The 228,208-nt window shown below is 62.3% G+C and carries 213 protein-coding genes, 8 tRNA genes, 1 other RNA gene and 1 riboswitch (2 of these 223 running past the window's edge); of the genes, 80 read left to right on the forward strand and 142 right to left on the reverse strand.

The features are described 5' to 3' along the window. Positions 1-2,624, forward strand: partial view of a molybdopterin-dependent oxidoreductase gene (locus tag ACYQ01_RS17325; protein ID WP_459935072.1) — the 3' portion only. It extends 82 nt beyond the left edge of the window; the window shows 2,624 of its 2,706 coding nt (coding positions 83-2,706); the start codon falls outside the window, past its left edge; the stop codon is at positions 2,622-2,624. 167 nt (positions 2,625-2,791) lie between these two features. Here ACYQ01_RS17325 and ACYQ01_RS17330 read toward each other — a convergent pair whose 3' ends face one another. Beyond that, entirely contained in the window at positions 2,792-4,399 is a 1,608-nt protein-coding gene (locus ACYQ01_RS17330; RefSeq protein ID WP_459935073.1) for a gamma-glutamyltransferase family protein, read from the reverse strand. Positions 4,400-4,508: 109 nt separating this feature from the next. On the opposite strand from ACYQ01_RS17330, the gene ACYQ01_RS17335 reads away from it, so the two are divergent. Continuing rightward, entirely contained in the window at positions 4,509-6,665 is a 2,157-nt protein-coding gene (locus tag ACYQ01_RS17335) for a Tex family protein (protein ID WP_459935074.1), read from the forward strand. A gap of 149 nt (positions 6,666-6,814) precedes the next feature. Here ACYQ01_RS17335 and ACYQ01_RS17340 read toward each other — a convergent pair whose 3' ends face one another. Both ACYQ01_RS17340 and ACYQ01_RS17345 read right to left on the reverse strand, forming a co-directional pair. Beyond that, entirely contained in the window at positions 6,815-9,424 is a 2,610-nt protein-coding gene (locus ACYQ01_RS17340; protein ID WP_459935075.1) for a sensor domain-containing diguanylate cyclase, read from the reverse strand. A 720-nt stretch (positions 9,425-10,144) separates the two neighbouring features. Continuing rightward, complete coding sequence (locus ACYQ01_RS17345) at positions 10,145-11,395, reverse strand: EAL and HDOD domain-containing protein (protein WP_459935076.1); 1,251 nt, start codon at positions 11,393-11,395, stop codon at positions 10,145-10,147. Between the two features lie 269 nt (positions 11,396-11,664). Here ACYQ01_RS17345 and ACYQ01_RS17350 point away from each other — a divergent pair, with 269 nt between their 5' ends. Further along, complete coding sequence (locus ACYQ01_RS17350) at positions 11,665-13,089, forward strand: sigma-54 interaction domain-containing protein (RefSeq protein WP_459935077.1); 1,425 nt, start codon at positions 11,665-11,667, stop codon at positions 13,087-13,089. A 732-nt stretch (positions 13,090-13,821) separates the two neighbouring features. Here the strand turns inward: ACYQ01_RS17350 and ACYQ01_RS17355 are convergent. The 3 genes from ACYQ01_RS17355 to ACYQ01_RS17365 are packed head-to-tail and all read right to left on the reverse strand — an operon-like array spanning position 13,822 to position 16,278. Further along, positions 13,822-14,244: a PqqD family protein gene (locus ACYQ01_RS17355; RefSeq protein ID WP_459935078.1), complete on the reverse strand. Its 423-nt coding sequence runs from the start codon at positions 14,242-14,244 to the stop codon at positions 13,822-13,824. Next, positions 14,219-15,142, reverse strand: a complete 924-nt coding sequence (locus ACYQ01_RS17360; RefSeq protein WP_459935079.1) for a hypothetical protein — start codon at positions 15,140-15,142, stop codon at positions 14,219-14,221. The genes ACYQ01_RS17355 and ACYQ01_RS17360 overlap by 26 nt, the downstream gene beginning before the upstream one ends. Beyond that, positions 15,139-16,278, reverse strand: coding sequence for a metallophosphoesterase (locus tag ACYQ01_RS17365; RefSeq protein WP_459935080.1), 1,140 nt, complete (start codon positions 16,276-16,278; stop codon positions 15,139-15,141). Before ACYQ01_RS17365 ends, ACYQ01_RS17360 begins: the two co-directional genes overlap by 4 nt. A gap of 173 nt (positions 16,279-16,451) precedes the next feature. On the opposite strand from ACYQ01_RS17365, the gene ACYQ01_RS17370 reads away from it, so the two are divergent. The 10 genes from ACYQ01_RS17370 (at position 16,452) to ACYQ01_RS17415 (ending at position 30,462) form a co-directional block, all read left to right on the forward strand. Next, positions 16,452-18,104 (forward strand): sensor histidine kinase, encoded by a 1,653-nt coding sequence (locus ACYQ01_RS17370; RefSeq protein ID WP_459935081.1) that lies wholly within the window; start codon positions 16,452-16,454, stop codon positions 18,102-18,104. Between the two features lie 231 nt (positions 18,105-18,335). Then, on the forward strand, positions 18,336-18,719 hold the full coding sequence (locus ACYQ01_RS17375; protein ID WP_459935082.1) for a response regulator: 384 nt from the start codon (positions 18,336-18,338) through the stop codon (positions 18,717-18,719). Positions 18,720-19,435: 716 nt separating this feature from the next. Continuing rightward, positions 19,436-19,882, forward strand: coding sequence for a chemotaxis protein CheW (locus ACYQ01_RS17380; protein WP_459935083.1), 447 nt, complete (start codon positions 19,436-19,438; stop codon positions 19,880-19,882). Further along, entirely contained in the window at positions 19,879-21,489 is a 1,611-nt protein-coding gene (locus ACYQ01_RS17385) for a CheR family methyltransferase (protein WP_459935084.1), read from the forward strand. The genes ACYQ01_RS17380 and ACYQ01_RS17385 overlap by 4 nt, the downstream gene beginning before the upstream one ends. Continuing rightward, the gene (locus ACYQ01_RS17390; RefSeq protein WP_459935085.1) at positions 21,486-22,097 is read left to right on the forward strand and encodes a chemotaxis protein CheW; all 612 of its coding nucleotides are present in this window, start codon (positions 21,486-21,488) and stop codon (positions 22,095-22,097) included. The genes ACYQ01_RS17385 and ACYQ01_RS17390 overlap by 4 nt, the downstream gene beginning before the upstream one ends. 35 nt (positions 22,098-22,132) lie before the next feature. Next, positions 22,133-24,178: a methyl-accepting chemotaxis protein gene (locus ACYQ01_RS17395; RefSeq protein WP_459935086.1), complete on the forward strand. Its 2,046-nt coding sequence runs from the start codon at positions 22,133-22,135 to the stop codon at positions 24,176-24,178. Position 24,179: 1 nt separating this feature from the next. Further along, a complete protein-coding gene (locus ACYQ01_RS17400; protein ID WP_459935087.1) occupies positions 24,180-26,687 on the forward strand; it encodes a hybrid sensor histidine kinase/response regulator in 2,508 nt (835 codons plus the stop codon). A gap of 29 nt (positions 26,688-26,716) precedes the next feature. Continuing rightward, positions 26,717-27,859 (forward strand): chemotaxis-specific protein-glutamate methyltransferase CheB, encoded by a 1,143-nt coding sequence (cheB, locus tag ACYQ01_RS17405; RefSeq protein WP_459935088.1) that lies wholly within the window; start codon positions 26,717-26,719, stop codon positions 27,857-27,859. A gap of 1 nt (position 27,860) precedes the next feature. Next, positions 27,861-29,234, forward strand: a complete 1,374-nt coding sequence (locus ACYQ01_RS17410) for a diguanylate cyclase (RefSeq protein ID WP_459935089.1) — start codon at positions 27,861-27,863, stop codon at positions 29,232-29,234. Positions 29,235-29,286: 52 nt separating this feature from the next. Beyond that, a complete protein-coding gene (locus tag ACYQ01_RS17415; RefSeq protein ID WP_459935090.1) occupies positions 29,287-30,462 on the forward strand; it encodes a diguanylate cyclase in 1,176 nt (391 codons plus the stop codon). Positions 30,463-30,522: 60 nt separating this feature from the next. On the opposite strand, the gene ACYQ01_RS17420 is transcribed toward ACYQ01_RS17415, so the two are convergent. Both ACYQ01_RS17420 and ercA read right to left on the reverse strand, forming a co-directional pair. Further along, positions 30,523-30,870, reverse strand: coding sequence for a hypothetical protein (locus ACYQ01_RS17420; RefSeq protein WP_459935091.1), 348 nt, complete (start codon positions 30,868-30,870; stop codon positions 30,523-30,525). A gap of 276 nt (positions 30,871-31,146) precedes the next feature. Next, on the reverse strand, positions 31,147-32,325 hold the full coding sequence (gene ercA, locus ACYQ01_RS17425; RefSeq protein ID WP_459935092.1) for an alcohol dehydrogenase-like regulatory protein ErcA: 1,179 nt from the start codon (positions 32,323-32,325) through the stop codon (positions 31,147-31,149). Between the two features lie 216 nt (positions 32,326-32,541). On the opposite strand from ercA, the gene ACYQ01_RS17430 reads away from it, so the two are divergent. Further along, the gene (locus ACYQ01_RS17430) at positions 32,542-32,823 is read left to right on the forward strand and encodes an EF-hand domain-containing protein (protein ID WP_459935093.1); all 282 of its coding nucleotides are present in this window, start codon (positions 32,542-32,544) and stop codon (positions 32,821-32,823) included. Positions 32,824-32,958: 135 nt separating this feature from the next. Here the strand turns inward: ACYQ01_RS17430 and ACYQ01_RS17435 are convergent, their stop codons facing one another. Then, a complete protein-coding gene (locus tag ACYQ01_RS17435; protein ID WP_459935094.1) occupies positions 32,959-35,232 on the reverse strand; it encodes a cysteine synthase in 2,274 nt (757 codons plus the stop codon). 57 nt (positions 35,233-35,289) lie between these two features. On the opposite strand from ACYQ01_RS17435, the gene ACYQ01_RS17440 reads away from it, so the two are divergent. Further along, positions 35,290-37,092 carry a motility associated factor glycosyltransferase family protein gene (locus ACYQ01_RS17440; protein ID WP_459935095.1) on the forward strand — a complete coding sequence of 601 codons (1,803 nt, stop codon included), beginning with the start codon at positions 35,290-35,292 and terminating at the stop codon, positions 37,090-37,092. Positions 37,093-37,305: 213 nt separating this feature from the next. Here the strand turns inward: ACYQ01_RS17440 and ACYQ01_RS17445 are convergent, their stop codons facing one another. Beyond that, a complete protein-coding gene (locus ACYQ01_RS17445) occupies positions 37,306-37,686 on the reverse strand; it encodes a hypothetical protein (protein ID WP_459935096.1) in 381 nt (126 codons plus the stop codon). A gap of 154 nt (positions 37,687-37,840) precedes the next feature. Here ACYQ01_RS17445 and ACYQ01_RS17450 point away from each other — a divergent pair, with 154 nt between their 5' ends. Further along, positions 37,841-39,784, forward strand: coding sequence for a glycosyltransferase family 39 protein (locus tag ACYQ01_RS17450; RefSeq protein ID WP_459935097.1), 1,944 nt, complete (start codon positions 37,841-37,843; stop codon positions 39,782-39,784). A gap of 92 nt (positions 39,785-39,876) precedes the next feature. On the opposite strand, the gene ACYQ01_RS17455 is transcribed toward ACYQ01_RS17450, so the two are convergent. Continuing rightward, complete coding sequence (locus ACYQ01_RS17455) at positions 39,877-40,107, reverse strand: hypothetical protein (RefSeq protein ID WP_459935098.1); 231 nt, start codon at positions 40,105-40,107, stop codon at positions 39,877-39,879. A gap of 616 nt (positions 40,108-40,723) precedes the next feature. Beyond that, positions 40,724-41,434 (reverse strand): Smr/MutS family protein, encoded by a 711-nt coding sequence (locus ACYQ01_RS17460; RefSeq protein ID WP_459935099.1) that lies wholly within the window; start codon positions 41,432-41,434, stop codon positions 40,724-40,726. A gap of 214 nt (positions 41,435-41,648) precedes the next feature. Between ACYQ01_RS17460 and ACYQ01_RS17465 the strand changes: the two genes are divergently transcribed. The 4 genes from ACYQ01_RS17465 to ACYQ01_RS17480 all read left to right on the forward strand — a co-directional run bounded on the left by ACYQ01_RS17465 (position 41,649) and on the right by ACYQ01_RS17480 (position 46,756). After that, on the forward strand, positions 41,649-42,638 hold the full coding sequence (locus tag ACYQ01_RS17465; protein WP_459935100.1) for a DnaJ C-terminal domain-containing protein: 990 nt from the start codon (positions 41,649-41,651) through the stop codon (positions 42,636-42,638). Between the two features lie 15 nt (positions 42,639-42,653). Then, the gene (locus ACYQ01_RS17470) at positions 42,654-42,968 is read left to right on the forward strand and encodes a chaperone modulator CbpM (protein ID WP_459935101.1); all 315 of its coding nucleotides are present in this window, start codon (positions 42,654-42,656) and stop codon (positions 42,966-42,968) included. 312 nt (positions 42,969-43,280) lie between these two features. Next, a complete protein-coding gene (clpB, locus tag ACYQ01_RS17475) occupies positions 43,281-45,884 on the forward strand; it encodes an ATP-dependent chaperone ClpB (protein ID WP_459935102.1) in 2,604 nt (867 codons plus the stop codon). Between the two features lie 185 nt (positions 45,885-46,069). Next, entirely contained in the window at positions 46,070-46,756 is a 687-nt protein-coding gene (locus tag ACYQ01_RS17480) for a class I SAM-dependent methyltransferase (protein ID WP_459935103.1), read from the forward strand. 319 nt (positions 46,757-47,075) lie between these two features. Here the strand turns inward: ACYQ01_RS17480 and ACYQ01_RS17485 are convergent, their stop codons facing one another. After that, positions 47,076-47,600: a hypothetical protein gene (locus ACYQ01_RS17485; protein WP_459935104.1), complete on the reverse strand. Its 525-nt coding sequence runs from the start codon at positions 47,598-47,600 to the stop codon at positions 47,076-47,078. Between the two features lie 84 nt (positions 47,601-47,684). On the opposite strand from ACYQ01_RS17485, the gene ACYQ01_RS17490 reads away from it, so the two are divergent. From ACYQ01_RS17490 to ACYQ01_RS17510, 5 genes are read left to right on the forward strand one after another with little or no spacing between them, the layout of a single operon-like run. Next, entirely contained in the window at positions 47,685-48,899 is a 1,215-nt protein-coding gene (locus tag ACYQ01_RS17490) for a class I SAM-dependent rRNA methyltransferase (RefSeq protein ID WP_459935105.1), read from the forward strand. A 6-nt stretch (positions 48,900-48,905) separates the two neighbouring features. Beyond that, complete coding sequence (locus ACYQ01_RS17495) at positions 48,906-49,712, forward strand: MlaE family ABC transporter permease (protein ID WP_459935106.1); 807 nt, start codon at positions 48,906-48,908, stop codon at positions 49,710-49,712. Positions 49,713-49,754: 42 nt separating this feature from the next. Continuing rightward, the gene (mlaD, locus tag ACYQ01_RS17500) at positions 49,755-50,213 is read left to right on the forward strand and encodes an outer membrane lipid asymmetry maintenance protein MlaD (protein WP_459935107.1); all 459 of its coding nucleotides are present in this window, start codon (positions 49,755-49,757) and stop codon (positions 50,211-50,213) included. Next, positions 50,210-50,788 carry a Tgt2/MlaC family protein gene (locus tag ACYQ01_RS17505; RefSeq protein WP_459935108.1) on the forward strand — a complete coding sequence of 193 codons (579 nt, stop codon included), beginning with the start codon at positions 50,210-50,212 and terminating at the stop codon, positions 50,786-50,788. The genes mlaD and ACYQ01_RS17505 overlap by 4 nt, the downstream gene beginning before the upstream one ends. A gap of 28 nt (positions 50,789-50,816) precedes the next feature. After that, positions 50,817-51,680, forward strand: a complete 864-nt coding sequence (locus tag ACYQ01_RS17510; RefSeq protein WP_459935109.1) for an MlaA family lipoprotein — start codon at positions 50,817-50,819, stop codon at positions 51,678-51,680. A gap of 213 nt (positions 51,681-51,893) precedes the next feature. On the opposite strand, the gene ACYQ01_RS17515 is transcribed toward ACYQ01_RS17510, so the two are convergent. Both ACYQ01_RS17515 and ACYQ01_RS17520 read right to left on the reverse strand, forming a co-directional pair. Continuing rightward, positions 51,894-52,334 carry a MauE/DoxX family redox-associated membrane protein gene (locus tag ACYQ01_RS17515; protein WP_459935110.1) on the reverse strand — a complete coding sequence of 147 codons (441 nt, stop codon included), beginning with the start codon at positions 52,332-52,334 and terminating at the stop codon, positions 51,894-51,896. Then, positions 52,331-52,822, reverse strand: coding sequence for a rhodanese-like domain-containing protein (locus ACYQ01_RS17520; protein WP_459935111.1), 492 nt, complete (start codon positions 52,820-52,822; stop codon positions 52,331-52,333). Before ACYQ01_RS17520 ends, ACYQ01_RS17515 begins: the two co-directional genes overlap by 4 nt. 104 nt (positions 52,823-52,926) lie before the next feature. Here ACYQ01_RS17520 and ACYQ01_RS17525 point away from each other — a divergent pair, with 104 nt between their 5' ends. Further along, positions 52,927-53,742 carry a rhodanese-like domain-containing protein gene (locus ACYQ01_RS17525; RefSeq protein ID WP_459935112.1) on the forward strand — a complete coding sequence of 272 codons (816 nt, stop codon included), beginning with the start codon at positions 52,927-52,929 and terminating at the stop codon, positions 53,740-53,742. Positions 53,743-53,941: 199 nt separating this feature from the next. Beyond that, the gene (locus tag ACYQ01_RS17530; RefSeq protein WP_459935113.1) at positions 53,942-54,364 is read left to right on the forward strand and encodes a YccF domain-containing protein; all 423 of its coding nucleotides are present in this window, start codon (positions 53,942-53,944) and stop codon (positions 54,362-54,364) included. A gap of 75 nt (positions 54,365-54,439) precedes the next feature. Here ACYQ01_RS17530 and ACYQ01_RS17535 read toward each other — a convergent pair whose 3' ends face one another. Continuing rightward, on the reverse strand, positions 54,440-55,189 hold the full coding sequence (locus ACYQ01_RS17535) for a TlyA family RNA methyltransferase (RefSeq protein ID WP_459935114.1): 750 nt from the start codon (positions 55,187-55,189) through the stop codon (positions 54,440-54,442). A gap of 39 nt (positions 55,190-55,228) precedes the next feature. Between ACYQ01_RS17535 and ACYQ01_RS17540 the strand changes: the two genes are divergently transcribed. From ACYQ01_RS17540 to ACYQ01_RS17550, 3 genes are all read left to right on the forward strand, one after another. Beyond that, the gene (locus ACYQ01_RS17540) at positions 55,229-55,654 is read left to right on the forward strand and encodes a hypothetical protein (RefSeq protein ID WP_459935115.1); all 426 of its coding nucleotides are present in this window, start codon (positions 55,229-55,231) and stop codon (positions 55,652-55,654) included. Positions 55,655-55,878: 224 nt separating this feature from the next. Continuing rightward, a complete protein-coding gene (locus tag ACYQ01_RS17545; RefSeq protein WP_459935116.1) occupies positions 55,879-56,226 on the forward strand; it encodes a hypothetical protein in 348 nt (115 codons plus the stop codon). Positions 56,227-56,512: 286 nt separating this feature from the next. Further along, positions 56,513-56,929, forward strand: a complete 417-nt coding sequence (locus ACYQ01_RS17550; protein ID WP_459935117.1) for a universal stress protein — start codon at positions 56,513-56,515, stop codon at positions 56,927-56,929. A 163-nt stretch (positions 56,930-57,092) separates the two neighbouring features. Here ACYQ01_RS17550 and ACYQ01_RS17555 read toward each other — a convergent pair whose 3' ends face one another. The 3 genes from ACYQ01_RS17555 to ACYQ01_RS17565 form a co-directional block, all read right to left on the reverse strand. After that, positions 57,093-57,506: a bacteriohemerythrin gene (locus ACYQ01_RS17555; RefSeq protein WP_459935118.1), complete on the reverse strand. Its 414-nt coding sequence runs from the start codon at positions 57,504-57,506 to the stop codon at positions 57,093-57,095. Positions 57,507-57,767: 261 nt separating this feature from the next. Next, positions 57,768-58,193: a PaaI family thioesterase gene (locus tag ACYQ01_RS17560; protein WP_459935119.1), complete on the reverse strand. Its 426-nt coding sequence runs from the start codon at positions 58,191-58,193 to the stop codon at positions 57,768-57,770. Position 58,194: 1 nt separating this feature from the next. Next, entirely contained in the window at positions 58,195-59,625 is a 1,431-nt protein-coding gene (locus tag ACYQ01_RS17565) for a sensor histidine kinase (protein WP_459935120.1), read from the reverse strand. Between the two features lie 379 nt (positions 59,626-60,004). On the opposite strand from ACYQ01_RS17565, the gene mobA reads away from it, so the two are divergent. After that, positions 60,005-60,604: a molybdenum cofactor guanylyltransferase gene (gene mobA / locus ACYQ01_RS17570; protein WP_459935121.1), complete on the forward strand. Its 600-nt coding sequence runs from the start codon at positions 60,005-60,007 to the stop codon at positions 60,602-60,604. A gap of 133 nt (positions 60,605-60,737) precedes the next feature. On the opposite strand, the gene ACYQ01_RS17575 is transcribed toward mobA, so the two are convergent. From ACYQ01_RS17575 to ACYQ01_RS17875, 61 genes are all read right to left on the reverse strand, one after another. Beyond that, positions 60,738-62,801: a methyl-accepting chemotaxis protein gene (locus ACYQ01_RS17575; protein WP_459935122.1), complete on the reverse strand. Its 2,064-nt coding sequence runs from the start codon at positions 62,799-62,801 to the stop codon at positions 60,738-60,740. A gap of 396 nt (positions 62,802-63,197) precedes the next feature. After that, positions 63,198-63,593: a hypothetical protein gene (locus tag ACYQ01_RS17580; RefSeq protein WP_459935123.1), complete on the reverse strand. Its 396-nt coding sequence runs from the start codon at positions 63,591-63,593 to the stop codon at positions 63,198-63,200. Positions 63,594-63,719: 126 nt separating this feature from the next. Then, positions 63,720-64,766 carry a selenide, water dikinase SelD gene (gene selD, locus ACYQ01_RS17585; protein WP_459935124.1) on the reverse strand — a complete coding sequence of 349 codons (1,047 nt, stop codon included), beginning with the start codon at positions 64,764-64,766 and terminating at the stop codon, positions 63,720-63,722. Continuing rightward, entirely contained in the window at positions 64,763-65,692 is a 930-nt protein-coding gene (locus tag ACYQ01_RS17590; protein ID WP_459935125.1) for a selenium metabolism-associated LysR family transcriptional regulator, read from the reverse strand. Before ACYQ01_RS17590 ends, selD begins: the two co-directional genes overlap by 4 nt. A 99-nt stretch (positions 65,693-65,791) precedes the next feature. Continuing rightward, the gene (gene rplQ / locus ACYQ01_RS17595) at positions 65,792-66,175 is read right to left on the reverse strand and encodes a 50S ribosomal protein L17 (RefSeq protein WP_459935126.1); all 384 of its coding nucleotides are present in this window, start codon (positions 66,173-66,175) and stop codon (positions 65,792-65,794) included. After that, entirely contained in the window at positions 66,165-67,208 is a 1,044-nt protein-coding gene (locus tag ACYQ01_RS17600) for a DNA-directed RNA polymerase subunit alpha (protein ID WP_459935127.1), read from the reverse strand. The genes rplQ and ACYQ01_RS17600 overlap by 11 nt, the downstream gene beginning before the upstream one ends. A gap of 9 nt (positions 67,209-67,217) precedes the next feature. Beyond that, entirely contained in the window at positions 67,218-67,844 is a 627-nt protein-coding gene (gene rpsD, locus ACYQ01_RS17605; RefSeq protein WP_459935128.1) for a 30S ribosomal protein S4, read from the reverse strand. 18 nt (positions 67,845-67,862) lie between these two features. After that, complete coding sequence (gene rpsK, locus ACYQ01_RS17610) at positions 67,863-68,249, reverse strand: 30S ribosomal protein S11 (protein WP_459935129.1); 387 nt, start codon at positions 68,247-68,249, stop codon at positions 67,863-67,865. A gap of 33 nt (positions 68,250-68,282) precedes the next feature. Then, positions 68,283-68,654, reverse strand: a complete 372-nt coding sequence (gene rpsM, locus ACYQ01_RS17615) for a 30S ribosomal protein S13 (protein ID WP_459935130.1) — start codon at positions 68,652-68,654, stop codon at positions 68,283-68,285. Positions 68,655-68,669: 15 nt separating this feature from the next. Then, a complete protein-coding gene (gene rpmJ, locus ACYQ01_RS17620) occupies positions 68,670-68,783 on the reverse strand; it encodes a 50S ribosomal protein L36 (protein ID WP_459935131.1) in 114 nt (37 codons plus the stop codon). A 37-nt stretch (positions 68,784-68,820) separates the two neighbouring features. Beyond that, positions 68,821-69,588 carry a type I methionyl aminopeptidase gene (gene map, locus ACYQ01_RS17625; protein ID WP_459935132.1) on the reverse strand — a complete coding sequence of 256 codons (768 nt, stop codon included), beginning with the start codon at positions 69,586-69,588 and terminating at the stop codon, positions 68,821-68,823. 2 nt (positions 69,589-69,590) lie between these two features. Next, a complete protein-coding gene (secY, locus tag ACYQ01_RS17630; protein ID WP_459935133.1) occupies positions 69,591-70,904 on the reverse strand; it encodes a preprotein translocase subunit SecY in 1,314 nt (437 codons plus the stop codon). A 1-nt stretch (position 70,905) separates the two neighbouring features. Next, a complete protein-coding gene (gene rplO / locus ACYQ01_RS17635) occupies positions 70,906-71,364 on the reverse strand; it encodes a 50S ribosomal protein L15 (RefSeq protein ID WP_459935134.1) in 459 nt (152 codons plus the stop codon). Then, positions 71,364-71,540, reverse strand: a complete 177-nt coding sequence (rpmD, locus tag ACYQ01_RS17640) for a 50S ribosomal protein L30 (RefSeq protein ID WP_459935135.1) — start codon at positions 71,538-71,540, stop codon at positions 71,364-71,366. The genes rplO and rpmD overlap by 1 nt, the downstream gene beginning before the upstream one ends. 3 nt (positions 71,541-71,543) lie before the next feature. Next, a complete protein-coding gene (gene rpsE, locus ACYQ01_RS17645) occupies positions 71,544-72,035 on the reverse strand; it encodes a 30S ribosomal protein S5 (protein ID WP_459935136.1) in 492 nt (163 codons plus the stop codon). 13 nt (positions 72,036-72,048) lie between these two features. Beyond that, entirely contained in the window at positions 72,049-72,408 is a 360-nt protein-coding gene (rplR, locus tag ACYQ01_RS17650; RefSeq protein ID WP_459935137.1) for a 50S ribosomal protein L18, read from the reverse strand. An 11-nt stretch (positions 72,409-72,419) separates the two neighbouring features. After that, positions 72,420-72,959 carry a 50S ribosomal protein L6 gene (gene rplF / locus ACYQ01_RS17655; RefSeq protein WP_459935138.1) on the reverse strand — a complete coding sequence of 180 codons (540 nt, stop codon included), beginning with the start codon at positions 72,957-72,959 and terminating at the stop codon, positions 72,420-72,422. A gap of 13 nt (positions 72,960-72,972) precedes the next feature. After that, positions 72,973-73,356 (reverse strand): 30S ribosomal protein S8, encoded by a 384-nt coding sequence (gene rpsH, locus ACYQ01_RS17660; RefSeq protein ID WP_459935139.1) that lies wholly within the window; start codon positions 73,354-73,356, stop codon positions 72,973-72,975. A 12-nt stretch (positions 73,357-73,368) separates the two neighbouring features. Next, positions 73,369-73,554: a type Z 30S ribosomal protein S14 gene (locus ACYQ01_RS17665; protein WP_459935140.1), complete on the reverse strand. Its 186-nt coding sequence runs from the start codon at positions 73,552-73,554 to the stop codon at positions 73,369-73,371. 12 nt (positions 73,555-73,566) lie between these two features. Next, complete coding sequence (rplE, locus tag ACYQ01_RS17670; RefSeq protein ID WP_459935141.1) at positions 73,567-74,106, reverse strand: 50S ribosomal protein L5; 540 nt, start codon at positions 74,104-74,106, stop codon at positions 73,567-73,569. An 11-nt stretch (positions 74,107-74,117) separates the two neighbouring features. Continuing rightward, a complete protein-coding gene (rplX, locus tag ACYQ01_RS17675) occupies positions 74,118-74,441 on the reverse strand; it encodes a 50S ribosomal protein L24 (protein WP_459935142.1) in 324 nt (107 codons plus the stop codon). Positions 74,442-74,454: 13 nt separating this feature from the next. Further along, positions 74,455-74,823 carry a 50S ribosomal protein L14 gene (rplN, locus tag ACYQ01_RS17680; protein WP_459935143.1) on the reverse strand — a complete coding sequence of 123 codons (369 nt, stop codon included), beginning with the start codon at positions 74,821-74,823 and terminating at the stop codon, positions 74,455-74,457. Continuing rightward, positions 74,820-75,080, reverse strand: a complete 261-nt coding sequence (gene rpsQ, locus ACYQ01_RS17685) for a 30S ribosomal protein S17 (protein WP_459935144.1) — start codon at positions 75,078-75,080, stop codon at positions 74,820-74,822. The genes rplN and rpsQ overlap by 4 nt, the downstream gene beginning before the upstream one ends. Positions 75,081-75,084: 4 nt before the next feature. After that, on the reverse strand, positions 75,085-75,282 hold the full coding sequence (rpmC, locus tag ACYQ01_RS17690; RefSeq protein WP_459935145.1) for a 50S ribosomal protein L29: 198 nt from the start codon (positions 75,280-75,282) through the stop codon (positions 75,085-75,087). Positions 75,283-75,284: 2 nt separating this feature from the next. Next, the gene (gene rplP, locus ACYQ01_RS17695; protein ID WP_459935146.1) at positions 75,285-75,698 is read right to left on the reverse strand and encodes a 50S ribosomal protein L16; all 414 of its coding nucleotides are present in this window, start codon (positions 75,696-75,698) and stop codon (positions 75,285-75,287) included. Next, the gene (gene rpsC, locus ACYQ01_RS17700; RefSeq protein ID WP_459935147.1) at positions 75,698-76,339 is read right to left on the reverse strand and encodes a 30S ribosomal protein S3; all 642 of its coding nucleotides are present in this window, start codon (positions 76,337-76,339) and stop codon (positions 75,698-75,700) included. Before rpsC ends, rplP begins: the two co-directional genes overlap by 1 nt. A 5-nt stretch (positions 76,340-76,344) precedes the next feature. Next, on the reverse strand, positions 76,345-76,680 hold the full coding sequence (gene rplV, locus ACYQ01_RS17705; RefSeq protein WP_459935148.1) for a 50S ribosomal protein L22: 336 nt from the start codon (positions 76,678-76,680) through the stop codon (positions 76,345-76,347). A 12-nt stretch (positions 76,681-76,692) separates the two neighbouring features. Next, entirely contained in the window at positions 76,693-76,974 is a 282-nt protein-coding gene (gene rpsS / locus ACYQ01_RS17710) for a 30S ribosomal protein S19 (RefSeq protein ID WP_459935149.1), read from the reverse strand. 10 nt (positions 76,975-76,984) lie between these two features. Further along, positions 76,985-77,815 (reverse strand): 50S ribosomal protein L2, encoded by an 831-nt coding sequence (gene rplB / locus ACYQ01_RS17715; protein WP_459935150.1) that lies wholly within the window; start codon positions 77,813-77,815, stop codon positions 76,985-76,987. A gap of 3 nt (positions 77,816-77,818) precedes the next feature. Beyond that, positions 77,819-78,109, reverse strand: a complete 291-nt coding sequence (gene rplW, locus ACYQ01_RS17720) for a 50S ribosomal protein L23 (RefSeq protein ID WP_459935151.1) — start codon at positions 78,107-78,109, stop codon at positions 77,819-77,821. Positions 78,110-78,111: 2 nt separating this feature from the next. Then, the gene (gene rplD, locus ACYQ01_RS17725; RefSeq protein WP_459935152.1) at positions 78,112-78,732 is read right to left on the reverse strand and encodes a 50S ribosomal protein L4; all 621 of its coding nucleotides are present in this window, start codon (positions 78,730-78,732) and stop codon (positions 78,112-78,114) included. A 3-nt stretch (positions 78,733-78,735) separates the two neighbouring features. Further along, entirely contained in the window at positions 78,736-79,371 is a 636-nt protein-coding gene (gene rplC, locus ACYQ01_RS17730; protein WP_459935153.1) for a 50S ribosomal protein L3, read from the reverse strand. A gap of 20 nt (positions 79,372-79,391) precedes the next feature. After that, the gene (gene rpsJ / locus ACYQ01_RS17735) at positions 79,392-79,700 is read right to left on the reverse strand and encodes a 30S ribosomal protein S10 (RefSeq protein ID WP_459935154.1); all 309 of its coding nucleotides are present in this window, start codon (positions 79,698-79,700) and stop codon (positions 79,392-79,394) included. A 4-nt stretch (positions 79,701-79,704) separates the two neighbouring features. Then, the gene (gene tuf / locus ACYQ01_RS17740; protein ID WP_459935155.1) at positions 79,705-80,898 is read right to left on the reverse strand and encodes an elongation factor Tu; all 1,194 of its coding nucleotides are present in this window, start codon (positions 80,896-80,898) and stop codon (positions 79,705-79,707) included. A gap of 9 nt (positions 80,899-80,907) precedes the next feature. After that, positions 80,908-82,980 carry an elongation factor G gene (gene fusA / locus ACYQ01_RS17745; protein ID WP_459935156.1) on the reverse strand — a complete coding sequence of 691 codons (2,073 nt, stop codon included), beginning with the start codon at positions 82,978-82,980 and terminating at the stop codon, positions 80,908-80,910. A 21-nt stretch (positions 82,981-83,001) separates the two neighbouring features. Continuing rightward, a complete protein-coding gene (gene rpsG / locus ACYQ01_RS17750) occupies positions 83,002-83,472 on the reverse strand; it encodes a 30S ribosomal protein S7 (RefSeq protein ID WP_459935157.1) in 471 nt (156 codons plus the stop codon). A 15-nt stretch (positions 83,473-83,487) separates the two neighbouring features. Then, positions 83,488-83,859, reverse strand: a complete 372-nt coding sequence (rpsL, locus tag ACYQ01_RS17755) for a 30S ribosomal protein S12 (protein WP_459935158.1) — start codon at positions 83,857-83,859, stop codon at positions 83,488-83,490. A gap of 362 nt (positions 83,860-84,221) precedes the next feature. Continuing rightward, on the reverse strand, positions 84,222-88,373 hold the full coding sequence (gene rpoC, locus ACYQ01_RS17760; RefSeq protein WP_459935159.1) for a DNA-directed RNA polymerase subunit beta': 4,152 nt from the start codon (positions 88,371-88,373) through the stop codon (positions 84,222-84,224). A gap of 129 nt (positions 88,374-88,502) precedes the next feature. Further along, positions 88,503-92,600 (reverse strand): DNA-directed RNA polymerase subunit beta, encoded by a 4,098-nt coding sequence (rpoB, locus tag ACYQ01_RS17765; RefSeq protein WP_459935160.1) that lies wholly within the window; start codon positions 92,598-92,600, stop codon positions 88,503-88,505. A gap of 215 nt (positions 92,601-92,815) precedes the next feature. Next, positions 92,816-93,202, reverse strand: a complete 387-nt coding sequence (rplL, locus tag ACYQ01_RS17770) for a 50S ribosomal protein L7/L12 (protein ID WP_459935161.1) — start codon at positions 93,200-93,202, stop codon at positions 92,816-92,818. Between the two features lie 28 nt (positions 93,203-93,230). Next, the gene (rplJ, locus tag ACYQ01_RS17775) at positions 93,231-93,755 is read right to left on the reverse strand and encodes a 50S ribosomal protein L10 (RefSeq protein WP_459935162.1); all 525 of its coding nucleotides are present in this window, start codon (positions 93,753-93,755) and stop codon (positions 93,231-93,233) included. Positions 93,756-93,876: 121 nt separating this feature from the next. Further along, positions 93,877-94,584 (reverse strand): 50S ribosomal protein L1, encoded by a 708-nt coding sequence (gene rplA, locus ACYQ01_RS17780; protein ID WP_459935163.1) that lies wholly within the window; start codon positions 94,582-94,584, stop codon positions 93,877-93,879. Positions 94,585-94,597: 13 nt separating this feature from the next. Continuing rightward, entirely contained in the window at positions 94,598-95,023 is a 426-nt protein-coding gene (gene rplK, locus ACYQ01_RS17785) for a 50S ribosomal protein L11 (RefSeq protein ID WP_459935164.1), read from the reverse strand. A gap of 36 nt (positions 95,024-95,059) precedes the next feature. Beyond that, positions 95,060-95,620 carry a transcription termination/antitermination protein NusG gene (nusG, locus tag ACYQ01_RS17790; RefSeq protein ID WP_459935165.1) on the reverse strand — a complete coding sequence of 187 codons (561 nt, stop codon included), beginning with the start codon at positions 95,618-95,620 and terminating at the stop codon, positions 95,060-95,062. Beyond that, positions 95,617-95,877 carry a preprotein translocase subunit SecE gene (gene secE / locus ACYQ01_RS17795; protein WP_459935166.1) on the reverse strand — a complete coding sequence of 87 codons (261 nt, stop codon included), beginning with the start codon at positions 95,875-95,877 and terminating at the stop codon, positions 95,617-95,619. Before secE ends, nusG begins: the two co-directional genes overlap by 4 nt. Before the next feature lie 20 nt (positions 95,878-95,897). After that, positions 95,898-95,973: transfer RNA gene (locus ACYQ01_RS17800), tRNA-Trp, on the reverse strand. A 13-nt stretch (positions 95,974-95,986) separates the two neighbouring features. After that, the gene (gene rpmG, locus ACYQ01_RS17805; protein ID WP_459935167.1) at positions 95,987-96,136 is read right to left on the reverse strand and encodes a 50S ribosomal protein L33; all 150 of its coding nucleotides are present in this window, start codon (positions 96,134-96,136) and stop codon (positions 95,987-95,989) included. A gap of 3 nt (positions 96,137-96,139) precedes the next feature. Further along, the gene (gene tuf, locus ACYQ01_RS17810; protein WP_459935155.1) at positions 96,140-97,333 is read right to left on the reverse strand and encodes an elongation factor Tu; all 1,194 of its coding nucleotides are present in this window, start codon (positions 97,331-97,333) and stop codon (positions 96,140-96,142) included. A 64-nt stretch (positions 97,334-97,397) separates the two neighbouring features. Next, positions 97,398-97,473: transfer RNA gene (locus ACYQ01_RS17815), tRNA-Thr, on the reverse strand. A 36-nt stretch (positions 97,474-97,509) separates the two neighbouring features. Then, positions 97,510-97,586 (reverse strand) — tRNA-Gly (locus ACYQ01_RS17820). Positions 97,587-97,644: 58 nt separating this feature from the next. Next, positions 97,645-97,730 (reverse strand) — tRNA-Tyr (locus tag ACYQ01_RS17825). 7 nt (positions 97,731-97,737) lie between these two features. Further along, positions 97,738-97,813, reverse strand: a tRNA-Thr gene (locus ACYQ01_RS17830). Positions 97,814-98,061: 248 nt separating this feature from the next. Further along, complete coding sequence (locus ACYQ01_RS17835; protein WP_459935168.1) at positions 98,062-98,799, reverse strand: 4Fe-4S dicluster domain-containing protein; 738 nt, start codon at positions 98,797-98,799, stop codon at positions 98,062-98,064. 11 nt (positions 98,800-98,810) lie between these two features. After that, positions 98,811-100,910: a molybdopterin-dependent oxidoreductase gene (locus tag ACYQ01_RS17840; RefSeq protein WP_459935169.1), complete on the reverse strand. Its 2,100-nt coding sequence runs from the start codon at positions 100,908-100,910 to the stop codon at positions 98,811-98,813. Between the two features lie 4 nt (positions 100,911-100,914). Then, positions 100,915-101,472, reverse strand: coding sequence for a cytochrome c3 family protein (locus ACYQ01_RS17845; RefSeq protein WP_459935170.1), 558 nt, complete (start codon positions 101,470-101,472; stop codon positions 100,915-100,917). Between the two features lie 9 nt (positions 101,473-101,481). After that, positions 101,482-102,939 (reverse strand): mannose-1-phosphate guanylyltransferase/mannose-6-phosphate isomerase, encoded by a 1,458-nt coding sequence (locus tag ACYQ01_RS17850; RefSeq protein WP_459935171.1) that lies wholly within the window; start codon positions 102,937-102,939, stop codon positions 101,482-101,484. A gap of 22 nt (positions 102,940-102,961) precedes the next feature. Further along, the gene (gene rfbC, locus ACYQ01_RS17855) at positions 102,962-103,567 is read right to left on the reverse strand and encodes a dTDP-4-dehydrorhamnose 3,5-epimerase (protein ID WP_459935172.1); all 606 of its coding nucleotides are present in this window, start codon (positions 103,565-103,567) and stop codon (positions 102,962-102,964) included. Between the two features lie 34 nt (positions 103,568-103,601). Next, positions 103,602-104,519 carry a lipoyl synthase gene (lipA, locus tag ACYQ01_RS17860; protein ID WP_459935173.1) on the reverse strand — a complete coding sequence of 306 codons (918 nt, stop codon included), beginning with the start codon at positions 104,517-104,519 and terminating at the stop codon, positions 103,602-103,604. Continuing rightward, complete coding sequence (gene lipB / locus ACYQ01_RS17865; protein WP_459935174.1) at positions 104,470-105,117, reverse strand: lipoyl(octanoyl) transferase LipB; 648 nt, start codon at positions 105,115-105,117, stop codon at positions 104,470-104,472. Before lipB ends, lipA begins: the two co-directional genes overlap by 50 nt. After that, positions 105,114-106,853 (reverse strand): small ribosomal subunit Rsm22 family protein, encoded by a 1,740-nt coding sequence (locus ACYQ01_RS17870; RefSeq protein WP_459935175.1) that lies wholly within the window; start codon positions 106,851-106,853, stop codon positions 105,114-105,116. The genes lipB and ACYQ01_RS17870 overlap by 4 nt, the downstream gene beginning before the upstream one ends. Continuing rightward, positions 106,846-108,456, reverse strand: a complete 1,611-nt coding sequence (locus tag ACYQ01_RS17875; RefSeq protein WP_459935176.1) for an ASKHA domain-containing protein — start codon at positions 108,454-108,456, stop codon at positions 106,846-106,848. Before ACYQ01_RS17875 ends, ACYQ01_RS17870 begins: the two co-directional genes overlap by 8 nt. A 455-nt stretch (positions 108,457-108,911) precedes the next feature. Between ACYQ01_RS17875 and ACYQ01_RS17880 the strand changes: the two genes are divergently transcribed. The 4 genes from ACYQ01_RS17880 (at position 108,912) to ACYQ01_RS17895 (ending at position 113,825) form a co-directional block, all read left to right on the forward strand. Then, entirely contained in the window at positions 108,912-109,556 is a 645-nt protein-coding gene (locus ACYQ01_RS17880; protein WP_459935177.1) for a C40 family peptidase, read from the forward strand. A gap of 405 nt (positions 109,557-109,961) precedes the next feature. Beyond that, a complete protein-coding gene (locus ACYQ01_RS17885) occupies positions 109,962-110,963 on the forward strand; it encodes a hypothetical protein (RefSeq protein WP_459935178.1) in 1,002 nt (333 codons plus the stop codon). Positions 110,964-111,147: 184 nt separating this feature from the next. Next, a complete protein-coding gene (locus ACYQ01_RS17890; RefSeq protein WP_459935179.1) occupies positions 111,148-112,698 on the forward strand; it encodes a sialidase family protein in 1,551 nt (516 codons plus the stop codon). Beyond that, complete coding sequence (locus ACYQ01_RS17895; RefSeq protein WP_459935180.1) at positions 112,695-113,825, forward strand: acyltransferase family protein; 1,131 nt, start codon at positions 112,695-112,697, stop codon at positions 113,823-113,825. The genes ACYQ01_RS17890 and ACYQ01_RS17895 overlap by 4 nt, the downstream gene beginning before the upstream one ends. Positions 113,826-113,901: 76 nt before the next feature. On the opposite strand, the gene ACYQ01_RS17900 is transcribed toward ACYQ01_RS17895, so the two are convergent. From ACYQ01_RS17900 to ACYQ01_RS17915, 4 genes are all read right to left on the reverse strand, one after another. Further along, the gene (locus tag ACYQ01_RS17900; protein ID WP_459935181.1) at positions 113,902-114,534 is read right to left on the reverse strand and encodes a YkgJ family cysteine cluster protein; all 633 of its coding nucleotides are present in this window, start codon (positions 114,532-114,534) and stop codon (positions 113,902-113,904) included. A gap of 196 nt (positions 114,535-114,730) precedes the next feature. Beyond that, entirely contained in the window at positions 114,731-116,362 is a 1,632-nt protein-coding gene (locus ACYQ01_RS17905) for an SGNH/GDSL hydrolase family protein (protein WP_459935182.1), read from the reverse strand. Between the two features lie 155 nt (positions 116,363-116,517). Continuing rightward, positions 116,518-116,934 (reverse strand): secondary thiamine-phosphate synthase enzyme YjbQ, encoded by a 417-nt coding sequence (locus ACYQ01_RS17910; protein WP_459935183.1) that lies wholly within the window; start codon positions 116,932-116,934, stop codon positions 116,518-116,520. After that, on the reverse strand, positions 116,931-117,797 hold the full coding sequence (locus ACYQ01_RS17915) for a glycosyltransferase family 2 protein (RefSeq protein WP_459935184.1): 867 nt from the start codon (positions 117,795-117,797) through the stop codon (positions 116,931-116,933). The genes ACYQ01_RS17910 and ACYQ01_RS17915 overlap by 4 nt, the downstream gene beginning before the upstream one ends. Positions 117,798-118,011: 214 nt before the next feature. Between ACYQ01_RS17915 and ACYQ01_RS17920 the strand changes: the two genes are divergently transcribed. From ACYQ01_RS17920 to ACYQ01_RS17950, 7 genes are all read left to right on the forward strand, one after another. Next, positions 118,012-119,145 carry an ABC transporter permease gene (locus ACYQ01_RS17920; protein ID WP_459935185.1) on the forward strand — a complete coding sequence of 378 codons (1,134 nt, stop codon included), beginning with the start codon at positions 118,012-118,014 and terminating at the stop codon, positions 119,143-119,145. A gap of 5 nt (positions 119,146-119,150) precedes the next feature. Continuing rightward, complete coding sequence (locus ACYQ01_RS17925; protein ID WP_459935186.1) at positions 119,151-119,912, forward strand: ABC transporter ATP-binding protein; 762 nt, start codon at positions 119,151-119,153, stop codon at positions 119,910-119,912. Then, positions 119,909-120,901 (forward strand): MlaD family protein, encoded by a 993-nt coding sequence (locus tag ACYQ01_RS17930; protein WP_459935187.1) that lies wholly within the window; start codon positions 119,909-119,911, stop codon positions 120,899-120,901. Before ACYQ01_RS17925 ends, ACYQ01_RS17930 begins: the two co-directional genes overlap by 4 nt. After that, positions 120,898-121,512: an ABC-type transport auxiliary lipoprotein family protein gene (locus ACYQ01_RS17935; RefSeq protein WP_459935188.1), complete on the forward strand. Its 615-nt coding sequence runs from the start codon at positions 120,898-120,900 to the stop codon at positions 121,510-121,512. The genes ACYQ01_RS17930 and ACYQ01_RS17935 overlap by 4 nt, the downstream gene beginning before the upstream one ends. A gap of 497 nt (positions 121,513-122,009) precedes the next feature. Then, positions 122,010-122,240 carry a FeoA family protein gene (locus tag ACYQ01_RS17940; RefSeq protein WP_459935189.1) on the forward strand — a complete coding sequence of 77 codons (231 nt, stop codon included), beginning with the start codon at positions 122,010-122,012 and terminating at the stop codon, positions 122,238-122,240. Continuing rightward, positions 122,240-124,426 carry a ferrous iron transport protein B gene (gene feoB / locus ACYQ01_RS17945; protein ID WP_459935190.1) on the forward strand — a complete coding sequence of 729 codons (2,187 nt, stop codon included), beginning with the start codon at positions 122,240-122,242 and terminating at the stop codon, positions 124,424-124,426. Before ACYQ01_RS17940 ends, feoB begins: the two co-directional genes overlap by 1 nt. A 552-nt stretch (positions 124,427-124,978) precedes the next feature. Then, positions 124,979-127,708 (forward strand): TrlF family AAA-like ATPase, encoded by a 2,730-nt coding sequence (locus ACYQ01_RS17950; RefSeq protein WP_459935191.1) that lies wholly within the window; start codon positions 124,979-124,981, stop codon positions 127,706-127,708. A 187-nt stretch (positions 127,709-127,895) separates the two neighbouring features. Here the strand turns inward: ACYQ01_RS17950 and ACYQ01_RS17955 are convergent, their stop codons facing one another. From ACYQ01_RS17955 to ACYQ01_RS18015, 13 genes are all read right to left on the reverse strand, one after another. Continuing rightward, positions 127,896-128,072, reverse strand: a complete 177-nt coding sequence (locus ACYQ01_RS17955; RefSeq protein WP_459935192.1) for an HI1506-related protein — start codon at positions 128,070-128,072, stop codon at positions 127,896-127,898. Between the two features lie 8 nt (positions 128,073-128,080). After that, positions 128,081-128,986, reverse strand: a complete 906-nt coding sequence (locus ACYQ01_RS17960) for a Mu-like prophage major head subunit gpT family protein (RefSeq protein WP_459935193.1) — start codon at positions 128,984-128,986, stop codon at positions 128,081-128,083. Continuing rightward, positions 128,987-129,874 (reverse strand): phage protease, encoded by an 888-nt coding sequence (locus tag ACYQ01_RS17965; RefSeq protein WP_459935194.1) that lies wholly within the window; start codon positions 129,872-129,874, stop codon positions 128,987-128,989. A 9-nt stretch (positions 129,875-129,883) separates the two neighbouring features. After that, positions 129,884-130,378 (reverse strand): Mor transcription activator family protein, encoded by a 495-nt coding sequence (locus ACYQ01_RS17970; protein ID WP_459935195.1) that lies wholly within the window; start codon positions 130,376-130,378, stop codon positions 129,884-129,886. Between the two features lie 76 nt (positions 130,379-130,454). Next, positions 130,455-131,039, reverse strand: a complete 585-nt coding sequence (locus ACYQ01_RS17975) for a phage protein GemA/Gp16 family protein (RefSeq protein WP_459935196.1) — start codon at positions 131,037-131,039, stop codon at positions 130,455-130,457. Between the two features lie 17 nt (positions 131,040-131,056). After that, an RNA gene (locus ACYQ01_RS17980) (hammerhead ribozyme type II) lies at positions 131,057-131,119 on the reverse strand. Between the two features lie 3 nt (positions 131,120-131,122). Then, positions 131,123-131,755: a hypothetical protein gene (locus ACYQ01_RS17985; RefSeq protein ID WP_459935197.1), complete on the reverse strand. Its 633-nt coding sequence runs from the start codon at positions 131,753-131,755 to the stop codon at positions 131,123-131,125. A gap of 146 nt (positions 131,756-131,901) precedes the next feature. After that, positions 131,902-132,192 carry a hypothetical protein gene (locus ACYQ01_RS17990; protein WP_459935198.1) on the reverse strand — a complete coding sequence of 97 codons (291 nt, stop codon included), beginning with the start codon at positions 132,190-132,192 and terminating at the stop codon, positions 131,902-131,904. Positions 132,193-132,550: 358 nt separating this feature from the next. Continuing rightward, positions 132,551-133,336 carry an AAA family ATPase gene (locus ACYQ01_RS17995; RefSeq protein ID WP_459935199.1) on the reverse strand — a complete coding sequence of 262 codons (786 nt, stop codon included), beginning with the start codon at positions 133,334-133,336 and terminating at the stop codon, positions 132,551-132,553. Between the two features lie 28 nt (positions 133,337-133,364). Then, a complete protein-coding gene (locus tag ACYQ01_RS18000) occupies positions 133,365-135,464 on the reverse strand; it encodes a Mu transposase C-terminal domain-containing protein (RefSeq protein WP_459935200.1) in 2,100 nt (699 codons plus the stop codon). Beyond that, positions 135,464-135,865 (reverse strand): hypothetical protein, encoded by a 402-nt coding sequence (locus tag ACYQ01_RS18005; RefSeq protein ID WP_459935201.1) that lies wholly within the window; start codon positions 135,863-135,865, stop codon positions 135,464-135,466. Before ACYQ01_RS18005 ends, ACYQ01_RS18000 begins: the two co-directional genes overlap by 1 nt. Next, positions 135,865-136,101 carry a helix-turn-helix domain-containing protein gene (locus ACYQ01_RS18010; RefSeq protein ID WP_459935202.1) on the reverse strand — a complete coding sequence of 79 codons (237 nt, stop codon included), beginning with the start codon at positions 136,099-136,101 and terminating at the stop codon, positions 135,865-135,867. Before ACYQ01_RS18010 ends, ACYQ01_RS18005 begins: the two co-directional genes overlap by 1 nt. Further along, the gene (locus ACYQ01_RS18015; protein ID WP_459935203.1) at positions 136,098-136,538 is read right to left on the reverse strand and encodes a hypothetical protein; all 441 of its coding nucleotides are present in this window, start codon (positions 136,536-136,538) and stop codon (positions 136,098-136,100) included. The genes ACYQ01_RS18010 and ACYQ01_RS18015 overlap by 4 nt, the downstream gene beginning before the upstream one ends. A 215-nt stretch (positions 136,539-136,753) precedes the next feature. Here ACYQ01_RS18015 and ACYQ01_RS18020 point away from each other — a divergent pair, with 215 nt between their 5' ends. Continuing rightward, positions 136,754-137,575, forward strand: a complete 822-nt coding sequence (locus ACYQ01_RS18020; RefSeq protein ID WP_459935204.1) for a LexA family transcriptional regulator — start codon at positions 136,754-136,756, stop codon at positions 137,573-137,575. Between the two features lie 499 nt (positions 137,576-138,074). Here the strand turns inward: ACYQ01_RS18020 and ACYQ01_RS18025 are convergent, their stop codons facing one another. After that, entirely contained in the window at positions 138,075-139,895 is a 1,821-nt protein-coding gene (locus ACYQ01_RS18025; RefSeq protein ID WP_459935205.1) for an ABC-F family ATP-binding cassette domain-containing protein, read from the reverse strand. On the opposite strand from ACYQ01_RS18025, the gene ACYQ01_RS18030 reads away from it, so the two are divergent. Next, on the forward strand, positions 139,867-140,136 hold the full coding sequence (locus tag ACYQ01_RS18030) for a hypothetical protein (RefSeq protein ID WP_459935206.1): 270 nt from the start codon (positions 139,867-139,869) through the stop codon (positions 140,134-140,136). The genes ACYQ01_RS18025 and ACYQ01_RS18030 overlap by 29 nt on opposite strands. Here ACYQ01_RS18030 and ACYQ01_RS18035 read toward each other — a convergent pair. The 9 genes from ACYQ01_RS18035 to ACYQ01_RS18075 form a co-directional block, all read right to left on the reverse strand. Then, on the reverse strand, positions 140,123-141,817 hold the full coding sequence (locus ACYQ01_RS18035) for an SGNH/GDSL hydrolase family protein (protein ID WP_459935207.1): 1,695 nt from the start codon (positions 141,815-141,817) through the stop codon (positions 140,123-140,125). The genes ACYQ01_RS18030 and ACYQ01_RS18035 overlap by 14 nt on opposite strands. A 291-nt stretch (positions 141,818-142,108) precedes the next feature. Further along, positions 142,109-142,185: transfer RNA gene (locus ACYQ01_RS18040), tRNA-Asp, on the reverse strand. Positions 142,186-142,197: 12 nt separating this feature from the next. Next, positions 142,198-142,273 (reverse strand) — tRNA-Val (locus tag ACYQ01_RS18045). Between the two features lie 373 nt (positions 142,274-142,646). Next, on the reverse strand, positions 142,647-144,851 hold the full coding sequence (locus ACYQ01_RS18050; RefSeq protein ID WP_459935208.1) for an EAL domain-containing protein: 2,205 nt from the start codon (positions 144,849-144,851) through the stop codon (positions 142,647-142,649). Then, positions 144,848-145,234, reverse strand: coding sequence for a response regulator (locus ACYQ01_RS18055; RefSeq protein ID WP_459935209.1), 387 nt, complete (start codon positions 145,232-145,234; stop codon positions 144,848-144,850). The genes ACYQ01_RS18050 and ACYQ01_RS18055 overlap by 4 nt, the downstream gene beginning before the upstream one ends. A 401-nt stretch (positions 145,235-145,635) precedes the next feature. Further along, the gene (locus tag ACYQ01_RS18060; RefSeq protein WP_459935210.1) at positions 145,636-146,010 is read right to left on the reverse strand and encodes a YbjQ family protein; all 375 of its coding nucleotides are present in this window, start codon (positions 146,008-146,010) and stop codon (positions 145,636-145,638) included. A gap of 311 nt (positions 146,011-146,321) precedes the next feature. After that, positions 146,322-146,672, reverse strand: a complete 351-nt coding sequence (locus ACYQ01_RS18065; protein WP_459935211.1) for a hypothetical protein — start codon at positions 146,670-146,672, stop codon at positions 146,322-146,324. Between the two features lie 18 nt (positions 146,673-146,690). Next, a complete protein-coding gene (locus ACYQ01_RS18070) occupies positions 146,691-147,299 on the reverse strand; it encodes a DUF8043 domain-containing protein (protein ID WP_459935212.1) in 609 nt (202 codons plus the stop codon). A 77-nt stretch (positions 147,300-147,376) separates the two neighbouring features. Next, on the reverse strand, positions 147,377-148,966 hold the full coding sequence (locus tag ACYQ01_RS18075) for a glycosyltransferase family 9 protein (protein WP_459935213.1): 1,590 nt from the start codon (positions 148,964-148,966) through the stop codon (positions 147,377-147,379). A 96-nt stretch (positions 148,967-149,062) separates the two neighbouring features. On the opposite strand from ACYQ01_RS18075, the gene ACYQ01_RS18080 reads away from it, so the two are divergent. Continuing rightward, positions 149,063-150,388 (forward strand): malic enzyme-like NAD(P)-binding protein, encoded by a 1,326-nt coding sequence (locus tag ACYQ01_RS18080; protein WP_459935214.1) that lies wholly within the window; start codon positions 149,063-149,065, stop codon positions 150,386-150,388. A gap of 138 nt (positions 150,389-150,526) precedes the next feature. On the opposite strand, the gene ACYQ01_RS18085 is transcribed toward ACYQ01_RS18080, so the two are convergent. From ACYQ01_RS18085 to ACYQ01_RS18095, 3 genes are all read right to left on the reverse strand, one after another. Then, complete coding sequence (locus tag ACYQ01_RS18085; RefSeq protein ID WP_459935215.1) at positions 150,527-152,185, reverse strand: sensor histidine kinase; 1,659 nt, start codon at positions 152,183-152,185, stop codon at positions 150,527-150,529. Next, positions 152,186-153,406, reverse strand: coding sequence for an HDOD domain-containing protein (locus ACYQ01_RS18090; RefSeq protein ID WP_459935216.1), 1,221 nt, complete (start codon positions 153,404-153,406; stop codon positions 152,186-152,188). Between the two features lie 303 nt (positions 153,407-153,709). Next, positions 153,710-153,786: transfer RNA gene (locus tag ACYQ01_RS18095), tRNA-Met, on the reverse strand. A gap of 77 nt (positions 153,787-153,863) precedes the next feature. Between ACYQ01_RS18095 and ACYQ01_RS18100 the strand changes: the two genes are divergently transcribed. Next, positions 153,864-154,211 (forward strand): hypothetical protein, encoded by a 348-nt coding sequence (locus tag ACYQ01_RS18100; RefSeq protein ID WP_459935217.1) that lies wholly within the window; start codon positions 153,864-153,866, stop codon positions 154,209-154,211. A gap of 40 nt (positions 154,212-154,251) precedes the next feature. Here ACYQ01_RS18100 and ACYQ01_RS18105 read toward each other — a convergent pair whose 3' ends face one another. Genes ACYQ01_RS18105 through ACYQ01_RS18115 form a run of 3 tightly spaced genes read right to left on the reverse strand, consistent with a single transcriptional unit; the run spans position 154,252 to position 157,459 of the window. Then, the gene (locus ACYQ01_RS18105) at positions 154,252-155,808 is read right to left on the reverse strand and encodes a DHA2 family efflux MFS transporter permease subunit (protein WP_459935447.1); all 1,557 of its coding nucleotides are present in this window, start codon (positions 155,806-155,808) and stop codon (positions 154,252-154,254) included. A 25-nt stretch (positions 155,809-155,833) separates the two neighbouring features. Next, entirely contained in the window at positions 155,834-157,051 is a 1,218-nt protein-coding gene (locus tag ACYQ01_RS18110; protein ID WP_459935218.1) for an HlyD family secretion protein, read from the reverse strand. 27 nt (positions 157,052-157,078) lie between these two features. Continuing rightward, positions 157,079-157,459 (reverse strand): MarR family winged helix-turn-helix transcriptional regulator, encoded by a 381-nt coding sequence (locus tag ACYQ01_RS18115; protein WP_459935219.1) that lies wholly within the window; start codon positions 157,457-157,459, stop codon positions 157,079-157,081. Positions 157,460-158,229: 770 nt separating this feature from the next. Here ACYQ01_RS18115 and ACYQ01_RS18120 point away from each other — a divergent pair. The 7 genes from ACYQ01_RS18120 to ACYQ01_RS18150 are packed head-to-tail and all read left to right on the forward strand — an operon-like array spanning position 158,230 to position 164,971. Further along, complete coding sequence (locus tag ACYQ01_RS18120; protein WP_459935220.1) at positions 158,230-158,790, forward strand: 4Fe-4S dicluster domain-containing protein; 561 nt, start codon at positions 158,230-158,232, stop codon at positions 158,788-158,790. Continuing rightward, entirely contained in the window at positions 158,787-159,707 is a 921-nt protein-coding gene (locus tag ACYQ01_RS18125) for a CoB--CoM heterodisulfide reductase iron-sulfur subunit B family protein (protein ID WP_459935221.1), read from the forward strand. Before ACYQ01_RS18120 ends, ACYQ01_RS18125 begins: the two co-directional genes overlap by 4 nt. Further along, a complete protein-coding gene (locus tag ACYQ01_RS18130; protein WP_459935222.1) occupies positions 159,698-161,680 on the forward strand; it encodes a 4Fe-4S binding protein in 1,983 nt (660 codons plus the stop codon). Before ACYQ01_RS18125 ends, ACYQ01_RS18130 begins: the two co-directional genes overlap by 10 nt. Then, positions 161,647-162,126 carry a hydrogenase iron-sulfur subunit gene (locus ACYQ01_RS18135; protein WP_459935223.1) on the forward strand — a complete coding sequence of 160 codons (480 nt, stop codon included), beginning with the start codon at positions 161,647-161,649 and terminating at the stop codon, positions 162,124-162,126. Before ACYQ01_RS18130 ends, ACYQ01_RS18135 begins: the two co-directional genes overlap by 34 nt. A gap of 16 nt (positions 162,127-162,142) precedes the next feature. Beyond that, positions 162,143-163,093 (forward strand): 4Fe-4S dicluster domain-containing protein, encoded by a 951-nt coding sequence (locus tag ACYQ01_RS18140; protein WP_459935224.1) that lies wholly within the window; start codon positions 162,143-162,145, stop codon positions 163,091-163,093. Continuing rightward, positions 163,087-164,142 carry a 4Fe-4S dicluster domain-containing protein gene (locus ACYQ01_RS18145; RefSeq protein ID WP_459935225.1) on the forward strand — a complete coding sequence of 352 codons (1,056 nt, stop codon included), beginning with the start codon at positions 163,087-163,089 and terminating at the stop codon, positions 164,140-164,142. The genes ACYQ01_RS18140 and ACYQ01_RS18145 overlap by 7 nt, the downstream gene beginning before the upstream one ends. Then, on the forward strand, positions 164,132-164,971 hold the full coding sequence (locus tag ACYQ01_RS18150) for an FAD/NAD(P)-binding protein (RefSeq protein ID WP_459935226.1): 840 nt from the start codon (positions 164,132-164,134) through the stop codon (positions 164,969-164,971). The genes ACYQ01_RS18145 and ACYQ01_RS18150 overlap by 11 nt, the downstream gene beginning before the upstream one ends. Positions 164,972-165,076: 105 nt before the next feature. On the opposite strand, the gene ACYQ01_RS18155 is transcribed toward ACYQ01_RS18150, so the two are convergent. The 3 genes from ACYQ01_RS18155 to ACYQ01_RS18165 form a co-directional block, all read right to left on the reverse strand. Beyond that, complete coding sequence (locus ACYQ01_RS18155) at positions 165,077-166,726, reverse strand: hypothetical protein (RefSeq protein ID WP_459935227.1); 1,650 nt, start codon at positions 166,724-166,726, stop codon at positions 165,077-165,079. A gap of 249 nt (positions 166,727-166,975) precedes the next feature. Further along, positions 166,976-167,551, reverse strand: coding sequence for a rubrerythrin (rbr, locus tag ACYQ01_RS18160; RefSeq protein WP_459935228.1), 576 nt, complete (start codon positions 167,549-167,551; stop codon positions 166,976-166,978). A 187-nt stretch (positions 167,552-167,738) separates the two neighbouring features. After that, positions 167,739-168,770 carry an aldo/keto reductase gene (locus ACYQ01_RS18165; protein WP_459935229.1) on the reverse strand — a complete coding sequence of 344 codons (1,032 nt, stop codon included), beginning with the start codon at positions 168,768-168,770 and terminating at the stop codon, positions 167,739-167,741. Positions 168,771-169,023: 253 nt separating this feature from the next. Between ACYQ01_RS18165 and ACYQ01_RS18170 the strand changes: the two genes are divergently transcribed. From ACYQ01_RS18170 to ACYQ01_RS18195, 6 genes are all read left to right on the forward strand, one after another. Further along, a complete protein-coding gene (locus ACYQ01_RS18170) occupies positions 169,024-169,629 on the forward strand; it encodes a hypothetical protein (protein ID WP_459935230.1) in 606 nt (201 codons plus the stop codon). A 55-nt stretch (positions 169,630-169,684) separates the two neighbouring features. After that, positions 169,685-170,704 carry a DUF6599 family protein gene (locus ACYQ01_RS18175; protein WP_459935231.1) on the forward strand — a complete coding sequence of 340 codons (1,020 nt, stop codon included), beginning with the start codon at positions 169,685-169,687 and terminating at the stop codon, positions 170,702-170,704. Further along, positions 170,701-171,720 carry a DUF362 domain-containing protein gene (locus ACYQ01_RS18180; RefSeq protein WP_459935232.1) on the forward strand — a complete coding sequence of 340 codons (1,020 nt, stop codon included), beginning with the start codon at positions 170,701-170,703 and terminating at the stop codon, positions 171,718-171,720. The genes ACYQ01_RS18175 and ACYQ01_RS18180 overlap by 4 nt, the downstream gene beginning before the upstream one ends. A 6-nt stretch (positions 171,721-171,726) precedes the next feature. After that, on the forward strand, positions 171,727-173,460 hold the full coding sequence (locus ACYQ01_RS18185) for a 4Fe-4S binding protein (RefSeq protein WP_459935233.1): 1,734 nt from the start codon (positions 171,727-171,729) through the stop codon (positions 173,458-173,460). 33 nt (positions 173,461-173,493) lie between these two features. Continuing rightward, complete coding sequence (locus ACYQ01_RS18190; protein WP_459935234.1) at positions 173,494-174,705, forward strand: aldo/keto reductase; 1,212 nt, start codon at positions 173,494-173,496, stop codon at positions 174,703-174,705. A 346-nt stretch (positions 174,706-175,051) separates the two neighbouring features. Further along, entirely contained in the window at positions 175,052-175,585 is a 534-nt protein-coding gene (locus tag ACYQ01_RS18195) for a hypothetical protein (RefSeq protein ID WP_459935235.1), read from the forward strand. Between the two features lie 170 nt (positions 175,586-175,755). On the opposite strand, the gene ACYQ01_RS18200 is transcribed toward ACYQ01_RS18195, so the two are convergent. Then, the gene (locus ACYQ01_RS18200; RefSeq protein ID WP_459935236.1) at positions 175,756-177,096 is read right to left on the reverse strand and encodes a hypothetical protein; all 1,341 of its coding nucleotides are present in this window, start codon (positions 177,094-177,096) and stop codon (positions 175,756-175,758) included. 614 nt (positions 177,097-177,710) lie between these two features. On the opposite strand from ACYQ01_RS18200, the gene ACYQ01_RS18205 reads away from it, so the two are divergent. From ACYQ01_RS18205 to ACYQ01_RS18250, 10 genes are all read left to right on the forward strand, one after another. Continuing rightward, positions 177,711-179,702 carry a proton-conducting transporter transmembrane domain-containing protein gene (locus ACYQ01_RS18205; protein WP_459935237.1) on the forward strand — a complete coding sequence of 664 codons (1,992 nt, stop codon included), beginning with the start codon at positions 177,711-177,713 and terminating at the stop codon, positions 179,700-179,702. Then, positions 179,699-180,592 (forward strand): respiratory chain complex I subunit 1 family protein, encoded by an 894-nt coding sequence (locus ACYQ01_RS18210; protein ID WP_459935238.1) that lies wholly within the window; start codon positions 179,699-179,701, stop codon positions 180,590-180,592. Before ACYQ01_RS18205 ends, ACYQ01_RS18210 begins: the two co-directional genes overlap by 4 nt. Before the next feature lie 3 nt (positions 180,593-180,595). Continuing rightward, positions 180,596-181,243, forward strand: coding sequence for a hydrogenase-4 component E (locus tag ACYQ01_RS18215; RefSeq protein WP_459935239.1), 648 nt, complete (start codon positions 180,596-180,598; stop codon positions 181,241-181,243). Positions 181,244-181,245: 2 nt separating this feature from the next. Then, positions 181,246-182,718, forward strand: a complete 1,473-nt coding sequence (locus ACYQ01_RS18220) for a proton-conducting transporter transmembrane domain-containing protein (RefSeq protein ID WP_459935240.1) — start codon at positions 181,246-181,248, stop codon at positions 182,716-182,718. Beyond that, on the forward strand, positions 182,718-184,196 hold the full coding sequence (locus ACYQ01_RS18225; protein ID WP_459935241.1) for a hydrogenase large subunit: 1,479 nt from the start codon (positions 182,718-182,720) through the stop codon (positions 184,194-184,196). Before ACYQ01_RS18220 ends, ACYQ01_RS18225 begins: the two co-directional genes overlap by 1 nt. Positions 184,197-184,205: 9 nt before the next feature. Next, positions 184,206-184,961: an NADH-quinone oxidoreductase subunit B family protein gene (locus ACYQ01_RS18230; RefSeq protein WP_459935242.1), complete on the forward strand. Its 756-nt coding sequence runs from the start codon at positions 184,206-184,208 to the stop codon at positions 184,959-184,961. Positions 184,962-185,256: 295 nt separating this feature from the next. Continuing rightward, entirely contained in the window at positions 185,257-186,849 is a 1,593-nt protein-coding gene (locus ACYQ01_RS18235) for an efflux transporter outer membrane subunit (RefSeq protein WP_459935243.1), read from the forward strand. 16 nt (positions 186,850-186,865) lie between these two features. Continuing rightward, positions 186,866-188,011: an efflux RND transporter periplasmic adaptor subunit gene (locus ACYQ01_RS18240; protein WP_459935244.1), complete on the forward strand. Its 1,146-nt coding sequence runs from the start codon at positions 186,866-186,868 to the stop codon at positions 188,009-188,011. A 13-nt stretch (positions 188,012-188,024) separates the two neighbouring features. Then, positions 188,025-191,165, forward strand: coding sequence for an efflux RND transporter permease subunit (locus ACYQ01_RS18245; protein WP_459935245.1), 3,141 nt, complete (start codon positions 188,025-188,027; stop codon positions 191,163-191,165). A 300-nt stretch (positions 191,166-191,465) separates the two neighbouring features. Next, a complete protein-coding gene (locus tag ACYQ01_RS18250; RefSeq protein ID WP_459935246.1) occupies positions 191,466-192,194 on the forward strand; it encodes a carbonic anhydrase in 729 nt (242 codons plus the stop codon). 120 nt (positions 192,195-192,314) lie between these two features. Here the strand turns inward: ACYQ01_RS18250 and ACYQ01_RS18255 are convergent, their stop codons facing one another. The 7 genes from ACYQ01_RS18255 to queF form a co-directional block, all read right to left on the reverse strand. Further along, a complete protein-coding gene (locus tag ACYQ01_RS18255; RefSeq protein ID WP_459935247.1) occupies positions 192,315-192,719 on the reverse strand; it encodes a hypothetical protein in 405 nt (134 codons plus the stop codon). A 63-nt stretch (positions 192,720-192,782) separates the two neighbouring features. Continuing rightward, a complete protein-coding gene (locus ACYQ01_RS18260; protein ID WP_459935248.1) occupies positions 192,783-194,003 on the reverse strand; it encodes a bifunctional nucleoside/nucleotide kinase/histidine phosphatase family protein in 1,221 nt (406 codons plus the stop codon). 19 nt (positions 194,004-194,022) lie between these two features. After that, positions 194,023-194,949 carry a serine O-acetyltransferase EpsC gene (gene epsC / locus ACYQ01_RS18265; protein ID WP_459935249.1) on the reverse strand — a complete coding sequence of 309 codons (927 nt, stop codon included), beginning with the start codon at positions 194,947-194,949 and terminating at the stop codon, positions 194,023-194,025. Then, entirely contained in the window at positions 194,946-195,884 is a 939-nt protein-coding gene (gene cysK, locus ACYQ01_RS18270) for a cysteine synthase A (protein ID WP_459935250.1), read from the reverse strand. The genes epsC and cysK overlap by 4 nt, the downstream gene beginning before the upstream one ends. Positions 195,885-196,173: 289 nt before the next feature. Next, a complete protein-coding gene (nifS, locus tag ACYQ01_RS18275; RefSeq protein ID WP_459935251.1) occupies positions 196,174-197,358 on the reverse strand; it encodes a cysteine desulfurase NifS in 1,185 nt (394 codons plus the stop codon). Next, positions 197,358-198,194 carry a Fe-S cluster assembly protein NifU gene (gene nifU, locus ACYQ01_RS18280; protein ID WP_459935252.1) on the reverse strand — a complete coding sequence of 279 codons (837 nt, stop codon included), beginning with the start codon at positions 198,192-198,194 and terminating at the stop codon, positions 197,358-197,360. The genes nifS and nifU overlap by 1 nt, the downstream gene beginning before the upstream one ends. A gap of 199 nt (positions 198,195-198,393) precedes the next feature. Beyond that, on the reverse strand, positions 198,394-198,801 hold the full coding sequence (gene queF, locus ACYQ01_RS18285) for a preQ(1) synthase (protein WP_459935253.1): 408 nt from the start codon (positions 198,799-198,801) through the stop codon (positions 198,394-198,396). A gap of 83 nt (positions 198,802-198,884) precedes the next feature. Between queF and ACYQ01_RS18290 the strand changes: the two genes are divergently transcribed. Genes ACYQ01_RS18290 through ACYQ01_RS18300 form a run of 3 tightly spaced genes read left to right on the forward strand, consistent with a single transcriptional unit; the run spans position 198,885 to position 200,447 of the window. Then, a complete protein-coding gene (locus ACYQ01_RS18290) occupies positions 198,885-199,523 on the forward strand; it encodes a 7-carboxy-7-deazaguanine synthase QueE (RefSeq protein WP_459935254.1) in 639 nt (212 codons plus the stop codon). An 18-nt stretch (positions 199,524-199,541) separates the two neighbouring features. Next, positions 199,542-200,231 (forward strand): 7-cyano-7-deazaguanine synthase QueC, encoded by a 690-nt coding sequence (gene queC / locus ACYQ01_RS18295; protein WP_459935255.1) that lies wholly within the window; start codon positions 199,542-199,544, stop codon positions 200,229-200,231. Positions 200,232-200,291: 60 nt separating this feature from the next. After that, positions 200,292-200,447: a hypothetical protein gene (locus tag ACYQ01_RS18300; protein WP_459935256.1), complete on the forward strand. Its 156-nt coding sequence runs from the start codon at positions 200,292-200,294 to the stop codon at positions 200,445-200,447. Positions 200,448-200,511: 64 nt separating this feature from the next. On the opposite strand, the gene ACYQ01_RS18305 is transcribed toward ACYQ01_RS18300, so the two are convergent. From ACYQ01_RS18305 to cutA, 10 genes are all read right to left on the reverse strand, one after another. Beyond that, positions 200,512-200,976: a hypothetical protein gene (locus ACYQ01_RS18305; RefSeq protein WP_459935257.1), complete on the reverse strand. Its 465-nt coding sequence runs from the start codon at positions 200,974-200,976 to the stop codon at positions 200,512-200,514. Continuing rightward, positions 200,973-201,932 (reverse strand): tRNA glutamyl-Q(34) synthetase GluQRS, encoded by a 960-nt coding sequence (gene gluQRS, locus ACYQ01_RS18310; protein WP_459935258.1) that lies wholly within the window; start codon positions 201,930-201,932, stop codon positions 200,973-200,975. The genes ACYQ01_RS18305 and gluQRS overlap by 4 nt, the downstream gene beginning before the upstream one ends. Then, positions 201,929-202,795 carry a M15 family metallopeptidase gene (locus ACYQ01_RS18315; protein WP_459935259.1) on the reverse strand — a complete coding sequence of 289 codons (867 nt, stop codon included), beginning with the start codon at positions 202,793-202,795 and terminating at the stop codon, positions 201,929-201,931. The genes gluQRS and ACYQ01_RS18315 overlap by 4 nt, the downstream gene beginning before the upstream one ends. 245 nt (positions 202,796-203,040) lie before the next feature. Then, complete coding sequence (locus ACYQ01_RS18320) at positions 203,041-203,694, reverse strand: histidinol phosphate phosphatase domain-containing protein (protein ID WP_459935260.1); 654 nt, start codon at positions 203,692-203,694, stop codon at positions 203,041-203,043. Between the two features lie 7 nt (positions 203,695-203,701). Next, the gene (locus ACYQ01_RS18325) at positions 203,702-204,187 is read right to left on the reverse strand and encodes a bifunctional nuclease family protein (RefSeq protein WP_459935261.1); all 486 of its coding nucleotides are present in this window, start codon (positions 204,185-204,187) and stop codon (positions 203,702-203,704) included. Beyond that, positions 204,184-205,512, reverse strand: coding sequence for a tRNA (N6-isopentenyl adenosine(37)-C2)-methylthiotransferase MiaB (gene miaB, locus ACYQ01_RS18330; RefSeq protein WP_459935262.1), 1,329 nt, complete (start codon positions 205,510-205,512; stop codon positions 204,184-204,186). Before miaB ends, ACYQ01_RS18325 begins: the two co-directional genes overlap by 4 nt. Before the next feature lie 125 nt (positions 205,513-205,637). Continuing rightward, a complete protein-coding gene (locus tag ACYQ01_RS18335) occupies positions 205,638-206,309 on the reverse strand; it encodes an adenylyl-sulfate kinase (RefSeq protein WP_459935263.1) in 672 nt (223 codons plus the stop codon). After that, positions 206,309-207,436, reverse strand: a complete 1,128-nt coding sequence (locus ACYQ01_RS18340; RefSeq protein WP_459935264.1) for a phosphotransferase family protein — start codon at positions 207,434-207,436, stop codon at positions 206,309-206,311. Before ACYQ01_RS18340 ends, ACYQ01_RS18335 begins: the two co-directional genes overlap by 1 nt. Before the next feature lie 386 nt (positions 207,437-207,822). Then, positions 207,823-208,758: a carbohydrate kinase family protein gene (locus ACYQ01_RS18345; protein WP_459935265.1), complete on the reverse strand. Its 936-nt coding sequence runs from the start codon at positions 208,756-208,758 to the stop codon at positions 207,823-207,825. Positions 208,759-208,767: 9 nt separating this feature from the next. Beyond that, positions 208,768-209,091 (reverse strand): divalent-cation tolerance protein CutA, encoded by a 324-nt coding sequence (cutA, locus tag ACYQ01_RS18350; RefSeq protein WP_459935266.1) that lies wholly within the window; start codon positions 209,089-209,091, stop codon positions 208,768-208,770. A 143-nt stretch (positions 209,092-209,234) separates the two neighbouring features. Here cutA and ACYQ01_RS18355 point away from each other — a divergent pair, with 143 nt between their 5' ends. The 3 genes from ACYQ01_RS18355 to ACYQ01_RS18365 all read left to right on the forward strand — a co-directional run bounded on the left by ACYQ01_RS18355 (position 209,235) and on the right by ACYQ01_RS18365 (position 212,335). Continuing rightward, entirely contained in the window at positions 209,235-209,882 is a 648-nt protein-coding gene (locus ACYQ01_RS18355) for an endonuclease III domain-containing protein (RefSeq protein ID WP_459935267.1), read from the forward strand. Further along, positions 209,849-210,949, forward strand: a complete 1,101-nt coding sequence (locus ACYQ01_RS18360) for a murein hydrolase activator EnvC family protein (protein WP_459935268.1) — start codon at positions 209,849-209,851, stop codon at positions 210,947-210,949. Before ACYQ01_RS18355 ends, ACYQ01_RS18360 begins: the two co-directional genes overlap by 34 nt. Before the next feature lie 93 nt (positions 210,950-211,042). After that, on the forward strand, positions 211,043-212,335 hold the full coding sequence (locus ACYQ01_RS18365; protein WP_459935269.1) for a S41 family peptidase: 1,293 nt from the start codon (positions 211,043-211,045) through the stop codon (positions 212,333-212,335). Positions 212,336-212,844: 509 nt separating this feature from the next. Here the strand turns inward: ACYQ01_RS18365 and ACYQ01_RS18370 are convergent. Further along, positions 212,845-214,005: a glycosyltransferase gene (locus tag ACYQ01_RS18370; RefSeq protein ID WP_459935270.1), complete on the reverse strand. Its 1,161-nt coding sequence runs from the start codon at positions 214,003-214,005 to the stop codon at positions 212,845-212,847. Between the two features lies 1 nt (position 214,006). After that, positions 214,007-215,032 carry a polysaccharide deacetylase family protein gene (locus ACYQ01_RS18375; protein ID WP_459935271.1) on the reverse strand — a complete coding sequence of 342 codons (1,026 nt, stop codon included), beginning with the start codon at positions 215,030-215,032 and terminating at the stop codon, positions 214,007-214,009. 399 nt (positions 215,033-215,431) lie between these two features. On the opposite strand from ACYQ01_RS18375, the gene ACYQ01_RS18380 reads away from it, so the two are divergent. Next, positions 215,432-215,887, forward strand: a complete 456-nt coding sequence (locus ACYQ01_RS18380; protein ID WP_459935272.1) for a hypothetical protein — start codon at positions 215,432-215,434, stop codon at positions 215,885-215,887. Positions 215,888-215,891: 4 nt separating this feature from the next. Here ACYQ01_RS18380 and ACYQ01_RS18385 read toward each other — a convergent pair whose 3' ends face one another. Beyond that, entirely contained in the window at positions 215,892-217,868 is a 1,977-nt protein-coding gene (locus ACYQ01_RS18385; protein ID WP_459935273.1) for an O-antigen ligase family protein, read from the reverse strand. Between the two features lie 5 nt (positions 217,869-217,873). Then, the gene (locus ACYQ01_RS18390; protein ID WP_459935274.1) at positions 217,874-218,878 is read right to left on the reverse strand and encodes a glycosyltransferase; all 1,005 of its coding nucleotides are present in this window, start codon (positions 218,876-218,878) and stop codon (positions 217,874-217,876) included. Positions 218,879-218,948: 70 nt separating this feature from the next. Between ACYQ01_RS18390 and ACYQ01_RS18395 the strand changes: the two genes are divergently transcribed. From ACYQ01_RS18395 to ACYQ01_RS18410, 4 genes are all read left to right on the forward strand, one after another. Further along, on the forward strand, positions 218,949-220,286 hold the full coding sequence (locus ACYQ01_RS18395; RefSeq protein ID WP_459935275.1) for an ATP-dependent 6-phosphofructokinase: 1,338 nt from the start codon (positions 218,949-218,951) through the stop codon (positions 220,284-220,286). A 59-nt stretch (positions 220,287-220,345) separates the two neighbouring features. Further along, positions 220,346-220,522, forward strand: a riboswitch (cobalamin riboswitch). Between the two features lie 114 nt (positions 220,523-220,636). Further along, positions 220,637-221,701: a nicotinate-nucleotide--dimethylbenzimidazole phosphoribosyltransferase gene (gene cobT, locus ACYQ01_RS18400; protein WP_459935276.1), complete on the forward strand. Its 1,065-nt coding sequence runs from the start codon at positions 220,637-220,639 to the stop codon at positions 221,699-221,701. Between the two features lie 173 nt (positions 221,702-221,874). After that, a complete protein-coding gene (locus ACYQ01_RS18405) occupies positions 221,875-222,069 on the forward strand; it encodes a hypothetical protein (protein WP_459935277.1) in 195 nt (64 codons plus the stop codon). 1 nt (position 222,070) lies between these two features. Continuing rightward, positions 222,071-225,280, forward strand: a complete 3,210-nt coding sequence (locus ACYQ01_RS18410) for a PAS domain S-box protein (RefSeq protein WP_459935278.1) — start codon at positions 222,071-222,073, stop codon at positions 225,278-225,280. Here ACYQ01_RS18410 and ACYQ01_RS18415 read toward each other — a convergent pair. The 4 genes in view from ACYQ01_RS18415 to ACYQ01_RS18430 are tightly spaced (at most 27 nt apart) and all read right to left on the reverse strand, a layout consistent with a single transcriptional unit that may run on beyond the window. Further along, a complete protein-coding gene (locus tag ACYQ01_RS18415) occupies positions 225,271-226,656 on the reverse strand; it encodes a DUF2142 domain-containing protein (RefSeq protein WP_459935279.1) in 1,386 nt (461 codons plus the stop codon). The genes ACYQ01_RS18410 and ACYQ01_RS18415 overlap by 10 nt on opposite strands. Beyond that, positions 226,653-227,594, reverse strand: a complete 942-nt coding sequence (gene hemC, locus ACYQ01_RS18420; RefSeq protein WP_459935280.1) for a hydroxymethylbilane synthase — start codon at positions 227,592-227,594, stop codon at positions 226,653-226,655. The genes ACYQ01_RS18415 and hemC overlap by 4 nt, the downstream gene beginning before the upstream one ends. Then, positions 227,585-227,818, reverse strand: a complete 234-nt coding sequence (locus ACYQ01_RS18425) for an FmdB family zinc ribbon protein (protein WP_459935281.1) — start codon at positions 227,816-227,818, stop codon at positions 227,585-227,587. The genes hemC and ACYQ01_RS18425 overlap by 10 nt, the downstream gene beginning before the upstream one ends. Before the next feature lie 27 nt (positions 227,819-227,845). After that, positions 227,846-228,208, reverse strand: partial view of a D-sedoheptulose 7-phosphate isomerase gene (locus ACYQ01_RS18430; protein WP_459935282.1) — the 3' portion only. The gene runs 252 nt beyond the window's last position; 363 of the gene's 615 nt are visible here — the last part of the coding sequence; its start codon lies beyond the right edge, outside the window — the gene reads right to left on this strand; its stop codon occupies positions 227,846-227,848.

Raw genomic sequence — 228,208 nt, forward strand, 5'->3', positions numbered from 1 at the left:
GACTGCTGACCGACCTGACCGGCGACCCGAACCACCCGTTCACCAAGGGGGCGGCCTGCCGCAAGGCGCGCAAATACGTCGAACGCGTTTACCACCCGGAGCGGGTGATCCATCCGCTCATCCGCCGCAACGGGCGCTTTGAACGCGCCTCCTGGGACGAGGCCCTGGACCTGATCGCCGCCCGCATGCGAACCATCAAGGCCGAATCCGGTCCCGAGGCCGTCCTGTATTACCAGGGCTACGGCGAGCGCACGGCGCTCAAGCTGCTCAACCGCTACTTCTTCAACCTTTTCGGCGCGGTGACCACCCTGCGCGGGTCGCTTTGCGGAGGGACCGGCCAGGCGTCCCAGAACCTGGACCTGGGCGAACGGATATCCCACGATCCGCTGGACCACGAAAACAGCGCTTCCGTCATTTTGTGGGCCCGAAACCCGGTTTCCACCAATGTCAGCCTGGTGCCCATCCTCTCGCGCATCAAAAAACGCGGCGGGCGCGTGATCCTGGTGGACCCCGCCCCCAGCCGCACGGCCGTCCTGGCCACCCACCACATCGCCCCCCGCCCCGGGCGCGACGCCTGCCTGGCCCTGGCCGCGGCCAAGCTCATCGTCGAAGCCGGAGCCCACGACCGCGACTTTCTGGAACACCACACCGAAGGAGCGCAAAGGTATCTGCGCCTGCTTGCGTCGTTTTCCCTGGACCGGCTCTGCTCCCTGGCCGGGGTCGGACCGGACCAGGCCCGCCTGCTGGCCGACACCCTCATGACCCAAAAACCCACGGCGCAGCTTCTGGGCTGGGGATTGCATCGCCACGCGTCCGCCCATCTGGGGATTCGGGCCATCGACGCCCTGGGCGCCATAAGCGGCAACATCGGCGTCCCGGGCGGCGGCGTGAGCCAGGGGTTCGAGGAATACGGCCCCTACGATCAGCGTTTCTGGGGCGACGAACGCAATCCCGGCCGGCGCACCCTCCTGATGCCGACCATAGGGCAAGAAATCCTGGACGCCAAAGATCCGGCCATCCGCATGATCTTTGTCACGGCCGCCAATCCGGCCTGCATGGCCCCCAATTCGGCCAAGGTGGTCCAGGCCTTTCGCCGGACCGAATTCGTGGTCTACTCCGGCCACTTTTTAGACGACACGGCCGAGCTGGCCCACGTTTTTCTACCGGCCACCACCTTTCTCGAAGAGCGCGACGCCATGGCCAGCTACGGTCACAACTACCTGGGGCCGGTGAACCGGGCCATAGCCCCCGTGGGCGAATGCAAGTCGGAATTCCAGATGTTTTCCGAATTGTCCGAGCGGTTTCCCTTTGCCCGGTTCTTCCGACGCGACGAGGATGCCTGGCTCTTCGACCTGCTGGCCCCGGCCCGGGCCCAAGGACTCGACATGGCCGACTTGCGCTCCCGCGCCTTCAGGCTGAACGCCCCCATGGCGCCCTACGCGGACCGCATTTTTCCAACCCCATCGGGAAAGTTTCGTCTGCTCACCGAGCTGAACCCGGCCGACCTGCCCACGACCGACCCCCGGTATCCCTACAAACTCCTGACCATCGCCCCCCACGACCACATCTGCTCGGAACGGACCATGGCCGAACACTCCCCCCTGCCCGAGGTGCGCCTGGGCGTGGCGGAGGCGGCCCGAGCCGGACTGACCGACGGCCAAACCGTCAGGCTGGAAAGCCCCGTGGGATCGGCCAGGGCCAAGCTGCGCACCCTGGCGGGCCAGCGCCCGGACATCCTGGTGGCCGAGCGCGGAGGCTGGTTCAAGGCCGGGCACGGCCTCAACCGCCTGACCCGGGACATGGCCAGCGCGGTGGGCGACGGCACCCCCTATTACGAAACCGCCGTGGCCGTGCGCGCCTGCCGCGAAACCGGCCTGGAGGGCGCGCGCGTGCTCATGGCGCTTCTGGACGGCGACGCGTCGGGAGGAACTTTTCAAAAGGCGCTCGAACGGCTGGGGGCCGAGATGACCGTGGTCCGCCCGGACGCGGGAGCGGCCCTGCCGGCCTCACCCGAAGGATACGCCGCCCTGGCCGTTTTCGGCGGGCCGTGCGGGACCTTCGATCGAACGCATCCCGCCTTTTCCGCCCTCGCGGACTTGATCCTGGCCTTCGACCGTCAGGGAAAACCCGTGGCCGCCATGGGCCCGGGCGCGCTCGCCCTGGCCGAGGCCCACGGCGCGACCACGCGCCCCCGGCGCGGGCCGGTCTTCGGGTTCACCCGGACCGCCCCGTCTGAGGCCATGGCCCACGATCCGGTCTTGAGCGGCCTGGAAATTCCCGCGCTCATGGCTGTCGAGCCGGCCGGGCTGGACCCGTCGGACCGCATCACCCCCCTGCTCGTGGACCATGACGGCGCAGTGCTGGGATTTCGGGCGGGCCGGGCCGGCTACGGCTTTCCCCTGCATCTGGAGGCCGACGCCACCCTGGCGTCCACGTGGGCAAAGCGTTTTCGCTCCACCCTCCCGGACGGGCGCTCCAAAGCGGCAGACGGGTTCGACGACGCCTTCTTCAGCCAACTCCGGGCCGATCTCCCCCTGTTGGCGGCGGCAAGCGACGCCTTCTGCCGCCGGGTGGCTGACCGTTGGCTGGGCCTGACGATCGAAACGAACACGTCCCGGAAGTAACACTCCCTGGAACGGACAAGTACAGGGCGTCTCCCACGGGCGACGCCTTGCACTCGCACCCCCGCGTGTCGCGTCTTTGAAAACATGCATGGGTTTTCAAGGTCAAATAGAATACTTTCAATCTATGAGACACGAAATACATAGACACGTATTTCGTGGACGCAACACTAGCGGCAACACACCTGCCCGTCCGAACGCGGGTCGGCAGCGCCTTCCAGCAGTCCATCCGCCCGGCGCACCACGGCCCCGGCATGTCCCATGACCGAATCGAAATCGCCGACAAGCTCCACGTCGTGCCCGGCTCGGCGTAGAGCCTCCACCACCTGGGGATCGAAGCGATTTTCCATCTTGAGCCGGGCATCCGCGCTTCCCCAGGTGCGTCCCTGCACCCAGCGCGGCGCCGTGATCGCGGCCTGAAGCCCCTGTCCGTGGCGGGCGTACCGCGTGAACACGGCGGCCTGGGTCTGGGGCTGGCCCTCGCCCCCCATGGTTCCGTAGGCCATGACCCGTCCGTCCGCAAAGCGGGCCAAGGCAGGATTCAGGGTGTGGTACGGCTTGCGCCCCGGGGCCAACAGGCGCGGGCCCCGGCCGTGCAGATCGAAAGCCACGCCCCGATTTTGCCAGGTCAGCCCGGTCCGGGGCAAAACGATTCCCGAACCGAACTCGAAAAACACGCTTTGGATGCAGCTCACCACCGTGCCCCGGCTGTCGGCCGCGCCCAGCCACACGGTGTCGCCCCTTTCCGGCCCCTGGCCGGGCCAGGGGGCCGCCCTGGACCAATCGATGCTCCGGGCCAAGGCGTCCAGGGCGTCGGGGCGCAATAAATCCCGAGGACTTTCAGTCATCTGATCCGGGTCGCCTATCACCCGGTCCCGTATCGCGAAGGCCGCCTTGGTCGCCTCCATGAGGGTATGCACATGGTCGAACCCTTCGGCTTGAGCGGCTTTTTGTCGTTCATACACGCCCAGGATGAGCAGCGAGGCCACCCCCTGGGTGGGCGCGGGCAGGTTGAAAACCTCCACACCGGGCAGGGACAGACACAGTGGCTCCACGGCGCGCGCCCGGTGGGCGGCCAGGTCGGCCGCGCGCAGGGGGGAACCCAGGGCGACCAGATCCGCCGCCAGATCCCGGGCCAGATCCCCCCGATAGAAGTCGTCCAACCCGGCCTCGGCCAGGCGCTCGAAGGTGATGGCCAGGTCGGGCCGCTTTTGCAGCGTCGCCTCGGGCAGGGGACGCCCCCGGGGCAAAAAAGTTTGGGCGAAACCGGGCAGGTCGCTCAACTCCGACAGCGCGGACCGGGTCAAGGCCGCCTGGTGGGCGGTGACGGCCGAGCCGTTGCGGGCGTAGTGTACGGCCTCCTCCAAAAGCCTGGTCAACGGCAAGGAGCGCCGGCCGTCCCGGCGGGCGCACAGGGACGCGTCGGCCAAGGCCAACTCCCAGCCCGAAACCGCGCCGGCCACGGTAAGCGCCGCCAGGGGGCCGCGCCAGGGTATGGCCGAAAAGCCCTCCTTGCGGTAAGAATCCGGCGTGGCCAGTGCGGCGGCCGCCCCGCAGGCGTCTATGGCCAACACCGGACGTTCCGGCCTGTGAATGAGCCAGAAGCCATCCCCGCCGAGTCCGGTCATGTGAGGATAGACCACGCACAACACGGCCGAGGCGGCCACCATGGCCTCCACGGCATCACCGCCCTCGGCGAGGACGTTCAGGGCGGCCTGGGAGGCCAGATGGTGGGGGGACACGGCCATGGCGCGCAAGGCCCGAGGGGTGTTTCGCATTGCTTCCTGCCTTGGATCGGTATATCGCGCCCCCACTTAGCGACATTTCGCGAATTTTCGCAACCGCATCCCGAACACCGCGCCACGACGACGCGAAGACGAACGCCATATGGATGACAAGCACGCTACGCTGTTGTCGAAGGAACTCGCCCTCAAGCCCGCCCAGGTGGAGGCCGTGGTCAAACTCCTGGAAGAAGGGTGTTCGATTCCCTTCATCGCCCGCTATCGCAAGGAGGCCACGGGCAGCCTGGACGAAGTGGCCGTGGCCGCCGTCCAGGACCGTCTGGAACAGTTGGTCGAACTGGACAAGCGTCGCCAGGCGGTGCTCTCCTCCCTGGAGGAGCGCGGCCTGCTCTCCGAAGCGTTGCGGCGCGCCGTGCTGGACGCCGCGGACAAGGCCACCCTGGAAGACATCTACCTGCCGCATCGGCCCAAGCGACGCACCAGGGCCATGATGGCCAGGGAAAAGGGCCTGGAGCCCCTGGCCGCCGCTCTTCTGGCCCAACGCGGAGACAATCCGGACAAGCTGGCCGCGCGGTTCGTCGATCCCGCCAAGGGCGTCGAGGACGTGGAGCAGGCCCTGGCCGGGGCGCGCGACATTCTGGCCGAGCGCATGGGCGAGTCGCCCAAGGTGCGCCAGGCCATGCGCGGACTGTTCGCCAGGCGGGCGGTGGTAAACTCCAGAGTGGCCAAGGGCAAGGAGGAGTCGGGAGCGACCTACCGCGACTGGTTCGACTGGCGGGAGCCCCTTTCCCGCATCGCCGGACACCGGGCGCTGGCCCTGTTTCGGGGCGAGCGCGAAAGCGCGCTGGTTCTTTCGATCCGCCCTCCCGAGGACGAGGCCCTGACCCTTCTCACCCGCCTGGTGGTCAAGGGGCGTGGACCGGACTCGGCCCAGGTGACGCGGGCCCTGGAGGACGGCTACAAGCGTCTGCTCGGCCCCTCCCTGGAAACCGAGGCCAGGGCCGGGCTCAAGGCCAAGGCCGACGCCCAGGCCATCGGGGTGTTCGCGGCCAACCTGCGCGAGCTGCTGTTGGCCGCTCCGCTTGGCCAAAAGCGGGTGTTGGCCCTGGACCCGGGCTTTCGCACCGGCGCCAAACTGGCTGTTCTGGACGCCCAGGGCGCGCTCGTGCGTCACACGACCATTCATCCCACGGGGTCCGAACGGCAGCGCGCCGAGGCCGCCGAGGTCCTGCGGCGACTGTGCGCCGAGGAAAAACCCGAAGTGGCGGCCGTGGGCAACGGCACGGCCGGACGCGAGACGCTGGCTTTCGTCCGTTTACTGGACCTCGGGATCGAAGCCGTGGCGGTGAGCGAGGCCGGAGCTTCGGTCTATTCCGCCAGCGAGACGGCCAGACGGGAATTCCCCGACCTGGACCTCACGGTGCGCGGCGCGGTGAGCATCGGCAGACGCTTGCAGGACCCCCTGGCCGAGCTGGTGAAGATCGACCCCAAGGCCATCGGGGTGGGCCAGTACCAGCACGATGTGGACCAGCCGGCCCTGCGCCGCGCCCTGGACGAGGTGGTGACCTCGTGCGTCAACGCCGTGGGTGTGGACGTCAACACGGCCAGCCCCGAGCTTCTGGCCTACGTGTCCGGGCTGGGTCCGGCCCTGGCCAAGGCCGTGGTGGCGCACCGCGGCGAGCGCGGGCCGTTTTCCAGTCGCAAGGAGCTGCTGGGGGTGCCGCGCCTCGGGCCCAAGGCTTTCGAACAGGCGGCCGGATTTTTACGCGTGCGCGGCGACAACGTGCTCGACCGCACGGGCGTGCACCCCGAACGCTACGCCCTGGTGGCCCGCATGGCCCGGGACCTGGGGGTGAAAGTGGACGCCCTGGTGAACGAGGAAAGCGCGCGCGACCGTTTGCGCCTGGACAGCTACGTGGACGACACCGTGGGCCTGCCGACCCTGACCGACATCCTGGCCGAACTGGCCCGGCCCGGACGTGACCCCCGCGCCGCCTTCCATGTGGTGCGTTTCGACGAGAACGTGTCCGACATTTCCCATCTCAAGCCCGGCATGCGCCTGACCGGCGTGGTGACCAACGTCACCCGCTTCGGGGCCTTTGTGGATGTGGGGGTGCACCGCGACGGTCTGGTGCACATCAGCCAGCTCTCGGACAGCTATGTCGCGGACCCGGCCCAGGTGGTGAAGGTGGGAGACGAGGTGTCGGTGACGGTCACCGAAGTGGACCTGGCCAGGGGCCGCATCGGACTGAGCATGCGCCGGGACGAGCGGTGCGAAAAGCGACCCGCGCCCCCCCGCTGACGCTGCCCGCCTCTGCGCCGCGCTGCTCGCCCCTGCGCCACGCTGCTCGCGCCCGCGACCGGTCCGGCTGTCCGCCTGCAAGGCGCGAAACCGGGCCGCGCCGAAAGCTTCGCGCGACAAAGGCGGCCGGCGTTCTTCCCGGCTGACGCTCAGGGCGTTTCGGAAACAAAGGCGTAGGCGTTGCGCCCCCGTTGCTTGGCCCGGTACATGGCCTTGTCGGCCTGCTTGATGAGTCCCGCCGGGTCGAAAGCGTCCGTCGGGTAGAGAGCCACGCCGATGCTTGGCGTGGAGCGCACCTGATGGCCTTCCAGGATAAAGGGGTGCTCGAAGGCCACGAGAATCTTGCGCGCCACCAGAGCGGCATGGTCGGCGCGTTCCACATCGGACAAAAAGACCACGAATTCGTCCCCGGCCAAGCGGGCCACAGTGTCCGTGGCTCGCACTTGCGAACGCAGCAGATCAGCCGTGGCCTTGAGCAGCAGGTCGCCGATGTGGTGCCCCAAGGTGTCGTTGACGGTCTTGAAGTGATCGAGATCGATAAAAAGCAGGGCGCAAACCATTCCCTGCCGTTTGGCCGCAGCCAGGCCCATTTCCAACCGGTCGGACAAGAGAGCCCGATTGGGCAGGCCGGTCAACGGATCGAAGTGCGCCATGCGACTGAGCTTTTCCTGCGCCTTCTTGATCTCGGTCAGGTCCGTCATGACCGAGACGAATCCGGTTATGCGGTCCAGATCGTCCCGGACCGGGGCCACGTTCAGCATAAGCGGCACCATGAGCCCGTTTTTGGCCTTGCGTCTGACCTCTCCGCGAAAGCCGCCGAAGCGTCTGGCCACGGTGGAAGTCTGCATGGGGTCCGCTCCGTTCTCGGGCGAATCTTCTCCGGTCAAAACCATGGCCGGTTGGCCGTAGAGCTCGTCCTCCCCATAGCCGAACAGGCGACAAAAGGCCGGATTGACATAGGTGAAGCGCCGCTGGTCATCGAAAAGGGCAATGGCCTCTTCGCTTTGCCTGAGGGCTTCGCCCAGATGGCGAATGCGCTCTTGGGTCTTTTTGGCTTCGCTTATGTCCTGGCAAAAGGCCAGGGCCATGGGTCCCTCGGCCATGTTCAGCACCGTGGACGAAACGTACAGGTTGAAGGTTGAGCCATCCTTTTTCCGCCCCGCCGATTCGAAACTCGTATCGGACGAGGACCCCTCGGCCAACCGCTCGGGAATGCGCCTGTCCAGGAGATTCGTGATGGCGAGGCGCAACATGGTCTCCGCGTCGCCGTACCCGAAGGCCAGGGCGGCCTTGGTGTTGGCATAGCGCACCTTGCCTTCCCGCAGCATGAGTATGGGCATGGGGGCGTGTTCCACCAGGAAGCGAAAACGCTCCTCGCTCTCGCGTAGCCCCGCCTCGACGCGCTTGCGTTCGCTGATGTCGCTGAAGGTGATGACCGCACCCACGATGTTGCCCTCGCGCTCCTGGGGCGAGCACCAATATTCCACCGGCACGGCCGTTCCGTCGACGCGCCAGAACACCTCTTCGTCGGAATGAAACGCCCGACCGATACACAATTCCCTGAGCAACCGGCATTCGTCGCACGCGGGAGATCCCTTGTCGGCAGACGTGTGGAGGATAGCCTCGAGAACGTTCTTGCCAAGAATCTGCGACTGGTCCTGATAGCCCAGCATGCGCAATCCGGCGGGGTTGAAAAACGTGCAGGTCCCTTGAAGGTCCATGCCGAAGATCCCTTCTCCGGCGGATTCAAGCAGCAAGGCCAAGCGTTCCTCGCTGCGAGACTGTTCTTTCAAAGCGTGCAAAAGGATCCCCCCCCCCCAGCTGGTGAAGCCTAAAAAAAGCAAAATGGTCAAAGCGGTGTTGCGTGCATCGGTGTACCAGGAAGCCAAATAGTCCTGTTCGGCCAGGCCGATGATGATGAAAAGCGGATAATCCCCTATCTGACGGTAGGAGAGCACGCGGTCCACCCCGTCGGAGGCCGTATTGGCGAAGTATGCGCCTTCCATGGGGTTTTCCGTGACGAGATTCTTGAAGCGGGCCGAGACCAGGCGCTGCCCCATGGCCCCGCCTCCGGCCGAATTCGGGGTGCGAATGATGACCGCGAAATCCCTGTCGCGAAGCGAGATGACGCCGTGGGGTCCCACATTGATCTCGTTGAACAGCTTGCGAAAATAATCCAACGTGATGGGCCCGTACACCACGCCCGCGAACGATCCGTCCGGGCGGTGCAGGCTTCTGGCCAGAACCAGCACCAGCTTGCCGCTGATGTGACCGATCAAGGGCTCCGAAATCACCATGCCGGCCCGGGGATCCTCCCGCAATCGCTTGAAGTAGCTTCGCCCCGCGATGCTGACGCGCTTGTCCCCCACGCCCACCCCGGACATGATCATGCCGCTTTCGTCCGCAAAGCGCAGGCTGTCCAATGCCGGAAGACGGGAGTGTTGCCGGGCGATAAACGCGTTCAAGGCAGCCACGTCGTAGTGGCCCGCCTGGGTGTACTGACGTAATGCTTCGTCGGCGACGCTTTGCAGGGTGAGGTTGACTTGACTGAGCGTATTGGCCAAGTTCTTTTCCATCACCTGAGACAAATTGGTTGCGGCAACAACGCTCATGTCTTGCGAATGCTGCCTGCTGCGCAACAGTTCAAAGCCTCCGGCGGCCATACCGATGATATTGAGCAAGACCACCGCCGCGATAATGGCGGTCGAGGCATGTTTTCCCTTCAGCGGCTTCGAGGCGAAATACGACAATATGGACACTCCACAACGACCTGTGAATCATGTGATTGGTATGCTACAAGAGCCCGAACGAACAACAAGCGGCAACAAGAGGAACACAAACTCCCTATGCATTTGCCGCCACAACCCTTGACGCAAAAATGAAAACGCCGTCCACCTGATCCGCTGAAGATCCCCAAACCACTCCGCACCGGCCCAGCCCGTTCCGGAAACAGTCTGGGGGCGCGCAAGGGCTGAACCCAAAGCACCTCGTCCCTTCCACGGGAGAATACGGTTGGCACAGGTCTTTCAACTCGCTAAAAAACAAACCACTTTTGAAGCGGCCTTGCTTTTCGTTCACTGCCTGTCCGTATCCCGGGACAAAATTAATACGAAATTTTCCGAAATATTTATTTATTCGTGAAAGAATTTACTGAAAAAGTCAAGCGCACTAAGCTGTTGCATGGGGTTGTTGTCCTGTAAACAAACGCAGATAATTGAAAAACTTTAGCAATCCGACGAAAATGTCGATATCTCCGGCGCGTGCGAAAGACCTGCGGGCAGGGACCAGGGACGACCACACCCGAAGCGGCGCTCCCCTCGTTCAGGATGTGCTTTTTGGAAGCAAGACGGCCAGCGAGGATTTTTCAGCGGGCTGTTAGCAGCCCGCCCAAAAATTCGATTCTTGCAGCCTGTTCAAACAACCTACTGGCAAGGCGCGAGAAAAAGTCAAGCCCGAAGCGTAGTTGGCATATGAGACTGCTAGGCAAGCAGGACCTGGCGGGCGGTGTCCATGGCGCGCAGATAGCAGGCGGCCGTTGTTTCCGTGGAAATTTCCAGCGCGCGCAACCCCTGCTCGAGTCGGGGCCAGTCGCCCTGCTCGTAGCTCCGGCACAGATCAAGCCAGACCGTGAGCGGACTGTCTTCTCCGCACAGGGTGCGGGCCACGTTCGCCTCCAATGGCAGAACCGCCAGCAAAACGGGCATCGGCGCCGACAGGAGCACGTCCAGCAGGGAAAAAAGCCCCAGAGTGTAAAGAGTTTCCGTTTGGTCGGGCGAAAGCTGGCGCGCTTCGCCCAGGGCTTTCAAAAAACCGGCCCGCTGAAAGGACAGAAAGGCCAACTCGCTGGCCTTGCCCGTGGGAGTTTCGTCCGTCAGGGCGACCACGCGCAGCCAGTTGCGCAACTGCTTCCAGCCCAGGACCGGAATGGCCCGGTCGATGGAAAGAAACCCCGGACGCTGACCGTGCAACGGCGAACTCAAATACGCCAGCAGCCGGTAACTCAGGGAAACGTCCGAGCGGATCACCTGGCGCAAGGCCTCGGCGTCCGGCTCCTCCGATTGGGTGAGTCGCAAAAGCTTGAGCCGGGCCAGCTCCCCCGAGGCCAGTTTCCTTCCGGTCACCATGGCAGGCCGCTTGAAGAAATATCCCTGAAAAAGCTCGAACGCCTGGGAATGCGCCAACTGGAACGAGGCTTCGGTCTCCACGCGCTTGGCCATGGGCCGCACACCGGCTCTGACCATGGTCTTTTGCAACGCGGCGAGCCGTTCCGCGCTCTTGCCACGCATGTCCACAATGCCCAGATCGGCCAAGGCCAGCAGGGAGGCGGCCCCGGGTCTGCCTTCGACCCCGTCCGCCGCGACCAGGAACCCGTCGCGCTTGAGGCCGGACAAGGCGTCCAAAAGTTCGCAATCCAGCCGCTCGCCCTCGTTGACCTGCACGACGGTGCGCCGGGGAGGCAAGGCATAGGGGGCTTTGTCGAGAATTGTCCGCCGACTGAAGTTCACCAACACCTTTTGCGTGCTCGAAAGATCGCCCTCTTGAAGCAGGAAAGCCCCGGAAATCACCGTGAGGGTGGCGGCGTCGCTGTCGGCGAAATCGGCCCGGCTGGAAAACAGGGCGCGCCGGTAGAGCAGTTCGTATCCGTAGACGGCCAGTTTCGCGTCGAACACGGGTTGCCTGGCGAACAAGGGGAGATCGGGTTGCGCAAGGGCTCGTTCGTACTGGGCCATGGTGTCCTGTTCGTTAGGGATTTTCGGCAAGGCAACCTAGCGCGCCGTTCGGCCCGATGCAACCGGCAAACCCGCATTCGTTTTGCCCATCTTGAAAAAGGCGCGCAAGTCGTTCAAAATGATGGTATGCTATTTTCGTGCACGCCTTCCTGGGAAACGACCGGGAATTGGTCCCGCGTGCCGTCATGTACCGGCGTCCAGCCTTTGCGGTCCCGCCAAAAGCCCCAGCCGGCCTTGTGATTTCGCAACTTTCGCGACGCGTGACAAACATGACCAATCGGATAAAAAAAAGACGCATCAACGCCCTTTCGGCCATACGCATGTCCCTCGCGCTCGGAGTCGTGGCGTCCCTGAGCGTCCTGGGCGTGGACACGGTCCTGACCCGCGGGTTTCTTCACCCCGAAAACACGGGCCAACGCACCATATATCACGCCGTGGCGGCCGGCATCACCATGTTCGGGGCGGGACTCGTCGCCTGGCGATACCTGCTTGGCCAAACGTCCGAGCTTTTCGAAGACGAAACAACCAACCGCTCCGCCTCCGAATCCGACCCCGCGCCTTCGAACGGCAACGGCCCGCGACTCGATCACCTTTCCCCGATAGACGACCAGACCGCCCAGGTTCTCACCGGCCAGGACGCCAAAACCCTGTTCCCCGGCGTGATCGGCGAAAGCCGCATCATGCGGGCGGTGCTGGCCTATGTGCTCAAGGTGGCTCCGTCCGAGGCCACGGTGCTTTTGACCGGCGAGTCCGGCACGGGCAAGGACCTGTTCGCCAACACCATTCACGAGCACTCCAAACGAAAGGACAAGCCCTTTCTGGCGGTCAACTGCGCGGCCATTCCGCCGGGCCTTATGGAAAGCGAACTGTTCGGCCACGAAAAAGGCGCCTTCACCGGCGCGATCAACACCAAGAAGGGCAAGTTCGAACAGGCCAGCGGCGGCACCCTGTTCCTGGACGAAATTGGCGATATGCCTCTGGAAACGCAGGCTAAAATTCTAAGGGCCCTGGAAAATGGCGAAGCCGAGCGGGTGGGAGGGGCGACGCCGGTGCGTTTCAATGTACGCCTGGTGGCGGCCACCAACAAAAATCTGTCGGAGATGATCGAAGCCGGCACCTTTCGCGAAGACCTGTTCCACCGGCTGAACGTCTTTCCCCTGACCCTGCCGCCGCTTCGCGTGCGCCCGGAGGACATCCCCGCCCTGGCCAGGCACTTTCTGGATCGCTTCGGCCAGGGGTTGACCCTTTCCGCCGAGGCCATGGGGATGCTCATGGCCCACACCTGGCCGGGCAACGTGCGCGAGTTGCGCAACACCCTGGAGCGGGCCACGGTCCTGGCCGGAAACGCCGGAGAAGTCCGGCCCGAGCATCTGCCCGCCCAGTTGCGCTTGTCCGCCCCCGGCCAAGCGGCCGGTATGCAAACCGCCCGGGAGCGCGACCGCCTGGCGCGCGAGGGAGGGCAGCCCGTTATCCCGGGGGCCCTTTCCCTGGCCGATCCGCGCATGTCCGAGGACCATCCCATGCAACTCGACGAGCATCTGGCGGAAACCGAAAAAAAATGCATCATCGCGGCCCTGGTCCGTACCCGGGGAATCCAGGTGCGCGCCGCCCGACTTCTCGGCATCAAGGAACGCAGCCTCTGGCATCGGGTCAAAAAGTTCGGCTTGAATCCGGAGGAATACAAGCAGTCGTAAGGTCGTCTCGCTCCATCCTCAGGCGCCACGACGTTCCCCAGAGTCTCCTTTTCACCAAGTGCCTGTCGAGACCTTCCCGAACGTTCTCCTCCCGACCAAAACAGACCTCCATAATTTGGAGGACACCCTGGCTGAGCCTGATTCGGCGTGTGTACGCCCAACCATCCGGTTCGAATCTCAGAAAACGCGCCCTCCCCCGACCTGTTCCGCCCCTTGGCCCAAAATCATCCTCCAATCCATGGAGAATTCTCTCCAAAAATTGATGCAACCCGCTTCACCTCGTTCGAAGGATTTTTTCGAAAAAAGAAAAACCAGCTTCTTCTTGAGGTATTAGCGAGACCCGCAATCCGTTGGCACGCCTTGTGCTTAATACTGCCCAGGACAACGGCTTCAAGCACACTCCAAAGGCTTTGCATTCGTAAGAAGCGGTATTTGTCAACCTCAGCGACAGTGGCCCCAAGTCCCGTATTCTTGAACAGTCGGCGGGAAGACCTTCCCGCCGACGCCTCCAGCGCCAAGAGTCACAGACGTGAACGTCGTGGTCGCCAAAACGCCTTGCCGCGAAGGCCATGACCAGGACTGTCACAGAGCCAAAGAGGTGGCATTCAGGGGGAAGGCCACCCCATTGGACAAGCCGGGCGGACTGAAAAGTCCGCCCGGCTCATTTCCTTCACCGTCCGCCTTGACTCGCAGCGGACGAGTTCCGAACAAAATCCCATTGAAAAGACAGACTTATCCGTCCTTTCCAGAATCTTCCGCCTGGTCCACGGCGGCCAGGCCGATCACGCCCCGGCGGCCCAATTCACGCAGGAAGGCGGCCACCGCCAGCTCGGCCTCACGCCGGGGCAGCCCGTAACGACCGGACAGGGCGGCGGCTACGTCGCGCACGTTGGCGTTCCCGTCCAGCATGCGCCAGCAAAAGGTGCCCAATTCGTCGAGTTCGAGCTTGCGTGTGAGGGGAGCGCCGTCCCAGAGGCCCATCCGCAAGGCCAAGCCCGCGAACCAGGGCTTGACCGTGGTGGGATAGATCAGGCGCACCAGTCCGTTGTCCAGCGCCTCCTCCACCACCTGGGCGTTGCGCGCCGGGCGCATGGCCAGACTGGTCTCCCGGCTGGCCGGCACGGGCTTTTCAGACGGACGGCGACGAAACCACATAGTCGCGGCACATAGCGCCGAACGCTTCAGGGCTCAAGTCCCCCACGGCTCGCACGGCCAGAATGCGCGAGGCATCCCCCAGCCAGGCCAGGCCCCGGGCGGGCCGTGTTTTCCGGCAAAGCCCGGCCCGCAGCCGGGCGAAAAAAGACCGGCCGACAAGCTCCGGCCCAGGGTGGAGTTCAGCCGCCTCGCGCCCGGCGTACAAGGTCTCCCTCCAGGACTGGCCTCGTCCGGCCCAAGATGCCAAAGCCCGCGCGGTCCAGTCCGCGAGCTCCGTTCCGGCCAGAATGGCCCGGGCCGGGGCGAAACGGGCGTACTCCACGCCGTGGGCTTTGTCCTGGTAGAGCAGCCGAAATCGCCCCAACTCGAAGGAAAACTCCGTCAGTTCCATGCCCTCGGGCGCGCGCAGGGCGATGTCGTAGAGGCGCACGAGCCCCGGCAGGGAGTCGTCCAGCGTGGAGACCGCTCGCGCCAGGGCCAGGTCGGCATTTCCCATGCCGTCCGCCGCCGGGCCGCTCCCGCCCCGGTGGTTGGGGAAAAAACCCGCGACCACGGCCAAGCGGCCGGAGGGGAGAAGGAGCAACAGGGAACGCCTTTGCGGATCTTTTTCGGGAGCGCAGGCCACGGCCCGCCCAGAAGCGGGCAGGAGGGAGAAAACTTCACTGACGAGGGGACCCGGCTCCTCCAGGCGGACCAGACGAGCCCGCGCCAAAGCCCGCTCCAGGGAGAAGCGCTTTCCGGCGGGTTGCCAGCGCAATTCCAGACGCGGGCCGGACTCGTCTTCGAGCAACATGTAGCCGCGGCCCAGGCGGACGGGCTCCAGGTCGGGCGGCGTCAACAGACGCAATCCGTCCCAGGCCAGTTCGGGCCAGGCCGCGCCCCGGTCCGCGCGCGTCATGCGATGGTGAGGCTCACCACCTCTGGCGGACAGAGCAGGCGCACGGGCAGGCCGGCGAAACCAATGCCGGCAGTTATCAGAACGTTTTTTCCGTCCAGGGCGTTCACGCCGGGTTCGAGACGGCGATCCGCCTGGTTGACGAGCGACCCCACGCCCGGCAGCCGGATTTGCCCTCCATGCGTATGGCCGCAGAGACTGAGCCACGGCGTCCGCCAGGAGTCGAGCGCCAGGGGCGTAGCCGGATTGTGCGCCAAGAACAGGGTGGAGGCCAGGCTTTCCCGGGAGCCCAGGGCCTTGTCCGGCCGTTCGCGCTCCATGTAATCCCTGGCCCCGCAGAGCGCGAACCTCCCGAACGATCCGGCAAGGTTCACGCCTTGTCCGCGCAGCACCGTAACCCCGCAATCGGCCTGAAAGGCGGCCACTTCGCCCGCATTGCGATAGCAGTCGTGGTTGCCCAGCACCGAATAGACCGGAGCCACCCCGGACAGGGCGCGCAAGAAACTCCGGGTCTGCGTGAGGCCTGAAAGCTCCATGTCGATGAGGTCGCCGCCGAAAAGCACCACGTCCGGCCCGAAGGTCTCGACATGGCGCAAGGCCTGGGCCATGTAGTCCTGGGGCAGAAAGAAGCCGGCGTGCAGGTCCGAAAGAAAGCTCACCTTCAGGGGACGGCCCGGCGCCGCGCCTGGTGCGCGCGCCAGGCGAATGTGACGCTTCGCCACCCGGGCGCCGACGTTCACCCGTTCGCTGGCGGCCATGGCCCCGAAGGGGACGGCCAGAAGCAGGGCCGAGCCGGCCAGCACGGCCCGACGCGTGGGGTCGACCGCCGCGGGCCGGGCGCGGGTTCGGCGCACCGCCCAGATGGCGACCTCCAGGGCCAGGGCGAGCCCACCCACGGCCACCAGAATCCCGGCATAGGACATGAGCGCCAGATTGTAGTTGCGTCTGACCGATGGCAGACCCAAACAGCAAGTCAACACCAGCAGGGCCAACATCCCCAGGTAGCTCCATGACAGCCAGCCCGGAAGGCTCCCGCGCAGGCGAAAGACACGGTACGGCCCGATGAGCGCCAAAAACAGGGCCATCGGAAAAACGAGCAGTGCCAGGGGATGAACGCCGTGAAAACCGAGAATGGTCATAGGGATCCGATACGCACGACGAATGGTTTTTCACAATTTGCCAGAGCGCGCGCCAATTGTCCACGCCCCGGGCCGGGCGGCTTCGTACACGGAAAAGCTTTACCGCAAGGCCCGTGCGGGGTTAGAAGGGGTCGCATCAAAACACTCCTCAGCATACCCGGCGGCGACACCACATGAAGACTGCTGACCTCAAACGCCTTCGCCTGACAATGATCCTCACGACCATCGCCTTTTCGCTTCTACCGCTATTGGTCCTGGGGATAGCCATAACTCACGAATTTTCCAAGGCATACAAGGTTAACATCGAAAAAAATCTGCTTACCCTGACCGAAATCAAACGCGACTCCATCGACCAGTTCCTGGCGGAACGGGTGGCCCAGCTGAGCCTGCTGGCCAACACCGAAAAGCTGGAGGACATGTCCCAGCCCGCCTACCTGGAACAAATTTTTTCGGTCATCCAGGCCCAATCGCGTTCCTACATCGACCTGGGCGTCATCGGAGAGGATGGCTCCCACTTGGCCTATGCCGGCCCCTACCAGTTGAGTGAGTTCAACTATAAGAACGAAGAGTGGTTCGCCAAGGTCACGGCCCAGGGAATTTACATTTCCGACGTCTTTCTGGGTTTTCGCAAGCATCCCCACATCATCATCGCGGTGCTGCGCCGCGAGGCCGGACACAATTGGATTCTGCGGGCCACCATCGACTCCGAGGTCTTCGACGCCCTGGTGCGCCGCATCGACCTGGGCCGCAACGGCGACGCCTTTCTGGTCAACTCCAAAGGGCAGTTGCAGACCACGCCCCGCACGGGCGGACAGGTCATGGGGGAAATCGCCCTGCCCATGGCCTTGAACACCCGGTTCGACGGCGTGCGCGTGCAGGATTTCGGCACGGACAGACAACGCGCCCTGTACGCCTGGTCCTGGATGCAGAAAACCGACTGGCTGCTTGTGCTGCGAAAAGACCCCACGGAAGAGCTGCGGACGCTCTTCTACACCGAGCACGTGGTGTGGATTCTCCTGGCGGTCGGCGTGGGAGTCATCTGCCTGGGCACCGTGCTGGTGACCAACCACATGATTCGTCGACTGGAAAAGGCCGAACGGGAAAAGGCCGCCCTGGACGCCACCCTCACCCAATCCGGCAAGATGGCCGCCCTGGGCAAAATGGCCGCCGGCGTGGCCCACGAGATCAACAATCCCCTGGCCATCATCCGCGAACAGGCCGGCTGGATCAAGGACCTGCTCGAAGAGGAGGACGTCCGCCAAAGCGCCAACTTCCAGGAAATATCCGAGGCGGCCGACCGCATCGAACACCACGTGCAACGGGCCAAGAACGTGACCCAGCGCATGCTGGGCTTCGCCCGTCGCATGGAGCCGTCCACGGAAGTCGTCGACATCAACAACGTGCTCACCGAAACCGTGAAATTTCTCGAAACCGAGGCGCGCCACCGCAACATCGACATCGTCAAGCACCTGTGCCAGCAACTGCCTTCGGTGAAAACCGATCCCGTCCAGGTGCAACAGGTGTTTTTGAACCTGATCGACAACGCCATCGACGCCATCGGCAAGGACGGCCAACTCACGCTGGAAACGGTCCACCTGGCCGACTCCCACCAGGTGGAAATCAACGTGACGGACACCGGTTGCGGCATAGAACCCGACAAGCTGGACAAAATCTTCGATCCCTTTTTCACCACGAAAAAACCGGGCGAAGGCACCGGCCTGGGGCTGGCCATCACCTTCGGGATCATCGAAAAGCTTGGCGGACGCATCACCGTGCACAGCCAGGTGGGCAAGGGCAGCACCTTCACCGTACGCCTGCCCTGCTGATCGCTTTGGACCGCGTCCCCGGAAACCTGACCCGGTTTCAAGGCCAACGCCTCTTTCACAGCATCAATCCCGCGGGAAACGCGGGAGGTGTTTCGTAGACGCCACACCAGGCGGCAAAGGCCGTCTTCACGGCCTCTTGAGTCGCTTTGCCGCCTCGCCGACCCACTCGGGCAACCACGGCCCGCGACCATCCCACCGGCCGCGGCCGGCAAAGCAAGGCAGGGAAACGCCATGGAGCGCGCGAACGTTTTGCTGGTGGACGACGAAAAAGACTTCAACGACGCCTTGTCCAAACGCCTGATCCACAGGGGATTTTCCGTGCGCAGCGTCTTGAGCGGACGCGAAGCCCTGGTCGCCCTGGAGGCCGGCGACATGGACGTGGTGATCCTGGACATGAACCTGCCCGACATGGACGGCCTGGAAGCCCTGCGCGAAATCAAATCCCGCCACCGCCACGAAGTGGAAGTGCTGCTCGTCACGGGGCACGCCACGCTGGAGTCGGGCGTGTCGGGCATGTCCCTGGGGGCCTACGACTACCTGGTCAAACCCCTGGAGTTCGAAGAGCTGATCGGGGCCATTTTCCTGGCCCATGAACGCAAACGCCTGAATTCGTGAACCGCCGAGAGCATCCACCCTTGCGAACGTGCGGCCGTTGCGCGGCGAAGACCTCCCCCGCCGCGCGATAAACTCGTCAGTCTATTTCGTTTCACAATACCCCGAGGCCGAACGAGGGCTTGCCGGGGAACGTTTCCCATGGGCTAGCTCATGGAAATTGCATTTCTTCTTTGGCGCCGCGAAGCGCATCCGGGATGCCGGAGCATTCGCATACGCGATACCGAGATTGTTGTTTTGGCGCGCGGTGCAAAACCCCGGCGAATCGACCGGGCGCAAGAAGCCGGCGCGACGAGAGGACGCAACTCCACGGGCAAGAATACGATCCATTCCCTTCGAGACTGGTCTTGAACTCACCTTGCTGAAACATTCCGCAGGACTGCGATGCCATAACGTCCGCGATACGTCTGTATGCGGGGCATGCCGCCGCCATTACGGTTGATGAGCGGCACGAGATGAGCTATCATTTATGACGCGTTCGAGCCGTGCAAATCCTTCTTCTGATGACAACCACGGCCGCGCACACTGTATGCCTCATGCTCCTCATGCTTGAAGGAGGACCCACGAAAGCCCTTGCGCTTTGCATGTCCGGATACACACGGATTGGCAATTTCAAGGGCTTTCGGTGACCGTGACCTCGTGAACGCTTTGTTCTTCAGGCGAATGAGGGCTGAACACGCCCTGGCGTCGTGACCGTCACGCGCCGAAAGAGCGCCGTCATGCACTTTCTCGTCTTCGTTGTCGGCCCCATGCGCCTGGCGCTTGACCTGGACGCTGTCCAGCGGGTGTATCAAGCCGCCCAGGTGTCGGCCGTGGCCGATTCCGCTCCGTTGCTCAAGGGGCTGATCAACATCCGGGGAGATGTCTTGCCGGTGGTGTCCATGCGCGCCCGCCTGGGGCTCGAGGACAGGGAAGTCCTGCCCGAAGACCGCTTTCTCGTGGTCAAAAGCCCGCTTCGAACCCTGGTCCTGCTGGTGGACAACGTGCTGGGCGTGTTCGATTCCCGGGATACGCCGGTGACCCGCCCGGACGAGGTTCTGCCGGAAGTCATGGACCTGCTCGCGGGAGTCGCCTCCACCCGGGACGGACTCGTGCTCATCCAGGACCTGGACGCCCTGTGCCGTCCCGTTCGCGACGCGTTGCGCCACGCGGAAATTTCCACATGACGCCGATATTCGTCAAAGCCCTTCCCGAGCTCTCCAAGGAGCAGCTCACGAGCCTGAGCGTCGGCATCGAAACCCAGATGGGATTGCATTTTCCGCCCGCCCGCTGGCGCGACATGCTCAAGGGCATCGTGCAGGCGGCCATTCCCATGGGATTCGACACCGTGGAAAACTGCGTGCGCACCATGCTCGCGGGCCCCCTCTCCCTGAGCCAGATACAGATCCTGGCCTCGGAACTCACCGTCGGCGAGACCTACTTTCTCCGGGAAAAAGCCACCCTCGACGTGCTGGAGCACAAGATCCTGCCCGAGCTGATCCGAAAACGGGCCCGCAAACGCCAGTACCTCAAGGTCTGGAGCGCCGGCTGCTCCACCGGGGAAGAGGCCTACACCCTGGCCTCCATTCTGGACAGGGCTCTGCCCTCCCGCCAGGGCTGGAACGTCCAGGTGCTGGCCACCGACGCCAACGTGGTGTCCCTGGAAAAGGCCCAGGCCGGGCGCTACAGGGAGTGGTCGTTCCGGGGAACCCCCCAGTGGTTTCGCGAACGCTACTTCCGCACGGTCGACTCCCACACCCTGGAGGTGATCCCCCGGGTGAAAAAACTCGTGCGTTTCGCCTACCTCAACCTGGTGGAAGACCCCTTTCCCTCCTTGCAGACCGACACCTGCGACGTGGACATCATCTTCTGTCGCAACGTGCTCATGTATTTTCGTCCACAACTCGTGATGAACGTGGTGGACAAATTCCGCCAGTGTCTGGAACACGACGGATGGCTGGCCGTATCCTTGTGCGAAACATCCACCGAGTTGTACCGCAACTTCCTGAGCGTTCCCTTTTCCGGGACCACCCTGTACCGCAAGACCAAACCGTTGCAGACGGCCCGATTTTTTTTCGAGCCCGAACTCCCCACCTTCCTGGGAATCCCCGGAGGGGAAGAGCATCCCGGCCTTGCGGCTTCTCCAGCGGATCAGGCGATCGTCCCGGTCTCCCCTCCCGCCCCGCCCCCGGCCCAACGCGAAGCGCGCGCTCCCCTGGACAGCCCCGCCAGGCCCGTTTCCAGACGAAAGGCGACCGCCGCCCCTTCCGGCTTGGCCCTGGCCCTGGAAGCGGCCCAAAAGAGCTACGACCGGGCCGCCTACGACCGGGCCGCCGGGGAGTTGGACGTGGCGCTGCAAGCCGCCGACCACAAGGCCGAGGACAAGACCCTGCTGGCCCAGGCCAAGGGCCTGGCCGCCCGGAGCCTGGCCAACCTGGGACGCCTGGAAACGGCCCGAAAACACTGCGAAGAGGCGGTGTCCCTGGACCCGGTCAACGCCTCCCTGCGCTATCTGCTGGCCACCATATTCCTGGGGATGGGCAACGCCGACGAGGCCAAAAAGGCCCTGAACGGGGTGCTGTTTCTCGACGGGGACCACATTCTGGCCAACTATTCCCTGGGGACCATCGCCCGGTCCCGGGGACAGACCGAACAGGCCCGACGACATTTCCACAACACCCTGGCCCTGGTCGCCCCCCTGGCCGACGATCACGTGCTCGAAGACAGCGGCGACATGACCGCGGGACAACTCGCAAACATCCTCCGCTCCACCGAAGAAGAGGCTGACGCATGACCCCCCTTCGCCCGCAAGGCGTCCGAGATTGGGCCCGCCCGGGTTCGGCCCCCGGCGAGACCGCCCGGGACGAAGCCGCCCGCCGCCGGGAAATTCTGGAAAAACGGGCCGAAACCCTGGCCCAGGTCCCGCTCGAAGAGGTCGAGGACCCCGGACAACTGCCGGCCCTGACCTTTCTGGTGGCCGGCGAACGCTACGCCATCGAAACTTCGGCCGTGCGCCAGGTGGCTCCCGCGCCGGAGATTCTGCCCCTGCCCGGCACGCCGCCCTGTATCGCCGGGGTGATCAAGATGCTTGGCGAAGTGGTGAGCGTGACGGACTTGCGCGCGCTTTTCGGACTTCCTCCCAAGGAAGCCGATGTCAAACATTTCGCCATCCTGCTTTCCGACCGGGAAATGGCCATGGCCATACTGGCCGAAGAAATCACCGGCGTGCGCACCCTTTCCCGCCAGGACATCGCTTCGCCCCTGCCGACGCTGACCGGCGTCAAGGCCGATCTGCTCCTGGGGGTCACGTCCAACAAGATCGCCCTGCTGGACGCCCACGCCCTGGTCACGGACAAACGCCTGCGCGCCGGAGATTGCGGCGACCAACCGAGCCTGGCCTAACCATACGCCAACAAACGCCAAGAGGTGCCCTGCCCATGCCGAGGTTCTTTTCGAAAAGCATCGCCAACCGACTCGTTTCCCTGTTTCTGCTCGTGTCGCTTTTACCCACCGTGGTCATCGGCATGGTGAGTTTTCTTTCCAGCAAGGCCTCCCTGGAGGAAAGCGCCTTCCGGGAACTGGCCGGCTCGCACCGCGACAAGCTGCAAAGCCTGGTCGACCGCCTGGGCATGACCCTCGACGCCCTGAACCTGTTGGCCCAGACGCCTTCGACCCTGACGGCCATCCAGCGCGTGGAAAAACTCAAGGCCGCCCAGAACCTGCCTCCCCAGGGCGCCATGAACGTCCAGAGCAAGGAATACCAAGCGCTCCACGCCGAACTCGATCCCTTTTTCCGCAAGGTGTCCGGCCAGATGGACGGCAAGCAGCTCTACCTGATCAGCGCCGACGGCTACGTGCTCTACAGCACCGGGAAAGGCGCCGACCTGGGAGCCTGCCTGGCGGCCTCCCCGGCCAAGGACCTGGGCCTGGGCAAGCTCTGGGCCGCCGTCATGCGGGGCAAGCGGGCCACCCTGAGCGACTTCACCCCCTACCCGCCCTTGGGCGGTCCGGCCGCGTTCGCCGGATCCCCCGTGCTGAACGCCTCCGGCGAACTGGCGGGAGTGGTGGCCACGGCCATTCGTCCGACTTTCGTCTCCGACATTCTCAAGGACAACTCCGGCACCTCCAGCACCAAGGAATTCGACCTGGTGGGTGAAGACAAGCTCATGCGTAGCGAACTGCGTTTCGGCGACGGCTCCTCGGCCATCATCAGGGAGAAGGCCGACACCCTGGCCGTGAACGCCGGCCTGCGCGGCGGCGAAGGCGTGAGCGTCGAATCCGACTACCGGGGCGAACCCTGTCTCAAGCACTACTCCCTGGTGGACCTGAAAAAGCTCTTCGGAACGGACTTCAACTGGGCCCTGGTCTCCAAGATCGACGAGGCCGAAGCCCTGGCGCCCATCAAGGCCCTGGCCATCAAGCTGCTGCTCCTGGGCGCGGCCGTGGCGGCCGGCGTCTCCCTGCTGGGCTACACGCTGGCCCAGGGACTGGCCGGTCCCATACGCCGCATCACGGAACTGGTCGTCCAGGCCGGGGAAGGCAACCTGACCGGCGACACGGACCAGTCCGCCCTGGACCGACAGGACGAACTGGGCCTTTTGGCCCAGGCCTACGCCAAGACCAAGGACAGCCTGCGCGCCCAGATCGAGGAGATCAAACGCGGAGCCAACATCCTGGCCTCGTCCTCCACGCAGATTTCGGCCTCCATCGCCGAAGTCACGGCCGGAGCGGCGGAGACCGCGGCTTCGGTCACCGAAACCACGGCCACGGTGGAGGAACTGCGCCAGACCGTGGAGCTTGGCAGCCAGAAGGCCAAGTCCGTGTCCGAAAACGCCCGACAGACCATGGAGATATCCCACGCCGGACAAAAGGCCACCGAACAGATCAGCGACGAAATGGCCCGAATCAGCCAACAGATGGAAGCCATCGCCGACAGCATCATGAGCCTTTCCGAGCAGAGCCAATCCATCGGGGAAATCATCGCCACCGTGGACAGCATCGCCGAACAGTCGAACATCCTCTCGGTGAACGCCTCCATCGAGGCGGCCAAGGCCGGGGAGCACGGCAAGGGCTTTTCCGTGGTCGCCCAGGAAATCAAGAACCTGGCCGCCCAGTCCAAGGACGCCACCCGCAGCGTGCGCCACATTCTTTCCGACATTCAGAAAGCCACCAGCGCCGCCGTGCTGGCCACCGAACAGGGCAACAAGGCCGTGGAGTCCGGGGCCGCCCAGGTGGGACGCGCCCGCGAAGCCGTGCTCTCCCTCGACGACAGCATCCAGAGCGCCGCCCAGGTAGCGAGCCTGATCACCGTTTCCAGCGAACAACAGCTCACGGGCGTGGAGCAGTTGGCCCTTTCCATGGTCAACATCAAGGACGCCACCCACCAGAACGTCGACAGCATGCGCCAACTCGAGGACGCCACGCGCTCGCTCAAGGAACTCGGCCAACGCCTGATCGGCCTGGTCCAGCAGTACAAGGTGTAGGATGGAACTGAGCGAGGAGCAATTCCTGGAGGAATTGCGCAAGGCCTTTCTTATAGAAGCCCAGGAGCATATCGAGGCCATCACCTCGGGACTCCTGGACATGGAAGGCGCGCAGGATCCGCAGGAGGCGGTCAAGACCCTGGAGACCGTCTACCGCTGCGCCCACAGCATGAAAGGGGCCTCCCGAGCGGTGAACCTCTCCGGTCTGGAGTCGGTTTCGCACTCCCTGGAGAGCCTGCTGCTCGCCTACAAACGCGGGGCCGTCGGGTTCACCGCGCGCCACTACGACGTGATGCTGCGGGCGGCCGACGTCATGAGCCGCTCCCTGGACCCGGACTCGAACGTGAGCGAGGCCGACCTGCTGGCCCTGGCCGACGAACTGGAAATCCTGGCCAAGGGCGACGAGGCCGGCGCCCCCCCCGCGCCCGCCCCGGCTGCCGCGACGCCCTCCGCTCCGACCACGGGGTTCGCCCCCCCGCCCGCCCCAACCGCACCGGCCCCGCCCGCCCCGCAAGCTCCTGCCGCCGAGGCGAGGACTCCCGAGCCCGCGCTTGGGTCCGAGGCCGGCGCCCATGCGCCCGCGCCTGGCACTCATGCGCCCGCGCCCGCCGCCATGGTCCAGCCCGCGCCCGCCGCGCTGAAAACGCCCGGGGAAAACGTCGACTCCTGCCAGGCCGCAGCGCCCCCCTCCGAGTCCCAGGAGCGGCCCGCAAACGACGCGGGGCAGCAAGAGACGGTCCGCGTCCGGGTGGAACGCCTGGGGAGCCTGTTGGTCCGGGGCGAGGAGCTGCTTTCGGTCAAGCAGGCCCTGTGGCAACGCATCGCCGACATGGAGGAAATCGACGCCAAACTTTCCCGCTGGGAAAAGGATTCCCAACGCGCGGTCGCGCGCTCGCGCGCCCTGCGCGCCTCGCGCCAGCGCCAGGACGCCGATCCCGAACGCGATTGGGAAAAAGCCCAGCGCCTGTTCGAGCACCTGGACCTGGGGCTTTCCCGGGTGAAAACCTTGCGCCAGAGCCTGGAAGGCCTGGGTCAGGCCCTGCGCGGCGATTTCAAGAGCGCGTCCCAATTGACCGAGGAGTTGCTCGACCAGACCAAGGAAACCCTGATGTTTCCTTTCGGCTCCATCACGGCCATTTTTCCCAAGATGGTGCGCGACATCGCCCGGGAACTGGGCAAGGACGTCCGGTTCACCCTGTCGGGCGAAAACGTGGAGATGGACCGGCGCATTCTGGAAGAGCTCAAGGCTCCGCTCATCCACCTGCTGCGCAACGCCCTGGACCACGGCCTGGAGCCGCCGGCCGACCGCAAGCGCCTGGGCAAGCCCGCCCAAGGCCTGGTGAGCCTTTCCGTGCACGAATCCGGCGCCGGCAAGGTGGAGGTCGTGGTGGCCGACGACGGCCGGGGAGTCAACATCGCCAAACTGGCCTCCGTCGGGGTGCGTTCCGGTCTCATCAGCCCGGAGGAAGCCCAGAATCCCGGGCCCGACACCCTGCTGAGGCTGATTTTTTCCTCCGGGCTTTCCACCAGCCCCATCATCACCGACCTGTCCGGGCGCGGCGTGGGCATGGCCATCGTGGAAGAAAACGTGCGCAAACTGGGCGGCTCGGTCGGCCTGGAGACCGAAGAGGGACAGGGAACCGCCTTCAGCCTGCGCATTCCGGTGAAGCTGGCCACCTTTCGCGGCGTCCTGGTGCGCGCCGAAACCCGGCGTTTCGTCCTGCCCACGGTCAACGTGGAGCGGGTGCTGTTGGCCAACCCGGCCGACGTCGGGACCGTGGGCAACGCCAGCGCCATCACCGTGGGGACCAAGTCCCTCTCCCTGGTCTGGCTGGGAGACGCGCTGGGCCTGCCCAGGACGCGAAAAGCCGCTCCCGGGGCCTGGCTGCACGTGGTGCTGGCGGCCTCGGGCGAGACCCGCATGGCCTTCGCCGTGGACGAAGTGGACGGCGAGCAGGAAGTGCTCTTCAAGCGCCTGGGCGGTCAACTGGCCGGACTGGCCAACATCGCCGGGGCCACCATCCTGGGCTCGGGAGAAATCGTGCCCATCCTGAACGTGGCCGACCTCATGAAGTCCGCCCTGGCCTCGGGATCCGGGCGTTTGGCCGGCCCTTCCCCGGAACTCGCCGGCGAGGCCGGACCCCGGAACAAATCCATTTTGGTGGTGGAGGATTCCATCACTTCGCGCATGCTGCTCAAGGGCATTCTCGAAGCCGCGGGCTACCAGGTGCTCACCGCCGTGGACGGACTGGACGGCCTGACCACCCTCAAGACGGAAGACGTGGACATGGTCATCACCGACGTGGAAATGCCCCGCATGGACGGCTTCGCCCTGACCCGTAGCGTGCGCGAAACGCCCAAGCTGGCCGAGTTGCCCGTGGTCCTGGTCACGGCCCGGGGATCGCGCGAGGACCGGGAGCGCGGCGTGGAGGTCGGGGCCAACGCCTACATCGTCAAGAGCGGATTCGACCAGAGCAACCTGCTCCAGGTCATTCAAAAAATGTTGTAACCGGAATACGCACCCCGACAGGACGAGGAATGATCAAGGTTTTGGTGGTGGACGACACGCCGGTGATGCGCTTGCTGTTGTCGCGAATTCTGGGCAAGGATCACGAGATCGAAATCGTGGGCTTGGCCCATAACGGCCAGGAAGCCGTGGATCTGGTCAAGGCCCTGAGACCCGATGTGGTCACCATGGACCTTTTCATGCCCGTACTGGACGGCTATCAGGCCACCAGCCGCATCATGGAACAGTGTCCCACCCCCGTGGTCATCGTCAGCGCCGCCTATCACCCGGAAGAAGTGGAGATGACTTTCAGAGCCCTCAAGGCCGGAGCCGTGGCCATACTGGAAAAGCCCTTCAGTTCGTTCGACGAACGCCACGAAGTTTCGGCCAGGGAACTCATCTCCACGGTCAAGCTCATGAGTCAGGTCAAGTTGGTCACCAGACGCCCGGAACGAGCCCATCCGCCCAAGCATCGGCCCGCCCCCCCCGCCGGCCGATGCCACACGGAGCCGGCACCGGAACCCCGTCCCGCCAAGCCCCGGGAAGGCCTGGGCGACATACGGGCCGTGGCCCTCGCCGCCTCCACCGGGGGGCCGCCGGTGCTTCAGTCCATCCTGTCCGCCCTGCCCGGCAATTTTCCCCTGCCCGTGTTTCTCGTCCAGCACATCACCACGAATTTCGTGCAGGGCCTGGCGGACTGGCTGAACGTCACTTCGGCGCTGCCCGTGCGCCTGGCCGAACACAACGAAATCGTCGAACCCGGCGTGTGCTACCTGGCTCCGGGCGGCTTCCACCTGCAAGTGCGACCGGGCCAACGCATTGCACTTTCCCCCTGCTCGGCCGAAAGAGGGGCCATTTGCCCCTCGGCTTCCCTTCTCTTGGAGAGTATGCTGCGCTCCTACGGCCACAATTCGCTCAACGTCCTGCTCACGGGGATGGGGCGCGACGGCGTGGAGGAGCTTTTGCGCCTGCGTCGGGCCGGGGCCCTTACCGTGGCCCAGGACAAGGCCAGTTGCGTGGTGTTCGGCATGCCCGGGGAAGCCGTCAAGACAGGAGCCGCCGAGTTGGTGCTGACCCCTACCGAAATCGTCGAACTCTTGCGCAAGGTAGCCAGCGAGGTGGGCCGCGCAGGCGCTCGCCAACAGAATAATCCGCAATCCGTCAGGAGTGAGTGAGATGAGCGACATCCTCGTCGTCGAAGACAGCCTTACCCAAGCCATGCGGCTCAAATATCTGCTGGAAAAAAACGGTCGGAAAGTCCGCGTGGCTCGGGACGGCCTGCAGGCCCTGGATGAACTGGCCGCCGCCAAGCCCGACGTGGTCATCACCGACGTCATGATGCCCAAGATGAACGGCTACGAATTGTGCCGCACCATCAAGCAGGACGAAGCCCTCAAGGAAATCCCCGTGGTCATCGTGACCACGTTGTCCAACCCGGCCGACGTGATCAAGGGACTGCAATGCGGAGCGAACAACTTCATCATCAAGCCCTACGAGGAACACTACCTGCTCTCGCGTCTGCGCCATCTCGAGGTCAACATCGAACTGCGCAAGAATCGAGGCGCGGAAATGGCCATGGAGGTGTTTTTCGCCGGGGAGAAGCATCTGGTCAATTCCGAGCGCATGCAGATCATCGACCTCCTGCTTTCCACCTTCGAAATGGCCGTCCATCAGAGCCAAAGCCTGGAGGTCTCCAACCGCGAGCTGCGCAATTCGCTCGAAACCATCAAGGCCCTGGAGCTCAACTACCGCACCCTGCTGGAAAAAAGCCCTGACGCCATCGTGGTGTGCGACCAGAACAACGTGGTGCGTTTCGCCAACCCCGCGGCCGAGGGACTGTTCGGACAGTCCGTGGATGTCATCGCGGGCAACCGGTTCGACCTGAACATTTCCCCGGGCGACAACAAGGAAGTCACCATCACGCGCGCCGACGGTCAGAGCCTGGTGGCCCAGGTGTGGGCCGTGCGCACCAACTGGGACGGCGAGGAAGTCTGCCTGGCCTCGTTTCGCGACATCACCGAACGCGTGCGCCTGCACGAGGAGCTCGAACGTCTGGCCCGCACCGACCCCCTGACCGGAATCAACAACCGCCGGGGCTTCTTTTCCGCAGCCGAAAGCCTGATGCGCCTGGCTCAGCGCCTCGGCAGGCGTCTGGCCTTTCTGTTCATCGACATCGACGGATTCAAGCACATAAACGACCGGTTCGGCCACGACCTGGGCGACGCCATGCTGCAGGCCTTCGGGGCCATCCTGCGCGAGGCCTTTCGCGAAAGCGACGTTTGCGGACGCATCGGCGGCGACGAGTTCGCGGTGCTGTGTATGGAAAACGAGGAAATGAACCTCGCCGGCATCTCGTCCCGTCTGACCACCCTGGTGGAACGGTACAACCGCGACACCCCCAACCTGCCCGCCCCCCTGGCCGTGAGCGTGGGCAGCCAAGTGATCGAGAGCACCGAACGCCTGACCCTGGAAGACCTGCTGCGTCGTTCGGACGCGCTCATGTACGAACACAAGCGCACGAAATGCCACGAGGAACAAAACTGCGGATGACCGGGACACCGAAAGCTCTCTTCAGGTCCGTTGACCGCCCGGATTGCGACGCATGATCCCCACCGACGTCACCATCCTGGTCGTGGAGGACAGCCTGACCCAGCGCATGCGCATGGAGCATCTGCTGCAAAAGGCCGGTTACGTCACCCTGGGCGCGGCCGACGCCGAACACGCCCTGGCCCTGCTGGCCGAACGCCCGGTCACCCTGGCGGTCAGCGACATCGTCATGCCGGGCATGAACGGCTACGAACTCTGTCGGGCCATCCGCAAGCTTCCCGGCAGGCGGGATTTGCCCGTGATCCTGCTCACCACGCTTTCCGACCCGCTCGACATCATCCGGGGCGTTTCCTGCGGAGCCAACGCCTTCGTCACCAAGCCGTATCGGGAGGACTTCCTGCTCGAACGGGTGGCCTATGCCCTGGACAACCTGCACAAGCCCTGCGCGACCCAGGACGGAGAACCGCCCTGCATCGTGTTCAAGGGCCAGACCTATCCCCTGGACAGCCCGACCCCGGCGGCCCTGGACCTGCTCATCTCGGTCTACGAGGACTCCGTGCTGCGCAACGCCCAATTGGCCGAGGTCAACATCGCGCTCACCCGCAGCACCGAAGAACTGGAGCAACTGGCCCGCGACCTGAAGGCCGAGGTGGCCCAGCGTCGCGAGGTGGAGTCCGCCCTGCGCCAAAGCGAGGAGCGTTACCGGGAACTGGCCGTGACCGATCCCCTCACGGGGCTGAGCAACAGGCGGAATTTCTTTCAGAAAGCCGAGGCCGAAGTGCGTCGCTCCGCACGCCACGGACACGATTTGTGCCTGGTGATGGCCGACATCGACCATTTCAAGAACATCAACGACACCTTCGGCCACGGAGCCGGCGACACCGTGCTTCAGGCGGTGGCGAGAGTCCTTAAGGACAGACTGCGTTGTTCGGACCTTGTGGCCCGTTACGGCGGCGAGGAATTCATCATGCTGCTGCCGGAAACCAGCGCCCAGGGAGGCGAAGTGCTGGCCGAAACCCTGCGTTCGGCCCTGCAAGACCTGCTCGTGGACACCGATTCCGGCCTGGTGCGCCTGACCGCGAGTTTGGGCGTGGGCACGCTCCTTCCGGCCCGGGCGCGCGCCATGGGAGCCCAAGCCTCCCTCCACGAGGTCATCACCCAGGCGGACCAAGCCCTCTACCAATCCAAACGGACGGGGCGCAACCGGGTTTGTCTGCTGCCGCGCGTTTAAACGTCCGCCGCCAAGCGCACGCGACGCTTTTTCCCGCCCCCGGCCCGCTACGAAGGGAAATTACTCGGGATAGGCCATGCGACAATAGCGCTGGCAATCCACGTTGGCCGAGCCCGGTATGATGAGCCAGCACGGGTCCAGGGCGTTCCTGGAACTCTGCTGGTTGTAGATGCTCTGACAGGCCTCGCTACAGGCCTTGCGGGACGCGAAGGTCTGGTCGAAGACCGTCTGGTATTCGTCACAGATGGAGATGTTGTCGCAGGAGATTCTGCGCCCGCCGGACTGGTAGCAGTCTCCGGCGAACTCCGACCAGGTCATGACTCTGCCCGAAGTTTGCGTGCATCCCGGAAGAACGCACAAAAGCCCGACCAGAAGCAGGGCCGCCAACACGAAACGGACCGCGCCCATGACAATTCTCCTCCAAGCCTCTCGTCGCGTGGGGGTTACGGCCAGACAGCGGGCCTTGCGTGAACGCGCACGACGCTTGTGCCTTCAATCTATCCTTGCATGGGGGCTTTCGGCAAGAAAAACAGCCGCCTCGCCCTGTCGGATCACGCAAGCGGCCCCGGCATGGCCAGACGGCGCGGTCGCGGAGCGCTCAAGCGGGCGACCCCGCCCCCGCAACGCGCGGCCAGGCTACGCGACATCCTCCGCCTTTCCGGAACGTTCCTCGCGCGTCCGTTCTCAGCCCTGATTCGAAAGGGCCTCCAGAAAGATCTTTTCGACATCTTTCGCGCTAAGAGCGCGGGGATTGGTGGTCATGCACGGGTCCAGGACGGCCAGCGCGGACAAGCGCGCCACATCGGCCTGCTTCACCCCCACCTGAGCCAGAGTCTGCGTGACTCCACACGCCTTGCGGAAGTTCTGAAACGTCGCGACCACCTCGTCCAGGGAGCCGCCAGGCGCGCCCGGGGGGTACTTTTCTCCAAGTATTTCCGCCAGGCGCGCGAAGCGCTCGGGCGCCGCGCCATAGTTGCACTTGATAACGTATTCGAGCAACAAGGCGTTGCACAGGCCGTGGGGCAGGTCCAGATACCCGCCCAGGCTGTGCGCCATGGCGTGCACCGCGCCCAGGATGGCGTTGGAAAAGGACAATCCGGCCAACAGACAGGCGTGCAGCATCCTGGATCGAAGCTCTATGTCGTCGGGCCGGGTCACGACCTTGGGCAGGTTGTCCCGAATCAGGGCCACGGCTTCCAGGGCCAGGATATCGGTCAGGGGGGAGCTGGCGTTGGAGACGTAGGCCTCCACGGCGTGGGCCAGGGCGTCGAGTCCGGTATGCGCGGTGAGTTCCGGGGGCATGGAGACGGTCAGCTCCGGGTCGAGCAGGGAGGCGTCCGGCACCATGAGCTTGCTCACGATGGCGATCTTCACCTTGCGCCCGGTATCGGTGATGATGGCGAACTGCGAAACGTCCGCGGCCGATCCCGCCGTGGTGGGAATGCAGATGAGCGGCGGGCCGGGCAAGGGCACGTTGTCCGCCCCTTCGAAATCCAGGATGTTTCCGCCGTTGGCGATCACGATGCCGATGCCCTTGGCGCAATCCATGGCGCTGCCTCCGCCCACGGCCACCAGCATATCGCACTTCTTGGCGGCGTAGACGGAAGCTCCGGCCATGACCTGGACATCGCGGGGATTGGCGCTGACGTCGCAGAAATCGACCACGGACACCCCTTGCGCGCGCAGGCTCGCGCGCACCGGTTCCACCAAGCCGTGGCCGCGCACCCCGGGATCGCTCACCAGCAGCGCGGCGTTGCCGCCCAGGTTGCGCGCGTAACGTCCCGCCAGGGTTGCGCAACCTTGGCCAAAGACAAATTTCGGAGCTAAAAACTTGCGCGGGGAGCTAAACGAAGGGTCGGGCACCGCTTCTTCCTTCCTTTGGAATACGAATATCCGAGAGTTCATAGCGCCATCCGGCGAAAGGTGACAAGAAGAATCGCCCGGGAAGACTTGATCCCGCTTGGCGCCCCGGCTACTGGAGAATCAAGAAAGAACGCGTCGCCAGAACCGGTCGCCCCGCCAGGGCGCCCGGACCGCGCGGCGCGAATCGACATGCAACCTCAAGAAAGGAAACGGAAAATGCGCACCCTTGTCCCCGCCTGCCTGTTCGTCCTGCTCCTGGCCGCCTGCACCCCCACCCCCCGCCCGTCCACGCCGCCCGCCACGCGCGTGACCTTTGAGCAGGTGGACGTGAACAAGGACGGCAAAGTCAGCCTGGAAGAAATCCTCACCGTGACGAAAAATCCCGACCGCTCGGCGGTGGAGCGCCACTTCAAGGCCCGCAACTGGAAGGGTGACGGCTATCTGGATCGCGACCAGTTCGACGCCTGGCGCGAAGTGGAATTCGACGGCGACATGTAAGAGCCCTCCGCCCCCCCATGGACGGCGTCCCGTGGGGGGACCCGGAACAACAACGCCCGCCCGACGCCAAACCCCGCGCGGGGATTCCCGGGCGGTCGAAGGCGTTTTTTCACGCGTCAAAACTCCGGCGAGCGCTCAACTTTCGACGGCGTACAGCCTGGAGCCGGCCGGGGTGTCCTCCACCCGCAGGCCCAGCGACTCGATCTCCGCGCGCAGTTGGTCGGCCTGTTCGAAACTTTTGGCGGCGCGGGCGTTCTCCCGCAGCCCCACCAGGACATCCGCCCCCTCGGGCCAATCGGCCCTGGCCAGGGGCAAGCGGCCCCTGTCGAGCACGCCGAGCACCGCGTCCACGGACCGCAACCCTTCCAGATAGGCCTGGGCTTCGCCCGGCGCGCAGGCGTTGGCCTGCCGGCAGTAGGCGAAAAGCCGAGGCCAGAAACGGTGCAGGGAGAGGTCATCTTCCACGGCCTGGTCCAGGCAGGACGTGAGTTCGTCCGCCCGGGTCTTGGCCTCTTGCGAGGGATGCGCGCCGGGGGCGCAGGTGTGCAGCGCGTTGGCGGCGGCCTCCTGCACCTTGCGCCAGTTTCTGGTCCACATGGCCAAGGTCTTTTCCGAAGCGTCCAGGGGCTTGCGGTAATGCACGCCCAAAAGCCACATGCGCACCGCTCCGAACGATCCCATGGACCGGGCCAGGTCGCGCACGTCGAGCCCCTGGCCGGACTGTCCGCGCATGGCGCCGCACACCATCCAGACCTGGGGAGCGGTCGCGTAGCCGTAGCGCCAGATGGCGCGCAGGTTTTCCAGGTGGGGGAAGGCCTGGCCCTCGCCGGCCAGCACGACGGAAAGCCGGTCCAGCCCCTTCATGGCGCAAACGGCCATCTGAAGGAACCAGCTCGGCCGGACGTTTCCCCATTCGGTGCGCACCATCTGATCGAGCTTGAGATCCTGCAGGCTGACGCGCTTGAACAGGGTGAAGTCCTGCGGATGGTCCTTGAGGTAGGCGTCCAGGTCCACGGTCTTGCCCAGGGCCAACTTGCTCAGGTCCGCGTGGGAGAGCGAACCGTAATCCTTGTCGCGCGCCACGTCGAAATAGACCGAGCGCAACTTCTCGTAGCATAGTCCCTTGCCCATGAGCTTGCGCACCAGGGAGGGCATGTCGTCCACAGCGTCGCCGGCGGCCGTGAAGGCCGCTCCCGAGCCCATGGAAAGGGCCAAATCCGCAAGCTCCACGCGCACCTGACGCAAAAAATCCTCACGGCTGAGTCCCTGGGCTCTGGCCGCCGCCAGGGTCCTGTCCTCCAGATCGGCCAGGCCCACCCCCAGGCGGCAGGACACCTCGCGCTGGCCCTGGTGGCGGGCCAAAACGTCGAGCAGGGCGATCCGGCGCCAGCACTGGGCGTCGCCGGGTTCGTCCAGGCTGGGTCCCGGGGTGTAGAGGCCAAGCCCCGCGCCCGTGGCCGGATGCACCAGCCGGTCGCCTTCCACGCTGGAAAGCGCCAGGCCCTTTTCCGCCGGATCGGAAAAAAGATCCGTGGAGAGGTAGCGTTCCCCGCTGTCGGGCAGGATGACCACCACCAGCCCGGATTCCAGCTCGGAGCAGACCCTGACCGCCCCGGCCACGGCCGCGCCGCCGCTCATGCCGGCCAGCACGCCCTCTTCCCGGGCCATGCGCCGGGCCATGGAAAAGGCTTCTTCGTCCTCCACGCGCAGCACCATGTCCATGACGCGTTTGTCGTAGATGCCGGGCGGATAGGACTCCTGCATGTTCTTGAGGCCCTGGATGCGATGCCCGGGGCCGGGCTCCACCGCCACGATTTTGACGGCGGGATTCAATTCCTTGAGTCTCTTGGCGATGCCCATGGCCGTGCCCGTGGTGCCCAGCGTGGCCACCACGTGGGTAACGCGTCCGTCGGTCTGGTCCCAGATTTCCTGGCCGGTTCCCCTGTAGTGGGCTTCGATGCTGGCCTGGTTGTTGTACTGGTCCATGAGCACATATTTTTCCGGGTGCTCGCGGGCCAGGCGGTAGGCTTCCTCGATGGCCCCGTCGGTCCCCATGTGCCCGGGCGTGAGGCGAATCTGCGCCCCGTAGGCCCGCAGGATGCGCTTTCTTTCCTCGGAAGCCGAGGCGGACATGATGAGCGTGATGGGATACCCCCGCACCGCGCAGACCATGGCCAGCCCGATCCCCGTGTTGCCCGAGGTGGCCTCGATCACGGTCTTGCCCGGAGTGAGTTCGCCCGAGGCTTCGGCGGCCTCGATCATGGCCAGGGCCACCCTGTCCTTGATGGACCCGCCGGGATTTTTCGATTCGAGCTTGGCCACGAGTTCGACCGGACCGCCGGGTCCGACGCGCCGCAGACGAAGCAACGGGGTATGGCCGACAAGGCCGAGTATGTCGAAAGCTTCCATGCCCAAGGGTTTAGGGCAAAGCCTTCCCCCTGGCAAGGAACTTGCTTAAGGTGCATCATGACTACCCTGCACATGTACCTCACCGGCAATCTGGAGACCCTGGCCGCCAAGGGCGAACCCGTCGCCACCTGGCTGGCCCAGTCCGGCACGAACGTCGAACAGGCCCTGGAGCGCGTGTTCCTGAACCGCTTCAATCTGCTGGATTGGCGCATGGACAGCGGTACCGGGCTGGTGGAAAACGCTCCCCCCCTGCCCGTGCTCTACAGGGAGTGGAGACCCGCCGACGAGCCGGAAAAGGACGCCACGGTCATCGTTGGAGCCAATCTGGGCTACGGTCTCAACCATGTGCTTTCCGGCACGCCCAACACCCACAAGGTGCTGGTGATCGAGCCGCGCCCGGACATGCTCCTGGCCTGCCTGGGCCAGACCGATTACCGCCCCTTCATAGAAGCCGGCAAGTTGCGCTTTATCGTGCCCACTCACGACCAGGTGGAAAAGGCCATTCAACAACTTGACATCAACCTCTGTTACGGACGCATCCACCTGCGGGCCGACGTGCCCAGCCAGCAGATCGGACCGGTCTACGCCCAATGGGTCCACATCGCCCGGGGCAAGCTGGAAAACTTTTCCGTCGAACTGGCCACCCTGCGCTCCAAGCAGGAAGTCATGGTGGGCAACGAGCTCAAGAACTACATGCACGCCATGCGCAACGGCAGCCTGATCAAGATGAAGGGCTTGGCCCAGGGCATGACCGCCGTGATCCTGGGCGCGGGGCCGTCGCTGGCCGACACCGGACCGCTGCTCGCCCAGCGCCCCGGCCACGCTCTCTACGCCGCGGCGCTGCAAACCCTGCCCGCCCTGGAGCGCGTGGGGCTCAAGCCCGACATGTGTCTGGCCATCGACTTTCGCCACGAGATGATGCGCCTCTACGACAACCTGCGAGATACCAGTTGGCTGGCCGACCTGCCCCTGGTCTATTCCACCAAGCTCGATCCCGAGGTGGTGAGCCGCTATCCCGGACCCAAGATCCCTCTGTGGACCATGGGCGGACTGGGCACCTACGTGTTTCAGGACCATGAACTGGTGCTCGACGCCGGCGGCAACGTGGGCGTCACCCTGGCCCGGTTCCTCACCTGGTGCGGAGTGAGCCGCATCGTGCTGGCCGGACAGGATTTCTCCTGGAAGGGAGAGCACTCCCACGCGCCCGGCCACCACGCCCACGCCAACATCCAGAACTACGATCCCAAGCGCGACGTGCAGTTGACCAACCTCTGGGGCGAGACCATCGTCTCCAACGTGGGATATCTGTCGGCCAAGCGCGACCTGGAAAAGGACCTGCGCTCAGCCCAAATTCCGGTCTTCAACCTCTACGGGGGCGGTGTGGAAATCGAAGGCAGCCGCGTGGTGGGCTTTGAGGAGTGCCATCAGAAGGGGCTGCTCACCAGCGAACCCGGCGCCAAGGAACGCTTTCTGTCCGGTCTGGCCCGGGCCAACCAGCCACGCGTGCGCCCGGTGTACCAGTCGCGCTTGGCCCAGTGGAACAACTCGCTTCGCCACGCCACCAAGCAGTTGGAAAAGCACATGAAGAAGCCGGCCAAGCACCAGGCCGACATCAACAAGCTGCTGAGCGGCGTGCTGTTCTTCCTGCGCCAGGATCCCCTCTACCTGCCCTACCTCTACAACGAGGTCATGGACATGGCCGCCCTGGTCAAGACCAAGGCCGTCTACCGCCCCGCCGACATGGGACAGTTCAAGGCCATCGTGAAGCGCACGCTGGTCAAGATCCGGGAGATGGACGCGGTCCTGGGGGCTTCGGAAAATGGGAACGGAAACGGAGGAAAGAAGTTGGTGGCGGCGTGAGGAAACGCGCAAACGGCTAACTGTTAAAAAGGTCGATTCTTGCAGCCTGTTCAAAAAACTTGCTGCCAAGGCGCTCAAAAAGGTCAAGCCCTAAGCGGAGTTGGCATCCGTTGAGGGGGTGCGTTTTCCGCAGCAACGCGGCCAGCAAGGATTTTTCAACAGACTGCAAAAATTGACTTTTTCAACGAGCTGATAGCGCTCACTCATCCCCCCTCACGGCTCCACCGACAGTTCCCGGAACAGCCCCGCCAATTTCCTGGGGTCGGCGGGGGCGATGGTTGTTTGACCGTGGTTCCACAGGGCGAAACGTAGCGTCACCGTGTTTTCTCCGGCTTTGGCCGTGAACGCCGCTTCCCGTCGCGCGCTCGGATCGGGCGGAAAGACTCCCGCCTGAGCGCCGTTTACCAGTACCGTCACCGTCTGCCCGGGCAAGGGGGACGTAAAGCGAAACACCAGGCGCAGTGGCCCGGCCTGGCCGGTTCGAAACCGCAACGTGGTTTCGGGACCGGAAAGCCAACGCTCGCCCAGCCCGTCGACCACGTCCAGGTTGCCAAGCCCCCTGGCCACAACGCCGGGCGTCGGGTCGGCGGCCATGAAATCCAAAGGAAACGTCGCCGGAGCGGATGCGCCATTTGACCTGTCACACCCCCAGACGATACACAGGGTTGCCGCGAAAAATGCGGCCCACATGGCCTGCCAGAGACCGGGAGTTTTGTTTTTGCGACCCATCATACCCTCGAAAACATCCATGACGTCCGTACAGTCCGGTCCCGCATCGCGCAACCGGACCGAATCCCTGGCCCTGTGGGCCATTCTGGCCGTGGGCTTTACGCTTCGCGCCTATCATCTGGAAACGCCGTCCATGTGGTGGGACGAAATCCTGGTGCCGTTGACCGCCAGGTTCCCCGTCCCCTACATTCTCCAATATTCCCTGACCCAGGAGTGCCATCCGCCGTTTTTCTACCTGCTGACCAAGCAGATCATGGCCATGGGGCACTCGGATTTCGCCCTGCGCGCGTTTCCGTTTTGCCTGGGCGTCCTGGCTCCATGGCTGGCCTACCGAGTCGGAAAGCGGCTGCTGGATCCGGTCACGGGGCTTTTCGCCGCCGCCCTGGCGGCCGCCACGCCGCTTTTTGTCTTCATCTCCCGAGAGGCCAGGCCATACACCGCCTTTCTCGTGCTCTTTCTGCTTTCCCTGCCGCCGCTTCTGGACGTTCTAACCGGTCGGCGGCGGCGTCTTCCGCTTCTCGCCGCGTTGAACGCGGGCATGTTCCTGGCCCACTACATGACCGTGCTGGTGGTGGCCTGCCAAACGCTGCTGGCCGTTCTTTTCCGGCTGCGCCGCAACGGCCTGACGCGCTGGAGGGACGTCATCGCCCTTGGCGCGGCGGGCGGACTGTCCATGCTGCCGGTGCTGCCGTTTTTCATCGGCGGCGTCCTCTCCCGGCCGGACATGGCCGGGGCCTCCGTCTCCATGGCCGCCACGTTTCACGAATTTTCCCACAACATCATGCGGGGCGTCAATATCCTGGCGGCTGGTCCCATCTTCCACGGATACCAAACCCAAGACGCGACGGCGCTGCTCGGGTTGGCCGCCACGCTGGCCCTGGCCGGGTTGGGCGGCGTGACGCTGTACCGCGAGAACCGAAATCTGTTCCTGGTGTGCCTGGTCTTCACGGTGTTTCCCATCTTGCTGTTGACCGCGATCCGCCAGGAGTTCAGCCGGCCATGGTACGTTTTGTTCGTGCCGGCGGTTTTTCTCTATCCCGTGGCCGCCGGGTTGGCCCGGCTGGTCCGGTCCGAGCGCGCCGCGTCCCTCGCTCCGGCCACGGCCGTGGTCCTGTGCCTGGGATTGGCCGCTTCGGTCTGGGTGCGCCAGGGCGACAACTTCTACCGCCCGGATTCCTACCCTGACCCGTACAAGAGTGTGGCCCTGGCCCTTCCTGAAGCGAAAAAGCCCGGAGGGCAAACCGTTTTTTCCAACCAGGACGCCTACAACGCCATCAACTGGTATGTCGATCGTTTCCGCCTGGTAAACCCCCTTGCCGGCCCTCCCCTTTCGCCCTCGGACGCGGTGGCGACCGTGGAATTCCTCTCCCTGGGCGATTTCGGCGTGCTGGCCAAAAACGAAGCCGGCTTCCTGGACCGGTTCGGATCGCCGACGGCCGTGTACCCGGTTTCCCGGGCCAAGGTCTACCGCTTCGACGTGGCCCGCGCCCCGGTGACCATGGCGGACCGGCTGCCCCAGACCTTTCGCTTCGACGCCTCGCCCCTGGGGTTCTACCGCACGGTCCACGCCTGTTCCGGCGTGACACTCTATCCACAGTACGAGACCAGCGTCATCGCGGCCCGAAACGACGCCCCCGGTTTCGTGGAGTACGCCTTCGCCCCGGTCGAGGGCCTGAACCCCGGCCGGATCGTTCTTTTCGCCCGCACGATCAACTTCGGCGAACAAAACCGCATCGCCTGCCGCTACCGGTTCGACGACGAACCCTGGAGCGAAGGCTTCGTCAGCCTCGGACCGGACTCCACGGTGCTGCGCCGCATGATTCTGATGCCTCCGCCGGGGTTTCGCAGGCTGCTCGTGCGCATCGAGATCGTCTGCGCCCGAAAAACCCCCCGCTATCCCGGCGGCAACCTGGACTCCGCCCGCTTCGTGGACCTCACCGCCCGCTTCGACGCCGGAGAATAGGGACCGCACAGGGGGACCGCGCCTGGCCGAGCAAGCACGTCGCCGGGCAATGGTCGATACCTTTGCGCGTGAGGGAACGCTCTCGTGTTCGCTCAGATCGAACGACTTGCCATCTTGTCGTTGATTTTCCAGGCCAAGCGCCTGCCGATTGCCAGTCCCCCCATGGTAACAAACACCACGTAGAGTATGCGAGAAAGCGTGGCGACGACTGCCGTCGCCGCCACGCTTGCAACAAACCTCACCTGCGGCGGCTCACTTGGCGCGCGCCGCTTTTTCCGCTTCGTCATGGAGTAAACCCGGCCACATTGATCCGGAAATTCCACGCACTCCACCGAGAGCATCTGACACCGAATCTGCGCAGAAGCCGGGAGCTCGACCGCCAAGCGTCCCCACTCTGGCGGCTATCTCGTCTTCCTGGGAGGGAGTGATGGGAATTGTGGTCAAATAGACCTTGGAACCGTCGGCCTCATGATAGTTATTGGGCATGCCATCCAGGCTGGAACCGGTCCCTTCGCCTGGAAGGAAACCTGCTGTTCCGTAAAACATTCAATGCCACCTAATGCGGCTTCGTCGCTTTTATGAAGGCATTATATGTATCTAAAAAAGTATTTTCACCCCTACGGCGCTATATTGGAGAAAATCAATATTTATTTACGCCACGATTATGGGAGGTTGTGACATCGGCGAGCATGTATGCCCAGGCGTCGCGGAATGTTCGCGAGCCGCGCGGGGAGGAGGCCCCTCAAGAGGCCTAATCAGATCTTTCCCGCCCGCGAAAGCGCCGCGTGAATCGTCTGGAATGAAAGAAGAAGCGGCAAGGGCGCATCGGGAAGAGCGACGGCCCCGTATCCGGCGTATCAGTGGGCGACGCGCTCGTTTTTGGCGTCGATAAGAAGCGCCACGCCTCTCTGCCCACTGAGTGAAAAATTCAGTTCCTCGCTACTCGTCCCCCCACAGACTCTCCCACCGAATCTTGCCTTCCGTCTTCTTGCGCTGGCGCAGAAGCGCATACAACGCCCCCGCGCCGCCGTGCCTCGGCTGGGCCGTGCAGAAGGCAAGAACCACGCGTTTGAGGGGGTCGCGGGTGAGCCAGGTCTTGAGCTCCTCTTTCAAAACCGCCTGGCCGCCCGGTGAGTTGAGGCCCCGGCCCGGCACCAGCAGCACGCACCGCTTGCCGAGATAGTACTGCTCGCGAAAAAACTGGAGCACGGCCATTTGCGCCTGTTCGGCGTTCAGGCCGTGCAGGTCCAGGTGCGCCTCGGGCGAAAGCTGGCCGGCCTTGAGCTGGCGGAAGATCTTGGAGTCGAGCCCGCGCACGAAGCCCTGCACGTACTCTTCGGTAAACTCCAACTCGAATTCCACCTTTCCCGACACCAGGTCGTAGAGTCGACTTTTGGCCTCGGCCTCTGGGTCCACCGGGGACGGGGACGGAACCCGTTTGGCCTCGCCGGCCACCTGGCGCCCGCTCGCCACGCCGTCCAGACGGGCCACGCCGGCCATGGCGCGGCCGAACAGGTCGGCGTCGTCCTCGGGGAAATCCAGCTTGTCCCGGGAGGTCGGAGGCGGCGCGGGCGCATCCTTTTTCTTCTTTTTCAGTTTGACGCCCTTGAGTTTGGCGAAGGGATTGTTGGAGAAAGTGTCTTTGGTCATGGGTGGGTGCTAGCCGCAATCGGCCCGGTTTGCAACGCCGCGCGTTCGCGCGCCGCAAAGTCCGAAGCGGCAGCCCGAGGTTTGCCACGACGGACAAGTGGTGTATCGTACCAAGGAGGCGGACTTTTCTCTGCGCCAAACGCTTGACGGAACAGACGACCGGCTTATTATGTAAACTTGAGCCCGGCAACGCTACGACAAAAGGGCAAACACCGTGGAATACAAAGACTATTACCAACTACTCGGGGTGAGCAAGACCGCTTCCAAGGAGGACATTTCCAAGGCCTTCAAGAAACTGGCCCGGAAATGCCACCCGGACCTGAACCCCAACGACAAGGACGCCGAAAAAAAATTCAAGGACATCAACGAAGCCTACGAAGTGCTTCGCGATCCTGAAAAGCGCAAGCTCTACGACTCGTTCGGCAGCGACTGGCAGCACGGCCAGAATTTCCAGCCGCCTCCGGGCTACGAGAACGTGCGCTTCCACTTCGGCGGAGCCGGAGGAGCCGGGGGAGCCGGCGGACAGAACTTCGACGCCAGGGGATTCAGCGACTTTTTCGAGAACATCTTCGGCGGCGGAGGAGGTTTCGGCGGAGCGGCCGGCGGATTCAACCGGGGCGGCTTCGGCGGTCAACGCCGGTCCACGCGCGGCCAGGACGTGGAAGCCTCGCTCGAACTGACCCTCGAAGAGGCCTACGCCGGGGGCACGCGCACCATCACCCTGCACGAGCAGGCCATGGGGCCGGACGGTCGTCCCACCGTCAAGCCCAAGACCCTGGCCGTGAACATTCCGGCCGGAGTGCGCGACGGCGCCAAGATCCGCCTGGCGGGACAAGGCTCGCCCGGATTCGGGGGCGGCCCGGCCGGCGACCTGTACCTGAACGTCATGATCCGGCCGCATTCGCGCTTCAAGCTCGAAGACGTCAACGTGCTGGTGGACCTGCCCCTGGCCCCGTGGGAAGCCGCGCTCGGCGCCACCGTGCGCGTGCCCACCCTGGACGGCGAGGTGGACCTGAACATCCCGCCCGGCATCAGTAGCGGACGCAAGATGCGCATCCGGGGCAAGGGACTCAACGGCAAGGCCGGAAAGGGCGACCAGTTGGTGCGGGTGATGATCCAAACGCCCAAGAACCTCACCGAGGCCCAGAGCGAACTGTGGACCAAGCTGGCCAAGGAATCGAACTTCAACCCCAGGGAACACTAAACGGAGGCCCGCCTGATGGACATCACCATCCTTTACGGTTCGGACCTGCCGGCGAAGTCCGACTACTTGGCCTGGTCGCAATTTCTGGAGTTCACCGGCATGCACCCCTCGCTGGTCGGCGAACTTATCGAACTGGGTTGGCTCTCCCCCAGGCGCACCACAGGCGAAAACTACCTGTTCTCGCCCCGCGACGTGTACCGGGCGCGCAAGTTGGCCCGGCTCAGCGCCGATCTCGAAATCTCGGCCGCCGGGGCCAGCATCATCGTCGACCTGCTCGAACGCATCACGCAGCTCGAAAAGCGCATCCGGCACCTGGAACGATTGGTGTGAGAAGAGAAGAATGAAGAAAAAGAAGAAGACGGGGACTGCCGCCCCCGAGCCCCCCCCGGCCCCCCCCGGTTTGGGTGCGGTCGGTCGCGCGCAAGGCAGCCCCTGACGTCGCGAAGCTGAAAGGGATTCCAAAGGGGCGAGCCCCTTTGGCCGACGGAGGCTTCCGAAACGACGAAGGTTGCAAATCCCGGACGTGTTTTTCATGAAAACGACACGGGAGCGCCGCGCCCCCCCACCGAGGGAGGCACGCTTCGCCCCGGCTGGGCTTGAGGCGCAATCCCCAAAGTATATTTTCATACACAAGGAGCCCTTATGGACTTGAATAAATTCACGCAAAAGTCCCAGGAAGCCATCGGCCAGGCCCAGACCATCGCCGTGCGCATGGGGCACCAGCAAATAGACGCGGGCCATCTGCAACTGGCCCTGACCCAGCAGGAGCAGGGGCTTGTTCCCCGGCTGCTCGAACGCGCCGGCTACGACGTGCGCGCCTACCAGCGCGCCCTGGAAGAAGAGTTGGCCAAGCAGCCCAGGGTCTCGGGTCCCGGCGCGCAGCCCGGCCAGATCATGGTCACCCAGCGGGTCAACGAGGTGCTGGTGGCGGCGCTCGAACTGGCGAATTCCATGAAGGACGAATACGTCAGCGTGGAGCACCTGTTCCTTTCCCTCCTGGACGAGCCGTCTTCCAGCCCGCTCGGCCGGGTGAACAAGCAGTTCGGCCTGACCAAGGAAAAAATCCTGGCCGTGCTCACCGACGTGCGCGGTTCGCAGCGCGTCACCTCGGCCAATCCCGAGGAGACCTACGAGGCCCTGAAGAAATACGGACGCGACCTGGTGGACGAGGCCCAAAAGGGCAAGCTCGACCCCGTGATCGGACGCGACGACGAAATCCGGCGCTGCATCCGCATTCTTTCGCGCCGCACCAAGAACAACCCCGTGCTCATCGGCGAGGCCGGCGTGGGCAAGACCGCCATCGTCGAAGGCCTGGCCCAGCGTATCGTCAAGAAGGACGTGCCCGAAGGCCTCAAGGAAAAGACCATCTTTTCCCTGGATATGGGCGCGCTCATCGCCGGAGCCAAGTATCGAGGCGAATTCGAAGAGCGGCTCAAGGCCGTCTTGAAGGAGGTGCAGTCTTCCGAGGGCCGCATCATTCTCTTCATCGACGAAATTCACACCATTGTGGGCGCGGGCAAGGCCGAAGGGGCCATGGACGCCGGCAACCTTCTCAAGCCCATGCTGGCCCGCGGCGAATTGCACTGCATCGGCGCCACCACCATCGACGAGTACCGCAAGAACATCGAGAAGGACCCGGCCCTGGAACGGCGCTTCCAGCCCGTGCTGGTGGACGAGCCCACGCTGGAGGACACCATCTCGATCCTGCGCGGCCTGCGCGAGCGTTTCGAGGTGCACCACGGCGTGCGCATCGCCGACTCCGCCCTGGTGGAGGCGGCCGTGCTTTCGCACCGCTACATCACGGATCGCCAATTGCCGGACAAGGCCATCGACCTGATCGACGAAGCCGCGGCCATGATCCGCACCGAAATCGACTCGCTGCCCACCGAGCTTGACGACATCAACCGCAAGATCATGCAGCTCGAAATCGAACGCGCGGCCCTGGAGCGCGAGACCGACAAGGCTTCCAAGGAGCGCCTGGAGCGCCTGGTCGCCGAACTGGCCGAGCTCAAGGAGAGCCAGGCCGGGCTGTTGACCCAGTGGGACCGCGAAAAGCAGTCCATCGAAGGCGTGCGTCAGATCAAGGGCGAGATTGAAAAGACCCGTCAGGAGATCGAAAAGGCCGAACGCGACTACGACCTGAACCGGGCGGCCGAATTGCGTTACGGCCGCATCAACCAGCTCGAGGCCGAACTGGCCAAGCGCGAAGCCGAGATCGAAAAGGCCTCGGGCGGCCAGCGCATGCTGCGCGAGGAAGTCGGTCCCGACGACGTGGCTCAGGTCATCTCGCGCTGGACCGGCATCCCCATGACCAAGCTCATGGAAACCGAGCGCGAAAAGCTCTTGCGCCTGCCCGACCAGTTGCACGAACGGGTCGTCGGCCAGGACGAGGCGGTCACGGCCGTGGCCGACGCAGTGCTTCGGGCCCGGGCCGGGCTCAAGGACCCCAAGCGTCCCATCGGGTCGTTCATCTTCCTGGGCCCCACGGGCGTGGGCAAGACCGAATTGTGCAAGACCCTGGCTGCGGCGCTCTTCGACACCGAAGACAACATCGTGCGCCTGGACATGAGCGAATACATGGAAAAGCACACCGTGGCCCGGCTGATCGGCGCTCCTCCGGGCTACGTGGGCTACGACGAGGGCGGCCAGCTCACCGAGGCCGTGCGGCGCAAGCCCTACTCGGTGGTGCTTTTCGACGAAATCGAGAAGGCGCACCCGGACGTGTTCAACGTGCTGCTCCAGATTCTCGACGACGGTCGGTTGACCGACAGCCACGGCAAGACCGTGGATTTCAAGAACACGATCATCATCATGACCTCGAACCTGGGCTCGCAGTACCTGCTCGAAGGCATCGAGAGCGACGGCACGTTCAAGCCCAACACCGAGGATAAGGTGATGGAAGTCCTGCGCGGCCATTTCCGCCCCGAATTTCTGAACCGGGTGGACGAGGTGGTGCTGTTCAAGCCGCTGCTCAAGGACCAGGTGGGCAGGATCATCGAGTTGATGCTGTCCGGCCTGCGCGCGCGGCTGGCCGAGCGCAAGATCACCCTGACGCTCACCGACGCGGCCAAGCTGCACGCGGCGGACGCGGCCTACGATCCTGTCTACGGCGCCAGGCCGTTGCGGCGGTATCTGCAAACCCATCTGGAAACCCCGCTGGCCAAGGCGCTCATCGCCGGGACCATTGAGGACGGCCAGGATGTCAGCGTGGACGTGCGGGACGGCGAACTGGCCTTTGTAAGCTGATCGACGCACGCGATTGCGCCGTAAAAACGAAGAAGGCGCTCCTCCGGGAGCGCTTTTTTCGTTGAGAACCTCCACGCGCGTGGTCCGAAGCAACCTGCCGCAAAAGACCCGCGGCCTCTTTTCAAAGCTCCTGGCGAAGCGTAGACTTATGGTAACGCATGGCGCATTCCGCGCAGGAGCTTTCCGTGAAAGAGATCAAGCACGTGACGACCGAAGAGGGCTACGACCTCTGGGCCGACACCTACGATAGCGACGCCAATCCCATGCTCGACGCCGACGCCGCGGCCGTCGGTCCCCTGCTCCCCCCCCTTCGGGGCAAGACCGTGGTGGATCTGGGTTGCGGCACGGGCCGCTGGCTTTCCCGTTTTTTGGATGAAGGCGCGGTGGCCACCGGGGTGGACGCCTCCCAGGCCATGCTGGACAAGGCCCGGGAAAAGTTCGGCGACAACCCCCGGCTGCGCCTGGAACTCTTGAACCTGGACACGGAACTGCCCCTGGAACCGGCCTCCTTCGACCTTGTCTTCAGCAGCCTGGTGCTCGAACACATCGAGGACTTGGCCCACTTTTTCGGACAACTCCCCCGGCTCATGCGCCCGGACGGCCTGGCCGTCGTCTCCACCATGCATCCCGCAATGTTCCTGCGCGACATCCAGGCCCACCTGATGGACCGGACCACCGGCGAGGAGGTGCGTTTCACCAGCTACCCCCACCAGGTGTCGGACTTCGTCATGGCCGCCCTGCGCGCCGGCCTGGAAATCGAAGACATGGCCGAACTGCTGCCCAGCCAGGCCCTGGCCCTGCACAATCCCCGTCTGGCCAAGTTCGTGGGCTGGCCCATGGTGCTGGTTCTCAGGCTGAGCCGCCGAGCCTAGCTGCCCGCCCAAAAAGTCGATGCTTGCAGCCTCTTCAAAAAGCTGGCTGGCAAGGCGCGCAAAAAAGTCAAGCCCGATGCGGAGTTGGCATCCGTTGAGGATTTGCGTTTTTCGCGGCAACGCAGCCGGCAAGGATTTTTCAACAGGCCGCTAGGCCTCCCCGGCCTCGGGATGGCGGCGTCCCCCCGGAGAAGTCGCGGGCGCACCAGGGGAGCGAAGAGATGCCTCCGGCGGCTCAAGGGGATGATCCCCTTGAGAATCCTCGGCTGGCGCTTCGCGCCGGGCAACGACAGGCTTTCGTTTCGACGCGCTGTCGCGTCTACCGCACCTGATTCAGCTTTTGGGCCTCGTCGGTCGGGGTGGGCACCGCGCCCTTTTTCACGTCCGCAGCCCGGGAAGGGGCGTCGGGATCGGGCGGGGAGGACTGGAGAGACTTGCCTTCCTGGACGTCCGGGACTTCCCCAGGCTTGGAGGCGGGATGGCCCGGCTCGTTCACGGCCGAAGGGGCGGCCTGCACCGCCAAGTCGGTAAGGCGACGCTGGATGTTCATGAGCCCGCCCAGAATTTCCTGCGAATAGCGAAGGTTCTGGGTGGAGCAGTCGTCGAGCTGGTTCTTCTGCTCGGCCAATCGGGCTTCCAGGTCGGCCTGCATGCGTTCGCGATCCAGGCGCAGGGAAATTTTTTCTTCTTCCTGGGCCTTGCGCACGCGTATGGACTCCTCCAGTTGCGTGGTGACCTCGTTCAGCTGTTTTTCCAGGCTCAAATAGCGCGAAGCGGCCAGCGTGAGCATGACGGCGACCGCGGACGTCACCACCACGAAGAGGACGAAAGCGAAAGTTCTCATGCTTTGGAGTATACCCGCCCTGGCTTCGGCCCTTCAAGGGAAATGTTGCCAAGACCCCGAGGAAGTCCTACAGATGCCAGGCCCATGGACATTCCTTTCTTGTATCTAAAAAAACACGAAGAGCGTCGGCTCCTGGCCGGACACCTCTGGGTGTTTTCCAACGAAGTGGACACCGCCCGGTCGCCGCTGGGAGCGTTCGCGCCCGGCGACCAGGCGCAGGTGCGCAGTTTTCGCGACAAACCTCTGGGCGTGGCCTACGTCAATCCCGGCTCGCTCATCTGCGCCAGGCTGTGCGACAGAAACCCCGCCGCCCGCCTGGACCGCGGTTGGCTGACGGAGCGCCTGCGCCTGGCGCTTTCCCTGCGCGACGCCCTGTTCGACAAGCCCTTCTACCGCCTGGTTCACGGCGAAGGCGACCACCTGCCCGGACTGGTGGTGGATCGCTACGACGACATCCTGTGCGTGCAACTGCTCACAGCCGGCATGGAGCGTCTGCGCCAAGAGGTGATCGACGCCCTGGTCGAACTGACCGGAGCCAAAGCCGTGGTCTTGCGCTCGGACGTGGCGGCCCGCAAGCTGGAAGGCTTGTCGCTCGAAGTGGAAACGGTTTTGGGCCAAGTTCCCGACCAGATCATGGTTCCCGAAGGGCCGGGCCTGTACGCCGCATCCCTTGTCGAGGGGCAAAAAACCGGATGGTTCTACGACCAACGGCCCAACCGCCTGGCTCTGGCCCCCCTGGCCAAGGGCAAACGGGTGCTGGACGTGTTCAGCTACCTGGGCGCTCTCGGCGTGGGCGCGGCTCTGGCCGGCGCCGAACGCGTGGTCTGCGTGGACGCCTCCCAGGCGGCCTCGGCCCTGGCGCGGCAAAACGCCGAGACCAACGGAGTGGCCCACAAGGTGGAAGTGGTCCGGGGCGAAGCCCAACGCGTGCTCGAAGACCTCGTCTCCAGCGGGGAGCGCTTCGACGTGGTGAGCCTCGATCCGCCGGCCTTCGTCAAGCGCAAGAAGGACCTGGAAGCCGGTCTGGGCGCCTACCACCAGATCAATCGCCTGGCCGCAAAACTGTTGACGCCGGATGCGGTGGCGGCCACGTCCTCGTGCTCCCAGCACCTGGGAGAAACGGAATTCGTGCGCATGGCCCACAAGAGCTACTCCGGACCGCGGCGCAGGGCCCAGATCATCCGGCGCGGAGGCCAGGGGCCCGACCATCCCGAACATCCGGCCATGCCCGAGACGCGCTACCTCAAGTCCCTGATGCTTCGCGTCGTGTCCGGCGGTTCGGCCCAAGAGGAGTCGTAGCCGAGCATGGGCCAGACCCTGGAGTTTTTCACATCCCCCCTGTCGGGAGTGGGCCGCGCAACCTTGGCCCTGGTGCGCGAACTCGGCGGCGTGTTCCTGTTTTTCCTGTACGCCTGCCAGCATCTGTTCAGTCTCCCCCTGCAGTGGGCCAAAGTGGTGCAGCAGGTGTACTTCATCGGGGTCAAGTCGGTGGCGGTCATCGCCCTCATCGGCCTGTTCACCGGCATGGTATTGGGATTGCAGGGCTATTACACCCTGGTGAAATTCGGCGCCGAAGGGCTGCTCGGCGCGGCCGTGGCCCTTTCCATCATCCGGGAACTGGGCCCGGTGCTCACGGCCATCATGATCACCGGCCGGGCCGGATCGGCCATGGCCGCGGAAATCGGCATCATGCGCATTTCCGAGCAGATCGACGCCCTGACCGCCATGGACGTCAATCCGGTGCGCTACCTGGTGAGCCCGCGCCTGGCCGCGGCGTTGGTGTGTTTCCCGCTGCTGACCGCTCTGTTCGACGTCATCGGCATCCTGGGCGGCTACCTGACCGGAGTGCTGATGCTGGGCGTCAACCCGGGAGCGTACTACTCGCGCATATACGATTCCGTGGACATGACCGACGTGTCCGGGGGATTCTACAAGGCCTTCACCTTTGCCGTACTGGTGGCCATCATCTGCTGCTATCAGGGGTACTTCACCCACACCAGGCCCGGCGGATTCGGCGCGCGGGGCGTGAGCCTGGCCACCACCTCGGCGGTGGTGGTTTCCTGCGTATGCATCCTCGTCTCGGACTATGTGTTGACCTCATTCCTGCTGTAGACACTTGAACAACGCGACGAAGCGGTTTAGTTCTGAAACGACATGAGCAAGCATTCTCTGGAAACGGCCGTCGGCCTGTTCGTTCTGGTCGGACTCCTCTGTGTGGGATACCTCACCATCAAGCTGGGCAAGCTTGAAGTTCTCGGCTCGGACAGTTATGTGGTCAAGGCGCGTTTCACCGACGTGACCGGCCTCAAGCAAGGAGCCAATGTGGAACTCGCGGGCGTGCGCATTGGACGCGTGGACGCGGTGAATCTTTCCCCGGACGGACGGGCCGTTGTGTCCCTGCGCATATCAAAAAGTGTCAAACTTACCGACGACGCCATCGTTTCGATCAAAACCAGCGGGCTCATAGGCGACAAGTTCGTCAAGATAAGTCCCGGCGGCGGCGACACCGTCACTCCCGGCGGCATGCTCACCGAAACCGAATCATCCGTCGATCTGGGCGACCTCATCGGCAAGTACGTGTTCGGCACAGTCAAGGAGGACGGCAAAAAATGAAACGCGCTCTGAGCGTTCTCGCGCTGTTTTGCATCCTGGTGGCCGCCGCGCCCCCCGCACAGGCGGGAGAAGCCACGGACACACTCAGAACCGCAGTGGATGAAGTTCTCAACGTCCTGCGCCAAACTCGCCCCGGACAACCCGGACGCACGGAAAAACTCTCCACCGCCATGCACAGGTTCTTCGACCCCGAAGAACTCGCCAAACGCACCCTGGCCAACAACTGGCGCAACTTCTCCCCCGAACAGCAGCAACGTTTCACCGCCGCCTTCGTCAGCCTCCTGGAAAACACCTACCTGCGCCGCATCGAAACCTACACCGACGAGAAGGTGGTCTTTCTCGACGAAAGCCAACTGGCCGAAAACCGGGCGGAAGTCTCCACAAAGATCATCACCTCCAGCAAGGAGGTGCCCATCGTCTACCGTCTCATCCACAAGTCCGGCTGGAAAGTGTACGACGTGGTCATCGAAGGAGTCAGTCTGGTGCAGAACTATCGCCAGCAGTTCGCCCAGATTCTTTCCAAAGAAAGCCCGGCCCAACTGATCGACCGCGTGTCGTCCATGGCCGCAAGCTGAGGCTACCGCCCCAAAAAAAGGATTTTTCATGCCAAGAGCGTTGAAGACCGCCGCCCTCGCCCTGGCGCTTGTGTTGCTCGTGCCCTGTGTCCGCGTCCAGGCGGCCGAAACCGCGACCGACACCGCCCGGGCCGCCTCCGACGACAACGCCGCGACTCCACAGACGCCCGTCCAGGCCGCGCCGGAAGCCGTCGCCTCCCAAGCGGCCGACGACGACTACGTCGCCCCCCGCCCGTCCGTGGCCGACCCCCTGGAGAAATTCAACCGTTTCTGGTTCGGCTTCAACGACGTTTTTTACACCCGGTTGGGCACTCCGATCTCCAAGGTCTACTCGTTCGCCGTCCCCGCCTACCTGCGCGACCGCATCCACTGCGCATACCAGAACTTTCTGTTTCCCGTGCGCTTCCTCAACGCCATCTTGCAACTGCGCCCGGACAAGGCCTCGCGGGAACTGGGCCGTTTCATCATCAACACCACGTTCGGCATCGGCGGCCTTTACGATCTGGCCGCCACCAAGCCCGACATGTTTGTCCAGAAACTCGATTTCGGACAGACCCTGGGCTACTGGGGCGCGGGACACGGCTTTTACATCGTGCTTCCGTTCATAGGCCCCTCCTCCCTGCGCGACGCCTTCGGCCTGGCCGGAGACACCGCCATGCAACCCCTCACCTACGTGGACGTGCCCGTGCTGCTCACCGCCACGATCAACGTGGGCGCCCGCGTGAACCGCCTGCCCGAAATGCTGGAACTCTACCAGGAGTTCAAACGCTCGGCCATCGAACCCTACACGGCCGCCCGCGACGCCTACGTGCAACTGCGCGAACAGGACGTTCGCGAAGCCCAGGTCGTCACCAAGAAGCCCAAGAAGCTCGAACGGCAGATGGACGAATAGTCGTTCAGCGCAATAAAAGACGAGAACAAAAAATCGGGGGAGGAACCGGGCGCGAACGTGCGATTCCTCCCCCGTCCCCCTCTTCCCCCAAATGTTCATTCTCCCGGCCAGGGCGCGGTGGACTTTGACGGTTTCAAGCCCCCTCCGCGTATCGCGTCCACGCCAGACGGCACCTCCGGCTTCCGGACGGCCGGTTCCAGCGTTCAGCAGCCCTCAGGAATCGATTGGAAGAGGCCCACTCGCCGTGGGCCGGCGAAACACGCCCCACATGGCGAACAGGCCCAGCCCCAGAAAGGCCACGTCGCGGACCACGGTCAAGAAATCGATAGGACTGCCCCCCGCGCCGAAGCAGCCGCAGGCGATGTCTATGCCACGCCAGACGGTCAGGCCGAGCGCGGCCAGGAAGACCACCATCAATGCGTTGAGCATGATCACCGCGCTTCTGGCCATCACGTTCAGGCAAAGCGCCAGCCCGCAGACCACCTCCACTGCCGGCAAGAGCAGGGCCACGGCGTTGACAAGGTGGCCGGGCAAAATCTGGTAGTTGAAAACCGTATGGGCGAATTGCGCGGCGTCCGCCATCTTGGGCAGTCCCGCCCCAAGGAACAGCACGCCGTACGCCAGACGGGCAAGCGGAAACACACGCGACATCATTTGTTCTCCTCCACGAGTCCGCCGGCCGCGAGCCAGCCTTCCATGCCTTCAGGCATCACGGACAGACGGGTATACCCCATGTCCGCCAGTCCCTTGGCCAGGTCCTTGCTCTTGGGGCAGGCCAGGTTGGAGCAGTAGAGCAACAGGTCCCGATCCTTGGGCAACCGGGAGGCGTCCTCCATGCCCGTAAGAACCGCCTCGGACGAAACGTTTACCGCTCCCGGCACGTGCCCCTGGGCGAACTCGTCGGGGTCGCGGGCATCCACGACCAGGAACTCGCCCCGCTTGAGGGCGTCCATGGCCTGGGCGGGCGTCAGGGTTTGCAGGCCGGACTTGCGTACCGCCTCCACGGTCTGGGCCTTGTAGTCGGCCCACCACAGCAGTGGAGAAGGACGGGCGGAATTGACAATCCAGGCCATGACGGCCGATAACACCACCAGAACCACCATGCCCGGCCACCAGGACCGGCGAATGTTTGAAAATTTCATGTTGCGGCCTCGCTTTGTCGGTCAAACCGACCAGCCCTGACTAGAAGATATCATCGGCAAAGACAACGTCTGGCCCACCTCGCGCCATCAAAGGAGTTTTCCCCATGGCCCTCAAGCCCCCCCGCATCAGGGACCTCACGCCCAGCGAAGTCGAAACGCTGCTGGCGGAGCATCAGCCGGGCGAAATCACGCTGCTCGATGTCAGGCAGGACTGGGAGTACGCCCAGAAACACATCCCCCAGGCCCTGCACATCCCCTTGCCCGACCTCCTCGAACGGCTCGGAGAGGTGCCCTTCGACAACCCCATGGTGATCTACTGCGCCTCGGGACGACGCAGCCTTTCCGCGGCCGCCCTGTTGGTCGACCAGGGGGCGCGGGACGTTTTCAACATGCGCGGCGGCATCAAGGCCTGGACCGGCCCCACCGCCTCGGGCGACCGGTCCGAAGGGTTCGCCTCGGCCCAGGCCAAACTCGCGGCCCGCGACCTCTTCGCCCAGGGGCTGGCCCTGGAGATCAACCTTGGTCTTTTTTACGCCGCCATGGCCCGCAAGGTCGAAGATCCCGAACTGGCCGCCCTGTTCATCCGTTTGGCCGGTTTCGAGGACACTCACAAAAACAAGCTCCAAGGCCTCTTCGCGGCCCTGTTCCCGGGGGAAGTCCTGAAGGCCTCCCCCGCGTCCCCCGACATCCTGGAAGGCGGACTCACGGCCGAACGCATGTTCGACGAAATGGCCGTGCTGGCCTCCATGAGCGACGTTCTCGATATGGCCATGGGGCTGGAAGCCCAGGCCCTGGACCTGTACACGCGTCTCGGCCAAACCGCGACCAATCCCCAACTGCGCCAGGCCGTGCACCTGCTGGCCAAAGAGGAACAAACCCATCTCAAAGCCCTGGGGACCCTCCTGGACCGCCTGGGCTGACCGCCTCTCGCGCCCGGTTCGCGCCAGACGCGGCGACCCGCTCCCGGGCCGAGTCCCCCGGACGCCCCGACCCGGCGGGCAGGACGGTATTCTTGACGCTGGCGCGAAACATGCTTACCCGTGTGACTGTGCGCAATCGACCCAACGCCCCCGGGCGGACACCGCCGGCCCAGGCCGGCCTTACATCGAGTGAGGTTCCATGCAACCCGTGAATTTTCTGATGAACATCTTATGGCTGCTGCTGGGCGGACTCTGGATGGGCCTGGCCTGGAGCGCCGTGGGCATTCTGTCCGCCTTGACCATCGTGGGCCTGCCCTGGGCCCGGTCGTGCTTCGTTATCGCCCGACTGTCCTTCTGGCCCTTCGGCAAGGCCATCGTGGATCGCCAATTCGTGCAGGGCTACCATGACTCCGGAACCGGGCCTCTGGGTTTCGTGGGCAACGTGATCTGGTTCGTCCTGGCCGGCTGGTGGCTGGCCGTGGGACACCTCACCTCGGCCCTGGCCTGCTTCGTGACCGTCATCGGCATTCCCTTCGGCATCCAGCACGTCAAGCTGGCGCTCATTTCCCTGGCGCCGGTGGGCAAGACCCTGGTGGACCTGGACGGCAGACCCCTCATCTAACCACCCCGTTCTCCCCGGGGGCGCGGACCACGCTCCGCCCCAAGCCCCCGGGGAACGTCCCCCCTGCCCGCCGATTCAGGCGCGGCCCAACAACAACAGATACTCCTGGTTGCCCTTGGGGCCTTTGACAGCGGCCGGCACGACGTCCAAGCGTTCGAGGCCGCAGGCGTGTCGCGCATGTTCCGCCACCAGGTCCACGGCGTCCCACTGGGCCTCGCGGTCGCGCACGACCCCCCGGACGGCGCGCTCGGGTCCCAGTTCGAATTGGGGCTTGACCAGGACCACCATGCGTCCGCCCGGTTTGAGCAGGCCAGCCATGGGCCCCAGTATCCGTGTCAACGAAATGAACGACACGTCGGCCACGGCAAAATCCACCGGCTCGGGCAGCAGGTCCGGCCCGGCCAGACGGAAATTCACCCCTTCCAGGGAGAGGACGCGGGGATCGGACCGCAACTTTTCATGCAATTGGCTCTTGCCCACATCCACGGCGTACACCTTGGCCGCGCCATGTTGCAGCAGACAATCGGTGAACCCTCCGGTGGAGGCCCCCACGTCCAACGCGATCAGGCCCCGGACGTCGAGACCGAAACGTTCGATAGCCGTGAGCAGCTTGTACCCGCCTCTGCTGACGAATCGCTCGCCATCGGCCAGAAGCAGACGTGTTGCGACGGGAATCATGTGCCCCGGCTTCTCCACCGGGACCAGCTTGCCCTTGTGCTCCATACTCACCCGACCGGCCATGATGAGGCGCATGGCCTCGTCGCGGCTGGCGGCCAACCCCTGGTCGTGCAGCAGTTGGTCGGCTCTTGTCTTGGGATTGGCCATGCGATTGCCCTGATGATGACGTTGGTGTAAACGACTCCGGTGAGTCCGAAATTTCATTTCGTGCAGGGCGCGGCCGGAGCGGCCGTGCTGATGCCGTTTCTCGGCTGGCAGGACAGCGTGGTCTTCGGACTGACGGTCTTTTTCATCGACCTCGACCACATCATTCCGTTCGTGCGCGACTGCAAGAGCCTCAACGTCCGCCGCTTTTTCCTCTACCACGCCAAGGCCCCGCATACGCCGAACTTTCTCGCCCTGGCGGTGTTCCACACCGTGGAATTCCAGCTTCTGCTGATCCTGTTGGGGTTTGTCTGGCCGGTTTTCCAGGTGATGGCGGCCGCCTGCCTGTTTCACATCTTCTTCGACGTGGTCAAGACCTTTCAACTGGGCAAACCCTTTCTGCGCGCCTACTCGCTCATCGAATACGCCTTGCGCCGCAAGCACAAGGTGACCCGACTGACCGCCTGAAGCCTTTCCCGCGTGTGCTTGCCGACCTCCAGGGCGAACCGGAGGGGGAAGGAGTGCCTCCCCCGCGCCCTTTTCCCGTGCTGGAACGGCACATGACACCTTGCGTACTCCACATACAAAATAGTCATCCTGCGCGAATGAATCGCCTTGCGCTTGACAGGCAAAACGGCACTCGCTATCAGTGTCCGACTATCCTACCACATACAGCCATAAGGAATTCAAAAATGCGAAACATGATTCCCTTCCTTTTCTGCCTGGCCCTCATCCTGGGCGCCTCCCCGACGGCTTCCGCCGTGGCCCAGTCCGTTACCCAACGCATAGGTGGCACGTATTACCACAGTGACGGCTCCACCACGCAAAAGATTGGCAACACCTATTATCATAGTGACGGCTCCACCACCCAGCAGATCGGAAATATGCGCTACAACAGCAACGGATCAACTACGCAGAAGGTCGGAAACGTCTATTACCATAGCGATGGATCCTCCACACAACAAACCGGCGGCACGTATTACCACAGCGACGGCTCCACAACGCAAAGAATAGGAAATTCCTATTACCATAACAAGTGACCCGCCTCGCGCCCTCAGCGTGAACCGACCGCACCCTGGTCAGGGGAATCGAACACACCGGATGATGACTTCCTTGCCAAGCTGCCGTATGGCAACAATACGGAAGGGGAATCGGCCTTCATTCCCCTTCCAGACCGCCGCCTGGAAAAATGCGCTCGGTGGCCGGTCCCGCCGCTTCCCTTGCGGAGACGACAAGGAAAGACGGCAAGGTTCTTGACCCTCGCGGCTCTCATTGTCCGGGGCGCGCTTCGCCCCGGCGTCTCGCCTGAACCATCGGAGGTGGATCATGAAAATTCTCGCAGCCTTGGACAGGTCGGATCATGCTTGGGACGTGTTGGAAAAAGCCCTGGAGATGGCCAAATTCCGTGAGGCGCAACTCCTTGTGCTCACGGTGGCGGAAGAAGTCGCCGATTTTGGGGAAAGCGGAATGAGCATGGCCCTGACCGAGGCCATAGAACGGGAAGTGTCCAATTTCCTGGCCGAAGTGAACAAACGCACGGCCGGCTCGGGGCTCAAGGTGAAAACCATGAAGGAAAGCAGCCACTCCGCAGCCGAAGCCATCCTGCGTGTCGCCGAAGCGGAAAAGGTGGAACTCATCGTCATGGGACACCAGGGCAAATCCGCCCTGGACCGGTTCTTCATCGGCAGTGTGGCCAGCAAGGTCGTCAGCCACGCACCGTGTTCGGTGTTCGTGGTGCGCTAGACACCATCCCTCCGGCGGGCGCCCGCCATGACGCCGCGCCCGCCGCTTCCCTCCCGTTCAAACGCCAGGGGCTGTCGGCCCCCCCGCTCACCGGACACCGTGCCGGCGACCGCGGGAGTTCTCATTTCCTCGCACATCGCGCCAGGCTTTCAACAACGCAACGCTACGCGCACGTTCCCCCGTGCTGGCGAATATGATCGCCCAAGGTTTTGTCGATCCCAGACGTGTGTTCAAGAAACCATTTCGCAATATAGGTATAGAACTCGTAGAGATCAAATCCCTCTTCCATGGAAAAACGCCTGTGGAACTCCAGGGCTTTCATGGAGCAATCGAGGTGCTGACGCACCTGCTCGAAGTAGTCCGCATACGTTTCGTGATCCATCAGGGACTCTTCCGCCTGAAAATGTGTGGTCGTGTAGTCATAGAACCGGCGAATGAGCTGAGATACCGCACGTTTTTCCGCCCCCGCCTCCAGGGCGTCCGCAATATTGTTGATAAGCTCGACAAGATCCATATGCTGCTTGTCGATAAGGTAGACCCCCACGGAAAGGCTGTCGCTCCATTGCAAACGTTTCATGGCGTTCCTTGGGTCTGCTCTCACGCTTTGTTGTTGTGGGGACATATTCGCTACGCCAACCGCGCCTCTGAACGGCTTCCCCGGCGAAGCCATTGGCTCCCGGCCGCTTATCAGCCTGTTGAGAAATCCTTGCTGGCTGCGTTGCTGCGAAAAACTCAACCCCTCAATGGATGCCAACCACGCTTCGGGCTTGATTTTTTCTTGCGCCTTGCCAGCAAGCTTTTTGAACAGGCTGCAAGAATCGACTTTTTGGGCGGGCTGTTATGGGGCAACCTTGGGGGCGATGACGAAAAACGAAGCCCCGGCCCGAGCGACCAACCGTTCCTTCTCGTCATAGACACTGGCCTGGGTGGAGAGGACCGCCCCCCCGCGATGAACAACCACGGCCACGGCCCGGATGTCGCCGGCAAAGACCGGACGCAGGTAGCGGACGTTTATTTCTATTGTGGCGGTCTTTTGGCCGTCCTTCAAATTGGCCAACACCAGATGGGCCATGGTTTCGTCGGCCAGGGTGGCGATCACGCCGCCGGCAACCACGCCCCCTCCCTGAATGAAATCCCCGCGAAACGGAAGATGCAGGATGGTTTCATCAGGTTCGATCTTCACCACGTTCACCCCAAGAAAACGAAACAGGGGGTTAACCCCCTGTCCCGCAGCCATAACGCTCGATAAATAGGCCTGGGACAAATCACCCCTCCGGGGCTTGCGCCTCCTCGGCCGGGCCGAAGGGCAGAATGAAATAAAAGTTGTTTCCAAGCGGGGTGGGTTCGAAACCGACCGTGCCGCCGTGCAGGCGCACCACCTCGCGAATGAAATACAGTCCATGGCCCGTGCCATACTCCTTTGCGGAGTTGGCCCCCCGGTAGCCTTCGGTAAACAGCCCCTTGGCGTCTTCCGGGCTCATGGGCGTTCCGGTTGAAAACACGTTGAGCTTGATGCCGTCTCGTCCCGGACCGAAACAATCCGGCAGGACTTCCCACCCGTAGGACATGAACTTGCGCCGCATGCCGTAGCCCACGTCCACGTCGCGGGCGTATTTCACCACATTGGAAAACAGATTGGAATACACTTGTGAAATCAGCCCCACATCGGCCACCACCTCGATTTCCTTGTCCGGCACGCCCCCCATGGAAGTGTCGATCTCGATGCCCCGATCCTGAAAACGGGGACGGTAGCGTTCCACCTGCGGGTCTATGACTTGGCTTTTAAAGTTGCAGGATCGCCTTTCCAACACATAGCGTCCGGCTTCGAAATGGCTGGAACGCAAAAGCGTCTCCAGAAAGAGGCTCGTGTTTCGGTAGTGACTGAATATTTCCTTGTATTGGTCATGAATGGCGTTGTGCGCATATCTGATGTCTTGGCACAGTTCCTGGAGCTTCGCCTGAAGCGGGTCATCTCTCCCCGTGCAGTCTTTGAGTATTTTTTTTATTTTTCGCTCAGCATGTTTCACCAGGTTGATGCGCGCCTCCAGGCGCTTGTAGAACAGCTTGAAGTACATATTGGGCACAATGATGTTGTGTCCGATGTCCTTAACGAGATTGCGAATAAACTCCACATGCTCAACGTTCTTCAGGCTGACGAACTTGTTATGCAACTGGTAGCCGATGCGGTTGGCGTATCGGGCCCAGAACAGTTTATCGTGGTCGTTTAGCCTCTGCGCGGGCGACAACTCCAGCATGCCGATAACGCCGCCGTCGGCCGGAGCGAAGGGAAGCTGCGAGAGATGTTCCTTGTTGGCCTTGATGGGCAGGCAATACTTCCCGTTTTCCACCGAAGCCTTGTCCTGAAATACGGGCACCTGCGCGGACGGCGCGCACACCGTGGCGCAGCAGCGCACGGGCCGCTGGTCCAAGCCCTGCACATACAGGGCGCATTCCAGATTGAAGAGGGCCTTGGGAATCATGACACACACCGCGTAGACATCGGTGATGCTCGCGAATTCCTGGGCAAGATCGAAAAATATGTTCAGAGCCAGACTTTGCAGACGGGAAAAGTTGTAGCTCTCATAATTGTCGATCTTTTCGTGGATGCGGGCCATGACGAGATCCATACGGTCCTGGCCAAGTCCGCTTTCAGGGCTGTAAGAAGACGTCGGAACGGAAGAGTCTTGTGCATCCATGTGCTTATCCTGGTTGGAAAATCGTCGCACACTTACTAAAATAATCTTAACACGTCACCCACCGGTCGACAAGAACGGGCCGGGGAAAAACCATTCGCGCGCACAAAATCGCGCACGCCGTCCAGGCCTTCCAGGCCCCCTCCGAAAGGTCGATTCGCAGCGCCGGAGGCTCTTTCACCCAACAAACGGGCCCCGTGGACAGAAGGCGTCGGATTCCAACCAGAAACATAACCGGCTCCTTCCGCCTTGCCCACAAAAAACGAGTATGCAAGAACCATCCATGGCCATGAAAAAATTCCGCCAGTTCCCGGTCCGCTTCGCGCCCGCGGAACCGTCCGAGGCGCGGCGCAGTGAACAAGCCTGTCCAAAGGCGAATGCTTTGAACACACCGGACGTCGCCGTGGTCATGGCCGGGGGGCAAAGCCGTCGCCTGGGTCGGGACAAGGCGGCGCTCCTGGTGGACGGTATGACGCTGTTGGCCCGTACGATCCGCCTCGCCGGCCGTTTCTGTCCCCTGGTGGCGGTGAGCGGCCGCGATCCGGCCTTCTCCGGCGCGCCTGCCCCCTGGTTCGCCGACGCCTACCCGGGATTGGGTCCGTTAGGCGGTGTGACGACCGCCCTGGCCCGCTTCGGATGCGCCTGCCTGGTGCTCAGTTGCGATCTGCCCCACATGAACGACCCGACCCTGGTTCGTTTGCTGCAGGCCTGGGAAGAACGCGAACCGGACACCCTGATGACCACGTTCGAACAGGCCGAAACAGGACGCATCGAGGCCCTGGTGGCGGTCTACCAACCCGAGGCCGAGCCCCTGTTGCGTCAAGCTCTTCACCAGGGTCGCCTGAAACTCTCCGCCGCCATACCGCGCGAGCGAAGGCATCATGTGGTCTATACCCGGGCGGAAAGCCGACCTTTTTTCAACGTGAACACTCCCGAAGACCTGGCCGAATGGCGAAACAAACAGCGTCGCGCCAATCCGTAACGTCCTGGCGCGCACGCGCCGCGCGCATCCAGGATGTGGCTACGCCATAGCGCACCTGCCGCAACAGCATACAATCCAGAGGGGTTGCGTTTTTTCGCAGCAACGCCTCCAGCGAGAATTTTGCACCGGGTTGCTACCTGCCCAGGGCGCGCGGTCCGGCCTCGGCCTGGTCTTGGCCGCGAAACGACTCGATGATGGTCTTGAGTTCCTCGGCTTTATCCGAAAGCGCCATCACGCTCTGCGCAGCCTCCCGCATGCCGCCGGCCGTGGCCGCGGTGATGCGGCTGACCTCCTCAACGATGCGGTTGATTTCTTCGCTCGAAGCGGACTGCTGTTCGGCGGCCGTCGCAATGCTTTGCACCTGGCCGGTGGTCTCATCCACCAGGGAGAAGATCTCTTCCAGAGCTTGGCCAGACTCGCTCGCCAGGGCCGTAGCCCGCTTGACGGCTTCGGCGGCGTTTTTCACGCGATCCACATTGGAGACCGTGCCCTCCTGAATGGTCCGTATCGCCTCGCCCACTTCCTTGGTGGCGGCCATGGTTTTCTCGGCCAGTTTGCGCACTTCATCGGCCACCACGGCAAAACCGCGTCCCGCTTCGCCGGCTCGCGCGGCCTCGATGGCCGCATTCAGGGCCAACAGGTTGGTCTGGTCCGCGATATCGGAAATGACCCCCATGATGCCGCCGATGGACCGGGCCTGATCGCCCAGAGTGACCATGTCGGATTCGAGTTCGGTGGCCAACCGGTCCACCTGGCCGATGGCTTCCACGACACGGCCAACCACCCGCTCTCCGTCCTGGGCCTTGGTCTTGGCCTGCCCGGCCTGATTCGCAGCCGCGGCCGCGCTCTTGGCCACCTCGAGCACCGTGGCGTTCATCTGTTCCATGGCGGTGGCGGCTTCGCCGGTGCGGCTCTCCTGAACGTGCATGTCCGCGTCGGTCTGTTCGATCTGACGGGCCAGCTCATGGCTCACCTCGCCAATACCGAAGGTCACGCCTTCCAGCGTCTGGGCCGCGGCCAGCATGCCTTCCTGCCGGGCGGCCTCGGCCTTGTTCAAGGCCTGATCGGCTTCGGCCCGCGCCGCCTTGGCGCGCTCGGCCTCCACACTGGCTTCCTGGGTTTTCCGCTCGGCCTCGCCCATCTTGGCCTTTATGGCCGCAACCATGGCGCGCAAGGCGTCAGCCAGCGTGCCGATTTCGTCGCTGCGATGCACCTCGAGTTTTTTGTCCAATTCGCCGCGCGCCACATGGTCGGCAAAGGACACCGCCGTCATGATGGGCTTGGTGAGCGTCCTGGACAACACGATACCCACCACCACCATGATGAGGCCCACCAGGGACGCCGACCCCACCACGCCGAAGATAATGCCCCGCTCGGCTTGAATGATGGCTTCACGGTCTTTGCCGATGAAAAACATGGACCCGGGTTTCCCGTCCGAGGTAACGATCGGCCAGTACACCGAGTCGAAAAATCTGCCGAAAACCGCATTGCGGGCCACCATTTCCCTGCCCTGCGTATAGACCGCTTCCATCACCACGGGATTTTCGATCTTGGTGCCGATGGCGCGTTTGCCACCGTCCAAGTGGGACGTGGTGAACCGCGTGTCCCCCTTGAAGATGGTGCATTCCAGCCCCATGTCTCTTTTGACCGAATCCACAAACTCGTTTGTGCCCAGGTTTTTCCCCACGGAAAGCGCGCCCACGATGGTATCGCCGTGATAGATGGGCGCTCCGGCCCGTACGGAAAGCTTGACCACCGTGCCCTCTTCCAGGCCGACGGTGGCCCTGCCGGCCAAACCGTTCTGGATGGCCATCTGTTTCAACACGCTGTCGCCGGATTTGTCCGAGTGGCCCCGAGCCACCACCACGCCCTTGAGGTCGGCGATGGTGAGAAAGTCGGCGTTGGATTTTTCGACGAAGAGCTTGGCGATGCGCTTCAGATCCGCTGTGTCGTGGTTTTCTATGTCCAGGGCGATCTGAAGGTTGGACGCCATGAGATAGGCCTCGGACAAGGACTGCGTCATCAAGGAGTCCAGCCGCGCCTGCACGGATTTTTTCTTGTCCTTAAGCTCCAGGGCGATCTGTTTGTCGAAACCTTGGGTCAAATAGTAGTATGTTGTAACAAAGATACTCAGGCTAACAACCAGAATACAGATTGCGATCAAAAACGTGAATTTAACGGAAAATGAAACTTTCATACTATTCTCCGTCCTCCATCAAGGCCGTCGGGGTTGCGCAGAGCTTTTCCCATGTATCTCTTTTTAACAATTTTCGTACCTACGCCTTACGAAAAGATGCATGACATCTATTTGAGACAAATATCTTGTACTTTTCTATTCTGTTATACAAAGAGTTCACCTAAGAAAAGCTTTTTTTTGGCCAAGTCGCATAAACTCCTATGAGGAAATTTTACCGACCGACAAACTCGATGTTCTTCGTTGTTTATCTTATCTATGAACAGATAGTTCCCCACAAGAACGGGATCGACTCGTTTCGCGCCAAGGGCTCACACGGAAAGGAAAAATACAACGCCATAAAAAAACCGCCCCCGGTAATCCCGGAGGCGGCGGTATGACCCGGTAAAAGCAAACAGGCTATTCGGGGCGAGACTGCTGGAGCAACTCCATGGCCTGAACCAGCTTGGCCGCCTGCTCCTTGTTGTCGACCTGGGTGGAAAGGAAAGAAGCCTTCTGAGCCATTTCCATGATAATCGTATTGAGCACCATCTTCTTGGATTTCGCGGGCAGGTTTTCCAACTCACCCATGCGGGTATCCAAGGTGGCGACAGTGGCGGACACGGCGTCAATATTCTGATTTGCCTTGAAGAACAAAACCCCGGCGACCAGAACGGCCAATAAGGCGATCACCAGCGCCATGCGACTGATGTCCTGAGAGGTCTTGATGTTGAGTTGCTCCAGATACGAAGGGTCCTTGTTCTCGGTTTGGCTGCGAAATCCTTTCATGGAGATGACCTTCTCATTGAGTTTCATTGGAAAATTCCTCCTCGCCGCGCCCTGTGGTCACGGGAATTGTGCACAGCATTTTATATAACGAACATCGCACGTTTTGCCACTTCTGTCCAGAACCACACAGGATCAAAAGAGCCTGGACTGGATTCAAAGAAGCATCACCATTCCTGTATCAGTCTTTGCGCTCGTTACACGACCTACAACATTGGCAAGCTCTCCGCCCGCAACAAGCAATTCGCGCGCAGAGGAAAGAAGGCCCTCCGGCACGGCTAATATCAAGCCTCCCGATGTCTGCGCATCAAATACCAAGTCGCGTCGAAGGGGATCAAGCCCTGGTGCGCACAGGGTCCTTGGGGCAAAATAGCGGGTATTTGCGTGGCTGCCCGCAGGCACCAATCCCATAGCGGCCAAATTCAAGGCGTCCGGTAAAAGGGGCAGTGCCGCAGTATCGATTTCGATGACCAGGCCAGAGGCTTTTGACATTTCCAAGAGATGCCCGCCCAGGCCAAAGCCCGTGATATCCGTGGCGGCTCGCAGTTTGAGTTCGGCTATGATTTGCCCGCCGACCCTGTTGAGGCGCGCTGCCGTCTCCCAAATGACCCGTTCATGTTCATCGGCGTCAGGCATTCGCGCTTTGACTGCCGTGGCAAGCACACCAATTCCCAGGGGTTTGGTGAGGAGCAGGAAGTCCCCCGCGACAAGACCACGATTGGTGGCAAAGTGTTCTGGATCGGCCACACCGGAAACCGAAAGGCCATATTTGAGTTCGTCGTCTTCGACCGTATGCCCACCCGCCAGAAGGGCGCCGCTTTCAGAAATTTTGGAAAGTCCGCCTTCCAAGATGGCCCGCAACACGTCGGCTGACAGACGTTTGGACGGAAAGCAGAGAATGTTCATGGCCGCCAGGGGAACGGCGCCCATGGCGTATACATCGGACAAAGCGTTTGCGGCGGCTATCTGACCGAACCGGTAGGGATCGTTGACGATGGGCGTAAAAAAATCCACCGTCTGCACCAGGGCCTTTCCGGGGGGAAAGCGCAAAATGGCTGCGTCTTCATTGTCTCCCCGGCCTGTGAGCAGGCGTTCGTCCGTGGGGCCTTCGAGCCCCTGCAAGGCAGTCTCCAGGTCCCCTGGAGCGAGCTTGGCGGCTCAGCCGGCGGCTTTAACCAAGTCAAGGAGTCTTTCGGTACTCATGGCTCTTCTCTCGGTTGCAGTTTGTTGGCGTTCAAATGATCAAGGAAATAGCGTAACACGGGAAAAACATGGCGTTTTGCGTGCCGAACGGCATAAAAGTTTCGGACGATGTCCAACCCTTCCACGTCCAGGCTGACCAGATCACCATCCCTGAGGGATTGTTCCGCAGCAAAGGAAGAAATGGAACAAAGCCCAACACCATGCGCCACACAGTGCAGAAGGGTTTCGGGAGTTTGTGCCTGAACACAGACATTGAGTCTGCGAATGTCAAAGCCCGCACCTGTCAATGCGGATTCGAATGCTTTTCGAGTTCCGGAACCGGGTTCACGCATAACCCACGGCCATTTGACAATGTGTTCAAGGGGTAACGGTCCAGAAGACGAGGCAGACTCGCGTACTTTTACAGCGAAAGCCGGTGATGCGACGATTTGCAAACGATCTTGTGCGAACTTTTGAAAAAGCAGCTCCGGTTCTTCGTTCACAGCGCCCACCACGCCCATGGCAATTTGTCCGGATAATACGGCGGTAAGAATTTCTTGTGAATCTCCACCACGCAATTGCAGTCGAACTTCCTTGTGCTTGCGGAGAAATTGACCAATAAGAGCGGGCAGCAAGTATGTTGCAGGAATGGTGCTCGCTCCAATTATTAGTTCTCCGGCGACACGCTCAAGAAGCAGGTTGATCTCACTGCGAGCTTGTTCAAGAGCAGTAAAAGCCTCTTGCGTGTGTCGGTACAAGATTTCGCCGGCCTGGGTAGCAAGAATGGATCGCCCCAGTCTATCAAAAAGCTGAACGCCAAGTTCCTGCTCCAGACTGATGACGTGAGCACTGATGGTGGGTTGAGACAGAAGGAGCTCCTGTCCGGCCTTGGAAAAACTGCCAAGTTCGTAGACTTTGGTAAAGGCTTCGAGGCGTCTGATATCCATGCCTCGTATCATTAGTATCATGGCCCCTGATAGTAAAGACACAAAAAAAAGGAGCGGTCGAAACCGCTCCCTGTGGGTATCTCGAATAAAGAAGTCCGTTTAGGCTTCAGGCGTAACAGCGACTTCCTGCCGGGTGAGCTCAATGACAGCCATGGACGCACAGTCACCAACACGGGGGATGCTCAGTTTGAACACGCGAGTGTAGCCGCCGCCGGCGCCAACAAAGCGCGGAGCGATTTCATCAAAAAGCTTTTTCACCAGTTGATGATTCTCCAAAACCTTGTAGGCAAGACGCCGTGCATGCAGATCGCCGCGAAGTCCAAGCGTTACCAGCCCGTCCGCAACTTTGCGAAGTTCTTTGGCTTTAGCCTCAGTGGTCTTAATGTGGCCGTAGGTCAAAAGAGACCGAGCCATGTTCCGGAACATGGCCTTGCGGTGAGAGCTGGTCCTTCCGAGCTTAACGCCACCCTTTTTATGCCTCATTGCTCTGCTTCCTCTTGAGCCATTCCTGGTATTTTTGTTCGAAGTTGTCGAGCTTCATGCCGAAATCGAGGCCAAGGTCTTCAAGAACCCGCCGGATTTCCTCCAACGACTTCTTGCCGAAGTTCTTGGTCTTGAGCATCTCGTTTTCCGAGCGCTGCATGAGTTCGCCCACCAGGGAGATATTGGCGCTCTTCAGGCAATTGGTGGCCCGAACGGAAAGTTCCAGTTCGTCGATGCTCTTGAAAAGATTCGGATTCAAGTCAGAATCATCACCACCGCGCGCGCCTTCCGTTTCGGATTCCTTTTCATCGAAATTGATGAATACCGAAAGCTGATCCTTCAGAATCTTGGCGCTGTAGGCAATGGCATCCTCTGGTGTGACCGAGCCGTCTGTCCAAACGTCGATGATGAGCTTGTCATAGTTTGTCATCTGACCGACACGGGCCTGATCGACGGTGTAGGCCACCTTTTTCACCGGAGAAAAGCTCGCGTCCAAGGCGATAAGGCCAATCTCTTGCCCGATGTTTTCATGCATGTCGGCCGGCACATACCCTTTCCCCATGCGAATCTCGAAGTCCATCTTCAGTTCGCGCTGGGAAGAGATGGTGCAAATGACTTGTTCGGGGTCAAGAATGGTCACATTTTGATTGGCTTGAATGTCACCAGCAGTGACAACGCCAACCTTGTCCACGGAAAGAGAAAGGCGTTGCGTATCTTCCGTCGACAAGGCCAAACGGATCTGCTTCAAATTGAGCATGATGTCCGTGACATCTTCAATGACCCCAGGAATGGTGGTGAATTCGTGGTGAACCCCTTCGATATTCACCGACACGATTGCCGCTCCCTGCAACGAAGACAGAAGAACCCGCCGAAGCGCGTTGCCAAGCGTAGTGCCAAAGCCGCGTTCAAGCAGTTCGCAGGAGAAACGGCCATAGGTCGAACTGGATTTGGGATCCCGCACCAATTTTTCAGGGCGTACCAGTTCAGACCAATTGCGTGTGTTGATAAGCCTATCGCCGTTACGGATAAGCATTGAGCCCTCTTATTTGGAGTACAGCTCGACAATGAGCTGTTCGTTGACAGCCAGTTGAATGTCTTCGCGGCTAGGCATTGCGATCATTTTGCCTTTGAAAGCCGCGCCATCCACTTCCAGCCATGTCGGACAGCCACGACGCGCGATAACTTGCTGGGCTTCCTGAACCACCGGAGACTTGCGATTCTTTTCGCGAACCTCGATCATATCGCCCACACGCACTTGCATGGACGGAATGGTCACACGGCGGCCATTAAGCGTGAACAAGCCGTGACGTACAAGCTGACGGGCCTGGTCGCGGGAATTGGCAAATCCCATACGATAAATCACGTTGTCCAAACGACGCTCAAGCAGAATCAGCAGATTTGCGCCGGTAACGCCCTGCTGCCGCTCGGCATGTTCGAAATAACCGCGGAATTGCAATTCCAGCACACCGTAAACACGACGAGCTTTTTGCTTTTCACGAAGCTGAACAGCGTAATCACTCATCTTTTTACGAATACGGCCATGTTGACCGGGAGCGTAAGGACGACGTTCATGTGCGCACTTGTCGGTAAAGCAACGGTCGCCTTTGAGAAAAAGCTTCACGCCCTCCCGGCGGCACAACCTGCATTTGGGGCCGGTATAACGAGCCACTTGATAGCCTCCTGAAACCTAGACCCGGCGCCGTTTGGGAGGACGGCAGCCATTATGGGGAATGGGGGTGACATCGCGAATGAAGCTCACCTTGAAGCCAGCGGCGTTAATGGCGCGCATGGCGGCTTCACGACCAGAACCGGGCCCTTTCACAAAAATACCGACAGTACGCATACCATTGTCCTGGGCCTTGCGGGCGGCAGTCTCGGCAGCGACCTGGGCGGCAAAGGGAGTCGACTTGCGCGAACCTTTAAAGCCGGAAGCTCCGGAGGTGGCCCAACTTACCACATTCCCTTTCAGATCCGTAAAGGTAATGATGGTGTTGTTGAAAGAAGCCTTGATATGCGCAATGCCAACCGGAATGTTCTTTTTTTCTTTCTTGCCGGTGCGGCGTGGTCTAGCCATTGTATCGTCCTTTCATCAAAGCGCGACGCGCTGTTACTTCTTTTTCTTGGCCATCACGGAACGCCGCGGTCCCTTACGGGTACGGGCATTGGTGTGGGAGCGCTGACCACGAACCGGAAGCCCCTTGCGGTGGCGAAGCCCCCGGTAGCAACCGATATCCATGAGCCGCTTGATGTTTGCGGTCACATCACGCCGCAGATCGCCTTCAACCTTGTGGTTGGCTTCGATCTCTTTGCGGATGGTGTTCGTCTCCTCGGGGGAGAGGTCATCGCTGTTCTTGGTCCACTCCACTCCGGTGGCATCCAGAATTTTCAGCGCCGTAGTCCGCCCAATTCCAAAAATATAGGTCAGGGCGATATCCATGCGCTTATTCCTGGGAAGATCGACTCCAGCAATACGGGCCACTGTACTCTCCCTCGTTTATCCCTGGCGCTGTTTGTGCCGGGGATTTTCACAGATCACACGCAGAACGCCATGACGCCGAATGATCTTACATTTTGGACACAACTTCTTGACCGAAGGCCGCACTTTCATACTGTTCTCCCAGAAGGAAATGGGTATGCCCCACGCTCTAGGAGCGCAGGCTTAAAATCTTGGGGCCGTGAGGCGTCACCACTACCGAATGTTCAAAATGAGCGGAAAGGCTGCGGTCTCGGGTGACAGCCGTCCACTTGTCAGCCAGGATATCGACCTCGGGAGCGCCCATACACACCATGGGTTCAATAGCCAAAGTCATTCCAGGCTTCAGGGTCACGGAATGGGCACCTTGAGGGACAAAATTTGGAACCTCAGGTTTTTCGTGCAACCGACGCCCGATTCCATGGCCAACGAAGCGCCTTACAACAGAGTACCCATGGCTTTCAACATATTTTTGCACCGCCAAGGAAATGTCGTAGAGGTTTCCCTCGGCCTTGGCCTGCTCAATACCTTGATAAAGAGATTCTTCGGTGACCTTCAAAAGGTTCGTAACCGCATCGGAAACTTTTCCAACGGGAACCGTGATCGCTGAATCACCAAAAAAACCATCCCAGACTACTCCCATATCGAAACTGACGATGTCGCCGTCGACAAGGACCCTTTCCCCCGGGAAACCGTGAACGACTTCTTCATTCACGGAGCAACACAAGGCAAAAGGATACCCAAGGTAGCCCTTAAAAGCGGGCTTCACTTTGTATTTGTCGCAAAGCTCGCAAGCAATTCTTTCGAACTCGATGGTCTTTACACCAGGACGAACCGCATCACGCAAAGCATCAAGAATGATGGCAACAATCCTGCCGGCTCCTTGCATAGCCTTAATTTCGGCATCGTTCTTGATGAAAACACCGCGATACTTCTTCAAATCTATTGCCTGCCCTTGATCCGGCCTTTGGCCAACAATCCTTCATACTGGCGTGAAATCATGTAGGATTCAATTTGCGACATGAAATCCATGGCCACGCCAACTACGATCAGAATGCTCGTTCCACCAAAATAGAACGGAACATTGAATTGTGAGATGAGCAACATGGGCAAGACACACACTACAGAGATGTAGAGCGAGCCCCACAGGGTTAAACGAGCAAGAACCTTGTCAAGATACTCCTTGGTCTTTTGCCCAGGGCGAATTCCGGGGACAAATCCCCCCTGTTTGCGGATGTTATCCGTAATCTGCTTGGGATCAAAAATGATCGCCGTATAAAAATAACAGAAGAAGATAATCATAGCCACAAACAGTATATTATACAGGACGGAACCAGGATTGAAGAGTTCTGAGACAGTATGAACCCACTCCGCCTGATAAAAATTGGCAATTGTTGCCGGGAAAAGCAGTATTGAAGAGGCAAAAATCGGAGGAATAACGCCGGCAGTATTAATACGAAGCGGCAAATGCGTCGTTTGCCCGCCATACATCTTCCGACCAACCATCCGTTTTGCATATTGAATTGGAATGCGCCGTTGCCCGCGTTCTATGAACACGATGCAGACCATGACCGCACCCATTCCAACAACCAACAATAATACGAGTAACGGGCTCATTTCACCAGCTCCCATGAGCTGGAAAGTATTGATAATGGCCCGAGGCAGACCAGCAACGATACCAGCAAAAATGATGAGCGAAATACCGTTGCCAATGCCTTTGTCCGTGATTTGTTCACCCAACCACATAAGGAACACTGTCCCAGCGGTCAACGTGATCACGGTCATGATTCTGAACATCCAACCAGGTTCAATGACAATCGGTGCTCCCGTGGGACTGGACATACTTTCCAATCCGACAGCAATACCGAGTCCCTGAACCACAGTAATGAGCACCGTGCCGTACCGAGTGTACTCAGTGATCTTTTTCCGCCCCTGAGCCCCTTCATCTTTTTGCAGCCGCGCCAGTTCGGGACTGACGACAGTTAAAAGCTGCAAAACAATCGATGAAGAGATGTAGGGCATGATACCCAAAGTAAAAATGGACAGTTTATTCAAACCGCCACCGGAAAACATGTCGAAAAGGCCAAAAAGAGTATTCTTGGTGTTTTCGAAGAAATCGGCCAAAGCAGCGGTGTCCACCCCAGGGACGGGGACATGGATGCCAATGCGGTAAACCGCGAGCAAAAAGAAGGTCCAAAGGATCTTCTTTTTGAGCTCGGGCAACCGGGCCAGGTTCTCGACGCCTTGCAGGGCCACGTTAACCTTCCGTCACGCTTTCCAGGGACTTGGCCTGTCCACCGGCCTTAGCGATTTTTTCGAGCGCCGACGCGCTGAACTTATGCGCTTCAATGGTCATCGCCTGCGTCAGTTCACCCTGGCCAAGGACTTTGACCAAGGCTCCGCGAGCGATAATTCCGCGATCATAAATCGCGTCCAGCGTAATATCGGTTGTATTGGGAAAAGCTTCAATAAGTCTTTCAAGATTTACTGGAGCATACACGACCTTGAAAGGGTTCTTGAATCCACGCTTGGGAAGACGACGCTGAATGGGCATCTGGCCGCCTTCGAAGCTGGGACGAACCCCTCCGCCAGCGCGTGAATTTTGCCCCTTGTTTCCCTTTCCAGCGGTGCAACCGGATCCCGATCCACGACCGCGACCGATGCGTTTGCGATTTTTACGCTCTTCAGGAAAAGGATAGAGTTCATGCAGTTGCATTATTTCACCTCTACCAGGTGCGAAACCTTGAAAATCATGCCCCTGACGGCAGGAGAATCAGGCAGAACTTTTTCCTGCCGGATGCGCTTGAGTCCAAGCGCTTCCAGGGTGGCCTTCTGCTTGGGAGTGCAGCCGATCTTGCTCTTGACGAGCTTCACGCTCACTTGAGAGGACATGGCTTATTTCCTCGGAGTTTCCAGGGCTTTGCCGCGCAGTTCGCTCACCTGCTCCGCGCTGCGAAGCGAAGCGAGACCGGCGATGGTGGCCCTGAGCACATTGTGCGGGTTATTGGTGCCGATGGCCTTGGTGAGCACGTCATGCACGCCAACAGCCTCCATGACGGCACGAACAGGACCGCCTGCAATAATGCCAGTCCCCTTGGAGGCCGGAATGAGCATCACGTTGCCGGCACCGAATTGGCCGAGAACCTGATATGGCAACGTTCCATCCAGCAAAGGAATTTTGATCATGGTTTTTTTGGCCTGGTCGGTCGCCTTGCGAATGGCTTCAGGGACCTCGTTCGCCTTCCCCAGGCCGTAGCCCACGGAGCCCTTACCATCGCCCACCACCACCAGGGCGCTGAAACTGAACCGGCGGCCACCTTTGACAACCTTGGCCACGCGGTTCAAGTACACGATCTTCTCGATTTGGGTCAGTTCAGACTGGTCCATGTTGTGAGCCCCGTTAGAATTTCAGACCGCCCTCACGGGCGCCTTCGGCCAACGCCTTGACGCAGCCATGGTAGAGGTAACCGTTGCGGTCGAAAACCACAACCTCAATGGCTTTTTCCTTGGCCTTGGCGGCCACATCGCGGCCAACCTTGGTCGCGGTGTCCTTGTTGGCGGCAACCTTTTCACCTGTCTTGGACAGACAAAGAGAGGAGGAAGACACCAAGGTATTTCCGGTCAAGTCGTCAACGATTTGCGCGTACACATGCATGTTCGAGCGATAGACGACCAATCGAGGCCGATCGGCGGTACCGTTGATTTTCTTGCGGATCCGAATCTTGCGGCGCTTACGCTGGAGAAGTTTAGTTTGTTTCATTTTCTCTTCCCCTACTTCTTGCCGCCGGATTTGCCGGCCTTGCGGCGAATCTGTTCGTTTTCGTACTTGATGCCCTTGCCCTTGAAGGGTTCAGGCGGACGCACCCGACGCAAGCGGGCAGCGACTTCGCCAAGAAGCTGCTTGTCGATACCGGACAATATCAATTTATTGCCTTCGACTTTGGCTTCTATTCCGGCAGGCAGGTTGTATTCCACAGGGTGGGAAAAACCGACCGTGAGCACCACGCTCTTGCCGGCAACCTGAACTCTGTAGCCCACACCAATGACTTCAAGGGTTTTACTGAATCCCTTGGTGACGCCATCAATGCAATTGGCCAACAGCGTACGGCGCAAACCGTGCTGCGCTCGAGCCAAGCGGGTTTCGTCAAGGCGACCGACCCGAAGAACGCTCCCTTCAATCGCATAAGAAATTTTCGGGTGCGTCGGTGTGGTCAGCAAACCTTTAGGGCCTTTGACTTCGACCATTTCGCCGTTGATCTTAACTTCGACCCCGGCGGGAATGGGTATCTCTTTCTTGCCGATGCGCGACATGAGCGTGGTCCTCTTACCAGATTTCGCAGAGCAACTCACCGCCGACGTTGGCATGCCTGGCGGTCAAACCGTCCATGACGCCCTTCGACGTAGAGAGGATGCAGATGCCCAGGCCATTTTGAACGCGAGGAATTTCTTGAGCGCCGACATAAATGCGACGACCAGGCTTGCTCACGCGTTTCAGTCCCGCAATAAGGGGACGGCCTTTGGCGTATTTGAGGGTGATCACAAGATCACGCTCGGCCACTTGAAAATCATCGATATAGCCCTGATCCTTCAAAATGCCGGCCATGGACTCCTTCATCCGGGAGTGCGGCATGGCCACGCTTTTGTGCAGCGCATGATAGGCGTTGCGGATTCGGGCCAGCATATCGGCGATGGGATCGGTCACGGACATGTGGGCCTCCTCCTACCAGCTCGATTTCCGGACGCCCGGCAGCTCGCCCGCCAGGGCCATATTGCGAAAGCAAATGCGGCAAATGCCGTACCGGCGCAGAAAAGCCCTGGGACGCCCACAGATGGGGCAGCGATTGTACGCCCGTGTGGAAAACTTCGGCTTGCGCCGGGCTTTGACCATGAGAGCAGTGCGAGCCACGGTCGTATCCTCCTACTTTCGAAACGGCATGCCAAGCAGATCAAGCAGGACTTTGCCTTCTTTGTCCGTCTGGGCAGTGGTGACGATGGTGATGTTCATACCCTTGACCAACTCGACACGATCGATGTTGATTTCAGGGAAAATAGTATGTTCCTTGATGCCCAGGGTAAAGTTCCCACGACCGTCGAAACCGCGGTCCGGAACCCCCCGGAAGTCACGCACACGCGGCAGGGCGAAATTCACGAGCTTGTCGTAAAAGTCCCACATGCGGTCATGGCGCAATGTAACCCGGCAACCAACCGGCTGATTTTCACGTAGCTTGAAAGCGGCAATGGACTTTTTTGCCCTGGTGACCACCGCTTTCTGGCCGGCGATGGCGGTAAGCTCTTTCGCGGCTTCGTCGATGAGCTTGCTGTTCTGCGAGGCTTCGCCAAGTCCGATGTTCAACGAAATGAACTTGAACTTGGGAATCTGCATGGGCGACTTGTACCCGAACTCCTTTTGCAAGGCCGGCACGGCCTTTTCGGAGTAAAGCTGTTCGAGGCGAGTCATTGTGAATTCCCTTAGCTGATTACCTGGTTGCACTTCTTGCAGAAGCGGACTTTTTTGCCGTCTTCCGTGAAGCGATACCCCACTCGGGTGGGTTTGGCGCAGGCGTCGCAAACAAGGGCCACGTTGGAAACAGCAAGCGGAGCTTCTTTTTCCACAATCCCGCCGGCTTGACCGGAATAGGGGTTGCCCTTGGTATGACGTTTGACCATGTTCACCTTTTCCACCAGAACACGGTCGCTTTTAGGAAGAATCTTCAAAATCTTGCCGATTTTGCCCTTATCCTTCCCCGCGATGACCATGACCTTGTCGTCCTTGCGGATGCGAAACTTTTTCATAATTCAAGGCCTTCTAAAGCACTTCGGGAGCGAGCGAAACAATCTTCATGAAGTTCTTCAGGCGAAGTTCGCGCGCCACAGGGCCGAAAATGCGGGTGCCCACCGGTTCGAGCTGCGCTGTGAGCAGCACGGCCGAATTGTTATCGAACTTGATATAGGTGCCATCAGCGCGCCCAACTTCCTTCTTGGTGCGCACGATCACCGCCTTCATCACCTGCCCCTTCTTGACTTTGGAATGGGGCATGGCCTCCTTCACGGACACCACGATAATGTCACCCACGCTCGCATACCGACGGCGCGAACCGCCAAGCACCTTCACGCAGGCAACCTTTTTGGCGCCCGAGTTGTCGGCCACGTCGAGAACAGTCTCAACCTGGATCATTTCGCCTTCTCCATGATCTTGACCAGATGCCAGCGCTTGCGAGCCGACAGCGGGCGATGCTCGATGATCTGCACCTTGTCGCCCATGCCACATTCATTCTGCGGATCATGAGCCATAAATTTCTTACGGCGGCGGATGTACTTTTTCACCAGGGGGTGCTTGACCAGGGTCTCGACACGCACGACGATGGTCTTGTCGCCCTTGTCGGAAACCACGATGCCGGTCAGCGTCCGGCGATTGCTCTTGTGTTCGTCCATAGTTCTACCTGCCGCCTTGCTTTTGGTTCATCACCGTCTGGATACGGGCTACGTCTTTTTTGAGCTCGTTCAAACGATGAGTTTTTTCCAACTGTCCGGTGGCGTGTTGAAAGCGAAGCTTGAAAAGTTCGTCCTGAGTCTGAGCAAGCTTTTCGCCAAGCTTGGTGCCGTCGAGTTCGCGAAGTTCCTTGGAGGTGAGCATGGCTACGACAACTCCTTGGTCACGATCTTGGTCTTGATGGGCAGCTTATGCTGAGCCCTGATCAACGCTTCGACAGCAACATCAAGATCGACGCCTTTCACTTCGTACAGGATACGACCAGGCTTTACAGGAGCGCACCACCCCACCGGGGCGCCCTTACCGGACCCCATGCGGACTTCAGCGGGCTTGGACGTGACGGGGAAGTCAGGAAAAATTCTAATCCAGACTTTCCCACCGCGCTTGATATGGCGCATGATGGCGACACGAGCGGCCTCAATTTGCTGGCTAGTCAGCTTGCCATGCTCGAGGGCCTTAAGACCGATATCGCCAAAGGCCACGGTGGCTCCTCCAGTGGCGGGTCCAGACAGGCGTCCTTTCTGACGCTTGCGGAATTTCGTTCTGTTGGGAGAGAGCATTATTGTTCAACCTCACTCGAAAGAATCTCGCCCTTGAAGATCCACACCTTCACACCGATGACGCCATAGGTGGTCTTGGCTGTGGCCAGGCCGTAATCGATATCCGCGCGCAGGGTATGCAAAGGGACGCGACCGTCGCGGTACCATTCCGAGCGAGCGATTTCGGCCCCGGCCAGACGGCCGGCGCATCCAACCTTGATGCCTTCCGCTCCGAACTTGCGGGCCAAGCCCACCGTGCGCTTCATGGCTCTACGAAAAGCCACGCGGCGTTCCAATTGCAGCGCGATATTCTCGGCAACCAACTGGGCGTCGATCTCGGGCCGGCGGATTTCGTTCACCTCAACAGCGAACTCACGCCCAAAACGTTTACGTAGATCGGTGCGAACCTTCTCGATCTCGGTACCTTTGCGACCAATGACAATGCCAGGACGCGCAGTATGAATGATGAGTTTGATCTTGCCGCCCGCGCGCTCAATCTCAATCCGCGAAATTCCCGCATGATACAAAGAGGACTTCACGAACTTGCGAATCTTGTTGTCCTCGTAGACGAAGGCTGGATATTCCTTCTTGGCAAACCAGCGAGAGTTCCAGTTCTTATTGTAGCCCAGGCGGAAGCCGTACGGGTGGACTTTCTGACCCATGGCCCCTACTCCTTCTCTTCCTCGACCACCACGGTGATGTGGCTGGTGCGCTTGAGGATTCGATTGGCCCGACCCATGGAGCGCGGCATGATGCGCTTGGCGGTGGGGCCTTGGTTGACGATGACGTCCTTGACCTTGAGCAGGTCCACGTCGGCGGACATCTGCTCGGCGTTGGACAGGGCCGAGTGCAGCACCTTCCCGATAATCCGGGCGGCCTTTTTGGGCGTGAACTTCAGGATGTTCATGGCCTCTTCAATGCCGCGCCCCTTGATGGTGTTGGCCACCAAGCGGGCCTTCTGGGGAGAAACCCGAATGAATTTCGCTATGGCTTTGGCTTCCATGGGCTTGGTCCCTTACCTCTTGGCCTTGGTCTTCTTGTCGGCGGCGTGCCCGTGGAAGGTGCGCGTGGGCGCGAATTCTCCGAGCTTATGCCCGACCATGTTTTCGGACACGAATACCGGGATGAACTTGCGGCCGTTGTGCACGGCAAACGTCAGCCCAACCATTTCGGGCAGGATGGTGGACCGGCGCGACCACGTCTTGATGACGCGTCGATCCTGCGTTTCGTTAGCCTTTTCCACCTTGGCCAGCACGTGGCCATCCACGAACGGACCTTTTTTAAGAGACCGGGGCATGTTTGAGCTCCTACTTAGCATTGCGCCGCTTGACGATCAGGCGCGACGAAGCCTTCTTGCGATTTCTGGTCTTGTAGCCCTTGGTCGGGACACCCCACGGAGACACGGGATGACGGCCGCCGGAACTCTTGCCTTCACCGCCGCCCAACGGATGGTCGACCGGGTTCATGGCAACGCCGCGAACTTTGGGACGACGGCCAAGCCAGCGATTGCGACCAGCCTTGCCGATGGACACGTTTTCGTGATCCACGTTGCCCACCTGTCCCACCGTGGCGATGCAGGCAGCAAGCACGTTGCGCACTTCGCCGGAAGGCAGACGAAGAAGAGCGTACTTGCCCTCCTTGGCGATGAGCTGGGCATACGTGCCGGCAGCGCGACAGAGCTGTCCACCCCGACCCGGGGTCATCTCAATGTTGTGCAGCAGCGTGCCCACAGGCATTTTCACCATGGGCAAGGCGTTGCCGGGCTTAATGTCGGCGGTATCGCCGGACAAAACGACGTCACCGGCTTTCACGCCAACCGGCGCCAGAATGTAACGCTTCTCGCCATCAACATAGTGTAAGAGGGCGATACGAGCGGACCTGTTGGGGTCGTACTCAATGGAAGCAACCTTGGCCGGAATGCCCACCTTGTCGCGGCGGAAATCAATCACGCGATACCGGCGCTTGTTTCCCGCGCCGCGACGACGCGATGTGATGCGGCCCTGATTGTTGCGACCGGATTTCTTGTTCAGACCTTCGGTGAGACTGCGCTCCGGAGCGGACGCGGTAATCTCGTCAAAGGCGGAAACGGTCTGAAAACGGCGACCGGCCGAAGTGGGTTTGAGCGTACGCACGGCCATGGCTTAGACTCCCTCGAATAAATCGATCTTGTCGCCTTCAGCCAGGGTGACATACGCCTTTTTGTATCCAGCGATGCGGCCCACGGCCCGGCCATGGCGACGGCGAACCATGGGCTGACGGCGAATCACGTTCACCTCGGTGACCTTCACCTTGAAGGCCTCCTCGACGGCCTGCTTGATTTCGAGCTTGTTGGCCTTGGAGGCGACATAGAAGATGACCTGATTGGCCTCTTCTTTGGCCCGGGTGGCCTTTTCCGAAATAAGCGGCTTTAACAGAATGTTCGCGTAGCTCATGGCTATTTCAACCTTTCCTGAACGGCTTGCGCCGCGCCCTGCACCATCACCAACTGCTGATGGCCGAGCACGTCGTAGACGTTGAGCATATCCTGACGGACGACCTTGATGCCAGGAATGTTACGGGCGGAAAGCTCAACAGTGTTATTGGAATCGGCCAGTACGATCAAGGCTTTTTTCAGGCCCAGGGTTCCGGCCACTCCGGCGAAAAGTTTCGTTTTGGCTTCGGGCAGTTCAAGCTTGTCCACCAAAAGCAAGTTTTCACCGGAAAGCTTTGAAGTCAAGGCCATCTTGAGAGCCAACGCCTTGATCTTCTTGTTGACCTTGAAGCTGTAGTCGCGAGGCTGGGGGCCATGCACCACCGCGCCGCCGCGCCACACCGGGGAGCGCTTGGCGCCCGAGCGAGCCCGGCCGGTGCCTTTCTGCCGCCAGGGCTTGGCGCCGCTGCCCGACACAAAGGAACGGGTCTTGACCTTGTGGGTGCCGGCACGCTTCGCGGCAAGCTGGGACCGAACCACCAAATGCAGGATCTCAGGGCGAACGGACACCTCGAAAACCTCGGGGGCCAGTTCCATGACGCCCACTTCTTTCTTGGACTGATCGAAAACCGTGACGTTTGCCATGACTTACCCCTGCTTGCGGATCATCACCAGGCCGTTTTTGTGCCCGGGAATCTGGCCTTTGACCAGAATGAGGTTCTTGTCGGGCCTCACGTCGAACACTTCAACGTTAATGGCGGTGACGGTGCGGTCGCCCATGTGGCCGGCCATTTTCTTGTTCTTCATGACCTTGCCAGGCTCGGTATTGTGACCGATGGAGCCACCGGAACGATGGGCCTTCTCGGTACCGTGGGTCTTCTTGAGACCGCCGAAGCCGTAGCGCTTCATGACGCCCTGGTAGCCCTTGCCGATGGAGGTGCCGGTCACTTTGATCTTCTCACCAGGAGTAAAAATCTCGACAGTGAGCTCCTGACCGGTTTCGTAGCCATCAACCGCTTCAAGGCGGATTTCACGCAATATGCGATAAAAGCCCTTTTCAGCCTTGGCCTGATGGCCTTTGTCAGGCTTGTTGAGCCTTTTCTCTTCCAGGTCCTCGTACCCGATCTGCAAGGCGGTGTAGCCGTCCTTCTCCTGGGTCCTGATCTGCATCACCGGGCAGGGGCCAGCGGCGATGACCGTCACCGGGACGACAGCGCCGTCGTCACCGAAAAGACGGGTCATGCCAACCTTGCGGCCGATGATGCCAAGGGTTTTGCGGGCCATGGTACTATCCCCTTTTCCCTCTAAAGCTTGATTTCCACGTCGACACCGGCGGGCAAGGAAAGCTTGCCCAGGGCGTCAACGGTCTGCTGAGTCGGCTCCAGGATGTCGAGGAGGCGCTTGTGCACGCGCATCTCGAACTGCTCGCGGGACTTCTTATCCACGTGAACCGAACGGTTGACAGTGACCTTGTGAATATTGGTCGGCAAGGGGATGGGGCCGGCAATGCCCGCGCCGGTGTTGCGCGCGGTATCGACGATTTCGGCCACGGCCTTGTCGAGTATGCGGTAATCGTACGCCTTGAGTTTGATGCGGATACGGTCGCTGTTCATTGTTTTACTCCATGATCTCGGTCACCACGCCGGCGCCGACGGTGCGGCCGCCCTCGCGGATGGCAAAGCGAAGACCGGTTTCCATGGCGATGGGCGCGATGAGTTCCACCATGAAGGTGGCGTTGTCGCCGGGCATGACCATTTCCACGCCTTCGGCAAGGGTCACCACGCCGGTCACGTCCGTGGTGCGGAAGTAGAACTGCGGGCGATAGCCCGAGAAGAACGGGGTGTGACGACCGCCCTCTTCCTTAGAGAGCACGTACACCTCGGCCTTGAACTTGCGGTGCGGCTTGATGGAGCCCGGCTTGGCCAGAACCTGGCCGCGTTCCACGTCTTCGCGCTTGATGCCGCGAAGCAGCACGCCCACGTTGTCGCCAGCCTGGCCCTGGTCCAGGATCTTGCGGAACATTTCCACGCCGGTGCAGGTGGTCTTGACCGTGTCCTTGATGCCCACGATCTCCACTTCGTCGCCGACCTTGATGATGCCGCGCTCCACACGACCCGTCACCACGGTGCCGCGGCCGGAGATCGAAAACACGTCTTCGATGGGCATCAGCACGGGCTTGTCGATGTCACGCACCGGCTCGGGGAAGTACGAGTCGCAGGCGTCGAGAAGCTCGAAAATGGGGGCGGCGTCGGGGCTGTTGGGGTCGTCGGACTCCAGGGCCTTCAGGGCGGAGCCCTTGATCACCGGGATGTCGTCGCCGGGGTAGCCGTATTTCGTGAGCAACTCGCGCACTTCCAGCTCGACCAGCTCCAGGAGCTCGGGATCGTCCACCAGGTCGACCTTGTTCATGAACACCACCAGGTGCGGCACGCCGACCTGACGAGCGAGCAGGATGTGCTCACGGGTCTGGGGCATGGGACCGTCCGTGGCGGCCACCACCAGGATCGCGCCGTCCATCTGCGCCGCGCCGGTGATCATGTTCTTGATATAGTCGGCGTGACCGGGGCAGTCCACGTGCGCGTAGTGGCGCGTCGCGGTCTGGTATTCCACGTGGGCCGTGGCGATGGTGATGCCGCGTTCCTTTTCTTCAGGCGCCTTGTCGATCTGGTCGAAAGCGACATATTCGCCAAACCCGCGCATGTGCGACAGTTTGGTGATGGCGGCCGTCAGCGTGGTCTTGCCGTGGTCGATATGACCGATGGTGCCGATGTTTACGTGCGGCTTGTTGCGCTCGAATTTGGCCTTGCCCATGGTGATCCTCTATTTTCTCTTGATGATTTCCTCGGCCAAATTGCCGGGAACGCGCTCGTAGTGGTCGAACTGCATGGTGAAGGTGGCCCGACCCTGGGTGCGCGACCGAAGGTCCGTGGCGTAGCCGAACATCTGCGACAGGGGCACATGGCACTTGATGACCTGAGAAGTCGTTCTGGCCTCCAGGTTGGTCACACGGCCGCGGCGCCCGTTTAAATCGCCCATGACATCACCCAAGTATTCCTCGGGCGTGACGACTTCCACACTCATGATGGGTTCGAGCAGAACCGGAGCGGCAGTCCGGCAGGCTTCCTTGAAGCCCTGGGAACCGCAGATGAAAAAGGCCTGCTCGGAGGAGTCCACCTCGTGGTAGGAGCCGAACACCAGGTTGACCTTGACGTCCACCAAAGGAAAGCCGGCGATGACACCGCTTTTCATGGCGTTCTGAATGCCCTTGTCCACGGCGGGGATGTATTCCTTGGGGATCACGCCGCCGACGATGGAGTTGACGAACTCGTATCCACCGTCTTCCTTGGGCTCGACTTCAAGCACAACGTGAGCGTACTGGCCGCGACCACCGGTCTGCTTGACGTAACGATTATCGTACTTGACCGCCTTGGTGATGGTCTCGCGATACGCGACCTGGGGAGCGCCCACATTGGCGTTGACCCCGAATTCGCGCATAAGGCGGTCGACGATGATTTCCAGGTGCAGCTCACCCATGCCGGCGATGAGCGTCTGGCCCGACTCTTCGTCGCTCTTGACCCGGAAAGACGGATCTTCCTTGGCCAGCTTGACAAGCGCCTGGGACAGGGTGTCGCGGTCGGCCTTGGTTTTGGGCTCGATGGCCACTTCGATGACCGGCTCGGGAATATTGAGCGACTCCAGAACCACAGGGGCCTTTTCATCGCACAACGTTTCGCCCGTGGAGGTCAGCTTCAGCCCGACGGCGGCCACGATGTCGCCGGCCAGGGCTTCCTTGATCTCCTCACGCTTGTTCGCGTGCATCTTGAGCAAACGGCCGATGCGCTCCCTCTTTCCGGTGGCTGCGTTGAGCACCGTCATGCCGGACTCGATCTTGCCCGAGTACAGGCGAAGAAAGGTCAGGTGACCGATGAACGGATCGCTCATGAGCTTGAAAGCCAGCGCGGCCAGAGGACGCTTGACGTCGCAGGGGCACTCGATGCTGTGGTTCTCGTCGGAGGGATCGGAGCCGACAATCGGCGGAATGTCCACCGGCGAGGGGAGGTAATCCACCACCGCGTCGAGCAGGGGCTGCACGCCCTTGTTCTTGAAGGCCGAACCGCACAGAACCGGCACGATGGAGAGCCCGATGGTGGCCTTGCGCACGCCGTTACGAATCTCGTCCGGCGTGAGCTCCTCGCCGCCCAGGTATTTCTCCATGAGCGTTTCGTCTTCCTCGGCGATGGCTTCAAGCATCTCCAGGCGCAGGGCGTCGAACTGATCCTTGAGCTCGGCGGGAACATCGGTGATGACGTACTCCTTGCCCTTGCTCAGGTCATCGAACACGAAGGCCTTGCCGGTGATGAGGTCGACGACGCCCTTGAACACGTCCTCGCTGCCGATGGGGATCTGCAGGGGAACAGCCTTGGCCCCCAGGCGATCCTTGACCATCTGGACGCAACGGAAAAAATCGGCCCCAACGCGGTCCATCTTGTTGACGAAACACATGCGGGGCACGCGGTAGCGCTCTGCCTGGCGCCAAACCGTCTCGGTCTGGGGCTCGACACCCGCCACCGCGTCGAACACGGCCACCGTCCCGTCGAGCACTCGAAGCGAGCGTTCGACCTCGATGGTGAAGTCCACGTGGCCCGGCGTATCAATGATGTTTATGCGATGGTCGCGCCAGAAGCAGGTGGTGGCGGCGGAAGTAATGGTGATGCCGCGCTCCTGCTCCTGCACCATCCAGTCCATGGTGGCCTGGCCATCGTGCACCTCGCCGATCTTGTGCGAGACGCCGGTGTAGAAGAGTATGCGTTCGGTTGTGGTAGTCTTGCCCGCGTCGATATGGGCCATGATGCCAATATTGCGCTGGCGCTCTACGGGTACGTGTTTGGACACAATAATTCTCCAGGCAAGCTCTTACCAGCGGTAATGAGCGAACGCCTTGTTGGCCTCGGCCATTCGATGGGTATCTTCGCGCTTTTTCACAGCGCCGCCACGGTTGTTATAGGCGTCGAGCAATTCGCCGGAAAGCTTGCTGACCATGCCCTTCTCGCCGCGATTGCGCGAGTTGTTGATGAGCCAACGAATGGCCAGGGTGGTCTGACGCTCGGGACGCACTTCCATGGGAACCTGATACGTGGCGCCGCCCACACGACGAGGCTTGACCTCCATGTGCGGCTTGACGTTACCCAGGGCGCGTTCAAACGCTTTCAAAGGCTCTTCCTGGGTCTTCTCCGCCAGCACATCGACGGCCTTGTAGAAAACGGCCTCGGCCGTGCTCTTTTTTCCGTCAAGCATGAGGCGGTTGATAAACTTCTTCACCAGCACACTGCCCAGAACGGGATCGGGCAGCACGACGCGCTTGGGAACGGGACCTTTACGAGGCATGGACGTGACTCCTCACTATTTGGGACGCTTGGCGCCGTACTTGGAACGGCTCTGACGACGATCGGAAACGCCGGAGGTGTCCAAGGTGCCGCGAACGATGTGGTAACGGACGCCGGGCAAGTCCTTCACGCGGCCGCCGCGGATCATCACCACGGAGTGCTCCTGAAGATTATGCCCCTCGCCAGGAATGTAGCTCGTAACTTCGATGCCGTTGGTGAGCCGCACACGGGCGACCTTACGCAGGGCCGAGTTGGGCTTCTTGGGGGTCGTGGTGTACACGCGCGTGCACACGCCACGGCGCTGGGGGCAGGCCTGAAGCGCCGGGGTCTTCTTGCGTTTGGTCTGCTTGCTCCGCTCTTTATTGATCAATTGATTGATCGTGGGCATGTCTGGCTCCGTTCAACGGTTGAATTGCAAAGGCGCACGAGTAGACAAAAAACCCCGGTACTGTCAAGCAGTATTGCCGGGAAGAGCCGCTTGCTCGGGACCGCGCGAGGAGACCTGCTCCCCCGTTCAGCCGCTGGCAGCGTAAACCGTGCGATTTGCTGAAAGCAGGATTTTGTAACACCGCCCCCGGAGGTTGGCAAGGGATTTCAAGGATTCTTTTTCTCTTTTCGTTCCAAACTGCTCTTTCCCTCTGTTTTTTCAAGTTTTTTTTCGAACAAACACCAAAAGGCCCCCTCCCGGGAGTCCGGAAGGGGGCCACAGTTGAAAACACGGTGTTGCGTAGAGACGTTGCCGTCGTCCGCTCACTCCCCGTACATGCCGCCGTCGTCGAGTTCCTCGGCGTAGCGGTCCGGGCGTTCGGGCTGTTCCGGCACCACGATTTCTTCTTCCATGTATCGGCGGAAGCCCGTGCCGGCCGGAATAAGCCGACCTACGATGACGTTTTCCTTGAGTCCGCGCAGGTGGTCTTCCTTGCCCATGAGCGAGGCTTCGGTGAGCACCTTGGTGGTCTCCTGGAAAGAGGCCGCCGAGATGAACGAGTCCGTGGTCAGGCTGGCCTGGGTGATGCCGAGGACCAAAGGTTCGGCCACGGCGGGCTTGAGCCCTTCGCGGATGACGCGCATGTTTTCTTCCATGAACTTGGACTTGTCCACCTGCTCGCCAATGAGGAAGTTCGTCTCGCCCGAATCGATCACCGCCACCTTCTTGAGCATCTGGCGCACGATGATCTCGATGTGCTTGTCGTTGATGTTCACGCCCTGGAACCGGTACACGTCCTGGATTTCTTCCACCAGGTACCGGGCCAGGTACTTTTCACCCTTGATTTTCAGGATGTCGTGCAGCTCGGGATAGCCCTCGGTGAGCATTTCGCCGGCCTCCACGAAGTCGCCCTCCTGGGCGGTGATGTGCTTGCCGCGCGGAATGAGGTATTCCTTGGGGTCGCCCGCTTCGGGAGTGACCAGCACCTTGCGCTTGCCCTTGGTTTCGGGACCGAAGCTCACGATGCCGTCGATTTCGCTGACCACGGCCAGTTCCTTGGGCTTGCGCACTTCGAAGAGCTCGGCCACGCGGGGAAGACCACCCACGATGTCCTTGGTCTTTGAGGATTCGCGCGGCTTGCGGGCCAGCACGTCGCCGGCGCGCACATGTTCGCCGTCGCGGATCATGATGATGGCACCCACCGGCAGCTGAAACACGGCCGGCGACACGGTGTTGGGCCGCAGCTTGGGCTGTCCGTCATCGTCGCAAACCGAGATGGTGGGACGATACGAAGTGGTGCGGTATTCGATGATGGTCTGGGTGGCGCGTTTGGTGGTCTCGTCCACCTTCTCCTGGTAGGTCTTGCCTTCGACGATGTCGGTGAACTTGAGCGTTCCCTCGACATCGGTGACGAACGGTTCGTTGAAGGGGTCCCATTCGGCGAGCATCTGGTCTTTCTTGACCTGCTGGCCGTCGGCCACGGCCAGACGCGCGCCCGAAGGCAGGCCGTACTTCTCGCGTTCGCGACCCTGCTCGTCCACGATGGAAACTTGGCCCGACTTGCCCAGAACGATGGCCACGCCTTCAGAGTTTTTCACGCTCTTCAACCGGTGCAGAACCACGGTACCGGCATGCTGGGCCAGGATGGACGACCGTTCGATTTCACGGGCCGCCGTGCCACCGATGTGGAAGGTGCGCATGGTGAGCTGGGTGCCCGGCTCGCCGATGGACTGGGCGGCGATGATGCCCACGGTCTCGCCCACGTTGACCAAGTGCCCGCGGGCCAGGTCGCGGCCGTAGCACATGGCGCACACGCCGTGTCCCGCCTGGCAGGTGAGCGTGGACCGAATGGTCAGGCTGGAGAGCCCGAGGTCTTCGATTTTCTGGGCCACCACCTCGTCGATAATGGTGTTGGAGGGGATGGCCACCTCGCCGGTGTCCATATCGAAGGTGTCGAACATGGTCACTCGGCCCAACACGCGTTCGGCCAGGCGCTGCTTGATGTCGCCGCCCTTGATGTAGTGGCTGACCTCAAGGCCGTCCACGGTGCCGCAGTCGAGTTCGGTGATGATGACGTCTTGCACCACGTCCACCAGACGCCGGGTCAGGTAACCCGAGTTGGCCGTCTTGAGGGCCGTGTCGGCGAGGCCTTTTCGAGCGCCGTGGGTGGAGTTAAAGTACTGGGCCACCGAGAGCCCTTCCCGGAAATTCGAGGTGATGGGCGTTTCGATGATTTCGCCGGAAGGCTTGGCCATGAGTCCGCGCATACCGGCCAACTGGCGCATCTGGTCAGGGTTACCGCGCGAGCCCGAGTGGGTCATCATGAAGATCGGGTTGAAGGAGGTGTTGCGCTCCTGTCGTCCCGTGGCTTCGTCCACGAGGAGGTCCGAGGAAATCTCCCGCATCATTTCCGAGGCCACGTCGTTGGTGGCTTTGGTCCAGACGTCCACGACCTTGTTGTACTTTTCCGTGCGGGTGATGATGCCCTCGGCGTACTGCTGCTCGATCTCTTCCACTTCGTTGAACGAGGTGTCGAGAATGTGCGCCTTGCGGGTCGGGATGGAGAGGTCCTTCACGCCGATGGAGACGCCGGCCCGGGTGGAGTACTCGAAGCCCAGGTCCTTGAGGTGGTCGCAGAGCAGGACCGTGGCCTTGGTGCCGGCCAGCCGGTAGACCTCGCCCACCAGGCGGGCGATGGCCTTCTTGGTCAACACGCAGTTGACCAGTTCGAAGGGCACGTCGTCGGTGAGCAGTTCACCGGCGGTGATGCGTCCGGGGGTGGTGTCCACCATCTGCCCGTCCATGCGCACCTTGACCTTGGCGTGCAGGCTGACCACGCCGGCGTTGTGCGCGGTGATGCACTCCATGGGATTGGCGAAGACCTTGCCCTCGCCCTTGCTGAAGGAGCGTTCCACGGTCAGATAGTAGAGCCCAAGCACGATGTCCTGCGAAGGCACGATGATGGGGTTGCCGTTGGCCGGAGAAAGAATGTTGTTGGTGCTCATCATGAGCACGCGGCATTCGATCTGGGCCTCGACGGAGAGCGGCACGTGCACGGCCATCTGGTCGCCGTCGAAGTCCGCGTTGTAGGCGGCGCAGACCAGGGGGTGCAGCTGGATGGCCTTGCCTTCCACGAGCTGGGGTTCAAAGGCCTGGATGCCCAGACGGTGCAGCGTGGGGGCGCGGTTGAGCAGGATCGGGTACTCGCGCACCACGTCTTCAAGAATGTCCCACACCACCAGCTCTTCGCGCTCCACCATCTTTTTCGCGGTCTTGATGGTGGTGGCCAGGCCCCTTTCTTCCAGCTTGGCGTAGATGAAGGGCTTGAAGAGCTCCAAGGCCATCTTCTTGGGCAGGCCGCACTGGTGCAGCTTGAGCTTGGGGCCCACCACGATGACCGAACGGCCCGAGTAGTCCACGCGCTTGCCCAGAAGGTTCTGACGGAACCGGCCCTGCTTGCCCTTGATCATGTCGGACAGGCTCTTGAGGGGACGACCGTTGGTGCCGGTAATGGCCCGACCACGGCGTCCGTTGTCGAACAGGGCGTCCACGGCCTCCTGCAGCATGCGCTTTTCGTTGCGAATGATGATGTCGGGCGCGCCCAGTTCCAGGAGCCGCTTGAGGCGATTGTTGCGGTTGATCACCCGGCGGTAGAGATCGTTCAGGTCCGAGGTGGCGAAGCGGCCGCCGTCCAGGGGGACCAGGGGGCGAAGCTCCGGCGGAATGACGGGAATCACTTCCATGATCATCCACTCGGGCTTGTTGCCGCTCTCCAGGAAGGCCTCGACCACCTTGAGGCGCTTGATGATCTTTTTCTTCTTGGTCTGGCTGCGGGTCGTGAGCGACTCTTCGCGCAATTCCGTGCGCAGCTTGAAGAGGTCGATCTCTTCGAGCAGCGAGCGCACGGCCTCGGCTCCCATGCCCACGGTCAAGGCGTCCTCGCCGTAGTGGTCGATGATCTGGAGGTACTGGTCCTCGCTGATCACCTGGAGCTTGGTGAGGTTGGTCTCCATGGGATCGAGCACCACATAGGAGTCGAAATAGAGAACTTTCTCCAGGTCGACCATGGTCATGTCGAGCAAGGTGCCGATCTTGGAAGGCAAGGTTTTCAGAAACCAGATATGGGCCACGGGAGCGGCCAGCTCGATGTGCCCCATGCGCTCGCGGCGCACCTTGGAGGCAATGACCTCAACCCCGCATTTTTCGCACACGATGCCGCGGTGCTTCATGCGTTTGTATTTGCCGCAATTGCACTCGTAGTCTTTGACCGGGCCAAAGATTTTGGCGCAAAACAGGCCGTCTCTTTCCGGCTTGAAGGTGCGGTAGTTGATGGTCTCAGGCTTTTTCACCTCGCCGAAGCTCCACTCACGGATCTTCTCGGGCGATGCGATAGAGATTTTAATGGCCTTGAGTGTGCGGCTCGACAAGGTGGTGGCCGCCGTGCCCCGAAGGCTGAACAGATCGTCCAAGGACATGGTTACCCTCGTGGTTGTTGGTGCGGGATGTCCCAACGCCTTTCTATCGTCACCGGCCAGCGGACGGACCGTTACGGCCCGTCCGCCGCGTCTGGGCGTTTTCTCCCAAAGGGATCGAAGCGCGCCGGACTATTGCCGGGTGGCTTTGACTTTCTTTTCCTCCTGAAGCAGGTCCACGTCCAAGCCCAGGCTCATGAGTTCCTTCACAAGCACGTTGAAGGACTCCGGCAGGCCCGCTTCCAGGAAGTTGTCGCCTTTCACGATTTTCTCGTACATCTTCACGCGCCCGCCCACATCGTCGCTCTTGACGGTGAGGAACTCCTGCAAAAGATACGAGGCGCCGTAGGCTTCCAGAGCCCAAACTTCCATTTCGCCCAGTCGCTGGCCGCCGAATTGGGCCTTGCCGCCCAGCGGCTGCTGGGTGACCAGGGAGTATGGTCCGGTGGAGCGGGCGTGTATTTTTTCGTCCACCAGGTGGTGAAGTTTGAGCATATACATGACGCCGACCGTAACCGCACGGTGGAACGCCTCGCCGGTGCGTCCGTCATAGAGCCTGACCTTGCCGTCCTCGGGAAAGCCGGCTTTGGTGAGCCAGCTCCAGATTTCCTCTTCGGCCGCGCCATCGAACACCGGCGTTTTGCAGAGAATGCCTTCGCGCAGATCCTTGACCGCGGAGATGAACTCGTCGGCGGGCAGTTCATCCACGAGCTTGTCGATCTGGGGCATGCCGAAGGTGGCTTTCACTTCCTGGCGCAACGGTACCAGATCCATTCCCTGGTCCACCATTTCGGCCAGTTGGCGCCCCAGCTCCTTGGCGGCCATACCCAGGTGGGTCTCCATGATCTGCCCGATGTTCATGCGCGAAGGCACGCCCAGGGGATTGAGCACGATGTCCACCGGAGAACCGTCGGCGAAAAAGGGCATGTCTTCGGCGGGCAGGATACACGACACGACACCCTTGTTGCCGTGTCGACCGGCCATCTTGTCGCCCACCTGGAGCTTCCGTTTCACGGCAACGTACACCTTGACCATCTTGATCACGCCGGGCGGCAGGTCGTCACCCTCGGTGGCCTTGCCGCGCTTGGACTCATAGACCGCCTTGATGAAACGCACCTGCTCCTCGTACGTGTCGAGGATCTCGCCCACCTGCTCGTTGACCTCTTTCGAGGCGAAGAGCCCGCCCAACTTCTTGACCGGAAGGGTTTCGAAGATCTCGGCCTTGATGGGATGATTGGCCTCGACCATCACCTCGCCCTTCTTCTTGCCGAGAAGCGTCTGCACGATGGACTTGCCGGACACGATATCCCAGAGCTTGTCGCGGGTGGTGGAAGTCAGGCCATCGATGTGCTGGGCTTCCTTGATGTCGAGCTTCGCCAGTTCGGCGTCCTCGATGCTCTTGGTGCGGTCGTCCTTTTCGCCGGAGCGGCGGTTGAACACGCGCACATCGATGACCGTGCCCTCGATTCCGGGCGGAACCTTGAGCGAGGTGTTTTTCACGTCCCGGGCCTTGTCGCCGAAGATGGCCCGAAGCAGTTTTTCTTCAGGAGTGAGCTGGGTCTCGCCCTTGGGCGTGATCTTCCCCACCAGGATGTCTTCGGGTTTGACCCGCGCGCCGATGCGGATGATGCCGCAATCGTCCAGGTTCTTGAGCATCTCCTCGCCGACGTTGGGGATGTCGCGAGTGATCTCTTCGGGTCCCAGCTTGGTGTCGCGGGCCACGACCTCGAACTCCTCGATGTGCATGGAGGTGAAGACGTCTTCCTTCACCACCCGCTCGCTGATGAGAATGGAGTCCTCGAAGTTGTATCCGCACCAGGGCATGAAGGCCACGACCAGGTTCTTGCCCAGGGCCAGTTCGCCCAGCCGGATACCCGGTCCGTCGGCCAACACCTGGCCCTTCTTGACATGCTGTCCGGGCACAACGCGGGGCTGTTGCCCGAAGCAGGTGTTCTGGTTGGACTTGTGGAATTTGAGCAGTTCATACGAACGCACGCCGCCGGTCTGGGGCCAGATGCCGCCCTCGTAGCGAACAATGATGCGTTCGGCGTCGGCGTAGTGCACAATGCCGTTTTCCTCGGCCAACTGGCACGACCCCGAGTCCTGGGCCACGGCGCCTTCCATGCCCGTGCCCACCAGGGGACGTTCGCAGCGCAACAGAGGCACGGCCTGGCGTTGCATGTTCGATCCCATGAGGGCGCGGTTGGCGTCGTCGTGCTCCAGGAAGGGAATAAGCGCGGCGGACACGGAAACGATCTGGCTGGGCGAGATATCCATCAAGGTGACCGTTTCCGAAGGCACGTTGGTCTGGTCGCCCCGGATACGGGCCGTGACCATGGGGGTGCTGAAGCGGTTGTCGGGTCCCAGGGGGGAGTTGGCGCCGGCCACGACCTCGTCGATCTCGCGCGAGGCGTCCATGTAGACCACTTCGTCGGTGACCAGACCGTCCTTGACCACTCGGTAAGGCGTCTCGATGAAGCCGAAGTCATTGACCCGGGAGTAAGTGGTCAGGGACACGATCAGGCCGATGTTCGGACCTTCCGGCGTCTCGATGGGGCAGATGCGACCGTAGTGCGAGGTATGCACGTCGCGCACTTCGAAACCGGCGCGCTCGCGGGTCAGGCCGCCGGGACCGAGGGCGGAAAGACGCCGTTTGTGCGTCACCTCGGAGAGCGGATTGGTCTGGTCCATGAACTGCGAGAGCTGGGAAGTTCCGAAGAACTCCTTGAGCACCGCAGCCACAGGCTTGGGATTGATCAAGTCGTGGGGCATGAGGGTGGCCACTTCCTGCAGACTCATGCGCTCTTTGATGGCCCGCTCCATGCGCACCAGGCCGATCCGGTACTGGTTTTCCACCAACTCGCCCACGGGGCGCACCCGGCGGTTGCCCAGGTGGTCGATGTCGTCGGCCGGACCGTGGGAATCCTTGAGGAAGGTCAGATGCTTGATGGCCTTCAGGATATCTTCGTTGGACAGCGTGCGGAAGTCCAGCGGCTCGCTGACGCGCAGGCGCGAATTGAGCTTGTAGCGTCCCACCGGCGAGAGATCGTAGTAGTCGGCGTTGCGGAACAGATTTTCGAAAAAGTTGGCCGCGATCTCGGGCGTGGGAGGAGAGCTCGGACGCAACCGGCGGTAGATCTCCACCTGGGCGGCGATGATGTCGGCGGTCTTGTCGAGCATGAGGGTATCGCGGATGGAACTCGACACGTCCGCGCCCCGGGTGAAGAGCGTGGGCAACACGGTCACGCCGTGTTCACGCAACTTTTCGAGCACGACGGGCGTCAGCTCTTCGCCGGCCTCGGCCCAGACCTCGCCGGATTCGGGATCGCTGAAGTCTTGCGCGAGAAAAAGCCCGAAAATGGAATCCGGCTCCACGGGAATGGACTGCACGCCCCCCTCGCACAAAAGGCGCCAGGTGCGTTTTGTGATGGGTTTGTCGGCTGCGGTGAGCACCTTGCCGTCGGCCCCCACGATGTCGGACCAGGCTTTTTCCTTGCGGTAGAACTCGGGCTTGACCTCGCGCTCCACATGGTCGCCGGACAAGGTGTAGTGTTCGATGTCATAGAAATACGAAAGAATATCACTCTTGGTCATCCCCATGGCCTTGAGCAGGATCGTGGCCGGCATTTTCCGGCGACGGTCGATGCGCACATAGAGGATGTCCTTGTGGTCGAAGTCGAAATCGAGCCACGATCCGCGCATGGGAATGATGCGGCAGGAATAGAGCACCTTGCGAGAGGTGTGGGTCTTGCCCGAATCGTGTTCGAAAATGATGCCAGGCGAGCGCTGAAGCTGGTTGACGATGACGCGCTCGGTCCCGTTTATGATGAACGTGCCCTTTTCGGTCATGAGCGGCACGGTGCCGAAATAGATCACCTGCTCCTTGATGTCGCGGATGGTGCGGTTTTCGGTTTCCTCATCCACGTCATAGACGACCAGACGCACCTTGATGCGCAGGGGAGCCTCGTAGGTCAGTCCCTTGGAGATGCATTCCGGGACATCGTACTTGGGTTCGCCGATCTCGTAGTTGACGTACTCGAGGCTCGCGGTCTTGTTGAAGTCCTCGATGGGGAAAACGGAACGGAACACGCCCTCAAGACCCGCATCGGCCCGGGAGGCCGGGGGAATGTCGCGTTGCAGGAAGAGCTCGTAGGAGTCTACCTGCAAGTTGAGCAAGTGGGGGATGAGGCTGTCGTCGATCTTTCCGAAGCTCTTGGTCAGCTGGGCCATTGTTCCCTCGAACGAAGTGATGTTGATGGCGCCGGGGGGTCCGGTCCGCCAGCGTCCGGCCTGAGGGCCTGACGCGGGGCCTTTGCGCCTCTTGCTTCAATACCTCGAAAATATTGACAAAAGGCTAGTTGAAAGAGCAAAGAACAAAAGAGCGCACGCCCCCCGTCGCCGGGGGGTGCGCTCTTTTGGCGAAGTTTTCAGTACAATGCGACAATTTACTTAAGTTCGCAAGTGGCGCCGGCTTCCTCAAGCTGCTTTTTGGCTTCCTCGGCATCGGCCTTGGACACGCCTTCCTTGATGGCGGAAGGCAACGTGTCGACCTTCTCCTTGGCTTCCTTGAGGCCAAGCCCGGTCAGAGCGCGCACCACCTTGATGACATTGATCTTGTTGGCGCCGGAACCGGTGAGGACCACGTCGAATTCGGTCTTCTCTTCGACTTCGGCGGCGGCTTCGCCGGGCATGGCCATCATGGGCATGGCGGCCATGGGAGCGGCGGCGGAAACACCGAACTTCTCTTCGAGTTCCTTGATGAACTCGGAAAGTTCAAGCACGGTCATATTGGCGATGAAATCGACAACCTGTTCTTTGGTGATAGCGGACATCTCCAGTTCTCCTTCGCTACGCTTTGGCTTAAGCGGCTTCTTTCTTTTCTTTCAGGGCCGTGAGCACGTTGAGCATGCCACGCGGGACATTGGCCAGGACGCTCACGAGGTTCGTGGGGACGGCGTTCATGGTGCCAAGCACCTGGGCCAGCAGCTGAGGCTTGCTGGGCAGGGTGGAAAGGCTTTTCACACCTTCGGTATCGATCACCTTGCCTTGCAGGCTGGCGAAACGAACCACGAACTTCTTGTTGGTCTTGGCGTAATCGACCAAAGCCTTGGCCGCGGCCACCGGGTCTTCATACCCGAAAGCGATGGCGCACTGCTCTTTGAATCGGTCCTTGATGCTGTCGTGCGGGCTGTCGGTCAGCGCGATTCGGGCCAGGGTGTTCTTGACCACCTGGTAATCCACTCCCTGTTCGCGGAGCTTCACACGCAAGGCGGTCACTTCTTCCACCGTCAGGCCCTTGAAATCGGTGACCACGGCAATGCTCGCACGCGCGACACGATCCTTGAGAGCCTCAATGATCTCTGCTTTTTGCGCGCGGGTTTGCAAGGTCTGCCTCCTCCAATGGGGTTATGCGGTGGAAGTAAGCCAAAGCGTCGTCTCGGCGGGTCGTTACGGGGCTCGCCCCACCCGCTGTCTTTGACTCACTTCCTCGAAAACGGTTTTGTTCTCAGCCTTCCATGAACTTTTTCACCGAGGTCGGGTCGATCTTGACGCCCGGCCCCATGGTGGTGGCCACAGCCAGGGAGCGCAGATAGGTGCCCTTGGCGGAGGAAGGCTTCAGACGGATCACCTGGTCAAGAAGCGCCCGCAGGTTGTCGAGAATCTTCTCGGGACCAAAGCTCTTCTTGCCCAGCGGGGCGTGCAGCACGCCGGCCTTGTCCACGCGGAACTCCACGCGACCGGCCTTGAGTTCGTTCACGGCCTTGGTCACGTCCATGGTGACCGTGCCGGTCTTGGCGTTGGGCATGAGCCCGCGGGGGCCAAGCACGCGGCCGATGCGGCCCACAAGGGCCATCATGTCGGGAGTGGCCACGGCCTTGTCGAACTCCATCCATCCGCCCTGAATTTTTTCGATCAGGTCCTCGGCTCCGGTGACATCGGCTCCGGCGGCTTTGGCTTCGGCTTCCTTGTCGCCTTTGCAAAACACCGCCACGCGAACCGTCTTGCCCAGCCCGTGCGGCAGGGTGACGGCGCCGCGCACCATCTGGTCGGAGTATTTGGGATCGACGCCCAAGCAAAGGGCCACGTCGACGGTCTCGTCGAACTTGGCCGGACCAGCCTGCATGGCCATTTTCACGGCCTCGGGCAAGTCGAACTTGGTCGTCAAATCGATGTTCTCGATCGCCGCGCGATACTTCTTTCCGTGTTTGGGCATGGCTTGTTCCTCTTTACGCAACCACGTCCAGACCCATGCTGCGCGCCGTACCCATGACGGTGCGCATGGCGGCCTCGAGGTCTTTTGCGGTCATGTCCTGCAATTTGAGCTTGGCGATTTCCTCGACCTGGGCCTTGCTCACCTTGCCGACCTTGTTCTTGTTGGGTTCGCCGGAACCTTTTTCGATCTTGGCCGCCTTCAACAAAAGCACCGCGGCGGGCGGAGTTTTGGTGATGAAGCTGAAGGAACGGTCGGCATACACGGTGATCACCACGGGGGTGATCATGCCCATCTGGTCCTGCGTCTTGGCGTTGAACGCCTTGCAGAATTCCATGATGTTCACGCCGTGCTGGCCCAGGGCCGGACCCACCGGAGGCGAAGGGTTGGCCTTGCCCGCCGGGATTTGCAGTTTGATTTTCGCGACTTCCTTCTTAGCCATGATCGGTAGTCCTTTAATGAACGGGCTTGCGCCCGACTAATTTTTCGTCACCTGCACGAAGTCGAGTTCAACAGGGGTCTGGCGGCCGAAGATGGAGACGGAGACCCGAAGCTTGCCTTTGTCGTAATTGACATCTTCCACCATGCCGTTGAAACCGCCGAAAGGTCCGTCGATGACGCGGACTTCGTCGCCCCGGTCGAAGTGGAACTTGGGGCGCGGCGATTCCTGGCGCGTTTCCATGAGGGAGAGCACGCGCTGCGCTTCGGAGTCGCGCATGGGGGTCGGACGATTCTTGCCGCCAACGAAACCCGTGACCCTGGGAATCTCCTGTACCAAATGCCAGGACTTGTCCGTCATGACCATCTTGACCATGACGTAACCGGGATAGAACTTGCGGGTGGAGGTCCGTTTTTCGCCCTTGACCAGCTCAATGACCTTTTCCGTGGGCACGACCACTTCCTCAATGGCGCCCTCGGCTTGGCCGGTTCGCATCATTTCGCGGATGGTCTGCTCGACGCGGTGCTCAAATCCCGAATAGGTATGTACGATATACCAGCGGGCTTTGACCTGCAGTTCTTCTTGAATGGCTTCGGTCATGAGAGGATCAACTGTATGAGTTTGCTGAGTCCAAGGTCGACAATGCCCAGGAAAAGGGACATCACCAGCACCAAGACAAGCACCGCCACGGAAGTGACCGTGGTCTCCTTGCGCGTCGGCCACGTGACCTTTTTGATCTCAAGCTTGGACAACTCTAGGAATTCGGTGAACTCCTTGATCTTGCCCACACCGGGAACGGCGACGGATGCTTCGCTTTTTTCGCCCTCGCCGGCGGTCTTGCCTTTCTTTGCGGCCATTTTCCCGCCTAGATGAAAAATGGCAGGGCAGGAGGGATTCGAACCCGCAACCCCCGGATTTGGAGTCCGGTGCTCTGCCGTTGGAGCTACTGCCCTGCGTTATAAGCTACTACTTGGATTCGCGATGGACAGTGTGTTTCTTGTCCCAGGGACAATACTTCTTCACTTCCAGGCGGCCAGTAGTATTCTTCTTGTTCTTTTCAGTCGTGTAGTTTTTGCGCTTGCACTCGGTGCACTGCAAAATAATGTTGAGACGCATGTGTTACTCCATGATCTCGGTCACCACGCCGGCGCCGACGGTGCGGCCGCCCTCGCGGATGGCGAAGCGAAGACCGGTTTCCATGGCGATGGGCGCGATGAGTTCCACCATGAAGGTGGCGTTGTCGCCGGGCATGACCATTTCCACGCCTTCGGCAAGGGTCACCACGCCGGTCACGTCCGTGGTGCGGAAGTAGAACTGCGGGCGATAGCCCGAGAAGAACGGGGTGTGACGACCGCCCTCTTCCTTAGAGAGCACGTACACCTCGGCCTTGAACTTGCGGTGAGGCTTGATGGAGCCCGGCTTGGCCAGAACCTGGCCGCGCTCCACGTCTTCGCGCTTGATGCCGCGAAGCAGCACGCCCACGTTGTCGCCAGCCTGGCCCTGGTCCAGGATCTTGCGGAACATTTCCACGCCGGTGCAGGTGGTCTTGACCGTGTCCTTGATGCCCACGATCTCCACTTCGTCGCCGACCTTGATGATGCCGCGCTCCACACGACCCGTCACCACGGTGCCGCGGCCGGAGATCGAAAACACGTCTTCGATGGGCATCAGCACGGGCTTGTCGATGTCACGCACCGGCTCGGGGAAGTACGAGTCGCAGGCGTCGAGAAGCTCGAAAATGGGGGCGGCGTCGGGGCTGTTGGGGTCGTCGGACTCCAGGGCCTTCAGGGCGGAGCCCTTGATCACCGGGATGTCGTCGCCGGGGTAGCCGTATTTCGTGAGCAACTCGCGCACTTCCAGCTCGACCAGCTCCAGGAGCTCGGGATCGTCCACCAGGTCGACCTTGTTCATGAACACCACCAGGTGCGGCACGCCGACCTGACGAGCGAGCAGGATGTGCTCACGGGTCTGGGGCATGGGACCGTCCGTGGCGGCCACCACCAGGATCGCGCCGTCCATCTGCGCCGCGCCGGTGATCATGTTCTTGATATAGTCGGCGTGACCGGGGCAGTCCACGTGCGCGTAGTGGCGCGTCGCGGTCTGGTATTCCACGTGGGCCGTGGCGATGGTGATGCCGCGTTCCTTTTCTTCAGGCGCCTTGTCGATCTGGTCGAAAGCGACATATTCGCCAAACCCGCGCATGTGCGACAGTTTGGTGATGGCGGCCGTCAGCGTGGTCTTGCCGTGGTCGATATGACCGATGGTGCCGATGTTTACGTGCGGCTTGTTGCGCTCGAATTTGGCCTTACCCATGGTAATCCCCCTACAATGGATGTCGTTCTGTAGTGTTGGCTGCCGCCAATTCGCGAGAAGTATGTGGAGCCCACGACCGGATTTGAACCGGTGACCTCTTCCTTACCAAGGAAGTGCTCTGCCGACTGAGCTACGTGGGCCAATCCGAGCGAGGATGCGGACGGAAGGCGTTGACGTGGAGCGGGAAACGGGACTCGAACCCGCAACCCTCAGCTTGGAAGGCTGATGCTCTAGCCAATTGAGCTATTCCCGCGTCAACTCCGTAGTCCATGCGACGGCTGCGCCGTCTCCTACGCTCTGTAAAATCATCGTGGTGGTGGGGGGTGGATTTGAACCACCGAAGGCTGACGCCGACAGATTTACAGTCTGTTCCCTTTGGCCACTCGGGAACCCCACCATGAGCCTGGAGCTGGCGAAGGGACTTGAACCCGCAACCTGCTGATTACAAGTCAGCTGCTCTACCAGTTGAGCTACGCCAGCTGCCAAGAATCAACGCGGATACACCCGCCTTCTAAAAATGGCAAGCCGTTTTTTCGAAGGGCTTGCCGCTTGCTCACCAAGCGGCGGACTAAATGGCCGAACTGCGCCCGATTGTCAAGGCCGCGAAGCAAGAAAGTTGCCGGGAGGTGAAAAAAGAATTTTGCCGCCCGCCCGGCAAGCCTCCCTTCGGTTCGAAATGTCCAGGCCGCGCGGTCCAGTCGTCCCGGTCGTCCGGGTGCCGCCACGCATCACATCCCCCCGTTTTCGGCCCAGTCTTTGAGCCACGCACGCCGACTCACGTAGACCACCCGAGGACCGAGATTCGCGGCGGAGCGGGAACCGTCCCCCCGCACGGCCGGCTCCAGGCGGAAGGCCAGAGGGCCGGCCGCCAACTTTCCGGCCCGGGATTCGGGGTCGTCCAGATCGCCGAAGACCATGGCCCGACTCGGACAGGCCCTCGCGCAGGCGGGCTCAAAAAGGTGTTCGCGATGTTCGAGGCGGACGCACAGATCGCACTTTTCGGCCACGCCCTTCCCGCGCGCGCTGGCAAAGGGCGTAAGGGCCAGGCCGGTGCGGCCGGGCCAGACGGGCTCGCTCCAGTTGAAGACCTTGGCCCCGTATGGACAGGCGGCCAGACAGGCGCGGCAACCGATGCAGCGGGCGTACACCTGGTAAACCACTCCGGTCTCGGAACTTTTTCCCGTGGCTCCCACCGGACAGACGGCCACGCAGGGCGGTTTGTCGCAGTGCTGGCACATGACCGGAACAAACGCCCTGTCCGCATCGGGAAAGGGCTTGGCGTTACGCACGGATCGAAGGACCAGCCAATCCGACGCGCGAACCGGTCGTTCGAACGGGGCACCGACCACGCCTGGCAGCGCGGGCCTCTCGGGAGGAATGTTGTTCTCCAACCGACAGGCCGCCTGACAGGCGCCACAACCCGTGCACCGGTCCAGATCGATGACAAGGCCCAGACGCTTCGGCACAGCTCGCTCCTCTAGATTTTTTCCAGGGATACCGATGATCCGGCCCAGAACAGACCGCCCTCCCCCGCGTCCGTGGGCGCGAAAAGGGCGTTGATCGCCGAAGCCCGGCCCGGCCCGCGAACAAGGACCACGTGCCCGGGAGCCACGGTGTCGTCCAGGGCGACCACGGCCAGGCACTGGCCAAACGGGCCGCGCAGACGCGCCTTGTCCCCCGGATTGACCGCCAGGGACTCTGCCGTGGTCGAGTTCAAGCGCGCCACGGGCAGGCCGGAAGAAAAATAGGCGTCCAGGGCTTGCCCCAGACAGAGGAGCGGACCGCCAGCCACGGTTCCGGCCCCCGGAGGGCTCTGCGGAACCAGCGCCAGGGGCGCTCCGGGGTCACGCACGCCGGCGACCGCCCGCCGCGAGAGAAACCCGGCTCCAAGCGACAGGGGGGCGGCATGTGGGGTCGTATCGGCCCAGGCCAGGCCGGCGATCAGCGCGTTCCACACCCCGGCGCCGGAAGCCGGACGCACCGCCCCGGCCAACACTTCGCACGGCTGTCGGTCGCGTACCACAAAGCCCGGCCGGGTCTCCAAGCGCAGGCACCGCGCATGCAAGGCCTGGCGCATGGAGGTGTAGCGCAGGGGCGCGTCCAAAAGCCCGGACAGTTCGATCACCACATCCCCGGCGTTTTTCGCGTCCGTCCACGGCGACACCAGGGGATGGACCAGCCCCTGACAGTTCCAGGCCAATCCGTAGGGGGAATCCGCCTGGCCAAAGCGTTCCAGGGGCAGAAGCTCGGGAAGCGCCAGATGGCAGGCGGCGGACGTCTTGTTGGGATGGGCCCCGAGAAAAACCGAAAATCCCGCCTTGCCCACAGCCCGCCCGAGCAGGCCGCATCCCGGCAGCTCGGCCAGGGGATCGGCCTCGTGCACCAGGAGCGCCTTGGGGGCCCGGGCCTGGCCCTGGGCCACGGCCTTGGCCCAGGCGGCGGCGTTCCCGGTCCGGGGGACATCGGAAAAAAGTTCGGGGGTCCGCACGGTTTGGTAGAGCCCGCCCGGACGGTTCACCCGGCCCAGCAGCACGTTCAGGCCAAGACCCGACACCAGCGCCGCCAGGCTGGCCCCCTGCCCTCCCGGCGCTGTGGGAATCACCACCGGGCGTTTGCTCGTGACCAGGCGTCGGGCCAGGCCCGCCAGGGCTTCCCGGGACGTTCCCGTCTCGTAGGCCACGGCCTGGGGGGAAAACCGGGCGCGCACCAGATCCCGGTAGGACGAAAAATCCGCAGCGCAGGCCCCGGCCAGAGCACGCCCCCCCGGTTGGTCGGCGGCTTCCAGCAGGTGCCAGGCCAGGCCCAGGGCGGCCCAGGCCTCGCTTCCGGCCCGCATGGGAATCCACTCGGCCCCACCGGCCGGACGCACGGGGCCAACCGCCACCAGGGGGGCTCCGTTGCGGGCCAGGGCCGACTCCAGGGCCGATGCCGCGGGCAAGCTCTCCCGCACGTCGGCTCCCAGGGCCACAATCAGGTCGGCGTTGTCGAAATCGTAGCCGGGCCGCCCCTCCCCGCCGAGCAGGGCCAAGGCCGCGCTGGCCACGCGCTCCTCGGTGGGCATGGCATAGAGCGCCTCGGAGCCGCGACCGGCCAACAAGACGCCGAAGAGTTCGCGCACGGTCGGGTCGCCGCCGCCGTCCAGCACGGCCACGTCCGGCCCGGCGTCGCGCAGGGCCTGGGCCAAAACGGCCAGGGCCTTGCTCCAGGAGACCGGAACCAGCGACCCCGAAGCGTTCCGCAAAAGTGGCCGCCGCAACCTGTCCGGCCCATAGAGCGCCTGCACTTCTGACAGAGCCAGGGGGCCGAGCCCGCCCCTGCCCAGCGGATGGGCGGGATTGGGCCGTACGGCGAAAGGCCGCCCGTCGGCGGCCAGCACCACAACGCCGGGCGCTCCCGGACACAGTCCGCTGACCGTGGCCAGAGTTTCGACCGGACCGCGCGGTACGGACGGCAGGTCGGACGGGTGACGGCGAAGCCAGGCCAAGTCGTCCCAGGCCCGCCACGGCGCGGGCGAGGCCAGGGCGCCGACGGTTAATCCGGCTGCCGCTCCAAGAAAGTGGCGACGGGAAAATTTCACGGCCTCACCTGTGACAGGCCTCGCAGGAATCGGGCGCTTTCGTTTTCCGATGGCAATCCCGGCAGCGTTGCATGGAAAAAGCCGTGAGCGGCTGGCCTGTTATGCGATTGACGAGAACGTCCAAGGAGTCGCGACCGGCCATGTCCGCGTGACAGGCGGCGCAGTCCGATTCCGGGCGCGCCCCCAGGTGGGGTCGATGGGGAAAGCGCACGTGGTCCGGCAGGGCCAGGCTGACCAGCCAGGGCACGGGTTTTCGCGTGGAAAGATAATCCCAGACGAACTTGTCGATTTCCTTGTCGTTCGCGCTCGTTCCGCCGCTTGCCGCCCTGTGACACGCGCCGCATCGGGCCAGGTCCGGCAGCCCTCGAAAGGTTCCGTCCGGGGCGAAATGGCAGGTCGCGCACACCACGCCCTGTCGGGAATGGACCTTGTGGCTGAAACGCAGCGGCTGGGTGATCCGCACGACCTCCAGCCTGGGCCAAACGAACCATCCCAGCGCGAGCCCGACCAGAACGGCCAGAACGAAGGCCGCCCGGAAACCCGTCGGGCTTTTGCTCACCATGGCCGAAAATCAGGCCTTTTTCGCGCCCGCGCCCGGTCCGGTGTTCCTGCCGTAGACGTCGTCGAAACGGACGATGTCGTCTTCTTCAAGATAGGGGCCGGTTTGGATCTCGATAATCTCCACCACCACCTTGCCCGGATTGGAGAGCCGGTGCAGCGTGGCCCTGGGGATGTCCACGGACTGGTTTTCCGTGAGCAACATTTCCTTGTCGCCCACCTGCACCAGGGCCGTCCCCGCGATGACCACCCAGTGTTCGGAGCGGTGGTGATGCATCTGCAGGGAGAGCTTGCCCCCCACCGGCACCTCGATGCGCTTGATCTTGTAGTTGTCCCCGCCTTCGAGCACGGTGTAGCTGCCCCAGGGGCGACGCACGGTGACGTGGGCATTGACCAGGGGGCTGCCTTCCTCCTTGAGGGCGGCGACCACGTCCTTGACCCGTTGCACCTGGTCGCTGGGACAAACCAGGGTGGCGTCGCGGGTCTGAACCACGGTCATGCCCTCGACCCCCACACAGGCCAATTTGCCGCCCGTGGAAATAAGCAGGTTGTCCGCGCAGTCCAGGGCCAGCACGTCCCCCTGGACCACGTTGCCGCCCGCGTCCTTGTCGCCCAGGCGATAGATGGCCTCCCAACTGCCCAGGTCGTCCCAGTCGAAGGCGGCCCGGACCACGGCTTGGCCGGCCATGTGCTCCACCACGCCGTAGTCCACGGAAATATCCGGAATCTGGCCATAGCCCTCGACCAGGGGCGTCTGGGTCCTGTCCGTCCACCAGCGCCACAACTCGGGCTGGTGGTCGCGCACCGCGTCGAGAAAGGCCGAGGCCGAAAACAGGAACATGCCGCTGTTCCAGAAATAGCCGCCGGCTTCGAGAAAGGCCGTGGCGTTTTGCAGGTCGGGCTTTTCCACAAAGCTGTCCACCGCAAAGGCGTCTGGCCCCAAGGGCTTTCCGGCCCGAATGTAGCCATACCCGGTTTCGGGTTTGGAAGGAGCCACGCCAAAGGTGACCAGTCGCCCTTGCCTGGCCAGGGGCAACCCCACGGCCAGAGACTCTTCCCACTTCTCCTGGGACATGATCATGTGATCCGAAGGGAACACAGCCACCACGGCGTCGGGGTCCGCGGCCACGATCTTGTCCAGGGCGAGCAGGATGGCGGGCAGGGTGTTGCGTCCCGCGGGCTCGGCCAGGGCGCCGGCTTCGAGGCGCGGGTCCACGGCGCGAATCTGGGAGCGCACTTCGAAGACGTGCTCCTCGTTGGTCACCACCCAGACCTTGGAAGGATCGAAGAGCCCGAGGGCGCGCCCGGCCGTTGCGGCGAGCAGGGTTTTTTCCCCGCCCAGGGCCAGAAGCTGTTTGGGCAACAGGGTGCGCGACAGAGGCCACAGTCTGGTGCCGGAACCTCCGGCCAGGATGACGGCGTGACAGGAGGCGAACAGGTCCTTGCGGTCTTGCGGGCTGGCGGATGTCATGGGAGTCCTTTGCTGCGGGCTATCAGCCCTCGTAGACAAACGGGGAGTCGAAGTCGCGGAACCGGCCGAGCTTCAAGTCTTTTTCCGAAAGAACGGGATGGGGTTCGCCCCAGTCCACCCCCAGGTCCGGGTCGCTGTAGAGCAGTCCCGAATCGTGGTCCGGGGCGTACGGGGCGTCGACCTTGTACAGGAATTCGGTGTTCTCCGTACGGGTGACATAGCCGTGGGCAAACCCCTTGGGCACGAGAAGCTGATGAAAGTTGTCCGCCGAGAGCGTGAATCCTTTCCATTTCCCATAGGTGGGCGAACCTTTGCGCAGATCCACGACCACATCGTAGACTTCGCCCCGCGTCACGCGCACGAGCTTGGTCTGGGCCATGGGCGGCAATTGAAAATGCAGCCCGCGCAACACCCCCTTGGTACGGGACAGGGCGTGATTGTCCTGAATGAAAACATACTCGAGGCCCTGTGAAGCGAACAGGGCCTGGTTGTAGCTTTCCATAAAAAAACCGCGCTCGTCGCCGTGTACTTTGGGGACGAAGAGCCAGAGTCCGGGCATGCCCGTGTCTTGAAAACCCACTTGCGCCACCTCCTGGCGGGAGTGTTTGGTGGGGGGTCTGTATCCCATTCGTCCCCGCCGGGCAATACGGCGGTCCGCCCCCCTACTCCGCTCCGGCTTGGGCCCGGTGCAACAGGTCGCCCGCCGCATGGCTGGAACGCACCAGCGGACCGCAGTACATCACCGGAATGCCGAGCGAGCGACCGAGATCGGCCACCTCGTCGAACTCCTCGGGCGGCACGTACCGCGCCACGGGCAAATTGCGGCGCGACGGACGCAGGTACTGCCCCACCGTGACCATGGAACACCCGACTTCGGCCAGATCGGACAACGTGCGAACCAGTTGTTCGCGGGTTTCGCCCAGCCCGAGCATGAGCCCACTTTTCGTGCGCACGAAAGGCGACCGCCCGGCGGCCCGACGCAGGACATCCAGGCTCCTGGCGTAGTCGGCTCCCCGGCGCGCCCTGGAATAGAGTTCGGGCACGGTCTCCAAGTTGTGGTTGAACACGTCCGGGCCGGCGGCCAACACGGTTTCAAGCGCCCGCGCGTCGCCCAGAAAATCCGGCGTGAGGACCTCCACCGTGGCCTCGGGCAGTTCGGCGCGCAGACTCCCGATCACCGCCGCGAAGTGCGCGGCTCCGCCGTCCGGCAGGTCGTCGCGGGTGACCGAGGTGACCACCACATGGCGAAGTCCCAGCCGGGCCGCCGCCTTGGCCAGGCGCGCGGGTTCGTCCGGGTCCGGCGGTTCGGGAACGCCGGGCGTGACGTTGCAAAAGGCGCACCCCCTGGTGCACACCCCGCCCAGCACGAGAAAAGTGGCCACGCCCTTGCCGAAACATTCGAAAACATTGGGGCATCTGGCGCTTTGACACACGGTGCACAGCCCCATTTCGCCAAGCAGGGCGCGGGTGCGGCCAAAGGTCGCATCCCTGGGCAATTTGACCCGCAACCAGGGCGGAAGGCGCTGGGTTTCAAGCGAAGGTGTCGGGGAAGAGGCGTCGGAAGGCTTGACCGAGGGCACGTTTGACTCCGGAAACGTCCGCCGTCAGGGCGGACTTTCGCCTGCCAAGCTCCAGCGCCAGGGAGGTCATCTCCACCCCCGCCAGGCCGCAGGCGGTTATACGGGAAAACAACGAAAGATCCGGCCCCACGTTGAGCGACAGGCCGTGGTAGCTCACCCAGCGCCGAAGCGCCAGGCCGCAACTGGCGATCTTTCGGCCTTCGACCCACACGCCGGGACGTCCGGGCCAGCGTTCGGCCTGGACTCCATACTCGGCGAGCACGTCCATGGCCGCCTGCTCCACCAGATGGAACAAGCCCCTGAGCCCGCCGGGGCGTCCCGCCACCCGAACCACCGGATAGCACACCGCCTGGCCAGGGAAGTGACAGGTCACGCTGCCCCCCCGGCTGGCCTTGACCACCTCGATTCCCTGGGCGCGAAGCGCGACCTCGGGCAGCAGGAGATGCTCTTCTCCGCCGTGGCGGCCGAAAGTGACCACGGGCGGATGTTCCACGAGAAAGAGCCGGGGTTCGCCTCCGGCCGCCACCTCGTCCACGGCGGCCAACTGAAAAGCCAGGGCCGCGTCGTAGGAAAGAAGCCCCAGATCGACGACTTTCACGATCCCTCGGTCTCCCCGCCGTCAGAACCGAACCGTTCGCGGCTCGGCCCGTCTCCCGGGCGCGCCTGTCCTCGGCCAGGCGCGGGCCGACGCCTGGGACGCGCGACCGGACGCGAAGCCCTGTCCCGGTCGCCGGGCGCAAAACGCGTCCCAGGACGCGACGTGTCCGGCCCGTCCTCGCTCCGCCGGGGAGCGCGCTCCCCGGACGACTCGCGCGCGCGGGGACCTTTCGCTTCGTCCCCGCGGCGCCTGAAATCCCGAGGTGCGGACGGCCTGCGCGGCGCGTTCGCCGCCCGACCGGGTCCGGCGTCAGGCCGGGAATCGGGACGGGAAACAGGACGGGAGTCAGGGCGGGAGTCGGGGCGGGAGTCGGGGCGGGCGTCGCGGTCCGACGTTCTCGCGCCGGATTTGGCGTCCGGCCGAACCTCGCAAGCCGGTGCGCGCCTGCCGGATTTGGCGTCCGGGCGAAGGCCGGAAGACGCCTCGCACACGTCGCCCCCTTCCGGTCCGGCGGGCCCGCGTTCCCGGCGAAACTCCCGGTCCATGGGCACGACGACGGCCCCGGTCTTGGGGTCGCGCTCGCCGCCGAGGTCGCCAGGCAAGCGCACGAGCGCTCCGGGCTCCAGGCCCGCGGGACGCCGAAGAAAGGCAAGCAGGGCCAACCCCTGGTCGAAGCATCCATAAATCCCGCCGCCCACGGGCAAGGCAAAGGACGACGACACCACCCGGGCGAGGCGTTCTTCGCGCCCGGGCGTTTCCTCGCCCATGAGAAGAAAACTCAGGCTCAAGCGGTCCTTGGGCAGCCCCGCCGCCTGGGAGAGCTTGCCCAGCCAGGTCGGCGAGCCGAAAGCCTGGGCCGTGAAGTGGCACCAGGAGCGCCTGCGCGGGTCCAGCATGGGGCATGGACCGTCGTGCACACATGGAGCCAGGGCATGCAGGTCCAACTCGAGCAGCTCCTCGCGCATCCGGCCGAGCAGTCCGCCGCCAAGGCGCGTTCCCGGCTCGGCCAGCAGAATCCGGCCGCCCGGAGCCAGGCGACGGGCCAACAATTCGGCCAGGCGGGCAAGGCCCTGACGCCCCTCCTGTCCGCGGCCTCCTCCGGCCTCGTTCAGACAGTTGGCGGCCGTCACCAGGTCGAAGGGGCCAAGCGGGGCCTTGTGCAACGGCCCCTGCACCAGCTCGAATGTCCAGGCGCGCCCGGCTTCTTTGGCCAAGGCTTCGAAAAGTGCGCGCCCAGTGCGCAGCACCGAGCCGGTCTGGTCCAGACAGACAAAGGCAAGGCGTCGTCCGCGCAACTCCGGCCGCGACATCCACAGGGCCTGGGCCAGGGTCAACGGTCCGGCCCCCAGGTCCAAAATCCTGGCCCCGGAGGGCGGATCGAGTTCGAGCCCCCTGAACAAAAGTCCCAGGCGCAGCAGATTCCAGGGCAAAAAATACGAGAGGTAGGCCGAAAGATTGGCCGGATCGGCCAGGTAGTTGGCCCTGGGCCCCTGACCGCGCTCACAGGTCAGGGACTCGGAGAGGCGTTTGACGTCCTGGGGAAGCGAGGCCCGGTGTTTGGGGCGCAAGGGATGCACGGCGCGAAGGACATCCCGGTAGGCTTCCAGGGCGCGGGTGAACTCCCTGTCCGGGGGATGAAAAAGCCCCCGCGTAACCGCCGGACCGTCGAAAGGTTCCGACTGCGATTTAACCGTTTTGTCAACCGACCGAAACCGGTTCGCCGCGCGTTCAGACATGTTCAAACCTCATGGCGTCGAGATACCGTTTTTGAAACCCCGGCGCGTCCACCAACTCCACGACCCGACAACGTCCGGGCAGGGCCGCCAGCCACTCCCGCACGTCGGCCCGGGACGCGGCCAGGCAGGCTCCATGCAGGCTGGTATTGCCCACGGAGCGGGTCACCGCCAAGGCTCCCGGCGGCAGAAATCCCAAAGTCTCCAGGTCTTCCAGCCGGATATGCTCACCCAGCGCCCCGGCCAGGCGCACGGCCGACAGATCGCTGAACCGCAAGCCCGCGCGCTCCAGAAGCAGGGATACGGCCGCGCCGAACGCCGCCTTCACCTTGAGAAGCGATTCCACGTCCGCGGCCCAAAGACGAACGCCCCCGGCATCCAGACAGGGTTGGCCGTCGTTCTGGGTCAAACCGCGCAGGACGCGCCCGGCCAGCGGGGTGGAGGCGGCCTCGGGAAAACGTCCGTCAGCCTCCAGCGCGCCGACCTGGCGCAGCATGGCCAGCAGGGAAAGATACCCCGCCGCCGCCACGCCGGACGGCTGTCCGGCCCCCGCTGCGTACAGCCGGGGAACGAGTCCCGCCGGCCCAAGGGAAAATCCCACCACCGCGCCCGGACCGGCCAACACGCCCTGACGCATCCCCACGCCCTCCAGGGCCGGGCCCATGGGCACGCTGGCCACCAGCACCCGCCCGTCGGCCAGGGTCAGGGCGAACTCGCCGTTGGTGCCCAGGTCGGCCAGGAGAAACGGAGCCCCGGGGCGAGCCCCGCCAAACTCCAGCGCGGCCAGGCCGGCGCTGATGTCCCCCCCCACGAAGGGCGCGAGAAGGGGCGGCAGGTACACCGGCGCAACAATATTGTAAAGGGAGACGAACGCCCCGCCGTTCCAGGGCAATCGGTAGGGAGCGCCGGCCAAGCCCGAGGTGTCCAGGCCCAGGGCCAGGCAGGTCATGACGGAATTGCCCGCCACGCAGAGGCGGGACGGAGCCCGGGGAAGGGCGTCCACCACGCGCGCGATCGCGTTCAACACCACGGAGCGCAGCCGCTGCGCCCCGCCGGGCAGGGCGGCCAGGGCCAAGCGGGCCATCACGTCCGATCCCGCGCCCATCTGGGGGTTTCGCCCCTGTCCCTCGGCCAGGACCGAAGCCGCGCCGTTCGCCTCGGCCCGCACCAACCGCCATTGCATGGATGTCGTTCCCAGATCCACACCGAGAACGGGCGCGTCCGAACGCAAATCCGGCGCGTGCGGCAACACGGCGAGCGATTGCGCCCCTCCAGGCGGCCCTGACGCGGCGGCAACGGAAAAGCCGCTTTCATCGTCCAGGCGCGCCTCCACTACCGCATCGGCCACGGGCGGACGCAGGCAACTCAGTCGCCAGCCCTCGTCCAGGCGTCCTGGCGGGAGACGTTTGCCCTCTTCCGGCAGGGGCGGCGGGGCGTTGGACACAAAGCGGACCTGGCACAACCCGCAACGCCCCAAGCCCGAGCACAGAGGACGGCCGGAGAAGGCTCCGGCCAAAAAAAGGCTCTGGGCCAGGGTCAGGCCGGGCCGGATGTCGACTTTTTGGCGCGCGCCGTCCGCACGGGATAGAAGAATATAGTGGGGCATGAAGATTTCCGATTTTCCTCAAAGAATAATAGCGCCGAGACGCCCCCAACGAAAGGGCTTTTTCCTCCCGGCCATCCTCGCGCCTTCGGTTGGCGATTACACGTCTTTCACATTTTTTTCATCCGCCAACACCTCTGAATCATGGCCATCACAAGCCTACTTGCGCCAAAGCTTGTCCAGTGCGCAAGAAAAACGCTTGCCTTTTGTCCCCCGAGACCGTAGTTCCCCTCCCCAGGAAGAAGCTTAGAGACTCGCCTCGTGGCAGGTTCAGCTTTTGTCTCCTGCCGTATCGTTTCCGGTTTGCGCCTCTGGGCGCGACCACATCATTATTCCGGCTTTTTCCGTTGCTTCCAGTGCAAAATACACAGAATACAAAGTATGCCGCTTTGTTGCGGCAAGGTAGGCCCCTTCACACCAACGCCTCAACGGCTCAAAATCACGGAGACGAGGAAGAGATGCGTCGCACCACACCCCTTGCCCACCGGATGCACGTACGCGCTGTATTAGTGTTCGCCATCCTGCTTCTGACTTCGGCTTGCGGTTCCAAACAGTACACCAGCAAACAACCACCCATGGACAGCCCGGCCTCCCTGGACACTCTGGCCGACTTCCAGCCCTACTCGCCCTTCCAGCGGTTGAGCGCGCCGGCCCAGTACTGTTCCCTGAACATTCAAAACGAGACCCTGGTCGCCAAGAATCCCTTCCGCGCTTCCAGCATGATGCTTTCCGGCCCGATGACCCAGCGTCTCACGTCCCTGGCCTTCAGCCAGATCGGCACGCTCTATCGTCCCGGCGGGGCCGAGCCCGCCACGGGATTCGACTGTTCGGGCTTCACCACCTGGGTCTACAGCAAATTGGGCATCAACCTCCCGCGCAGCTCCAGAGAGCAGTTCCTGGAGGGCCACGTCGTGGACAAAGCCCAGTTGCGCAAAGGGGACCTGGTCTTCTTTGGCAACAAAAAACGCATCACCCACGTCGGCATCTATCTCGAAAACAACAAATTCATCCACAGCTCCAGTTCCGGAGACACCGTCAAGATTTCCAGCCTGGACGACCCCGCATGGGTGCGCAAGTACTCCGGGGCGCGGCGCGTTTTCTAAACGTCCGGTCACTTCTCTTCGCTCCGTACTACGATTTCCCAGTCCGCCGGGTGCCCGCGCATCCGGCGGACTTTTCGTTGGGAGAGCGGTCGGCTCCCCGTCCCGGGGCGTTGCGTTTCCTTTCAGGGCCGCCCCATGTCGTCCGTCGCGCGACCACACAAATGCCCCCCAAGCGGTCGCCAGCGCACCAGCCACCGCATTTTAGCAACAACCATGCCGCTCTTTGTCTGATTTTGCCTCGGACTGCCAAGCAAACGCGAAAGAAACCCCGCTCGCGGCCGAAACCGACGGCGGAGCAAGGAGTTGCGTCCCTCGCCCGGACGAGGAAAAAGATGCGCCTTCCTCTTGTCAGGACGAGAGAAATAGGTTCAAATGCTCAAAATTCTCTGATCAAAGGGTTTGCCCATGGCAAAGCCCAAGAAAAAAAAGAAGAAATCATTTTTTTACTCTCTTTGCACCTCCCTTCTGGCAGGGCTGACCCTGCCGGTCTTTTTGGCGTACGCCTGGATGGCGTACTGCCAGCCTGAAGCCAACACGACCACATTCTATCAAACCGCCTCCATGGACGTGAAGGCCCCGAACGAGCCGGTCCTGCCCCCCGAAGAAGAGTACACCCGCATGCGCGACCTGTTCGACCACCAGGTGCGTCAGGCGGTTCTGAAGCGGTTCGAACGCTACAAACGCGACTGGTCCCGCTCTCCCAAGCTGCAAAAGATCATGGAGGAGCGTCGCCAGCGGTTGTTGCGCATCAACCAAGCCTATTACGACTTCGTCCGGCGCGACATTCAGAATCAGATGCGCAAGGCGGGCCTCGAATTCACCACCAGCCAGTACTTCGTCTACGCGGACCGCAATCCGCGCAGCCAGATCGTCCTGGTCGGCTTCTACAACGCCCAAACGGGCGAAATCGAATTTCTCGGAGGCGACCTCATCTCGTCGGGCAACCTCGACAAGGAAGGCGACTATTTCGTCACCCCGGTGGGGGTGTTCGAGAACCTCCTGGAAAACTTCAGCTACCGGGCCCTGGGCACACCCAATCAGGAAGGCTGGCGGGGGCTTGGCGCCAAGGACAGCCGCGTATGGGACTTCGGCTACCAGAAAAGCGTCAAGAAATACAAGGGCGGCAACACCATGAGCGAGATGCGCCTGCTCATGCACGCCACCGACCCGGACAAGGGGGAACCCCGTCTGGGACGCACCGATTCCAAGGGGTGCGTGCGCATATCCGGCGCGCTCAACCGCTTTCTGGACACCTATGCCATCCTTGACGAGCACTACGAGGAGTGGGCCCGCACCAAGCCCGACTCCTGGCTGCTCAAAAAGGACCGCCAGCCCGTGGGCTATCCCGGCAAATACCTGATCATCGGCGACTCGGCCCCCGAGCCCCAGACCGCTTCCAAGCCCTGACGGACCGGACCCGCCGATCCGACCATGCCCGCGCCGTCCCGACGCCCTTCCCAACCCCTTCGCATCGCCGCCTGAAGGTTCATGGTTTTTTCCCGTCTCTCCCCGCCGGGCCGCGACCGCCCGGAAGCGCCTGCGCCCTCCGGCCGGCGGACGGCCGCCCCCACCCTCATCAAGGAGCGCCTCCATGCCCAGTCTTGACGGGCTTCCCGATCGCCACGTGGTCATCGACCGCCGCGAAGGGCAGTACCTGAGTTTTCCCGACGTTCGCCTGACCAAGACCGGCCGACTGGTCTGCGTCTACCGTGAAGCCGACAAGCACGTGGCCGCGCGCAGTCGGCTGCTGGCCAAAACCAGCTCCGACCTGGGCCGCACCTGGAGCGACCCCGTGGTCGTTCGCGCCGGCTCCGGCCACTGCCCGCGCTTGACCGTGTTCGAGGACGGCCGCCTGGTAGTGGTGGACGACATGACCCAATCCCTCTACGTGAGCCGCGACGACGGCGAAAGCTTCTCCCCGCAGCCCTATCAGGGCATGGTCACCACCCTCACCGACCGGATTCTGGAGCTCACGCCGGGAAAATGGCTAACCACCGGCCACACGCATCGCGGGGCCATCGCCCAGCCAGCCATCCGCCAGGCGCCGTCCGAACAGATGGCCTACCGGTCCGAAGACGACGGCCGCACCTGGACCGCCTGGTCCGTCATCGCCTTTGACCGCAACCTGGTGCTGTGCGAGGGCTCCATCACCCGCCTGGCGGATGGCCGGCTCCTGTGCCTGATGCGCGAAAACTCCTTCGTGTACGAACCCATGTATTTCAGCCTGAGCGACGACGAGGCCCGCACGTGGAGCCTGCCGCGTCCCACGCCCCTGATCGGACACCGCCCCTGCGTGGACACCCTGGAAGACGGACGCCTGCTGGTCACCTACAGAAACGTCGCTCCGGAAGGCGGCACCGCGGCCTGGCTGGGCGCGCTGGAAGAACTCGACCGGGATTTCGCCGTCCACGCCTGGCGGCCCGACCCGGCCAACCCCATCATCACCCCCCGGGGCCTGCTCATCGAAAACGCCTCCGGTCACGAATCGGCGGTGCGCTACGCGCTGCGCCCCATGACGGACGCCACCAGGGCCCGGGCCCGCCTGGACGTGGAAGTACTGGTGGAACAGGCCGAGGAAAACGCCTGCGCCCTGCATTTCGGCCAATGGTGGCGGCTCACGCCGGGACGGCTGCACCCCGAGCATGGCCCGTCCATCGCGTTGCCGATCGGGGCGTTCGCGTCACTGAGCTTTCGCTACGAACCCGGGCTGGTTCGGGCTTTCGTGGACGGCAAGCCCGTGGCGGCGGTGCGCGTGGATCCGCGCCAGGCCGACACGCGGGCCATTCTGGCCGGGTGCTCGGCGCTCAAGAAGGACAACGGCGGCCGCCACTTCTGGCGACGCATGGAGCTTGCCATCAGCGAGCCGGCCTACGACCGCGAGTACCTCTGGCGCTGGGACCACACCCAGGGACACCCGGACGCCTGGGCCAGGGCCCACGTGCTGGAGCTGGAAAACGACCGGCTGGCCACTTCGGGCGACTTCGGGTACTCGGGCTGGACCCGGCTGCCGGACGGTGGGATGTTTTGCGCCTACCACCACGCGGGCGGCGACGCCCCCGAGTACCGCTCGGGGTTTTGCAGTCACGTGCGCGGCGTCAAATTTTACGAATCGGATTTCACCTCAACCGGCGAGAACCCATGAGCCAGAAACATAACGCCTTGCCAGCAAAGTCCCTCGGCCAGATCGAAGTCATGCGCATCGCGGCCCTGTGCGGGATCTTCTTTTTCCACCTGTGGTCGGCCCTGCCCGCCGTGGGAGAACACAATCCCTTCGGCCCGGTTTTCGGGACCATCCTCAGCCAAGGCTGGATGGGAGTGATCCTTTTCAATATCGTCAGCGGCTTCGTGCTCTCCCTGCCCTTCGCCGGCCCGGCAGGCAGGCCCATGCCCGGCTATTTCGCCTTCCTGCGCCACCGCTTCTTGCGCATTTGCCCCAACTACTACATCGCGTTGATCATCTGGACCCTCGTGGCGGTGCTTCTGGGCAAGGGCGGGCCGCACCTCATGGACAGCTTCCTCTGGCACGCGAGCTTTCTCCATTCGCTCAACCCCAATTACTTCTTCGACATCTCGCCGGCCTACTGGTGGATGGGTCTTCTGGCCCAGTTCTACCTGGCCTTTCCCCTGCTGTGGCGACTCTACGTCAAGCTCGGGCCAAGGCGGGCCGTCCTGTGGCTCGTTGCGGGCGCGTGGGGATTCTGGTTGGCGCTGGAATTCCTGGCCTGGCTGCTGCCAGGGTCGATCTTCGCCATGGCCAACTACCTCTTCTATTTCAACCTGCCCTACCGCCTGCCCGAGTTCGCCCTGGGCATCTACCTGGCCTGCCTGTGGAAGGACCCCTCGATCACCCCGGCCTCGGCGGTCGGCGCCTCCCTGGCCAAGGCCTTTCCCGGACTCAGGCGGACCCTTTGGATCGCCTTTGCCGCGCTTTTCGCCTGGGGATATTTTCTCGGCATTCCCGGTCCCCAGCTTTTCGTCACGCACCTGTACTGGTGCGCCTGCGTGTCCGTGTTCGGCCTTCTGGTCTTTCTGCACGAACCCATGGCCCGGCTCGGGCACTGGCCCCCGGCCGCGAAAATCGCGGCGGCTTCCTATTCCATCTATCTCATGCACCAACCCCTGATCGGCTATCTGGCGGACCTGCTGCGCCCCTACATGCACCCCTTCGTGGCGTTCGTCCTGCTCACGGCGGCGTGCGTGCCGGCCTCGCTCTGGATGGCCCGCAAGCTCGACACCGCCGTGGCCCGGATAAACGCCGGAATCGGTTGACCGGCCCGCTCGCAACGCAAACAAGGGCGCGAACATCCAAACGATGTCCGCGCCCTTGTGTTTTTGAAAGTCCGTCTCAGGCCGCCAGCCGCGAAAGCGACGACGCGCGCCCTTCCACAACGTCGAAAAGAAAGCGTTCCACGTCCGGTACCGACCAATTCTTGACGGGCACGCACAGCGACCGCCACACCACGTCCAGCCGTTGCGGTGAGTCCTTCCCGGCGTCCACGCCCATGGCCTCGGCCATGATGGAAAAACCGCGCAGGGCGAATCGGCGCATGGGCGTGAAGACATCGGCCCGGCGGGTCATGGCCGGATCTTCTCCCGGCAGGCAGGGACGGCCGAAGACAAATTGTTGACGGCAGGAAGCGAAACGCATGGAATGCACCGCGCAATCGCCGTCAAGGAGAAAGGGGCAGCCCGCTCCCCTGGCGTCGCCGGCCAGGCGGGCGGTGACGATCCGGCAGGCCTCCCCGCCCACGCGGCGCGAGGCGTGCCAAAGCGCTCCGGCCAACTCCAGGGCGCTGACCGGGGCGTCTCCCCGGGAGCAGCACTGGGAGCAACCCTTGCGGCAGACGGGGCCGGACCCGCGCAAGGCCGTTTCCTGACGCAGGGCCAAACGGGCTCCGCCGTCTATCACGGCATAGGCCTTGATGAGGCGGGGCAGAAACAACGGAGTCCAGGGGACGGGAACGATGTCTGACTTCATGGCGCTCTCTCCTGGCCGGAGTCCCGGCCGACCAGACGATTGCAACATCCATTCCGTACATCACAAGACGTGAAGGCTCGAACCGGGCCGGGTGGCGGCGCGCCCCCCCCCGCGTCCCCCTCGCGAACACGCCGCGCGGCGGTGCGGCGTTCCCGCAGCGGGCTGGTCCTGTCCTTTCCAGGACCCGAAACCGGACTCAGAAGGGGTTGTAGAACAGCACGGTCCGGTCGTGGGCCCACAACTGGCCCTGCCCCGTCAGGACGATTTCCAGGCGGGTCGCGGACGGGGGCAACACACATCCCCAGCGCTCGGCTATGGGGGTCCACCCCGGCGACGGCAGGGATTTCTTGGCCTGGAGCACGACCTGTTCCCCGGCGTGTATGGTCACCGAATCACGATCACCGACAAACCGCGGAAACACCATGCAGTTGAATCCGTTCACCCTCCGCTCCGCCGCGTCGTCCCGGGGCGTTCTTTCCAGCACCAAAGTGGCGGGACGGGCCGGGTCGCGCGGGGAGTAGACGGTCCACCCCGCCACGTCCGCCGGCTTTTCTTCCGTGTTTTGCCTGGAAACCACACGGGTGGCATAGCCGCTCGCCGGATTTTTGGGAAATCCCGTGCCGAGCATGGCATGTTCGGGAATAAACACCTGGGGCCAGAGCGTGGACACCACCGTATCCAGGTTCTCGCTGGCGCAGCCGGCAAAGGCGGACTTCAGGGGTTCGACGTTCTTCAGTCGCTCGAAAAGGCTCAACGCGATGTAGAAATTGGCGAACTTGGTGAAATGCACGGTATCGACATAATACCTGTAGAGGTTCGCCCCATCGCGGGTGAGTTCATCCAAAAGGGGCTGCGGATCGGCCAAGGGGACTTTCATGGTGGAGGCCAGTTCGACATTTGCCTGGGTCACGTACGCCCGCCCCGCCTGGAAGTACCGAAAATAATTGGGATCCAGAGGATACACGAGCCGGCGCGTTTCGCTGGAGAAATCGGCCGATTCCCGCACGATCCACGGATAGTTGAGCAGGGCCGTGCGTATGCCCTTTTCGCGCCGCCCCTGGATGAATTCCATCATGTTCTTTTTGTAGCCGAAGCCGGCCACGTTGGAGGCGACTTGTCCGGGAGTGTCCGACCCGCGCTCCCCCAGGTCGCGGTAGAGGCGACGCAGACGCGTGAACAAGGCGCTGTGGTCGAGAACGCCCACCAGCCGGGCCAGGGCTTCGCCGAACACCCCTCGACGCAGATTCACCTGGCTGGTGAGGACATCGAGCCGGTTCAGGGCCTTTCGGCTGACGGACATGGAGGTGACGACATCGTTCAGGCCGTCCATGACCACGTAGAGGTCGGGGTCGAGGCTGTCGAGATCCACATCCGCGCGAATGCGGCTGTGCCAACTGTTGTAGCCCATCAGCCCCGCGTTGATCACCTCCACGCGCCTGGGGCATCCGGGATGGGAACGGTTGCACAAGGCCTCGAAAAGCGCCGGGAAGGTGGTGGACGCGTCGGCCCCGGTGCCGTACGTGGTGGACCCGCCCACACAGACGATCCGCACCACGCCTTCGGGCTTTTTTCGCGGATACCGCCGACCCCAGGCGTCCTCGAAGATCGCGGGATCGGGCTGGCTCACCACCATGCGGTAGCCGAGTTGCGGGTCCTCGACAAAATGCATGGTCGCCTTGTCCCCGACGTTCATCATGATGAGATTGAGCTTGTCGACATCCACCGCTTCGTGAACGGGAAACAGCCGACACAGCCCTTCCAGCAGGGCGAAAAAGAACAGCAGCGAGCACAGGACGAGAAGGCCGTTTTTGACGAAATCGCGTTTCATGACTCCAGTCCCAAGGCGAGCGTCAAAACGCCTGCCGGGCCGCTTCCGCGGGCGAAATTCACGACGAAATCCAGGTTCCGGGCATCGCGAGGCAAGCACGCCGCGCAAGGGCCAGGCCGAAGCGCCAGGCACCCCCTTCCTGTTTCGCGCTCCGGTTATTCCCCGATGATCTTGACCAGCACCCGCTTGCGGCGTCCCCCGTCGAACTCGCCGTAGAAGATCTGTTCCCAGGGACCAAAATCGAGCCGGCCCTCGGTCACGGCGACCACGACTTCGCGGCCCATGACCTGGCGCTTCATGTGGGCGTCGGCGTTGTCTTCGCCCACGTTGTGGTGGTAACCGCTCACGGGTTCGTGCGGGGCCAGCTTTTCCAGCCAAACCTCGTAATCGTGGTGCAGGCCGGATTCGTCGTCGTTTATGAACACGCTGGCCGTGATGTGCATGGCGTTGACCAACACCAGCCCCTCCCGCACCCCGGAAGCGCGCAGGCAGGCTTCCACTTCGGGCGTGATGTTCACGAAGGCCCGCCGAGTGGGAATGTCGAACCAAAGCTCCTTGCGGTAGCTTTTCACGCGTCGCCTCCTTTGGCTCCGGTCCTTTCCAAAAGCTCCAGACGTCGTTCGAGCCGCTTGACCTGGGCCTCCAAATCCGCCGGGCAACGCCCGGCCTGACGGGACTGCGCCACGGACTCGGCGATGATGTCGTCGCGAATGAGCGTCTTTTCGAAATAGATCTTGATCAGCGTCGAAAGGTAACGCCGCCCCATCTCGGCAAGGTGCAGGTTGGAGCTGCCCCAGGTGCGTCCCTGCCAACTGATGGGCACCAGGGCGATGTTGTAGTTGCGAATGACCGCGGAAAGGGAAAGCTCGATGGTGATGTTGAAATGGCTGGCCCGAAAAGGGCCGCAATCGCGCAACACGTAGGACCGGTAGGCCTTGAAGGAGTTGGTCAGGTCGTTGAACCGGGTCCAGAAGAGCAGTTGCAGGCCCTTGTTGACGATGCGATTCACCACCAGCTTGAACCAGGGATAGTTCTTGGTGCGCGACCCCTTGATGAACCGCGAGCCGAACACACAATCGTAGCCGTTGCAGATTTCCCGGTAGTAGAGCACCACGTCGTCGGGATCGTCGGAGGCGTCGGCCATGTAGAGCACCACCACATCCCCGAGGGCGGACTCGATGCCGGCGCGCACGGCGCGGCCGAACCCCCTGGGGGGAGTCCTGTCCACCAGCCGGATGCGCGGGTTTTTCGCCGAAAGCCGCTGCGCCACCGCAGGGGTGGCGTCCGAGGAGTTGTCGTTGACCACAACGACCTCGTAGTCGATCCCCTCCCTGTCGAGCCTTTCGCACAGGGGGCGCACGCTGGCGGCCAGATTGTCCTGTTCATTGTAAGCCGGAATGACCAGAGACAAGGTCAAGGGAGTTTCCTCAATCATACGCCCCTCGTTTCGTTTTCGCGTCTTTTTGTAAGCCATAGCGCCCGGCTGTCAATCCGGAAAACCTCATGCGGAGCCGCAGCCCGGCCTTGGCCGGCCGATCCGCCCCTCCGGGCCGGATTCCCGTCCAATGCCGCGACCTCCACGATTGACCCTGGCCACGGGCGCGGGTATGGTGTTCATCTTCCAAAGTCCAACCCGAGCGAGCCCATTCATGCACTCCCCAACGAGCAACTCCAGCGCGGAAGTCAGCGCGCGCGCCGCCCACGAGGGGCGCACCGCCGTGGCCCTTGCCGGTCGCCTGGACGCCGACGGCGCGGCCGCCGTGTGGGACAAGGCCCTTGGACTGTGCCCCGCGTCCGGGGTCCTGGAGGTGGACGCCTCCGGGGTGGAATTCCTGAACGTGTCGGGAATGGCCCTCCTGCTGGAAATGCGTCGGCGCGCCGAACAAGGCGGTGCGCGTTTCGTACTGACCGGGCTCGACGAACGCTTCGCCAAGCTCTTTAGCCAGTTCACGCCCAAAGACCTGGAACCGAGCGGGCCGCCGGCCGTTCACCACACCCTGCCCGAAGAAGTGGGTCGCAAGGCCCAGGCGCTTCTGGACGACATCGTGGACCTGGTGTCCTTTGTGGGCGAATTCGCCACCGCCCTGGCCTGGGCCGTGGCGTCGCCGCACCGGGTGCGCTGGCGCGACGCCTTGCGCGTGGCAGAAACCGCCGGGGTGAACGCTTTTCCCATCATCGTGCTCATCGGGTTTCTCATGGGGCTCATCATGGCCTTTCAGTCGGCCATGCCCCTGCGCCAGTTCGGCGCCGAAATCTTCGTGGGCAACCTGCTGGGGCTGTCGCTTCTGCGCGAACTCGGCCCCCTGGTCACGGCCATCATCCTGGCCGGACGCTCGGGCTCGGCCTTTGCCGCCGAGATCGGCACCATGACCGTGAACGAGGAAATCAACGCCCTCAAGACCATGGGGCTCGATCCGGTGCGCTTCCTGGTGGTCACCCGGGTGCTGGCCACCATGGTCATGACCCCCATGCTGGTCCTGTTTTTCGACGTGGCCGGCCTTGTCGGCGGGGCACTGGTCATGCTTTCCCTGGGCTATCCCCTGGTCAGCTTCTGCAACCAGGTGCAGGGAGCGATCGGCATGGGCGACCTGCTGGGCGGCCTGTTCAAGGCCGTGGTCTTCAGCCTGCTGGTGTGCGCGATCGGCTGCCAAAGGGGACTGCGCACCCGGGGCGGGGCCAGCGCCGTGGGCGACGCCACCACCAGCGCCGTGGTGGCCGGAATCATCCTCATCGCCCTGTGCGACGGGGTGTTCGCCGTCACCTTCTACGTGATGGGCTGGTGAAACGCGTGGACGCCCCAGTTGTCATCCAGGCCAGGGACCTCAGCGTGGGCTACGCTGGCAAGGCCCTGCTCGAACACGTGAACTTGTCGGTGCGCGCCGGCGAAATTTTGGTTATCCTGGGCGGGTCGGGTTGCGGCAAAAGCACGTTGCTCAAAAACCTGATCGGGCTCTACGAACCGCTCGGCGGCCAGGTGCTTATCCACGGGCGCGACCTGACCGCGGCCCACGGAAGACAACGACGCGAAATTTTGCGCCTTTTCGGAGTGACGTACCAGTCCGGGGCGCTTTTCGGGTCCATGACGCTTCTGGAAAACGTCATGCTCCCCCTGGAGGAGTTCACCCACCTGTCCCAAGCCGCCCGCCAGGACGTGGCCCGGCTCAAGCTCAAGCTGGTGGGGCTGCATGGATCGGAGCACAAACTGCCCTCCGAACTTTCCGGGGGCATGCAGAAGCGCGCCGCCATCGCCAGGGCCATGGCGCTTGATCCGAGCATCCTGTTTCTGGACGAACCCCAGGCCGGACTCGATCCCGTGACCTCGGCCGGGTTGGACGAACTCATCCTCACCCTGGCCAAGACCCTGCGCATAAGCTTCGTCATCGTCAGCCACGAGCTGGCCAGCATCTTCGCCACGGCCGACCGGGTCGTCATGCTCGACGCGGCGGCCAAGGGCGTCATCGCCGAGGGCTCCCCCCGCGAACTGCGCGAACACAGTCCCGTGGCGGCAGTTCGACAATTCTTCAACCGAGAGGCCCACCAAACCCCATGAGCGCACGCGGCAACTCTTTCAAACTCGGCCTGTTCATTCTGGGCTCGTCCGCGTTGTTCGTGGCGGCCCTTCTCTTTCTCGGACTGGGAACCCTGAACAAGGACAAGGTTCTGCTCGAAACCTACTTCGACGAGTCGGTCCAGGGCCTGGACGTGGGCTCGGCCCTCAAGTTCAAGGGGGTGAAGGTGGGCAGCGTCGAACGCATCCGTTTCGTGTTCAACAAATACCACGACGTGAAGGCCTCGCCCTTCCGCTACGTTCTGGTGGAGATGGCCCTGAACCCCGACTCCCCCCTGTCCTTCGGCGAGGACGGCGACTTTCGCGAAGCCGTGGCCCACGAGGTGGAGCGGGGACTGCGCGTGCGCATCGCCCCCCAGGGGCTCACCGGCACCGGCTACCTGGAAATGGACTACCTGGACCCGCGCCGAAACAAGCCCTTGCCCATCGAATGGACGCCGCAGGAAGCCTACGTGCCCTCTGCGCCCAGCACCATCGCCCGCCTGGAAGAGACCTTCGAGACCTTTTCCAAAACCCTGCGCAAGGTGGAAGAAGCCGGCGTGGACCAGGCCGTGCAGAACATGAACGCCCTGTTGGTGGTCACCCGCAAGGCCGTGGAAGACGCCAAAATGGGCGATATCAGCTCCAATCTGAACGCCCTGCTTTCGGATCTGCGCCGGACCAGCGCCCATCTGGACGCCGCCATCGGCAGCAAGGAGTCCAAGGATGCCCTCAAGAACCTGGCCAAGACCCTCGCCAACATGAAGGCCGGCACCGACAACCTGCCCGCCGCCATCGAGCAGTTGCGCAAGCTCTTGCGCGAGGCCAACGTCATGCTCTCAAGCCAGCGCGACCAGGTGCAGACGCTGATCGACCAGGGCAAGCAGACGTTCGAGAACCTCAACGAACTGACCGGCGAAGCCAAGCGCAATCCGTCGAGCCTGATTTTCGGCCCGCCGCCGGCGAAATCCCACCCGGAGAAAACCCGATGACGCGCGCCGCCGTCTTCGTCTTGCTGTTGGTGCTGTCGACCGCCTGCACCCCGCCCTTTTCCCGGCAATCGGCCCTGGAGCGCCACTTTTACGCCCTGAGCGTCACCCGGCCCCAGGCGGAACACAACCAGTCCCGGACCGTGCTCAAGGTGCGTCCCTTCAAGGTCTCGCCGGACTTCCAGGGCAAGGACATGGTGTATCGCTTAAGCGACGCCCGCTTCGAATCGGACTACTACAACGCCTTTTTCGTGGCCCCGGCCCCGGCCCTGGCCAAACAGACCGAACTGTGGCTGTCGCGCTCGGGACTGTTCGGACACGTGGTGGACTCCACCAGCCAACTGAGCGACACCTACGTGCTCGAAGCCCTGGTCAACGCGGTCTACGGCGACTTCCGCGACACGGCCCATCCCAAGGCCGTGCTGGAAATTCAGTTCTTTCTGCTCAAAAACACCGGCGACACCTACCAGGTGGCCTTTTCCGGGACCTACACCCAGTCCGTGCCCTTCTCCGCCAACATGTCGGACGCTTCCCGCCTGGCCGAAGCCTACAACACCGCCCTGACCCAAACCCTGAACCGGTTCGAGGCCGACCTGCGCGCCGGGACGCTTTGAAATCCGCACAACGCGTGCGTATCGACCGCTTGGCCGGACCAAAACGCCGCCCGTCCCCCCGAATCGACGCAAGCGGTCCGTCTTGCGCCGCGCGGGGGGGCCGCTCGAACGCCCTGCATCCCGGTTTCGAGCCGGAATCGGCGCCTTCCGGGCGCTCCCGGCCAACACCGCGCAAGTGTCGCGTCCTTGAAAAACATGCCTCTGTTTTCCAAGGCTAAAAATAATAATTTCCGTTTAGTATCCACAAAATGCGTCTACGCGTATCTTGTGGATGCCACCCGAGGGCTCAACGACCCGGGAAAAAAGAAGCGAAACGGTATGCGTTTCATATTGACATTGATATTCACTCTCACTAATTCCCCCTAACGCACCCGAACCGTCTTGCGCCGCGCCCCGCGGCGTTGCACTATGGCGGTGGCGCGGTCGCCTTCGACAAGGGACGCGAACGCCTCCCCGGGCTTTGACGCCCCAAACGACCGCGAGAAGGAGACTCGAAGATGGAAATGTCCCTGCGCCTGTTGCGCGTCAACCAGAAGGCGCTCATCCGCGCGGTCACGGCCAGCGGCGAGATGGGCCGACGCATCCGCGACATGGGCTTGGTGCCCGGCGCGCAGGTCATGGTGGTGGGCCGCGCCCCTCTCGAAGATCCGGTGGCCCTGCGTTTGAAAGGATTCACCCTGTCGCTTCGCAACAACGAGGCCGACTTCATCACCGTGGAGACGCTCTAGTGCCCCAAGCCATCCGCGTGGCCATGTCCGGCCAGCCCAACTGCGGCAAAAGCACCATGTTCAACGCCATCACCGGCGGCACCGCCCGGGTGGGCAACTACCCGGGCATAACCGTGGACCGACTCGAAGGCGTGTACCGCGACGGCGACAACGTCATCCAACTGGTGGACCTGCCGGGCACGTATTCCCTGACCTCGTATTCCATGGAAGAGCTCGTGGCGCGCAACGTCATCGTCGAGGAGCACCCGGACGTGGTCATCAACATGATCGACGCCACCGCGCTGGAGCGCAGCCTCTACCTGGCGGTGCAACTCATGGAGATCGGCGCGCCCCTGGTGTTGGGTCTCAACATGATGGACGAAGTGCGCCGACAAGGCTTTTCCATCGACGTGGCCAAACTTTCCGGCTTGTTGGGAGCGGCCGTGGTGCCGTGCGTGGCCCGGGTCGGCCAAGGGCGGCGGCAACTCATGCGAGCCGTGGTGGAAACCCACGCCAAACGCCAGGGCGCATGGAAACCCATCCGGCTGTCCTACGGCCCGGACCTCGATCCCATCATCGACCGTATGGCGGCCCTCATCGAGGAAACCGGCTTTCTCGCCGGGCGTTACGACTCGCGTTGGGTGGCCGTAAAATACCTGGAAAACGACGAACAGGTCATGACCGAAGGACTGGCCGCGGGAGACACCTCGGGCAAACTCGAGGACCTCTGCCGCCAGGCCGAGGAAATCACCCGCCACAACAGCGCCGCCACCCCGGACGCAATCATCGCCGACTGGCGATACGGGTTCATCAGCGGCTTGTTGCGACAAGGCGTGATCACCGGGGGCGACGACATGCGCCGCACCAACTCCGACGCCATCGACAAGGTGGTCACCCACCGTCTGCTCGGCCCCGTGCTCATGCTGGCCGTGCTCTGGGCCATGTTCCAGGTCACCTTCAGCCTGGGCGCCTACCCGAAGGACTGGCTCACCGCCGGCTTCGACATGCTGGCCGAGCTGGCCCGCACCGTCATCCCGGCAGGTCATGTCCAATCGCTGGTGGTTTCCGGTATCATCGGCGGCGTGGGCGCGGTCATGAGCTTCACGCCGCTTATCTGCATCATGTTCGCCATGCTCGTGTTTCTCGAAGACCTGGGCTACATGGCCCGCGTGGCCTACATGATGGACCGGGTGCTGCGCATGTTCGGGCTGCACGGCATGTCGGTCATGCCGCTCATCATGTCCGGCGGCATTCCGGGCGGATGCGCCGTGCCCGGAGTCATGAGCGCGCGCACTCTGCGCAGTCCGCGCGAACGCCTGGCCACCATCCTCACCGCTCCCTTCATGGTCTGCGGGGCCAAGACCACGGCCTATCTCATGCTCGTGGCGGCCTTTTTCCCGGACGACCCCACCCGGGCCATGTTCCTGCTCGTCCTGGCCTCCTGGGCCTTCGTGCTCCTGGTGTCGCGCCTGCTGCGCTGGACCGTGATCAAAGGAGAAAGCACCCCCTTTGTCATGGAAATCCCCCCGTATCGGCTGCCCACCTTTCGCGGAGTCTTGATCCATACCCTCGAACGGGTCTGGCAGTACATCAAGAAGGCCGGAACCGTGATCCTGGCCGTGTCCGTGGTCATGTGGGCGGTCATGACCTTTCCCGAGCCGCCCGAGTCCACCATGGCCCAGTTCGACCGGCAACGGGAACAAGCCGCCGAAACCGTGCGCGCCCAACACCCCGACGCGTCGGAAAAAGATCTGGCCAAACTCACCGCCCAAGCCCAAGCCGCCGTGGACAACCTGAAAAACGAAACCGCCCTGCAACACTCCCTGGCCGGTCAGGTGGGACAGGCCTTGCGCCCCCTCACCGACCAGGCGGGCTTCCCCTGGCAAGCCAACATCGCCCTGATCGGAGCCTTCGCCGCCAAGGAAATCTTCGTCTCCACCCTGGCCACGGCCTACTCCATGGGCGAAGTCAAGGCCGACGCCGCCGACTCGCTCTCCCAACGCCTGGCCGCCGACCCGGCCTGGGGACTGCCCTCGGTGCTGGCCGTCTTCGTCTTCATGCTCCTCTACACCCCCTGCATGGTCACCGTGATCACCATCGCCCGCGAGTCCAACTGGAAATGGGCCGCCTTCTCCGTCGTGGGCAGCCTGTGCTTCGCCTTCCTCATGGCCGTCGCCACCTACCGAATCACAGGGCTCTTCGTTTGAAGCAAAGATTGAAGGGCAAGGGATAAGAAGAGGAAGAGAAAGAAGAAGCCTGGGGAGGGGAGTGTAAGGTGGTGTGCAATTCGGCACTAATTCGTGCTTGATTTGGCACGCCCCCTTGCAAACGACTGACTCGTTCACATTCGTCGTCAGGGAAGAAACAAATCTTGCGAAAGAAAGGGGGTGGACGGCGAGGCCCCCTTTCCACTTTCGTGGCAACCTCGCATGGCGCTCCGGGCTATGCCCGTGCTACGGCCAGGGGAATTGCACCGTGTCGCGTCCACCGATGCCCGTGTAAGCAAAGCGCCCGGCAGAATCAACGGGGCAAGGCGATTCTGCCGAGGGTGATGGCGGATGGCGAGGCCTCCCACCCGCTTTCTCGCGGAAACCTCGCATGGCGCTCCAGGCGGTTGCCTGTGCTACGGCAAGGAGATTATCATCTTTGCTGCATTACTTTTTGTATGGTAAACAGTACGCGTTTGAGTACGATTACTATGCACACTGTCTATATCCGTTATCTTTACTGGAAGACATTGTTCGCAAAAAGGGGGGGCAATGGATAACTATGTTAAATGGAGAAAATGTGACTTTCACATTCATTCTAATGCTTCAATTGGTGACAGCCATATGTCGATTGAAGAAATTGTCGACAAGGCGATTGAGCAAGGTTTGAATTTAATTGCCTTGACGGATCACAACAACGTATCAAACATTGACAGTTTTATGTCCTACGCGAGAAAGAAAGGGATAAGTGCACTTCCAGGCGTTGAATTGAAAACCGAAGCGGGGAGACCGCCTGTACACATAATTGTACTTTTCCCAGAAAAATGTGATCAAAAATATATATCTGAAAATTTTCTACTTCCGTTGGGATTGTCCGAAGAAAATATATGCAAAATTGGCAAAGAAGCTTTGAATTCAAAAGGCACTCGTGATAACCACTACAGTCGTGGACTTCTTGAAAAAGCTGTTAACTTTAGAGAAGCAGCAGATATTGCGCATAAATTGAGCGGGATAGTCATTGCTCATGCAGGAGACAAAGCAGGTTCCTTTGAAAAAATTCCCCACCCGTCGGGTAATGCAGACGAAAATGATGTATGGGCATCTTTAGGCGCAGAAAAATCCATCTTGATGAAAGAATGCATTGACGTTTGCGAAATTCATACATTTAAGGCAAAGAATGTTGAGTTTTATTTAAATCAATTTAACAAGCCAACGATAGTTTGTTCAGACGCACATAGTAAAGAGCTAGTCGGAAGCCGGTATACATGGATAAAAATGGATACGGTTGACTTTGACGGATTACAGCAAATCTTGTACGAACCTGACGCCAGAATAAGATACGACACACCAGCCCAAGACAATTACTACTACATAAAGCGAATATCAGTTGACAACGGATACTTCAAAGGCCTCAGCATGGAATTTAGTCCAGACCTTAATACTATAATAGGAGGAAACAGCACTGGAAAATCTGTACTTATTGATTGTATAAGGTTCTGCACTGCTAACTATCCTGACAAAAGCAACTTACAAGAGTTTTATAATAGGATTTATAGCTTGATCAGGGTCGGAAGCAAGATCACATTGACGATTGCCAAACAAGGCGATGACGAGTTTTGTATTGAGCGCACCCTGTCTATGGCTAAGACAAATTTTGGGAGTCAACCAGAAGACTCAAGTTCTTCTCCACGCTTTATTACTTCAGACGACAATGTTAAATCGTTTTGCATTGAAGCATATAGCCAAGGAGAACTTGCGCAAATTGTCCACAAGAAGGATAAGTTGATTAAAATACTTGACGGCCTTGGCGATTATGCAGACGTCTTGATGTATGTCGATGAGCTGATGGTTGAGGTCAGAGAAAACACTAGAAAAATTATTCATCATGCAAACGTGGCTGAAAGACTATCCGAATCCATTCACATTCGTAATGATCTTATAACTAAAATCAATGAAACCAGGGAAAAAGTAACTAGCCCTTTGGTTGATGAATTTCAAAAGTGGCAGTATGAAAAAACGCTTCTTGATGTTTTCGAGACTAATGTCTCTAAAGCTCGCAATGAAGCGGCAACATTTTTTAATGTTCTAGAGAAGGCTCTATCCTTTGAGGTTGATAAAACTAAAGTTATCAACTCTGACTTTGTTGACGCTTTAACTGGATTTAACACTGAAATTAGGTCACTTATTGCCGGCTTAAAACAATCTTTTGATTCAAAACTCGACACATTACCTGGAGAAATATCTAATCTTTCTAAAAAGCTGGGGTGGGGCGATGCGTTCACGAGCAAAGAGAATGACTATAAAACGTATTTAAAGGAAAATTCTATAGAAAATGTTCAGATCGATATTGCCAACATTGCAAAATGGGAAACAAAAGTGATGGATGTTGACAAAACTATTGTTCCGCAATTTAACTGTGCAACTTCTATAATTAAACGTTTAATTTCTGCTCGATCCTGTTTGTTGCAAGACTTGTCAACAACACGAGGTGAGTTAAGCAATAAAAGATTCGAAAACATAGAGGCTCAAAAAAAATTTTTGCCGCATATTGAGTTTTCCATAGGCGATATTGATTACAGCGAGTTTTATAATTTCTGCAATTCTACGCTTTCAGGGTTGGGCATTAAAAAGTTTGCTGAACAAATCGATCGTTTGGCAACAAGCAAGCTAACGCCAGAAGATTTAATTAAATACGTCAAGCAAAAAGATGTTAAGGGTTTGGCGGGCAGAACCAATATTACAGAAAATACTGCATCAATTATAATATCATACTTCACTAGAGAAATTGCGCAATTACAATTTAGTTTTTCAGAGCAGCTTTTACAGCTTGAAGGGATGGTGTTTGAGCCAACAGTCGAACTTTATATAATGAGCAGAGAAGACAAGGCAAAAAACGATTTTAATAGGTTGTCTCCAGGGAAAAGGTGTAGCTATATGTTGTCAATTTTGCTTGGCTCGAACAGTTGTCCTGTTGTAATTGACCAGCCAGAGGACAATTTAGATTCTGAATTCATGACTGAAATTATAAACTCAATTCGAGCAAACAAAGGAAACCGACAATTCATTATCGTAACACATAACCAAAACATTACGGTTCTTGGGGATAGCGAAAAAATAATTAAAGTTGCAAAAGACGAGGCACATGATTCATCTGACCGAGGTAAAATATTATCGACAGGTGGTGTCGAGAGAAGTTCAGTGCGCGCAGGGATTTTGTCACTTGAAGGAGGCCGAACGGCATTTATAAAGCGGGCAAAAAAATATGGGCTAGCTTGTGCCTAATTGCTTACATTGTTTGGACGCGACACGGTGATATTCTCTCTGCCGTAGCACGGGCACAGCCCGGAGCGTCATGTGGGGTTTCCGCGAAAGCGGCCGAGAGGCCCCACCGTCCAACAAGGGAACCCGGCGGAACATGTTTGCGCATGATGCCGCCGGGTTCTTCTTGTTTTGGCCCTCTTTCGCCGCGTTAGGGGTTCTCTTCGGGAACGATTTCCACCGAAAGGTCAGGGTCCGCCTGAAGTGCGGCAAGTCCCTTTCGTGACAGGGTGCGCGCGTCGATCTCTACGGCTTCCGAGCCGAACCGCCTGCCGGACCTGTGGTGCCCGCCCTTCAGCGAGCGTATGCGAAGGGTTGTACTGTCCATGGCGCTTCCTACGACAGCCACGGGGTGACCAGCACTTCGCACAAGCCCTTGTTGGGGTTGTCCGCGCCGTTCGCCAGGCGTTCGGACAGGGCCACTTCAAACGCCTTCACGCGCAGCACGGGCGGGACCACCAGCAGCGTGGGCCGAATGCCCAGAGGACGCCCGCCGTCAGCCTTGTACGTCGCCATGGCGCCATAGGCCGCGTTGAAGTTTTCGGAGTTCAGGGGCAGGCGCGAACAGAAAGCCATCTGCCAGAAGCCAAAGCCGGCGTTGCAGCGGTAGCGGATGCCGAATTGATATTCATCTTTCGTGAAGACGGTTTCGTCATCAAGGTTGGTTCGAGTGGTCAGCTCGGGCTTTGTCCGCTCCTGGAAAATGAACGGCTTGAGCGCCCGTGAATCGTCGAGAAGATACCACGCGGGCTCGGTTCCGGCCGCGTAGTTGGCGACCGCGACCGGCTCGCCGGTTCCGTCCACATTGGGATAGACCGGGTGGTCCACGTCGAAGAACGGTTGCCCGTCGTAGCAGGAAAGCGCGCCGCCTTGGGCCATCAGGCCGAAAACCTGTTCATCGGGAAAGACCTTGGCCGCGCGTCCCATCTCTTCGAACAGGGGCTTGTAAATGCCGACCTGGTCGTCTTCGATATCCGTGCGGCGCAGTCCAACGGTGGACTCATACGTCTTGTTGCTGATGCTGTACCCGTGCGCCTTCATGTCGCGCACAACGCGTTCCCCGACCCACTCGCGGAACTGCGGGAACTGTCCAAGCCAGCCGAAGACGGTTTCCCTGGTTGTCGACGGAATCAGCGTGGCCACCTTTTTCCAGTCCGAAGGCGTCGCGCCGAAGGCTGTTTGGTATTCGCGGCGGAACCCGGTAAAGAGCGCGCTGACCAGCGCGGAAGTGACGATTGCCATTTACAGGGCCTCCTTGCGGGCGAAGTACTCCGCCTCGGTCATTCCCAGCAGGTGAGCCGCCTGTTTCTCGGAAACCGTCAAGGCGGCCACCTGGGTGGGATTGTCCAGCATGACCAGGCGGCGCTTGTCTTCCAGAAAGCCCGCGTCGGTCTGGCCAAAAAGCCGCGCGACTTGCTGTTCGTCCGCCGTCAAGGCGACCGCGCCGCAGTCCTTCTTGGAAGCCGCCACGACAGGACGAATCTTGTCGAGAAAGGCCCGAAGCTGTTGCGGCTGTTCATTGCCCAGCGCCATGGCCCAGCCTTCCAGGGCCTTGGGTAGAACGCCCTCGGCAATGGCCGTGCGCACCAGGTCAACCGATGCGGCCTTGCCGTCGAAGCTCTGGGAAGCGGCCACGGCCATAAGACCGTCGAGGGCCGGCGTATTGGTCAGTCCGGCGTTGACAAGCCGCCTGACCGCGCCCGTCACCTGGTCGAACTCGAAAAGCGGACTGATGTAGCGGTATTCGCCGGAGTTGATGAGCCCTCGGGCGCGTTCGGTCCACTCGACCTTGGCGAAGAGGCCCTGGCCGGGAAAGTAGGCGAGCGCCTGAATCCATCCCGCAGCCGGGGCCGGCTGGCCGTTTTCCCGCGCCCTGATGCTCTGGTGGTCATAGTCCACCACGGGCCGGGCCTGGCGAATATCCACGTCCTCAATGATGGCCGGGGCTATCGTGGCGTCCATGAACCAGGTCTTTGCCTGGCATCCTTCCATGTTGCCGGGCCGGCCATCGCTTGCCGAAAACGCCCCCTCCGGGAAGAGTTGCACGTTGTAGCCCGAAGGCGACCCGCTCGGGTCCGGGGCAAGCTGAAGAGCCAGCGAGGCCATGAGTAGGCCTTGATTGTGTGTCATTTTCGACTCCTAGTTGGTTTTCGAGGGCACGGACCGGGCCGGCGCTCTTGTGGCGCTCTCGTGTTGGACGGCGCGGCGTCTCTTTCTTTCAGCGGTAACGGCCGCAGGGTCCGTGCCCTTGAGAATCGACCAGATGTTTCGATCCGAAAAACCATGACGCCGGGCGAGCGTGTTGACGGCTTTGCTCGCGCTGGACTTGAGAAGTTCCTCTTCATACTCCAGGCAAATAGCGATGTTGCGATGCAGCAGGTAGGTCTTGTGTCGTTTTGGTATGTACAGGTCGTTCCCACAAAAGACCTGAACAAATTTTTCTGTCGCTTCCCTGCCAATGACGCTTTCGATTTCATCCGGCCACGCTTTCTTCCCCTGTGGAACGGCTATCGTTACCCCGGCGAAATGCCTGACAAGCTGGAGAGCCGCCTTTTGTCCGATATGCTGGATGATCTCGGACAAAACGCCTTCTCTCGCCTCAAGACTGGTGTGAACGCCTTCATCTTGATTCATGAAAAACCGATAGCTTCACCTCGCTGCACGCGCGAGGTGAAGCCCTTCACTTTACAATCGGTGATGAAAGAGAATGCTAGCGGGCGGAAGCCGTCTTCCGCTTTTTTGACAGCGTGGCGACACGCTTCATAAGAACGGCAATGACAGATTGAAGCTGGTCGCGGGAGGCGTATTCAAGCCTCTCAAGTCCGGTTTGACGTTTCAGAATGCCCGACGCGTAGGCCCATGGCATGAAACGGCCTTCCAGGCGGCCCAAGTCGGCAAGAAGAGCCTCGATCTTGCCCATGTAGGGCTCCCGGCCCTGGCCGGTTTCGTCGTGGTCCACCGTATGGGGAGCCTGTTGGCGCTTTCTGGTGTTGGGGCCGCGTCCCGGCTTCCAACCGATGGTTTTGAAGTAGTCCACCAGGGCTTGAAGGCTGCGGGTATCCAGCTCGCCCGAAGACGCGACTTTGCACCGGGTGTCGAGAACGGCGCGGTATTCCCCTTCGGTCAGCCCGAGTTGCTTGCGGGCTATGTGAACCTTGGCCAGAAGGGCGCGGCGGGCCTCTTCGGCCTGGCGGTCCTCGCACGCCTTGCGGGACTGGCCGGAGCGCTCGTTTCGGCGCATGCGCCGGGCCTTCATTTCTCCAAGAGCCTTGGGCATTTCCAGTATGACCGCCATGTACGCCCCCTGTGTTTGTTCGGCTGCTCGTCAGGGCCTGGCCGCACGCCAGACCGACCGCCCAAAGGGCGGTTTCGCTTGAACTAGAAACGCAGGAAATAGGCCTCTTCCACGGGAACGCCCTCCCAGTCCATGCGGAGCTTGGGAATCCTGGACAGGGAGCCTTCGCCCCAATATCCCCCGTGAGGCCTGGGGGCTTCGGAGAAGGCGTAGCTTCCGTTATTGAAGCACAGGTGGCGCATCTCCCGCACGGTTTCCGCCAGGGTTCGCGCGGCTTCGTTGTAGGTGTTGGCCAACACCCCGGCCTTGATCCGAACGATTTCCCGTTCGTGCTCCTCCAAATCGGACGCAAGGGCCGCCAGGTAGGCTTCGCAGCCCTCAACCGCCTTCCGATACGCCGCCTCCTGGTCTTCCAGCAGGCTCTTTTCCTTGGCCATCTCGCGCAAGTCCCGCTCGCTCTGTTCGATCCTGGCCGTGATCTTCGCGTGGTCTTGGCCCTTGGCAAGGGCTTCCTGCCGTTCAAGGCGCAGGGCCGCCACTTCCTCTTCCTTGGCTCCCAGCGCGGCCAGCCTTTCGCGGGCGGACTCCAGGGCCGCTTGACGCCCGACCCAACCTAACCTCGCGGTCTCGATTGTCCTCTTATGCCGCTCTTTGTCGCCAAGGGCCTTCTGGAGCGCTTCAGGCGTGCAGGCTTCCAGCTTCTTGTCAGGCTTCATGAGTCCTCCATGTCGATCTTCGTGTTTGGCCGCCCTTCGCCTGCCCTGGCATGGCGTTAGCGGGCCGTTAGATTTGTTCAGGTTGAAAGAAGCGGCTTGTTCGCGGGTCAAGGGCCGTCCGGCCAGTTCCCGGCGTCTCCTACCGCCTAATTAGACACCCGCCCCTCGACACCGGTAGCGCACCCCGGCGTGACGCCAAGGTGCTCCAGGCCGCTGGGGTCCCTCTGGAGTGCCGCCGTCAGAGCTGTCGCGGCGTCTTCGAGGTCATCGCACAGATGCTCCATGATGAGGAACACGCCCACGTTGGCGCTCTCGGAGAACTCATCACTGCTCTTGCCAATGGCCTCCCCGACGAAGGACAGCACATTGCGGGCGTTGAAAATGGCGTCGAGATGATCCCTTGTGGATTTTGCCTTGGCTTTCATCCTGTCCAACATTTTCCCTCCCTACGCCTGAACGCCAGACGCCATTGTAGCGCGGGCTTCCGTTGTTCCATTAGTGCCGTGTATACTTTGAAGCGCGTCCCTGGAGTTCGAAAGCTTTTCTTTGACCCCTCGGATAACGACCTCCATTCCAATGGAAGCCTGGGGAGAATATGCCCCGGCAACAACCATCAGTTCTTCAAGGAGCTGTAGCACCGCGACCGATTCGGATATTGTGTTGACATGATCCAAAGCCGGATTGTTTCTGCACGTTTCTTCCAATGCCCCCCCCCTGTGGTTGACCGCCCCGGAGTGTCCAGACGGGGCTTGTTTCAAATCTCGTTGGCGTATGATACAGACCGCGCCGGTTCATTCAGCGCACTCCCACCACCGCGCGGACCGCGCGCACCGGACGGGGCGGGGCCTTTGGCGGCTGGACAGCCTTCGGCGAGCAGCTTCGCCAGTCATATGACAAGGCCGCTCCTTCCAGGTCCGCCACTTCCACGCGATCCAGGCCGTTGAGCGCTGCCACGCGTTCAATGGCGGCAATCACGTTGAGGGCTTCGCGCATTCGTCCCCCGGAAATGCGGTGCACTTCCGACATGAGGCCTTCCGACATGCCGATGTCGGCAAGCTCTTCGCAGGCCTGGCGCACGTCCGCCAGCGTGGCGGGCCGGAACTCCACCACTTGCGCGATGCGGCTGAAAATCTGTTGGTGTCTGGCGATTTTCTTGCGAATGCTGTCCATGCCCACCAGCACCACCATGGTTTTCGCGTGGTCGGAAAAGTCGCGGACCTTCTCCAGCACGGCGGCCTTGTAGTGCAAAGTGAACTCGGCTTCGTCGATGACCAGGGGAACCCCGCTCCCGGACAAACGGTCCAGCAGATTGGAAAACAGGGAGCAGGAAGCGCCGTCAGGGTCCATGCCCAAGGCCTTGGCCAGTTCCGTGAGGAAATAGCGTGGCGTCCAATCGACCTTGGCGCGCAAATACAGGGCGTTCGCCTCGGAAGCCCAATGCTTGACCACCTGGCTTTTCCCGGAACCGGGGAGCCCGTACACCAGCATCATCCCGGCTTCGGACGCGCCTCGACGCTCCACGGCCTGTATCGCCTGGATAAACTTTGCGTAATTCTCCGTTTTTACGAACCGCTTGCGCATCGTCTTGCCTCCTTGCCGCACATGTTCTCTAACCGCAGGCCGAAATGCCGGACCATGCGAGACCACGAGCAGCGTAATAGGGCTGAAGGTCTTTGTATTCCTCGCCTGAAATGTACTTTTGAATCCAGTCATGATCTTTTTCGATCCAACGGTCATGATTTGCTACGAGCCAGATATAGCGCTCTCTTTCGCTTTGAAAGATCGGACGTTTTAAGCTTGTGATAATTTTGCATCCATTGTTGTCATCGCATGCACTTTCAACTTCTGCGTTTTGGCAATCTATCGTTATCGGTTCTGGAATCTGTCGCGTGATGGAATCGGCAAGAAGGGTGTAGGTGGGCGGCGATTCGGGAACCTGCACGGTGGCTCCTGGGACGATGCGTTCGATCTTTTTCACCTGGCGGGCCACCATACCCTTGTCCCGGCGCTCGCGACCGGCTTCGACTTGTGACATGGGCAGATAGTCCATGGCGTTGTCGTCAAGCTTGGCCATGCAAATCTTCTCGCCCTTGATTGTCCAGCAATACACATGCGAGGCGTCCCAAATGTCGTAGCGAACTTCCACTTTCTCGCCGTGAAAGTCTTCAAGCTCTTTGGCGAAATACTGGTTATTGTGGAGTTGCACCCATCCGTTGGACACGCTCCGCAGCCTACCGGGCATGAAAAGCTCTCCCTTGTAGGCGTCCGGCACGAGAAGAGGCGCGAAACCGCGCGTGATGAAGCTGTTCCAATATTCGTCAGGGCTCAAATGGCGGCGTTTTCCGGTAGCAGCGTCCACAACTTTGGGAAGCGCCCTATGCGGCCTGGCGTTGTATCGCTCCACCTCTTGAACAATGACTTGCTTGAGTTCGTCAAAGGTGGGCAGAAATTTGGACTTCCCTTGGGCATCTACATCCTTCCTGTTGAGCTTGTAGATTTTCTTCGCTGCATCACGGTCCATATCGGCGTGCGAGCACGTCACAAACCGTTTGGCGGCGGACATGAACAAAGTCTGTACGGCGCGTTCCATGAGCCCCTTGCCCTGCGGACGATTGGGAATGGAATTGATCATCTCGATATCCAGGCGGGCCATCATGCCCAGGCCCTCGCCGGAAATCAGATCGTTTTTATACCCAGGCCCGTTGTCCGTGTAGAAATAGCAGGGGATGCCGCCGAACAGGCAGGCCATGCGCAAGGCGTCCAGCACCACGAGGGCGTTTTCGTTTTCACCCAACGAAAGACCCACGCACCGACGTGTGGCCACGTCAATGACCGCCGTCGCCTCGGGTTTGAAGGGCTGGCCGTGCAGAGGGTGCTGAAATTCCGCGTCGAAGGTGGTGCCGTCGGCCGTGTAGATGTCGCCGGGCCAAAGCTCGTCCGTCTTGCGGTGCTTGTGCAGCCGCAGCTTGAGCAGGGCGTTGCCTGTGCGCCGGCCGGCCTCGCGGCTCGGCATGGCCATCTTTTTGAGCCAGTAGCGCACAGCGTCGATAGTCGGCGCTTTTCCGGTCCACTCGGCGGCGAAATCTTCGTACGCCCTGGTCAGAGCGGGCTTCTGGGGCCGCTGATAGTGGGCCAGAAACGCCGGAGCCCATTCGGGAACGCGCATGTCAGGACACCGATGGCGAGGAGCGAGCGCCATCTCACCGCCTTCGGTGAACTTGGCGCACCAGTCGTAAAGCCTACGACGCGAAAGCCCCCGGTGCGCGCCCGAACCGAAGCGGTCGTTGGCCACGTGGACAAGTTCAGCCAGTCCAGGGGCCAGGGAACCGTCCGCCAACGCCTTGAGCAGGCTACGGATGGCCTTCTCCTTGCCCACCAGCGCGGTGGCGCGCTCAATCTCGCGCACGAAGACCAGCCGGGCCAGGGCAGTTTTGCGCTGGCGCGCGGTGAGACCGGGAAGAGAGGCGGCGGCGGGGATTGCCGGCGCGGAAGAGGTGATGGCGGGCGCATCCTGGCTCAGGAACGCGGCCGCGATAGCGTCACGGGTGGCGGCGGGCATGGAAGCCAGCAGCCACTCGTTGCCGCCGCCGCGCCCCTGGCGCTTGCGGGCCTGCCAAGATTCGCGCTTGGCTCGGGAACCTAGAGCCTGCCGGCTGATCCCCCAAAGCTCGGCAAGTTCTTTCGTCGCATATGCGTCCCGCGCGTTCATTACGCAGCCGCCCGCGCTTGCACCGCTTCACCCCAGGCAAAGTTGATGTGGGCGACCTTGGCCAATGGAATCAGTCGGCTGGTGAACTTGACATGCCCATTGACATCAGGGAGAGAGTAGTCCGCCAGGTAAAGGTCCTGCCCTTCGCACGCCAGGTAAGTAAATTCCTCATAGGGCGAGCCTAGGCACGTCGGGAAAGCGAAGCCGAAGCCATCCTGGAGCGTCACGCCCACCACAACTCTTCCGTCAACCGAACGTTGCAATGCCCCTTCAGCCCTGCGGCGAATAAATTCACCGTCAATACGCTTCGTTTCGCAACGCCTTATACAATCATAGCCTTGATAATCAAAAATGCTGTCTATTACACATTGCAAACGTTCGAAGAGGAACTTGGCATTCATTACATCACCTCCCGCTTCTTCAAGTTCTCCGGTAGATCAAGGTATTTGTCAGGGCATCCCATGTCCCGCAGCTTGGTCAGCGCCTTCTGATTGTTGCGCACCCCACGGGCGGTATCGCTCATCAACTGCCTGCTGACCCCTATTTCCTGTCCCACGTCCGACAGGCTTAACCCTCTCTCCTCAAGCCATTCACGGATGCGCCATGGCTTGCGGTTTTTCCCAGCCCGCACTCTCATTTCAATCCCTCCAAAATTTCCTCTTCCAGGCGGCGCTTGGCTTTGGCTTTCGCCTTGCTTTCTATGCAGGCTCGACCGTAGTCCCGTAGCCGCCTATCTTCAGGCGTCATTACATCCAGGCCGAGCGGACGAAGCATCGCCCGCAACGCGCCTTGGTCCCTCGTCGCCATACAGAAGGCCAACACAGCCATAATTGATGGCGGATGGTCGCGGTCAGATGGCGACAACCACTTGTCCAGGGTATCCTTGCTGATTGACTTGGTATTTCCAGAAGTCAGTCGCACGTTGGCGTTTCTCGCCACGGCATTCAGATGGTCCACCAGCAACTTGCGGCCTTCTTCACTCGCCCCTGCGGCGGTGTTCATCGCCGCGCGGACAGCCGAAACAACGCCCGCCAGGGCATTGGCGTCGTTTTCGAAGAGGGATAGTTGCCGCATGATCCACCTGTTGTTTAGTTCAGCGTCCAAACGGGAATGGTCGCTGGACGTTGACCCTGGACTTGTGGGCGGGTAGACATGGACAGAAATGCTTTGACGTCTACCGCTAACAACCCCTGTCTATAACCGTCGGTTATGACGGTCAAGTGTATTTTATGATTTCAGGTTATTTCCAGGGGCCTACTTTCATAACCAGCGGATAAGCGCCTGTAAATATGGACGAAATAAGAGATGACACTCCCCAGGACGATGCTTGCGCCAAAGGTGGAAGTTTCGAAGATGAACATGCAATTGAAGAAAGTAGGTTTGCCCGCCTCAAACTGGCTTGCGATGCTAGCACCGACACCGCCCTTGGAATTGCTTTAGGGATAAGCCAAGCGGCCGTTGCCAAGGCAAAAAAGAAGGGCCGGGTGCCGTCAGACTGGATTGTATTGATAAGCAACAAGTTTGGAGTTTCTGCGGATTGGCTGCTGTATGGAGAAGGAGCGATCTACGACCCGGAGCGCACAACCGTCGAACCGGCCCGCGCTGGCATGCTGCAAGCAGGCAAGAGGGTAGTGGAAATAAAAGTAACCAAACCCACGCCAAATGCTGAGCGCATAATTAAATGTGATACAAGCGAACTGATAATGGTGCCTATGGTTGAGGCAAGGCTTTCGGCAGGTACAGGAAGCTTTCAGACGGGTGGAGATACAGAACGTTATTATGCGTTTCGTCTTGATTTCCTTCGTCGCAAAGGATTTCCATCAAAGATGGCCTTGATGCGCGTCTCCGGCGACAGCATGGAACCGGAGATTAAAGACGGTGACGTGGTGCTTATCGACCAAGCACAACAAACGCCCACGCCCGGTAAATTGTACGCCGTTGGTGTTGAAGACATGGTTTATATCAAGGAAGTTAACGCCGAACCAGGTAAACTGATTCTCAGCAGCTACAACAAGGCGTATCCGGCGTTAGAAGTAGACGCGCGTGGAGACTTGAAAGATGGCATCCGCATAGTCGGCCGGGCCGTTTGGATTGGCCGCGAACTGAAATAGCCCCGAGCGTTCTTGCGCATTATCCTCGCATTTCAGTGCCATTTCTCATGCATAATTTGAGCATTTTCCTGTCATTTTTTGTCATTCAGTGCCAAATCTAAACGCGCCAGGAGAAAGGCCGCAAAGCCTTTGTTGGCGCGGGCTCACGGACTATTTCCATAATTCGCAACCAGTGCCAAAATGAATGCCCCCCCGGTGGGAGCCCCTTTTTTGAAAAAAAGGGGCTCCCCTCCCCAGACCCCTCCCCTCACCAAAAAACTTTAACATTCTCCAGGAATGGACGAAATTCGTGCCCGGGGTCGCCCGTGCACTGCTTCGCCATGGCCCGACAGACAAAAAGCCCGTTGATCGACATCAAATCCAAACACGCCGGGCCCCCCCGACCAACCGAACGGGCCACGACAGTACCCAAATAAAAGTTTTTTGGAGGAGGGGGTTCGGGGGAGGAACCTTTTGTTCACAAAAGGTTCCTCCCCCGATCTTCTCTCCCCCTCCCCCTTCATTCCCCCGCTTCGGCAAGCTTGGCTTCCAGTTCTTCCCAGCGGGCGTAGAGGGTATCGACTTCCCGGGAGGCGGCGTCGCGTACGGCCAGGCGTTTTTCCAGTTCTTCGGGGTGCGAGGCCACGGTCGGGTCGTCCAGATCGGCCTGGGCGGCGGCGAGGCGTTCTTCGGCCTGGGCGATGGCATTTTCCATGCCGTCGTATTCGCGCTGTTCCTTGTAGGTGAGTTTTTTTGCGCTTTTGGGGCGGGCCGGACCACGCGGGGCCTGGGGAACGGCGGGCTTGGCCGGGGCGGGTTGCTCGGCGTCTTCCATGGCCTGTCGCCACTGGGTGAAATCGCCGTAGATATTCGCCCCGCCTTGTCCGTCCAGTCCCAGGAGCATGGTGGACACGGAATCCAACAGGTAACGATCGTGGGTGACGAGCACCACGGCGCCGGGAAAGTCGGTCAGGCTTTCTTCGAGCACTTCGAGGGTGGGGATGTCCAGATCGTTGGTGGGTTCGTCGAGCAGCAGCACGTCGGCCGGGCGCAGCATGAGCCTGGCGATAAGCACCCTGGCCTGTTCTCCGCCGGAGAGCAAGCCGACGGGCAGGTCGAGCTGTTCGACGCGGAAAAGGAATCGCTTGGCCCAGGTGGCCACATGCACCATGCCGCCCCGGTAGAACACCGAGTCCCCGTGCGGTGCAAAGGCCCGGCGCAGGGGGGCGTCGGGGTCGAGCTGTTCGCGCTCCTGCCCGAAAACGGCCACTTCCAGGCCAGGGGCGCGGCGCACGGCCCCGGCGTCAGGAGGCAACTCGCCGGCAAGCACCTTGAGGAGCGTGGACTTGCCGCTGCCGTTTCGTCCGGCCAGTCCCAGGCGCACGCCGGGAGAAAGCACCAGGTCGAGGCCGGAAAAGAGCGTTCGTCCTCCCAGGGTCTTGGCCACGCCCTCGGCCACCAGCAGACGCTTGGTTTGACGCCCAGACGAGGAAAAGTCCACCCCGGCCCGGGCGGCGCGGGCGTTTCTGTCGCGGGTCTCGTCGAGTTCGCGCATGAGGCGCGAGGCTTCGTCCTTGCGGGCCTTGGCCTTGGTGGTGCGGGCCTTGCAGCCGCGCCGCAGCCACGCGATCTCGAAACGCACGCGCGAAGCCAGGGCCTTTTCCTGTCCGGCCTGGGCGACGAGGAAATCCTCGCGTTTTTCCAGAAATACGCTGTACGGGCCATCCACGCTCAAATAGCCCTCGGGATAGGCCCGGGAGAGATCGATGGTGCGGGTGGTCACGTTTTCGAGAAACGAGCGGTCATGGCTGATGACCATGTAGGACAAACGCGACCCGGCCAGGAAATCCTCCAGCCAGAGGATGGATTCCAAATCCAGATGGTTGGTGGGCTCGTCGAGCAGGAGCAAGTCAGGCTGCAGCAGAAGCGCCCTGGCCAGGGCCAGACGCTTGCGCCATCCGCCGGAAAGGTCGGCCACGGCCTGGGAGTGGTCCGTAAAGCCCACACGTCCCAGAATGACGTTGGCTCGCGCATGCAGGTCTTCAGCGGCCAACCCCAAAGGGGCCAGCGTGTGCGCGGCCACGTCCCAGACCGTGGCCAACGCGGCGAAGTCGTCCTTCTGGGGCAAATGGGCCAGCCGGACGCCTTTGCGCACGGTGCGTTCGCCCTGGTCGGGCTCTTCCTGGCCGATCATGATCTTGAGCAGGGTCGATTTGCCCGAGCCGTTGGCCCCCACCAGACCGATGCGTTCGCCCTGGTGGATGCTCATGGAAATGCCGAGGAACAAGGTGCGCGCGCCAAAGGATTTCGAAATGTCGCGCAGGGTCAAAAGCGTGCTCATGGGGCAAAGGGCTTACGGCAAAGCCGGCGACGCGTCAAAGCCGACGACGCCAAGCCTTCAGCAGCCCGTTGAAACAGTCGATTCTTGCAGCCTGTTCAAAAAACGTGCTGGCAAGGCGCGAGAAAAAGTCAAGCCCGAAGCGGAGTTGGCATCCGTTGAGGGGTTGCTTGTTTTTCGCAGCAACGCAGCCGGCAAGGAGTTTTCAACAGGCTGTCAGGCCCGGGCGGTCACCTCCGCGTGAACGAAGCCTTGACCAACAATCCGCGATACCGCTCCGCGGTGGACTTCTTGTCGAACACCAGCCCGGACCGCCCGTGGAACAGCAATCGGACAAAGACCTCCCGAGCCTTGCCGTCGCCTTGCAACTCAAGGACCTTGGCGAGTTCCTTGCCGTCCCAGAGGTTGTCGTTCCCGCTCCGGTACTCCCACCGGGTCTGGTAGTGCTCGCCGTCCCCGGAGACTTGGCAGATGACGGACGAGTCGCCGTTATGAAAGGTTCGGCGGAAGGCCAAGAGATCCAGGTTGGCATAAGGTTGCTTGAAGCGAAACGCGAGATCGATCACCCCGTTGCCGGCCTTGGTTTCAAAGAACATGTCGTCGTCGCCCAGTCCCATGCCGGTCGACGTCGCGCTAGCGCTTTCGCACAGGGAGGTCCCGGCCAGGGGCGGGGTCAGGCGAAGCGTGTCGCCCTCGGGGGCAAAGGAGAAGCTTTCCACACGATCGCACACCCTGCCGAAGCCCGACGGCTTGCATTCCAGGCGCAACACGCCGTCCTGCCGGCGTATCTCCAGTTGTTCGGCAAGCTGCTTCGCCACAAGCGCGTTTCCTTCCCTGGAGAGATGCCCGTCCGCGCGAAGGAAGAGATCCTCGATGTCCGCATTGGTCGCCCGCCTGGCAAAGTGCGTGAAGTCGACATACGAAATGTCTGCCGCTCGGCAACGCTCGGAGAAATAGCAGGACTGTCCGTTCCAGAGGTGATCCATCTCCCTGCTGTTGGGCATCGCGATGAAAAGGAAAGAGGAGGTCCCTTCCACCTCCTTGTGAAACGCATCAAGGAAATTGAAATACGTATCCCAGAATCGCTGAAGGTTGACGATACGTTCCTCCTTGAGGACAGACCAATCCTTGCTGCCCGTGAAACGCTCTTCCTCTGGGGTCGGCTTCAAAAGATGCATGTTGATAGTGTCTTTCGGTATCTTGGCGAGCGTCGACTTGGACACGCCCACGGAGATGGACTTCGTCCCACGCATCCTGCTCGCCATCAACCGGGAATTCACATAGATAGAAAAGTTATATATGGCAGTCTGTTTAATGCGTTTTACTACGGAATCCAGCCAGGAACGCTTGTACGGCTTGCCATATTCCAGTTTTCCGGCCTGACGCGTCAGGGCGTCGCGAATAAAATCCGTATCCACGTCGTTATAACAGTACTGCACTATTATCAAATCCGGACGCAGCTTTTCTCCCTTGTCCTTGTAATAGTCGTACTGGTCGAGTATGTTTGTAAACAGCATCCCGGAGTTGATGACTTCAAAGCGTATATCGGGATACTTTTTCGACAGGTCTCTCTTCAGAAGCTCCGGGTAGGTCCACTCATCATCAACTCCCCACCCCATCGTAAACGAATCCCCAAGGCATAAGATGCGGAACGTCTTCCCCTTGTCCGCATGCTTCTGTATGTCCTCAAGGCCACGCAACCCTTCCGAGTTTGTCGTAAACACATACGGATGGTTTGACGGTATTTCATTGAGCACGCTGATATTCGGCTCGTAGTCACCGGAAAGATTCGTATAATAGGTTGGAAGAACAACCGTCTTCGGCTTGTCCAAATGTCTGAGGGCAATTTCCAGACCGTAAAGAAGCACAGCCACGAAAAGTGCCTGATATGCGACAAAGAGCAGAATCTTGAAAAGCTTACGCAACAGGAACCTCGCTTGTGGGCGGACAGGCATTGCAGGGGCGGACGTTTTCCTGTCGGGGGAAGCCGATCGTGGTCAGCATTCTCGAACCCGGCCCCGACAGGACCACCGCCGGCTCGCCCCTTCGTGACCCCGCGCCCATCCTGTTCTCCTGAAATACCGGCCGGGCCAAGGGTCGCTGTTTCGGCTGGAGCATCGCTGTCCAGGAGCCCGCAGGGACCAAAAAAAGTGGGGCCAAGCGTCATCAAACGCTTGGCCCCGAAAGGGAAACAGCCGTGACGACTGCTTTTTTAGTGGCGCGAGAGACGGGACTTGAACCCGCGACCTCCGACGTGACAGGCCGGCGTTCTAACCAGCTGAACTACTCCCGCGCAAGGGATTCATGGTAGGCGGAACAGGGCTCGAACCTGTGACCCCCGGCTTGTAAGGCCGGTGCTCTCCCGACTGAGCTACCCGCCCGCCTCATGAGGAAGCCGTGTTTATCTCCGCTCCCGCCCGTCGTCAACACCTTTTTTTGTTCCCGGGTGACTTTTTTTGCGGATACTTATATAACATACTTGAATCAATCACTTTACGAGGAAAAACATTCTTTGATCCCGCCCCCGGCGAACCCCCTCGAATCATGCCCCGCCGGGCCATTCGGCCCTTCTTTTTTTGCGACGTTCGCGGTCCACGGGTGTCCGGTGAAGCCCGGAAGACCGAAAAACCGGATGTCGCCACCCGCAAGGCGAAGGCTTTGCCCGTAGCTGGCCACGCGTTTCTTAAAAAAAGAAAAAGCCCATCATGGGCTTTTTCGAAAACTTTTCCGGCGGTTTTTGATACATCCGCCCAATCACCCGCCGCTGGTCTGCACTTCGAGATAGGCTTCCATCTCCGCGGCGGGCAAGGGCTTGGAAAAATAATATCCCTGGGCGAGCTGACAGCCCAGGGCCCGCACAACATCGAGCTGGGCCTTGGTTTCCACGCCTTCGGCGATGACTCCCAGCCCCAGGTTGCGCCCAAGCCCCGCGATAGCCCGTACGATTTCCACATGCCCGCCCGTGGCGTCGATCTCCATGATGAACGAACGGTCGATCTTGAGCATGTCGATGGGAAAACGGTGCAGGTACGACAACGAGGAGTACCCGGTGCCGAAGTCGTCCACAAAGAGCTTCACGCCCAGGCGCTTGAATTCTTCGAGCCGTCCGATGGCGTCGGGCCCCTTTTCCATGATGATGCTTTCGGTCAGCTCCAGTTCCAGGGTGCCCGGCTCAACGGATGCCGTCGAAAGCAGGTCGCGCAGCTTGTCCACCAGATCGAGCTGTTGGAACTGCCTGGCGGAAATGTTGACGCTCATGGAAAACGGCTCGCGCATCCGGTATCGCTTCTGCCAGACGGCAAGCTGGGCGCAGGCTTCCTGGAGCACCCGCCATCCCAAGGGAACGATGAGCCCGCTCTCCTCGGCCAGGGGGATGAACGCCGCCGGGGGAACCAGCCCTTTCTCCGGATGCAGCCAGCGCACCAGGGCTTCGCAGCAGGTGGCCTTGCCCGTGTTGACGTCCACGATGGGCTGGTAGTGCAGCACGAATTCGCCCCGGCTCAGAGCGCGGCGGAATTCGGTCTCCATGGTGAGCATTTCCACGGCCTGCTCGTGCATGTCGTTGTCAAAGACCTGATAGCAGGCTTTGCCCATGGACTTGGCCCGGTACATGGTCAAATCCACGTCGCGCAAGAGTTCCTCGGCGTTGCCGCAGAACCCCGAGCAGCACAGGATGCCGATGGAGACGGTGCTGTAGATTTCGCGCTCGTCGACCTGAAACGGCTTGCGCATTTCTTCGAGAATGCGTTCCGCCACGCCGATCGCACCGGAAAGGTTGCCCACCCGTTCCGTGATGATGGCGAACTCGTCGCCGCCCATACGGGCCAGGGTGTCCGCGTCCCGGATGAGTCCGCGCAGGCGCTCGGCCAGCTTGACCAGGAACTGGTCGCCCAGGGCGTGGCTCAGGCTGTCGTTTATGACCTTGAACCGGTCCACGTCGAGATAGAGCACGGCGAAGAACGTGCCCAGGCGGCTGGAGCGTGAGATGGCCTGGGCCAGACGGTCGGTGAAGAGCGCCCGGTTGGGCAGCCCCGTGAGCGCGTCGTGAAGCGATTGGTGCAAAAGCTGCTCTTCGAACCGCTTGTGTTCGCTCACGTCTTCCAGGGTTCCCTCGAAATAGAGGCCCAGGTCGTCCTTGGAGTCCACCAGATGCGCGTTCACCGCGCCCCAGAGGGCTTGGCCGCTCAGACGCCGGGTCTGAAATTCGTATCCCTGCAACGCCCGGTGGTCCTTGAGCATGCGCAAAAATTTTTCGGCCCGGTTCGGCCCGCCGAACAGGATTTCCACAAACCCTCGCTCGTCGGCCATGAGGCTCTCGGGACTCTCGTAGCCCAGGATCCTGGCCATGGCGGGATTGGCGCTCACCACCCGGCCGTTGGTGTCCACCTGGAAAATGCCTTCGATGGCGTTGTCGAAGATGCCCCGGTACTTGTCCTCGGCCGCCTTGCGTTCGAGAATTTCGCGATGCAGGCGGGTGTTGGCCTCTTCCAGGTCGCAAGTGCGCTCGCGCAACTGGGCGGTGCGGCTTTCGATGAGATTTTCCAGATTCTCGCGGTACTGGCGGTTCTCGGTGATCAGGCGGGCCCGCTCCAGGGCGCGACGCACCGAATGTTCGAGAATCCCCAGGTCCTCCACGGGCTTGAGCACGTAGTCCCAGGCACCCAGGCGCAGGGCCTCGATGGCGTCCTGTATCATGCCGGTGCCCGACACCACGATAACGGGCAGTTCGGGCGTCTCTTTCACCACGGTGGCCAGCACTTCCAGGCCGTCGACCTCGGGCATGCGCAGGTCGACCAGGATGATGTCGGGCTTTTCCCGTCTGTAGACTTCCAGGCCCAGCCTGCCGTTGGCCGCCTGGAGCACGCGAAACCCGCTGTCCTCCAGGTAGGCCTGGAAGGATCGGCGAATGACCTCTTCGTCGTCTATGGTAAGCACGGTGGCCGAATATTCAAACATCATGTACGCCGTTTATCGAGCAGATCGCGAATTTTATCCGCCATTTCCGACATATCGAGGACGGGTTTGAAAAAAATGTGTTCATCGCGGATGCCGATGGCCTTGAGTTCGTCGGAAAGGCTGAACTTTGTCGAGCCGGTGTGGATGAGAAAAAGCGTGCCGGGGAGGCGCTTGGCCATTTCGAGGATGAACGACGCACCGTCCATGCCCGGAAGACGCAAGTCCACCACGGCAACATCGGGAGGATGAGCGCTGACGCTTTCCAGCGCCTTTTCCGCCGAATCCGCCACGCGAACGTCGAACCCCTCATCTTCCAGATAAGCGGCCAAACTGATTCGCACCGGCGTTTCGTCGTCTACAACCAGGATGACTTCGTTGTCGTTCACCTTGCTCCCATTGTGTCTTGGCCGCCACCGGCAAACGGATGTCGCCTCTTTGGTCTTGCAAAGCTTTACGTTATTTCCCCCCTCGCGCCAACGTTTTTTTCCGGCATTTCGGCAGGAAGGCGCGGAAGGAAATCGAAGGGCAACCGCCTCGGACCATTGCGTTTCAGGCTTTTGGGGACGACACTTTTGGTCCCGGACGCGACACTCGCTTCATTCAAACCGGACGAAGGCCCGCCTCAGGGGACATCGCGCGCCTGCGAAGAGGCGGAAGATCTTGCCTCAGCACCACGAAAACGGTCCGCCAAGACGCATGCCAGGCGGACCGGTTCGTGACGGTCGATCGTGTCGGGTCCCCGGGTTTTCAAACCGACGGTTTGTTCCGGGTTGGTCGAAATACGCGGTCAGTGGTTGAGCGAACGCCTGGCCGGTCTGGTCTGCCCCGGCTTGTCCAGCATGACGGCCGTGCCGTAGCAGGAAAAGAACTTCGACCCGTCGGGATGAAAGGCCACGCTCTCCTGATAGCCCACGATGCCGTCCGCGCCGATTTCCATGGCCGCGGCGTTCAGGCTCATGAGCGCGCATTCCGCGTCGTATCCCCGGCCGTGCACCAGTCCCAGGATCTTCTTGATGCGTCGGCCCTTCATGGCCGGTGTGGTGACCACCTGGAACTTGCCGGAATAGAACATATCCTTGGCGTGTTGCAGGCGTTGGCCACGCTTGAGGTCTTCGCTGCTCTCCTTGGCTTTCTTGTCCATACCGGAAAAAATCGACAGCATGGTCCCTCCTGGCACGCGCCGAAGGTCAGGCGCGTTTTGCAATGTGTGTTCGCCAGACTTTGCAAGTTCTTTGCCAATCGTTGGGGAGCGCGAGGTTTCAGGCAGCGGCCCCCTGGTTTTCGCCAACACGCAACCCATGGACAAAACAGCTCTTTTTCTTTCAGACGCCCCAGACATCCCCCAGGTTACGCCTCCCGAAAACACAAAAACCGACGCATCCGCCAGAGAGGCGTCTCCCTGGTCGTCAAAGAATCGACACAAAAAAAGGCCGGACCTTTCGGCCCGGCCTGGGTTTTGCGTTTGTCGCGAATTTACCCCACACGGTCGATGAACTTGCTCGGCATGCCGCTTGGTCTAAGCGTGGACCGATAGCCGGTCAAACGCTGGTTTTCCTGCTTGGCCCGCAGAAGGTCGCGCTTGATGGCCTCGTGCAGCCGCTTGGCCTCCGCCGTGATCTGGCCCTGAAGGCCTTGCAACTGCAAAAGCTTTTCCTTGAGGACGTCGATCTTCTTTGGGTCGCGCATATTCCAGGCCTCGTCGATCAGGGCCTTGCGCTCGCCGGCCAGTCGCTTGGCCTCGTCCACCTCGCCGCTCGCCAAAAGCCCCAACTCGCGGTGGCCTCTTTCCAGGGCCTGATCGAGCAATTCAAGTTCGTCTTTCATGGCGCCGCCTTGTGTCGCTTACGCCGCCCGGGCGAGTTCCTTGATATCCTCGCGCAACTGGGCGATGATCTTCTTCCACCGCTCCACGGCCGGGATGAATTCGTATTCCAGAAGATCGGCCAAAAGAATCCAGTCTTCACCCTCGATGACCTCGAGGATTTCAGAAAAGAGTTGCGAGAGTTCCTCGGCGGACTCGTTGACCGCGTCGGAGTTTTTCAGACTGAACTCCCCTCGCAACACGCCGATCATGCCCAGGAAGTCGCGCGTGACGTCCAGAAGGTCCTGATAGACTTCCAGGGCCTCCTCGTCGTCCGCCTTGCGGAAGAGCTCGGCCACGCGCCGCGCCCCATGGTCCATGAGGGTCACGACCTTGTAGAGCTCGCGCGTGATGTTCACGGCCATCTCGGTGGCGGCCATGCTCACGATCTCGACCTTCTGCACGTCACAGGTGTCGATATCTTCGGATTGATGGGGATAAATCTCGGAAAAAGGTTCGTCGTTCACCAACACGTCCGTGACCACACGGCCGGAGAGAACGCCTTCCTCCATCACCTTCACCAGCACTTGCTCCAGATTCTCGAAGCTCTGGATGCTCAAACCGGTCTCCCGGCCGTCGACGACGATCATGCTCACCCTCCTCCTTGATGCGGATGCAGGACAATTTTTCCGCATCAACGTCTATTCAAGGAGCATGCCAAGCCTTATCAACCCTGCCCGGCAAGCCGCGAGGTCAAAAAGGCGAGCAGGTCGTCAACCCGGGAGGCAAATTGCTGGAAGTGTTCCAAATCATCGCCCTGGGCCTGGGAAAGGTGCCGCCACAGGTGGGAAAGAGCCGAAAGAGCCGGCTGCGCCGCGAAAAATCCGTCCACCCGCTGCCAGGTGACCAGAAACTTGGTGCGCATGCCCTTGTTGCCCGTGGTTCGAACCGCCTGGGCCTGGGCCTGCAACACCCCCAGCAGGGCCCTGGCCGGTTCCAGGGCCGAAAGCAGGGGAGATCGGAACCCTTCGGACAGGGGAAACGGTCCGCGTCCCTCCGCGTCCGGGGGAAGGCCGTCAAGGAAACGTCGCCAGGCCAGGCGTTGCAGTCCGGTCCATACGGCGCGGTCCGTGCCGCCGTGGCCGGACAGGGAACGCAGGATCATGAAATGTCGCTCGTCCGGCGCCAATTCCCAGACGCGCACGCCCTGACCGACAAGTTCGGGCCAACGTCCGGAATCGAGAAAGCCTTCGGCCAGGGTCCGCACGGCCCGCGCGGTCACGGCCTGGCGACAAGACTCGTTGCGGGGACAGGGCTGGCCGAACGGACAGGGGTGGCAGTCCATGTCCGGTTCCAGGCAACACGACCCGGCCTGGTAGGGGCCGGTGTCCACGGGCTGGGCCGTGGACAGAAAGATGGCCAGCACGGGCGCGCCCACCCCGGCGGCCAGATGCATGGTGCCGGTGTCGTTGGTCACGAGCAGGCGAAGCCGAGACACTTGGGCCGCCAGTTCGTTCAGCGTGGTGCGCCCCACAAGGTCCGCGCAGGGACAAGGGCTGAGCGCCCGATAGCGTTCGGCAAGATGAACCTCGTCCGGTCCGCCCAGAAGGACCGGCAAAAGGGACCGGTTCTTCCACAGGGCCTCGCCCAGGGCGACGAAGGACTCCACCGGCCACTGTCGCCTGGCCGCGCTCGCCCCCAATTGAAAGCCCACCAGCCCCGAATGCTCGGGCGGATCGGTGGAGGCGACCAGGGCCCGGGCCGCATCCAGGCTTTCCCTTCCCGGCGGGGCAAGACGAAACGAACGCGGGCCGTCCGGGCGATGGGCGGTCTTCCAGAAGAGGTCCACCAGATTGAACGGGCTTGCCCCCCTGTTCTCGGACGACGCTTCCAGCATGGCCGCCCAAGGCGTGGAGTAGGTCCCGAAACCGAAGGCGTCCAGGCCGAAACCCAGCGCGCCTTCCGGCCCCAGGGCCTTGGCCAGGAGCCGCCCGGTGAGGGAGGGAGTCAGGTTGATCACCCTGGCGGGACGAAACTCGCTTCGCACCCGACCGGCCCACTCCAGAAACGAGCCCAGAGCCCTGGGCCAGGCCTGATGAAGTTCGGCCAGAAACCGGGCTCCCGGCGCGCCGTACACGGCGTCCACGTCGCGCATGAGACCGGCCGCTCCCTGAAAATTCTCCAGGCAGACCAGCCCGGTGCTCTCGCCATCCCCCTTGAGGGACGTAAAGACCGGCTGGGCCTGCAACTGATCGCCCAGGCGGGCCAGGTTGACCACCAGGGTGCGGCCCTCTCGGACACGTGCGGGCTGGGACATAAATCCTTCCGGGGCTCTTGCGTTCTGGGGTGGGCTGGACTAGATGCACCTTTTGCCGAATTTTCTCAGCTATCCCCGTTTCCTGTGGAGGTCATCATGGCGCTTTTCACCAGAGAGGAGGCCTTGCGTTACCATTGCGCGTGGCGCACCGGCAAGCTCGAAACCGTTCCGGTCAAACCCTGCCGCAACGCCAAAGACCTTTCCATGGCCTATTCGCCGGGCGTGGCCCAACCCTGCCTGGAAATCGCCGCCGACCCCCGGAAGGTGTTCGACTACACCAACAAGGGCAACCTCGTGGCCGTGGTGTCCAACGGCACGGCCGTGCTGGGCCTGGGCAACATCGGCCCCCTGGCCGGCAAGCCGGTCATGGAAGGCAAGGGCGTTCTCTTCAAGATCTTCGCCGACATCGACGTCTACGACATCAACATTTCCGCCATGACCCCGGCCGAAGTCATCCAGTGCGTCAAGTGGCTGGAGCCCACCTTTGGCGGCGTCAATCTCGAAGACATCAAGGCCCCGGAATGCTTCGAGATCGAACAGACGCTCATCCGGGAAATGAACATCCCCGTGTTCCACGACGACCAACACGGCACGGCCATCATTTCGGGCGCGGGCATTCTCAACGCGGCGGAAATCGCCGGCAAGCGCATGGAAGACCTGCGCGTGGTGGTTTCGGGCGCGGGCGCTTCGGCCACGGCGTGCACCCGCTTCTACGAACTCTTGGGCGTGCCCCGCGAAAACATCGCCATTTTCGACTCCAAGGGCCACCTGAACAAGAGCCGCAAGGGACTCCATCCCACCAAGCAATATTCCGCCGACGCCCAGAAAAAGGAATACGCCAACCTGGCCGAGGCGTTCCAGGGCGCGGACGTGTTCTTGGGCCTTTCCACCAAGGGCCTGGTCAGCCAGGACATGGTGAAATCCATGGGCAAAAATCCCATCATTTTCGCCATGGCCAACCCGGACCCGGAAATCACCTACGCCGACGCCAAGGCGGCCCGCCCCGACGCCATCATGGGCACCGGACGCTCCGACTTTCCCAATCAGATCAACAACGTGTCGGGTTTTCCCTTCATATTCAGGGGGGCCCTGGACGCCGGCTCGCGCATGATCAACGAAGACATGAAACTGGCCGCGGCCAAGGCCATCGCCGACCTGGCCAAGCAGCCCGTGCCCACCGACGTGCTGGACATGTACGGCGAAAAGAGCGCGACCTTCGGCATCGACTACGTGATTCCCAAGGCCCTGGACTACCGCCTCCTGGAATGGGAAGCCCCGGCCGTGGCCCAGGCCGCCATGGACACCGGCGTCGCCACCAAGGCCCTGGACATCGCCCGGTACAAAGACGACCTCAAAAATCGCCTGGGCGAGGCCCGCAAGCGCATCGAGGCCTATGTGGCCTCCTATCACCTGGACTTCTGATCGAAAAAGCTTTCACCGACCGCAACGAGGCGCGCCGACACAGGGCGCGCCTTTTTTTGTCGCCCCGGACGGACGCGCATCCGTCGAGGTCTGACGTTCGTGAAGCGGGCGCGGCCAGCGGAAATTGTCGGCAGGCTGCTAGGCCAGCAGCGAACAGGCGGGCCCCCCGGCGCTCAATGAGGACGGAAAGACGATCTCGAAGCGCACCACGTCCGGCTCGTCTTCCAGGAGCGTGATCCGGGCGCCCATGGTGCAGACGATGAGTTGCACCGAATAGAGGCCGAGTCCGGTGCCTTCTTTCTTGGAGGTCGCGTATTTCTTGAAGAGACTGGCCTTCACCTTCGGGTCGATGGCCCCCCGGTTGCTCACGGCGATTTTGGGCGTCTCGCCGCTGGTAAGCTCCACGCGCACGACGCTGTCCGGCGGAGAGGCCTCGACGGCGTTTTTCATGAGATTGCCCAGCAGGGAGTACAGAAGCATTTCCTCGGCCTGTAGCGCGAACCGGTCGCCAGGCGCGGCCGGCGCGCCGTCGAGAAGGATCTCGAACCGCTTGTTGCGCGGCTTGGCCAGGGACTCGAACTCCCGAACCAGAGCGCGCACCACGGACAAGGCGTTCATTTCCACCGGGGAGTACAGGTATTTTCCCGTCTCCATCTTGTACATGTCCAACGACATGTTGATGAGCTTGAGCATCTTCAGGCCCGAGTCCTTGATGGCCTGAAGCATCTCCCGGACCTCGTCGTCGGGGGGAACGCATTCGAGAATGATGTCCGGCAGTCCGATGATGCCGTTGAGCGGCGTCTTCAGGTCGTGACGGGTCATGCGTTCGATGTCCGCCTTGAGATATTCGACCTTTTTCTGTTCGGTCATGTCCATGAAGACTTCGAGCAGACACTCCCGATCTTCCATCTGGATGCGGGTCACGGTCTTGAGGATCGGGACTTCCTCGCCGGAGCTGTTGATGAGCACGCGTTCGGCGTTGTCCACCACCTGTCCCAGGTCCGTCACCGGGCAGCAGTGTTCCTGCGCCGGACACACGAAGCGATGACAAAGATGACCGATGACCGTCTCGCGTTCTATGCCCAGCATTTTCAAGGCCGCCGGGTTGATGTCCAGGATCGTGTGGCGTTGCGCGTCCACGAGCATCACGCCGGCGTGAATGTTGTTGACGATGGTTTCGAGCTGCCGATTGGTCTCGTGCAGGCTCTTGGTGCGGGCTTCGATGGTGCGCTCCAGCTCCTGGCGATGCTCTCGGAAACGCTTGTTGAGCTCAAAGCTTTCCAGGGCGTTGGCCCCGGCCATCATGACCACGGTGAACAGGCTCAGGGTCGTGTCGGGGATATCGTTCTTGTCCGCCTTGAGCACCCCCACGAACATGGCCCGGATGCGCGCCGGCGTAGCGAGCACGTGCAACAGGGTCCAGGCGGACTTGTTCCGGGTCAGGAAAAAACACGGGCGCTCCACCTGCATGGCGTATGAAAACGAATAATCGCCGATAAGGGCTTCCACCTCGGCGTCGAGTTCGCCTGCCTGGGCCGGGTCGTCGTAGTGCGCGGCCCCGAGGTCGTTGGTTTCGGGGGTGAACAGATAGACTCCCGAACTGGCGAATTCCACCATGAGGTTGGCCCGGCGGCAAATTTCCGCCGTGATGATGCCGACGTCCTCCTGCTGGAAGTACGAACTCTCGAAGTTGCCCAGGGAGGACGCCAACTCCAACGCTTCCAGAGCCTGCATTCTTTCCCGTTCCAGGCTCTCGACCTGCTTTTGCAGAAAGGTAATGGTCTCGGCTTCGCGCATTCAGCTCCCGAAAAAGATCGGCATGATGTTTTCCATTTGTCGCCGCATCTGCAGGATCAGGGCGCGAAGCGTCCCCTGGGTCAATCCCAGGTACTCCCAGACGCCCGGAGCCGGGCCAAACCCCACATACTGGCCGCTGGACCCGTATTGCAGGGCGACGGTCAAGGCGTCCGCCATGTTGATGAACGCCGCGTCGCCGAGCGGTTCGCCCGGTTTCGGATGATGGCCGGTCACCAACTCCGCCAGGGAGTCGGGGATGCGCCACGCCTCCAGCAGGCGGGCGGCGACCTGGGTATGATCGTAGCCGAACACCTTGCGCTCGGCCTCGTAGAGCGGCCTTCGCGAGGCCAGGGCCAAGCGAATCGACCGCACGGCCTGGTCCGGGGCCACCTGCAGCATGACGAGCCTGCCGATGTCGTGCAGAACGCCGGCCACGAAAAACCGTTCCTGATCGCGCCGTTTGGCGCGCACGGCCAAAAGTCCGGCAAAGATGCCGCAGACCAGGCTGTGGGTCCAGAAGTCGACCACGCGCACCGGCTCGGCCAGGGGGCTCTTGAACTGGGAGAGGACCGTTATGCTCAGCGCCAGTTGGCTGATCTCCTTGGCGCCCAGGACCAAAACCCCGCGGCTCAGGGTGTCCACCTGGCGTCCGCCGGAAAAAGCGGGACTGTTCACCAGCCGGAGCAATTTGGCGCTCATGGCCATGTCCTTGGAGATGACGTCCGTCAGGCGGGCCGACGTGCAGGTGGGATCGTTGAGCGCGTCCTGAATCTTGAAATAGACGTCCGGCAGGGTGCACAGCCGCCTTTCCGCAGAGATCAACTGCTCGAGGGGCGGGGCCGGAAGCGCCTCCGGGACGAGACGACACAACACCTCCGGGTCCGGCGGAGTCCATCCCTTCGAAAGGCGTTCGGCCAGATGTTCAAGACACTGCCCGCGCATCTCCCCGCCGGATGCGGCCGAAGGCTCGTCAAAGGCCCAAAAGGCGTCCGCGAGTCGGCAGGCCTGCTCCAGGTATTGGGGGTCCAGGGCAACCCCCGCGTCGGGGGCCGCCCCGGCCTCGGACACCGGGACGTCCGTGACGCCCCACATGGAAAAGACCCGAAGATGGTTGCCGTCGAGTGTCGTTCCCTTGCGCGCCAGCAGGCGCCCATTGTGTCCGAATACATCCTGCGCCAAGACCGCGCCCGGCCCGACTTCGGCTATGTTGACGACTTTCATACGCTTTCAGTTTGCTCTTTTTTTCATACTATCACGAATTGATGGAAAAACAAAGGGGATATCCTATTTTTCCATGCTCGTGGACGCTTTTTTCCATTCGGGACGAGGATTACACCAGGAAACAGCATATCATTCGGCAGTGGTTTTAGAAAATGCATGAGAGCGCGTTCGCAAAACAAAACCTCAGACGCCATGCCTAGCATTTGTATCGCATCGTATGTATTCAGTCTTGCGCAATATTGAGGGAGGAAACCAACAAGAAAAGGGTCTGTGAACATTGTCCACAGACCCTCATCTTTTTTTTGGTTGCGGGGGTGGGATTTGAACCCACGATCTTCGGGTTATGAGCCCGATGAGCTGCCGGTCTGCTCCACCCCGCGTCGTTGGGAAGACAGTAGTTATGCCTGCCGAATCTTCCTGTCAACAAGAAATTGCAAACGCGCCAAAAAAATTTTCCATGACCGTCCCCTTCGCGACACGTATCCTGGGCGCCATGGAACCATTGGCGGACGCCCTGCCCTGGATCGGGGTCGTATTTCTGATGGCCGGACTCCTTGCCCTGGTCTTCGAGGCCGGAACGAGAACGGTACTGGGAGCCTTTCTGCCGGGAGTGGCCCTTCTGGGCTTTCAGGGCGCGCGCCAGTGGGACGTTCTGCTTGTCGCGGGTCTGTTCCTGGCCGGGCTCGCGGCAATCGTTGCCCTGGTGCGTCCCGAAAACCCTGCGGAGAATGAAACGCGCCCCCCGAATACGAACGCGCCTCCCGAAACGCCCGGTCGAACCGAGCCGCCAGGCCCGCCGAGGTGACACGCCCTCGCCGCCGCAGCGTCCCCAGTTTCTCGCGCGGCTACTGGCCGCCCGTTTCTTCCTTGCCCCCATGTTCGGGCCGGCGAATGATCCACATCACCGCGCAAAGCCCCAGAAACATCATGGCCTGGGCGTTGAACACATCGAGAAAGGCGTTGGTGGTGGCTTGCAGCACCAACTCCCTGGCGATTGTGGCATCGGCCATGTTTCCGGTCTGGGCGAACGCGCCCAGGGTGTAAGTGAAATAAGCCTTGAGCTGCTGATACGTCAGGGCGTAGCCCGGATCGTACGGGCTCAGGTTCTCCACCAGGCGGAACTGGTGGAACTGGGCCCGCCTGGCCAGAAGCGTGGTGATGAAGGCCACCCCGCAGGAGCCGCCCAGGTTTCTGAGCAGGTTGAAGATGGCCGAGGCGTTGTTCATGCTCGGCCTGGGCACGTAGGCCATGGTGAGAAAGGAAAGCGGTACGAAGAAAAAGGCGATGCCGATGGCCTGGACGTTTCTGGCCATGATGGCGGTGTTGAGATCGATGTCCAGGGTGAAGCCGGCCATGGAACGCAGGGAATAGGCGCTGATGCACAGTCCCGTCAGGAGCAGGAACCGCGCGTCGATCTTTTCCGTGAGCTTGCCCACCATGGGCAAAATGGCCAACATGATGAGTCCGCCCGGCCCAAGCACCACGCCGGCCAGGAAGGCCGTGTAGCCCATGAGACTTTGCAGGTACATGGGCAAGAGAACAATGGAGCCGAAAAAGGCGAAAAACCCGAAAAACATCACCGCATTGCCCGCCGCGAAGCTACGGTCCTTGAAGATGCGCAAATCCACAATCGGATTCTTCTCGTAGAGCTCCCAGACCACGAAGGTCACCAGGCTGGAAATCGCGAGTATCGCCAACACGCTGATATACGTGGAGCCGAACCAGTCCTCCTGCTGTCCCTTGTCCAGCACCACCTGAAGGCAGCCCAGCCCAACGGTGAGCAGGACCAGCCCCATGGTGTCGATGCGTTCGCCCTGTTGGTGCCTGGCCATGTCGGGAGGGTCGAACACGTTGCCCCAGATCATTCCCAGGGCCACCAGTCCCAAGGGGATGTTGATGTAGAAGATCCAGCGCCAGGAATAGTTGTCCGTGATGTATCCGCCCAGAAGCGGACCAAGAATGGGCCCCAGCACCGCTCCCATGGCGAAGATGGCCATGGCCACCCCCCGCTGCCGAGGGGGAAAGGTTTCGAGCAAAATAGCCTGGCTCATGGGCTGAAGCCCGCCGCCGCCGATGCCTTGCACCACCCGGAAGACAATGAGCATGGGCAGCGACACGGCCATGCCGCACAGCATGGACGCCACGGTGAACACCGTCACGGAAAGCATGAGATAGTTCTTGCGGCCGAGCAGCTTGGCCAGCCAGCCGCTCATGGGAATGACCACCGCATTGGACACCAGATACGAGGTGAGCACCCAGGTGGCTTCGTCCTGGCCGGCGGAAAGGCTGCCCTGGATATGGGCCAGGGCCACGTTGGCGATGCTGGTGTCCAGGATTTCCAGCAGGGTGGGCACCATGACGCTGAGCGTCACCAGCCACTTGTTGACCTGGCGGTGTTCCATCGGCATGCGTTTCGCGGACGCGGCGCTAGCGAGTGAAAATCACCGGAATCGCACTCATGCCCAGGCGCAGTTCGGGAATGTCCTGCCCCGGATCAAGCACGATCTTCACCGGCACGCGCTGCACCACCTTGACGTAATTGCCCGTGGCGTTTTCGGGAGGGAAAAGGGAAAACGCCGCTCCCGTGCCGGCCATTATGGAATCCACCCTGCCGGTGAAGGTGCGGCCCGGATAGGCGTCCACACGCACCTCGGCCCGTTGCCCGGGCTTGACCCCGTGCAGTTGGGTTTCCTTGTAATTGGCCGTGATCCACAGTTCCCCCGGGTCCAGAGGAACCACGGCCATGAGGGGTTGTCCGGCCGCGGCCATGAGTCCGGCTTCCACCCGCCGTTTGGTGACCCGGCCGTCCGCCGGGGCGAGAATGCGCGTATAGGAAAGGTTGAGCTCGGCCTGGCGCACCCGCTGTTCGGCAAGGGTCACCAGGGCGCGCTGGGCCTGGGCCTGCTTTTCCTTGATGACGGCGTTGTCCATCCCGGTTCGGGCCAGGCGAATCTCGGCCTTGAGCCTGTCCACCTCGGCGAGCACGGCTTCGCGCTGATGCCCGAGCCCGGCCAGCTTGGCCTTGGCGGCCTGGGCGTCGGCGCGCGCGGTCTTTTGTCGGGTGCGCGCGTTGTCCAGATCGGACTGGGCGATCACGGACTTGGCCCCCAGAGCCTTGTATCGGGCCAGATCAAGCTCCGCCTGGTCGAACTGGGCCTTGGCGCGAACCACGTCTTCGCGAGCCGCGTCCTCCTGCTTGCGCACCTGCTCCAGGCTGCGCAGTTGGCTTTCCAACTGGGCCTGGGCCGAATCCACCCGCGAGGAGGTCTGGCTGACCTCCAAGGGCACGCCGAGTTCAAGGGCGGCCAGTTGAGCCTGGGCGGAAGCCAAGTCGGCCCGGGCCTGGGCCAGGGCCACGGTGAGATCGGTGGGATCGAGCTCGACCAGCAGGTCGCCTTTTTTCACCTGCTGATTGTCCTCCACGGCCACATTGGTCACGTAGCCGGCCACACGCGGGGTAATGGTGTGACTGTGACCGTCCACAAAGGCGTCGTCCGTCTCCACCTTGCCGTGGGTATAGAACCAGTATCCCGCCAAAAGCACGAAAAAAAGCGCCGCTCCACCCAACAGAATGCGACGCTTTCCCGCGTCGGCCCCGCTGGACGGGTCGGCGCTCGCGACTCGTTTTTTCAACGTGTTGAGCATGCCGTGCGTCTTTAATGGCCGCGAAGTCTATTCGATGCCTTCGTTTATTTTTTCCAAAATGGCCTGCAAAAAATCGATGTCGGTCGTGGTGATGTGCCGGTAACACTGCCGGGCGTAGGCCTTGGAGATGGGGATCAGCTGCTCGCGCAACGACCTGCCCTCCGGCGTGAGGAAGATGCGAAAGGTCCTCCGGTCGTTGCCGTCGGTTCGGCGCACGAGCAAGCCCTTGGCTTCGAGCCTGTCGAGAATGCGGGTGATGGAGGCCTTGTCCTTGAGAAGGTTTTCCCCCAATTCACTCTGGGTGAGCCCCTCCTGTTCGCCGGCCAGGGAGAGCACGCCCCATTGATCCGGGGTAACGTCCACTCCATGGGCCAAAAATTCCTTACGAAGACCGTTCTTCAGCCGCAAAAAGGTTCGTCCCAGTCTGTAACCGGGGGTCATCATCAAATTGAAAGGTTGAAATTCTGTTGTTTCCATGGCAATAATTATTAAGGGTTATTTGTTGACTTCGCGATAGTCGCCAAACGAACCTTGGTCAAGCACTATTTTTCCTTTCGCTCTCACCCCAGCTTCTCATCGACGGCAGACGGTCGACCGGCTACGCAGCCCCAGGGAGACGATCGACCGGCCGCGCGGATTCACGCGGCCTTGAGACATGGGCCCGCCCAAGAGCCGCCAGGTGCGTACGCCGGGCTTTCGGCTCAACATACGGAAGGAGAACCCCGAGCGCCTTCGGACCTCGCCGAACGGTGCTTGGGATTTTTTTCACCTTCCCCCCGTTTTCCCCGAGAAAAGAAAACCTAGCGATGCCGATGGGTTCACAGCTCCCCTCGAAAAGGAAGCTCCTGATACGAAGAGCAGACAAAGCCGATGGGGATTGCCTTTTTATAATTATCCTACTAAAATTTTTACCCGGCAGCGGAGGATTGCTCCTTCGTTGGTGAGTTTGGAGCGTTCCACCACTTTCCCGGGAATTCTTCCCCGGAACCGGCAGAGGCCACTGTCCGCCTCTCGAGAAGCGGCCAGGGCGAGGCGGCCTGTCTCGCTTTTTTCCAATAACCGAAGCTAGCCGGCGCAACCAGCCTGTTTTGTCGGAGCGCTACAGCTTTTGTGCGTCTCGTTTGGTTATTGACGTTGCAAACACTAGTCGTGATCGGTTTAGGTTTGAGGAGAACTGCATGGAAACCATCACCCTCGGCAAAGAGGCCGACCCGGGTCTGATGGAAGAGCTCGAACGCCGGACGGGAACCGATGTATCCCGTTGTTTACAGTGCGGCAAATGCACCGCCGGTTGTCCGATGAACTTCCTGTACGACATCTCGGTCAACCAGGTCATGCGTCTGGCCCGCGAAGGAGACCGCAAGGCGCTCCTGTCGAGCCGGTCCGTCTGGCTCTGCGCCTCGTGCCACACCTGCACTGCGCGCTGCCCGGCCGGCATCGAGCCTTCCGCCATCATGGAAGCCCTTCGCCACATGGCCTTGAGCGAGCAAAAGGCCAGCGAACCCGATCCCCGGATCTTCGCCGACGCCTTTCTGGCCACCCTGAAGCGTTGGGGACGCATGTACGAGATCGAGCTCATGACGCGCTACAATCTCGGTTCGCGTCACCTGCTTTCGGGCACCGATCTTGCGCCCATCGCGCTCTCCAAGGGGAAGCTGCACTTCATGCCCCCGAGGGTTGAAGGCGCCAAAGCCGTCGCCCGCATCGTGGAGCGCTTCCAGGAGGAGCAAAAACGATGAATGCCCCTGTTGTCAGCTACGCCTACTACCCGGGCTGCTCCCAAGAGGGATCCAGCGTGGAGTTCGGCCAGTCGGTCAAGGCCATCAGCGGTCCCCTGGGAATCGAACTCATTGAGATCGACGACTGGACCTGCTGCGGGTCCACCCCGGCGCACAACATCGATTCGAAGCTGAGCGCTGCCTTGTCGGCCAGGAATCTGGTCCAGGCCCAGAAGATGGGCCAGAAACAAGTCACCTCCCCCTGTCCCAGCTGTGTGGCCAACCTGCGCGCCGCGGACCACAAAATGGGCAACCCCGAATTCGCCGAGAAGACCAACAACCTTCTCGACGAGCCCTACGGCGGCGGCGTGGCCACCAAGACCTTCCTTCAGGTCGTGTACGAGGACGTCGGTCCCGACGCCGTGGCCAAAGCCGTGCGCAATCCGCTCAAGGGCCTTTCCGTGGTGTGCTACTACGGCTGCCTGACCACCAGGCCCAACAAGCTCATGGCCTTCGATTCCGAAGAGAACCCGCAGTCCATGGACAAGATCATGGCCGCCTGCGGCGCCAAGGTGTTGGACTTCCCGTTCAAGACCGAATGCTGCGGCGCCTCCATGGCCGTGCCCAAGGGCGAGGTCCTGCCGCCCCTTTCCGGAAGGATCCTCGAGCTGGCGAGCCTGTCCGGCGCCGACGCCATCGTGGTGGCCTGTCCCTTGTGCCAGGTCAACCTCGACATGCGCCGCAACCAGATCCAGGCCGTCACCGGGCAGGTCAACACGCTGCCGGTCATCTACTTCTCTCAACTCGTGGGCTTGGCTCTCGGCCTGTCCGCGTCCGAACTCGGCCTTAGCAAGCTGTGCGTCTCCCCCGATGCCGCGCTGGCGAAGATCGGACAGGAAGCCCCGACTACTCGCAAGGAGTCATCGCCGTGCGCATAGGCGTGTTCGTCTGCCACTGCGGCTCAAACATCGCGGCCAGGGTAAAGGTGGATGAAGTGGCGAAGGCCGCCGCGAATTTCCCCGATGTCGTCTATGCAACCCATGACGTATACACCTGCTCCGAGCCCGGACAGCGCGGCATCCAGCAAGCCATAGTCGAACACAAACTCGACGGCGTGGTGGTGGCCTCCTGTTCGCCCCGCATGCACGAGAACACCTTCCGCAAGGCGGTGGCCAAAGCCGGGCTCAACCCCTACATGTTTGAAATGGCCAACATCCGCGAGCACGTCTCCTGGATCGGCCTCGACACCGACCTCAACACCCGCAAGGCCACCGACTTGGTGCGCATGGCGGCGGCCAAGCTGGTTCGCGACCGCCCGCTTTTGCGCAAGAGCTTCCCGGTGACCCGCAGGGTCATGGTGATCGGCGGCGGCGTGGCCGGCATTCAGGCCGCCCTCGACTGCGCCGACGCCGGCCTGGAAGTCGTCCTGGTGGAGCGCGAATCCTCCATCGGCGGCGTCATGGCCAAGCTCGACAAGACGTTCCCCACCGTGGACTGCTCGTCGTGCGTGCTCGGCCCCAAGATGGTGGACGTGTCCCAGCACCCGCTCATCACCCTGGTGCCCTACTCCGAAGTGGAAGCCGTCACCGGCTACGTGGGCAACTTCACCATCTCGGTGAAACGCAAGGCCTCGTACGTCGACTTCACCAAATGCACCGGCTGCGGCCTGTGCACCGAGAAGTGCCCGAGCAAAAAGACCCCGGACCGCTTCAACGAGTTCGTGGCTCCCACAACGGCCATCAACATCCCGTTCCCCCAGGCCATCCCCAAGGTGGCCGTCATCAATCCCGAGTACTGCATCCAGTTCAAGAAGGGCAAATGCGGCGTGTGCGCGAAGATCTGCCCGGCCGGCGCCATCGACTACAAGATGGAAGACCGGATCGAGACCTTCAACGTGGGCGCCATCGTCGCCGCCACCGGCTACTCCCTCTTCGACGTGACCAAGTACGAGGAATACGGCGCGGGCAAGTACAAAGACGTCATCACCTCGCTGCAGTACGAGCGTCTGCTGAACGCTTCCGGCCCCACCCAGGGCCACGTGAAGCGTCCCTCCGACGGCCGCGAGCCCAAGACCGTGGTGTTCATCTCCTGCGTGGGATCGCGCGATCCCTCCAAGGACCGGCCGTACTGCTCGAACTTCTGCTGCATGTACCAGGCCAAGCAGGCCATCCTGACCAAGGATCACATCCCGGATTCCAAGCAGTACGTGTTCTACATCGACATCCGCGCTCCCAAAAAGGCCTATGAGGAATTCATCCGCCGGGCCCAGGAAGAGTACGGAGTCAACTACATCCGCGGTCGCGTGAGCAAGATCTATCCCATGGGCGACAAGCTCATCGTGCGTTCCGCCGATACCTTGATGGGTCAGCAGGTGGAAGTCGAGGCCGACCTCGTGGTCCTGGCCGCCGGCATCCAGGCCGCCACCGGCGCTTCGAACCTGGCCGAGAAGCTGCGCATCTCCTACGATCACTACGGCTTCTTCGTGGAAGGCCACCCGAAACTGCGTCCCATGGAGACCAACACCGCCGGCGTGTTCCTGGCAGGCGTGTGCCAGGGCCCCAAGGACATCCCGGAATCCGTCGCCCAGGGAAGCGCCGCCGCGGCCAAGGCCATGGTGCTGCTCTCCAAGGACATGCTCGAATCCGATCCGCAGGTTTCGGTGGTCAACCAGTCCCGGTGCATCGGCTGCGGCAAGTGCATCAAGGTGTGCCCGTTCCAGGCCATTAAGGAAGTGACCCTGAGGAACGGCGAGAAAAAGGCCGAGGTTATCGAGACAGTGTGCCAGGGGTGCGGCATTTGCGGCGTCACCTGCCCCCAGAGCGCCATTCAGCTCGAACATTCCAAAGACGATCAGTTATTGGCTGAAGTGGAGGCCTTATGTCGGGCGTGGTCGGTCGAGAGCTGCGAATAATCGGGTTTCTGTGCAACTGGTGCTCCTACGGCGGAGCGGACTCCGCGGGTGTGGGCCGTTTCACCCAGCCCACGGACTTGCGCATCCTCCGCATGCCCTGCACCGGACGAATGGACCCTCTGTTCGCTTTGAAAGCGTTTTTGGGCGGGGCTGACGGCGTGCTTGTCTCCGGCTGTCACCCCAATGATTGCCATTATGCTGAGGGCAACTTCTTCGCCAGGCGGCGCCTGGAAGTGCTGTCGCGCTTCCTGCCCGTTCTCGGCATCGACCCGAAGCGGTTCCATTACACGTGGGTTTCGGCCTCGGAAGGGGCGCGTTGGCAGATGGTGGTGACCAAGTTCACGGAACAGGTCCACGAGCTGGGTCCGATCCGCAAACTCGATCCCGAGCTGGCCATTTGCGCCATCAAGGCCATGGATCAAGCCGCGGCGCAGCCGGGCGCTTGAGTCCAAAGGAGCAACCATGTCGCAACTCGCCTTGCTCAAAGAGGCCATTGAAAAGGCCCTTCCGGATGTCGATCTGGTGCTGGCCTGGCGCAAGGGGCTCGAACCTTTGCGCACCGTGCCCGCACTCGTAAAGAGCGCGCAGGATCTCGAGGATCTGACCTGGAGCCCCCTGTGCGTCAACAACTTAAGCTCCCAGCTCATGCACCACCGCGACAAGAAGCTGGGTATCGTGGTCAAGGGCTGCGACAGCCGTTCCATCATGCAGCTCATGCAGGAAGGTCTGATCAACCGGGAAAGCCTGGTGATCTTCGGCCTGCCCTGCACCGGCGTGGTGGACCTGAAAAAGATCGCCCAGACCGTCGAGATCGACCGTGTGAGCGAAGCCAAGGTCGACGGCGGCCAGCTGACGCTGACCATCGACGGCAAGACCCAGACCCTGCCCGTGGCCGACGTGCTGGCCGACAAATGCCAGGTGTGCAAGTACCCCAATCCCGTGGTGTACGACCACCTGATCGGCTCGCCCGTCGAACCCGCCCCGGTCAAGCCGCTGCCCCAGTACGAGGCCTTCAAGGCCTTGAACGTGGCCGAGCGCTTCGACTACTGGAAATCCCAGATGGAGCGCTGCATCCGCTGCTACGCGTGCCGCAACTCGTGCCCCATGTGCTTCTGCCGCGATGTCTGCCTGGCCGACAGCCGCAACCCGCACTGGCAGAGCCAGGAAGCCAGCGTGCGCGAAAAATGGATGTTCCAGATGGTGCACGCCCTGCACCTGGCCGGACGCTGCACCGAGTGCGGCGAGTGCGAACGCGCTTGCCCGGTGGGCATCCCGCTCATGAACATCAAGCGCGAAATGAGCGGCATCATCAAGGATCTGTTCAACTATGAGGCCGGCATCGATCCCAATGCGGCCGTCCCCCTGATGACCTTCCAGGTGGTCGAGGAAAGGATCAAGGAAACGGAATGGTAACCGCAACCACTCGCTTCTTGAGCGCGCAGGCCATCCCCGCCTGGCTGGCGGATATGGCTGCCCGCATGGCTGTGTACGCGCCCATGCGCCTGGAGGGCCGGACCTCGTTCGGACTCTACGACGCGGGCAAGGAGCTCGACCTGGAGGGCGAATCCGTTTCTCCGCCCAAACAGGCCGTGTTTCCGCAGACCAAAACCCTTCTGCGGTACGCCTACACGCGTAACCCTGAAAATCCCGAAGACAAGCTTCTGGAAATCGTGCCCGAGGTGGATACCTCGCCGGCGCTGGTTTTCGGCGCTCGTCCCTGCGGGGCCAAGGGGTTCACGACCTACAACCAGGTGTTCGCGGGCAAGGGTGTCCAGGATCCCTATTACAAGTCGCGCCGTGAAAACACCACCATCGTGACCATCGCCTGCGACAGCCCGCGCAAGACCTGCTTTTGCAACTGGGTCGGCGGCGGTCCCGATGATACCGAAGGTTCCGACGTGCTGTTGGTGCCCGTGGCCGGCGGTTACGCCGCCCAGGGCATCACCGAGAAAGGCCAGGCCCTCATCGGCCAGGCTCCTTTCGCGGACGGCGCGGACAAGGCCGACGAAGCCGCGGCCGTATGCGCCAAGGCCAAGGAAGCCATGGAGCCCGCCAAGGACATCTCCAAGATCGGCGATGCCTTGAAGGACCTGTTCCCGAACCTTGAGTTCTGGGACAAGATGACCTCGGGCTGCGTGGGGTGCGGCGCCTGCACCTACCTGTGCCCCACCTGCTATTGTTTCAACATTACCGACGAGTCCGACGGCCAGGCCGGGGCGCGCATACGCACCTGGGACTCGTGCATGACGGCCACCTACTCCCTGGAGGCCAGCGGCCACAACCCCAGGCCCACCAAGGCCTACCGGCTGCGCAACCGCATCGGCCACAAGTTCTGGTATCATCCCAAGAACCACGGCGGGACCATCTCCTGTTGCGGCTGCGGGCGCTGCACCAAATACTGCCCCGGGGGCGTGGACCTCAGGTACATCATTCAGGAGGCGCTGAAGCTCCATGAAGGCTGAAAACGTCAATCCCTTTCTCCCGGAGAAGGCGATCATCGTCGAGACGGAGATCGAGAATTCCCTGGTGAAGACGTTCAGGGTGGTTCTGGAGGACGAAGAGCGCATGAAAGCCTTCTCCTTCAAACCCGGCCAGGTGGGCCAGCTCTCGGCGTTCGGCGTCGGCGAGTCCACTTTCGTCATCAACTCCCCGCCGACCCGCATGGACTATCTGCAGTTCTCGGTCATGCGCACCGGCGAGGTGACCCACCGCCTGCACACGCTTAGCGCGGGCGACCGCATCGGCGTGCGCGCGCCGTTGGGCAACAGCTTCGACGTCGAGGGGATGAAGGGCAAGAACATTGTCTTCATCGGCGGCGGCATCGGCATGGCCCCCCTGCGCACCCTGCTGCTCTACGTGCTGGACAACCGCAAGGACTACGGCGACATCACCGTCATCTACGGCTCCAAGAGCCCGGACGACTTCTGCTTCAAGAAGGATCTGGACGACTGGAACGCCCGCGACGACATGAAGTTGATCGAGACCATCGACAACACGTGCACCCTGTGGACCAAATGCGTGGGTCTGGTGCCCAACGTGCTGCTGGACGAGAATCCCAGCCCGGAAAACACCGTGGCCGTGACCTGCGGCCCGCCCATCATGATCCGGTTCACGCTGCAGGCCCTGCAGAAGCTGAACTTCCAGGACGACCAGATCATCACCACCCTGGAGCGGCGCATGAAGTGCGGCGTCGGCCTGTGCGGCCGCTGCAACCTGGGCGAGAAGTACATCTGCGTGGACGGCCCGGTGTTCACCATGGCCCAGCTCAAGGAACTGCCGAACGAACTGTAAAAAACAACCGCCCGCGGGTGACCGTGGGCGGTTGAGAGATTGAAAAAGGGGCCGAACCTTGAGGTTCGGCCCCTTTTTTTAATATTCAATCACATATATAGATAGTTATAGCTTGCGACGCTTTGTTCCATATGTATCCAAATGTTTACCACAGTAACATATAATAATTTTGTTCTCTTTGTCAAGCTTTGCAAAATGAATTCGCAAATAGCTTTCCCGTTTTCCACCTTTTATATGAGGACTACAATTTATAACATCTCCGTCATAATCATACATCCTCTGCCTCATTAACTTTTTATTTGTTTGAGTTTGACTACTTTCCGACAAAGCAATGTCAATACCTGTTGTTTCTTTAAATTTTTTAACAATATCACAGCTTTTTTCAGAATAAAACAAACCATGAAGTGTTGTACCAATTTCAAAAACCATCCGCCAAGCTGAACAAACGCAACAATAGTCATCACGCCCTGAAAAGCTCTCGGCAGAATCAAAAGCGCTTTCGTGAACTACAATTTTATCACTTAACAATTTTGATAATATTCTAAGGACATCTACAACAGATGCAGGCAGCCTTTGGACTACAAGACCATCCGCTGTGCTTTCACTAACATTCTTGCCATCATTACACCTAAGCAGGGCAGACTTGACATCCTTAAGCTCCTGCTCGAGCCTATCGTACATTTCCACAAACAATTTAGACTCTTCCCTGCACTCTTCCAACTCTTCATTCTTTTTATTTAACTCGTCATTTTTACAATCCAATTCACCTTTATACAGACCTATTTCATCTTTACTGTCTACATGAATCATCTTTAATCTTTCAAACGCAGCGATCCGCCTTCTATGTATAACATCTGAAACTGATAAAATATCATTTGGAATAAATGTCTTGAAATTTCTAGACAAACCCACGCCAAGCTGCCAAAGAACCTCCTCTTGACCTAATAATTCAATTTGGCTCTGCACAAAATATCTATGCCTCGTAGATGACACACCAGACGAAACACTTGAAAAAATTCGAAGCATCCCAGGACGCAACGACAACTCCGCCGGGACATATGAGTTAAACTCTGCCAAACATTCAACAGGCAAATGATATACATTCGCATTCCCAATTACAATCCCCTGCAATTGCTCCAAATCAATTAAACTCTTGTTTTGCAAGTCAGTTACAAGCACGACAAAAGGAAACACCCTAGACCTGTTCAAAATTCCATCGGCCAAAATCCTCATATTACCAATATAGCACTCATTTACATGCGATTGTAGCCCAACATCACTTTTTACGCATTGATATGCAGATACAATATTTTTTACAACACGTGGAACTGAAAACTGAGGCTCATCGGGTAGTTGCCCAACCCAGCCTTCAAAAACAGCATGTTTCAAAACACATGTAAATCTAATACAACCATCGCTTTTCCGAGTTAAAGAAATTACTATACACCACAACCTTGATCGCTCACTCGAATCTTTATGTATGAATTCAACAAGCCAATTTTCCGGATCAGCCTTAGATCGATCCCCCTTGTTTATTGCCACTCTAAAAAATGAATCACCAACTTGCTCTTGCCCTTCACTACCAAATTTGAACCACGGATGAAGCGATAGACTAAGCCTCCCGCAAACTGCACTATGCGCTTTAAGCCAATTAAATATAATATTTTGGATTTTATTCATCTTCAAACCACCACTTGAAACAATATCAAACGCACACTTATAATGCACCACGGAAGATATTGGCATTATTAGCATCAAAACCTCCACCATTATATAATTTTAACAAACCGTCACACCCAACAAACATACAAATTTTAATATTAACCCGACAACCAAAAGTCCAATTTTAAATTAATTTTTTATCACTGAAAATCATTTACGTAAAAATCTTGACTGAAGATCAAACGACAAAATCAGATACTTATCTTCATGACAAGAGGCCCCGGACAACTTTCGTCGTCCGGGGCCTCTTCATTAACTCAATATTTCAAATCCTCAGCGCGTCTACCAATTCTCTTCCAGCACCTGGAAGTAGGCTTGCGGGTGCGCGCAGGCCGGGCAGCTGGTCGGGGCTTCGGCGCCGGTGTGGTTGTAGCCGCAGTTGCGACACTTCCAGACGATTTCGTGGTCCTTTTTGAAGACCGTGCCGTTTTCGATGTTGGCCACCATGGCGCGATAGCGTTTTTCGTGGAACGCTTCGACCTTGGCGATGTTTTCGAACACCACCGCGATGGCTTCGAAGCCTTCCTCGCGGGCGATCTTGGCCGCTTCGGGATAGAGAATGGAGGTTTCCTCGTGCTCGCCGGCGGCGGCGTGCTTCAGGTTTTCCAGCGTGGTTTTGATGATGCCGGCCGGATAGGTGGCGGTGATTTCCACATCCCCACCTTCAAGGAACTTGAAGAACCGCTTGGCGTGTTCTTTTTCCTGCTCGGCGGTTTCCAGAAAGATGCCGGCAATCTGTTCGTACCCTTCCTTCTTGGCCACACTGGCGAAGAAGGTATAGCGGCTGCGGGCCTGGGACTCGCCGGCGAACGAGGCCAGCAGGTTCTTTTCGGTCTTGGTTCCCTTGATGGATTTCATACGCTTCTCCCTTTGGGTTTCTGACTGAGGTTATTAAGAATAATCACGCGGGGTCCAAGGTCTAGCAGCCTGTTCAAAAAACTTGCTGGCAAGGCGCGAGAAAAAGTCAAGCCCGAACCGGTATCGACGCGGGGGCGGGTTTGGTTTTTCGCAAACCGCTCAGCCGGCGAAAACCTGCAACACGCCGCTAGAACCCAGCCGCGCTCCTGTGGGCGTCGTACAGGGCCAGGTGCTCCCGGAGCATGTCCGGTATCGGCAGCCCGTAGGGGCACTTTTCCAGACACTGGCCACAATCTTGGCACAACCGCACGCTCTCCATGTTCTTGGCGGCGAAACGCGCAGCCGTGGCCGGCGACATGCGTATGGCCAGCACCTTGTACATCATGGCCGGGGTGATGAGCACCCCGTGGGGACATGGCTGGCAGTATTCGCAACGACGACAGAAGCGCCCGCCCAGTTCGTCGCGGTACCGCTGCATCTCGGCCAGCACGCCTTCGTCCACCACGTTGGGCCGCTGATAGAGATCCAACACTTCGTCCAGGCCTTCGACCGAGTCAAATCCCGGCAGGGGAATGCACTCGGGGTGCTGGCGCAGAAAGGCGAAGGCCACGGACGCGGAATCGATCATCCCGCCGGCAAAGGGTTTCATGGCCAGATAGCCCATGCCGTTGGCCTGGGTCTTGGGCGCGAGTTCTTTCAGGGCGTCGGTCTCAATGAAGTTCAGGGGAAACTGGATGGTGGAAAACAACCCCGACTCCACAAGCTTCACGGCCATGGACAGACTGTGCGAACTCACGCCCAGACGCCGAATCTTGCCGGCGTCCTTGGCCCGCATCAGGGCGTTATACGCCCCGCCGGGGGCCAGAAGGGCTTCCAGCTCGGCCTCGCGCGAGAGCTGGTGGCACTGGTAGATGTCCACGTAGTCGGTACGCAGGGCCTTGAGGCTCTGTTCCAGGTGCTCCAGCGCCGGCCCGGCCGTGCGCTGGGCCGTCTTGGTGGCAAGCACCACCTGGTGCCGGACCCCGCCCGCCAGGGCTTCTCCGAGTTTTTCCTCACTGTCCAGGTACATGTTGGCGGTGTCGAACAGGGTGACGCCGCGGTCCAGGGCGTGATGAACCACGCGCACGGCCTGCTGGCGATCCAGGCGAATGAGGGGAATGCCTCCGAATCCAACTTCCGATACGCGAAGACCCGTACTTCCGAGATCAAGGTAGTGCATGACCGCTCCTCGAAGGAAAGGGGGGACAAGAGGGCGAGAAAGATCGGGCGGGGCGCCGGTTCTCGCCCGAGGCGGCAGGAGGCCAGAATGTCGACAAACACCAAAGCCTTGCCCGACTGCGACAAATCCTATCCCCAACCTCTTCCGCATGCAAGGCGCCGGACTTGCGCGGAGGGCAAAAAACCGCCTTGACCCCGTTTCATGCTGGATTTAAAAACCAGATCATCGATTGTAAATACAGAGGAAACACTCCATGGGTCGCTTTGTTGCTCTGCTTGTCGTCTTGAGCCTTGCGACGGGTTCCAGCCAGGCACTTGCCGCCAGCGAAAGAGCCCAGGCCCTGCGGGAGGAGAACGATCTCGTCCGGTTCACCCCGCCGGAGAGTTTTCTTCAGGGCGGCTTCATCGCCTCTGAAATGTCTCCGGACTTTGTGTACGGCCCAGTGGCGACCTTCGCCTCCGGCCGGGAGTGTCCCACCACCTGGCTCATCGAAAAAGACGCCAAGCTCCGGGCGGACAAGGCCGATCCGGCCCATCCCGTGGAATACACCCTGTACCTTGAAGAAGACTGTCCCGACAAAACGCTTTATTATGTCTTTCTCGACCAAAGCGGCTTCACGCCGCAACAATGGCTCGAGTGGCGACGAGCGTTCCACAAGCGCAAGGCCGAGTCCGAATACGCGGCGGTAACGGCCAAGCTCGAAAAGGCCCTGCGGGACGGCGTGGCCGTACGGGGCGAATTGCGTTTCCTGGTTCGAGACGGCGAGGTGATGCCGGTCGAGCCCGAAAAGCTGACGGGAACCGAACTCAAGATGGAGCCGCTTTACGACTTGAAGCGGGAAAAGCGCCTGCCCAAGTAAGCGTTCGCGGGACGAATCGGACGCGTGGACGGCCCCGGCCCCAAGGAGAAGCCACATGGCGCGGGCGAAAAAACGTGTGAACGCGCGGGAGAGCCGCATGGCCCTGGCCGTGTTGGCGGTTCTGTGCTGCGTGGCCGCCTGGCTTTTCTGGAAACAGGCCGCGTTCAATCCGGCGGTCACCGCCTCCCTGACCCGGACGACGTCTTTCGCGACGACCGGTCAAAGCGCGCCCGAAACCTCGGCCGGCGCGACCATGTTGACCCGGCTTGCCGATGCGACGCCGCTTGGTCCGGCCGAAGCCTGGAACCGGGACACCCTCTCGGACAAGATCGACGGCAAGGCCGAACTCTACCTGGCCTCGGGTTTCAAGGGCATGCATTCGCGTCCCTTTTCCCTGCCGGGCCTGGACGCGCGGGTGGAAGTCAGCGTCTACGAAATGGAATCCGCAAAGGACGCCTTTGCCGTGGAAAGCGGGCAACGCCGAGCGGACGCCGCCGAGTCTCGGGTGTCTTCCGGGGCCTACGCCACGCAAAACGCCCTGTTTTTCACCAGCGGTCCCTACTATGTGGAGATGGTGGCGGACAAGGCCGCGCCGGACCTGCGCGCCAGACTCGAAAAGGCCGCCGCCTCCCTGCTCGCGGCCCTGCCGGCGACGAAACAAAGCGCGCCGCTGGCCGAGGCCGATCTGCTGCCCCGGGAAGGACGCACCGACTCCAGCATGCGCATGACCGTTTCCGACGCCTTCGGTCTGGAAGGCTTTTCCAATGTCTTCACCGCAGACTACTCCCTGGCCGGCGCCGAGGTCACCGGCTACGCGACCATGCGCGAGACGCCTGAACAGGCCCAGGCCCAGGCCCGGGCCTTTGCGGATTTTTTGACGGCCAACGGCTACGTTCCCGTGAAGGACCCGCAGTTGCCCGCCGCGGCGAAACTTTTCACCCTGGAAAACATGGCCTTCGAGACGGTGATCGTCTCCGGGAACGTTCTGGCGGGAGCGCACGAAGCCACCAGCCGCCAAGCCGCCCTGCACCTCACCGCCGCTCTGGCCAAAATCCTCAGCGAGCGCACCCCGTGAACGACGACCCTGAGACAAAACCCGCCCGCCAACAACCGGACGCCCTGGACCGACGCGACTTTCTCAAACGCGTCGGCGCGGCCTCGGTCCTGGCCGTGGCCTCGGCCAGCGCGGGACTGTGGCTCTACGACGCGCAAGGCCCGCATGCCGCGCCGCCCTCCAACGTCCTCACCACCCTGGGCGATTTCTCGATTCCCGGACACCCTTCGGCCATGGCCGTGGCCCGCGGAACGGACCGGGCCATACTCTTCGACAAGGCCATGGCCGCTCTGGGCGGTCTGGAACGGTTCGTGGCCAAGGGCGACCGCGTGCTGGTCAAAGTGAACGCGGCCTTCGCCACTCCGGCCTCCTTGGGCGCCACCTCCAACCCGGAACTGGTGGGCGCCGTTGTGGAACGGTGCAAAAAAGCCGGAGCCGAACGGGTGTTCGTCACGGACAATCCCATCAACAGCCCGGAAGCCTGTTTCGAAATTTCCGGCATCGGACCGGCCACGCGCCGGGCCGGAGGCAACGTCCTCGCGCCCGCGGCGGGACTTTTCTCCCCCTTGAGCCTGACGAACGGCAAGCTCCTGCGCGACTGGCCGGTGCTGGCCGGGGCGTTCCGAGGCGTTACCAAGCTCATCGTGGTCTCGCCGGTCAAGGACCACCACAGGGCCGGCGCCTCCATGACCCTGAAAAACCTGTACGGATTTCTGGGAGGCAAACGCAACGTCTTCCATCAGGACATCAACACCATCGTGACCGAACTTTCCCTCATGGTGCGGCCCACCCTGTCCGTGCTCGACGGGGTCAACGTCATGATGACCAACGGCCCCACCGGGGGATCGCTTTCCGACCTCAAGGCCGAAAACGTCCTGGCCGTCTCCACCGACCCGGTGGCCGCCGACGCCTTCGGCCTGACCCTGCTCGGCCGGTCCCTGGCGGACGTGCCCTACGTGCTCATGGCCCAACAGGCGGGAGCCGGCAACGCCGACCTCAAGGCCGTAAACCCCGTGTTTCTGGACGCCGGAACCTAGGACCCCATGCGTATCGTCACCGCAAGGCGCATCAGCCAATCGTTTTTCCTGGCCCTGTTCTTCTGGTTCTGCCTGGTGACCACCCTGGGCGACCAGTGGTGGCGGCTGCGGGGTTGGCCGGTCAACTGGATTCTCAGTCTCGACCCCCTGACGGTCCTATCCACGGTTTTTTCCACCGGCACGCTCTACGCCCCTCTGGCTTGGGCCCTGGCGTGTGTCGTGCTCACGGTCTTCGTGGGGCGATTCTTCTGCGGCTTCGCCTGTCCCATGGGCGCGCTCAACCAGTTCGTGGGATGGCTATCCCTGCGCAAGGCCGGACGCCGGGAACTCGTGGAGGCCAACCGGGCGCGCAACGGTCGAGCATTCAAGTATTTTCTGCTGATCTTCCTGCTGGGCTGCGCCCTGACCGGCTCGGTGCAATCCGGGCTTTTCGACCCCCTGCCCCTGCTCTTTCGCTCGGTAAACCTGACCCTGACCCCGCTCGCGGATCACGGATACGGCGTGCTGTACGACGGACCGCGCTTTTACGCCGGGGCATGGCTCACCTTCGCCGTGCTGGCCGTCATCCTGGCCCTCAATCTGGTGGTCCCGCGCTTTTTCTGCCGCTTTCTCTGCCCGCTGGGAGCGCTCTTCGGGCTCTTGTCGCGTTTTGCCCCCTGGCGCATCGGCAAAAGCCGCGACAATTGCGGGGACTGCCGCATCTGCGAGGAGCGCTGCGAAGGGGCGTGCACTCCTTCGGGGCGTATCGTCACCGGCGAATGCCTCATGTGCATGAACTGCCTGGACCGCTGCCCGGCCGGACGCATCGGCTTTTCCCCCAAGGCCTCGGCCGGCGGCGAAGCCCCCCTGCCCGACATCGGACGCCGCGGCGTGGTGCTGGGCGCGGCGGGTCTTTTGGCCGGTCCCCTGTGGCGGGTGGGGGCCGTGGCGGCGTCGGATCACGACCCGGGCCTCATCCGGCCGCCGGGGAGCCTGGATGAAGAGCGCTTCCTGGCCCGGTGCATCCGCTGCGGGCAGTGCATGCGAATCTGTCCCGGCAACCTTCTCCAGCCGGACTTCCTGCGCTCGGGCATACAGGGCCTTTGGACGCCCACCGCCAACTTCCGCATAGGACGCAGCGGCTGCCAGCCCAATTGCGTGGCCTGCGGCCAGGTTTGCCCCACCGCGGCCATACGGCCCCTGACCCCGGACGAAAAATTCGGCCTGGGGGACTTCACCGACCAAGGCCCGGTGCGCATGGGCCTGGCCCTGGTGGACCGCACCCGCTGCCTGCCCTGGGCCATGGACCGGCCTTGTATCGTCTGCCAGGAGCTGTGCCCCGTAAGTCCGAAGGCCATCTACACCCGCACGTCCTTCGAACCGGTGCGCGGAGGCCGGATGCGCCTGACCGGGGCCGCCCCGAACCGGGCCGACCTGCCGCACCTCTTTACCGGCGCGCCCAACCTGGCCGGCGGCGATTACGCGCTGCGCCCGGCCGGCGACGACAAGGCCGTTCCCCGACGTATCGTCGCGGCATCCGGGACATCCTTGCACCTGGAGCAATCCGCCCCCCCCGAATGGACGCCGACAACAGGCGACGAAGCGGAAATCGTGGTCCGCCTGCAACGGCCGTACGTGGACCCGGCCCGGTGCGTGGGCTGCGGCATGTGCGAACACGAATGCCCGGTTTCCGGGCTGCGGGCCATCCGCATCACCAGTGAAAACGAATCGCGCTCCCGTCAGGGCCGCATGCTGCTTTAGGGCGGTTCCGGGAGACACACCAGGAGGTCGGCCATGAGCGCCAAGGACAGTCCCGCCAACTTTTCACGCAGAGCCTTCCTGAAGACCGCCGCCCTGGGCGCGGCCGCCGCGCCCCTGGCCGCCCCGGCCGTGCTGGCCGCCCAGGAGACCACGCCGGCCCAGCTCCCGGCCATGCCCAGGCGCGTGCTGGGGAAAACCGGAGTGGAGGTGCCCATCCTGGCCATGGGCGGCATGACCGACACCCTCAACAACCAGTTGCTGCTCAAACAGGCCATCAAGTGGGGCGTCACCTACTGGGACACCGCCGAGGCCTACGGCAACGGCCAGTCCGAGGAAGGCTACGGACGGTTTTTCTCGCGCAATCCCGAAGCCCGCAAAGAGGTCTTTCTGGTGACCAAGCTCATCCCCAAGGGCGAAGACCTCACCGCGCGACTGGACAAATCCCTGGAGCGGCTCAAGACCTCGTATGTGGACCTGTTTTTCATCCACAGCATCACCTCCATCGCCGACATGGACGAAAAAACCATGCGATGGGCCACGGAGATGAAAAAAGCCGGAAAGTTCAAATTCTTCGGCTTCAGCACCCACACCAACATGGAGGACTGCCTGTTGGGAGCGGCCTCCCGGCCCGGCCTGGACGTGGTGATGATCACCTACAACTTCCGGCTCATGCGCGAAGAAAAAATGCGCAAGGCCATGGACGCCTGCCACAAGGCGGGCATCGGACTGGTGGCCATGAAGACCCAGGGCGGCGGACCGGTCAAGACCGACAGCCAGGCCGAGCTCGACGCGGCCGGAAGGTTTCTGGAAAAAGGCTTCACGGACAAGCAGGCCCGACTCAAGGCCGTGTGGGAGAACCCTCAGGTGGCGAGCATCTGCTCCCAGATGCCGAGCCTGACCATCCTGGCGGCCAACGTGGCCGCGGCCCGCGACCGCACCGCCCTGGCCGAGGCGGATTTCCGGGCCCTGCACGACCTGGCCCAGGACACCCGCCAAGGCTACTGCGCCGGATGCGGCGCGATTTGCGCCCAGGCCGGCGGAGAATACGTGCGCGAGGTCATGCGCTACATGATGTACTACAACGATTACGGCGAAAAGGATCTGGCCCGCGAGCTCTTCGCCAGCCTGCCCGACGAGGTGCGCGCGAGCCTGGCAACGACCGACTACGCCCGGGCCGAAAAAGCCTGCCCCCAAGGGTTGGCCATCGCCGACATCATGCGAAACGCGGCGGGACTTTTGGCCTGACCGCGGACTTGCCCTGATTATCCGGCGGGAGGAAAGAACGCGTTCTTTCCTCCCGTTTTTTGTTGTCAAAGTCGCCTCGCGCTTTTCCCCGTACAATCCTCTCGCCACCTGACAGCCCGCCCAAAAAGTCGATTCTTGCTGCCTGTTCAAAAAACGTGCTGACAAGGCGCAAGAAAAATCAAGCCCGAAGCGGAGTTGGCATCCGTTGAGGGGTTGAGCTTTTCGCAGCAACGCAGCCAGCAAGAATTTTTCAACAGATGGCTAAATCCCGCCAAACGAAAATCGTCCGTAACCTGACGCGTGATAGCAGCGACTCATAGACATAAAACACTTGAGGAAATACATCATGACCAGCAAGACCATTTCCCGGCAAATACGCTGCCTGCACCGCGACATTGGATTTCTTCTTATAGGAATAACGCTCCTATACGCCGTGAGCGGCATCATTTTGGTCTACCGCGAAACGGATTTCATGAAGACGTCAAAAAGTGTCTCGACGACCCTGGCGCAGGACATGACCCCAGAAGAGCTTGCACAGGCTCTCCATATGAGACGGTTCAAAGCGACAAAATCGGACGGGGATACGATCCTGTTTCAGGACGGACAAAACATCAAGGATGGAGCGTACGACAAACGGACCGGAAACGTAACCTACACCGTAATGCAATTCAACGCCGCAATAGCCCCCCTGATTCGTCTTCACATGCTCAGCAGTTCCAAAACGGCGCACATATACAGCGTCGCGTACGGGACCCTGTTGACCTTCCTTGCCGTGTCGTCGCTCTTCATGTTCAACACGCGTCAGACGGCGTTTCGCAGAGGCCTGAAGCTTTCCGGCATCGGCCTCGTGCTGAGCGTGTTCATCTTGCTCTCGGTATAGAGGAAAAACAACGGCCGGCTACCAGCCCTCCCAAAAGTCGATTCGTGCAGCCTGTTCAAAAAACGTGCTGGCAAGGCGCGAAAAAAATCAAGCCCGAAGCGGAGTTGGCATCCGTTGAGGGTTTGAGTTTTTCGTAGCGACGCAGCCAGCAAGGATCTTTCAACAGGCTGCTAATACGTCTCGCCGAGGAGCTGTCGGTTGCAGTGCTCCTTGAGGGTCCAGCCAAGGGCCGCGATCTTCTTGCGGGCCAGCGGACTGGCCGGGCCGCAGATCCACAGCTCCACACCGGTCGGGTTCGCCTCGGCCACGGCCTTTCCCATGCCCTGCGTGCGTTCCGCCAGGGACTTGGTCCAGACCAGGCGGTCCAGGGGGAAACACAGCACCACCTTGCCCGAACGGGTCTTGGCCCCCACCAGCTTGCCCAGTTGAAGAAACTGCTCCACATGTTCCACCTTGCGGTCGTAGGCGCTGTACAGCTGGGCCATGCGCTGACGAAACAGGGTCTGCTCCTGGTCGCCCGACCGGGCGGCCAGGCGGATGAACAGATCCCGTCCGGCGGTCTGATCCATCTTGGACAGAGCCTTGACCAGAAGCGACTGCTGGGTGGGCGTGAATTCGTCGTTGTCGATGAAGTGTTCGACCAGATTGGGGGCAATGCCCATCTTGAGCAGGATTTCGCGATTGTTGCGGCGCAGTTCGGTGGGGGGCAGGGCCAGATCCACCTCGCCCAGCCAGTTGACCCCGCCCACGCTGGAAACGGCGATGCCCACCCCGCCGGGAATGAGCATCTTGAGCCCCATGGAGGTCAGCCCCCCGGCGTATCCCGCGCTGGCGACCTTGTTCAAGCGCGCCTGCATGGGCGCGTTGGTGGAATAGGGATCGACCCCGAACGTCTTGGCGTAATCGCGCTTGACCGAAGAAAATCCAATGGCTCCGTAGGCCGCGCCGTCTTCGTACTTGCTGGCCTTGCTGCCGGCTATGGACTCCTCGGCCCGTTCGAACAGCTTGCCCACCCCGGAGAACGTGCTTCCCAGGGTGTTGATGGGATCGGTGATGAGGTTGGCCGCGCCCTTGATCACGTTGGCCCCCCCGTCCCAGACGCCCTTGCCGAACTCCTTGGCCCCGCTGACCTTTTCCATCCGGCCCATGGCCGCGATTTCGTCGATTCGGCTGACCAGCAGCGGAGTGGAATAGACCCGGTAGTCGCCATACCGCGAACGCAGGATGTAGATGTTCACGTACCCGTCCGTGGTCACGGTTTCTTCCACACGGAAATCCCGGCCCCGCAGCAGGGACTTGGGCAACAAGCTCGACGCCCGAAGCGATCCGGCGGTTTCGAAGTCGCCCAACGGCATGGGGTCCCGACGCGCGCTCTTGGGGGCCGACTTGGTGGAGGCCTGCGCCATGACGATTGGACGGTACAAGGTCTTGACGTGGTCGGCGCAAAGCGCGGGGGAAGCGGCCAAAAGCCCGGATAAGGCGAAAAGCGCGGCCAGGCGGAGGCTGTTCACGGTCGATCTCCCTGTTGTCGTTTTGGCACTGGGCCGTCGAGGTGCGCCATGGGCATGACGGCAACCGCGAAGCGTTCCCCCCTTGGCGGCGGGGCTTCCCCTGAAAACATATTTCCGGTCCGCCGGCGATCCGCTCGAAACATCGCCGGAAATTTCGCACAACGACCGAGGCGGTCGGCCGTCCGAAGCGCGAAGCGTTCCGGACATGATCCCTGAAAGCAAGAGACGGACCAACCCCGGGGAATCGCCCCCTTGCGTGCGCCACACAAAGCGACACGGCGTATGCGCGCCAACGATTTCAAATTCTTGACACCTCTGTCGCGCCAAGCCCCCCCTGGTCCTCGGGGCTTGAAACGTTCCTCGCCACGCAATGCGGACCAATCACCTCGGGACGTTGCGGGGCCTGGCGAGACTTGGGGAACCGCGGCCCGAGAAGACAATGCATGCCATTCCTAAAAGATTATATTTCTTTTTAAACCGCGAACATCCTGCATCCCGGAAACTTTTCCCTAAACGAACTCCGCTATTTTTCAAAGTCCGCACCTTGCCCCTTGACGCAACACCGCTACAGTCCTAAAGAGCACCGGTTTTCCAATTCTATAAGGAAGCACGTTTTGAGTCTGTACTTCGCGGCGCTCGGCGTCATTCTCGCATCCGGCCTCCTCGCCCTCCTGGCGGGCCGTTCCCCCACAGCCAACATCGTCGGCCCTCTCGGCGTCGCCGCCGGCTGCGCCATGGGTCTCATTTTCGCCTGCGAACAGCTCATCGGCGGCGGCGTGTGGTCGCTGACCATGGCCTGGCACCTGCCCTTGGGACGCTTCGGGCTCTGCTTTGACGGACTGACCAACTTTTTCCTCGTGCCGACCTTTCTCCTGGGCGGACTGTGCGCCGTGTACGGCCGGTCCTCCCTGTCCTTTTTCGAAGGCAAGAAAAACCTGGGCGCGCACTGGTTCTTCTACTCCCTGATGGTGGCGGGCCAGGCTCTGGTGTACGCCGCCTCGGACGGGGTGCTCTTTCTCGCCGCCTGGGAAATCATGAGCGTCGCTCCGTTTTTCCTCATCAGCTTCAACGACATCGATTCCGAAGTACGCTCCGCCGCCTGGACCTACCTGGTGGCAGCCCACGCGGGCCTGGCTTTTCTGCTCGGCTTCATGCTGCTGACCTCGGCGCAGGTCGGCGGGAGCTTCGCTTTCACGTCCATGGTCGGCTCGCTCAAGGGCACGACGGCTGTGGCGGCCTTCCTGCTGGCCCTGGCCGGCTTCGGAGTCAAGGCCGGCATCGCCCCCCTGCACGTCTGGCTGCCCGAGGCCCATCCGGCCGCGCCTAGCCACGTTTCGGCCTATCTTTCCGGCTCCATCATCAAAGCCGGCATCTACGGCCTCATGCGCTCCATGACGTTTCTCGCCCAGCCCGAGCCCTGGCAGGCCTATCTGCTGGTGACGCTGGGCCTGCTCACCGCCCTGCTCGGCATCGTGCAGGCCATGGGCAAGCACCACCTCAAACGCCTGCTGGCCTATTCCAGCGTGGAAAACGTGGGGCTCATCACCATGGGCCTGGGACTCTATCTGCTGGGACGTTCCACGGGCCACCTCGATTTGGCCGCCCTGGCGCTCGGCGGCGCGCTCCTGCATGTGTTGGCCCACGCCCTCATGAAGGGTTCGCTCTTCCTGAGCGCCGGCGCGGTGCTGCACGGAGCGGGCACGGTCATGATGAACCGCCTGGGCGGACTCATGAAGGTCATGCCCGTGACGGGACGCATCTTCGCCCTGGGCGCGGCGGCCATCTGCGGTCTGCCACCCCTGGCCGGCTTCGTGGGCGAGCTTTTGCTCTACCTGGCGGCCGGACGCCTGGGGTTGGCCCTCTCCGGCCCGGGCGCCCTCACCGCGTGGACCGCGCTGGCCGGCTTGGCCCTGGTGGGCGGCATCGCGGCCATCGTGTTCGTCAAGGCGTTGGGCGCGACCTTCCTGGGCGAACCCCGCAGCGAGGCCACCTCCCACGCCCACGACCCGCACCGGGGAGAAACCATCCCCATGGTCCTCTTGGGCTTGGGCGTGGCGGCTTTCGGCCTGTCGGGCCCCTGGATGCTGTCCCTGGCCGCCCCGGCCATGGCGGCCGCCGCTTCCGGGTCGGCAGCGGCCCAGGTTCTGGCCGCCCTGGGATCGGCCATGAGCGCCCTTTGGGCCCTGAGCATGGCCAACGTCGCCTTGCTGGTCCTGGCCGGCCTCCTGGTCGTGTTCCGTTTCGGCCTTCTGCGCGCGCGTCCGGTAGGCTCCACCGGAACCTGGGACTGCGGCTACTCGGCTCCCACCGCGCGCATGCAGTACACGGCGTCGTCTTTCAGCGATCCGATGACCCATTTGCTGGGCGGTTTTTCCGGCTCCTCCAGTCGGCTCGATCCCCCCGTGGGATATTTTCCGGCCAAGGCGTCCTATGCCGAACTCGCGCCGGACCTGGTCAAGGAACGCGGCTTCGGCCCCTTCTTTTCCATGGTGGATTGGGTGGCGGGACACCTCAAATGGCTTCAGCACGGCAACCTCAACCTCTATATCCTCTCCATCATGGTCACCCTCATGGCCCTTCTGGCCTACAATTTTCTCGCCCAATGAACGCCTGGCACTTTTTCCCCCTGGCGGCCGCCCTGGTCCTGTCGCCTCTTATGGTCGGCGTGGTGAACCGGGTCAAGGCCCTCTTCGGCGGTCGCACCGGCAAGCCCCTGCTCCAACTCTACTACGACATTTTCAAGCTCCTGGGCAAAGGCGCGGTGTATAGCCGCACCACCACCTGGGTGTTTCGGGCCGGCCCCGTCCTGGGATTGGCCGCGACCCTGGCGGCCACGGCCATGGCTCCGCTCGGATCGCTGGAAGCCGCGTGGTCCTTCGAAGGCGACATGTTCGTTTTCGTCTACTTTCTGGCCATGGGACGATTCGCCACCATGGCCGCCGCCCTGGACACGGGATCGAGCTTCGAAGGCATGGGCGCCAGTCGCGAAGCCGTGTTCTCGAGCCTGGCCGAACCGGCCCTGTTTCTCGGGCTTCTGGCCCTGGCCCGCCACGCCCACAGCCTGTCCCTGACCAGCATGCTGGCCGACGCCGCCGCCTCGCCCTGGTATGCACAGGCCCCGGCCCTGGGTCTGGTCGGGGTGTGCCTGGGCATCCTGGCCTTGTCGGAGTGCAGCCGCATTCCCTTCGACGATCCCAACACCCACCTGGAGCTCACCATGATCCACGAGGTCATGGTGCTCGACCACTCCGGGCCGGAGCTGGCGCTCATCGAATACGGCGCCGCCCTCAAACTCTGGATACTGGGGGCGCTCACCATGGCGCTTCTCATCCCCATCCACGGTCCGCTCACGGCCCTGGCCGCCATGTTCGGCTTTGCCGTGGCCGTCGGCGTGGTGGAGTCGTCCATGGCCAGACTGCGCCTGTTGCGCGTACCTTCGCTTCTGGCCACGGCGGCGGCTTCCTGCGCCCTGGCCTTGACCGTCATCGGGAGCTGATCCGTGAACCCGGCCGATTTCATGAGTCTTCTCGCCATAGCGGCCGCCCTGTCCGGCTTGGCGCTTCTGGCCTCCAGCCGCCTGGACGCCTGCCTTCGCATCGCCGCCTTCCAGGGCGTGATGGTGAGCCTGCTGCCCCTGTCGCCCCAGGTCCACCTCGACATCCACGTTCTGGCCGTGTGCGCCGTATCGCTTCTGGTCAAGGCTTTGGCCTTCCCCGTGCTCATCGGACGCACCCTGCGCCGCGTGAAGGTCCGCCTGGAGGTCGAACCCTACCTGGGCTATCCCGTGGTCGTGCTGCTGGGCGTGGCCGGCCTCATGGGCGCCCTGTGGCTCTCGACCCAGACCGGATTCGGCCTGCCCGTCGAAGCCCGGCAACCCGTGGCCGCCGGTTTCTTTCTCGTCTGGACCGGGCTGCTCGTCATCGTCAGCCGCAAGAAGGCCATTTCCCAGGTCATCGGCTACCTCATCGCCGAAAACGGCATCTTCGTCCTGAGTTGCGCCCTGAACCCGGCCGGGTCCCTGGCCGTGGAGCTGTGCATCCTGCTCGACGTGCTGGTGGCCATCTTCGTCATGGGCATCGCCATCCACCACATCAACCGGCAGTTCGACTCCATAGACACCGAGCGTTTCTGCTCCATCAGGGACTAGCCATGCTTTTAGCCTCCTTGGTCGCCCTGCCCTTTCTGGCCGCCGTCGCGGCCATCCTCATGCCCTGGGACACCCCGCGGCGGGCGCTCCTGGCCCTGGCCCCGGCCTGCCACCTGGGCCTTTGTCTGCTGGCGGCGGCCACGCGCCCCGTGTCGGCCTTTCCCGACGTCATCGCCCTGGACGACCTGGGCGTGCTCTTTCTCTGCCTGTCGAGCGTCCTGTTCACCGTGGTTTCGTTCTACGCCGTGGGCTACCTGCGCAGCGAACCCCAGGGCGAACGACGCGACTTCGCCTCCAAGGCGTTCTTCGTCAACGCCCCGGAACGGGTGTTCAGCGCCTGCCTGCTGGCTTTTCTGGGCTGCATGACCCTGGTCACCATCACCAGCAACCTGGGCCTGCTCTGGGCCGCGGTGGAGGCCAACGCCCTGACCGCCGCGCCGCTCATCTACTTCCACCGCCACCAGCGCTCCCTGGAGGCCACCTGGAAGTATCTCATGATCTGTTCGGTGGGCATCGCCCTGGCCCTTTTGGGCAACATTTTCCTTTCCGCCTCCCTGCCCAGTGGAATCCAGGGGTCGCTGGCCCTGACGACCTTCCTGGCCAACGCCACGGGGCTCGACCCCACCTGGCTGCGCCTGGGATTCTTCTTCGCCCTGGCCGGATACGGCACCAAGATGGGCCTGGCCCCCATGCACTCCTGGCTGCCCGACGCCCATAGCGAAGCCCCCTCGCTGGTCTCGGCCCTTCTCTCCGGAGCCCAGCTCAACTGCGCGTTCCTGGGCATCCTGCGCGTCTACCAGATCATGGGCGCGGCCGGACTCTCCGGCCTGTGCCAGCCGGCCTTGGCCGGGCTGGGCGTGGTATCGCTGCTTTTCGCCGCCGTATTCATCCTGGGCCAAGGCGACTTCAAACGCCTGCTGGCCTATTCCAGCGTGGAGCACATGGGCATTCTGTCCCTGGCCCTGGGACTGGGACAACCCGCCCATCCGGCCATGCTCCTGCACATGACCGGCCACTCCCTGACCAAAGCCATGCTCTTTCTCATGGCCGGCAACATCCTGGCCGGCTATCACTCCAAATCCGCCCACGACGTGCGCGGCGTGATCCGGCTCATGCCGGTCACGGGCGTCTTGTGGCTGTTGGGTTTCCTGGCCATCTGCGGCTCGCCGCCGTTTTCCCTCTTCGTCTCGGAACTGGGCATCCTCAAGGCCGCCATGGACGCCGAGCGGTACGTGTTGGCCGCCACCTTTCTGATCCTTTTGTTCGTCATCTTCGTGGGCATGGCCACCCCGGTCCTGCGCATGGCCCAGGGCTATCCCCCGCCCAGCGCTCCGACCACGGTGAAAGTGGAAAACACCTACAGCCTGGCGCCGGCCGTGGCCCTGGCCGGACTGGTCACCTTGCTCGGCGTGTGGGTGCCTGGCCCCGTATGGACGCTCATGCGCGGCGCGGCCGCCTGTCTGGGGGGCAACTGATGCTGCACATGACTCCCGGCGAAGCGGTGAGCCTGGGCCGCCTGCCTGTCCTTTCCGCCTCGGAATTTCGCGAGACCCTCGTCACGGCCGTGCGCCAGGGCTCCCGCCTGTCCTCGTTCTTCGCCTGGGGCCGAGGGCCGTCGCTTCGCCTCATCGCCATCGTGGCCAACGACTGCGCGGCCGAACTCACCGCCTTGTCCTGCGAACCGGGCGAGCGTTTCGCTTCCATCACTCCCGAGTGCCCCCAGGCCCACCTGTTCGAACGGGAAATCCACGAGCAGTCCGGATTGCCCATCGACGGCCATCCCTGGTTCAAGCCCGTGCGCTCCAACGCCCCCTTCGGCGCGGAGGAACGGCCGGCCCCCTGCGTGGGCCAATTCTTCACCGTGGCCGGCGAGGATGTCCACGAAGTTTCCGTGGGCCCCATTCACGCCGGAGTCATCGAACCGGGGCACTTCCGCTTCCAGTGTCACGGCGAGGACGTCTTCCATCTGGAGATCGCCCTGGGCTACCAGCACCGGGGCGTGGAGGAGCGCCTGGCGGGCGGACCGGACACGCTCACCGTCCACCTTTTCGAGACCCTGGCCGGCGACACCACCGTGGGGCACACCACGGCCTACGCCCAGGTGGCCGAAGCCCTGGCCGGCGTGACCGCCCCCCCCCGGGCGGCGTTTTTGCGCGCCGCCGCCCTGGAACTTGAGCGCCTGGCCAACCACACCGGCGATCTGGGCGCCATGGCCGGCGATGTGGGCTACTTGCCGGTAATGAGCTTCAACGGCCGGCTGCGCGGCGACTATTTGAATCTTTCCGCTTTGTTGTGCGGCAACCGCTTCGGCCGGGGCATGGTGGTTCCCGGGGGCGTTGGATTCGATGCCGACTCCGAACGCCTGGCCACCCTGCGTTCCCGACTGGAAGCCATTTTCAAGGACACTTCCGGCTCCGCCTCGCTGCTTTTCGATTGCACCTCGGTTCGTGCCCGTTTCGAGCACACCGGCCAGCTCACGGCCCTGCAAGCGCGCGACCTGGGGCTTGTCGGGCCGCCGGCCCGCGCCTGCGGACTGGCCCGCGACGTACGGGCGGACTGGCCCTGCTGGGCCCTGCGTGGCCTGGACCCGCGCGCCATGGTCGACGAGGGGGGCGATGTGCAGGCCCGGGCCGCTGTGCGTTGGCTGGAGATGCGGGAGTCCGTGCGCCTGGTGCGGGCTCTTACGGAAGGCCTGCCCGAAGGCCCGGTGACGACGCCGTTGGGCCCCCTGGCCCCGGACAGCCTGGCCGTGAGCCTGGTGGAAGGCTGGCGGGGCGAGATCTGCCATACGGCCATCACCGGCCCGGACGGACGGCTGGTCCGCTACAAGATCGTGGACCCGTCGTTCCACAACTGGTCGGGCCTGGCCCTGGCCCTGCGCGGCCAGCAGATTTCGGACTTTCCCTTGTGCAACAAGAGCTTCAACCTGTCCTACTGTGGGCATGACCTCTAGGACGAGCAGATGATCCGCGCCGTCGTCGAACGCCTCCGCCAGAAAAAACGCACCGTGGGTTACCCGCGTACCGCTCCCGTACTGCCTGACCGCTTTCGGGGCCGTCCGGCTCTGGACGCCTCCCGTTGTCCGCAAGACTGCCGGGCCTGCGCCGAGGCCTGCCCCACCGGGGCCGTGTTCTTCGAACAGGGACGCCCCGTCTTCGACCTGAGTCGTTGTCTTTTCTGCCCGGACTGCGTGAAGGCCTGTCCCACCGGGGCCATGTCCTTCACGTCGGACCATCGCCTGGCCGCGCGCAAACGCGAAGAACTCATCGTGCGCGACGGCGCCTTCCGTCTGGCCGAAGCCCTGGACAAACGCGCCCGCTCCCTCTTCGGCCGCTCGCTCAAGCTGCGTCAGGTCAGCGCCGGGGGATGCAACGCCTGCGAAGCCGACCTCAACGTGCTCACCACCATCGTCTTCGACCTGGGCCGCTTCGGCATCGACTTCGTGGCTTCACCCCGTCACGCCGACGGGCTCATGATCACCGGACCGGTCACCGCCAACATGCGCACCGCCGTGCTCAAGTGCCTGGAAGCCACCCCCGAGCCCAGGCTGGTCATCGCCTCAGGCACCTGCGCCTGCTCCGGCGGCCCCTTCGCCGGCCTGCCGGAAAGCCTGGACGGCGTGGACTCCCTGCTGCCCGTGGACCTCTACATCCCCGGCTGCCCCCCCCATCCCTACACCACCCTGGACGGTTTGCTGCGGCTCTTGGGTCGCCTGTAAGCCGGCGTTTCTCCGGGACGAAAATACGTTCCGGGCTTTTTGACGACTTTTTCGCCCGTCGGCGCGGCGCAACGACACGCCATGCCGGCCGAAAACGACTTTCCGGCCGCGCGGACGCCTCGGTTTGTCGCGCCCAGGGTCCGTTGCATCGCTTCCGGGGCAACGCCATGGGCGCGACGATTTCGGAACGAAACGGAAAAAAATCGAAAAAGCCTTCGTTCCCCCCTTGCCTTTCCTCCCTGTTCCAATGCTAAGGAAATGGCGTCTGTTCTAAACCAGGAGCCCCTCGCCGATCATGCCCAGACGCTTCGCCCTTTTCGTCCTGCTCACGGTCGTGGCCGCGCTTTGCGGCTGTATGAAGGTCGGGCCGGACTTCAAACGCCCCGACGTCCAGACGCCCCCGGCCTGGCTGGAAGCCCTGCAAGCCCAGTCGCGGCCCGAACAACCCGTTCCGGCCCAATGGTGGAAGGTGCTGGGCGACCCCGCCCTGGACCGGCTCGTGGAAAAGGCCAGTCGGGACAACATTCCCTTGCAGGTGGCGGCCGTGCGCATCCTGGAAGCCAGAGCGCAACTGGGCGTGGCCGTGGGGCAACTCTATCCCCAGACCCAGCAGGGCACGGGCGGCTACACCTACAACCAAACCAGCATGAACGCCCCCACCTCGCCCCAGCCCGGCGAGCGGGCCAGCGCCCAGTGGACCTACTGGCAGAACTCCCTCGGGTTCAAGGCCGCCTGGGAGCTGGACTTCTGGGGCAAATACCGCCGCGGCGCCGAGTCCGCCCAGGCGAGCTTGGCCGCCTCCGTGGCCGACTACGACAACGCCATGGTCACCCTGGTGTCGGACGTGGCCAGCGCCTACGTGAACTTGCGTGTGGCCGAAGAACGCCTGCGCATCACCCGGTTGAACGCCAAGCTCGAACGCGAAGGCCTGGACATCGCCGATATCCGTTTCAAGCTGGGAGCCACCAGCGAGCGCGACGTGCAGCAGGCCCAGTCCCTGTTGCAATCCACCGAAGCCACCATTCCCCAATTGGCCGCTTCCGTGCAGAAAGCCAAACACGCGCTGTGCCTGCTCATGGGCATGCCTCCGCAGGGACTCGACGACCTGCTCGGCAAGGAAAAAAGCGCCATCCCCACCTGCCCCGAGGGCATCGGAGTGGGCATCCCGGCCGACCTTTTGCGCAGGCGCCCCGACATCCGCAAGGCCGAATTCTCCGCCGCGGCCCAATGCGCCAACATCGGCGTGGCCAAGGCCGACCTGTTTCCTTCGCTCAGCCTCACGGGCAACGTGGGCTGGCTGGCCTCCACCATGGGGGCCTTCAAGCTGGCGGACCTGCTCACCAACCAGAGCTTCACCGCGAGCTTCGCGCCAGGCGTGACCTGGAACCTGTTCAACTACGGACGCATCGTCGATTCCGTGCGCGTCCAGGACGCCCGGTTCCAACAGGCCCTTCTCACCTACCGCAACACCGTGCTCACCGCCCTCAAGGAAACCGAAGACAGCTTGAGCGACTACCAGGGCGCCAGAAAACAGGCCGAAAGCCTGGCCCTGGCCGTGCGGGCGGCCACGCGTTCGGCCGAGTTGGCCTTTCTGCAATACCGCGAAGGCAAGACCGACTACACCACGGTCATCGTGGCCCAGCGCGACCAACTGACCCAGCAGGACACGCTGGCCCAGGCCCAGGGAAGCATCGTCCTGGGCATGGTGGGCCTGTACCGGTCGCTCGGCGGCGGCTGGGAGCTCAGACGCCAGACCGAATTGCTGCCCGCCTATGTGAAGCAGGAAATGGCCAAGCGCACCCACTGGGGCAGGCTGCTTGGCGAGCCCACGCAAAAGCAGGAAGACCCGGCCAAGGCCGGCCCGGGCCGCTATCTGCCCGACTTCTGATGAACAGGATCACGACATGCACCCACACTTGACGAAACTTCTCGCCTTGGTCGCGCTCCTCGCCCTGCTTGGCCCAAGCGCCTGCGACAACCGCAACGCCTTTGTCCCGCCGCCGGCGGCCAAGGTGACCGTGGCCAAACCCACGGTGAAGAACGTCACCGAATACGTGGAGTTCACGGGCAACACCCAGGCGGTGCAGAGCGTGAACCTGCAGGCCCGCGTGGAAGGCTACCTGCAGGATATCAAGTTCCAGGACGGCCAGTTGGTCAAAAAGGGCGACCTGCTCTTTGTGATCGAGCCCGAGCCCTACAAGGCCAAGGTGCGCCAGGCCCAGTCCCAGGTGGACAGCGCCAAGGCGGCCCTGAACCAGGCCGAGATCGAACTGACCCGCGCCAAAAGGCTCTATGCCGAAAAGGCCGGCCCGGACACCGACGTGGTCAAATGGCAGGCCAACCGCGATTCGGACGTGGCTCAGCTCGAATCGGCCCAGGCCCAGTTGGAGCAGGCCAAGATCAATTACGGCTACACTCACGTGACCGCGCCCTTCAACGGCCGCATGGGCCGCCACCAGGTGGACAAGGGCAATCTGGTCGGGGCCAACGAAAAGACCCAGCTCAGCACCATCATGCAGGACGACACGCTCTACGCCTATTTCACGCTCAACGAGCGCGACCTGCTGCACGTCATACGCGCTCATGAAGAAAGGGGCATGGCTCCGGCCCGCCGCGACGTGCCCCTGGAACTGGGCGTGAGCGACCAGAACGACTTCCCCCACAAGGGCAAGCTCGACTACTCGGACCTCGGCGTGGACCCCAACACGGGCACCATGCTCTTGCGGGGCATCTTTCCCAATCCGAAGTTCGTCCTGGTCCCGGGCCTTTTCGTGAGGCTTCGCGCGCCGTTGCCCGAACGCACGGCCGTTCTCGTGCCCGAGACGGCGGTGGGAGTCGACCAGCAGGGGCACTACGTGCTCGTGGTCAACGACAAGAATACGGTGGAAAAGCGCTCGGTCATCGTGGGATCCACGGTGGACGGGGGCATGCGCATCGTGGACAAAGGCCTCACCGGCGACGAACGCGTGGTGGTCAACGGCATCCAGCGGGCCCGCCCCGGTTCCCAGGTGGCCCCGGAAGAAACCCCGGCCGCCGCCGCGAAATCCTGACGGACGACACGGCATGTTCTCAAAATTCTTCATAGAACGCCCGGTTCTGGCCAACGTGTTGGCCATCGTCATGATGCTTCTGGGCGCAGTGGCGCTTTTCAATCTGCCCGTGGCCCAGTACCCGGACATCACCCCTCCCACGGTGCAGGTTTCCACCTCCTACCCCGGCGCCGGACCCGAGGTGCTGGTGGAAACCGTGGCCGCGCCCATCGAGCAGCAGGTCAACGGCGTTGAAAAGATGCTCTACATGTCCTCGAAGTCGGGCAGCGACGGCAGCTACAACCTGACCGTCACCTTCGAGGTGGGCACCGATCTCGACATCGCCACCATGCTCGTCCAGAACCGGGTCAACATCGCCATGCCCAGCCTGCCCGACCAGGTGCAGCGCCAGGGCGTGACCGTGAAAAAGAAGTCCACGGCCATTCTCCTGGTCGTCACCCTGCAATCGCCCGACGGCACTTTCGACGACCTCTATCTCAGCAACTACGCCACGTTGCGCCTCAAGGACGAGCTCTCGCGCTTAAACGGCGTGGGCGACCTCTCCATCGTGGGCGCGGACGACTACGGCATGCGCATCTGGCTCGATCCCAACAAGCTCAAGTCCATGGGGCTCTCCACCCAGGACGTGATCAACGCCATCAGCGAACAGAACGCCCAGGTGGCCTCGGGCCAGATCGGCCAGCCCCCCACCCCGCCGGACCAGGCCTTCCAGCTTCTCGTGCAGACCCAGGGCCGTCTGGTCACCACCGAACAGTTCGGCAACATCATCATCAGGACCACCTTCAACCAGACCGGCAAGGTGGTGCGCCTGCGCGACGTGGCGCGCATCGAACTGGGGGCCAAGACCTACACCCTCTTCGGCCTGAGCAACGGCGCTCCGGCGGCGTGCATCCCCATCTACCTGCTGCCCGGGGCCAACGCCCTCGACGTGGCCAAGGAAGTGCGGGCCCGCATGGCCGAACTGGCCAAGGACTTCCCCAAGGGCCTCGAATATTCCATCCCCTTCGACACCACCCTGTTCGTGGAGAAGGCCGTGGAAGACGTCTACCAGACCCTTTTCGAAGCCGCGATCCTGGTGCTCATTGTCATCGTGGTGTTTCTGCAGAACTTCCGGGCCATGCTGGTGCCGGCCACAACGGTCCCGGTGACCATCCTGGGATCGTTCGTAGCCATGGCGGCGCTCGGGTTCTCGGTCAACCTGGTGACGCTGTTCGGCATCATCTTGTCCATCGGCATCGTGGTGGACGACGCCATCATCGTGGTGGAAGGGGCCATGCACAACATCGAAAACGGCATGACCCCGAAAAACGCGGCCATAGGAGCCATGGCCGAACTCTTCGGCCCCATCGTGGGCATCACCCTGGTGCTCATGGCCGTGTTCTTGCCCACGGCCTTCCTGCCCGGCATCACCGGACAGCTCTACCGCCAGTTCGCCCTGGTCATCGCCTCCACCGCGCTCATCAGCGCCATCAACGCCGCCACCCTCAAGCCCACCCAGTGCGCCCTGTGGCTGCGCGCCCCCAAGGGCGAAAAGAACGCCTTCTTCCGGGGATTCGACAAGGTCTACGAACGCTTCGCCGCCGGATACGAACGGGCCGTGGCCTTTGTCATCCGTCATTTCAAAACGGCCATGCTGGTCTACATGGGCCTCATCGCCTTCACCTTCTGGATGTTTTCCTCCCTGCCCACGGGCTTTCTGCCCGAAGAGGACCAGGGCTACTGCGTGGTGGTCACCCAGTTGCCGCCCGGAGCCTCCCAGGCCAGGGCCATGGTCATGGCCAAGAACATCAACGAGGTCATGAAGAGCGCCCCGGGCGTGGCCGACTGGATCAGCTTCGGCGGATTTTCCGTGCTCGACGGCGCCAACCAGTCCAACGTGGTCACCACCTTCGTCACCTACACGGACTGGAGCAAGCGCGGAAAGAACGAATCCCAGGCCGCCATCACCGGCTACCTGCAAAAGGCCCTGAACCAGTTCCAGGAAGCCATGACCTTCGTGTTCGTGCCCCCGGCCATCCAGGGCCTGGGCAACGCCGGCGGCTTCGAAATGGTGGTGCAGGACAAGGGCAACCTGGGCGCCGAAGCCCTGGAAGCGGCCCTGTGGGATATGATTCTCGCCGGACGGACCCAGACAGGCCTGGAAGGCCTCTCCACCACCTTCTCGGCTTCCACGCCCCAGATCTGGGCCGACGTGGACCGCACCCAGGCCCAGACCTACAACGTGGACATCAACAGCCTCTTTTCCACCCTCTCCACCTACCTGGGCTCGGCCTACGTCAACGACTTCAACCTGTTCGGACGCACCTACCAGGTGCGCGTGCAGGCCGACACGCCCTTTCGCCTCAAGGCCTCGGACATTTTGTCCCTGGAAGTGCGCAACAAGGACGGCAAGATGGTGCCCATGGGCTCGGTGACCAATGTGCGCGACACCGTGGGACCAGCCCTGCTCACCCGCTACAACCTCTACACCGGGGCCTCGCTCCTGGGCTCCGCCGCGCCGGGTTTCAGCTCCGGCGACGCCTTGAAGCTCATGGAAAACATGGCCAACCAGCGCCTGCCCGCCTCCATGGGCTACTCCTGGACCAACATGTCCTACCAGGAAAAGCGCGTGGGCAACGAGGCCTACTTCATCTTCGCCCTGGCCGTGCTCCTGGTCTATCTGGTGCTGTGCGCCCAGTACGAAAGCTGGTTCCTGCCCGTGGCGGTCATCCTGGTGGTGCCCCTGGCCCTCCTGGGCACCGCGCTGGCCGTGCATATCCGGGGCATGGACAACAACGTCTACACCCAGATCGGCGTGGTGCTGCTCATCGCCCTGGCCAGCAAAAACGCCATCCTCATCGTGGAATTCGCCCGGGAGCAGCGCATCAAGGGCCTTTCCATAGCCGAATCGGCCCTCCAGGCCGCCAAGATGCGGTTCCGTCCCATCCTCATGACCAGCTTCGCCTTCATCCTGGGCGTTGTGCCGCTGCTCTCCGCCAGCGGCGCGGGCGGAGCCAGCCAGCGGGCCGTGGGCACGGCCGTGTTCGGCGGCATGTTGGCCTCCACCCTGCTGGCGGTGTTCATCGTGCCGGTGTTCTTCGTGGTGGTGCAGACAACCATCGAACGCTTCTTCCCGCCCAAGCCCGGCGAGGACGAACTGGAAAGCGCCGAATAGGGTTCCCCTCTCGCGGTCGACGCCGACCAAGCAACGCGTCGGCCGCAGGGACAAGTCCGGGGCAAGCCGTGCTTGCCCACATCGTCCCACCGGCGGACCGGTCGGTTCCGGTTGCCCGCGTCTTTCTTCCTCCCGGCGTTCCCCTCGCGCTTTCGCGGCGTTTCCCCCAGGGCGTCCCGACTCCCTGTGCGCTGCCCGCGCTCCATCCCGATTGTTCAATCTTTCTCAAGTTTGACACATCGTTCCCCGCCCCGTACGTATGGCAGTATAGCCCCCAACCTCTTACGCAAGGAGCCTTCCATGAAACGACTCCTGGCCATGAGCGTCTCCCTTGTCGTACTGTGCGCTTCTCTGGTCCTGGCATCCACCAACCCGCCGGCCCCCGCCCTCGGCCCCGATCAGGCCTTGGAGCGCCTGCAACGCGGCAACGAGCGCTACGTCTCGGGAAAACCCATCCACCCCAACGCCGACGCCATGCGCCGCATGGTCACCACAAAGGAAGGGCAGAAACCCTACGCCACCGTTCTGGCCTGCTCGGACAGCCGGGTCCCGCTGGAAGTGCTCTTCGACGCGGGCGTGGGCGACCTGTTCGTGGTCCGCGTGGCCGGCAACGTGGCCTATTTCGATCAGGTGGGGTCCATCGAATACGCGGCCGAACACCTGGGCACGCCCCTGCTCGTGGTGCTCGGCCACACCCACTGCGGCGCGGTCACGGCCGTGGTTTCCGATGCGCCCGTGGCCGGCAACATCGCCCCCATGGTGGCGGGCATCCGACCGGCCGTGGCCAAGGCCAAGGCCGACAATCCCGGCCTGAGCGGAGAGGCGCTCACGGACAAGGCCATCCTGGCCAACACCTGGCAGTCCGTGGAGGACGTGTTCAAGCAGAGCCCGGAAATTCGCCTTCTGGTGCGGGAGGGCAAGGTCAAGGTGGTGGGAGCCATCTACGACATCGAGTCGGGCAAGGTGGCCTGGCTTGGCGAACATCCGCGTCAGGCCGAGCTGCTCCAGCTCAATTCCGGCCTCAAGTAGTTCTGCACGCAACAAAAAAGCCGGGGGCGATCTCTCCCCCGGCTTTTCGGTAATGCCTGGTCGGTTGCGCCGTCACGCGATAGCCGGTTCTCCGGACCCGTCGCGCCGCCGGTTTGTCCGCTACTTGCCGCTCTCCTGCTGGAGAGCCTTCACCATGTCGACCACCTTGGCCACCTTGGCCTGCTGATCGGCCGGGACGAGCCCCTTGACCTGGTCCAGCTTCTGGGAAACCTCGGTCAGGGCGTTTTTCACAAGGATTTTCTTGGCCAACTCCTGGGGAGCGGCGATCTTGTCTTCCAGGACGCCCAGCCTGGCCTCGTAGTTCGCGGTCAAGGCTTCGAGCTTGGCCGAGTACCGATTGTCCAGGGCGAAATAGGTGACCAAGGCCACGATAATGGCCACCATGGCCAACACGAACGCGGCCGAGCCGGGTCCTTTGCCGTCCTTCCCGCCTTTTTCGGGGTCACCGGGACCCGCTCCGCACATCTGCCTGACGGCGGCGATGCGTTTTTCCAGTCCGAGCATTGTCTACGCCTCCTGATGAATAGATGTCCCTTTTTTATACCTTGCCATGAGCCCAGGGCGATATCAACAAGGGAATTTGACCAGTTCGAACAGCTTGCGGCTGGGCGTGGAGACGATGTGGAAGAACCTGTCCTGGGGAATGTAAATATAGGGCACGTCCTCGGTGCGCCGGTAGAGAAAGTGGGACAGGATCATGCGATTGACCGCCTGATGCCCCACGATCATGACGTTGCGCGCGTTGCCCGAGAGGTACAGCGCCTTCTTGACGCCCCGCTCCACCCGCTCCTTGAGGGTCACGTAGCCCTCGCCGCCGGGATAGATGGTGTTGTATTTGTCCCGGGTGCGCGCGGCGTGGACTTTGGGCATGGTGCGGGCGATCTCGTCGTAGGTCATGGACTCGCACATCCCGGCGTCGATCTCGTCGAACTCGCTCAAAGGCCGTCTCCGGCAGTCGGCGCGCCCCTCGCAAATGACCTTGGCCGTGCGAATCGAGCGGATCTTGTTGCTGGTAAAGACGTAAGGCAGGTCCACGTCCGAAAAATGCCTGGCCAGGGCCTGGGCCTGTTTGATCCCTTTTCGGGTCAGGTCCGAATCGCCTCCGATGCGCATTTCGAGATTGAAGGCGGTTTCGCCGTGACGCACCAGATACAGTCCGCGCACCCAGTCCGACACGAGCAGGTCGCGCACCAGCTTGTAGTGGGGCAACACCGCCTGCACCCGTTCATCGAGAATGCGGTTGTTGAGGGTGTCGATGACCACGAAGTTTTCTTCGTCGGTCACGGGTTGGGAGATGCTTTGATAGTAGCGGATGCGCTCCTTGAAGCTTTCCACGGCCTGGGCCGGCGTCAAGTGGGCGAACTCGGGCAGCAGGGCCTTGCGCTCGATGCTGGCTTCCAGAAGTTCGGGGTCGTCGTTGCGGCACTCCACGAAAAAGGCCGGGCAGCCGGGAAAGAACTCCTTGATCTTTCTCCGCCGTTTCGCCGAAACATTGGTGGCGTCGAGAATGGCCACCTCGCCCTTGTCGCCCAGGAAATTGCGGGCGCGCTCCAAATTGATCAGGGCGATGTGCTCGCGCTGGGACACGGCCTCCTTGTTGTCCGGGGAATAGAAGAGCGCCTGGGACGTGTCGCTGTCGCCAAGCATTTCTCGGCGCACGTCGCCGTTGTTGAAGAGCCGGACGGAAACGCACTCCTCGGCCAGGCAGTGTTCCAGCTTCGCCGCCATGGTGGACTTGCCAGCGGCCGGCAATCCCACCATGACGATGCAGAGTTTCTTTCGAGTCACGGCGGCGCTCCTGTTCGCGTCAGATCTTCTCTTTGCTCCCCCAGGCCTTTTCCACCATGGTTGCGGGCGGAACGTCCGCCGTCACCCAGACGTTGGCCCCCACCGTGGAGCCCCGGCCCACGGTGATGCGGCCCAGCACGGTGGCTCCGGAATAGATGGTCACGTCGTCCTCCACGATGGGATGGCGAGCCAATCCCTTGACCGGGTTGCCCTTGGCGTCTTTCGGAAAGCTCTTGGCCCCGAGCGTCACCCCCTGGTACAGGCGCACGTTGTCGCCGATGACGCACGTTTCGCCTATCACCGTTCCCGTGCCGTGGTCGATGAAAAATCCCTTGCCGATGGCGGCTCCGGGATGAATGTCGATGCCGGTCCTGGAGTGGGCCATTTCGGTAATGATGCGCGGAATGATGTCCACGTCGAGACGGTACAGCTCGTGGGCCACCCGCTGGTGGATGAGCGCCGTGATGGACGGATAGCAGAACACGGTTTCCCCGTGACTCTTGGCCGCCGGATCGCCCTCGTAGGCGGCGTGCACGTCCAGCAGGAGCTTTTCCCGGATGGCCGGAATGGTCCGCAGGAACTCCACGGCCTTGATCGCGGCCAGGGCCTCACCGTCGGGACAGGGCTTGTCCTGACGCAGGCACACGAAGCAGTACCCGCGGCGAATCTGCTCGGCCAGAATGCGCCGCACCACGTCCAGATTGGCCCCGGTGTGAAAGGGCAGCGTCTCGGGGGTGATGTCCGAATCCCCGAAATAGCCGGGAAAAAGCACGGCCTTGAGCCGCTCCATCATGTCCGCCAGGGCTTCCAGGGACGGCAGGGTGCCGTGGGGCCGTTTTTCGCAGACCACGATCCGGTAGTCCGCGGCCGCGCACAAGCCCGCCACCACGTCGTCCACCACCCGCCGGTCCCGCTCCTTGGGGGAATGCGCTTCGTCTTCCTTCACCGCACGTCCTCCATTTGAGTGAACAGGGGGTTGCTCAAATAGCGTTCTCCCGTGTCGCACACGATGAACACGATGAGCTTGCCGGCGTTCTCGGGCCTGGAGGCGAGCACGGCCGCGGCGTGGGCGTTGGCCCCGGACGAAATGCCGCACAGGATTCCTTCCTCGCGCATGAGCCGTCTGGCCATGGCATAGGCCTCCTCGTTGCCCACCCGGATCACCTCGTCCACCAGGGACATGTCCAGCACATCGGGCACGAATCCGGCCCCAATGCCCTGAATGGCGTGCGGACCGGGCCTGCCGCCCGACAACACCGGCGACCCCTCGGGCTCCACGGCCACGGCCCGAAAGCCGGGTTTTCTGGGCTTAAGCGCCTGGGTCACGCCGGCCAATGTGCCGCCCGTACCCACACCGGCCACAAAAATATCCACCTCGCCGTCGGTGTCGGTCCAGATTTCCTCGGCCGTGGTCAGGCGGTGCGCCTCGGGATTGGCCGGATTGGAGAACTGCATGGGCATGAACGCCCCGGGCGTGGCGGCCAGAATTTCCTCGGCCTTGTCGATGGCTCCGCGCATGCCCAGCGCCGCATCGGTGAGCACCAGCTTCGCCCCCAGTCCCTTGAGCAACATGCGCCGCTCCACGCTCATGGACTCGGGCATGGTCAAAACCAGCTTGTACCCGCGCACCGCGCACACGAAAGCCAACCCGATGCCCGTGTTGCCGCTGGTGGGCTCCACGATGAGCGTGTCCTTGCCCACCAGACCCCGACGCTCGGCCGCGTCGATCATGGCGCGGGCAATGCGGTCCTTCACCGAAAAGCAGGGATTGCGGGACTCTATCTTGGCCACGATCGTGGCCGGCAACCCCGAGCCCACGCGCCCCAAACGCACAAGCGGCGTCCGCCCCACCAATTCGATCATGCTGGAAGCGATGTTCATACGGTCTCCTTACGGAAGATGGGAAGAGAAGAGAAGCGTTGGAGAAGAAGAGGAGAAGAATACTAGGGAAGATCGAGGCTCCGTCCCACCCCACGCCGGGGGTGAAGGCCCCCTCCCGGCCCCCCCGATATGGAGCCTGATACGCCTCGATGCGATGGACGCATGGCGACGGTCTTATGAAAAACAGCATGCTTTTGCCCCCCTTCGGGGTGCAGAGGGGGGCCCCGGCGGGGTGCAGGGGCTCCGCCCCTGCCGGCGCGCGGGGACGAGCCCCCGTTTCCCCACCGTGTCAGCGGCTGCAAGCCGTCTTGACGCCCTCCCCGCGCCCGAAGGGCGAGATGTCGCGCAAGCGGCTGATGATGGGCGGCAGTTCCTTGAGCACCACGTCCACGTCCGCCTCGGTGTTGAAGCGCGAAAGGCTGAAGCGGATGGAGCCGTGGGCGTAGGTGAAGGGGACGTCCATGGCGCGCAGCACATGGGAAGGCTCCAGGCTGCCCGAGGTACAGGCCGACCCGGAGCTGGCGCACACGCCGAAGGCGTCGAGCATGAGCAGGATGGACTCGCCTTCCACGTACTGAAAGGCCAGGTTGGTGGTGTTGGGCAGACGATTTTGCGGGTCGCCGTTGCGGCGCGTGTCCGGGATGGCGGCCATGAGTCCGGTTTCCAGTCGGTCGCGCAAAATTTTGACCTCGGTGGTCTCCAGGTCGAAGTTGTTGCCGGCCAGTTCGCAGGCCTTGCCCAGGGCGATGATGAAGGGGGTGTTTTCCGTGCCGGCGCGGCGTCCCCGCTCCTGGTGTCCGCCGATGAGAAACGGCCGATAGGGAGCGCCCTTGCGCACGAACAGCGCGCCCACGCCCTTGGGCGCATGCACCTTGTGGCCGGACACGGCCAGATAGTCCACGGGCAGGCGGGCCAGGTCGATGGGCAGTTTGCCCAGGGCCTGCACGGCGTCCACGTGCAGAAGCGACCCGCGTTCCTTGACGATGCGGGCGACTTCCTCGACGGGAAAAACCACGCCGGTTTCGTTGTTGGCGTACATCACGGACACCAGGGCCGTATCGGGCCGGATGGAATCGGCCAGTTCCTGGAGATCGAGCCGCCCTCCGGCGTCCACGCCAAGATACGTCACCTCGTAACCGCGCGATTCGAAGAGCTTGGCCATGTTGAGCACGGCCGGGTGCTCCACCTTGGTGGTGACCAGATGGCGCTTGTCCGGCTGGGTCTGGGTGGCGGCGTTGAAGGCGGTGTTGTCGCCCTCGGTGCCGCAGGACGTGAACACCACTTCTTCGGGATGGCAGTTCAGGGTGGCCGCCACCCGCTCGCGGGCCTGGGCCACCTTGCGCCCCACTTGGCCTCCGAAGGTGTGCATGCTCGATGGATTACCGTACAATTCGGTCAGATAGGGCGTCATCTCTTCCAGCACCTGGGGATCGACCCGGGTGGTGGCGTTGTTGTCCAGGTAGACCACGGCCATCAGAGCACCTCCAGCACGGCAAGGTCCGGTTCCACGACCTCGCGCAGGCGTTTTTCCACGAACTCCTTCCGTGTGCTCCCACTCGATTGGCACGAAGAGCAGGCTCCGCTCAGCCGGACGAGCACGTTCTTGCCGTCCAGGTCCACCAGTTCGATGTCGCCGCCGTCTTTGCGCAGGGCGGGGCGTATCGTCTCCTCGATGAGGGCGCTGACGCGTTTCATGCGCTCCAGGTTGGTCAGGACGGCCGGCCTGGGGATCACCAGCGGAACAAGGGGCTTTTCGCCCCTGGCCTCGGCCACCAGCTCGGCGATGCGGCCCAGGCAGTTGCCGCAGCCCCCGCCGGCCTTGGTGAAGTCCGTGACCTCCTCCACCGTGGACAAATGGTTCTCGGCGATGGCCCGCTTGATCTGCGTATCGGTCACATGAAAGCATTCGCACACCAACTCGCCGTCCAGCTCTTCGGGAGGCAGGCCGCGCAGGTTGCGGACCGCGGCTTCCAGGGCTTCGCGGCCCATGACCGAACAGTGCATTTTTTCCTTGGGCAGGCCGCCCAGAAAATCGGCGATGTCCTGGTTGGTGACGGCCAGGGCCTCCTCCACGGTCTTGCCCTTGATGAGCTCGGTCAGGGCCGAGGACGACGCGATGGCCGATGCGCAGCCGAAGGTCTGGAACCTGGCGTCCACGATGCGGTCCTGGTCGTCCACCTTGAGAAAAAGCCGCAAGGCGTCGCCACAGGCGATGGACCCCACCTCGCCCACGGCGTTGGCGTCGGCCAGTTCGCCCACATTGCGAGGATTTATGAAATGCTCACGGACGGTATCGGTATATTCCCACATGGCGTTTCTCCTGAAAGGCGCGTCGTACGGCGTCCGCCGACTTCGCGCGTCCGCCCCGCCGCTCGGGGACGGCGTCCAAAGGGGGGCAAAGCGTCTCGTTTCCGGGACCGAATGGTCCCGAATGCGGGGGTTTTGCTTCACCCTACTTATTCTGTCAAGTTAATGTTGTTTTGCCGATCGGCAACGCCCAGGCCCGCGCCTATTCCTGATAGGTGGCTTCCACGGTAATGCCCACGCCGCCGCGCGGGCGAAAGGCGCCGACCACGGTCATGCGCCGGGGGGCGCAGATGGCCACCAGGTCGTCCAGAATGCGGTTGGTCAGGGTTTCCATGAAGCTTGGCTCCTGCCGAAAGCTGAACAGATAGAGTTTGAACGACTTGGATTCTATGATGGACGCCCCCGGAACGTAGCGCACGGAAATGGTCCCGAAGTCGGGCTGTCCGGTCTTGGGACACAGGCTGGTGAACTCCTGGGTTTCCAGGGTGACGTGGTAGTTGCGGTCGGGATACAGGTTGGGAAACACCTCGAGCAGGGAGGCGTCCGCCCGGTCGGGATAGAGGGTTTCGGCCTGGCCCAGATGCGTGAGGCCCGAGACGTCGTCTTGCATGCGTTGGCTCCTTGTGGGCGGCGTTTTGACGCCGCGCGGCAAGTGGATTAGGCTTTCACAACTCGATCGTCAAACGGTGCGACATGGACTTGTCGGTCACGGAAATCTTCTACAGCATCCAGGGCGAGTCGTCCCACGCGGGACGTCCCTGCGCTTTCGCGCGCCTGGGGGGCTGCAACCTGCGTTGCGCGTGGTGCGACACGCCCTATTCCTGGCAAGGGGGCACGCTCATGCCTGTGGAGCGGGTGCGGGCCGCGCTGGAGTCCTATGCCTGCCCGCTGGTGGAGATCACGGGCGGAGAACCGCTCCTGCAGCCCGCCGCGCTGGAGCTTGCCCGCCTGCTGGCCGACGCCGGACGCGAGGTGCTGATCGAAACCAACGGCAGCCTCCCGCTGGTGGGGATCGACCCGCGCGTCGCCGCCATCATGGACGTGAAGTGCCCTTCGAGCGCCATGGCGCACACGACCTGCCAGGAGAACTTCCACATGCTTCGTCCCCTGGACGAGCTGAAATTCGTACTGGCCGACCGGGAGGATTTCGAATACGCCACCAGCGTTGTGCGCGCCCTGCCGGTTCCGGTCCGCCACATCCATTTTTCGCCCGTCTCCGGCCGGCTCGCGCCGGAGCTTCTGGCCCGGTGGATTTTGACCGAACATCTGCCGGTGCGCCTCTCCCTGCAACTGCACAAAATCATCTGGGACCCGGCCCTGCGCGGAGTCTAACCCCAACCCCTGCTTGTCATGCACGAAAAACCAGCCGTCATTCTCTTTTCCGGCGGGCTCGACTCCACCACCTGCCTGGCCCTGGCCAAGTCCCAGGGGTTCGCGCCCCATCTGCTGAGCTTCAACTACAGCCAACGCCACCAGGTGGAACTGGCCGCCGCCCGGCGAGTGGCCCAGGCCGTGGGCGTGGCCGGGCACATCGTGCTCGACCTTCCCCTGGGCGCCATCGGCGGCTCGGCCCTCACCGCGTCCATCGACGTGCCCAAGGACCGCGACGCGTTCGCCATGGGACACGGCATCCCCATCACCTACGTGCCGGCGCGCAACACCGTGTTTCTTTCCATGGCCCTGGCCATGGCCGAAGTGCTGGGCAGCCAGGATATCTTCATCGGCGTCAACGCCCTGGACTACTCGGGCTATCCCGACTGCCGCCCGGCCTTCATCCAGGCTTTCGAAACCATGGCCAACCTGGCGCTCAAGGAAGCCGTGGAAGGTCGCCTGCGCATGACCATTCACACCCCGCTCATCCACATGACCAAGGCCCAGATCATCCTGGCCGGCACGGCGCTGGGCGTGGACTACGGCCTCACCCACAGTTGCTACGACCCCACCCAAGACGGCCTGGCCTGCGGCCGGTGCGACAGTTGCCTGCTGCGCAAAAAGGGGTTCGAGGAGGCGAAGGTGGCCGATCCGACGAGGTATGTGTGAACACCACGAAGGATCCAATCTCCAGCAAAGACTTGCTACAATGAGACCCAGGACGAGGCCATGCGCAAGGATATGGCGACCAAGGCCGACCTTGAGCGGCTGAAACTGGAATTGACCGCCGAGATGGTCAAAATCAATGCGGACACGAAGTCGGACATCCTCAAGTGGGTCGCCGGGCCGCTGCTCGCCCAGGCGCCGTCATCGCGGCGCTGGTGAAGCTCCTGTAGAGGACCATGGAACGCCCCCACTCTCTTCCGGCTTTATTCCGAAGGAGAGTTGTTTACCGAGTACGCGTCCAGGCCGCCCACGGGCGGCCTTTTTCTTGACTTCGAATGTTCTTGCGAACATCCTTGCCGCGCACTTCATCCACATGAAGGAATATAGAATCATACTGTGAAGGCGCACCCGCGCAAAACATACGGGAGGCTTTATGTACGGCGGTTATTTCGGCTACAGCTTCATGAACCCCTTGATTCTCCTGCTTATCATACTTGTCATATTTCTGGTGTGCAGAGAGATCGTGTGCTGGTACTGGAAGCTGAACAAGATTGTCGCCAACCAGGAACGCCAAAATCAGCTGCTCGAATCCATTCTCGCGCGGCTGGGCGGCCCGGAGTCGCAACATCAAAACGACAAACAGCCATAAGGCCCAAGCGGAATTCGCATCCGTTGCGGGTTTGGCGTTCTTGCAGCAGTGCGGCCAGCGGGGATTTTTCAGCAAACGCTCGCCATCCCCTTGAATCACCCCCGCTCCAACCACCCCTCCTTCACCACCACCGGCCCCGTGGGCAGGACGCGCAAAGTAAAGTTGTCCACAAGCTCCCATGCGGCGGCCGGGCGGGGGGTCTCCAACAGGCCGGCCTTGAAGGCCAGGTAGCCGGTCACGGTTTCCGGCGTGACGCCCTGGTCGCGCAGCGCGCCCAGGTCCACGTCCTGGCGGCGCTTGGAAAGGCGGCGACCCGTCTCGTCCACCAGGAGCGGCACGTGGGCGTAGACCGGTTCTTTCCAGCCGAAAAGGCGCATGAGCCAGATCTGACGCGGAGTGGAGTCCAAGAGGTCGACCCCGCGCACCACCTCGGTGATCGCCTGGGCGGCGTCGTCGCAGGTCACGGCGAGTTGGTAGGCGAAGGCCCCGTCCGCGCGACGCAGCACGAAGTCGCCGCACCCGGTGGCCATGTTCTGGACATGGTCCCCGGCCACGGCGTCGGTGAAATGCATATCGGAGGCGTCCACCCGCACCCGCAGGGCCGGACGACGCCCGGAAGCCAGACGGTCGGCGCGTTCGGCCCCGGTCAGGGCGCGGCAGGTTCCCGGATAGGGGGGCTCGCCCTCCCCGGCGTGGGGGGCCTGGGTCACGGCGCGCAGTTCCGCCCGGGTGCAGAAGCAGGGGTAGAGCAACCCGCGCTCGTCCAGTTCGCGCAGGCGACTTTCGTACAGGCCGTGGCGCTGGCTCTGCGTGTAGGGGCCGTGGGGACCGCCCTTGTCCGGGCCTTCGTCCCAGTCCAGGCCCAGCCAGGCCAGGTCCGACACGATGGCCTGGGCGAAGTGCGGTTTGGACCGGTCCGGGTCCAGGTCTTCCATGCGCAGGACCATGGTCCCGCCCCGGCTGCGGACGCAAAGCCAGGCCAGAAGCGCGGTCCAGGCATTGCCCAGGTGCATGCGTCCCGAGGGGCTCGGGGCGAAACGGCCGCGAACCTTCACCGCGTCTGTCGGGCCTTGGCGATCAGCTCCGGGCGATATTCAAAGTGCATGATGTCGAACTCCGCCCACTTGCCGCCCCAGACAAAACCATGGCGCTCGAAGATGGCCGCCGCCTCGGCGGGAAAGGCCCGGCGCACGCCCAGGGGGTCGTGCCCCTTGTACCATCGCCAGTAGGTGTTGCGCTTGGCGTTCACGTCGATGGCCGCGCCGAAGGAGTGCATGGAAAGCCGCTCGGTGCCGGCGATCTGCCGCCAGGCGAAGGTGCCGCTCACGGGCAGCAGAAAGCCGGCCACCTCGGGACGCCGGGCGATCAACTGGGACAGCTCGGCGGAAACGGCTTCCAGGGCCTTGGCCGCGCCGTTGCGGCCATTGAAGCGCACGGGCTTGCCCAGAAAGTCCACGGTGACCAGATTGGCCTTCACCTCTTCTGGGGTATGGCCGTAGGCGGCCTTGAAAAAGGACGCCACCCGCCTCCGGCCGGGATGAAAGCCCGGCGCGGGTTCGGCCGTGACCGGTCCCAGGGGGTAGACCTGGGCCAGCATGTCCTCGATGTCGGGAGTGTCCAGGGCCTCTTCCGCGCTCTTGGCCTTGCCGTCGTCGTAGGGCAGGCGCACGCCGTCGGCAAGGGTGACGAACCACGCGCCCGAGCGGTCCTGATCCACGGAGCGGACAACGTCCGGGTAACAGGCCTTGAGGATCTCCAGATCCCCAGGCGGCTGGACGGCCAGGGCCGGGACGGCCAAGGCCAGACACCAGGCCAGGCACAGCGTGGCGACGAGCGCGGCCGGGAACCGGGGGCGCAGCCAGGCCCACGCGTTGGCCGGGGCCTTGGCGCCCGACCTGAACACGGGCGAGTCCTTCATGCGGGAACCCTCATCGGCCGGGACCCAAGCGAATCCGGCCTGAAAAATAGAATACCCAAAAGATGTTGCAACATCGCACGACAACCACTCCCGTCGCGAAGCCGATGGGGAATCCAGAGGGGGCCCCTCTGGCCGCCGGAGGCGTCCCAAGCTCTGAGTCCCGCGCGCTCCTCGACCGCTTCACGAACAACCGACTGGGCAAACGCGCCACGCCACGCGGAGACGAACGTTCGTCGCCGCGCCAGCTACAGCCCCATGCAGCGGGCGAACAACGCGCGCGCGTTGGCTTCGGCGGCCAGGTATTCCTCCTGGCTCAAGCCGGCGCCCAGGGCGATTTTCTTGCGCATCTCCATGGAAACCAGATCGCCGGGGGCGTGGGCGTCGTTGTTGATGACCAGCTTGGCCCCAAAGCGCCGGGCCATGGCCGCCACGTGGCCGTTGGTCAGGCTGTGGCCGGCGCGCGTGGTGATCTCCAGGCAGACGCCCTTTTCGGCGGCGAGCCGGGCGTCCTGCTCGGTAATGAGGCCGGGATGGGCCAACACGTCGGCCCCGCCCTCGATGGCGGCCAGGTTGGTGCCGAGCAGCACCGGCTCGACGATGGTCTCGCCATGCACCACCACCACGCGGGCGCCGGCCTTGCGCGAGGCCTCGATCATGCCCGGAATCAGCGGAGGCGGCACGTGGGTCACCTCCACGCCGGGGGCCACGTCCACGTCCAGATAGGCGCGGGTCTCGGCCACGAAGCGGGTGAGGTTGTCCAGAATCAGGTACAGGTTGGACATGTCGGCGTGGTCGGTCATGGCCATGGCCTTGTATCCGGCCTTGGCCGCGCGCCGGGCCAACTCGGCGGGAATGAGCTGCCCGTCGGAAAACGTGGTGTGGGTGTGCAGGTCGATCACTGGCGTCTCACATCTTGTATTTGGAATCGTCTGGGTTCAAATTATCCAAAATATCCGACCACTTTTCGCCGTCTCCTTCGGTAAAGACCGGCTTGGCCTTCTGGGCGGCGGCCCCGGACAGCACTTTGGAGTCCACAAAGACCGGAGCCTCGGCCCGAAGCGCCAAAGCCACGGCGTCGGAGGGGCGGGCGTCGATGTCGATGATCTTGCCGTCCTGTTCGAGCACGACGCGGGCGTAGAAGGTGTTGTCGCGCAGGTCCACCACTTCCGCCCGACGCACCTGGGCCCCGAGCATGGTGAGGGAAGAAAGCAGCAGGTCGTGGGTCATGGGCCGGGGCAGCCGAACGCCGTTCAGGGTGAGCGAAATGGCCATGGCCTCCATGGCCCCAATCCAGATGGGCAAGGTGACCTTGTCCTCCTGGTCCTTGAGGATCAGCACCGGGGCCTGGCTCTCTTCGTCCAGGGCCAGCCCGTAGACCTTCATTTCGATCATGGCAGAGCCTCCCCCCACAACGAATGCTTCTTCGCCTGGAGTACGCACACCGAAACCATATCGCCGGGACTGTACGTCCCCTCGGCGGCGAAATTCACCACCCTTCCAGCCTCGTCTCTGCCGCGCCAGGCGGCGAGCCCGGTGGCCACGCATGTTCCCGGCCCCTCCACCAAGACCCTGGATGTCCGGCCTTCCCGACTTTTCAGAGCCGCTCTCTGTTGGGCGTTTTGCAAGGCGATAAGCTCGGAAAGGCGCCATGATTTGATCTCCTGAGGAACTTTCGGCGTGAACTTGGCCGCGGCCACGCCCGGACGGTCGTTGTACATAAAGGAAAAACACCCCTCGAACCCCACCTGGCGCACCAGATCGAGCGTGGCTCGAAAATCGGCCTCGGTCTCGCCGGGAAAGCCCACGATAAGGTCCGTGGTCAAGGCGATATCCGGCCTGGCGCGTTTGAGGGACTCAACCAGGGAAAGGTAGCGGGCCGTGTCGTACTTGCGGCCCATGCGGGCGAGCACCGCGTCCGAGCCGGACTGCACGGGCAGATGCAGGCTGGGGCAGAGGTTTTCCAGATCCGCGAAGGCAGCCACCACCGCGGGGTCCAGGTCCTTGGGATGCGAGGTGGTGAAACGCAACCGGGCCACGCCGGGAACGGCCGCCACCCGACGCAGCAGTTCGGGAAAGCTCACCCCGTCGCCGCCGGCGTCCAGGCCGTAGCTGTTCACGTTCTGGCCGAGCAGGGTGATTTCCTTGACGCCGCGCTCGACCAGGGCGCGGCACTCGGCCAAAATCGCCCCGCTGGCCCGCGATTTCTGACGGCCGCGCACGTAGGGAACGATGCAGTAGGCGCAGAAGTTGTCGCACCCCTGCATGATGTTGACAAAGGCCTGCGGCGAAACCTGGCCCTCGGGCAGGGCCGGATCGCGCTCGGCGTAGCTTTCGGTGAAGTCGAGAAGCGAGAGTCTGAGGCGGGGTTCGCGGGCCAGACGGTCCAGGGCGGACGGGGCCTGGGCCACGCCGTCGGCGCCGTAGACCAGGCGTACGAAGGGAAAACGGTCCCACAGTCCCTCGCCCACCTGCTGCGCCACGCAGCCGCCCACGGCGCAGAACATTTCCGGCTCGCGGGCAAGATGACGGGCCAGGCGGCCGAGTTGGCTGTACACCTTCTGTTCGGGCTTGTCGCGCACCGAACAGGTGTTCAAAATATACACCCGGGCCTCGGATTCGTCCGCTTCGCTCCAGCCCAGCCCGGTCAGGGACCGGGCGAGCCAATCCGAGTCGGCCGCGTTCATCTGGCAGCCGAAGGTGAAAATGTGAAACTTCATCCCGCCTGACTAGCCCATTTGCCAGACGCGGTAAAGGCGAGCCCCGAGCCGGCCTTCGCGCCCGCCCCGTCAGGGGGCAAATCCCCGCTGGCCGCGTTGCTCCCGCAGGGCCTCCCCCAGGCCCGCTACACCCACCAGCCGGCCAGCCGCTCCAGCACCCGGTCGCACATGGCCGCAACGCTCATGCTCCCGGCGTCGAGCGTGAGTTCGGCCCGGGGGTCCTCCTCGAACGGCACGTCCACGCCCACCACCTGGCCCAGCCCCTCGAACTGCTCGCCGGTCATCTTGCGCCGTATCGCCTTGGCGTAGAGCCCGGCCATGACCACCCCCTGGGGCCTGGACGATTCACGTTCCATGGCCGTGCGCACCGGGCAGCGCAGGTGGACTTCGAAAAACCGCTCCAGCATCCCGCGGGCCAAGGCGCGCATGGCCAGCTTGGGCGCGCTGGCGTCCATGAGCACGAGCTTGCCCAGACGCGCCCATTCGACGGCCTCGCGCACGAAAAGCCCGTAGGCCCGATCGCGCTCGGCCTCGTCGTAGGTGGGATGGGGGCAATAGGCGTGACGTCTGGCGTCCATCTCCAGAAGCATAAGGTCCACGCCCCGCTTGCGCAGCGCCTCGGCCACGCAGCGGGCCAGAGTGGACTTGCCGGAGCCCGGCAGGCCGGTGAACCACACCGCGCCGCCGCGTCCGGCCGGCTCGGGTCCGTCGCCGGTCCCGGCAAGGGACGCCCCCGGGGTCTTTCGCTCCGCATCCGCATCGGGCTCGACCGAACGGGCCGCTTCCTCTCCGGCCATCACTCCTCCAGGTACTTGTTGATGCCTTCCCAGTCGAAGCGATCGTCTTCGAGCACCCGGTGCAAAAAGCGAAAAAGCCCGCGCCGCACCGGTTCGGGATGGCTCGGATACCACTGGGGCGAGGCGATGACCAACCCCCGGAACACGTAAAACGGCGCGATGACCTCCAAAATCTCCTGGTCGCCGGTGCGGTCCAGGTAACGCTGCCAGAAACGGCGGTACATGGTCTCGAAATCGCCCTGGAGCCTTGGGGTCCCGGTCTGGCCGTACAGGCCGAAGAGCACGTAGTTGAGGGTCATGGTGGCCACGTCGTCAGCGGGTTCGCCGAACTCGCCCCGGCTGCGGTCGAGCACGCTGAAGTCCAAGGCGTCTCCCTCCTGACGCACCAGGGTGTTCCAGGGATGAAAATCCCCGTGCACCGGACACAGGCGATGGGTGTAGCGTCTGAGCTTCCAACGCCAATCGATGATGCGCTTTTCAAGCTGGACGAACCGTTCCGGTCCGAACAGCTCGTAGGGATAGGGATACGAATCCACCAGCCCGAAAATGCACTCCGAAGCCCCGATGAGGTCGCGCACCCGGCGCAGGTAGAGGTCGGGATTGTCCACCCGTTCGGCATGGACCTCGGCCAGCCAGTCGGCCAGGCTCTCGACCAGGTCCAGGTCGGACGCGCCCGCCCCCTGCCTGGTGATGCGCTCCAGATCCACGTAATAGTCGTGTCCCGGCGCCAACTCGCTCAGGATGAAAAATTCCTTGGGGTCCATCACGGCCACCATGGCGTCGCGCCGGTCGAAGTAGCCCAGTCCCAGAGCCTTCACATGCCGGGGAAGACGATTCGACGCGTCGTTCTGGAACATGAGGATGGCGGCCCGGTCCCAGTAGAACTGGTGGCCGTACTTGTCCCCGCGCATGATGGAAAGCACCGCCTGGCCGGGCTGGCCGCCCACCCGGTACTCGATGCGCAAAGGCTTTCCGTAACCGAAATCCTTCATGCCCTGCTCGCCTGGCTTGCCGATCTCGCCCAGCCAGGTGAGCCTGGCCGTGGGACCGAAACGCTGCCGCAAATAGCTCTCCACCATATTGGCGTTGATGCGTAGCGGAGTTTTTTCCTCGGTGCCGGTCCGCATTGCCTGGAACCTCCTGCTGACGTTGGAAGACGAAGCGAAAGAGTAACACGAAAGAGCGAAGCGGAAACGCCCGACCATATCCAAACGCTTTTCCGCTCGCACCCGCCGGCCTGTTGAAAAATCCTGACTGGCCGCGTTGCTGCGAAAAGCTCTCCCCCCCCAACGGATGCCAACTACCCTTCGGGCTTGACTGTTTCTCGCGCCCTGCCAGCACGTTTTTTGAACAGGCTGCAAGAATCGACTTTTGGGGCGGGCTGCTCCCCCAACTCGTTCCCCCGACCAAACCCAAAAGGAAGTTTTTGGGGGGAGGGGGGGGCCGGGGGGGAAACCCCCTTTTGTTCACCAAAGGGGGTTTCCCCCGGTCTTCTCCGGGCTTTTTCCCGCCCCTATTCCATGGGGCCGAAATTCTTTTCGTAGCGGGCCTGGAACTCTTCGCGGGTGAAGGTATGCTCCTGGGTGCCGTGTTGCTCCACGCAGTAGGCGGCGGCCACCGCTCCCATGCGGGCGGCGGTGGGCAGCGGACGTCCTTCGGCCAGGCCCTTGAGCAGTCCGGCCCGGTAGGCGTCGCCGGCGCCGGTGGGGTCTTTCACGTCATCGGCCTTGGCCGCCGGGATAACGGTGTCCTGGCCGTTCGCGCAGACCACCGAGCCGTCGCCGCCCAGGGTGGTGACGAGGGTCCCCACCCGGTGTTTGACGGCCTCGCGGGAGAGTCCGGTGGCGTTCATGATGAGTTCGAGCTCGTAGTCGTTGGTGATGAGGTAGCTGGAACCGGTGAGCATCTCGGCCAGGTCGTCGCCCGAAAAGGCGGTGATGTTCTGGCCCGGATCGAAGAAAAAGGGAATGCCCAAGGCCTTGTAGCGGGCCGGATAAAATTTCATGTCTTCGAGGCAGCCGGGGGCCACAATGGCCAGGGTGTCGGCCGGATCGAAGGCCTCCACCGAAAAGCCGGACGGATATTTCATGGCCCCAGGGTTGAAGCCGGTGATCTGGTTGTCGGTCATGTCGGTGGTGATGTAGGCCCCGGCCGTAAACTCGTCGGGAATGCGGCGGATACCTTCCATCGAGAGGCCGAGTTTCGTCATCCAGGAGGCGTAGGGTTCGAAATCCCTGCCGCCCTGGGCGATGACGGTGGGCTTTTCGCCCAGAAGCGACAACGTGTAGGCGATGTTGCCCGCCGTGCCGCCGAATTTTTCCGTCAGCCCGTCCACCAGGAAGCAGACGTTCAGGATGTGGATCTTCTCGGGCAAAATGTGATCGGCGAATTTGCCGGGAAAGGTCATGATCCGATCGTAGGCGACGGACCCGGAAATGAGGATGCGCATCCGCTCTCCTTAGCTTTGGGGTCTGGTCTCGGCGGCGATCCAGGCCAGAAAGTCCAGGTTGCCGCCCGCCAGCGGCAACGCCACCACGCACGGCGTTTCGTAGCCGTGAAGCTGCTTGATTCGGGCCGTGACCGCATCGACCAGGTTCTTGCGGGTCTTGGCGATGAGCACGGCTTCGTCGTCTTCGCAGAGTTCGCCCTTCCACCAATAGAAGGAGTGCATGCCGTCCAGCACGTTGGCGCAGGCCGCGAGCCGCTCCTCGACGATGGTCCGTCCGATGCGCAGGGCTTCGGCCCGGTCCTTGGTGGTGACGTAAAGAAAGACCAAGTCCACGCACGCGTCTCCTTGCCGACGGAATGGGGAAACTCACACGCGCCGCCCGGGCGCGCCTGGGCCTGCATACACCAGGGGCCACGCCTTGCAAAGCGCGCGGGGCCGGACTTGCCGCGGGGACCGCTTGGAGCTATGAGCCGGGCATGAATCGTCGCGCCACGCTGCTGGATATGTACCACGCCATGCTCCAGGCGAACGGCCCGCGCGGCTGGTGGCCGGCCAAGACCCCCTTCGAAGTGATGGTGGGGGCGGTGCTCACCCAGAATACGGCCTGGAAGGGAGTGGTCAAGGCGATGGACAACCTTGCATCCGAAGGCCTGCTGCGACCGCAGGCCCTGGCCGCCCTGACCGAGGACGAGCTTGCCGAACGCATTCGCCCGGCCGGATATTTCCGGGTCAAGGCCAAACGGCTCCGCGCCCTGCTCGGCTATCTGGAGTCGGCCTGCGACTTCGACCTGGACGCCCTGGCCGGGCGCGACACCCGGGCGCTGCGGGAGGAGCTGCTCGCGGTGAAAGGCGTGGGGCCGGAAACCGCCGACTCCATTCTGCTCTATGCCCTGAACAGGCCGAGTTTCGTGGCGGACGCCTACACCCGGCGCATCCTGTCCCGACACGGCCTTCTGCCCGAAGACGCCTCCTACGACGAATTGCGCGACTACTTCCAGGACGTGCTCGAACCCGACGTGGCCCTGTACAACGATTTCCACGCCCAGATCGTGGGCGTGGGGCACCATTTCTGCAAAGCCCGCACCCCCCTATGCGACCCCTGCCCCTTGCGTCCCTGGCTTTAACGCTCCTGCTGGCCTGGGTTCAGCCCGCGCCGGCCCTGGCGCAAGGCGGACCGGCCTACCCCGTTCTGGACCGCAAGCCGCCTCCGGCCCAGACCGAGCCCAGGCTCACGGCCAGGGAGCGCGCCGCCTTTCCGGCCCTGGCCGCCCAGGAGGACGCCCTGCGCGCCCTGGCCGGCCGCTTTCAGGAACAATCCACCCGGCTCGCGGCCCTGCGCGCCGAGTCCGACCGGCTGCTGGCCGAACGCGCCGCCGTGGAAATGGAGACCCTGGCCCTGGCCGCCAAGCTTAAGGCCATGCTGCCCGAACTCTGGGCCCTGAACCTCGGCGTGGTCTCCAGCATGGACCACACCGCCACGCCCTGGGACGAATCCGACCGGCGCCTGCACTGGCTGGGCGCGGCCTATGCCCGAGGACGCGAGGAACTGGGCGCGTTGCGGGAGAAGTCCGCCGTGCTCGCGGCCAACGTGGCCCGGCAGGAACGGCTGCGCGCCGAGACGTCGACCCAGCGCGACAAGGTGGAAAAGCTCAAGGACGCCCTGGCCGGAGCGACCTTGCGCCTGCTGCACGACGTGTCCGCCTTGCGCCAGGAGCAACGTCCCCCCGGAAGAGAACTCGACCGCATCATGGAAACGCTCGCCAGGTTCGATTTCAGCCCCCCCCTGTGCGAAAAACGGCCCCTGAACCAGTCCAAGGGGGCCCTGCCCTGGCCGGCCGACGGACGCCAAGGCCAGGCCTTCGCGCCGGAGGCCAATCCCCCCCGCCAGGGCGTGGAACTGGCCACGGTCCACGACGCGCCGGTCAAGGCCGTGTTCTGGGGCAAGGTGGTTTTCGCCGACACGGTGCGGCCGTTGGGCAAGGTGGTGATCGTCAGCCACGGCCAGCAGGCCTTCACGGTCTACGCCCATCTGTCGCGGATCGCGGTGCGCCCCGGCCAGGACGTGAACCAGGGCGACGTCCTGGGGCAGGCCGGATGGCTGCCGTCGGTCTTTGGCCCGGGCTTTTCTTTTGAATTGCGTTTTCGTGAGAAACCCATTAACCCCGGCGGATGGCTGACCGCCAGCGGATAATGTGATCGTCGGGTCGTTCTTCGGCCATCCCGCGACGTACGGCCCACGCTTTTCGGTCAGGCTCGCCCTGCCCAACCTACTCCTGGAGGCGTCATGAATCTTCGTCCGCGCAAGGCGGTATTGGCCGCCGTCCTCGCCGCACTTCTTTTTACCGCCGTGCTGGCGTTCGCCCAACAGGAAGACCGCTTCACCCCTCTCAAACGCTTCAGCAGGGTCATCGAACTGGTCGAATCCAATTACGTCAAGAAAGTCACCCTGCAGCAGCTCATCGACGGGGCCATCGTGGGCATGCTGCAACAGCTCGATCCGCATTCGAGCTTTCTCACCAAGGAAGACTTCAAGGAAATGCAGGTCAGCACCTCCGGCGAGTTCTCGGGCATCGGCATCGAGATCAGCGTGGAGAACGGCCGCATCGTGGTCATTTCCCCCATTGACGACACCCCGGCCGACAAGGCCGGCATGCGCGCCGGCGACACGATCCTGGAAATCGAGGGACAGTCCACGCAGGACATGACCCTGCTCGACGCCGTGAACCGCATTCGTGGTCCCAAGGGCAAGCCCGTCACCCTGACCATCGTGCACAAGGGCAGCCAGAAGCCCGAAAAGCTCAAGATCGTGCGCGACACCATTCCCATCGTGTCGGTGAAGAGCTCCGAACTCGAAAACGGCTACCTGCTCGTGCGCCTGTCGCGCTTCAACGAAAACACCACCAGCGAATTGCGCGACGCCGTGAACGCCTACCTGCAGGGCGGAACGCCCCTCAAGGGCATCATTCTCGACCTGCGCAACAACCCCGGTGGCCTGCTCGACCAGGCGGTGAGCGTTTCCGACTTCTTCCTGAAAAAGGGACGCATCGTCACCATCAAGGGCAAGCGCGAAGACCAGCGCAAGGACTTCGACTCCAAGAAGGACGGCATGGAGCCCAACGTTCCCGTGGTGGTGCTCATCAACGCCGGATCGGCCTCGGCTTCCGAAATCGTGGCCGGCGCGTTGCAGGACAACAAGCGCGCCCTGCTGGTGGGCGACAAGACCTTCGGCAAGGGCTCGGTGCAGACCATCATTCCCCTGAACGACGGTTCGGGCATCAAGCTGACCACCGCCCTGTACTATACGCCCAGCGGCCGCTCCATTCAGGCCGAGGGCATCGAACCGGACTTCAAGGTCCCCCTGCAGGACGGCGACAAGGAAAAGGACACCTTCGCCCAGGGACACCAGTTCCGCGAACGCGATCTCTCGCGCCACCTGGACAACCTGAGCCGCAAAAAGAAGGCCAAGGCCGACGAAGACGCCAAGACCAAGGTGAAGGAACTGCTCGACCGGGACAACCAGCTCAAGCTGGCTCTGGAACTGGTCAAGGTGGCTCCCATGCCCGACGCGTCGCTCTAGACGCCCCGGATCCGTAAAACATAAAGTCCCCGGACGGCTCGGCCGTCCGGGGACTTTTTTACGCTCCAGCAGAACGCCCCGCTCGGGGCAACCGCCAGGACAAGCGGGCACGAGCCGAATAGGGACGCCGCCTTTTCAGACCGGACGACGCCGGCCGCAGGCCCTACGGTCCGCTTCCAAACAGGACAAAAAAAGCCAGGGGGATAATTCCCCCTGGCTCAGACTGCTTTCGAAACGAAGGGAAGGATTCGCTGGCGCTTGTGCCGGATTGCCCGGCATGCTCCCCTACCTTCAGGTGTGGCTCTTTTTTGTGCGCTTTCGCGAATCTTTCCCTTGTAGCGCCTCAATGCGCTGGGTATGGGATTCGATTTTTATTTCCCTCACCCCTCCGTTGAGGTTCCTCATCCTTGCACTTCAAATATAAGCACGGTGCTGGCGTTGTCCAGGGCGACGCCGGATACTTTGCCAAATTTTCTCGCCCGCGACCGTGGCGCGAAGCGGACCGCGCCCTAAAAACCGCAATGCTTGAGCATTGCGGCCAGCACCGTGTTCGCGTCGAAGTATTCTTCGGCAATGCGGCGGGCGGCGCGGCGGTGCTTTTCGTAATCGGCCAGCACCCGTTCGATGGCCGCCTTGGCGTTGTCCACCCCGTCGAAAGTGACAAGCCCCTCGCCCACGGGCAGGTGGGTGCCGAACCCCGTATCCTCCACGATCACCGGGCGGCCGCTGGCCAGATAGGTGGCCGAGCGGTCGGAAAACCACCCGCTCTTGAGATGGATGTTTTGTTCCTTGGCCACGGAGAACTCGCCGAGGGAATTCTGTATATAGTCGTGATACCTGAATATATCCCCAGAAACTTCCAGGGCGTCGCGTGTTTTCCAGCCGTGCGCGGCAAACCGGACGGCGTCTTCCTTCAGGCCGCCCATGGTCAGATCCAGCGTCACGCCCGGCAGCATGGACGGCAGGTCGATGATCCTTTCGTACTTTTCGCACTTGCGCCAGGACAGCTTTTTGCCGTCCAGGACGATGTCGCGCCCCTGGGAATCCCAGGACCCGATGGTGGTGAAGGCCGTACCGGGCGTATCCAGCACCGGCCAGCGGTCGAGCACCACGGGCACGCGGGTGGGAATGTACTCGATGCCGGACAGGGGCACTCCGGTCGATCCGGTGGGAATGTTCCAGCCGAAGGTGAAGATCATGTCGTGGGAAAGGAAGTAGTCCTTGGTCCAGTCGTCATTGGCGATCTTGTTCTGGATGAAGATGGGATCGGTGTCGATGATGGCCCGGACCTTGGCCTTGAGAAAGCGCTCGTTCAGGGGGATGACGCCGGAGATGTTCAAGAACAGGTCGGCTTCTTCGCAGAAACGGTCCAGGTCGGCTTCCTGGACGCCGTAGCGCGTGTTCTCGAACTGGGAATTGTACGACCACCGGCCGCCGAGTCCGCAACTGGCGAGGGCCGCCTCCAGCACGGTTCGTCCGTGCCGGGAGTCCGGGGATTCGTACCCCTTGTAGGGATCGAACGGGACGGCCCAATCCGAGGAGTCCTCCACAAAGAGCACGTCGTGGCCCAACCGACTGAGCCCCTGCAGAAAGTGCATGATCAGCCACACCTGTCCGCCCAGGGGAAAGCCGACAAGGTAGCCCCCCACCACGATCTTGAGCTTGCGCATCTTAAGACCTTTTCGTTTGAGAGGAGTCGCCCGTCAGCTTGCGCATGATTTTCGCGCCCTCCTCAATGGTGACGACCGGAATGCCTTCGGTTTCGACAAACTTCGTCACGGCGTCGAGTTTGTCGGCGCTGTACGGCTCCCAGCCCACCGAGCTGCCCACCCCGTGGAAGCAAAAGACCACCCAGCCCCCGAAATCCAGGGCGTTTTCCTTTATCAGGCGCGTCACATGGGCGACCGAATCGCGCTCATGCATCATGAAACGCCGGATGGCGTAGGGGTCGAAGGATTCCGGGCGGTTGTCGGTATCCATGCCGGTCACGGCCTGGGAGTAGTAGCTTTTGCTGGTTTCCTTCATGTCGTTTGGCCAGTAATTGTACGGGGCCACGAACGTATTGATGGAAAATCCCAGATCCTTGAGTTTCTGTTTGGAAACGTCCATCTCGCGTTGATACGACCCGGCCCGTATGTTCAAGTTCTCCGGAGTGGCCACGCGCTTGGGATTGACATGGAGTTCCGCTATGGGCCGGTCGTAGAAATACGCCCCCTTCTTCTTGTGCAACTCCGCCAGGTTTTCGACCTCCACCAGGGGGTCGCCGTCCTGATAGATGCCGGCGATGAGATCGTAATCGTATTGGGTCTGAAACGTCTCGCCGGTCTGGTCGTCGGCGGTCCACCCGACGATGGGTTCCTGATTGTAATAGTGGGGGATGCTGATGGGACGCGTGTGCGTCAGGCTGTGGGAGGCGATCTCCCAGCCGGCGCGGACCATGTCGTTGAGTTGGGGCACGGAAAGATAATCGTCGTTGTCCGTCATTTGCACGCGACTGGCGATAATGGCCGCGGTGGCTTTCAGCCGGCGTTTCTTGAAGATGGGCAGGGCGTGCTCATGCACGCTGGCCAACCCATCGTCGAAGGTGAATGTCACCATGCCCTTTTTCAAGGGGTCGGCCGCCCACAACTCGCGCCCGGGACAGCAGCACAGGGCCGCCGTCCCGGCCAGCATGCGAAAAAACGTTCTTCTTTGCATAATCGAGTCTCCTTGACCACGGGGCGACGTCTCGCGACGAAACCCCATCCCGGATCGGTCGCGGCCCACGGGGCGCCGCAATCAGCACGCTCCATTCAAAAGGCTTTTCCTGGCGGCGCCCTCGGACGGCGCGGGGCACGTTCCAACCCCGCTTCGGCGCGACGCGCGAAAGCCTATTGCAAATTTTGGTCCAGAATTATGGAAGATGAATCAAACAGCTTACAGGAAGATAGTCATTCACCCGCCTTTCGTAAGTGCCATTTTTGGTAGTTACACTCTCCGGCGTGATGCCGCAACGCGATTATGACCCGCCCTCCCCGGGGGCGAACGCGCCCTTTGACCTGGGACGCATTCATGCTAGGACGCCCGGAACAGCCAAGGATTCCAAAGGAGATGCCCATGCGCCCCGCCGCGTTCGTCTGCGTCTTGGCCGTCTTGGCAGTCTTGTCGCCTTGCCAGGCCTTTTGCCAGGCCAAACACTTTTTCAACTCGCAGGAGCATTTTCAGGAGATTTCCACCCGGGCCGTGGCGCTCATCCAGGGGCTCAACAGTCCTGGAGAAGTCTCCTTTCTCAACTATTATTCCTCATGCGGGCTGGTCTACTCGGCCAAGGCCTACGGACTGGGCCAACTGGCCGTCCTGGTGGAAAACATGCGCCTGCCCGAGGACAAGGCCCTGGCCGTGCAGCAGTTTCTCGACTCCGCCAGCTACGCGACCGGCAGCATCGGCGAAGACCTGCGCGTTCTGGAAAAAATGAACACCCAGAACCTCTCGCCCGCGGTCCTCAACCTGGGCACGCGCCTCATCAACGAGTTGCGCGTGTTTCAACACAACGCCCAGGCCTTTCCCCCCTGAGGATTCAGGGCAGGCCAGGCCCGGCGATCCACGCCCCCAAACACCGGGGGTCCTTGATTCCGGCCGCCGCGGGACAGAACAGACGCGAAACCCGCACCCACACCGGCCTTCCGGGCCTGGCCCGGTCCGCGTCCACCACCAACCGCGCGACATGCCCGGAGTGGGCGTCGAACCGGACCGAAGCCAGCGGACCGTCCTGGTCGAGGAGTTCCACCGTGACCGGGCGTTTTCCCATGTCCGGGTGGGGGCACCCCACCGTGAAGACCCACGGTCCCTGCCCACGCGGGGTGAAACGCGAAGCCCCCAAGCTCCACCGCGCGGGCAGGCCCTCCAGAACTTCCGGGGCCGAAAAGCCCGCCAGTTCGGCCGCCCGGCCGGGCCTGGCGTCCAGACGGTGGGCGGCTACCAGGTTCCAGACCAGGGCCGCCAGCACGACCGCCGCCACGCCCCGAACGCCCCAGACGGCGCGCTTCGGCGAGGCCCAGCCGCCGAGTGTGTCCTCCAGGCCAAGGGCATGGGCCAGCAGCAAAAACGTGAGCAGCCACACCGTCGGCACATAGGTCATCTCTTGAAACAGGCCGAAGGCGTGAAAGGCCGTCAACGCGACCAGCACGCCCAGGCTCAAGGCGTCGGCCCGCCGGCGATGGCAGGCCGCCTCCAGGGCGTACGCGCGCCAGGCCAGGGCCAGCCAGAGGGCCAGGGCCACGAGTCCGCCTCCCGCGAAAATCTGGATGAAGTAGTTGTGCGTGGCCTCGAACACTTCGGCTTTCGGGTCCATGCCCCTGGCCAACAGGCTTCCCGGATCGGCCATGAGCCGCCGGTAACGCCAGGCGTAGGTCTCGTAGCCCAGCCCGAAGGTCGGGGATTCGGCCCCGATGAGCAGGCCGGACTTGAACACCTGGGGCCTGGGACTTTCGGTGAAACGCTCCACGCGCTGGGCGATCATGGTGGCCAAGGGAAAGTTGAGCAGCGACACCTTGGAGACGGCCAAAACCCCGTACAAGCCCAGCGTCAGGACCAGCACCGCGCCGGCTCCCCAGGCCGCTCCCCTGACCAGGCGCCCCCGGCCCACCGCGAAAAGGTCGAAGCGGGCCGCCCAGAACACGGCCGAGGCCACGCCCAGACAGGCGAACACCACCCAGGCCGCCCTGGCCATGGAAAGCACCATGGCCACGAGGCAGGCGGCCCCGGCCAGACAGAGGCCCATCTTGGCGAGCATCCGCCCCCGCCCCAGCCCGTAGAGAAAGGGAAAGGCCATGCACACGTACTCGGCGAACCACCCCGGATTGAGAAACAGCGAGGACAGCCTGTCGTTCAAGGCGAAGGCCTTGCCCCGGGCCAGGAAGTACTCGGCCAGCCCGAAGGCCACGGCCGCCGCCAGTCCGGCCGCCACGCCGTCGAACAGGGGCTTGAAGGTTCGATCGGACTCCTGCTTGGAGAGTTCCCAGGCCAGCAGGGCGAAGAGCGGGAGCCTGACCAGGGACGACAGGGCGTAGTACGGGCTGTCGGCCACGGAAAAAGCGAACATGCGGGCGAAACCGACCGGACCGACCACCCGAAGATCCCGGACGAATTCGCTCCAGGGCAAAAACGCGACGCCGGCGGCCAAAACGGCCACAAAACCCGCGAACAGCAGCCGGGCCGGACCGTTCCCGGCCTGGCGGGCCTGCCTGGCGTTCACCGCCAGGCAGGCCAGAACCAGCCAGGCGACCAGAAAGCTCGCCGCCTGGGACGGCATGGAATAGGACTGGTAGCCAAAAAAAGGGAGCGCGGCCCCGAAACAGGCCAGCATATGGGCTCTGGCCCGTGCGACCGCGACAAACAGCGCGGCCAGAAGCGGCGCGCACGCGGCGAGTATCCATCCCCGCGGGGAGGCGTCCACCAGGGCCACGCCGCTCGGCAGGGCGGCGGTCAAGGCGAAGGCGCCCGCCGCCGCCGACCAGGCGACGCGGGATGCCGCAAGGGGGCGGGAACGTTCCACGGGCCTCACTGGCCGCCCGACCCGCTCTGGAACCAGGGCAGCTCCAACAGGGCCCGGCGGTGGGACGCAAGGTCATAGGACGCGGCCGTGGCCTGCCCGGCGGCAAGGGTGTCGTGGAGAAGCACGCCGGCGTTGTGCCACAGGGCAAGGGCGTTTTCCAGGGCGAAAACGCAGCCCATGACATCGGCGTCGGCCACGTAAAAGCCGTTGCCGGCCCACTCCACGGGACGCAGGGCACACGCGGGACGATAGTCTTCGGGACGCACTTGGCGCATGTAATCGAATCCGCCCAATCCCGCGAAGCCCACGGGCACGGCCCCGCTGGCCATGGCTTCGAGGGGCGGCAGGGGACAGCCTTCGGGGTAGCCCGTGGCCAGAAACACGTGGCTTTCACGCAGAACCGCGGCCACGCCCGCACGGTCCAGCCCGGCGATTTCCGCCCACCGAACCGCGAAACGCCCCCGGGCTTCGAACACGGCCCGAATCTGCTCGGCCAGGGCCCGGTTCTTGCGCGGCATGTAGGCCACGGTCAGGGCGTCCGGCTTGGACCGGGGCGGGGTGAAGACCTCCAGGTCGATGCCCGGACGAAGCACCGGCGGCCGGCGGCCCAGGCTGTGCTCCACGAACCAGGCCACCGGATCGGAAACGGCCAGAAACTCCACGGGCAAATCCCGCCAGCGCGCTCCCGGGGGCAGCCCGGAAAACAGGTAGGCCCAATTCTGCACGTACACCAGGCACTCGGCCCCCGCCCGCAATCCCGGGACCAGGGCGTTCGTCCACCCTTCCGGAACAATCCACAGGTCTTGGGCGGTAAGGTCCAGACGGACGAAATCCACTGTGGGGGCCAATTCTCCCTGGGGAGTCCACACCGCGGGTTCGCGCAAGACGGCGAAGGCCGGCAGGCCGGCCCGGTGCAGCAGGCGGGCCATGTCCCAAAGAACGGCCACGCCGCCCGTGGGCTTGCGCACCGGAGGAATAAAGAGAAATGTCCTGCGTGTCGTCGCGGGCATCTTGTCACGCCGCTCGCCTGAGGCTAGGTAGGGGTTGAACCGAAAACATCCCCCCCTTTCGGAGGCTTCCATGCACGAAAACGAACTTCCCGACCAGGGGCTTGCGCACCTTAGCCCCGAACAGACCCGGGTGCCAAGTCTGGGCGAGCCGAAAATCCCCAACCCCCGCCGGGGGTCGATGTTCGTGACCGAAGAGCAGCGGGTGCTCATCAATATCGTGAGCGGCTCTCTCAACGGCCACGCGGCCCAGGCCCAGGTGAGCCTGGAACAAGCCGGACCACGCGAGCGCATCTATTTCGATCCGCCCAAGACCAAGTGCGCCGTGGTCACCTGCGGGGGACTCTGCCCGGGCATAAACGACGTGATTCGCTCCATCGTCATGGAGGCCCATCACGGCTACGGCGTTTCCAAGATCCTGGGCATCCGCTACGGCCTGGCCGGTTTCCTGCCCAAAACCAACCCCAACGTGGTGGAGCTGACCCCGGAATTCGTCTCCCCCATCCATGAGTTCGGCGGCTCGGTCATCGGCTCCTCCCGGGGTCCCCAGCCCGTTGAGGACGTGGTGGATTCCCTCGAACGGCTCAACGTCGGCATGCTCTTCGTGGTGGGCGGCGTGGGCAGCATGCGCGCCGCGCAGGCCATCTTCGCGCTCATCAGCGAACGGGACCTGAAGATCTCCGTGGTCTGCATTCCCAAGACCATCGACAACGACATCCATTTCGTGTCGCGCACCTTCGGCTTCGGCACCGCCGTGGAAAAGGCCATCGAGGCCATCCGCTGCGCCCACGTGGAATCCCTGGGCGCGCCCTACGGCATCGGTCTGGTCAAGGTCATGGGCCGCGAGTCGGGTTTCATCGCGGCCGAGGCGACCCTGGGCATCAAGGAGGTCAACTTCGTCCTGGTGCCGGAGCAGCATTTCGACCTGCAGGGTCCAGGAGGATTTCTCGCCGCCCTGCACGAACGTCTCCACCGCCGGGGCCACGCCGTGGTCGTGGTGGCCGAAGGAGCCGGCCAGGAATACCTGCCCGAATCCCTGCGCACCGACGCCTCGGGAAACCGCTGGCTGGGCGACATTTGCGGGCTGCTCACGACCGAAATCAAGAGCTACTTCAAGGACAAGCTTCCCATCACCCTGAAGTTCATCGATCCCAGCTACATCATCCGCTCGGTGCCGGCCAGCGCGGCCGACCGGGTGAACTGCAACCGGTTGGGCTCCATGGCCGTGCACGCGGGCATGGCCGGCAAGTCCGGCATGATGGTGAGCCTGGTGCATGAAATGCCCGTCCACGTGCCGTTGCCCCTGGTGACCCACTCGCGCAAGCGCATGGCCGTGGACACCTCCTTCTGGCAGCAGGTGCAGGACGCCACGGGACAAGGCCCCCTGGTCAACCCGGCCCCGAAGAGCTGAGGAACCGTTGAAGCGTGCCTCCCGCCGGCGCCTTGACAGGACCAACGCCCGGGACTAGCGTGCCGACCATCGCGACCGTTGCGGGCTGAAGCCCGCCTTGCGGAACACGGTGTGAAACCGTGGCGGTCCCGCCGCTGTGACCGGAGACGATACCCGACACGCCACTGCCCCAGGGCGGGAAGGCCGGGTGGAGGACGACCCGGGAGCCAGAAGACGGACGGACGCGACCACTGACGGATAGAACCTATGGCAACGGCTATCCCTTGGCCCCTTTCGGGGCCAAGGGATTTTTTGTTTTTGCGGCCTTGGGTTCGAACGAAACCCAACCTCCAACCCTGCAAGGAGCCCGCATGCCCAACGACTTTATTTCCCGCCTGGCGCGCATCCGCCCGGTGGACGCCTCCCTGATCCCGGCCGGCCAGGCCCATCTCGACGACCTCACCAAGCCCAAGGGCAGCCTGGGCCGCCTGGAAGAGCTGGCCCTGCGCCTCTATTTGATCGCCAACGGCGGCAAGCCGGCGCCCGATCCGGCTATTTTTTTCGTCTGCGCCGGGGATCACGGCGTGGCTGACGAGGGCGTGAGCGTCTTTCCCCAGGCGGTCACCCGGCAGATGGTGATGAACTTCCTCAACGGCGGCGCGGGAATCAACGTGCTGGCGCGCCAGGCCGGCGCCGACCTCAAGGTGGTGGACGCCGGATGCGCGGGGGGCGACTTTCCCGAGCACCCCATGCTGGTGCGGGCCAAAGTGGGCCCGGGCACGGCGAACATGGCCAAGGGACCGGCCATGACCCGCGAACAGTGTCTGGAAGCCCTGAACGCGGGGTTCGACCTGGCCGATCGGGCCAAGGCCGAGGGTTTCGCCACCGTGGGCACGGGCGACATGGGCATCGCCAACACCACGCCCTCCACGGCTCTGTACTGCGCCTACCTGGGGTTGGACCCGGCCGAGGCCACCGGCCCCGGCACCGGACTGGACGCCTCGGGGGTGGACCGCAAGGTCCGAGTCATCCGTCAATCCCTCGAAGTCAACGCCGCAGCCGTGGCCTCCGGCGACGCCCTGGAAATCCTGTCCGCCCTGGGCGGCTACGAAATCGCCTGTCTGGCCGGGCTGATTCTGGGCGGAGCGGCCAACCGCCAGGCGGTCCTGGTGGACGGCTTCATCTCCGGCGCGGCCCTGGTGGCGGCCTGGAAATTCAATCCGGCGGTCATGGACTACGTGTTCTTCAGCCACGCCTCGGCGGAACCCGGGCACAAGGCCGCCATGGACCGAGTGTCCGCTTCCCCCCTGCTCCACCTGGGCCTGCGCCTGGGGGAAGGCACGGGCGGAGCGCTGGCGCTTCTGCTGCTCCGGGCCGGAGCGGCCGTGTTCAACGAAATGGCCACGTTTTCCAGCGCCGGCGTAAGCCAGGGGTAGTCCGCAAGGCCGCCAAGCGCGCAACTCCCGGCCGAACCTGACGCAATTTGTCCGACACTATGCGGATATCGTTCGTCAAAATCGACGCGTGACAAGAAGTGGCAAAGATCCTATAAGGGGTGAGGCGGATTATCCGTCGAAACCGTCTCACCCCCAGCCGGAGCTTTCCACACGTGAACGACGGTCTGGTCCATTTCGCAACCTACGACGGCTTGGTTCATTCTCCCGACGCCGTTCTGGCTCATCCCTCCGGGGAGTTTCAAGCCAGTCCGCCGGGACAGGTGACCGTACCCACACCGCCGTCCGACGAGGTTGTCCATGTCATCAACGAAGGCGTGATCGGGCACGTCATCAACGAGTTGGTCTGATTTGACCACGCCATCCCCGCATACTTCCTCGGGCAGACGCGGCGCCCGCTCCTTTCAGGACACCGCCATCAGCATTCAGTCCACCCTGCGAATGGCCTTCATGATCGTCACCGTGCTCATGGCGGTGGCCATGTGCCTGAGTTCGCTCATCATGGCCCATCAGAGCGCGATCAAACAGGCCAAGTCCCACCTGGGGTCCGTGGCGGCCATCAAGGGCAGCGCCCTGCTGGCCTGGAACGGGCAATTGCAGGCCGACATGGGCGCGGTGCTGCCCTCCGTGACCACCCTCCCCCTGGCCACGGCACTCCTCGCCCCCGGCCCCAACGCCGCCCCGAACGAACAACGCCAGGAGGCCTTCGCCTCCCTGCTGGCCCATGCGGCCAAGGGCTCGGCCTATTTCACGGAATTTCTCCTGGTCGGTCCCAAGGGGCTGGTCGAGGCCTCCTCCCGGCCCGGAGACAAGGACCGAACCGCCCCGATACCCGCCAGCCTGCTCACCGGACAGAGCTCCCTGTCCACCGTGATCCTGCCTCCTTCCCCGGGAGTCGATACGCCCGAAGCCCTGGTCGTGCGCCCCATTCTCGACGCCTCCGGTCGTCAGATCGGCCTGTTGGCCGGAAAAGCCCCGGCCGCAAGAATCCAGGAACTCCTCGGCCAGGACGAATCCGGCGCTTCGGTGCGCACCTTTTTGACCAACACCGCCTTCCTGTTGCTGGTTCCCACCTCGCTGGGGCCCGGCCTCTCCGCCGGCAGCGAACTCAAATCCGAAGGCGCGCGTCTGGCCAACTCCACCCAGTTGCAGGGCGACGGCGTGTACACCGACGCGTCCGGCCTGGAAGTCGTGGGAGTCTGGCGGCTGCTGGCCCCGATGGGCGTGGCTCTTTTTGTGGAGCAACCCCTGACCCTGGCCCTGAGCCCCATGCGCGACACCATCTGGACGGCCCTGACCGCAGCCGTGGCCATGGTTCTGGCCGCCTTCATGGCCGCCGGCCCACTGGCCGCGTTTCTTTCCACCCCGCTCAAGGGTCTGGCCGAAGCGGCCAGGCGCATCGCCCGCGGCGAACTGGAGTCCAGGGCCCAGGTGCAGGGACAGGCCGAAGTGCGCCTGTTGGCCGAATCCTTCAACTACATGGCCGCGCGTCTGGCCTGGCGCATCGAGGCGGAAAACCTGCTCGGAGCCATGGCCAAAAGCCTCTTGCCCGCCACGCGTCAGCAGTTTCTCCAAACGTCCGAAGCCCTGCTTGCGGACCTGTGCCGTTTTTTGCGCGCCCAGCGCATGGTCCTGGCCGTCTACGACCACAAGGGCCGGCTCAAACCGTTCAACCGCTGGCCCACGCCCAACGGCGACCAGGAGGGGCAACGTCGCGTGACCCTGCTCCTGGAACGGGCCACCGCGCTCATGGAAATCCGCTCCGCCGTGGTCCTGCCGGGCGCGCCGAGCGACGACCCGGAAATCGCCACCCGGGGGCTGTATTTTGCGGCCTTCGCCCCGGTCGTCAAACGGGGAGCGCCTTGGGGCGCGCTCTGCACCGAACGCATCAGCCAGACCGCCTTCGACCAGGACGAAATGTCCCTGCTCGAACGGGCCGGCGAGATCCTGGGCATGGCCGTGGAGCGGGTCAAGGCCGAGGCCGCGCAGGAGGCCACGGAGTCGAAGTATCGCCAGCTTTTCGAAAACGCCGCCGAAGCCATTTTTCAAACCACGACCAAAGGGGCCGTGCTCAACGCCAATCCGGCGGCGGCCAGGCTTCTGGGGTATGACTCCCCGGCGGAAATGATCCGCCTGGTCGACGACATGGCCATCCAGCACTACGCCTACCCGGAAATGCGCCGCGAAGTGCTGCGCGTGCTGCGAGACGAAGGGGAGGTCAAAGGGTTCGAAATCCTGTTCCGCGACGCCAAAGGCCAACGCATCTGGGGTTCCGTGAGCGCCCAGGCCGTTCTGAACGAAAAGGGCCTGATCGAACGCCTGGACGTGCGCGCCGACGACATCACCGCCCGCAAGGCCGCCGAATCCCAGCGCGACAGCTACGTGGAGGCTCTGGCCAGCAAGAACGAGGACCTGGTGCGGACCAAGGGGTTCGTCACCGACATTTTCGACTCCATGCCTTCGTTTCTCGTCAGCCTGGACAAGAACGGCGTGATGACGGAAATCAACCGCGAGGCCACCCGCGTGGCCAACCTGACCCGAAACGAAGCGCTGGACCGCGACTTTGTGGAGGTCTTTCCCGCCCTGGGACGCATCATGAACGATTTCCATCAGGCCATGACCCAGGGCACGCCCCTGGTGCGCCGCGAAGTGCTGCGCGACGGGGACGGCACGCGCCACCTGGACGTGGTGGTCTATCCCCTGGCCCACGGCGAAGGCGGCGCGGTGGTGCGCGTGGACGATGTGACCGAACGCGTGCGCATAGAAGAAATGATGGTGCAGTCGGAAAAGATGCTCTCCGTGGGAGGGCTGGCTGCGGGCATGGCCCACGAGATCAACAACCCCCTGGCGGGCATTCTGCATTCGGCGCAGGTGATCGAACGCCGCCTGTCCCCGGACATGAAGGCCAACCGCCAGGCCGCGGAACTGGCGGGGTGCTCCCTGGAGGCCCTGGAGCGCTATCTCGAACTGCGGGGGTTGCCGGAATTTCTGAAGAGCATCCAGGAGTCGGGACAGCGAGCGGCCAAAATCGTCTCCAATATGTTGGAGTTCTCCCGCCTGAGCGTCTCGGCCCTCATGCCCCACGATTTGCACCAGATCATCGAACAGGCCCTGGAGCTGGCCGCCAGCGACTACAACCTGCAAAAGAAATTCGACTTCAAGCACATCGCCATTGTGCGCGACTACGCCACCAACCTGCCCCCCGCGCCTTGCGCCCCGACCCAGATCCAGCAGGTGCTGCTCAACATCCTGGGCAACGCCGCCCAGGCCATGGCCCTGAACGAAACCCCGGATCGCCCGCCGCGCATCACCGTGCGCACGCGCAGGCAGGGCAATTCGGCCCTCATCGAGATTGGCGACAACGGTCCCGGCATGGACGAAAACACCCGTCGCCGCGTCTTCGAGCCCTTCTTCACCACCAAGCCCGTGGGCATGGGCACCGGCCTGGGCCTTTCGGTGAGCTACTTCATCATCACCCGCACCCACGGCGGCGGCATGAGCGTGGAGTCCTCACCCGGCTCCGGGTCGATCTTTCGCATCACCCTGCCCCTTCAGCGCTGAATCTGGGCCAACCCCACAAAGACGAAGCTCCATACGGACATGCCCCACAGGCCCACCCCCAGGAGCCACAGCACGGGGCGGACCCGGACCAGTTCTTGCCGGCACACGGCAAGCGCGCATCCCAGCATGGCCAGTATGGGAAAAAGATAGCGTCCCTGGGCCTGAAAATCCGCGGTCCAGGAGTGCCAGAACGACTGGAACACCGTGGCCGCACCGAACGCCGCCAGCATCAAGGCCATGATCCGGGCCTTTTTGCCCCCGAAAAACACCAGGCCCAACCCGAGCACGCCCACGAAACCCCAGAACAGCCAGCCGACGTAGCGATAAAAAATGAACGGCGCGGGAATCTTCATGTAATCGTACACGCCGAACGCCGTGCGAAAGGTGAAAATGTGCCAGGCCCAGCACTTGGTGAACATTTCCGTGGCGCTGACGCCCCTGCCGCGCATGTTGAGTCCCCAGTAGGCTTCGCCCGTCACCTGCTTGGACGGCTTGAAGTCCTCCGCGGCCAGCTTTTCGGCCAGTTTGGCCACGGCGTCCGGAGGCTGATTCACCTCCACCAGCACGTGCGCCGACAGCCTGAGCGCGAAAATCGACCCGGCCAGCAGGACCACCACGACGAAACGACGCCAGTTGAAGCCCGACGAACGTTTCCCCTCGTGCGCGAGCAGGCCGAGCATGCAGAGAAAAAATCCCAAATAGACGTAATAATTCTGCTTGGATATGGCGATCAACCCCAGGGTGACGCCCAGTGCCGCCCAAAGGCGTCCCCCGCCGGGCCCCGAAGCCTCGGCCAAAGGGTTGTCCGCAGTTTGAAAACACGCGATGAGCAGGCGCACGGCAAGGAAAGAAAGGAAGAGCGGGAGGGCATCTCCGTTAAAATAGCTAAAAATATACCATATTTGAGGAGAAATAAACAGCGGCAGGAACGCCAGCCTGTACCCCTGGTCGAGCCTGTAGAAAAGAAGCAGCAGCACGGCCAGCAGACTCAGGTTGAACAATCGCAACGCCAGATAGGCTTCGCCCACCGCGGGCTGAATCACCCGGGCGAACTTGCCGGCGAAAAAATACACCGCGTCGAGCTGATGCAGATAGGAGATGCCGTAGTTGCTGTAGGCCCCCATGGTGCGTTCGTCGCCCACGCGAGGGGGGTCCCAGTAGTGCATGTAGTATTTGCCGGCGTTGACGTGGTCCTTCTCGTCGGGATGGACGTTAAAGGCGCTCACCAGGCACATGCGCCCGGCCACGGCCAGAACCACCACGCACATCACGGCGCACACCACGTCGACCAGCCGTTTTCCGGCCGGAGTGTCCATCCAGGCGGACGCCCTGTCCACCCCCCCGGTCGCCCGGGCGGGGATGCCCCAAAGGGTCACGCACGTTCCTGGGCGGCATATACGGCCCGCAGGATCGACTCGCCGCCGCGACCAAGCACCTCTTCGGCCACGGCCCGGCCCAGGTCCCTGGCCTCCGCCCGCTTCCCCGATCGCTCGGCCCGGATGACTTCCCGGCCTTCGGGGTCGGCCACCAGGCCCGTCAGGGTGATCGTTTCCGGGTCCTCCAGACGCGCGCTGGCCGCTATGGGCACCTGGCACCCGCCTTCGAGCCGGGCCAGAAAGCCCCGCTCGGCCAAAACGGCGTCGCGGGTATCGGGATGGTCGAGAAAGGCGATCAGCTCGCGCACGCGCGCGTCGTCGGCCCGGCGTTCAAGCCCGAGCGCGCCCTGGCCCACGGCTGGCAAAAAGACCGGAGCGGCCAGGCGGGTCATGCGATCGGTTTTCAGGCCCAGGCGGTTGAGTCCCGCCGCGGCCACCACGATGGCCGCGTACCGTCCTTCGCGCAGCTTGGCCACGCGGGTGTCCAGATTGCCCCGCAAGGACTCGATCACCAGGTCGGGCCGCAGGCTTTTGAGCTGCGCCTGGCGGCGCAGACTGCTGGTGCCCACCACCGCGCCCCGGGGCAGGGCCGCCAGGTCGGGGTGGTCGAGGCTCAAGAGCATGTCCGCCGCGTCCTCGCGTTCGGGCACGGCGTCCAACACCAGGCCCTCGGGCTGTTCCACGGGCACGTCCTTCATGGAGTGCACGGCCAAATCCGCCCGGCCGTCGAGCAGGGCCTCCTCGATTTCCTTGACGAAAAGGCCCTTGCCGCCCACCTTGGCCAGGGGCACGTCCAGAATCTTGTCCCCCTGGGTCTTGAGGACCAACAACTGGACCGAAAGCCCCTGGTGCCTGGCTTCGAGCAGGGCCTTGACGTGTTCGGCCTGCCACAGGGCCAGCTTGCTGCCCCGGGTGGCGATGGTCAGGCTCATTTGCACGTGGAGCAACTCCCGCCCGAGCAGCCCGCGCATCCGCCCCCGGAGGGGGAGATGTTGCCGCTGCCGGCGTAGCCGCCGTCGTAGCCGGACGAACGCCGGCAGGCACTCATGAGCTTGGCCGTCTTGGTCGAGGAGCAGGCCGGACAGGTCACGGCCGCTTCGCCGAAGACGAGTTCCTCAAAGACTTTTCCGCATTCTTCGCAACGATATTCATAGATAGGCATGACGGACTCCTTGTTGTGAGGCCCGGATCAGGGCTGGTCCAGAAAGGGCCGAAGCTCGGTCACGGCCTCGAACAGATAATAATCGACGAGTTTGCACAGCATGTGTCCGGCGGCGATATGCACTTCCTGGATGAGCGCGGTCACCGTGTGGGGCACAAGCAAGGCCTGGTCGCAGTGGGCCACCAGTTCGCCGTTCTTGCCGGCCATGCCCACGGTGAAGAGGCCCCTCTCCTTGGCCAGACGCAACGCGCCCACCACATTGGGGCTGTTGCCCGAGGTGGAAAGGCCCACCAACACGTCTCCCGGCCGTCCCAGGGCCCGCACCTGCTTGGTGAAAACCTGGTCGAACCCGTAGTCGTTCCCGATGGCGGTAAGCACGGAAGAATCGGT

This window comes from Fundidesulfovibrio butyratiphilus, from assembly GCF_054657235.1.

Coding starts and splice junctions, on each gene's coding strand:
- ACYQ01_RS18210 (WP_459935238.1), top strand. CDS start 179,699: ATGAACGCCTGGCACTTTTTCCCCCTGGCGGCCGCCCTGGTCCTGTCG.
- ACYQ01_RS17915 (WP_459935184.1), bottom strand. CDS start 117,797: ATGATTGAGGAAACTCCCTTGACCTTGTCTCTGGTCATTCCGGCTTAC.
- rpsG (WP_459935157.1), bottom strand. CDS start 83,472: ATGCCTCGTAAAGGTCCCGTTCCCAAGCGCGTCGTGCTGCCCGATCCC.
- ACYQ01_RS18100 (WP_459935217.1), top strand. CDS start 153,864: ATGACCGTCCCCTTCGCGACACGTATCCTGGGCGCCATGGAACCATTG.
- ACYQ01_RS18085 (WP_459935215.1), bottom strand. CDS start 152,185: ATGCGCGAAGCCGAGACCATTACCTTTCTGCAAAAGCAGGTCGAGAGC.
- rplC (WP_459935153.1), bottom strand. CDS start 79,371: ATGGCCCGCAAAACCCTTGGCATCATCGGCCGCAAGGTTGGCATGACC.
- ACYQ01_RS17495 (WP_459935106.1), top strand. CDS start 48,906: ATGGGCCAGACCCTGGAGTTTTTCACATCCCCCCTGTCGGGAGTGGGC.
- ACYQ01_RS17415 (WP_459935090.1), top strand. CDS start 29,287: ATGATCCCCACCGACGTCACCATCCTGGTCGTGGAGGACAGCCTGACC.
- nifU (WP_459935252.1), bottom strand. CDS start 198,194: ATGTGGGAATATACCGATACCGTCCGTGAGCATTTCATAAATCCTCGC.
- ACYQ01_RS18335 (WP_459935263.1), bottom strand. CDS start 206,309: ATGGCCGGAGAGGAAGCGGCCCGTTCGGTCGAGCCCGATGCGGATGCG.
- ACYQ01_RS17970 (WP_459935195.1), bottom strand. CDS start 130,378: ATGAATCAAGATGAAGGCGTTCACACCAGTCTTGAGGCGAGAGAAGGC.
- ACYQ01_RS17590 (WP_459935125.1), bottom strand. CDS start 65,692: ATGGATATCAGACGCCTCGAAGCCTTTACCAAAGTCTACGAACTTGGC.
- ACYQ01_RS17530 (WP_459935113.1), top strand. CDS start 53,942: ATGCAACCCGTGAATTTTCTGATGAACATCTTATGGCTGCTGCTGGGC.
- rplE (WP_459935141.1), bottom strand. CDS start 74,106: ATGACTCGCCTCGAACAGCTTTACTCCGAAAAGGCCGTGCCGGCCTTG.
- rfbC (WP_459935172.1), bottom strand. CDS start 103,567: ATGGGATACAGACCCCCCACCAAACACTCCCGCCAGGAGGTGGCGCAA.
- ACYQ01_RS18340 (WP_459935264.1), bottom strand. CDS start 207,436: ATGCGGACCGGCACCGAGGAAAAAACTCCGCTACGCATCAACGCCAAT.
- ACYQ01_RS17410 (WP_459935089.1), top strand. CDS start 27,861: ATGAGCGACATCCTCGTCGTCGAAGACAGCCTTACCCAAGCCATGCGG.
- ACYQ01_RS18030 (WP_459935206.1), top strand. CDS start 139,867: ATGTCGCGCAGGGTCAAAAGCGTGCTCATGGGGCAAAGGGCTTACGGC.
- nusG (WP_459935165.1), bottom strand. CDS start 95,620: ATGACCGAAGCCATTCAAGAAGAACTGCAGGTCAAAGCCCGCTGGTAT.
- ACYQ01_RS17350 (WP_459935077.1), top strand. CDS start 11,665: ATGACCAATCGGATAAAAAAAAGACGCATCAACGCCCTTTCGGCCATA.
- ACYQ01_RS17505 (WP_459935108.1), top strand. CDS start 50,210: ATGAAACGCGCTCTGAGCGTTCTCGCGCTGTTTTGCATCCTGGTGGCC.
- ACYQ01_RS17430 (WP_459935093.1), top strand. CDS start 32,542: ATGCGCACCCTTGTCCCCGCCTGCCTGTTCGTCCTGCTCCTGGCCGCC.
- ACYQ01_RS17400 (WP_459935087.1), top strand. CDS start 24,180: ATGGAACTGAGCGAGGAGCAATTCCTGGAGGAATTGCGCAAGGCCTTT.
- ACYQ01_RS17965 (WP_459935194.1), bottom strand. CDS start 129,874: ATGACACACAATCAAGGCCTACTCATGGCCTCGCTGGCTCTTCAGCTT.
- cysK (WP_459935250.1), bottom strand. CDS start 195,884: ATGAACATCGCTTCCAGCATGATCGAATTGGTGGGGCGGACGCCGCTT.
- ACYQ01_RS18220 (WP_459935240.1), top strand. CDS start 181,246: ATGCTTTTAGCCTCCTTGGTCGCCCTGCCCTTTCTGGCCGCCGTCGCG.
- ACYQ01_RS17895 (WP_459935180.1), top strand. CDS start 112,695: ATGAGCCAGAAACATAACGCCTTGCCAGCAAAGTCCCTCGGCCAGATC.
- rplK (WP_459935164.1), bottom strand. CDS start 95,023: ATGGCTAAGAAGGAAGTCGCGAAAATCAAACTGCAAATCCCGGCGGGC.
- ACYQ01_RS17885 (WP_459935178.1), top strand. CDS start 109,962: ATGGCAAAGCCCAAGAAAAAAAAGAAGAAATCATTTTTTTACTCTCTT.
- ACYQ01_RS17960 (WP_459935193.1), bottom strand. CDS start 128,986: ATGGCAATCGTCACTTCCGCGCTGGTCAGCGCGCTCTTTACCGGGTTC.
- ACYQ01_RS18375 (WP_459935271.1), bottom strand. CDS start 215,032: ATGCAAAGAAGAACGTTTTTTCGCATGCTGGCCGGGACGGCGGCCCTG.
- tuf (WP_459935155.1), bottom strand. CDS start 97,333: ATGGGTAAGGCCAAATTCGAGCGCAACAAGCCGCACGTAAACATCGGC.
- ACYQ01_RS18165 (WP_459935229.1), bottom strand. CDS start 168,770: ATGCACTACCTTGATCTCGGAAGTACGGGTCTTCGCGTATCGGAAGTT.
- ACYQ01_RS17365 (WP_459935080.1), bottom strand. CDS start 16,278: ATGACCATTCTCGGTTTTCACGGCGTTCATCCCCTGGCACTGCTCGTT.
- ACYQ01_RS18145 (WP_459935225.1), top strand. CDS start 163,087: ATGGTAACCGCAACCACTCGCTTCTTGAGCGCGCAGGCCATCCCCGCC.
- rpsQ (WP_459935144.1), bottom strand. CDS start 75,080: ATGGACGAACACAAGAGCAATCGCCGGACGCTGACCGGCATCGTGGTT.
- mlaD (WP_459935107.1), top strand. CDS start 49,755: ATGAGCAAGCATTCTCTGGAAACGGCCGTCGGCCTGTTCGTTCTGGTC.
- ACYQ01_RS17975 (WP_459935196.1), bottom strand. CDS start 131,039: ATGGCGGTCATACTGGAAATGCCCAAGGCTCTTGGAGAAATGAAGGCC.
- ACYQ01_RS17575 (WP_459935122.1), bottom strand. CDS start 62,801: ATGAAAGTTTCATTTTCCGTTAAATTCACGTTTTTGATCGCAATCTGT.
- secE (WP_459935166.1), bottom strand. CDS start 95,877: ATGGCCGCAAAGAAAGGCAAGACCGCCGGCGAGGGCGAAAAAAGCGAA.
- rplV (WP_459935148.1), bottom strand. CDS start 76,680: ATGGAAGCCAAAGCCATAGCGAAATTCATTCGGGTTTCTCCCCAGAAG.
- ACYQ01_RS17345 (WP_459935076.1), bottom strand. CDS start 11,395: ATGGCCCAGTACGAACGAGCCCTTGCGCAACCCGATCTCCCCTTGTTC.
- rpoB (WP_459935160.1), bottom strand. CDS start 92,600: ATGGCCCAGCTGACCAAGAGCTTCGGAAAGATCGACGACAGCCTCATC.
- ACYQ01_RS17580 (WP_459935123.1), bottom strand. CDS start 63,593: ATGAAACTCAATGAGAAGGTCATCTCCATGAAAGGATTTCGCAGCCAA.
- ACYQ01_RS18135 (WP_459935223.1), top strand. CDS start 161,647: ATGTCGGGCGTGGTCGGTCGAGAGCTGCGAATAATCGGGTTTCTGTGC.
- rplB (WP_459935150.1), bottom strand. CDS start 77,815: ATGGCCGTGCGTACGCTCAAACCCACTTCGGCCGGTCGCCGTTTTCAG.
- ACYQ01_RS18250 (WP_459935246.1), top strand. CDS start 191,466: ATGAAACGACTCCTGGCCATGAGCGTCTCCCTTGTCGTACTGTGCGCT.
- ACYQ01_RS18395 (WP_459935275.1), top strand. CDS start 218,949: ATGCACGAAAACGAACTTCCCGACCAGGGGCTTGCGCACCTTAGCCCC.
- ACYQ01_RS17435 (WP_459935094.1), bottom strand. CDS start 35,232: ATGGAAGCTTTCGACATACTCGGCCTTGTCGGCCATACCCCGTTGCTT.
- ACYQ01_RS18025 (WP_459935205.1), bottom strand. CDS start 139,895: ATGAGCACGCTTTTGACCCTGCGCGACATTTCGAAATCCTTTGGCGCG.
- ACYQ01_RS18195 (WP_459935235.1), top strand. CDS start 175,052: ATGACCAGCAAGACCATTTCCCGGCAAATACGCTGCCTGCACCGCGAC.
- ACYQ01_RS18010 (WP_459935202.1), bottom strand. CDS start 136,101: ATGAGAGTGCGGGCTGGGAAAAACCGCAAGCCATGGCGCATCCGTGAA.
- nifS (WP_459935251.1), bottom strand. CDS start 197,358: ATGGCCGTGGTCTACCTGGACAACAACGCCACCACCCGGGTCGATCCC.
- ACYQ01_RS18150 (WP_459935226.1), top strand. CDS start 164,132: ATGAAGGCTGAAAACGTCAATCCCTTTCTCCCGGAGAAGGCGATCATC.
- ACYQ01_RS18380 (WP_459935272.1), top strand. CDS start 215,432: ATGCGCCCCGCCGCGTTCGTCTGCGTCTTGGCCGTCTTGGCAGTCTTG.
- ACYQ01_RS18075 (WP_459935213.1), bottom strand. CDS start 148,966: ATGTCCCAGCCCGCACGTGTCCGAGAGGGCCGCACCCTGGTGGTCAAC.
- rplX (WP_459935142.1), bottom strand. CDS start 74,441: ATGAAAAAGTTTCGCATCCGCAAGGACGACAAGGTCATGGTCATCGCG.
- rplO (WP_459935134.1), bottom strand. CDS start 71,364: ATGCAACTGCATGAACTCTATCCTTTTCCTGAAGAGCGTAAAAATCGC.
- rpoC (WP_459935159.1), bottom strand. CDS start 88,373: ATGTCCTTGGACGATCTGTTCAGCCTTCGGGGCACGGCGGCCACCACC.
- ACYQ01_RS18090 (WP_459935216.1), bottom strand. CDS start 153,406: ATGAAAGTCGTCAACATAGCCGAAGTCGGGCCGGGCGCGGTCTTGGCG.
- ACYQ01_RS17525 (WP_459935112.1), top strand. CDS start 52,927: ATGGCCCTCAAGCCCCCCCGCATCAGGGACCTCACGCCCAGCGAAGTC.
- ACYQ01_RS18105 (WP_459935447.1), bottom strand. CDS start 155,808: ATGGAACACCGCCAGGTCAACAAGTGGCTGGTGACGCTCAGCGTCATG.
- rplF (WP_459935138.1), bottom strand. CDS start 72,959: ATGTCGCGCATCGGCAAGAAAGAGATACCCATTCCCGCCGGGGTCGAA.
- ACYQ01_RS17950 (WP_459935191.1), top strand. CDS start 124,979: ATGGATAACTATGTTAAATGGAGAAAATGTGACTTTCACATTCATTCT.
- ACYQ01_RS17535 (WP_459935114.1), bottom strand. CDS start 55,189: ATGGCCAATCCCAAGACAAGAGCCGACCAACTGCTGCACGACCAGGGG.
- ACYQ01_RS17395 (WP_459935086.1), top strand. CDS start 22,133: ATGCCGAGGTTCTTTTCGAAAAGCATCGCCAACCGACTCGTTTCCCTG.
- ACYQ01_RS18255 (WP_459935247.1), bottom strand. CDS start 192,719: ATGCTCGGACTGGAAAAACGCATCGCCGCCGTCAGGCAGATGTGCGGA.
- ACYQ01_RS18050 (WP_459935208.1), bottom strand. CDS start 144,851: ATGATGTTTGAATATTCGGCCACCGTGCTTACCATAGACGACGAAGAG.
- ACYQ01_RS17850 (WP_459935171.1), bottom strand. CDS start 102,939: ATGACATCCGCCAGCCCGCAAGACCGCAAGGACCTGTTCGCCTCCTGT.
- ACYQ01_RS18140 (WP_459935224.1), top strand. CDS start 162,143: ATGTCGCAACTCGCCTTGCTCAAAGAGGCCATTGAAAAGGCCCTTCCG.
- ACYQ01_RS18005 (WP_459935201.1), bottom strand. CDS start 135,865: ATGAATGCCAAGTTCCTCTTCGAACGTTTGCAATGTGTAATAGACAGC.
- ACYQ01_RS17445 (WP_459935096.1), bottom strand. CDS start 37,686: ATGGCCGCCGACCCGACGCCCGGCGTTGTGGCCAGGGGGCTTGGCAAC.
- ACYQ01_RS17845 (WP_459935170.1), bottom strand. CDS start 101,472: ATGGTGAGCAAAAGCCCGACGGGTTTCCGGGCGGCCTTCGTTCTGGCC.
- rpmC (WP_459935145.1), bottom strand. CDS start 75,282: ATGCTCACCTCCAAGGAACTTCGCGAACTCGACGGCACCAAGCTTGGC.
- ACYQ01_RS17375 (WP_459935082.1), top strand. CDS start 18,336: ATGGAGCGCGCGAACGTTTTGCTGGTGGACGACGAAAAAGACTTCAAC.
- ACYQ01_RS17360 (WP_459935079.1), bottom strand. CDS start 15,142: ATGACGCGCGCGGACCGGGGCGCGGCCTGGCCCGAACTGGCCTGGGAC.
- ACYQ01_RS18190 (WP_459935234.1), top strand. CDS start 173,494: ATGAGCGCCAAGGACAGTCCCGCCAACTTTTCACGCAGAGCCTTCCTG.
- ACYQ01_RS17335 (WP_459935074.1), top strand. CDS start 4,509: ATGGATGACAAGCACGCTACGCTGTTGTCGAAGGAACTCGCCCTCAAG.
- ACYQ01_RS18230 (WP_459935242.1), top strand. CDS start 184,206: ATGATCCGCGCCGTCGTCGAACGCCTCCGCCAGAAAAAACGCACCGTG.
- ACYQ01_RS18065 (WP_459935211.1), bottom strand. CDS start 146,672: ATGAAAGACGAACTTGAATTGCTCGATCAGGCCCTGGAAAGAGGCCAC.
- ACYQ01_RS18000 (WP_459935200.1), bottom strand. CDS start 135,464: ATGAACGCGCGGGACGCATATGCGACGAAAGAACTTGCCGAGCTTTGG.
- ACYQ01_RS17470 (WP_459935101.1), top strand. CDS start 42,654: ATGGACATCACCATCCTTTACGGTTCGGACCTGCCGGCGAAGTCCGAC.
- ACYQ01_RS17370 (WP_459935081.1), top strand. CDS start 16,452: ATGAAGACTGCTGACCTCAAACGCCTTCGCCTGACAATGATCCTCACG.
- ACYQ01_RS18020 (WP_459935204.1), top strand. CDS start 136,754: ATGGACGAAATAAGAGATGACACTCCCCAGGACGATGCTTGCGCCAAA.
- ACYQ01_RS17385 (WP_459935084.1), top strand. CDS start 19,879: ATGACGCCGATATTCGTCAAAGCCCTTCCCGAGCTCTCCAAGGAGCAG.
- ACYQ01_RS18360 (WP_459935268.1), top strand. CDS start 209,849: ATGCGACCCCTGCCCCTTGCGTCCCTGGCTTTAACGCTCCTGCTGGCC.
- ACYQ01_RS18290 (WP_459935254.1), top strand. CDS start 198,885: ATGGACTTGTCGGTCACGGAAATCTTCTACAGCATCCAGGGCGAGTCG.
- ACYQ01_RS17875 (WP_459935176.1), bottom strand. CDS start 108,456: ATGCCCCACTATATTCTTCTATCCCGTGCGGACGGCGCGCGCCAAAAA.
- ACYQ01_RS17955 (WP_459935192.1), bottom strand. CDS start 128,072: ATGGACAGTACAACCCTTCGCATACGCTCGCTGAAGGGCGGGCACCAC.
- ACYQ01_RS17355 (WP_459935078.1), bottom strand. CDS start 14,244: ATGTGGTTTCGTCGCCGTCCGTCTGAAAAGCCCGTGCCGGCCAGCCGG.
- ACYQ01_RS17930 (WP_459935187.1), top strand. CDS start 119,909: ATGAGCGCACGCGGCAACTCTTTCAAACTCGGCCTGTTCATTCTGGGC.
- ACYQ01_RS18170 (WP_459935230.1), top strand. CDS start 169,024: ATGGGTCGCTTTGTTGCTCTGCTTGTCGTCTTGAGCCTTGCGACGGGT.
- cheB (WP_459935088.1), top strand. CDS start 26,717: ATGATCAAGGTTTTGGTGGTGGACGACACGCCGGTGATGCGCTTGCTG.
- ACYQ01_RS17490 (WP_459935105.1), top strand. CDS start 47,685: ATGGACATTCCTTTCTTGTATCTAAAAAAACACGAAGAGCGTCGGCTC.
- ACYQ01_RS18185 (WP_459935233.1), top strand. CDS start 171,727: ATGCGTATCGTCACCGCAAGGCGCATCAGCCAATCGTTTTTCCTGGCC.
- rpsL (WP_459935158.1), bottom strand. CDS start 83,859: ATGCCCACGATCAATCAATTGATCAATAAAGAGCGGAGCAAGCAGACC.
- ACYQ01_RS17515 (WP_459935110.1), bottom strand. CDS start 52,334: ATGATGTCGCGTGTGTTTCCGCTTGCCCGTCTGGCGTACGGCGTGCTG.
- cobT (WP_459935276.1), top strand. CDS start 220,637: ATGCCCAACGACTTTATTTCCCGCCTGGCGCGCATCCGCCCGGTGGAC.
- ACYQ01_RS18125 (WP_459935221.1), top strand. CDS start 158,787: ATGAATGCCCCTGTTGTCAGCTACGCCTACTACCCGGGCTGCTCCCAA.
- rplD (WP_459935152.1), bottom strand. CDS start 78,732: ATGGCAAACGTCACGGTTTTCGATCAGTCCAAGAAAGAAGTGGGCGTC.
- ACYQ01_RS18245 (WP_459935245.1), top strand. CDS start 188,025: ATGTTCTCAAAATTCTTCATAGAACGCCCGGTTCTGGCCAACGTGTTG.
- ACYQ01_RS18345 (WP_459935265.1), bottom strand. CDS start 208,758: ATGCGCATCCTCATTTCCGGGTCCGTCGCCTACGATCGGATCATGACC.
- ACYQ01_RS17520 (WP_459935111.1), bottom strand. CDS start 52,822: ATGAAATTTTCAAACATTCGCCGGTCCTGGTGGCCGGGCATGGTGGTT.
- ACYQ01_RS17935 (WP_459935188.1), top strand. CDS start 120,898: ATGACGCGCGCCGCCGTCTTCGTCTTGCTGTTGGTGCTGTCGACCGCC.
- ACYQ01_RS18060 (WP_459935210.1), bottom strand. CDS start 146,010: ATGCTGTCGATTTTTTCCGGTATGGACAAGAAAGCCAAGGAGAGCAGC.
- rplN (WP_459935143.1), bottom strand. CDS start 74,823: ATGATCCAGGTTGAGACTGTTCTCGACGTGGCCGACAACTCGGGCGCC.
- ACYQ01_RS18240 (WP_459935244.1), top strand. CDS start 186,866: ATGCACCCACACTTGACGAAACTTCTCGCCTTGGTCGCGCTCCTCGCC.
- ACYQ01_RS17545 (WP_459935116.1), top strand. CDS start 55,879: ATGCGAAACATGATTCCCTTCCTTTTCTGCCTGGCCCTCATCCTGGGC.
- tuf (WP_459935155.1), bottom strand. CDS start 80,898: ATGGGCAAGGCCAAATTCGAGCGCAACAAGCCGCACGTAAACATCGGC.
- ACYQ01_RS18325 (WP_459935261.1), bottom strand. CDS start 204,187: ATGATCGAAATGAAGGTCTACGGGCTGGCCCTGGACGAAGAGAGCCAG.
- ACYQ01_RS17890 (WP_459935179.1), top strand. CDS start 111,148: ATGCCCAGTCTTGACGGGCTTCCCGATCGCCACGTGGTCATCGACCGC.
- ACYQ01_RS17390 (WP_459935085.1), top strand. CDS start 21,486: ATGACCCCCCTTCGCCCGCAAGGCGTCCGAGATTGGGCCCGCCCGGGT.
- ACYQ01_RS17555 (WP_459935118.1), bottom strand. CDS start 57,506: ATGAAACGTTTGCAATGGAGCGACAGCCTTTCCGTGGGGGTCTACCTT.
- ACYQ01_RS18235 (WP_459935243.1), top strand. CDS start 185,257: ATGCCCAGACGCTTCGCCCTTTTCGTCCTGCTCACGGTCGTGGCCGCG.
- clpB (WP_459935102.1), top strand. CDS start 43,281: ATGGACTTGAATAAATTCACGCAAAAGTCCCAGGAAGCCATCGGCCAG.
- ACYQ01_RS17330 (WP_459935073.1), bottom strand. CDS start 4,399: ATGCGAAACACCCCTCGGGCCTTGCGCGCCATGGCCGTGTCCCCCCAC.
- rpmG (WP_459935167.1), bottom strand. CDS start 96,136: ATGCGTCTCAACATTATTTTGCAGTGCACCGAGTGCAAGCGCAAAAAC.
- ACYQ01_RS17995 (WP_459935199.1), bottom strand. CDS start 133,336: ATGCGCAAGCGGTTCGTAAAAACGGAGAATTACGCAAAGTTTATCCAG.
- ACYQ01_RS17460 (WP_459935099.1), bottom strand. CDS start 41,434: ATGACCAAAGACACTTTCTCCAACAATCCCTTCGCCAAACTCAAGGGC.
- ACYQ01_RS18015 (WP_459935203.1), bottom strand. CDS start 136,538: ATGCGGCAACTATCCCTCTTCGAAAACGACGCCAATGCCCTGGCGGGC.
- ACYQ01_RS17905 (WP_459935182.1), bottom strand. CDS start 116,362: ATGAAACGCGATTTCGTCAAAAACGGCCTTCTCGTCCTGTGCTCGCTG.
- queC (WP_459935255.1), top strand. CDS start 199,542: ATGCACGAAAAACCAGCCGTCATTCTCTTTTCCGGCGGGCTCGACTCC.
- ACYQ01_RS17900 (WP_459935181.1), bottom strand. CDS start 114,534: ATGAAGTCAGACATCGTTCCCGTCCCCTGGACTCCGTTGTTTCTGCCC.
- queF (WP_459935253.1), bottom strand. CDS start 198,801: ATGCAAGACGACGTCTCGGGCCTCACGCATCTGGGCCAGGCCGAAACC.
- rplW (WP_459935151.1), bottom strand. CDS start 78,109: ATGAGCTACGCGAACATTCTGTTAAAGCCGCTTATTTCGGAAAAGGCC.
- ACYQ01_RS17550 (WP_459935117.1), top strand. CDS start 56,513: ATGAAAATTCTCGCAGCCTTGGACAGGTCGGATCATGCTTGGGACGTG.
- rplQ (WP_459935126.1), bottom strand. CDS start 66,175: ATGAGGCATAAAAAGGGTGGCGTTAAGCTCGGAAGGACCAGCTCTCAC.
- rplR (WP_459935137.1), bottom strand. CDS start 72,408: ATGAAACAAACTAAACTTCTCCAGCGTAAGCGCCGCAAGATTCGGATC.
- ACYQ01_RS18225 (WP_459935241.1), top strand. CDS start 182,718: ATGCTGCACATGACTCCCGGCGAAGCGGTGAGCCTGGGCCGCCTGCCT.
- ACYQ01_RS18120 (WP_459935220.1), top strand. CDS start 158,230: ATGGAAACCATCACCCTCGGCAAAGAGGCCGACCCGGGTCTGATGGAA.
- ACYQ01_RS18315 (WP_459935259.1), bottom strand. CDS start 202,795: ATGAAGGACTCGCCCGTGTTCAGGTCGGGCGCCAAGGCCCCGGCCAAC.
- ACYQ01_RS17485 (WP_459935104.1), bottom strand. CDS start 47,600: ATGAGAACTTTCGCTTTCGTCCTCTTCGTGGTGGTGACGTCCGCGGTC.
- rpsJ (WP_459935154.1), bottom strand. CDS start 79,700: ATGAACAGCGACCGTATCCGCATCAAACTCAAGGCGTACGATTACCGC.
- ACYQ01_RS17920 (WP_459935185.1), top strand. CDS start 118,012: ATGCACTCCCCAACGAGCAACTCCAGCGCGGAAGTCAGCGCGCGCGCC.
- ACYQ01_RS18425 (WP_459935281.1), bottom strand. CDS start 227,818: ATGCCTATCTATGAATATCGTTGCGAAGAATGCGGAAAAGTCTTTGAG.
- rpmD (WP_459935135.1), bottom strand. CDS start 71,540: ATGTCCTCTCAAGTGAGCGTGAAGCTCGTCAAGAGCAAGATCGGCTGC.
- ACYQ01_RS17510 (WP_459935109.1), top strand. CDS start 50,817: ATGCCAAGAGCGTTGAAGACCGCCGCCCTCGCCCTGGCGCTTGTGTTG.
- rbr (WP_459935228.1), bottom strand. CDS start 167,551: ATGAAATCCATCAAGGGAACCAAGACCGAAAAGAACCTGCTGGCCTCG.
- ACYQ01_RS18365 (WP_459935269.1), top strand. CDS start 211,043: ATGAATCTTCGTCCGCGCAAGGCGGTATTGGCCGCCGTCCTCGCCGCA.
- rpsC (WP_459935147.1), bottom strand. CDS start 76,339: ATGGGTCAGAAAGTCCACCCGTACGGCTTCCGCCTGGGCTACAATAAG.
- ACYQ01_RS17450 (WP_459935097.1), top strand. CDS start 37,841: ATGACGTCCGTACAGTCCGGTCCCGCATCGCGCAACCGGACCGAATCC.
- ACYQ01_RS18175 (WP_459935231.1), top strand. CDS start 169,685: ATGGCGCGGGCGAAAAAACGTGTGAACGCGCGGGAGAGCCGCATGGCC.
- miaB (WP_459935262.1), bottom strand. CDS start 205,512: ATGAAGTTTCACATTTTCACCTTCGGCTGCCAGATGAACGCGGCCGAC.
- rplL (WP_459935161.1), bottom strand. CDS start 93,202: ATGTCCGCTATCACCAAAGAACAGGTTGTCGATTTCATCGCCAATATG.
- ACYQ01_RS18300 (WP_459935256.1), top strand. CDS start 200,292: ATGCGCAAGGATATGGCGACCAAGGCCGACCTTGAGCGGCTGAAACTG.
- rpsH (WP_459935139.1), bottom strand. CDS start 73,356: ATGTCCGTGACCGATCCCATCGCCGATATGCTGGCCCGAATCCGCAAC.
- rpsK (WP_459935129.1), bottom strand. CDS start 68,249: ATGGCTAGACCACGCCGCACCGGCAAGAAAGAAAAAAAGAACATTCCG.
- ACYQ01_RS17565 (WP_459935120.1), bottom strand. CDS start 59,625: ATGGATGCACAAGACTCTTCCGTTCCGACGTCTTCTTACAGCCCTGAA.
- ACYQ01_RS17870 (WP_459935175.1), bottom strand. CDS start 106,853: ATGTCTGAACGCGCGGCGAACCGGTTTCGGTCGGTTGACAAAACGGTT.
- ACYQ01_RS17440 (WP_459935095.1), top strand. CDS start 35,290: ATGACTACCCTGCACATGTACCTCACCGGCAATCTGGAGACCCTGGCC.
- rpsS (WP_459935149.1), bottom strand. CDS start 76,974: ATGCCCCGGTCTCTTAAAAAAGGTCCGTTCGTGGATGGCCACGTGCTG.
- ACYQ01_RS17420 (WP_459935091.1), bottom strand. CDS start 30,870: ATGGGCGCGGTCCGTTTCGTGTTGGCGGCCCTGCTTCTGGTCGGGCTT.
- rpsE (WP_459935136.1), bottom strand. CDS start 72,035: ATGGACCAGTCTGAACTGACCCAAATCGAGAAGATCGTGTACTTGAAC.
- ACYQ01_RS17380 (WP_459935083.1), top strand. CDS start 19,436: ATGCACTTTCTCGTCTTCGTTGTCGGCCCCATGCGCCTGGCGCTTGAC.
- ACYQ01_RS17940 (WP_459935189.1), top strand. CDS start 122,010: ATGGAAATGTCCCTGCGCCTGTTGCGCGTCAACCAGAAGGCGCTCATC.
- ACYQ01_RS18155 (WP_459935227.1), bottom strand. CDS start 166,726: ATGCTAATAATGCCAATATCTTCCGTGGTGCATTATAAGTGTGCGTTT.
- ACYQ01_RS18070 (WP_459935212.1), bottom strand. CDS start 147,299: ATGATCGTCGTCGACGGCCGGGAGACCGGTTTGAGCATCCAGAGCTTC.
- rplP (WP_459935146.1), bottom strand. CDS start 75,698: ATGCTCTCTCCCAACAGAACGAAATTCCGCAAGCGTCAGAAAGGACGC.
- ACYQ01_RS18370 (WP_459935270.1), bottom strand. CDS start 214,005: ATGCGCAAGCTCAAGATCGTGGTGGGGGGCTACCTTGTCGGCTTTCCC.
- ACYQ01_RS18390 (WP_459935274.1), bottom strand. CDS start 218,878: ATGCCCGCGACGACACGCAGGACATTTCTCTTTATTCCTCCGGTGCGC.
- ACYQ01_RS18080 (WP_459935214.1), top strand. CDS start 149,063: ATGGCGCTTTTCACCAGAGAGGAGGCCTTGCGTTACCATTGCGCGTGG.
- ACYQ01_RS18110 (WP_459935218.1), bottom strand. CDS start 157,051: ATGCTCAACACGTTGAAAAAACGAGTCGCGAGCGCCGACCCGTCCAGC.
- rplA (WP_459935163.1), bottom strand. CDS start 94,584: ATGCCCAAACACGGAAAGAAGTATCGCGCGGCGATCGAGAACATCGAT.
- ACYQ01_RS18355 (WP_459935267.1), top strand. CDS start 209,235: ATGAATCGTCGCGCCACGCTGCTGGATATGTACCACGCCATGCTCCAG.
- ACYQ01_RS17985 (WP_459935197.1), bottom strand. CDS start 131,755: ATGAAGCCTGACAAGAAGCTGGAAGCCTGCACGCCTGAAGCGCTCCAG.
- ACYQ01_RS17600 (WP_459935127.1), bottom strand. CDS start 67,208: ATGCTTATCCGTAACGGCGATAGGCTTATCAACACACGCAATTGGTCT.
- ACYQ01_RS17880 (WP_459935177.1), top strand. CDS start 108,912: ATGCGTCGCACCACACCCCTTGCCCACCGGATGCACGTACGCGCTGTA.
- rpmJ (WP_459935131.1), bottom strand. CDS start 68,783: ATGAAAGTGCGGCCTTCGGTCAAGAAGTTGTGTCCAAAATGTAAGATC.
- ACYQ01_RS17990 (WP_459935198.1), bottom strand. CDS start 132,192: ATGTTGGACAGGATGAAAGCCAAGGCAAAATCCACAAGGGATCATCTC.